This is a genomic window from Streptomyces sp. NPDC050988, assembly GCF_044456225.1.
Taxonomy (GTDB): domain Bacteria; phylum Actinomycetota; class Actinomycetes; order Streptomycetales; family Streptomycetaceae; genus Streptomyces.
The window spans coordinates 57,672-283,712 of the sequence record NZ_JBITFQ010000002.1; the positions used below are offsets into that span (position 1 = coordinate 57,672).

Genomic DNA, 226,041 nt, shown 5'->3' on the forward strand with positions numbered 1-226,041 from the left:
TCGAGCAGTCGAAGGCGACGATCCGCGCCGACGTGGTCCACGAAAAGCTGGTGAAGATGGGCTACCGAGGCAGCGCGCGTTCGACGAGGCGGGCGGTGAACGCGGCGAAGACGGCCTGGAAGGCGGGCAAGCGCCGCACCTACCGGCCGTGGATTCCCGAGCCGGGCCGGTGGCTGCAGTTCGACTGGGGCGAGGGTCTGCGGAGACGAGAGTGCTCGATGGGTGTCGGCGGCAGCCGCCGACACCCACCCCGGCCACCGACCACAGAGGTCAGCCGGTCAGCTCTGTGTCGGTGGTGGTCGTCGTTTCCGTGGTCGTGTGCGCTTCGTCGGCCGGAGACGGTGTATCGGTGATGTCGTCGTTCTTGCCGCTCTCAGCGCTCTCGTCCTGTTCCTGATGCCTTTTCAGGGCGAGTTCCCTGGCCGTCTTCTCCGAGTACAGCCTCATCTCTGCCTCTGTCCGGTGTTCGAACACTGTTGCCTCCTGTCAGTTCGCGGGGCGCGGTGCACGCAGGTGGGTCAGCCGGGCCAGTTCTTCCTCGTCGACCAGCGTGAGCATCGGCTGTCCCGGCTCACACAGCATGGTCACGGTGAACCGGGTCCACGCATCCGTCCGGGCGTTGCCGTCCTGGTAGTGGATCACGTCGCCACCCGGCTCCCAGAAGGTTTCGCCGGCCTTGACCACGCGCTCCAGCTCTCCCTCGATCTCGAAGCGCACCGCGCCTTCGATCACGTACCCGAAGGCCGGCCCCGAGTGGCGGTGCGGCGGAGTCCCGGGGTCACCGGGCGGCCACTCGACAAAGATGGTCATGGCCGAAGCGCCTTCCGGGATGTGGGGCGGCTTGGCATCCTGCAGCATCTTCGCCGCTGTCTTCCAGACCTCGGATCGCGGCTGCCCGTTGGTCCTGCCCGCTGAGTCGTTGTCCGACACTGTGCGCACCTCCATGAGTCGTTTCGAAGTGATGACCGGGCACACCGAGCTTCTGTGACAGTGATTTCGCTCAGCCCACACCGTCTGCTGTTCGTGTCACAAGAACGGCACGACCGCTGTCGTAGTCAGTGGAGTGTCCGGCTTCGCCGACATCAAGAAGCCGGCCGACATGAAGAAGTCGGCGGACACGAGGAAACCAGCGGGGTCGCTGACCCCTCATGGGGAAGGAACCCGGATGAGAGTCGTTGTCGCAGGGGCCAATGGGTGGATCGGCTCCAGGACGGTTGCCAGGCTTCGGGATCACGGTGTGGAGGTCGTGCCCGCTTCACGCCGTAACCGTGTCGATGTCATCACCGGTCGCGGCCTTCGCGAGGCATTGCGCGGCGCCGATGTGGTGGTGGACGTGACCAACCCACCGTCGCATGCGGCCCAGACCGGTCTGGAGTTCTTCCGCACCGCTACGAGCAACCTCCTGACCGCCGCGGCCGCGGCCGGTGTCGAGCACTGTCTGGTTCTCTCCGTCGTGGGGGCCGAGCGGCTACGGTCGGACTACTTCCGCGGGAAGCTGGTGCAGGAGGGCAAGGTTCTGCGATCACCCCTCCCCCACTCGATCGTGCGTGCCACGCCGTTCTTCGAATCCGTCGAAGCCATGGCGACCAAGAAGACCCACCACGACCGCGTACATGTGGCACCGGTCCTCACCCGTCCCGTAGCCGCGGATGATGTCGCAGCGGCCGTCGCGCGTGTCGCCGTAGGCCTTCCGCTGTTCGACACCCTTGAGGTGGCCGGTCCCGAAGAGCACCGCATCGACGACCTCGCGGCCGAGGTGCTGGCCGCCCGGCGGGACGAACGGGTCGTCGTCACCGATGCGCATGCCCGGTACTTCGGTGCCGAGTTGGGGAAAGGATCGCTTCTCCCCGGAGCGGAAGCCCGCACCGGCCACACGACGTTCGCCGAGTGGCTCGCCCGAGCCGCCGTCCACACGCCGGGATGACGGCCTGGCCATCGCACGTGCTCCTTCTCGACGCCCGTCACAGGCGCCTCGCCGCCGCCGGCCGTCATCTCTCTCCCCCCGCCTCGCTCACAGGAAGACTGTCATGAGTGATCCAGCCCGGCCCCCGGAGTTGTCAGCGATGAGTGAGCTCGACCAGCTGCCCGACCGCGACGCCGAGGAAACGAAAGAATGGCAGGCATCGCTCGACGCCGTCGTCAGGCATGCGGGGCCCGACCGCGCCGGGTACCTGTTGCGGCGCGTGCACGAGTACGCAGTCAGGTCCGGAGTGGCCCTGCCAGGGCTTGTGTCCACGGACTACATCAACACGATTCCGGCGTCGTCCCAGCCGCCCTTCCCGGGCGACATCGCCATGGAGTCCCGTATCACCGCGCTGAACCGGTGGAACGCGGCCGCGATGGTGACCCGCGGTTCCCGGCTGGGTCTCGGCGGCCATATCTCGACCTACGCCTCGGCGGCATGGCTCTATGAGATCGGGTTCAACCACTTCTTCAAGGGCAAGGACGGCGACGGTTCCGGGGACCAGTTGTATCTGCAGGGGCATGCCTCACCGGGCATCTACGCGCGGGTGTTCCTGGAGGGCCGGCTACGCGAGGAGCAGTTGGACGGCTTCCGCCGAGAGGCCGACGGTCACGGCCTGCCGTCCTACCCGCACCCCCGGCGTCTGCCGTGGCTGTGGGAGTTCCCGACCGTCTCGATGGGGCTCGGGCCGCTTGCCGCCCTCTATCAGGCCAGGTTCAACCGCTACCTCAACAACAGGGGCATCAAAGACACTTCCGGTTCGCGTGTGTGGGCCTTCCTGGGAGACGGGGAGGTGGACGAGCCCGAGGCGACGGCCGCACTGGAGCTCGCCGCCCGTGAAGGTCTCGACAACCTCACCTTCGTCATCAACTGCAACCTGCAGCGGCTGGACGGCCCGGTGCGGTCCAACTCGAAGATCGTGCAGGAACTCGAGGCCCGGTTCCGCGGCGCGGGCTGGCATGTGGTGAAGGCTCTCTGGGGCGAGGCCTGGGACCCCGTACTGCGGCAGGATACGGACGGCTCCCTCGTCCGCCGCCTCGGTGAGATCCCCGACGGGCAGCTCCAGACGTACGCCGCGCGGGACGCCGCCTATATACGCGAGCACTTCTTCACCGGCCACACGTTGTCCCTCCTCGCATCGAGTCTGAGCGACGCCCAGCTCACCGATCTGTTCCAGAACTCCCGGGGCGGGCACGAACCCCTCAAGGTCCACGCCGCCTACAGGGCCGCGGTCGAGTACAGGGGGCATCCGACCGTCGTCCTCGCCCAGACGGTGAAGGGCCACACGCTGGGTTCGGACTTCGAGTCCCGCAACGCCAACCATCAGATGAAGAAGCTGACCATGGCCCAGTTCCGCCGGATGCGCGACGTCTTGGAACTGCCCATCCCGGACAGCGCGTTGAGCGGAGACCTGATGCCGTACTGGCACCCCGGTGAGGGTTCGGACGAGGTGCGGTATCTACGCGAACGGCGTTCCGCTCTGGCAGGTCCCGTCCCGGTGCGGAGAGTGGTGGCCAAGGCACTCAAGCAGCCGCCGTCCAACCCCTTCGCATCACTCCACAAGAGCTCCGGCCGACAAGAGGTGGCCACCACCATGGCGCTGGTCCGGCTGGTCAAGGACCTGATGCGCGTCGAGGAGACAGGACGCCGCTGGGTGCCCATCATCCCCGACGAGGCGCGTACGTTCGGCATTGAAGCCCTGTTCCCGACGGCCGGGATCTACTCGCCGAAGGGCCAGAGCTACGAGCCGGTCGACGCCGATCAGCTACTGCGCTATCGAGAGGCCACGGACGGCCAGCTCATCGACGAAGGCATCACCGAGGCCGGGTCGGTGGCCGAGTTCACGGCCGCGGCGACGTCGTACGCCACACACGGCGAAGCCATGATCCCTTTCTACATCTTCTACGCCATGTTCGGGTTCCAGCGCACGGGCGACCAGTTCTGGGCGCTGGCGGACCAGTTGGGCCGTGGCTTCGTCATCGGGGCGACGGCCGGACGTACGACGATGACCGGCGAGGGGCTGCAGCACGCCGACGGGCATTCCCATCTGCTGGCCTCCACCAATCCCGCCGCCGTGATCTACGACCCGGCCTTCGCCTACGAGATCGCGGTGATCGTCCGGGAAGGGCTGCGGCGGATGTACGGCGACCAGCCCGAGGACGTCTTCTACTACCTGACGGTCTACAACTAGCCCAAGCGGCAGCCCGCCATGCCACCGGGGCCGTCGGTCGAGGAAGGGATCCTGCGAGGCATCCATCCCTTCCGGCAGGCAGAGCCCCGCGACGTGGGACTGCGGATCCAGTTGCTGGCTTCCGGCACGGCCATCCACTGGGCGCTCGAGGCCCAGGAACTCCTGCTCTCCCAGTGGGGAGTCCACGCCGACGTCTGGTCGGTGACGTCCTGGACGGAGCTGCGCCGCGACGCCTTGTGTGCCGACCGGGCACGGCTGCGGGGTGAGGAGCGCGTCCCGTATGTGACGGCGGCGCTGTCGGGCGCACGCGGGCCAGTGTTGGCGGTCAGCGACTGGATGCGGCAGGTGCCCGACCAGATCAGCCAGTGGGTCGAGCAGGACTACTCGTCGCTGGGAACCGATGGCTTCGGACTGTCCGACACTCGCGATGCCGTACGCCGCTATTTCCGAGTCGACGCCGAGTCGATCGTCGTCGCCGCCCTGCACCAGTTGGCACGCACCGGCGTTGTCGCCCCGGAGACGGTCGCCCAAGCACGCGAACGCTACGACTGGCTGGGGTGAACACTTTGCCCATGGCACGGCGCCCTGAGGCGAACCTGCGGACTGCCGGGCCCGGAAGCACCTGCGGCACCCGCCAGGAGGAGCAGGACGCCTATGCGATCAGTGCCGAGTTCTACGACATCCTGCACGGCGAACGGGACGGGGTACGCGTGCGCCAGTTGTACGGCCGCGATGTCGGGAACGCCCGTCTCGGTGTGCTGGATGTCGGCGCCGGAACCGGACGGGTGACGCTGATGAGCCTCGTGGAGTCGCGAGTCCCCGTGCATGCCGTCGAACCCGCGCGTTCCATGCGTTCTCCGCTGATGACGCGCCTCGCCTCACTGCCCGCCGACCTGAGAAGGCGGGTCACCGTGCATCCCCACGCGCTCGACGAGGCCGGCCTGCACGAGGTGGCCGACGTGGCCATATGCCATAACACGATCGCCTGTCTCGACCCGGCTTCGCGGCGTGCCCTGTGGCCTGCCGTCGCCGAGGCGCTCGTGCCCGGAGGTGTGCTGCTCATCCAGCTCCCGCCTGCTCGCCTCCCTCATCGCGAGACCACGCACGACCTCCCGACCCGGAGGATCGGCCAGCACGAGTACGGCGGACGCATGGTGGCGTCGGCCGACGTGAACCGCATCCGGACACGCTTCGACTACTGGGTACGGGGCGACAATGGTGTGCTTCGTGAGCACAACGAGACGTTCTGGATGTGGCCGACCGCCCGTACGAAGGTAATAGGCGAACTGGAGGAGTCCAGGTTCGCCCGGCTACCCGAACGGGCCGATCCCGCCGTGTTGGCGGTGCGGCTCACACGGCGATGACCAGCGCCCCGTTCTCTTGAGCGTGGCTGTCACAACCGACGTGACTGGTCGGTCAACCAGCTGTCCGAAGCCCAGGATTTCCATCGGACGGGACCCTGAGGACGGTGGCTACATGTTGCGCGTCGACCTGGTGGTGAAGTGGACGGGGATGGATCCCGAGGTCGCCGCCCCGCTTCTGGAGAACGCCGATTCGCTGTGCCCTTACGCGAAGATGGCCTGGCAGGGGACGCCGACGACCATCACGCCGGCTCCGTAGCCGGGGACACCGGCCCACCCGCTCGCGGGATGCCATTCGCAGGCGCCCTCACACGCTGACGACGGACGCTGCCCTGCACATCGCCTCCTGACCGAGGAAACCTCGATCGTCACCGTACCCATGGTCATGGCGAGCCCCAGGAGCCCGGCGACCGCGCGCTGCCGCGGTGTCCGCCCGAACGAACGAAAAGTGTCACAGATCCCGGGGCGTCCCTGTCGTACTGAGTGACGTCGACGATCGGAGTGAACCGTGGCGGTCAATTAACGACACCTTTCCACCATGGTGCTGGTGATCGGCACGGGAGGTGCCGGGCTGCGAGCCGCGATCGAACTGGCTGAGGCCGGCATCGATGTCCTCACGGTCGGCAAGCGCCCCAAAGAGGACGCTCATACGGCCGTACTCGACGGTGTCTACATCACCCGGCTCCTGGTGCACGACGGCGCGGTCCTCGGTGCCTACGGCTTCGACCTCACGAGCGGAAAGCGCTACCTGATCCACGCCGACGCCGTCGTCCTCGCCACCGGGGGCCACACCCGTATCTGGCGGCGTACGTCCTCACGGCGCGACGAGAACACGGGCGACTCCTTCCGTCTGGCCGTGGAGGCAGGAGCCCGGCTGCGCGACGCCGAGCTGGTGCAGTTCCATCCGTCCGGGACCATCGAGCCGGAGAACGCGGCCGGAACCCTGGTCAGTGAGGCGGCCCGGGGCGAGGGCGGGGTCCTGCGCAACGCGCTCGGGGAACGGTTCATGGCCCGCTACGACCCCGACCGCATGGAGCTGTCCACCCGTGACCGAGTGGCCCTCGCCTCGTACACGGAGATCAAGGAAGGGCGAGGGACCCCCAAGGGAGGCGTGTGGCTCGACGTCTCCCATCTGTCACGGCAGACGATCATGACGCGGCTGCCCCGCGTCTACCAGACTCTTCTGGACCTGCAGATGCTGGACATCACCCGTGAACCGATCGCGATCGGTTCACGGCGCACTACTCGATGGGCGGGGTGTGGGTGCGTCCCGAGGACCACAGCACCGACGTGCGTGGCCTGTACGCCATCGGTGAGGCGTCGAGCGGGTTGCACTGTGCCAATCGCCTCGGCGGGAACAGCCTCATCGAGCTGCTGGTCTTCGGCCGCATCACAGCGCGGGCAGCGGCCGCCTACTCGCGGTCCCTGACCGCGCAGCCGCGGTCGGCGTTGGCCATCACACAGGCCCGCACGGAGATCGACGACGTCCTCGCAGCGGACGGGCCGGAGAACGTCCGCGCCCTGCAGCGCGCCATTCGAAACACGATGACCGAACATGCGGGAGTCGTACGCGACGAGGAGGGCCTGCGCGCCGGGCTGGCGGAGCTTTCCGTGATCGAGAAAAGGATGGAGGACGTCGGCGTGCATCCGGACATCGCCGGCTACCAGGACCTCGCGCACGCCTTCGACCTCAAGTCCGCCGCACTGGCCTCGCGGGCCACCCTCGAAGCGGCACTGGAACGGCGTGAGACCCGCGGCTGCCACAACCGCAGCGATTTCCCGGACCTGGATCCCGCTTTCCAGGTCAACCTCGTGTGGTCCCCGACGACGGGCGTCACCCGTGAAAGCGTTCCAGCCGTTCCGGACGAGATTTCCTCACTCATGCAAGCGGTCTCGACCGAGGGAAAGCTCGTCGAATGACAAGCCCTGTCACATATAGAGCCGCCACCTTGTCTCTTCTCATGCAGACCGAATTCTTCTCGGAAAGGACCCCGCGATGAAGGTCGTAGTGATCGGTGGCACCGGGCTCATCGGCTCGAAGGTGGTCGCCCGGCTGGGTGAGCACGGGCACGAGGCGGTCGCGGCCGCGCCCAACACCGGCGTCAACACGCTGACGGGCGAGGGGCTGGCCGAAGTTCTGAAGGACGCCTCCGTGGTGGTCGACGTGTCCAACTCCCCCTCCTTCGAAGACCAGGCCGTCATGGAGTTCTTCAGCACCTCCACGACCAACCTCCTGAAGGCGGAGACCGAAGCCGGAGTGACACACCACGTGGCGCTCTCGGTGGTCGGCACGGACCGGCTCCAGGAGAGCGGCTACTTCCGTGCCAAGCAGACCCAGGAAGAGCTGATCAAGGCCTCGGGCATCCCCTGTTCCATCGTCCACGCCACCCAGTTCTTCGAGTTCATCAAGGGGATCGCGGACCTGTCGACCGACGGCGACACCGTGCGTCTCGCCCCCGTCAAGATCCAGCCCATCTACTCCGGCGACGTGGCCGCAGCCGTCGGCCGCACCGCGGTCGGTGCTCCCCTCAACGGCTTGGTGGAGGTCGCCGGCCCCGAGCAGTTCCAGCTCGACGAGCTGCTCCGCAAGGCACTCGCCGCCCACAACGACCCTCGCACGGTCGTCACGGACCCGCACGCCCCGTACTCCGGCGCCCAGGTGGAGGAGACCACCCTCCTGCCGGGTCCGGGGGCGCACATCGCCGAGACCAAGCTCGCCGACTGGCTCGCGCAGCAGCAGTAGTTCGTGCCGGTGGCCCCCTGCCGACCGGCAGGGGGCCACCCCTGTATTCCGGCTGTATTCCGGTCACAGATTCACCCCATGGACACCCCATGGAAAGGAACAGCTCACCATGTTCAACTGAGCTGGAGACTCGCGCCGACGAGCTTCGCCGAGAGCTCCCCACCGACTCCGCGGCTGCTACTTCGCGGTGACGGAGTCCCGGGCTCAGTCATGTCCCGGTACTCAGAGAAACCGGTGATCGGGCGGGCGTTGACAACGTCGGGCGTATCGTGGCGGCCCTGTACGGTCTTCCTCCCGAACGAGAGAGGCGTGATGTCCCCGACGATTCGCAGGGCTGTGATCCCGGCCGCCGGGCTCGGCTCCCGTCTGCTGCCCCTGACGAAGGCGACACCGAAGGAGATGCTCCCGGTCGGCGACAAGCCGGTCATCGAGCACACCGTCCGCGAGCTGGTGGACTCCGGCATCACCGACATCACCATCGTCGTCTCCGGCGGCAAGAGTCTCATCCAGGACCACTTCCGCCCCAACCCCGCCCTCGTAGAACAACTCCGTGGAGACGGCAAGACCGCCTACGCGGACGCGGTGGAGGAGGTCGCCGAGCTCGCCCGCCGGGGACACATCACCTACCTCGACCAGTACGGCCCGTACGGCAACGGCACCCCGGTGCTGAACGCCGCCCGTGCCTTCGGCGACGAGCCGGTGCTGGTGCTGTGGCCCGACGACGTCTTCGTGGCCGAGGTCCCCCGCGCCCAGCAGCTGATCCACGCGTACGAGCAGACCGGCTGTCCGGTGCTGGCCCTCCTGCCGATGGACCCGACCGAATCCCAGCGCTACGGCGTGCCCGTCGTGAAGGAGGACCTCGGCGACGGCCAACTGCGGATCACCGGCCTGGTCGAGAAGCCCGAGCCCGCTGCCGCCCCGTCGTCGTACGCGGCGATCGGCGGCTATGTCGTCACCCCCGGCATCATCGACGAACTGCGCGAGCAGACGCGCCGCTGGTACGAGCACAGGACCGGCGAGGTCTACCTGACCGACGCCCTCAACGCCTATGCCTCCACCCGAGCGGTGTACGGGCAGGTCATCAAGGGCCGCTGGTACGACACCGGCAACCCGGCCGACTACCTCGTCGCCCAGATGGCCTTCGGTCTCGCTCACCCGGAGTACGGCCCCGTCCTGCGCGGCCTCGTCGCCGGACTCGACGTCGACCGTGCCCCCGCCGTCCAGCCGGAGACCGACAGCTGACCTGCGCCACTCGCCCCGGTCGAGGCCCTCACGGCAGTGGTTCGTCCGTCACCGTGGTCGCGCCGTGATGGGCACGGATGAGAGCGATCACGGTGTCGGCGGTGTGATCGAGGTAGCTTCGGCCGTCGGGCAGCTTGCCCTCCGGGCTGATGTAGCTGCGCGGCCCGAGGTGGGTGGCCGGGTCGAGCCGATGCACGGTGATCTTCCCGGCTCGGTGGGCCCGATTCCATCCGCTGCCGCGGAACAGACGCCAACGCTGCGGGAAGATCCAGGTGCCGACCCGCTCGATCCGGTCGTACGCACTGGTGAGTTGATGCACGTGCTCGGCGTGGGTGAGATCGTTGGCGCCGTTGTGGAACCCACCGAGCGTGATCACCACGACCGGGGAGCGCAGCTGGGAGTGCAGTCCCTCGACCGCGCCGGTGGCGACCTGGGCGCCACCGCTGTAGCTGAGCAGCACCACGGGGATGCCGCTGTCGGGCCGGTAGCCGGCGAGCCGGAGCTGCGTGGCGATCTGGGAACCGACAGCCCGGTTGTACAGCGGGCGGTACCGGTGGTCGGCGGCGACGAAGACCTGCATGACGTTGTGCAGGAACAGCAGCAGCCCGATGTGGCGGCGCAGCCATGCCCACACCGGCCGATCGGCCAGTGGGTCGGCCAGCGGCGAGTAGGGCTGGACCTGCCCCAGTACTCGCAGTTCCGGCGCTCCGGTGATCACGGTCTTGACCAGCTGGCCGCCGTCCCGGGTGTCGCGGAAGCGGCGCTTCCCGATGCCGTCCAAATAGACCAGGTAGGCATCCGGCGGACGGTCCGGGTCCGCGCCCCGAGCGTAGGGAACGCCCTCCGGGAGCTGGGCGACGGGGGTACGCAGACCGGCGCCGTAGACCAGCACCTCGTGCCGGGCCAGCAGAGCCTCGGCGAGCAGAGCGGGCCCGAGGGCGATGGTCCAGAGGAGGAATTGGTTCATATGATCGACTCCATTGCCCGGGGCGCACTGATCCTGACGACCAGACGCCGAACGGTCTCCACAGCGAGGCCGAGACCGAACCCGGCAACGGCCACACACCCGGCGGCACTCCACCAGCCGAGCCCGGTCGTCACTGCCAGGTGGTCGGCGAAAGCGGCCCCGACTCCCACGAAGAGCAGCAGATGGAGAAAGGGTCCGAGCAACGGGAACGCGAGGACGGCAGCGAGCAACAGCGGGGCGACCAGGCTCGGTGTCCACACCAAGCCGGTGTCGGGCGGTGGTGAGGACATCACCAGCTCGGCCAGGTTCCACGCGGTCAGCGGCCACAGCGCGAACACCGTGCCCTCGACGAAACCTGCGGCCAGCAGCAGGCCGGCCACAAGGGTCTGCGGCATGCCGGGCCGACGCGCCAGCAGGGGCAGAATGCGCCCGACGGCCTCCGAGAGCCCGGCGAACAGCAGCAGCATGACGACGACGAATGACATCGCTCAGCCTCGCCGTGGCGGATCGACGGGAGCCGGCTCACGAACCGAGCCGGCGACGTGCAGGTACCGCTCCAGTTCGTCGGCAGCCCTCTGGTACCCACCCGCCTTGTGCTGGGCGGCCATCAAGGTCGTCGCGCCCGCTCGGAACCCCGGTTCGTGGAGCAGGCGCCGGGCGAGAACACGTACGGAGCCCCTGGCGACGTCCTGGGTACGGATGGACAGGCCGGCGCCGAGCTCGACGACACGGCGGGCCACCATCGGCTGATCGGCGCCCTGCGGGACCAGCAACAGCGGAACCCCGGCGTGCATGGCCTCATTGACGCTGTTCATCCCACCATGGGTGACGAACAGCGCCGCGCGGGTCAGTACCTCCAGTTGCGGCACGAAGCGCCGGGCGAGCACATTCGCCGGCAACGGCCCCAGCGCGTCGGGATCGGTCTGCCCCGTGGATACGACGACGGTGCCGCCCAGTGGGGCGAGCGCGGTGGCGAAACTGCGCAGCAGCTGCGGATCGGCGTTGAACACCGTGCCCAGCGAGGCGTACAGCACCGGGTCCTGGAGCCGCTCGACCGGGAACGACGGGTCGACAGGGCGGGCGCCGATGCTCGGGCCGACGAAACTGTAGGACCGGTCGAACTCCTCGACGGCGGGCTGGAACTCCCGCGAGGTGTAGACCAGGTTGAGCGGCTGGCGGATGTTGGCCAGGTCGAGCAGTGGCAACCCACGCGTGTCGAAGCGTCGGCGCAGCTCCCGACGGGACCGCAGATAGCCCTGGACACTGCGGGGCCGAGACCTCGCATCGGCCAGCAGGGCCCAGGAGCCGCGGGTGGGGCTGGGGACATGCCGGTCGAAGGCGAAGGTGGTGAACGACGCGGCCGCCGGAACGCCGAGTTCGCGGGCGGCAACCGCGCCCCACGGACAGGCGCTGTCGTGGACGATCAGGTCGGGTCGGTCGCGGCGGAGGTCGGTGAGCGCAGCGGGCAGCCAGCGGACGGTGGTGCTCGCGAGCGCCTCCATCCATGTGACCGGCGTCGGCTGTTCGGGGAACGGCTGGTCGCCGCCGGGGTAGAGGCACACCGTCGCGCCGGTGGCTTCGATCTCCGTACGGAACGCGGGCGAGGTGTAGTACGTGACGGTGTGACCGCGCCGGACGAGCTCGGCCACAACCGGAAGCGTCGGGTTGATGTGCCCGTGCATGCCGATGTTGAGGAACGCGATGGTACTCACAGGCCCGCCTCCACGGTGGAAGAAGTCGATGCGCCGCCCGGACCGGCGGGTGTCGCCGAAGGGTCGTCGACCCGGTACAGCCCCGGCCCGCTGATGTGCAGTCCGTCGAGAAAGCGCCCCGCCGTGTGGGACGCGGTGCTGATCAACCGCCGGGAATGGCCGAAGTCCCATGGCGTGGGCCAGGACTCGATGCCGGTCGGGAGCACGACCGTCGGGATGCGCTGGGACACCTCGCGCAGATCACGCTCGATCTGATGGTGCAAGAGAAGCAGCCCGGCCCTCGCGGCGATCGCACCGGCACGTGGGCGCGGATGGACGGGGCGCAGCGGCGAGCTGGCCCTGCAGCCATCACCACGACGCTGGCCGCCCCGGCCTGCAGGGCGGCCAGTACGGGGACATAGGCGACCACTCCGCCGTCGACAAGCGTCCGGCCATCACGATCCACCGGCGGCAGCATTCCGGGGATGGCCGCGCTGGCCAACAGCGCGGACTCGAGGTCTCCTCGGTCGAGCAGCGCCGGAGCGCCGGTGTCGAGGTCCATGGCCACCGCGGTGAACGGGACCGCCAACTGCTCGATCCGTGACGGCAGTCCGGCCCTGGCGATCAGTCGCCGCAGGCCGCGATCGGTGAACACACTGGCTCGTGAGGACAGGTAGCCGAGCGGATACACCTCGCGGCGGCGCAACCGGGTCCACACGTGGTCCAGCCACGGGGCGGCGCTGTCGGGGTGGGCGGCCGCGATGGCCCCGTTGAGGGCACCCACCGAGGTTCCGATGATCATGTCCGGGACGAAGCCGCGCTGCTCCAGCGCGTATCCGAGACCCACATGCGCCGCTCCGAGCACACCACCGGCGCCCACCACCACGGCCACGGGGTGGGGAAGGGCGTCCAGGCCCACCGTTGTCGAGCCCCTGGACGGCCGGCTCGACGACAGGGAACGCGTCCCCTTGTCGCCCTTCACAGTTCTACGCCTCTCACGTCCGCGGCCACGCGCCGAGTCACGTTCGCCGAAGCCGAAACGTGCCCACGCGACAGGGATCGGGCGGCCGCCCGATCCGTGACACCGCCGGGCGGCCGAGTGGTGAGAGGAGTACGAGCACGGCGGCAAGACCAACGACGTTTCATGAGAGACCCTTCGAGGGGGGTGCGGCCCTGTCCGGGCCGATCGACAGTGCCGGGAACCTCAGTCGCTGTGCAGGGCGGTGCGCAGAGCGTGCATGGCCTGCTCCATCGCCGCGGTCGCGGCCCGCGTGGTCCGGAGGGGGTTGAGCATCATGAAGTCGTGCAGTGTGCCGTTGATGCGGATGCTCGTGGTGGGAACATCGGCCTGGGTCAGCCTGCGGGCGTACGCCTCGCCCTCGTCCCGCAGCACGTCGCTGTCGTCGACGATGACGAGGCGGGCGGCAACCCCTGCAGCTCCGTCAGGCCGGCCCGCAGCGGCGAGGCGGTGATCTCCGCGCGCTGGGCGAAGTCGGTGGTGTAGCAGTCCCAGAACCAGGCCATGGCCTTCGCCGTGAGATAGGGACCGTCCGCGAACTGCCGGTAGCTCGCGGTGTTCTGGGCAGCGTCCGTCACTGGGTAGTACAGCGACTGGTGTACGAAGGTCACGTCACCGCGCTGCTTGGCCATGAGGGTCAGTGCGGCGGCCATGTTGCCGCCGACGGAGTCTCCGGCGACAGCCAGGCGGGAGGCGTCCAGGCCTTTGTCGGCGCCCTTCGCGGTGATCCACCGAGCCGCCGCATACGCCTGTTCGATGGCCACTGGGTACTTGGCCTCAGGTGAACGGTCGTACTCCACGAACACGACGGCGGTGTTCGTCCCGACGGCCAGTTCGCGAACCAGACGGTCATGGGTGCCGGCGTCGCCCATGACCCAGCCTCCGCCGTGCAGGTAGAGGACGACCGGCAAGGTGCCTTGGCCACCGACGGGCCTGACGATGCGTACCGGAACATCGCCCACTTCGGCGGGTACGGTGACCCACTTCTCCTCGACGTCCGGCACCTCTACCGGCACCGCCTGCAGGCCGTCCAGGGCCTTCCGGGCACCGTCCGGACCGAGTTCGTACAGGAACGGCGGATATGCCGCCATGTCCGCGAGCTCTTGAGCCGCAGTCTCAAGAACGGGCTTGGCCATCACTGCACTCCTTGGGTCGGCGGAGTTCGTGCCTGCTCTCACCCTTATGACAGGGCACTCGCTGAAGGTGTGACACGAGGACCGAGGTGTGACCGGACACGGTCAGTGATCATCGACGACTGTGACCGTCTTCCCGAGCGGCGACCGGACCGTACGGGCATCAGCCGTCGTGACGTCCTCGAACCCGATCGACAGGCCACAGAAGAGGACGAGCTCGTCCCGAGGCAACAGGACCTCCGAGACGGTCCTGTGGTACTTCATCCATGCCATCTGTGGGCAACTGTGGAACCCCTTCGGCGCGAAACAGCAGCATGACGGTCTGCAAATACATCCCCACGTCGGACCATCGGGCCGGGCCCATGTCGCGGTCGATGTAGCAGAACAGGGCAGCGGGCGCACCGAAGCACTGCCAGTTCGCGGAGGCGGCCCTCTGCCGGGCCTCCGTGTCCTCGCGCCGGATACCCAGTGCCCCGTAGCGCTGCTCACCGAAGGCGGATCGGCGCTCCCGGTAGGGCGACCTCAGTGCGGGTGGGTACTGCCGACACTCCGCCTCGTCCCAGGGATCGCCCGAGGCCAGGCGCTCACCCGCACGCTTCTTGAGTTCGGCCAGCGGCCCGCCGGTTAGGCGTGCCACGGCCGGAGGTTCGACGCGGACGTGTCCAGGCCGCGGCGGCCACCACGCACCCCAGTATCTCCCTCCGGACTCGCCGGTCGGTGAATCCCCGCACCGCCCGTCGACCCCTGACGGCCTCATATACGTCCACGATCGTCCGCCTCCCATGCACTCGACGCCGCCCCCACCTTCCGTCCGCCCTCGGGCACCGTCCCTCTACGAGGCGTCCCGCAAGCAGGCCTTCGAGGAAGCGGCCGCCAAAGCCAAGGAACTCGCGGAGCGCCTGGCCGCGTAGCCGGTGCCCCGGGGGACCGGCGGCCCGGCATCGAGGGCGGCCGAGGACGTCTGCGCGTTGGCGCGCTACGCCTCACCGGTTGCGGGATAGGCGAACCGGGTCAGCAGATCCGTCAGTTGCCCGGGCTCACCGGACCCCAGTTCGGCGACCAGACTCCCGGCCAGCGGCTCCGCCGCCACATGGGCGGCGTCGAAGAGCTCGACGCCCTCAGGCGTGATCTCCACTTGCCGCACCACGCCGGTCCCCCGGAACGGCCTTGCGCACGGCCAGCCCCTTGTGCTCTAGGTCGTCCACGACCCGCATGATGCCCGCCTTGTCCGACCCCGTCGCCGCCGCCAGGTCCCGCTGCACAGTGGGCCCGCGGTCGACGAGAACAATGAGCACGGCGAAGGGCCGCAGCTCGATGCCGAGCGGCCGAAGGGCCTCCGCCATCACCGCGGCCGCCCGCCACAGTGCGCCCGACGCAGCAAGAGACCCAGAGCGAAAGACGAGGCGTCCCCGGGGCGGTCGGTCACACGCGACGAGGGCGAGGAGGCGGCTCGGCGAGAGGCATCGGCTGCCATGAGGTCACACTACCGCCGTCGACTCGCTCGATACGGTCTCATGTGAAACGATGAACGCTGTGCTGGACCCGGCCGGGGCAGGCCGCTCGTCCCACTAGGCCGAGGTCGCCTCACCTTCCAGTCGCAAGGTGCGTATCTCCTTGCGGGAGGAGATGCCGAGCTTCGAGAACACCTTGCGGAGGTGCCATTCGACCGTGTGCCGGCTGATGAACAACTGCGCGCCGATCTCGGGGTTCGTGAGCCCTTCACCGGCGAGGTGGGCGATCTGGGCCTCCTGGGGGGTGAGGGCCGTGGGCATGGCAACGGTTTGGCTGCGCACTTTCGCCCCCGTGGCCTGGAGTTCGCCCCGCGCGCGTTCGGCGAACGCCTGCGTCCCGAACCGGCTGAACATCTCGTGCGCGACGTCCAGTTGGGCACGGGCGTCGACCCGGCGGTTCTCACGGCGCAGCCACTCGCCGTACAGGAGATGAGCCCGGGCGAGATCCATGCGGACCCGGGTCCGGTCGAGCCGCTCGATGGCCTCGCGATAGAGCTGCTCCGCGGTGTCGCCCTCGCTGAGCAGCGCCCGCGAGCGGGCTTCCACGCCCAGCGCCCAGTCCGTGCCACTGGCTCGCGTCGTCTCCGAGAGCCGCGCGAGCGCGTCGACCGCCCGCTCGGGTGAACCACTGCGTACGGCCGCCTCGATCAGCTCGACCAGGCCCCACTGCGGCGAGGAGAACTCCCGCTGGTCGGCGGCCGGCTCCTGAGCGGCGGCCAGCGCCTGCGCATAATGGCCGAGTCCGTTGCAGAGCACCGCCTCGTGCCAGCGTGCGACGGCGACTATGGCTCCCTGACCGCGCGGTACGGCCTCGGTCACGATCGTGTCGATCAGCGCGCGGGCCTCGCGCTCGCGACCACGCCAGGCGGCGAGGCCCAGGGGCCCGATGCGCGCCGGGTTGCTGTTGCTGGTCACCGCACAGACTGTTCCGGCCTCCTCGTACAGCGCCGCGGCCGCCGCCAGCTCCCCGGCGATGAGGTGCAGATGGGCGCGGGAGTCGAGCGCGTCAGGGAGCGCGCTGAGCACCCCGGCCTCGCGGGTGATCGTCACATGACGGTCCGCGACCACATGCCAGCGCTCGTCGTCCCACAGATCCGAGGCGAGGACGGAGCCGAGCCAGAGCCAGCGCAGCTGGTCCCGGACGGGAATCTCCTCGTCGCAGAGCGCTGCGAGGGCTCGCTGCATCATCGGCGCCGACGCCGGGTGACCGTCAGTAAGACGTACGGCGAGGGCGTCGAGCACCAGGTCGGGTACCTTCGGCAACGGGGCCGGCGGTGCGTCACGGGCGGCCTCGCCAACTTCCCGCAGTCCTGCCCCCCGCGCCAGACGGCCGGCGAATATCGCCGCCGCTATGGCGTCCAGGTAGGTCTCACGGGCGAGCGCTGCATCGAGCCGTCCGAACCGGCGAGCGGCGGCGAGCAGCAGCGGAGGAGCATCGCCGCCCCGGTTCTGGGCATACGCGATCTCGGCGTGCAGCACATCGATCCGCGCACGCCCCGGCTCGTCGAGGGGTCCGGCCTCCGCAGTGGCGAGAAGCGTGGCCGCCGGTTCGAACGCCCCGGCGTGCAGCTTCGCCTGTGCGGCCTCCACAGCACGCCGCGCGCGGTGGGCCGGGTCCTGTGTCAGCGCGGTTGCGCGCTGGAGGAAGGCAGCCGTCGCCGCGATACCACCGCGTGCCTGGGCCCGGCCCGCGGAACGCTCCAGCTCGGCGGCGACCGTCTCGTCGGGTCCCGAGGCCGCGCCGGCCAGATGCCAGGCCCGACGATCCGGATCGGTCCGGGCGTCGGTCGCGTCCGCCAGTGCCCGGTGCCCCTCTCGTCGTTCCCTCGGGCCCGCCGCGCGATAGGCCGCCGAGCGCACCAGCGGGTGCCGGAATCGCACCCGGGTGCCGAGTGTGATCAGGTCCGCCACGCCGGGGTGCGACACAGCGGCGTCGACGTCGATCCCCAGCTGCTCCGCGGCACGCCGCAACAGAGTCACGTCGCCCAGCGGCTCGGCGGCGGCGGTGAACAGCAGGCGTTGCGTCTCGGCCGGGAGCGACTGGACACGGCGCAGGAACCCCTGCTCGATCTGGCTCGACAAGGGCCGAGCGTCCGGACGCTCGAAGCCTCCGGCCCGCTCCGCGGCGGTCAGCCCGCGCGGCAGTTCGAGCAGGGCCAGCGGGTTGCCGCGAGACTCGGCGACTATGCGGTCGCGCACCCGCTCGTCGAGCGGCCCGGTGACGACCGAGTCGAGGAGTGTGCGGGAGTCGCGCTCGGTCAGCCCCGTGACGGGCAGTTCAGGGAGGCCGCCCAGAGTCCTGCCGTCGCTGGGCTCGCGGGCGGCGAAGGCCAGCACGACCGAATCCGCGAGCAATCGGCGGGCGACGAACTCCAAGGTCAGCGTCGACGCCTCGTCGAGCCACTGCGCGTCGTCGACGAGACAGACCAGCGGCTGCTCTCCTCCGGCGTCCGCGAGGAGACTCAGCGTGGCCAGTCCCACGAGGAACCGGTCGGGCGCGGAGCCGGCGCGCAGCCCGAACGCCGTGCCGAGCGCGTCGCGCTGAGGCTCGGGCAATTGGTCGAGACCGGTGAGCAGCGGAGCGCAGAGCTGATGCAGGCCGGCGTAGGAGAGCTCCATCTCGGACTGGACGCCGGTAGCCCTGATGATGCGGCATCCGGTGGCACGGCCGAGGAGATGTCTGAGTAGCTCCGTCTTCCCGATCCCCGCCTCACCGCGCAGAACGAGGACCCCGCTGCGCCCGGCCATGGCGCCTGCCACGAGATCGTCGAGAGCCTGGCACTCGTTCTTCCTGCCGAGGAGTCCGGCCCCTGAACGGCTCCTCGCCATAGCAGCTCCCCTGTCAGGAATCTTCGATCAGTAACGGTATCCGACCCCGGATCGCCGCGCCCGTGGGTCGCCCGGGGCGAGCTGGCCCAGTCGCGGGGCCACACGTCCACGAAGCGTCCTCTCCTGCCTGCAACGCTGCTGGTCAGGACAGTTCCGGAGGCTTGGCCACGGATCGACCACGGCACGACCACGGAGCCACCTACGGCTTTCAAGGGCGCGATCGGCTGTCCCCCGGCGCCACGTTGGTTGGCGGCGGCGATCAAGCCGCTGCCCCACGGAACAGAGGAGCCCGGTTGTGGACACACACCTGGCAGAAGTCGGCAAAGGCCGGGAGACGACGAGTACGACGAGTAACCCGACGATCGGTGACCTGGACTACGCGACGTCGGTGTTCGTCCGCGCCAGGCCCGGACTGCTCAAGATCGCCAACAGAATCGTCGGGAACGCGAACGAAGCCGAAGACGTCATCCAGGAGACATGGCTTCGGTGGCAGGGCGCCAGTGGCAGGGTCGTCACGAACCCACGGGCGCTGCTCAGGACGATAACCGTCCGGCTGGCCATCAACGTCGTCCAGTCCGGGTGGAGACGTCGAGAATCCTGCGCCACTCCCTGGCTGCCGGAACAGGTGGACACGCACGCGACCCCGGAAGCGGTGGCCGAGCGGCAGGACACCGTTGAGCGAGCGGTTCTCCTGCTGATGCAGACACTGACGCCGAGGCAACGCGCCGCGTTCGTCCTACGGCAGGGGTTCGGCTATCCGTACGGCCGGATCTCCGAGATCCTGCACCTGAGCATCGCCAATGCGAGGCAGCAGGTCACACGCGCCCGTCAGCGTCTCGCCAAGAACGATCACACACAGCCCGTGGACGCCGTCGCGTATCGGCGTCTCGTTCAGGCAGTCCTCGCGGCAGCCCGTTCCGGTGACCTCACCCACTTGGAAAGTGTGCTTGTCGCAGACGCCGACAGCTGCCCGAAGTTGCTTCGGTAACGCGTGTGCAGGTGCTTCAGGTGCCGTGTTTGCTGGTGATCTCCTTGTACTCCTGTGCGGTCGGCTTGGCGATCTGAGTGCCCTCGCCGTAGAAGCTCCGGCTGAGCCAGGCATGCAAGCGCCGGGCGAGGCCGGATCCGGCATCCGGGCCCTCCCTGTCTCCTGCTGGGCGGGAACCGATCGGCTCGTACTGCACATGCTGGGTGAGAACGTGGAGGTGCTCTTGGTCCAGCGGCTCGTGCACCTCGACGAACTCGCCGTGCGGCAAACGCTTGATGATGCCGGTCTCTCGGCCGTGCAGCACTTGGTCGCGGTCTCGGCGCTGGAGGCCGAGTGCCCATCGCTTCGTGATGACGTAGGCCAGGACCGGCGCGACGAAGAGACCGATGCGAACCGCCCAGGTCACCGCGTTGACCGAGACATGGAAGCGGATGGCGATGATGTCGTTCGCGGCACCGATCAGGGCCACCAGATAGAAACTGATCCAGGCGACGCCAAGTGCCGTACGAACAGGACGGTTGCGGGGCCGGTCGAGCAGGTGCTGCTCACTGTCGTCATCGGTCACCCACGACTCGATGAACGGGTAGGCGCCCATGGCGAGGAAGAGGCCGCCGCCCACCAGCAGCGGGATCAGATTGTCCAGGGCCAGGGTGTGGCCCCAGAAGGTGATCTCCCAGCCGGGCATGACCCGCAGCAGTCCGTCCGCCACTCCCATGTACCAGTCAGGCTGTGATCCGGCCGAAACCTGGTCCGGGCGGTAGGGGCCGTACAGCCAGACCGGGTTGATCTGGGCGACCGCGGCCATGACGAAGATGACACCGGCGACCAGGAAGAAGAACCCCGCGGACTTCACGGCACGCACTTTCAGCGGGAGGCCCACCACATTCTTGTTGCTCCGTCCCGGGCCTGGATACTGCGTGTGCCGGTGGTAGAGAACGAGAAGCAGATGGGCGGCGAGCAACCCCACCATGAGGGCAGGAATGATCAGCACATGGATGGTGTGAAAGCGCGCCACCAGATCATTCCCCGGGAACTCGCCTCCGAAGAGGAACATCGAGAGGTAGGTTCCGACGATCGGGATGGAGAGAAGTGTGCCGTGTACGACCATGAGTCCGGTCCCGGAGAGAAGGTCGTCCGGAAGGTCGTATCCCGTCAGCCCCCCGAACATCCCCAGGATCAGCAGAAGGAACCCGAAAACCCAGGTGAGTTCACGGGGCTTCCGGAAGGCACCGGTGAAGAACACCCGCATCATATGAACAAGCATCGCGGCGACAAAGACCAGCGCCGCCCAGTGGTGGGCCTGCCTAATCAGCAGACCGCCACGGACCTCGAAGGATATGTGCATGGTCGAATTGAATGCCTCCGACACCATCTGGCCGCGCAGCGGCGCATAGCTGCCCTGATACTCCACTTCGTTCATCGACGGATGGAAGTACAGCGTCAGATACACACCCGTAACGACGATGATGATGAAGCTGTAGAGGCATATCTCACCCAGCAGGAACGACCAGTGGTCCGGGAAAGCCCTTCGCGCTCTCGCCCTGACCAGGCTGTAGACACCCAGGCGCCCATCAGCCCATTCAGCAACCTTTTCCCCCTTTTTCCGTGGCCGCACTTCGCTGTCCTGGCTCCCGCCACCCATACCTCGACCACCATTCTTGAACCGTTGGGCATCGAGTCACGGAAGCAGGCTCATCGGCTGCTCCCACCCATAAGACCGAGCAAGCGGCGCGGATGTGACACGCAGGGCCACAAAGCCGATGCGGAAAATCCCGTGCCGCTCCATTCGGCCTGCGGAAATTCGAGAACCAGCAGCTCCGTCACGCCTTCGTGGTGACCGTGCCCTTGGCCCGGCGGGTTCCACATCGCCTCATCGCTCGGCGTTCACTCTCCGTCGTACCGCCCCATATGCCTTCCACTTGCCCCACCTGCACAGCCCAGGCGAGGCACTGCTCCACGACAGGGCAACGGGCGCAAACGACCTTGGCGGCGTCGACCTGTTCAAGCGTCAGGCCGCTGACTCCTATGGGGAAGAACAGATCGGGGTCGACGCGTAGGCAAGCCGCCCGTTCGCGCCAATACGTCGCGTAGTCTCCTCGTTCAGCAGTCATGGGAAAGCAAACCTCCGCGGTTCGTCATTCGGCAGGAGGCCCCGGGATTCGATCACATTCCTCTCGTCTGCACGAAGATGTGCCGGGGGCTGTCACATCAGACCGGGCAACCGACCCATGTGTGACAGCACCACGCGAACTCGGCCGCGGTGCCGCCGTGCCGGATACCCGGGCAGTGACACCGGAAGACGCTCAGTGGGCCGCCATGTCACAAGATCCGTGCCTGCCCGGTCAAACGGATGGAGCCGGGAAAGGAGGGAGGTGCGTTGAGCGCGGGGACTCAGCCATCGGCTGCCGCGGCCCAATTGCCGTGTGCAGAGGCGTGCGAAGTGGCTCTGTGCCACCGGGCTGCCGATATCCCACCGAATGCCCCAGAACGTGGACCGGGGTTGCTGTGGTCGTTGTGATGCGTGGTGCTGTGGGTGGGGGTGGTTGCCGCAATGGACCCTGTCGGAGCGGTGCCGATTGGGGAGTTGGTCGAGGAGCGCCGGTATCTGCTGAATGTCGCTTACTGGATGCTCGGCAGTGTCGGTGAGGCGGAGGGGGTGGTCGGTGATGCCTACCGGCGGTGGTACGGGTTGTCCGATGCCGCACGGCAGGAGATCGCGGTGCCCCGGTTGTGGCTTGCCAGGACCGTGGGCGCGATCTCTCTGGGTCGGCTGGCCTTCCCGAGCCGGGGGGCGGGCGCCGGGGCGCAGGAGTACAGCACGGGAGCGCGAGCAGAGAAGGAGGGGGTTCAGCGGGCGCTGGGGGACGAGGTCAGTCGCGTTCTATCGAGGGGGTTGGACTCCTTGTCCCCGGACGAGCGGGCGGCGTTCGTGCTCAATGACGTCTTCGGGATGTCTCCGGGTGCGGTCGCGGACATCGTGGGGCGCAGTGAGCCGGAGTGCGCCGAGCTCGCCGACCGGGCCTGGCGCAGTCTCCGGCTGCGGCGTTCACATCCCACGACGCCGGCGGAGCACAACGCCCTGGCCCGCGCCGTGTGCCGGGCGTGTGTGAGTGGGGACGCCGATCTGCTGGGGTCACTGCTCTGCCCGAATGTCACCGCGTTCTTCGACGGCGGCGGCAAGATCCGTGCACTGGCCCGGCCCGTGCACGGCAGCCGGCAGGTCGCCCGCAGCATGCTCACCCTCCTGGCCAACCGCCCGCGCACCACGCTGACCACCCACCCGGTCAACGGCGCCACCGGCCTCGTCGCCCGCTACGGCGACCAAGTCGCCGCCGTCATCAGCCTCGACATCGCCGATCAGCACATCGCACAGGTCTGGGTCGTCCTCAACCCCGACAAACTCTTCCTCTGGAACCGACCACCCGCCTCCGACGGCCCGGATCCACACCAGAACCCGTCACAGCAGGGCGACGGCTGATCCTGACCGCTGTTTCTCACACACCACCCGCCGTGGGGCCGAGACCGGCTGCGCAGCGGAAACGTGAATCAAGGAACGCGGCGATCTTGTTCGGGCTGAACACCCACATCAACTTGTGGATGCCCTCCTTCGAGGCGGCCATCGCCATGAACGCGACGGGTTGGCCGTCTCGGTAGACCATCACGCCCGTACTGCCGTTGGCATCGACCAACCTGGGCTCCGCTTCCCGCCAGAGGACCGGATAGGTCACCATCTTGGCCACACGTGCACGGCCGGTCACCGGTATACGGGCGCAGCCCCGCATACCGTTGCCGTCGGAGAGACTGACGGCATCGGGGGTGAGGAGGGCCTCGAGTGAAGCCACATCCCCCGATCGAGCCGCTGAGATGAAGACGTCGAGAAGTCGCCGGTGCTCCGCCGTGTCCACGCTCTCCCGACGTTCTTCCGACAGATGCTTACGAGCACGGCTGACGATCTTCCGCACATTGACGAGGCTGAGTTGAAGGATCTCCGCTATCTCGGGATAGGCGTAGTCGAATGCCTCGCGCAGTACGTATGCGGCGCGTTCAGTGGGGCTCAACTTTTCCAGAACCAACAGCAGCGCCAGTTCGAGAGCTTCCGCGCGCTGTGCACCCACCTCCGGATCCGAGCTGGTGTCGACGGGTTCGGGCAACCAGGGTCCTATGTAGGTTTCCCGACGCACACGCGCGGATTGTCCGACGTTGATGGCCAAGCGGGTCGTCGCAGTCGAAAGGAAGGCCACTGGGCTGACCACCACGGAGCGGTCGGTGTTCTGCCAGCGCAGCCACACTTCCTGGACCACGTCTTCGGCCTCGACCCCGCTGCCGAGCACCCGGTAGGCGATTCCGAAGAGACGGTTCCGGTGCTGCACGAACACGGAAGCAGCCTCTTCGAGGTCACTCGTCGTGGGGGACGGCTCGAGATCCATGGTCCTGCGGTCTCCGTTCCTCCGGTTGCGACTGTCCAGGGCCCTTCTGATGGATCCGCGTGGAACGCCGCGGAGATCCGTCAGTTGGGCCCTGGGGGCGTGACCACGTGGCGACCACGTGGGGCGGCTGGCACATAAGACAAGGGTCGGCCCGGTTTTGTGACAGGGGTGGGGCAGCGGAATGTTGCGACCGACTCCACGACGGCCGGCCTCGGCCGGCGTGGAGCGCTGCGGTAGTGGCGCATCTCAGCTCGGTGCAGCGGGCTCTCAGTGCCTTTGAACCCCTGGTCGAGACCCTCGACAGCGAAAGCATCAACGGTGTTCGCAGCACCATTGGTGCCGGGCCGCAGGTGGTGCGCGCAGTCCTGCGGCGCTGGTGGTTCAACGCATCGTCTCCACGATCACAATGCACAGACCGATCATCGTCACGGTGATCAGGGTCATCGCGGTGAGCGTGCCTCTCAGCCATCGCCGGATGCGGACACGGTGTTGCTCCTCCACCACGCTGATGCTGCCGGCAATGTGCTCCGTCACCATGCGGGCAACGTATGTCTGCTCCTCGAGATACCACCGCTCGATATCCGTCTTCTGCTCCCGGGTCAGCCCCGGCGCCCGCGCGGTGAACTCCGCCACGCGCCGGTGTGCCGCTTGCAGATGGGATTTCTGGTAGAGGAAGTTCTCGATGTCGACCAGGCCGCGTTTGGCTTCACTCGCGTCCATGGCGCCGGGAGACCTCAACCGCTTCATGGAGAATCCCTTCCCTCACGTGGAGGCTGTCTTTGAAAAGCCGCGAGGACATCGACACGGCATCGTCTGGGTGCGGCCTTCACCTCATTTGGACCGGACAGCGCGCCCGTCTGTGACACACACCGTTGATCGCAGCCCTGGGTGTCACATCCGCGCCTCATGCCCGGTCATACGAGTGGCGCTGCACGAGTGGAACTCGGCCCTCCTGCATCAACCGCGGTGCCTCGACGAGACGATCCGCTCCGGAGAGGAATGAAGCGATGACGACGCTGGACGGGCAACCCTCGAGGGAGGTCGCGCGCGCGGACACCGTGGTGCAGGCACCCTCCAGTGAATCGGGCGCCCATCGGCAGACTCCCGCCCAGGTGGCTGAACGGCTCGGCGTCGACCCGGGGGTGGGCCTGAGCACACGGCAGGTCTCCGAGCGAATGGCGGTCCACGGCGCCAATCGGCTGTCCGAACCGGCCCGACGCCCGGAGTGGCTGAAGTTCCTTGATCAGTTCCGCAACGGGCTCATCGTCATCCTGCTGGTCGCCGCCGTGGTGGCCGGCGCCATCGGTGACCTCAGGGATGCCCTGGTGATCACCGTCGTTCTGCTGATCAACGCCGTACTCGGATATGGGCAGGAGCGACGCGCCGAGCGCAGTCTGGAGGCGCTGCGCCGCATGCTCGTGCCCACGGCGAAGGTTCGCCGCGACGGTACGGAGCAGGTGGTGGAGGCACAACTCCTCGTGCCAGGAGACGTGGTCCTGCTGGAGGCCGGTGACCGCGTACCGGCCGACGGCCGGCTGACCGTCGCCGAGTCGGTCGAGGTGGCCGAGGCCGCACTGACCGGTGAGTCCCAGCCGGTCGCCAAGAGCGTGACGGCCGTCGACCACACCTCGACCGCCCCGGTGGCACTGGCCGAGCGCACCAGCGTGCTGTTCATGAACACCGCACTGACCCGGGGCCGTGCCGAAATGATCGTCACGGCCACCGGAATGCGCACCGAACTCGGCGCCATCGCCGAGGCGTTGCGCACCGGGACGGAGCCGCCGAGCCCGCTCCAGGTCCAACTGGACAGCCTCGGCCGGCGGCTGGCACTGCTGAGCGGAGTCGCGGTCGTCGCTTATGCCCTGAGCGCATTGGTCGGCGGCGAGTCGCTCGCGGATGTCGCGCTGCAGGCCGTGGCTCTGGCCGTCGCAGCGATCCCCGAAGGGTTGCCCGCCGTGCTGGCTCTGACGCTGGCACTCGGCGTGCACCGCATGGCCCGGCGTGGTGCCATCGTCAAACGACTGGCCTCGGTGGAGTCGCTGGGTGCGGCGACGGTCGTGTGCAGCGACAAGACCGGCACGCTCACCCTCAACGAGATGACCGCGCGGACCCTGTGGACCGCGGGCAGGCTCTACGACGTCAGCGGGGAGGGGTACGGGACGGCGGGCGCCATCCGCGTCCCCGGCGCGGATGACACGTCTCCCACCGACGATCTCCGTGACGCGGTGCTTCCCTTCGCCCTGTGCAACGACGCACACGTGACCGACGGCTACTTCGTCGGAGACCCGACAGAGGCCGCACTGGTCGTCCTGGCGGCCAAGGCCGGTGTGGACGCCGACCAGTCGCGTACGGAGCTGCCCCGCGCTGGCGAACTGCCCTTCGACGGGGCCACCAAGTACATGGCCGTCTTCCACACCGCGCCCGACGGCCGTGCCCGCGTCCACGTCAAGGGCGCGGTCGACGTCCTGCTGGGCATGTGCACCCACGTCCTTACCCAGGACGGTGTGCGCGTCCTCGACGAAGGGCACAGGGACGAGATCCTCGCCGTGACGGGGCAGTTCGGCAGCGCCGGCCTACGGGTGCTGGGCGCGGCCACCGCCCTGATGGACGGCATGCCGAGCGAGTTCACCCCGGACGCGCTGCCCGGCCTGACCCTGGTGGCGGTCGCCGGGATCGCCGATCCGCCCCGCCCGCAGGCACGGGACGCGATGGCGTTGTGCCGCACGGCAGGAGTGGCCGTCAAGATGATCACCGGTGATCATGCCGACACGGCGGCGGCCATCGCCCGCGAGCTGGGCATCGACGGCGATGTCGTGACGGGCGCCGAACTGGACCGGATGACGGAGGAACAACTCTCCCAACGCATCGACGACATCGGTGTGTTCGCCCGAGTCGCCCCGGAACACAAGGTTGTGATCGTACGAACGTTGGCGAACCGGGGACACATCGTCGCCATGACCGGTGACGGTGTCAACGACGCGGCGGCGCTCCGGGCCGCCCACATCGGCGTGGCCATGGGCATCACCGGCACGGACGTGGCCAAGGAAGCCGCCGATGTGGTCCTCACCGACGACGACTTCTCCACGATCGTGCGGGCAATCGGCGAAGGACGGGCCATCTACGTCAACATCGTCAAGTTCGTACGCTTCCAGTTGTCCACCAACATCGGCGCGATTCTGACGTTGCTCAGTGCTTCCCTCGTCGGTCTGCCCTCCCCGCTCACCGCGGCCCAACTGCTGTGGGTCAACATCATCATGGACGGTCCGCCCGCGATGGCCCTGGCCGTCGACCCTGCCCGTGACGACGTGATGCGCCGCCCGCCACGCGACCCGCGTGAGCGGATCCTGGACGCCCGCAGGCTCCTCTCCATCGGCTGGACCGGTGCGGTCATGGCCATGGGTACCGTGACGCTCCTGGCCGTCGCCCGCTCGTACGTCGCCCCGGACACCGCACTGACCTTGGCCTTCACCACGTTTGTGCTGTTCCAGTTGGTCAACGCTCTGTGCGTCCGCGCGGACGACGGCCCACTGCTGGGCCGACACCAGCTCCGCAACCGCGCGCTGTGGCTGTGCCTGGCCGGCGTCCTCGTCGTTCAGGTCGCCGCAGTCCACCTGCCGTGGGCACACACGGTCTTCGGGACCGTGCCGTTGACCGCGACCCAATGGGCCCTGTGCCTGGGCATAGCGTCCACCGTGCTCCTCGCCGAACTCGTCCTGCGCGCCGTACGCTCGGCGCTGCGCGGGACAGGCGTGCGGGCCTGACGGCAACGCGTCGGACTCGGAGGCACCCGGGGGTCGGTGCATCGGGCCGCACAGGCGGGCGACTGCGCATGCCGGCCTGCGCGGACTGGTCATGTGGCCGTGTGGTCGCCTGCCTGGCTCGCGTCCGAGCGCTGCACATTGCCGCTCGTGACGAACGCGTCCCGTGGGTGCTGAACGGAGGCGAGGGAGACGAAGTCCCGGCCGAACAGGGCCGCGGTGAGCCACACCGTGAGAACGCGGACCTTGCGTTCCCAGGTGGGCACCGCCAGGACGTGATAGCCCCGGTGCATCAGCCAGGCGGCAACGCCCTTGATGACGATGCTCTTGTACTGGAAGATGCCGCGCCCCAGCCCCAGCGTCGCCACCACTCCGAGACTGCTGTGGCGGTAGTTCCGGATTCTGCCCCCGTGCAGGCCGGCCGCGATGTTCTTCGCGAGGCGCTTGCCCTGCCGTACGGCGTGCTGGGCGTTCGGCACCGTACGTGCCCCGGGTAGCGGCGAGGCCAGGTCCGGAACGGCCGCGTCGTCCCCGGCAGCCCACACCTCCGGCACGAGCTCGGTGTCGGTGCCCACGCGAAGATCGGGCCGGACCACAAGCAGGCCCCGCTCGTCAACCGGCAGGTCCGTGTGGTTGTGCACAACCGGGTTCGAGGCGTTGCCCGCGGTCCAGACGATCAGTTCCGAATCGAACTCCTCTCCACTGGAGAGCACGACACGCCCGTCCAAAGTGGAGACGAGTTGCGTGTTCAGGTGCACATGCGCGCCACGGCGTTCCAAGGAGCGCACCACCCACGCACCCGGCCCGTCGCTCACCTCCGGCAGAATACGATCCCGGGCCTCGACCAGATGGAACGACAGGTCCTCGAAGCTCAGTTCCGGGTAGAACCTGAGCATCGCGGTCGCCAGCGACAGCAGTTCACCGAAGCCCTCGACACCGGTGAACCCGCCGCCCACGAAAGTGACGGTGAGCAGCCTTCGCCGCTCGGCGCCGGGTGGCAGCGACGCCGCTTGGTCGAACGCGGTCAGCAGGCGGTCCCGGATGGCTACCGCTTCCTCCACGTGCTTCAGACCTATGGCCTGCTCCGCCAGACCGGGTATGGGGAACGTCCGTGTCACAGCCCCGGCGGTGACGACGAGAGTGTCGTAGCGCAGTTCGTAGTCGCTTCCGTCCACTGGCCGGACGGTGACCGTCCGGTCCACGTGACGGATTTCCGTCACGCTTCCCGCGATCAGCCGGGTCCTGCGCAGATGACGCCGCAACGAGACGGCGGCGTGACGCGCCTCGACCGAACCAGCCGTCACCTCCGGCAGGAAGGGCTGGTACGTCATGTACGGGCGCGGGTCGACGACCGTCACCCGCGCCTCGCCTGCCCGCAATTGCTTCTCCAGGCCCCACGCAGTGTAGAAGCCCGCATAGCCACCACCGACGATCAGGATCTCACTCATGGTTCCTCTGCTCCCTGTCTGTCTGTCACTGAGACAAGACAGAGCGCCATGGTGTGACAGTCCCGGCACATCCGCTGCGGGTCGGCACAACCGCACCTGTCAAGTCCGTGTGGCAGGGAGCGACCGGACTGTACGAACGCGCCGAGCGCCGACCTGACGAGCCCGACGCACTGGACTACCCGCAGGTGCTCGTCGAACACGGCTGGGCTGCTTTTCAACGCTGTTGACCGCATGACCGACGACTGATCGCGGCCCAGATAGGCCGGCGGTCGCCGCGCCCGCAACGTTCTGCGGGTCACACCAGACGTCGATCTGCCGCCCGCCTGTCACGCAACGTGCCTACGGCAGCGCCGTGAACGGACAGGGAACACAACTCGCGGGCGTGAGGGACGGCCTTCTCCAGCTCGGGTCGCTTGGCTCGTCAGCGGTCCAACGAGTCCCAGAAGTCGGTGAGCACCCGGGCGCCACGGCCGGGGTCCTGGGTCATCCACCAGTGGCCGAGCCCGTCGAGCCTCGCGATGTCGGCGCCGGCCAGCCGCGCGGTACGGGACCGCTGTTCGTCGGTCCCGGCCAAGAGGTCCTCGGTGGCGAGCAGGGCGAGGCCCGGCCGCTGCGCCGCGCGTTCGAGGTTGCGGCCCAGTTCGACCATCACCGGTTGGGCGGCTGATCGGTAGAGCGCGTGTGCGGCCTGCCCCATCGCCTCGTCCTGGCCTACCGCGACCCGCTTCGCCACCGGCTCGCTCATGCCGAACTTCACGAGCATCGCGACCCGCATCGCGGGGTCCGGGCCGAGCGGGACGGCGGGGTCCGGTCCCGTGCTCTCCGGCGCCTGCTGACTCAGGGCGAAGTCGTGCCACACGTAGTCCGGGTCGAACAGGCCGATCACATCGCTGACCCAGCTGCGTACGAGGTCCGGGCGGGCCATCACCGCATTGAGGGCGTGTGCCCCGCCCCAGTCGTGCCCGACCAGGTCGACGGGCTCGGCGAAACGCTCCAACTCGTCGATGAGCCAGTCCCGGTAGTCACCGACGGTCGCGCCGAACCCTGTCGGCAAGGGCGCCCCGAAACCGGGCGGGGACAGGCGGATCGGGCCGGGTCGAGCGGGAGCGATGCGTTCGAGCTCGACGAGCAGCGGCTCCCAGACCTCCGGCGTCTCAGGAAAGCCGTGGACGAAAACGGTTGGCATGGCGGGAGCTCCGTTCATGTGGGTCGCGATCAATTTCGCGACCGACTGGATGACTGACCAGATGACCAATCTGGTCAGTGAGTATAGTCTGAGGGCATGAAGACGAACACCACCCCGCGACAGCGGGCTCTTGTAGTCGGACTCGGCGTCAGCGGAACCGCCTCCGCGCTGCGGCTTCACAAGGCGGGCTGGGACGTTGCCGTCCTGGAGAAGGCAGCCGAACGCCGCCGCGGCGGGTACTTCCTCACCCTCTTCGGCACCGGGATCACCGCGGCAGAGCGCCTGGGCATCGAGGTCCCGGACCGCTTTTCGGAGGACATCGCCTACTACAACGTCGATCGCGCGGGCCGGCGGCGGCGCGGCATGGGCTTCGCCGAGGCCGTAGCCGGCGAGTCACGCCCGGTTGTGCGCGGCGACGTCGAGCAGGCCGCGTTCGACGCCCTGCCCGGGGACGTGGAGATCCGGTACTCGTCCGTTCCGGTCGCGCTGCGCCAGGACGCGGAAGGCGTGCAGGTCGACATCGAGAACCGGGCCGCGGGGACGGTGACCACCGAACGGTTCGACCTCGTGGTCGGGGCCGACGGCCTGCGCTCGACCGTGCGCCGACGGGCGTTCGGGCCCGATGAAGGCCGCATCCACCGCCTCGGCTACATGCTCGCGGCGTGCGCCCTGCCCAGCTCGGTCCCCGGTTTCCGGGGCACGGACGGAATCGTCATGTCCGAGCTGGGCCGGTCGGCATGGGTGTTCGCCTTCGCCGACCGGCCACCGACGGTGCTGTTCAACTACCGGACCGACGATGTGGACGGCGAGTTCACCCGGCCCGCCATCGATTCGCTGCGGGCGGTGTTCGGACCGGAGCCCACGGGCTCAACGCTCGGCTGGCTGCTCGACCGGTTCGAGCAGGCACCGGACCACCTGTTCGACACCGCCGAGCAGGTACGGCTCGACACATGGCACCAGGGCAGGGTGGTGCTCGTCGGTGACTCGGCGTGGTGCCTGACCCTCTACTCCGGGATGGGGGCCTCCAGCGGGCTGGCCGGGGCCGACATGCTGGGCACGATGCTGGAGCGGTATCCCGGGGACGTGCCGCGGGCGCTGCGGGCCTGGGAGGCGAAACTCCGCCCCTTCATCGAGTTCCACCAGGAGACCGGCATAGCCATGCGCAAGCTCTTCGTCCCGGCCGACCACACCGAGTACCAGATCCGGTCCCTCTTCGACCACGTGGTGGGGACGACGGTCGGCAGAACGGTCATCTCGAAGCTGGAGCACCGCAGCAAGGCTTCGCGGATGAAGACGGTCGACATCGGCCTGACGTGACCCGCCCCTGGAGCCCGCCGCACGGTCGGCTCACCTCCGTGAACCCCCGTGACATCATGCTGCCGAAGAGCGAACGGGAGGACACACCACGGTGAGCCGGCTGATCGAACACGACTCCGTCAAGGCGGCCAGAATCCTCGACAGCGCGCGCGAGCTGGTCCTCGAACACGGCGTCCGCAAGGTGACCATCGCCGAGATCGCCGCGGCAGCGGGCGTGGGCAAGGGCACGGTCTACCTGTACTGGGAAACCAAGGAAGACCTGTTCGTGGGGCTGGCCGCACGCGAGGTACTGGCCTGGATCAAGACCGTCAACAACCAGATCGCCCAGGACCCGCAGTCCATCCTGCCCCGCCGTCTCGCTCCGCTGCTTATCCGTACGACACTGAGCAACCCGTGGCTGCGGTGGCTCCAGAGCGACGACAGCGCCATGCGGCAGCTGCTCCACCGCCCCGCCGACCAAGAGCGCTTCGCCGAGGCCACCACGAGCGCGATGGGCAACGCGGTCCTGACGGTCCTTCGCGACCACGGGATCGTGCGCGACGATCTCCCGCTGCCCCGGCAGATGTACGCCCTGCACGCCGTGCTGGTCGGGTTCGTCACCGTCATGAACAACGCCGATGTCGCAGGCCCGCTCAGCATCGACGATCCCGAATCCGCCCTGGCCGACACCGTCCAACTGCTGCTCGAACGGCCTCGCGACCCCGCCGCACACGATGTCGCCAAGGCCGCGCAGGCGGTGCAGGCCCGGTTCACCGAGATTCACGACAACCTCCTGGGACTTGTTGCGTCGGGCGCCGCCGGAACCAGATGACCCGGGTCCTCAAGGCCGTGCCGTTCAGCTATGGATCAGCCGACGCGGCGCAGGGCCGGGCTGCGTGCCTCCGTGCCGCGTGGCACGAAACGCACCAGGCGCGGCAAGGCGGCGAAACGACCGGGGACGCCAGGTCATGCTCAAGGACGAGCCGGCATCCCTGCGCCTTCCGCGCTTCAACGTCGCGATCGCATTGTTCTGCCAGTCGTAGTCCGCCCACGCCTCCGCAGGCACGTTCACCTGCTGGGCCACGTACTCGACCGCGGCGTCCGGCATCTCCTTGGCCGACTCCGAGAACCGGGCCTCCGCCTCAAAGAACTTCAGCAGCAGCGCGAACCCAAGCCGGATCGCCCCCGGTCACGGCCGCAGCGCCGCCTTCCGGCTCAGGCTGTCGCCCGCGCGGCCACCACCGAGCCGTGTCAGGGCGACTACAGCGAGCTGGGTCCCACTCGCCCACTCTCGCGACATTCCCCGGCGCCTGCCTGATCTCGTCAGGGCCGCGTTACGCCACTCGCGGCGGAAGGGGCGGCGTTCCCACCGCACCTCACGTGTGCTACGTCACATCCGCAAACTGTCACACCGGATGCGCGGCTGGTGTCTCTATGCCGAGTGCACAAACACCAGGGAGACATGATGAACGGGAACGTCGAGGTAGTCGTGATCGGCGGCGGGTACGGGGGCGTGACGGCGGCCAACAGCCTGGCGCGGCGCGATGGCGTGTCCGTGACCGTGGTCAATCCGCGTCCCGAGTTCGTCGAGCGGATCCGCCTGCACCAGCGCGTGACCGGTTCCGATGACGCGACCGAGGGCTTCGGGAGGGTCATGGGCGGAAACGTCCGGCTGGTGGTCGACACCGCGACCCGGATCGACGCTGCCGAGCGGCAGGTGTGGCTGGCGGGCGGTGGCACGGTCTCGTACGACTACCTCGTCTACGCGGTGGGCAGCGGCGCCGCCGATCCCGGCGTGCCCGGAGCGGCGGAGTTCGCCTATTGGGTGTCGGACTTCGAAGGCGCGGAACGGCTGCGGTCCGCGCTGGCGGCGGTCCCCGCGACGGCTCCGCTGACCGTGGTCGGGGCCGGCCCGACCGGCCTGGAGACCGCCGCCGAGCTGGCGGAAGCGGGTCGCAAGGTCACCCTGGTCTGCGGCGACGTGCTCGGCCCCTCCCTGCATGCCAGGGTCCGCCGCCCGGTCGCCCGTCGGCTCGCCAAGCTGGGTGTGACCGTCCTCGAAGGTCCCCGTACGCGGGTGACGGAAGTGACGCAGGACGCCGTACGGCTCGGCGACGGCCGTGAACTGCCCAGCGCGGTGACGATCTGGACCGCGGGATTCCGTGTCCCGGACCTGGCCGCCCGGAGCGGGCTGCGCACCGACGCCGCCGGCCGTCTGGTCACCGACGCGACGCTGACCTGTGTTGACGACGAGCGCATCGTCGCCGCCGGGGACGCGGGGGTGATGCCGGACCATCCGTTCCGGATGAGCTGCCAGGCGGCCGTGCAGCTGGGCCCGGCGGCCGCCGCCACGATTCTGCGCCGGATCGCGGGGAAGACACCCTCTCCCGTCCGGATGTTCTTCGCCGGGCAGTGCCTCAGCCTCGGCCGGGACGAGGGCGTCACCCAGTTCTCCTACCCGAACGACACGGTGAACGCGCTCCACATCGGCGGGCGGCCCGGGGCAGGCGTCAAGGAGATCGCCTGCAAGTTCACCCTCAACAAGTTGGTGTCCGGGGCACGCAAGGCCAGTTCCCGCGCATCCCACGGCAACAGCACCGACCGCCCGGATTCGCCTCGGCCGGAACACCGCACGACCCCGTCCAACACCCGACCCGCGGCCTAGCTGCCAAGACCCTTCCTCGGGCCGGACCGACCGCTCCGGCCCACGAGGGATTGAGCCGGAGCGACAAGCACACAACGCCGCGGCCTCGTATGACAGGGCCGGGCGCCGCGACTCCATTCCCACCAGCCCGCTCACCCTGCGTGGCCTGACAGGCGGGGAGGCTGCTGCCGACGACCCCGCCACCAGACCGGGTACACATGCACGGCCTGCCTCCGGGAGGTGGGGCCGACCGCGAGAGAGCGAAGCGCACGCCATGAACGACCACGTCACCGACCCCGCGACGGAGGCCTTCGTCGCCCACCGCAACCTGCTGTTCACCGTCGCCTACGAGATGCTCGGTTCGGCGGCGGACGCCGAGGACGTCCTCCAGGAGACCTGGCTGCGATGGGTCAAGGCCGACCTGGCGCAGGTGCGGGACCAGCGCGCCTACCTCGTGCGGATCACGACCCGGCAGGCACTCAACCGGCTGCGCACCCTCAAACGGCGCAAGGAGGCCTACGTGGGCCCATGGCTGCCCGAACCGCTGCTCACCACGCCCGACGTGGCCGAGGACGTCGAACTGTCCGAGAACCTGTCGCTGGCCCTCATGTACATCTTCGAGACCCTCTCACCGACCGAACGCGCCGTCTTCGTACTGCGCGAGGTCTTCGACTTCGGCTACGACGACATCGCGGCCGCGATCGGCAAGAGCCCCGCCGCCGCACGCCAGATCGCCTACCGCGCACGCCAGTACGTCGACGCCCGCCGACCGCGCACACCGGCTTCCCCGGAAGAGGCCCGGGCGGCGTCGAACTCGTTCCGGCGCGCGCTGGAAACCGGGGATCTGCAGGGGCTGCTGGACGTACTCGCCCCGGACGTCGTCTTCGTCAGCGACGGCGGCGGCCTCAGACTGGCGGCCCTGCGACCGGTCGTCGGCGCCGACAAGGTGCTCCGCTACATGGCCGGCAGCATCGACAAGGCAGGCGCCACCTTCAGCAGCGAGCCCACGACGGTCAACGGCAACCCCGGCCTCATCCTGCGCCTGGGCGGCGTGATCGACGGCGTGCTGGCCTTCACGGTGGACAACGCCCGCGTCACCGGCCTCTACTACGTCCGCAACCCCGAAAAACTCACCCGCGTCGAGTCGGAAACCCCCCTCGCCTCCCACTGACCGTCACTCCCCCACGACACGGCCGACCGACTTGTGCAAGCACGACCCGCTTGCCCAGATCACCGTTGGCTTCGGTACCTCGGTGGGCACCGCTCACGCCAGCACCACCGCGGTGATCAGCCTGCTCGCTGACCGTGCACCGGGCCTGCTCAAGGTGCTGCACGAGAGCGATCCCGACCACGTCCTGCTCGATGGAACGCTCGGGGAGTGCGACCGCCTGGGCGGCGGCCGGCCGACTACTCCGCCAAGCACCGCCGCCATGGCGTGAACGTGCAGTTGGTGACCGATCTTGATGGCCGCCTGCTGTGGATCTCTCCCGCGCTGCCCGGCCGCGCACGACCTGCCCGCGGCCCGCACCCACCGGATCATCCGGATCATCCGGATCTGCGAACGCCAAGGCGTCCCGGTCCTCGCCGACCGCGCCTACATGGGAGCGGGCCCGTGGGTGGCGACGCCCCTCCGGCGCCCGCCGGGCCGCAACCTCACGCCACCCAGCAAACCGTCAAACCGCGCGCTGCCCGCAACGCTGGCACTGGTCGAGCGCGGCGTCGCACGGCTCAAGTCATGGCGGATCTTCCGCAGGGCGGAATGCAGCCTGCCTCGAATGTCGTCAACTTCCCAGGCCGTCCTCACCCTGGAGCGACAACTCTGAAAGTGCGCACTGTCCTCGTAAAGCCCTGCGGTGGATCCCGCTTGCCTCGGCCGATCCGCGGGCGCCGTGATCAGGACACGTACTACCATACCGATCGAAGTATCCTGACAGGGGAGACGCCATGGCGAGGAGCGGTTCGAGTGCCGGACTCCTCGGGAGGCAGAACGAGTGCCGGGTTCTCGACGACCTCTTGACAGGCGCCAGGGCTGGGCGGAGCGGGGTCTTGGTCCTGCGCGGTGAGGCAGGGATCGGGAAGACCGAGCTGTTGAGGTACCTCCTCGATCGTGCCGCTGGATGCCGCACCGTCAGGGTGGCCGGCGTCCAGTCCGAGATGGAGCTCTCCTACGCCGGCCTGCACCAGCTCTGCGCCCCACTGCTGGCCGACCTCGACAATCTCCCCGTACCTCAGCGCGACGCGCTAGGCACGGCGTTCGGTCTGCGCGCCGGCGATGCGCCCGACCGGTTCCTCGTGGGCCTGGCCACTCTGAGCCTCCTCGCGGACGCCGGAGGAAACCAGCCGCTGGTCTGCATCATCGATGACGCACAGTGGCTGGATCGCGCGTCCGCACTGACCTTGGAGTTCGTCGCCCGGCGGCTGCTCGCGGAATCGATTCTGCTCGTCTTCGCCGTCCGCGAGCCCAGCGTCGGCGAGGCTCTTGGCAGCCTGCCCGAACTGCCCGTCACGGGGCTGACCGAGCGTGACTCCCAAACACTCCTCGACTCGGCCGTTACCGGGCCGCTCGATGAGCGGGTGCGCGACCGCATCGTCGCGGAGTCGCGCGGTAACCCGCTGGCACTGCTCGAGCTGCCTCGCGGGTTGACCGCGGCGGACATGGCCGGCGGCTTCGCGCGTCCGGATGCATGGCCGTTGTCGAGCCAGATCGAGCAGGGTTTCCTCCGCCGTGTCCAGGCGCTTCCGGCCGAGACGCAACGCCTGCTGTTCACCGCAGCCGCCGAGCCGATGGGCGACGTGACGTTGTTGAGGCGTGCGGCCGAGCAGTTGGGGATCGACGTGGACGCCGCTGCGTCGCACGCCGACGCAGCGGAGCTGCTCACACTCGGCACCCGGGTGCGGTTCCGGCACCCGCTGGTGCGCTCGGCGGCCTATCGCGCGGCGGGCCCGAACGACCGTCGCGAGGTACACAAGGCGCTGGCTGACGCGACCGATGCTCAGCTCGATCCCGATCGTCGGGCCTGGCACCTGGCGCGCGCGGCCTCAGACCATGACGAAACGGTGGCTGCCGAGCTGGAGCGTTCGGCGGACCGGGCGCAGGCGCGCGGCGGGATTGCGGCGGCGGCGGCGTTCCTCGATCAAGCTGCTGAGCTGACGCCCGATCCCGCACGACGTGCGCAGCGCACAGTGGATGCTGCACAGGCAAAGCTCCGCGCCGGTGCGTTTGAGCCAGCGGTTGCTCTCCTCGCCACTGCGGAGGCCGGCCCCCTCGACGAGCTCGGACGCGCGCGGATCGATGTACTGCATGCCCAGATCGCGTTCGCGCAGGGCCACGGCAGTGAGGCTCCTCCGCTGCTGCTGGCCGCCGCTCGCCGGCTCGAGCAGCTCGACGTGGCGCTCGCTCGTGATACCTACTTGGAAACAGTCTCGGCGGTGATATTCGCCGGCCACCTGGCGCGCAGCCCCGGGTGGCGGGAGGTCGGCGAGGCGGCTCGCGGGGCGCCGCCGCAGCTGCTGCGCGCGCCCGACATGCTGCTGGATGCCCTTGCCGTGCGTCTCACCGACGGCTACGCGGCCTCGACGCCGTTGATCGAGCGAGTCCTCGGGGCGTTCTGTGACGAGGACGTCTCCGTCCAGGACTCGCTGCGCTGGCTCCTGCTTGCCGGGATCATCGCGGCGGATCTATGGGACCACGAGCGCTGGCACACAGTCGCAGCCCGTCACGTGGCGATCGCCCGTGAGGCCGGCGCACTCAGCGAGCTGCCCCTTGCGCTCGACTCCTTCGCCGTCGTGCACGTCTTCGCCGGCGAGCTCCCGGCGGCGACGTCGCTGATCGAGGAGGCAAGAACGGTGAGTGCGGCGATCGGGAGCAACCAGCCGCCCTTCGGGGCGCTCGCATTGGCTGCCGTTCGTGGTCGCGAGCGCGAGGCACGCACGCTGATCGACGCCACGATCAGCGAGTCCGTGCCGCGTGGCCAGGGGCTCGGAGTTACCGTCGCGCACTCCCACCACGCGGTGCTCTGCAACGGCCTCGCCCAATACGAGGTCGCTCTGGCCGCGGCCCAAGCAGCAGCCGCCCACCAGTGGGAGTTCGGCGCGCCGCGATGGGGCTTGGCCGAGCTGGTCGAGGCGGCCGTACGTAGCGGCGCGCCCGGGCTGGCGACCGACGCGCTCGACCAACTCTCGGAGACGACACGAGCCAGCGGCACCGACTGGGCGCTCGGTATCGAAGCGCGCTCGCGCGCCCTACTGAGCGAGGGGGACGCCGCGGAGCGGCTCTACCGTGAGGCGATCGAGCGCCTCGCCCGGACCCGGGTCCGCGTGGAGCTGGCCCGCACACACCTCTTGCACGGCGAGTGGCTGCGCCGCGAGAACCGACGCGTCGATGCCCGCGCCCAACTGGGCGTCGCACACGAGATGTTCAGCCAGATCGGGGCCGAGGCGTTCGCCGAACGCGCGCGAAGCGAGCTGCAAGCCACGGGTGCGACGGTTCGGAAACGGACCCTCGCGACGCACACGGCCCTCACTCCTCAGGAAGCACAGATCGCTCGACTTGCCAGCGATGGGCTCACCAATCCCGAGATCGGCGCCCGGTTGTTCCTCAGCCGGCACACGGTCGAGTGGCACCTTCGCAAGGTGTTCTCGAAGCTGGGCATTGCCTCCCGCAAGGAGATCCACACCAGGTCGCTCGAAGGCGAGGCAACGTCAGCCTAGGCCAGAACGAGCGTCAACTGAGCGTCATTTCAACATCAAGACATCGCCCGTAACACCCACACCGCACAAATACCCAGACACAAAGCCACAGGTCAGAACCCATTAGCCGCCAGTTCAAGGATCAGCACGCACTCCACGTGATGCGTCATCGGAAACACGTGGAGACAATACCGAGGCCCCAACCACCCGTGCCGGCGCCGATTGGGCCCTATGCACTTCACCTCCGCTGAGCGGATCAGGCTATCCGTCACGGCCCGTTTACCGAAACCGGTGATTCGCGGACTATTAGCAGTTCACCGTGTCTCCCCGCTTCCCCACTGCCCCGGAAGCAACTGGACCCGAAAGGCACTGTTGACAGGAGTGCCCAGCCAGAGCGGCGAAACGCCTCACGGCCATGTTCAGTAATTGAGCTGGGCGAAGATTCCTTCGTCGCGCCACGCGGCGTAGTAGGCATAGACGGTGCCGTGGCTCGGGAAGTCGTGCGGGAGGTATTTCCAAGGGATTCCCGTGCGGTTGACGTAGAGGATCGCAATTGAAGATGTCGCGGCGTTCGACTTTCGCTGGCTGCCCGGTTGGTCTGCGGTCGAGCCGGGCTCTTCTCCAGGCCGTCAGCGTCGGCTCGATCAGGGCCCATCGCGCGTCGGACAGGTCGCTAGGGTACGGCTTGCGCTCGCTCACGGCGTAGCGCGATCACGGCAAAGCCGGAAGGCTCGGTTCCGCTGTTCATCAGGCGATTCCGTGGCATCTTCAAACCAGACGGACTTCCGGGCACGGAAGCGAACGAGACGGATGGCCGAGCCTCCGCCCCTGAGAGGGTCATTCGCCGCCTACGGGATGAAAGCCCTCAGAACAGGGCAGCGACGAGAGTCGCGAATAGGGCCTGACCTGCATAAACGCCCTCTGAAAGCTCATACCGACGCACCACGACGAGCGCGACCCCTCATCACTTGATCACCCCTGAAGACGACCCCAGACCACGCAGGGACCTGACGATGCTGCAGGCACCACCAACTTGCAGCGTCTTGGCCCCGTCTGGGACAGGGAGTGCGCACGTCATGGTCTGGTCCCCGGCCGGCGCCCTGCCCCGATCCCCGCCGTGTCCGGCTTCGAGAGCTTTGGCGGTGCGGTGGATGTGGACCGGCTCGCTGCCGCGGTGTTCCAGCCGGATACGTCGAGAAGAGTCATCTCATGTGGATCGGTAGTCTGGCGGTCGTGGTTTCGATCGTTGAGCAGCTGGCGCCGGATGAGTTGTGGGAGCTGTTTCAGCGGGTGGTCCCGGAGTCTCCCTCACGCCCTCAGGCAGGCGGCCGGCGTCGGCACGGGAACCGGGACCAGGAGGTGCTGGCTGCGATCGTGTTCGTGGCCACGTCGGGCTGTACGCCGATCGGACGGGTACGGCTTGCCGTTTGATGTTCAAGTGCTGGTTCTCGGCAGGTTATGTCAGGGAGCGTCAGTGACAAGCCGGCTCACCATACATTCAAGTCATGTCTGATCACTCGGAGTCCGCCTCACGTCCTGTTACTTCCTCGGGCCCCTTGAAGCCCTCCGTCCTCTCCCGCCGTGGTGTTCTGCGCGCCGCGGCGGCTGTCGGAGCGTTAGGCACCCCGCTTGGCGCCGTCATGGCCGGGGCCTCCCCTGCCGCTGCGGCGCCCGCCATCGTTCCGAGCGCCGCACCCGAACTACCCGCCGGGCTCGTGCCCTACCTCTCTCCCTACATCAACTGGTCCGGCGAGATCACCCACGGCGGGCTGTGGGCCTGCGCGCCCCGCACGGGGCAGGACCTCGCCGACCTCGCCAACTGGGCTCATGCAAACGGCTGGCGGCTGCGTCCTCGGGGTAAGTCGCACAACTGGTCGCCCCTGACCCTGACTTCGGCCACCGAGCCCGACGCACAGGTCCTCCTGTTGGACACCACCGAGCACCTGACGCGCGTGGAACTCACCACCCCGCCCCCCGGTGCCCCCGGCGCGGTGCGGGCCCAGGCCGGAGTGACCCTCGAAACGCTCATGGCCTTCCTCGCCGACCACGGACTGGGCGTCACCAACACCCCCGCCCCTGGGGAGTTGACCCTGGGCGGCACACTGGCCATCGATGCCCATGGCACCAGCGTCCCCGCGGACGGCGAGTCCGCCCGTCCCGGCCACACCTACGGCAGCCTCAGCAACCTCGTCCTGTCCCTCACCGCCGTCGTCTGGGACTCCGCCCGGAACGCCTACGTCGTGAAGACCTTCCACCGAGGAACCGACCAGGAGTGCGAGGCGCTGGCCACCCACCTTGGGCGCGGCCTCATCGTGGAGGCCGAGCTCCAGGTCGGCGAGGACAGCCCGCTGCGCTGCCAGAGCCGCGTCGACCTCACCGCCGACGAGCTGTTCGCCGCCCCGGGCAGCGCCCTCGCCACCCGGGGAAACACCTTCGCGGATTTCATGGCGGAGTCGGGGCGAGTGGAGACGATCTGGTTCGCCTTCACCGACCGGCCCTGGCTCAAGGTGTGGAGTCTCAGCCCCGAGCGCCCGGCCACCTCCAGGCCGGTGCACGCCCCGTACAACTACCCGTTCAGCGACGTCGTCCCAACCCCGGTCTCCCGACTGGCCGGGCTTCTCGTCGCGGGCTCCTGGCATCTCGCGCCGGTTCTCGGTGCCGCGCAGTACACAGTGGCGGCGACCGGACTGACCGCCACCGTCGCGAAGGACTTGTGGGGTCCCTCGTACACGCTCCAGTTCTACTTGCGCCCCACGACACTGCGTGAGACCGCCAACGGGTACGGGATCCTCACCCGCCGCGCCGATGTCCAGCGCGTCGTCTCCGAGTTCGCCGGTTACTACCGGCAACGGCTGGCGGCCTGGGCAGCGGTGGGCAGATTCCCGATCAACGGGCAGGTGGAAATCAGAGTCAGCGGCCTCGACCAGCCCGACGACTCCGCGGCGCCCGGCGCCCGCCCGCCACTGCTCTCCGTCGTGCGCCCGCACCCCGACCACGCGGAGTACGACTGCGTGGTGTGGGTGGACGTACTGACCCAGCCCACCTCCCCCGGAGCCCACGAGTTCTACCGGGAACTGGAGCAATTTCTCATGAGCACCTTCGACGGCGGCTACGCGCTCACGCGCGTCGAGTGGTCCAAGGGCTGGGGCTATACCGATACGGCAGCCTGGGCCGACGAGCAGATCACCGAGTCCGCGGTGCCCGCTTCGTACGGCGCCGGGCAGTGGTCCGAAGCCGTCTCCATCCTGGACCGGCTCGATCCCCACCGGGTCTTCGGAAACGGCTTCACGGATCAACTGGTGCGCTACTGAACCTCTTTCATCGTGCGTACTCGAAGGTGAGGAGGCTGTGGACTGCTGCGACCACTCTGCCGATGCGGTCGGTTGAGCATCGGGCTTGTCGTAGCAGCCGCCAGGACTTGAGGCGGGCGAAGGCGCGTTCGCCCGGCGCGCAGATCGCCCGTGACCTCACCCTCTGGATGGCCACCCGCGACTTCCCCGGACGACCCACTCAGCACAACAGCAACTTCTGAAACACGCCCTAGGTGGAAGCCCTGGTCCGCAAGCCCGGAGCATTCCCAGGGCAACCGCCCTCGAACAGGCCCGTTCCGTAGGGAAGTTCACACCGGTCCATGACGCCTGGCGGGAGGCGGCGAAGGCTGCCCACGGCGAGCGGGACGGCACCCCGGGCCCTGATCGAGGTGCTGCTGATGGGCTGGCATGTCCCCCACGATCACCTGGTCGCGGGCCTTGCCTCAGCGTTACGGGCCGGTGCCCTGACCGCAGACGCGGTCGCACTGGAGGCACGGAAGGCTGCCGAAGCCGATGAAGTCGCGGCTCCGGTTGTCCCTGCGGGGCCGGAACAGAGGAACGTGAACTCGCTGACCGAACGGCGCATCAAGGCGGCGCAGTTCCCGCGGGAGAAGTCGCTGCGGGCCTTCGACTTCGAGGCCAACGGGAACGTCGACGCAGCCGTCATTCACACCCTGGCGACCTGCGAGTGGGGCAAGAAGGGCCTGCCGCTCTGCCTGATCGGCGACTCGGGCACCGGCAAGTCCCACCTGTTGATCGCGCTCGGCGCCGAGGCCGCCATGGCCGGCTTTCGGGTCCGCTACACACTCGCCACCAAGCTGGTCCACGAGTTGGGCGAGGCCGCGGACGAGAAGATCCTGACCAAGACCATTGCCCGCTACGGACGCGTCGATCTTCTCTGCATAGATGAGTTGGGCTATATGGAGCTGGACCGCAGGGGCGCTGAGCTGCTGTTCCAGGTCCTGACGGAGCGGGAGGAGAAGAACAGCGTCGCCATCGCTTCCAACGAGTCGTTTGGCGGGTGGACGAGAACGTTCACTGGTCCGCGGCTTTGCGCGGCGATCGTCGACCGGCTCACCTTCGGCGGCAACATCATTGGGACCGGAACCGATTCCTACCGTCTTGCTCAGAAGCGGGCACGGGCCGAACAGGTACAGACTCACTGAAGGCCCCGTGGGAGGTGTCGAGTGACGTCGCGCTGTCCAGGAGAGCCGCGATGCGGGCGATGGTCTGCTCGTTGCCCTCGAAGAGGTGAGCCTGCAGTCCCGCGGCTCGGGCGGCCTCGATGTTGACGTCGTAGTCATCAATGAAGAGACAGTCCGCCGGGCGTACTTCCAAGCGAGCACACGTCATGTCGAAAGCCTGCCGGTCAGGCTTGCAGACACCGATTTCGTGGGAGTAGAGGATCTGCTCGACCAGTTCGTCAAACTGGTACATCGCTGTCTCCAGCTCACGGGCGCCCACAAAGCTGTTGCTGAGGATGCCCAGCCGACAGCGGGATCGCAGCCCGCGGACGTACTCGATCAGCTCCACGTTCGGTGTTCCCAGATACTCCTCCCACAGGTCGGACATGAACGACTCGACCTGCATGGCATCAAGGCTGAGCCGGGCACCGACCTGCGACCGCACCTGCGTCGCGGTGATCGTCCCGACGGCCCCGGCCTGCCAGACGTCATCCAGCCGCCGGTCCACGCTCCCCAGGGGCAGTCCAAGCCGCTCGTCCCATTGATGCAGCCACCCGGTCGGGGGTGTGATCTCCAAGACTCCCCCGATGTCGAGAATGACGCAGCGCGATTCCATAAGTGGTCCCCTCAGCCCGTCTCCGGCCGAGCCGAGGGCACGGAGATCGCTGGTCCGGTTGCCCTGCACACTGTCGGCCTTCACCTTCGGGCAAGGTCAAGGCCAGAGGCGCCAGGCCCAACGAGTGGGAATCACTTCACGTCCTGCGACCAGTCACTCAGCTGTTCCAGCGCTATCAGTTCTCAACGACATTTCCGAGCTGTTTGATCGCGAAGTGCTACCAAGAACCATCGACAAATGTTGCTCACTCACGCTTACGAAACCAACTTGCCGTCGGTGCAGGCGAAAGCAGGCGGGTTCGTTGTTTTCTGGCCGGTGAGTCGCAGGAACCGACGCGTGAGTGGTTCACCGACAGCTATGAGTATGGCGGGTTCGCGTCCGAACGAGCTCGGGGCGAGCCGTCCGTCATCGCTACGGTGTGTCTGGCCGGTCGGCGATCTGGATGCCGTGGTCGGAACGGGCTTGACCTTGACGCTGGGTCAACCCTCCATCCTTCCGGGAGGAGCTTCCGCGCAGTCGCCCGGAACAGCTCCGCGAAGGAGGCAGATGACCATGACAGCCCAATCGATCGCTGGTCCGGCGATTCGCGTACAAGGTCTCAAGAAGTCGTACGGGAAGCTCGAAGTGCTGCGCGGTGTGGACTTCGACGTGGTGCCGGGCAGCATCTTCGCCCTGCTCGGTTCCAACGGGGCCGGCAAGACCACAACCGTGAGGATCCTCGCCACGCTCCTGAAGGCCGACGCGGGGGGTGCGAGCGTCAATGGCTTCGACGTCGCCACGCAAGCGGCGAATGTGCGGGAGTCCATCAGTCTCACCGGGCAGTTCGCGGCCGTCGACGAGATCCTCAGCGGTCGCGAGAACCTCGCCCTGGTCGCCAGGCTGCGCCACATCAAGGACCCTGGCGCGACCGCGGATGACCTGCTGAGGCGTTTCTCGCTGAGCGAGGCGGGCGCGCGGAGAGTGTCCACGTATTCGGGTGGGATGCGCCGCCGACTGGACATCGCGATGAGCCTCATCGGGAATTCGCCGGTGATTTTCCTGGACGAGCCGACGGCCGGTCTTGATCCCGAGGCGCGCATCGAGGTGTGGGAGGCGGTCAAGGAGCTCGCCGGCCACGGAACGACAGTGCTGCTCACCACGCAGTATCTGGACGAGGCCGAGCAGCTGGCCGACCGGATCGCGATCCTCCACCAGGGGCGGATCATCGTGAACGGCACCCTCACCGAGCTCAAGCAGCTCTTCCCACCCGCCAAGGTCGAGTACGTCGAGAAGCAGCCGACTCTCGAGGAAGTCTTTCTCGCAGTCATCGGCGGCAGCGACAAGAGCGACGTCACTGGCACGACATCTGGGGGACGAGGATGACCACGTACTTCTTCAACGACACTGCCGCGCTCACGGGGCGGACCCTGCGCCATGTCACACGCAGCATGGACACCATCATCACGACCGCCATCACGCCCGTCGCCATGATGCTGATGTTCGTCTACGTGTTCGGCGGCGCCATCGATACCGGGTCGGTTCCGTACGTGAACTACATGCTGCCCGGCATCCTGCTCATGACCATCGCCTCCGGCATCTCCTACACCGCGTACCGGCTGTTCACCGATGTGAAGAGCGGGATCTTCGAACGATTCCAGTCCATGCCGATCGCGCGGTCGGGTGTGCTGTGGGCCCACGTCGTCACCTCTCTGGTCGCCAACCTGATCGCGCTCGTGCTCGTCGTAGGCGTCGCTGTGCTCATGGGCTTCCGCTCAGGGGCAGGAGTGTCGGCATGGCTCGCGGTCACCGGCATCCTGCTCCTGTTCACCCTGGCGCTGACCTGGCTCGCCGTGATCCCCGGGCTCTCTGCGTCGTCGGTCGAGGGCGCCGGCGCGTTCGCCTACCCCCTCATCTTCCTGCCGTTCGTCAGCTCGGCGTTCGTGCCCACAAAGACGATGCCCGGACCTGTGCGCTGGTTCGCCGAACATCAGCCGGTGACGTCGATCGTCAACACGATCCGCAACCTGTTCGCCCAGCAGCCGGTCGGTGACGACATCTGGACCGCCCTCGCGTGGTGCGTCGGCATCCTCGTCGTGGCGTACGTCTTCGCGATGGCGGCCTATCGCCGGAAGATCGCCTGAGGCAGGCTGAGAGCCATGCTCACCATCAGCCAGCTTGCGGCGTACGCCGGGGTGACGGTGCGGGCGGTACGTCACTACCACCGGATCGGGTTGCTGCCGGAGCCCGAGCGCGACCGGTCCGGATACCGGACCTATGACGCTGTCGCGGTCGGGCGACTGATCCGGATCCGCACCCTCGCAGACGCCGGCGTGCCGTTGGCCCGGGTGCAGGAACTCCTCGCCGCCGGCCCGGAGGAGTTCGCCGGCGGCGTCCAGGAGATCGACAAGGCCCTGCGTGCCGAGATCCGGCGGCTGCAGGACACTCGCAGCCGACTCGCCAGGCTCGCTGCCGGAGAGCACCTGACGCTTCCGCAGAGCGTTGTGGACTACCTCGACCGGCTGCGCGGTCTCGGCGTTGAGGAGCGGTACATCGAGATGGAGCGGGACGCCTGGATCATGATCGCCGCCCAGGTGCCGCATTCGATCGACTCCGTGATCGCCAAGAAGCACGAGGAGCTGGACGACCCCGACATGGTGCAGCTCTACAGCCTTCTCAGCGGGGCACTCGACTGGCCGGCCGACGATCCACGGATCGTCGAGGTCGCCGACATCATGGAGCGCCTGATGGTTCGCGCTGTGGAGGCCGGCGAGGTGGGTACCGACGACGGCATCGACGACCAGTTCGTCGACCTGCTGGACTCAACCACGGCCAACTCCTCACCGGTCGCCGAGCGACTCCGGGCGATCCTGGAGGAGCGGGGCTGGAGGGGCTGGATCCGCATCGAGCGAGTGCCTGCCGAGAGACTCAACACTGAGCTGCCGCCATCGTGAAGGCAGGTCAAGGGTCCTGGAGTGACGCTATTTGGGGGTGAACGTGCTTCCCGGGGGCGGCCGTCTGCCTCAGTGAGGAACAGGGCCGGCGCGGTGGGGGTGGGCAGCGTGGATGTACTTCATGGCAGTGGTGATGGAGATGCCGAAGGCACGGACGAGGTGGGCGACGTGACGGCCGTGGGGGCGGCGGATCAGAAGTTGCCGTCGGGTGAGCAGCACGTCGGAGAGGACGAGGTTGCGCAGATCGGCGCCGCTGGTTGCGTGGAGGGCAACCAGGGCGAGAACCAGACGGGTAGCGGGGTTGGAGCTGGTCTCCAAGAGCCCGGCCAGCCGGGTCGGGGGCCAGAGTTGTGGGCAAGTTCCTGATGGGTTGTGCGAAGGCCGCGGGTGGGGTCGGCGAAGACGAGCTTGGTGTGTTTCAGGGCTCGAAAGTGCGACCGGATCGCCACAGCGCGCTCGTGGGCGCGTGGGCCTTTGACAGCGGTGACAGCGGTCGTGATGTCAGTCGCCGTCACCTGCCGCAAGGTGGTGTAGCGGGCGGTCCAGTCAGCGAGTGGCGCGGCCAGATAGATGAGGTAGCGGCGCATAGTGGCGTAGTCGGTGATGCGGTGATGGGGCCTGCTGGCACCACGCAAGACCCCGACCCACGTGCCGAGTTCGTCGCTGATTCCTGGAGGGAAGGCGGCGATGGTGCGCTGGACGAAAGCCTCGTGGCGGTTTGCGCCGTGGCGGCGAGGTGACGAGCTGTTCGCGTTGGTCCAGGAAGGCGAGAAGCCCGCGAATGCGACCCCTGCCACCGGCCACGCGGTGCAGCGCCCGGAGTTCATCCTCGCGGAAGGCGGTGTCGGCGCCCAGCCAGGTGGCGGCCACTCGTAGTACTCGGGCACTGGGCTCGTGGACCTTCTGGTCCCAGCGAGTCTCGGTGGTGTATCGGGCGAAGTCCGCCAGTAGGGCCTTTACGGGCGGTAGCGGGGCCGGCAGCAGGGCTCCGGTCAGCGGGCGCCAGTCTCGCTCGACCTCAAAGAGGGTCGCCTGACCTTTGACTACGGCTGGCGGGCTGAACTCCGGGCGATCCGCGCGGAACTCGCGACGGATCGCGCTGCCGTTCGCCAAGGACGTTTCGGCAAACCGTAGTTGTCGCCAGGTAGAGGCGTCGGTGTCAGGACCCAGTCGAAGGCGCTGGCGAGTGCAGTCGCGGCATCGACCGTTCCGCAGAGGACGCGGCCCGGCACCACACCGATCGCAACATCCTCGCTGGTCAGCTTATACGCAACGCCAGTGCCTACAGGCGTCGCACACTTGGTTTCGGCCCCACGAAAGGCAGTGATCGCAGTTTCCTGGCTGAGGTTGGGGGCGGGCCCGTCGGGCGTGTGGCAGCAGGGCCCTCTCGTGGTCGAGGTGAGCGGCAAGCACCTGGCCACCGACGTCGCCAGCGGCGACCTCAACCATGCGGTCACCCGCAAGCTCCTGCGCCTTGGCCACGGCTGCCTTGACACCGTCGACGAAGTGATCGGCGCCTCGGGGCCCCACCCCTCGGGCATCGACCGGTGCGACACGACGACCACGTGGTCGATCCCGCCCGGAGGCTTCCCGGCCCAGCCGTCCGTCAGGTCGAAGACGTGGCGGCCGACGATCGTCACTCCGATCTGGTCCCAGTACGGCCGGGTGTAGTCGTAGGACGTCTGCGACACCTTCAGCTCACCGCTCTCGTCCAACGGGACGTGACCGCTGGACAACCAGTCGAACAGCGGGTCCGGGGTATTCATTCTCGTCCGCGACGAAGCCGTTCACCGACACCGAGCTGTACATGACCACCTTGCCCACGGGGCTCTCCTCTGCTTTGGGGTGCCCCAAATTGGCGGTTGTCCTGGCTGCTGACGTTCGGGCTGCCGCTGGCCTTCGTGGCGTACTTCCCGGCCGGGGCGATCACCGGGCATGGTTCGACCCTGGGTGTGCCGGTATGGCTGACCGAGCTGTCACCACTGATCGGCCCTCGGCCTGTATCTCCTCTCACGACTGCTGTGGTCGTGGACCTTCGAGCACTACACGGGGTGAACGGCTGACCGCAGCAGTGCGGCGCCCGTGGGAGTCAGGGTGTGCAGAACGGTCTGGCCCTGGCGGTGGCTGATGAGCAGACCCGCGTCGCGCAGGACGGTGGTGTGGCGGCTGGCGGCTGCCGCGGAGACACCCGCGGCGCGGGCGAGTTCACTGGTGGTCGCGCCGGCCGTGGCCGCCCGGAGTATGACGGCGCGTGTCGTGCCGAGGAGCGCGGAGAGCGGTGCCCGTGGCTCCTGGGCACCGGCGGTGTCTGTGCGGGGGGCTTCGTGGCGCAGCGGATAGGCGAGGACGGGTGGGAGACCAGAGTCGGCCAGCGACACCGGGCCGCCCCAGCAGAAGTACGAGGGTACGAGCGTGAGGCCGCGTCCCCGCAGATACAGGTCGCGGTCCTCCGCGTAGTCGACCTCCAGCACGGGATACCGCCAGCGCATGTACGGCCCCAGCCCGGCCAGGAGGCCGTCGGTGCCGCCGTCGAGCAGGGCTCGGGCGCGGACGGAGCGGTCGGCGTCGACGTGTGCCTGTATGTGATCGCTGTGCGGAAGGATCGCGACGTCGTAGTAGGTCCGGACCGTCCGGACGAATTCCTTGCGTCCGCTCTGGTCGGCCAGCCCCTGGGACCAGTCGGGAGCGCCGCTCACCCGGTCCAGGATGCTGAGTTCACGCAGGATCCGCTGCCGGGGGACGGCGAGGATCGCGTCCAGGCCGGCGTCCAGGCCTTCGGATGCTTCGCCGGGCGTGAGGAAATCCGGGAAATAGGCGCCGCGCGGATAGAGGGGTAACAGCACGTCGCGGACAGCAGGCGCGAGGCCTTTGCCGTGCACGGCCGCGCGAGCGGTGCGGTGCCAGCCGGCGTACGACCACCGGCCTCGGCGGATCTGGAAGCGGAGCAGGCTGAAGAAGATCTCCCAGAGCGGATCCGGCCTGGCCGCCACCCGGACGCGCGCGAGATCGGCGTCCGTGAAATGGATACGGAGCATGCAACTCCCCTTGATGAGCTGGGCATTTGCGCTCGGTCGCAAAAGTATGTCGACGCCGCGTGGGACATGACAAGGTCATTCTCAGCAACTTCGACAGGGGAGGAACCAGTGAGCGGTTTATCCGTGTTCGGTACTTGGGCACGACGGGGCGCGATCACCGCCGCGGCGGTCATGCTGGCGGGAGTGGGGCTGGCGCCGTCGGCGCAGGCGAGTGTGTCCCAGGGCGGCATATATGGCTCCGGAGTGGTGACGGACGACTGGGGGGACGAAGGGCCGCTCTCCACCACGAGCAACTCGCACAACATCGTGGTGGCCCTCTGGCAGTCCATCCTGATCGCCGACGGTTACCTGCCGGGAGGCAGCGCCGACTGCTATTTCGGGCCCAACACCAAAGCGGCGACGATCAGATGGCAGGCAGACCGCAACCTCGGTGATGACGGGATCGTCGGCCCGCTGACGTTCGGCAGGGCGGACAACAACCTCTACTGGGTCGGGTCCGAAATCCGGTACAACGGACGCGATCTGGACCTTTACAACATGCACCGGACGAGTTCCGGCCGGTGGTATGCCGACGGCGGCGGCAGCACGGTCTACTTCAGCTACACCAGCACCAACGGTTGCCCCTGACCTCCGACCGACGGGCCCCGGCCGCCACCGGATCGTGGCCGCCGGGGCCCGTCGCCCTGCCCGGCACCATGGCCGCCACCAACCTTGGAGAAGACATCGTGCGCACCCGCACCCCCCGCTCGGCCCTCGCCTTTGGCGCCGCCGTACTGGCCGCCGGAGGGCTGCTGACCGGCGCCCCCACGGCGAGCGCCGCGGCGGCCGAGACCTACTGCAACCACATCGACGACTCCGCTCGCCCCACGGTCAGCCCCGGGGCCACGGGGGACGCGGTCCGCCAGGTGCAGTGCCTCATCAACTACTACAGCAAGTACTCCAACTGGCTTGAGGAGGACGGAGGTTACGGCCCGAAAACGCTGGAGGGCGTGCACTGGGTGCAGACCTGCAACGCCACCACGGGCGGTGCGGACGGCGTCGTGGGCCCCAGCACATGGTCCGCCCTCTACACCCCCAAGCCCGCCTGCGCCCTCTCGTGACAGCCACATCCCGCGGATCCTCCCGACAGGAAGACCACACCATGACCCCCTCGGACTTCCACGGCTCCCGGAGCACGGTACGGACGGCCCCGCCGGTTTCCCGACGTGTGCTCCTCGGAGCCCTCGGGGCCGCCGCCGCGCTCAGCGCGGTGCCCCGTCCGCGCGCCGCGGCGGCTGCCACCACGTCCGCGGCCTACCCGCTGCTGACCCGTGCGCAGTGGGGCGCGGACGAGAGACTACGTTTCGCCGCTGACGGCACCGAAATCTGGCCGCCGCAGTACTACCCCGTCCAGACGATCAGTGTTCACCACACCGGCGACAACATCTACAATCCGGATCCGGCCGCGTGGATCCGCTCGCTCTACCGCACCGATGTGCAGGTCGACGGTTACGGCGACATCGGCTACAACTACCTGATCGACGAGAACGGCCGGGTGTACGAGGGGCGTTGGTCCGGAACTGACGGTACGGTCGCACATGATGCCGCGGGACGGCTCGTCACCGGGGCGCACATCCTGGGGTACAACACCGGAAACATCGGCATAGTTCTGCTGGGCACGCTGATCGACACGCCCGCGTCCCCCGCCGCGCGCAACGCGCTGGTCCAGCTCCTGGCCGACCTCGCCGCGCGGCACTCGATCGCCCCCTTGGGCAAGGTGGTCTACCGCAATCCCGTCAGCGGGGTCAGCCGGCCCGCGCCGGCCATCGGCGGGCACCACCATTGGGCGGACACCACCTGCCCAGGCACGCTGTTCACCGCCATGCCGACCATCCGTGAGGAGGTCGCCGACTTGATCGCCCGTTGACGCATCGTCGGGCAACTGCCTCAACTCGACTGGTCTGCCAGCCGAGTTGAGGCAACCGTGTTGAACCTGCTCGGGGTGACTTCTTGACCGGGTTCGGGGTGACGGGGCCGGGGTTACGCCCGACGGCGGCCCTTCCCCAAGGCATCGGCATCGGCATCGGCGATAGTGATGCCGAGCTTTAGCGATGTTGCCCGCCGCCGTCATGCGTCATGACGGGGCGGGCCCACGATGGGGGCGATGGCGACCAGGACGTCCTGGAGCTTCGCGGCGGTCATGCCGGCGTGGAGGGCGGAGTCGATGTGGGCCAGCTCAGACCGATCCCGTCTACGACTGGAGCGGCCACAGCAAGGGGGGCGCATACCAGTCCTGGGCCCTAGACCGGCGGCTTACCGCGGCCGAGGCCCGCGTACTGAGGGGGATCAACCTCAATGACCCGCGCAGCAAGGACCGTCTGGCCCGCTGGGCGCGGTCGATCGGCGCCCGCCCGATTCTCGAGAGACCCGAGGTCGTGCTGACGTTCTAGCTCCGGGGGATCCGCACGAAGCCGGTCGTCATCAACCAGTTCCGGGTGAACGTCGATGAAGCCACCTGCCGTACCTCCAAGGCCGTGACGGTCATCAGCTTCACATCCCAAGGGGGCGGAGCCCCAGCACAGTTGACATTCGATCTCGACGACCCCCACCCCGTCGCCGAGCTCGAAGACGAAGAGGGCTCCGGCCCCTACCAGGCGCGCCGCTTCGACTCCCTCAGCGCCGACGGCGAACCGTCCGGCTTCCGTGTCCAGGCGTACTCCCAGAAGACCTGCGAATGGACCATCAAGGCGGACTGGGAGGACTCGTTCGGTAAGGACACCTTCACCATCGACGACAATGGCAGACCCTTCGCCATCGAAGCCCCCGTCAACGCCACGGACATTTGGGTCGACAACTGGACGACGAAGCGGTTCGTCCCCGTAGAAGAGTTCCGCTGGTAAGTACCTGTGCCCGAGGGTCGCGGCGCCTACCTCAACTCGCCGACCGCCAGAGCGGCAAAGTAGGAGACCCGCGGGCGGGTTCAAGCCCTCCGTCGTTCAGGAGACCGCGAACTCGCGCGCTTCCGCCTTCGACGTCCTACGCCTGGCGGGCATCACCACCATGACGTGGCCCTACCGGTGCCGCCGCGCCGCACTCGAGGAACTGTTCCGCGAGCATCAGCTGACGGCGGCGTGGGCCCTGTGCCCGTCGACCACCGACCCGGACACCGTGCGCGAGTGGCTGACCTCGTGGACCGCAGCCGGCCTGGAAGGCGTCGTCCTCAAACGACTCGACAGCCCATATCGGCCCTCAGCGAGAGGGTGGCTGAAGTACGAGGTTCGCGAGACGACCAAAGCCATCGTCGGGGCGGTCACCGGCCCCGTCGCGGCCGCGCCCACGCTGCTGCTCGTCAGATACGACGCCGCCAGCCACTTCCAGTACACCGGCCGCACCACCACACTCCCCCAGACTGACGGCCGCACGGTCGCCGGTCTGCTCACTCCGGCAGGGGCCGGTCACCCGTGGACGGGCTGGTCGTTCTCAGCCGGGTGGGGCAGCCGGGAGACGCTGGACGTCGCCCTGGCCCGGCCCGAACTGATGGTGGGAGTCGGCGTCGACGTCGCCCGCGACGCCTCCGGCCGCTGGCGCCACCCCGCCCGCTGGCACCGCGCCAGACCCGACCTCTCCCCAACCGACGTCACACTCTTCAACAACCCCGGATAGCCGCCGCTGCCCCGCCCTGTACGGGGACGTCTCCACAGGACACGCGAACAACCATCCCCACACACCGCGTGTCACGAAGCTTCAGGTGCCCCGACCAAGACGTAAAACCTGCCAGGCATCTTGGTGTGTTCGTCTGACCTGGCTGAAGTGGCCTGCCCTGGCGTCAAGCCACGGGCACTGGATAGATCAGCCCCGGACAGTCCGGCATCCGTGAACGTCGCCCCGGACAGGCTTGCATCCGTGTACGTCGCTCTGGGCAGGTGGGCCCACGTGAACGTCGCCCCGTGCAGGCGGGCCCGCGTGAACGGAGCCTGGCGGTGTGCCACGTACAGGTCAGCGTGCGCATCATGAGCAAGACCGTCGCCACGTGGTCCGAAGCCCTGCGGACGGAGCCGCCAGTAAGCGCCGCCGCGGTCGTAGCGGGCGGCCGCCCGGTTCAGGAGGCGAGGTGACAGGATGACGCAGTGTCCGATTCTCTGCACGAACGTTGGCTGCGCGGCATCGTCTTCAATCCGGCAGCGCCCTCCGACGTGCTGGTACGCCTGCTGGATCCAGCGGCCGGTGACGCCGGCCTGCTGATGTGCGAGGGCCGTGACCTGCCCGACGCCGTCATCGACGCTGCCCTGCGCCATCCGACCGGAGTCATCCGCCGCGCGCTCGCCCGCAACCGGTACGTCGCCCCGGCGCGGCTCGCCCCCTTGGCGTCGTACCCGTCGGGGATCGTCCGCTGGTGGCTCGCCTCCGGCCCCCGTCACTACCCTCGACGGGTCCGACCGCTGCCGGACGACATCCTCGTGGCCCTCCTGATGGCCGAGGACGGGGGCCAGGACGGCAAGGTCACCGCGAAGGAGATCATCGGGCAGCTCGATTCGTCCCGGCAGATACCGCTGTCCTTCTTCCGCTCCATCGTCGGCCACGAGCACCCCGAACTCCGGAGAGTCGCCACGTGGAGGTGGGAGTCCCTCACGCCGACGCAGCGGGCGGCGCTGCTCGACGATCCGGACCCCGGGGTCCGTGAAACGGCGCAGGACAGGAACTGGGCGCTGGACCCGGAACGGGTGGAGGCCAGACTGCCGTCCTTCGGCTCGCGCAACGGATTCGTGTTCGGCACGTGTGCTCTGTCCCCCGCGCTCGTCGAGCAGTGTTTCGCGGACGGCACGGTGCTCCCCATGGCCCGGAACCCACACATCCCGGCCTACGCCCTCGCCCGGCTCGCGCGCCACCCCGACGCGGAGGTCCGCGCGTCGATCGCCGCCCGGCCCGACGTGGGACCGGACCTGGTGGCGGAGTTGAGGTTGGACCCGGTCGAGTACGTGCGGACGTGCGCGCGCGTCCACCCCTTCCCCCGTACCTGGGCGGAGTACAGGGCGATCGACCAGGTCATCGGGCACGGTCCTGACTGCACCTGTCCGATCGGCGAGCCGTTCACCGAGTCGAATATCGACCCGGCCGTCGGGCCGTCACCCGACTGGTTCGCCTCCTGCGCGGTGTCCGAGGAAGCGGTGCTCCGCCGGGTTGCGGCAAGTTGGCCGGGACTGTCGGCGGAACTCGCCGAGACGCTCGCGCAGGACGACGACGAGGAGGTGAGGATCCGGCTGGCCTGCCACCACCCGCTGGCTCCGCCGCACCTCCTCCTGGATGTCTTCGTCACCCGTCCGGCCCACCGTCCGCACCTGCTGGACCTGCCCGCGTTCCCCCGTACCGGCCGGGCTCACCTCATCGACTACCCGGATCCCGAGGTACGGGCCCTGGCCGCAGCCGATCCCGCCTTGCCCGACCCCCCGGTGAAGGACCCCGACGCGTCAGTGCGGCAGGCAGCGGCCGCCAACCCGAGCCTGTCACCGGAAGCCCTGGAGCCCCTCCTCGCCGACCCCCGTACCGCCGAGGGCGCTGCGTCCAACCCGGCACTGCCCGTTCCGCGCATGCACGCACTCCTCGACCACTGCCTGAACGGCACCGCCACCGTGCCGACGGCCGTCCGGCGCCCAGAGACGACCCCCACGTAGCGATCACAGGCATGGCAGCCTCCGTGGACCCTCGACTGGCGTCGACACACCAGGCAAGCGTTTCCAACTCTCTTCAACATCCCGGACACCAGCAAACAAGCGACCGCTCCTGCAACTCGTCCACAAACGTTCTCCCTTCTCTGGTTCTGGTCCACTCCTTGGGCTCTGTCGCTGATTTGGGGGTAGGTGACGATCAAGGACGGGTGGGCATCACCTTGGCGTGGGGGATGTGGTTCGCCTCGCTGACCTCCTTTTTTAGAGGGTCGGAGTCGAGGTAGAAGAGGTTGTAGTTGGGGACGCTGAGGTCCGTCTTGCCGTGCGGTCCACGGTGGAGTCGGCCTCCTGTCCGGGGTGTGGATGGAGATCCTCGCGTGTGCACTACTACTACCAGCGGTCTCTGGCGGACCGTCCCGTTGCCGACCGACAGGTGCGACTCGATCTGCGGGCACGCCGTCTCGTGTGCGGCAACGACAGTTGTGGGCGCCGGACGTTCGCCGAGCAGATTCCGGACCAGACGCGTCGACACGCACGCCGCACGAATGCCCTCACCTCCCAGCTCACAGACATCGCCCTGTTTCTGGGCGGACGTGCCGGCACCAGTTCGTACCGACGCCTGGCCGTCACTATCGGCAAGGACACCCTGCTCCGCCTCCTTCGCGCACTGCCCGTGGTGAGGGTTGTCTGCCGAGACCGTGCCGGCTCCTTCCCTGACGGCGCCCACGCCGGTGCACCACAAGCCAGGCAAGTCGCCGATGCCTGGCACCTGCTGCACAGCCTCGCCGAGGCCGTCGAACGCGTCGTCGGGCGACACCGCGCCGACCTGCGAGAACCTCTAACCGTCCAGGCCGGCCAGGACGACGTCCGCCCTACCACTCTGGGCGAACTGGACGTGCACGGACGGTCTCCGGTCGGCGGGCTCGGGCGTACTGGGCTGAACACCGTGAGCGAGCGCAAGCCCTGCAAGAGCGGCCGTCGCAGGTAGTCTGGCCCCGCCAATGACACCGGGAGGCAGTGTGAGGCTTCTTCTTACTTCCGCCGGCATCAAGAACACGAGCATCCACGACGCGCTGGTCGACCTACTGGGCAAACCGATCGCCGACTCCAACGCCCTCTGCATCCCCACCGCGGGGTACGGGCACCCTCAGGGCAGTCCTGCTGGGGCATGGCGTTTCATCACCGGTCAGTCCTCCACACCCATGTGTGAGCTGGGTTGGAAGTCCTTGGGAGTGCTGGAGCTCACCGCGCTGCCCAGCATCGACGAAGAACGCTGGGTCCCCTGGGTCCGAGAGACAGACGTCCTGTTGGTGAACGGCGGCGACGCCCTGTACCTGTGCCACTGGATGCGGCAGTCCGGGCTGGCGGATCTCCTGCCGTCGCTGCGCGAGACCGTCTGGGTGGGGCTGAGCGCCGGGAGCATGGTGATGACCCCCCGTATCGGGGAGAACTTCGTCGAGTGGAAGCCACCCACCGGTGGCGACAGCACGCTGGGCATCGTCGACTTCTCGATCTTCCCGCACCTGGATCACGAGCTCCTGCCGGAGAACACCATGGCCGACGCCGAGAGATGGGCGGCCGAGATCCCGGGTCCGGCGTACGCGATCGACGACGAGACCGCCATCACGGTGACCGACGGCACCATCGACGTCGTCTCCGAGGGGCACTGGAAGCTGTTCTCCTCCTAGCCGCCAGCAAAAGCGATCAGCAAGCGCCCGCTCATGCCGCACTCAGGGCGAACGAGGGCACAAGACGAACAGCTCGATCGAGGGGCTGAGGAATGGCTGGCATGCCCACTGCCAGGGTGTGGTGCGTGAGTTGATGTCTGTTTCGCTCCTTCGGGAGGGGCAAGCGGTCTGGCCGCGGCGCCGCCAGGCGGCTACAGCCGCGCCTGGGCGAACACGCTTTGCTCGCTCTCGACCCGGATTCCGCGCTCGGTCAGCTGCTTGAGTTCGAGGCGGGTGTTGTTGATGTTGTTGGACGCGATCTCCAGGTCCATCGCCTCGCACATCTGCCGCGCCCGCAGCGGCCCGTCGGACGCGGCGAACACCGCCACGATCTGCTGGTAGGCCGGATGGTCCGGCAGCTTCGGGACCGGTGCTGCGGGCGGCTGCGGATCGGGCAGATCCAGCAGCGTCTTGCGGGTGATCCGCACCTCCTCGGCGGCTTCGCCTAGTTCGTCCAGCCGTCCGGTCAGCTGCGCGATCTGCTCCCTCGTCGTCTCGGCCTGCGCAGCGATCTCGCGTTCCCGCTCTTCCAGCCGGGCCAGCACCGCCCGAGGGTCAGCTCCCCGGCGGTCATGTGCTGCGCCAGCCCGCAGCGGTGGCCCCGGTCGGCCGGCGCAGTATCACCGCGGTCATCGCCCAGTACACCCTCGACTCCGAACTGCGCGGCAGGTGCTCGTAGTCGCGGACCAGTCGGCGGTGCAGCATCAAGGTCCCGTAGGCACGCTCCACGATCCACCGCTTGGGGATCGGCACGAACCCGGTCTGCGCCGGGTTACGCTCGCCGATCTCCACCTCGATGCCGACTTGCCCCCGTGCGCAACGACGGCGTTCTTGAAGCCCTGGCCGGCCAGGGCCTTCTGCACGGTGTCGGCTGCGACCTTGTCCAGCAGCGCGATGCCGGCGGCGTTGTCGTGCACGGACGCGGCGAGCACCACCACCGCGATCACCAGGGCCAACACGTCAACGGCCAAGCCGCGCTTGCGGCCCGGCACTCTTTTGCCGCATCACGCCCCGTCGAGTGTGCGGACGCCCCGGCCGCCGCGTGCACGCTCTGGGTGTCGAGCACCACCAGGCTCGAGTCCGCCTTCCGCCGCGCCTTCTCCCGCACCTGCCGGCGCAGCAGGTCGTGGATGGTCTGGTCAGTGCCGTCGCGCGCCACTTGGTGAAGTGGTACGTCACCGCGCCGCGCGGTGGCAGGTCGTGCGGAAGCAGGTCCCACTGGCAGCCGGTGCGGCCCTGGCGGACGAGCGCGTTGACGATCTCCCCCACTCCCCCATTTCGTACCGGCCCTGGTGGCCGCTGACCGAGGGATGTGCGGCCTTCCACGCCGCGATCACCGGCTCCCCGCCCCAGGTTGCAGAACAAGCCGGAACAGCGGCGGCCGTGGCGTACGACGTGCACCCGTGTGCGTACCCTCCCACCACAACTCCGCTGAACTGAGGTCACTTAGGGATTCCGCGGGTAGGGGCGCGGTCGCGAGCGCTGCTATACCGCCGCCCGGACCAGCGGAGCATGCCCCACGCCTTCGAGTTTGCGTTGGGGCGCACTCCAACTCCTAGTTTCGGCGCATGCGATACATCAAACTCGGCTCGACCGGACTGGAAGTCTCCGCCATCGCCCTCGGCTGCATGAGCTTCGGCGAGCCGGACCGGGGCGGTGAGCCCTGGTCGCTGGACGCGGACGCCAGCCGGGACATCATCAAGCAGGCCCTCGAGGGCGGCGTCAACTTCCTCGACACGGCCAATGGGTACAGCGCCGGAAGCAGCGAGGAGATCGTCGGCCAGGCGGTCAAGGACTTCACCCGGCGCGAGGAGGTCGTTCTCTCCACCAAGGTCTGGATGCGGATGCGCCCCGGCCCGAACGGCGCCGGGCTGTCCCGCAAGGCGATCTTCACCGAGCTCGACGCCTCCCTGAAGCGACTGGGGACCGACTACATCGACCTGTACCAGATCCACCGCTGGGACTACGACACCCCGATCGAGGAAACCCTCGAGGCGCTGCACGACGCGGTCAAGTCCGGGAAGGTCCGCTACATCGGAGCCTCTTCCATGTACGCCTGGCAGTTCGCCAAGGCCCTGTACCTGGCCGATCTGAACGGCTGGACCCGGTTCGTGTCGATGCAGGACCACTACAACCTCATCCACCGAGAAGCAGAGCGGGAGATGCTCCCGCTCTGCACCGACCAGGGCATCGGCGTGATCCCGTGGAGCCCGCTGGCGCGGGGCAGGCTGACGCGGGTCCGGGACACCGCCACGGCGCGTGCCGAGACCGACGAGGGCGGCAAGATCCTCTACCGTGACGGGGACCAGACAGTGGCCGAGCGCGTCCACGAGATCGCGGGCAAGCGGGGTCTGTCCCCGGCCCAGGTCGCCCTGGCCTGGGTCATGCGCAACCCGGCGGTGACCTCGCCCATCGTCGGGGTCACCAAGCCGGCCCAGCTGGCCGACGCACTCGCCGCGGTGGACGTCGAACTCGACGAAGACGAGGCCGCCTACCTGGAGGAGCCCTACCAGCCGCACGAGGTCGCCTACCTGGAGGAGTCCTTCTACAAGTCGCGCCCTGCGGCGGGCTCCCGGTAGTCCGGGCCACCGCCGGGCCTTCGACGAGTCCTTGGCCCCGGCCTTCACAGCCCTGTGGTGGGCCCGGCGGTACTTTCGGGCGGTCGCGCGCAACTGCATGATCCGCGCGCTGCCCGCCGGCGCGGTGAGCAGGATGCCCGCCACCGCGGCCAGCAGCAGGGCCACCACATCTCGAGACACATCCGTGGGGCTGCCACAACCCACGGATCCCGGACCGGATCGTGTTCGACAAGCTCGTCGCGAAACTCCTCTTCGGCGGCTCGTACGACAAGCACGCCGATCAATCGTGCTCGGCAACCACGATGAGAACCCGACGCAACGAGTGGATCGCGGCCGGTGTCTTCGCAGGGCTGGAGCAGATCGTGCTGGGGGCCTACGACCGTGTGTCGTGGCCCTGGATCTGGCCGACATCACCGTCGACGGGCAGATCACCAAATCGCCCTGCGGTGGCGAGGTCGCCGGGAAATCACCGATTGACCGAGGAAAACTCGGGATCAAGTGGTCGCGGATGACCGACGGACGCGGGATCCCGCTGGGCTGTGTCGTGACCGGCGCGAACCGGCACGACTCCCCGTTGCTGCGCCCGACGCCAGAGAAGCTCGGGCGTTTCGAGCTCGCGTTGCCTGAGCAGATCACGGTGCACGGTTGACGCGGGCTACGACTCCACGGTCACCCGCAAACTGCTGACCGATCTCGGCTGCGAGTGGCCGATCCAGCCCAAGGGCGCTGTGATCCCGATCAACCACACTCGCAGCTGGGTCGTCGAGCGCACCAACTCCTGGTACAGCCTCGGCTTCAACTTCACCCTGTCCTGCACGGAACGTCGAGCGGGCGTCATCAACGCACCGCTCGCGTTTGATGACCGCGATCATCGTGATCCGACGCCTCATCCGCGAAGCCTGGACCAGCCAACGCTGGGACACACGGCCGGCCCGCCGACCATGACGCCTTGTCCTCTACCCGCGGAATCTCTTGCGTGGGGTGCGGGCGACAAGCCGGAACTCCTGGGTCAGACTTTTTCAAAAGGCAGGTTTTCACCCCGTCCGCATGAGGGGGTCTCTCGTGCTCGATGTGCCGTTGTGGCTGTGGGCGGCCTTCGCCGTCACCGTGGTCGTGTCGCTGGCCGTGGACCTGCTGGCGCACCGGGAGGCGCACGTCATCGGGTTCAAGGAAGCCGCCGCCTGGAGCGGAGTGTGGGTCGGTCTCGCCCTAGTCTTCGGGGCGGTCGTCTTCCTCGTGCTGGGCGCGACGCCGGGGGTGGAATACACCACCGCATGGCTGCTGGAGAAGAGCCTGTCGGTGGACAACCTGTTCGTCTTCGCACTGATCTTCGCCTACTTCAGGGTGCCGCGCGCCTACCAGCACCGCGTCCTGTTCTTCGGCGTCATGGGCGCACTCGTGTTCCGAGGCATCTTCCTTGCCGCCGGAGTGGCCGTGGTCAGCCGGTTCACCGCAGTCCTGTTCGCCTTCGCCGCCATCCTCTTCTACAGCACCTACAAGATCCTCAAAGAGGAGGAGGACAGCTTCGACCCGGGCAAGAGCATCGCCGTGCGGCTACTGCGCAAGGTCATGCCCGTTCGGGACGAGTACGCCGGGATGAAGTTCTTCGTCAAGGAAGCCGGCAAAAGGGTCGCCACCCCGCTGCTCGCGGTGGTCGCCGCGATCGAGGCCGCGGACCTGGTCTTCGCCGTGGACAGCGTGCCCGCCGTCCTCGCGGTCAGCGACGACGCCTTCATCGTCTACACCAGCAACGCGTTCGCCATCCTCGGCCTGCGTGCCCTGTACTTCCTGCTCGCCGGGCTGCTGGACCGGTTCCACTACCTCAGCAAGGGCCTCGCGCTGATCCTGTCCTTCATCGGCGTGAAGCTGATCCTCCAGGCATCCCACAAAATGTTCAGCAGCAGCATCCCGGAGATCCCGTCACCCATCAGCCTGGCGGTCATCGTCGCGGTCCTGGCGGTATCCGTTGCACTGAGTATTCGGCGCCCCCGGCCGGTCACCCCGGACCTGACCGCCCCGGGCGCACGGGACGAGAACGGTGTCGCGCCGGGTTCGGCCGATGAGCAGTCTCCGGCGCCGAAGACGCGGGACACAGGCGATCCGCCGCCGCAGCACAGTTGACCTGCATCCCTGCAATATCTCTCCTAAATTATGGCAAAGTACCTTAAACTTGAGGTATGCACAGCGACGAGCGTGCGACGGCACAGCAGGCCGGACATGTATGCCCCGCCTGCCACCATCCCGTGAGCGCGGAGATCACGCGGCACAAGACCATGGGAGTCTTCGTTCCCCTCTGGAAGCCGGGCCCCTGCCACAACCCGAACTGCCCCAAGCGCGTACAAGGACAGCGGAACCCCAAGAGCAGCGGGGCCACGACATAAAGTCCCATAAAGTCCCGGACGGTCGCGTCCGCCCGGGACTCGGCGCTGAGCCGGGACCATGAGGCCAAGTGGCCTTTGCGGCACTCGGGCTGCGCGGCGCTTCTGTGCAGCAGTCCAGGAATTGCTCCTACGGGCCCAGGCGGCCGAGGGCGGGTAGACGTCATCCCAGCCCGTGGCGTGCGCCCACCGCGCCGCTGGTGTTCCGGGACCCGGGACGTGATCCGCCGGATGAACCGTCGCAGCTGTGAGGGCCGTTGACGAACCGCGGTTGGCCGAGCTGCACACCCAGCTCGAGCAAACCGATCACCTCACATCCGAACCCTCCGCGCGGACGGGAGGTGTCTGCCAGCCTGCAATACCGCCTGCCGGTGGGAGAATTGAGGCACGCGCGTCGCACGCGGCGGATCGGTGAGGAGGTCGCCATGACAGCCGAACCCAGCCCCACGGCCGCACCGCACCCGCTCCCCTTGGTGGTGACGGCTGAAGGACAGCGCGCCACCCTGACCTTCAGCGGCGCTCTGGAGGCACGCATGGTCCGCGAGCTGGAGGAACGGCTTGCCGACCCGCAGCTGCGCCAGACTCGCGAATGGCTGCTGGAGATGAGCGCTCTCACCCGGCTGGACCTGGCCTGCGCCTACGCTCTGCTCCGGGCGGCCACCACGTTCCCGGAGCCCGTCACGCTTCATGTCCGCGGGGCCCGGCGTGCCGTACAGCGCACTCTGCGCGACGCCGGCGTCGATGCGGTCGCGACCATCGACGAGTGACGAAGCGGCGAGCCACGCGACGCGCCGACGGCGACGTTCTGCTCCGCACGACGGCGGTGGAAGGGTACGAGCACGGTCGTCGCCGGCGCAGGGCCTGCCCTCGGGAAGGGCGGAGCCGGACCGTACGGGCAAGGCGGGATCTGGACCGCTTCTTGATTCTGACAACGCAGAAGGAGCCGGATACCGCACGTCCGGGGCGTTGCCGGCCGGGGTGACCTGCGGCCCGTCGACGGCACGCCGCTGTCAGCGCAGACTGCGGGAGCCCACTGCCGTCCGCAGCCCGGGTCAGCCCGTGGTCGCCGCACTGTCGGCAGGTTCGCCCGGGCGTTCGGCGAGCTGGAAGAGCGCGGGCAGCGCGCCCGCGATGGCCTCACGCGACTCGTCGTCGAGAGCGGCGAGCGCGGCGTCCATGCGGCGTTCGTGGGCGGCGGTCCATGCGACGAACTGTTCGTGTCCGGTGGCGGTGGGCGTGACGACGGAGACCCTGCGGTCGGCCGGGTCGATCCCGCGGGCGACCGGCCCCGCAGTGATCATCTGGCCGATTAGGCCGCTGACCGTGCTGGCCGCAAGGCGCCGTCGCGCGGCGAGTTCGCTGATGCGGGCGGGCGCGTGCTCGTCGAGCACCTGTAGGAACTCGACCTGGGCCATGGGCAGGGTCTCCCTCCAGGTGCTGTCGCGGTCCTCGTCCGGGAAAACAGACAGCCCTACCAGGCCCCACCAGGGGGAGCCACGTTGATCGAACTGGACTAGAACGCCTCCATGCGGCATGTCACCGAACACCTCAAGACCTCGTACAGCGACTGCCGCACACCCGACGAGGTCGAGGCCGCGATCTCCACCGCCTATGCCTCCTTCGACACCACGCCGATTCGGACCTACGTACCGGTTCTCACGGAACGCAAGGCCCGCCGCATCCTGCGCGAGCACGCCATCTGGTCCGTCTCAAGGCCAAGGCGGAAAACCACCCTGCGACGTACTGGGCCCCCTCGGCAGCGCGCTGATGGTGCGCGAGACCGTCGGCTCAGACGCAGCCCGCCCGAAGACCGACGGCACGGCGCCCCAGCAGGCCACACATCCGCGCGGCGGTCCCCGCCCAAGACGAGCGCGAGCGCCAGATGGATCAACACCTTGGCGGGTCGTGAACCGCGAGCGACTTGCACCGCCACGCACCCAACGGCTTGCTCAATCACCCGGCGCACCTCGTGGCCCCCGACCGATTCGGCAACCAAGACCCCGCCGACGTTGCCGACCGCGCCCAACAGCACGGACATCGCTTTTCACGCGCGGGGAGAACCCGCCGCTCATGCGCACCTGAGAAGTGCTCCCGTTCCATGCATTCCGGCGAAGAACCCGACCAGCCGACGCCCCCGGGCCCGCCGGTCGCCACCCGCGTAGGAGACGGCGTCCAGCGGATCCCGTGCCTGGTGAGAGGTGGCCACCACCCGCGGATACACCGAGTCCGCCGGCTTGGGGAACCGCCCTGGGATCTTCTGCAACGGATGACTGCCCAGCTCGCCCCGCACCACGGCGTAGTGCAGCGCGTGCACCAGCACCTCGCGCGTACGGCGCATCGTCTCCACCGCCGCCTCGCCCCGTCGAGCCTTCGGGGCAGCGACTCCAGCACATCCCGCGCCAGGACCGGATCGTGCGGGTCGACCGACGGCCGGGACGCCTTCGCCGCCCCCTGCAAAACCGGACGACAGGCGCGCCTGGTGACGGCCGCAGTCAGTCGACCATGTCACTGCTGTTGGGAAACCACCGCCACCGGGCAGTCGGAGTGGTGCAGCACCGTGTGTCCCACCAGGCCGAGCTGCGGTCCGAGGTGGCCGCGAGGCCGACGGGCGCCGATGACCAGGAGATCGCCCGCCGAGGACCGGGTCACCAGCGCATGGCGTGCGGAGCCCTCGACAAGCGTTCGGTGCACGATCACGCCGGGGTACTCCTGGGCGACGCCGTCCAATGCCTCGTCGAGCAGGGCCGCGGCGTCGTCCTCCTCGGCGTGGGCGGGCTCCCCGGCCGGCGGCGGATGCGGCGCGGTCCGGTGTGCCGGGCGACGCCAGGCCCGTACGGCCTCGATCTCGCACGCGCGTACCGCGGCCTCCCGGAAGGCGTATCGGACCGTTGCTGGCGCTGTGGCGCCGGTTCCGACGCCCAGGACGATTCGTCCGATGGCGGATTGTCTGTTCTGCGCCCGGCCGCGTACGACGACGACCGGGCAGGGAGCACGGGCGGCGAGGGAGAGACTGACCGAGCCCAGCAGGAGTTCCCTGATCGGGCCCCTGCCTCGTACACCGGTCACGACGGCACTGGCGCGCAGTGCCTCACGCAGCAGGGCCGACACGGGATCCTCGGGTACCACGCCCGTGCTGATCTCCAGCGTCGGGGCGCGCAGCCCGGCGCGTAGGGCCGCTCCCGCCACGACGCTCTCGGCGAGATCGTGTCCGGTCACCGCATCGGAGACGACATCGGGTGTGTCCGCCAGGGCCGCACCCTCGTACCGCTCCCAGAGGGAGGCGTGGACGACCCGCAGCGGCACCCCGTGGCGGATTGCCTCGTCCACGGCCCAGTCGACGGCATGGAGGCTGGGCTCCGAGCCATCGACACCCACGACCATCGGCAGCACCATGGTTCCCACCGCCTTCAACGCTCCGGGATGTTCTCTCATTCTCCCTCCGTGGGCCGGCACGTGCCGTCCACCATCCGGCAGGGGTAGCGGTCGGGAAGGTCTTCGGCCGGTGTGCGTACACGGGCCGGGGGTCGAGCGCCCGGTACACGTGACGGCGTGGCGGTCACCGGGCGGACCGTTCCTCACGGGCGGCCGGAGCCGCGCAGCGCAGGACGACGGAACCAACCGGCCTCCGTGAGAAGTGGGACGAATCGTGACCTCCTGGGGGGGGCGCGTTGTCCGATGGCACGTGCAGTTGTCCCGTTGGTCGACAGCGGGACCCGTGCGGATTGGCGGCCCCGGTTCCTGCCCAGCGTCGGGGCCGTCGCCGACACCCGGAAAGCCGGGCGCGCGGCGCCCTCCGCCCAGCCCGTGGGCGGCACGGTACCGGCCCGCAAGCCAGGTTCCCGGCAGCGGTCGAAGTCGAGACCGTGCACACGGAAGCCTGCAGGGCCAGCGACGGCTGCGGGCGCAGCCCGCAAGGTTCTCGCGCCCTCATGGGCCCGGCAGGGTTGTGCAGATGACGGTGGGTGAGCGTTCGAGATGCGCGGGTGCGGAGTCGCTGTTTCGCTGGTGGGGCCCGCTCTTCCCCGTCACCCAAGGAGTGAACATGAGCGTTGCAGACGAGTCCGGTGGCCGTGCCCAGCAGATGCGCCAGAAGGCGCGGGAGATGGAACAGGCCGCGGAGCGTGCTACCGACCCGGATGAGCGTCAGCGGCTGAAGGACAAGGCTCGCCGGCTCACGGAGCAGAGCGAGCAGCAAGGCGGCACGCGTAGCGGGGACACCGACCCCATGGTGTGACAGCCCCTCGCGTCTGCACCGGCCGGTGGCCACGCCCGCGCCCCTCCGACAACGCGAGGCCACCGGCCGGTCATCTCTGTCTGCGCTACAGCCCGCAGGAGTCGGTCTGGCTCAACGAAACAGCCCCTGAAACACAGCCGAAGAGACTTCTGGCCGCCCGGGCCGAAGACCTGGTCCGGGGCCGCGCGTTGATACGTATGCACCTGATTTCTGATCCTGGAGCTTCGCCCGTCTCCTTAGGGCCAGTTCCCTCCCGCGGTGATATGGCAGTTGCGGGGCGGATACGGCGGCCGCAGGAGGGGTCGGCTCCCCGCTCTCCTCCTCCATCGGCGCCCGGGTCCTGCCCTGGGTCCGGGTCCGCGCCGCGGCCGGGCTCCCGGCGGCGTCCGCCAGGGCCCAGAGCCGATGCAATCGGCGCAGCTCCTCCGGTGACGCCCCCACGCCTTGGCGAACCGGTACACCGACCCGTAGTCCTGCGGGACATACGAGCCCGAGCAGTACCGGTGCAGACTGGAGCTACTGATGTCGGTCTGCCGGGCCAGCACCCCGTAGCTCAGGCCCGCCCGTTGCATGAGCATCCGCAGACACGCTGCGAACGCGTCGAACGGCCACAGGCTGCGATGCCATGGCCGACTCCCCTGGTCTCCATCACCGTGCCGCGCCCGTGCGCCGTCCCACTGTGGATCTAGTGCCACGTCAGGCAACGTTTGCCCTGTCCGCTACCGGCACCTTGGGGCGATGTCACCCGTCGACATGTCCGCCGTTCGGGGGCACGGCCAGCGCGGGGCAATGCGACCCCGAGCCGTCGTTCCGTCGCGAGGGAGCAGCCAACGCCCCGGGACAAATCATGTCAAGCCGTAACTTGTGTGGGCCGGTATCGCATGGCCACCGCCCCCGACCGGAACTCATGGCGGTCCACGAGTTCGAGCTGGATGCGCTCGCGCAGACCGGCGAGCAACGTCGGCCCGTGTCCGGCAAGGACCGGCTGAACAAGGAACTCGTACTCGTCGATCAGTCCCAGATCCGCCAACGCCAGGGGGAGCGTCACGCCACCCACCCACAGGCTTTCGCCTGACTCCTGCTTGAGCCGCTCAACCGCTTGCCCCAAGTCTCCTCGCACCAGATCGGCATTCCAGTCGACCCCGCTCAGCGTGCTCGACACGACGTACTTCTTCGCCCGGTCGATGGTCTCGGCGAACGGGATCTGCCACTCGCCCATCCAGTCAGGCCATGCGCCCGTGGCCGGCTTCCGCCACGCCGACTCCATCATCTCGTAGGTCACACGGCCGAATAGCAGGGCATCGGCTCGCTCCATCTCAGCGGTCCAGTAGCGCATCGACTCCTCGTCCGGGGGGAGCCCTGCCTCGTGATGGCAACAGCCGTCGAGCGTGACGTTGATCGAGTATCGAAGTGGTCTCATCTCGTTGCTCTCCCTTGATGCGTGCAGCGCGTTTTCACCGGACCGTACTTAGACGACTGTCGGCGCCATTTCTCATCGGCACCCCGATCCCACCTACTTTGACGCCGTCGTGATGCGAACTTCAACGTCGTCCCGTTGCGAACCAGACCGTCAGACCGAACGCGCGACCGATTCGGCGCTCGGGGCGGGCAGCTTCGCAACGGGACGGGGCCCACAAGGCTCGACTTCGATGCACGGTACCGCGACACCTACCGTCGGCTCAGGGTCAACGACGAACGTCGCAAACGTTGCCTGACGTGGCACTCGTGATCCTCGACTATGACCCAGCGTGACGGGCGGATCGCAGGTTCGATAGGCGCCGAAGTGAGCCAACCTCGCGGCTTCGGTGACAGCATCGCATTGCACATGTCGAGGAAGTCGTGAAGATGTTCGTTATGGCTGGCGAGCCTGGGGTGAATCTCTCTCCAGGTATTTTGGGTCAGCTGGCCGCCAATCCACTGCCCCTCCTCGCGAAAGCATTGGAATCGTGACTCCAGCCACTCATAGGCCAATTCGGAAATGCCATAGGTGAATTCGGCCTTTCTCCACACATGCGGCGCGCCCACGACAGCCACCGCGCCAAGCGCCTGGAGCGCCTGGAGGTTGAGCCTTTTGAGGTCTTCTTTCTGCTGGCAGTACGTCTGCCATTGCGCGCGACGCGTGCGTGGGTCTGGTGCCGGTTCGTGAGGATCTCTGCCGATCTTGAACAGCAGGTCCATGTACTCGTTCAAGGCGGCTTGACGGGCAATGAACACCTGGCTGCAGGTGTAGAAGGCCTCCCTGCGGGCTTGCGCCGCCTGCGCGTCGAACTGCGCTCGGCCATTCAACCGGGTGGCTCGGATCGTACCCAGCGTGGCCACCCCGGCACCGATGACCGTCCCCGCCAACCCGACTACCGCAATGAGAAGTTCGCTCTGCATGGACTGATGCTGGGGCGTGCACCACATCGGTTGCGATCCGGCTCGCCGAGCCGTCCAGTGAGATCATGTGCGCAGGGCGACTCTCCACCCTGCGCTCGCAGCCAACTCCCGAGGGACCTGCCCCCACACAGAAGGGGCCCGGCCGACTGCCAGACGGCGCCGGGGAAAGGCGAAACGAGCGTGGTGACTCCGATCAGCGCGGACAGCTTCCTGTCCGCGCTGAATCACGCGGGCTACGGTGTCGTCCAGCTGACCGCAGGGGTGCGACGGTGCTCGACGCGCTGGTTCCGTGAGTTCTCCCCAGCCGGTTGCGCTTGGCGACTGCCCTGGAAGGCCCGACGTGATCTGGGACATACCCATTCACCGCCCAGCTGTGGGTAGCTTGATGTGTTTGCTTGCTCCGCACACAGCGTTGCGTTATCGGGCGCACCGACCTGTCAACCGTCCAGGAGATCCATGCGGCCCCGCATACCCTCCATTCCGCGAATAGCCTCCGTTCCAGCCATGGCCCTGGCAGGCGGGGCGCTGGCCATCGGTGTCGGCGGTCTGTATCTCGCCGGGCTGCTGCTCACGGGCGGGGAGATCGAAGCGGGTACGACGGTGCGTGGTGTGGACATCGGGGGCCTGAGCCACGCGGAGGCCACGCGGAGGCTGGAGAAGTCCCTGGCGGAGGCCGGCCGGCAGGGGCTGGCTGTGCAGGTCGGCGACCGCAGGGGCGCGGTCGAACCGCGGCGGGCCGGACTCACCTTCGACGCTGAACAGACCGTTGACCGGGCGGCGCGCACTGGAGCCGATCCGTTCAGCGTGATCGGCGGGTTCTTCCGCTCGGGCGGTGACATCGAGCCGGTCGTACACGTCGACGAGGACACGGCCCGCGCCGCCCTCGGGAAGCTGGCGAAGAGCCTCGACCAGAAGGTCCGGGACGGCGCCGTCACCTTCGCCGGCGGCCAGGTCAGGGAAGTCACCCCGCGCCGCGGATACGCCCTGGACGTGGACACCGCGGTCGGCACCCTGCGTACCGCCTTCCTGCGTGGCACAGCCGATTCGGTCACGGCGGCCTTGCCCACCCGCGAAACCAAGCCGAAGGTCGCGGCGGCAGAGGTGCGGCGGGCGGTACGGGAGTTCGCGCAGCCGGCCATGTCGGCGCCCGTCACGCTCACCGTGGGCGGCAAGCGGTTCACGATCAACCAGACCGTGCTGGGCGAGTACCTGACGATGCGGCCGGACGGCACCGGCAGGCTGACGCCGAAGCTCGACGGCAAGGGCCTGCGTGCCGCCCCCGCGGTGGCCCGTCCCCTGTCCGGCATCTCTGGCACGGCCGAAAACGCCAGACTGCGGCTCGACGGCGACAAGGTCGTGGTGACGGACGACGGCAAGCCCGGTGTAGAGGTCACCGACAAGGCGCTGGGCAGGGCTGTGCTGCCACTGCTCACGAAGTCGGGCGCCGCCCGCACCGGCGAGGTGGCCACGCGGCAGATCCAGCCGGAGGTGACCCGCGAGACCGCCGCGCAGCTGGGGCTGAAGGAGAAGATGTCCTCCTTCACCGTCAACTTCGAACCGGCCGCGTACCGCACGAAGAACGTCGGCCGGGCCGTGGAACTCATCAACGGCTCCGTCGTCATGCCGGACGAGACCTGGAGCTTCAACCGGACCGTCGGCGAACGCACCGAGGCCAACGGCTTCGTCGAGGGCATCATCATCCTCAACGACCGGTTCACCAAGGCGTCCGGCGGCGGTGTCTCCGCCGTGGCCACGACCGTCTTCAACGCGATGTTCTTCGCGGGAGTCAAGCCCGTCGAGTACGGCGCTCACTCCTTCTACATCGAGCGCTACCCGGAGGGCCGCGAGGCCACCGTCGCCTGGGGCAGCCTCGATCTCAGGTTCACCAACGACTCCGGCAACGCCATGTACATCCAGGCCGAGTCCACCGGCACATCCGTGACCGTCACCTTCCTCGGTACCAAGAAGTACGACGAGATCACGTCGGTCAAGGGGCCACGCACCGAGATGAAGCAGCCGGCGAAGAGGGTGAGCACCGACAAGGAGTGCGTGCCGCAGACCCCGCTCGAGGGCTTCGATGTCACCGTGGAGCGGGTCTTCTCCAACGACGGCGGGGAAGTGAAGCGGGAACCGTTCCGCACCCACTACACCACGCGCGACGAGATCATCTGCGAATGACCCCGTGATGTGGCCCGTCAACCCAGGCACGGGCTAGCCGGCCACGCACAGCGCCACCACAACAGGCACGGTGACGCAGACGACGACCGGCACGGTGAACAGACGGGTGTGCGGTGGATCGTCCTGGAGTTCGTCGGCGAGCAGCCGGTCGTACATGAGAGAGCCCACCGGGCCGAGCACAGCGACCACCAGGGCGACATCGACGCGGGACGGACGGACGGACGGTCGTACTCCTGGGCGAGCAGCAGTATCGCCAGACACGCCACCGACGTACCGAGGTGCTGAGCGGCGACACCGCGCCCCGGTGGCCCGGTCGTCACACCCCACACGACCGGCACGAAACCTGCGACGAGGAGCACCGAGGCGGTAGCGAGCCACACGTTCACCGGTCGGTCACCGCCCGGCGCGCGGCCACCGCCAACACTGCCACCAAAAGGGCGCGGGCCGCCCCGGCGAGCACTTCCAGCGCGTCGACCGTGCTGATGAGCACGAGCCACAGGGCCGACAGCGAGAACCACCGCACGAGCAGTTCCGCGATCAGGGCTGCCGTCCGTTTTCCCGTCATGCGCCAGGGGCGGGGCGGTCCGCGCCCGCCGGGTGGTCGGTGAGGGTCAAGGCGGCCTCCTCATGGTCGCCGTGCACGGGTCGCGGTACTCAGACCGCGGGTAGCCGGCCAGGGCATCCGGCAATCCCCGGACACGGGGAAACAAGCGCACAGCAAACCAGTCGGCGATGGAGAGCCGGGGGGGAAGCCATGTCCACGCTCCAGGCCAGGCAAGAAGGGACCTGTCTGGCCCTGCACGGCGAGAAGTGGCCGGGCCGGCCCCGCCTGGCCCAAGGCCACTGACGGCTCTCACTGTCCGGTGGACCGTGAGCGGCTGTGCACACCGGGCATCGTCGTCGCCGTCCGGGCTACCCGCTCACGGACCAAGCCCTGGGCCAAGGAGGGCGCGCACTGCGAGCGCTCGTGCCGATGCCCTCCCGCGAGTCGCTCAGCTGTCGGCCAGCCGCGAGCGCAGTAGCCGCTTGCCGATTTCGGCGCCCTTGCGGCTGTCCGCCTGGGCCTTGCGGAAAAGATCCACGGCCTCGGTGTCCTTGTCGCGCTCCGCATCCGCGATGTACGCCTCCAGGCGCAGCGCGTTGCTGAGACATGCCTCCACGTACCAGATCAGGTTGTAGTCCTTGTCCGGCGTGCCTGTGACGCCACCGGTCTCCGTGCTGCTGGTCATATGAGCCTCCTCGGTGTTCGCGGGCTCTCGCCCGTCGGGGCGGCCGGGTACCCGTCCCGCCCCCGCACACACCCCGGCCCCGGCCCCGCACACCTCCCCGGCGTGCCGGAAAGTGTGGACGGGGTCAGCCTGGATACGTGGACTCAAGCACCTGGATCCATCCGAAAGGTATGTGCGCCATGGGAAGCCAGAACGACGACGCCATGGGTGACGAGGTCTACCAGCCCCAAGGCACCGACGACCGTGAGGACGAGGGCGTCCTGGATCCGGAGGACACGCTCAGCGACCGGGGCAGCGACCCCTACGAGGAAGGCTGGTCACCCCCCGAGCGTCCGCTCGCCGCCGAGCACCAGGGCACCACCGGTCGTGAGCAGCACGAGGGCGAGAGCCTGGACCAGAGGCTGGCCGAGGAGCGTACGGATCCGGCACTGGAGGAGCCCGGTGCGGACGACGACATGGGGGATCTCGCGGGAGGGCAGGGCGAGCCGCTGGACGCAGAGGTGGGTGTGGACCGGGCGGGCCGTCTCGTGGCTCCGGACGAAGGCGCGCACGAGGATGCCGAGAAGGACATGATCGCCGAAGACGTGGGCATCGACGGCGGCGCGGCCTCTGCGGAAGAGGCCGCCGTCCACCGGGTCCCCGACGAGGACGACATATTGCCGTAGCTCTCGTGCTCCCCCTTTCCGAACGCCTCGCCCCAACGGCCTTTACGTACGGGAGGTCTTCATGGATTCCGACGTCGCGCGCGGCACCTCCGCCTCACCCGACAGCCACCACTCGGACATCACTCTGCGGGTGAACGGCAAACCGCACACGCTCACCGTCGACCACCGTTCCGTTCTTCTAGACGTACTACGCGAGGACCTCGACCTCACCGGCGCCAAGAAGGGCTGTGACCACGGCCAGTGCGGCGCATGCACGGTCCTGGTCGACGGCCGCCGTGCCAACAGCTGCCTGCTGCCCGCCGTCGCCCTCGACGGCGGCGACATCACGACCGTCGAAGGACTCTCGGGGGACGGCGAGGAACTCCATCCGCTCCAGCGCGCCTTCCTGGACCGCGACGCCTTTCAGTGCGGCTACTGCACCCCAGGGCAGATCTGCAGCGCCCTGGGCGCGATCGCCGAGGCGGCGGCCGGCCATCCCTCCCACGTCACCGACCACGCTGTCCCCTCCGGGCAGCCCGTACCGCTGGGCGGGGACGAGATCCGCGAGCGGCTCAGCGGCAACCTCTGCCGTTGCGGCGCCTACCCGCACATCGTCGAAGCCGTCCAGGACGTGATCTCGTGAAGCCCTTCGGATACATACGCGCGGGCAGCGCCGAGGAGGCGGCCGACGCGTACGCCTCGCATCCTGGCGCGCGGTATCTGGGCGGCGGCACCAATCTCGTCGATCTGATGAAGCTCGGCGTGGAAGAGCCGGCCACGCTCGTCGACGTGAGCCGGCTGCCCCTGGACTCGGTGGAGGTGCTGCCCGACGGCGGGCTGCGGATCGGGGCCACCGTCCGCAACAGCGACCTCGCGGCCCATCCTCTGGTCCGTGACCGCTACCCGGTGCTCTCGCAGGCGCTGCTCGCGGGCGCCTCCGGGCAGCTGCGCAACATCGCCACCACGGGCGGCAACCTTCTCCAGCGCACCCGCTGCCCTTATTTCCAGGACACCGGCAAACCCTGCAACAAGCGCGAGCCGGGCAGCGGCTGCGGCGCCCGGGACGGCGTCCATCGCGACCACGCGGTGCTCGGGCATTCCCCGCAGTGCATCGCCACGCATCCCTCCGACATGGCCGTCGCCCTGTCCGCCCTCGATGCACGCGTCGAGTTGTACGGGACCGACGGCGAACGCTCCGTCCCCGTCGCCGAGTTTCATCGGCTGCCCGGTGACCGCCCTGAGCGGGACACCGAGATCCGCCCCGGTGAACTCATCACCGCGGTCGTCCTGCCGGCCGCCGCGGCCGGGCTGCCGTCCCTCTACCGCAAGGCCCGCGACCGCGCCTCGTACGCCTTCGCCCTCGCCTCCGTCGCCGCGGTGCTGCACACCGGCGACGGCGTCGTCCAGCACGCCGGGATCGCTTTCGGCGCGCTGGCCCACCGGCCCTGGCGCGCCCGACGCGCGGAGGGAGCCCTGCTGGGCGCAGCGCCCACGGCCGACGCCTTCGAGCGTGCCGTCGACCTCGAACTCGCCGCCGCCCAGCCCCTGCGCGACAACGCCTACAAGGTGCGTCTGGCCCGCAACCTCGCCCTCGACGTCCTCACCCGGCTGGCGCCGCCGGCCAACACCTGACAGGGCCTCGCGACCGGCACCCCCAGGAGGACCCCATGGCCGACACCGATACCGCGCTGGGCGCGCCCGCCGAGCGCCGGGAGGGCCGTGACAAGGTCACCGGCCTGGCCCGTTATGCCGCCGAACACACTGTCCCCGGCCGGGTGCACGCATGGCCCGTGGCTGCCGCCGTCGCCCGTGGTTCGGTCCGCGCGATCGACACCAGCGAGGCCCTGCGGCTCCCCGAGGTCCTGACCGTGCTCACCCACGAGAAAGCTCCCCGGCTCGCCGACCCCGACGACCCCACACTCGCCGTCCTGCAGAACTCCCGGGTACCGCACCGCGGTTGGCCGGTCGCCCTGGTCGTCGGCGAGACGCTGGAAGCGGCCCGGTCCGGTGCCGCGGCGGTGCGTGTCGAGTACACCGCACAGGACCATGACGTGACTCTCACCGAGAACCATCCGGGAGCGTACGTCCCCGAGGAGGCCAACGGCGGCTACCCGGCACAGCGGGAACAGGGCGGCCCCGAGGGCGCGTTCACGTCCGCCGCGGTCCGCCTCGACACCGACTATCGGGTGCCGCCCCTGCACAACCACCCCATGGAGCCGCACGCGGCCACCGCCCACTGGGACGACGGACGGCTCGTCGTGCACGACTCCAGCCAGGGCACCACGGTCGTACGAGCCACACTCGCCGCGCTGTTCCGGCTTCCCGAGGACCGGGTCACCGTCATGTCCGAGCATGTCGGCGGCGGCTTCGGGTCCAAGGGGACCCCACGCCCCCACGTGGTGCTCGCCGCGATGGCGGCACGGCAGACCGGACGCCCTGTCACCGTGGCCCTCCCCCGCCGGCTCCTGCCCGCCCTCGTCGGCCATCGCGCGCCCACCCTGCACCGTCTCCGCCTCGGCGCCACCGAACAGGGCTCCCTCACCTCGCTCCGGCACGAGGTCACCACCCACACATCCCGCATCAAGGAGTTCGTCGAACAGGCAGCTGTGCCCGCCCGCATCATGTACGCCGCGCCGAACAGCCGCACCAGCCACCGCGTCGTACCGCTGGACGTTCCCAGCCCTTCCTGGATGCGCGCGCCCGGCGAGGCACCGGGCATGTACGCCCTGGAGTCGGCCATGGACGAACTCGCCGTGGCACTCAGGATGGACCCGGTCGAGCTGCGCATCGCGAACGAGCCGGACACCGAACCGGACAGCGGCAAACCGTTCAGCAGCCGGCATCTCGTCGAGTGTCTGCGTGAAGGTGCCCGACTCTTCGACTGGCCGCACCGCGATCCCAGTCCGCGCGCTCGCTCCGCGGGTCCCCTGCTGGTGGGGACGGGGGTGGCGGCCGCGATGTATCCGGTATTGATCCAGCCTTCCACCGCGACCGCCGAAGCCCGGCCGGACGGAAGCTTCATCGTCCGGGTCAACGCGACCGACATCGGCACCGGTGCCCGCACGGTCCTCGCACAGGTCGCCGCCGACGCCCTCGGCGTCCCGCTGGAACGGGTCCGTACCGAGATCGGGAACAGTGACCTGCCGTCGGCGTCACTGGCCGGCGGTTCCTCGGGCACCGCCTCGTGGGGCTGGGCGGTCCACGAGGCCTGCACACGGTTGAGCGCGGTTCTCGCGGAACACACGGGGCCCCTGCCGGAGCCGGGCCTCACCGCGAACGCCGACACTCAAGGCAGCGCGGACGCCGACAGCGGCTACTCGCGGCACGCCTTCGGCGCCCATTTCGCTGAGGTCACCGTCGACACGGTCACCGGGGAGGTCCGGGTCAGCCGCCTGCTGGGCGTGTATGCAGCAGGGCACATTCTCAACACCCGTACCGCCCGCTCCCAGTTCATCGGCGGCATGACGATGGGCCTGGGCATGGCCCTGACCGAGGGCAGCACCATGGACGCCGCGTTCGGTGACTTCACCGAGGCGGACCTGGCCGCCTACCACGTGCCCGCCCACGCCGACGTACCCGCCGTCGAGGCCCACTGGATCGACGAGGACGATCCCCATCTCAACCCGATGGGCAGCAAGGGCATTGGCGAGATCGGGATCGTCGGTACGGCGGCCGCCATCGGCAACGCCGTCCACCACGCCACCGGTGTCCGGTACCGCGAACTTCCCCTGACGCCGGACCGTGTGCTGGCCGGCCTGCCGTAGTTCCGTTCGGGCAACATGCCCAGCGGATCGGTCACGATCCTGTCCTGTCCTGTCCTGTCCTGTCCTGTCCGGTCCTTGTCAGCCAGGTCGAGGCGTGTTCAGGGGCCGGTGGCTCGACGACGGTCGGACCGGCCTCATTCAAGATGACCGCGAGGGCATCCGCATCCTCGCGTCCCACGAAGAAGGCGGCGTCGTTCCGGAGCCTGCCGGACCTGCCATGGGCGTGGACCCCAACACTCCCGGCGTGAGTGTGAAGCAATGCCTTTGCCGCTTCAGGCGGGAGCCGACCTGCTCAGCCGACTCCACAACCACCTGATGGCGATCCAGCAGACGCGCCCGCCCTCCGGCGCTCCGGGCCGATCTTCGTGGTCCAGTGGTTGTGCCGGTCGTCAAGCTGCCGCACCTCCTCGACGCCCTACATGAAGTGCGGGAACTCCTCGAACTGCGTCCACTGGTTGTAAGCCGTGTGGACGGGGACCTCGACGTCCACTGCTTCCTCCACCGTGCTCATCGATTCTTCCTCAGTGGTGGTCGTTCCGCACGGAACCTGGCTGCCATCTCCAGCCGGCCGGGTGTTCGAGGATCAGAGGCGGTTATGGCAGTGGTGCGGCTCTCCGTCACGTCGTGTACGTCGACGACGTCCGCACCCCGGCCTTCAAGCGAAGCCGTAGGGGTTGGGCCTGCGGTCAGCGACATGAATCCCCATCCCCGCAGCCCCTTCGCCGAGCCGCATGGGCGGGAGCCTGCGGGACAGCGGGCCTCGGTCAGGGTTGCCTACGGCGTCAGAGCCCGTTCTTCGGTATCCCAGGCCAGATCGCCGGCACCGACCGCCCGGCCACGGCCGATCGGCACAAGCCTGCTTCGTAAAGCCACGCCCGCGGTCCTCTCCGGGCGGCGCGATCATCATGCGTTGACATGCGACGCCATCGCCGTGTTGTCGTCACGTCCTGCCCGGTCCACCGCCGCCGAACGAGCCGGTGGAGCCGCGACCCCAGCGCCGGCGTTTCTGGTTTTCGCTGCGTTTGCTGCCCGACGCCTGGAGGTTGTGCGGAGTGAGCCGCTCGCTCTCGTCCGCCGCGCGGGGGACCTCGTTCGGTTCCCGCATCTGCCGGGCCTCGTGGACCGGTCCGGCTTCCGGGAGCGTGGGCTGTTCGTCTCCCCTCGGAGGGCCTGGTTCGCGGCGCCGTACCTTGATACCGAGCTGTACGGCCCACACCAGGGCGCCGGCGATGAGAAGACCGCCGACGAGGAGAGCGATCGCACCGGCCGGATTCGTCACGGCTGCCTGATACACGCTGGCGTTCATTGCGGCCGAGTACCCAGGTCGGGGCAGCGGATACGTCCTGCCCAGGATGCCTACACCGCAACCTCAACCTGCTCGGCCGCTACGGCTTCACCGCCTCCCAGCCGGTCAAGGGACTGCGGCCGCTACGCGACCCGGACGCCACCGACCTCGACGATGACGACGACGACCAGGAGGAGCGAGCGCGCCGCATCCGCCATGCGGGGCGACTGGTTGTACTGCGGGAAGACCGCCGCCGAGCAGCGGGGTGACAGAAGAGGGGCACTGGGATGAGCGTGACCGATTGTCCGGGGGTGCTCCGGCCAGGGAGGGTCCAGCGCGGAGCACCGCCGTGATCATCGCGGCCGGGACCCCGCAGCAGCCATCTGTGGAAATCGGCATCCTTCCTCGCGCGCCACCGACGGCATACGCATTGCCGTCGATTCCTGGTACGCGGGAGGCGCCGCAACGTGAATGAGCGGGGGCGGAAGACGGACATGGCGAAGCTCCGCCACGCATGTGTCAGTCATGCGGCACGCCTGCTACCGGTTCGCCACCGAGGAAGTCCTCCAGGATTTCGGTGAACCGCTCCGGCTGCTCCTCGGCCGGATAATGGCCGCAGTCATCGAGGATCACCCCGGTGACGTCGTCGGCCGCCGGCCGCATCGACTGGGCGGCACTCGCGCCGCCCCACAGCGCGCCGCCGACGGCGAGCACCGGCAGCGTCAGCCGGATCTTGCTGCGCTGCTCGTTCTGCGCGATCGTCTCGTCCAGCGCCCGGTAGTACGCGAAGCTCGCCCGCAGCGCGCGAGGATCCGCGGCGATCGCGTCGACATAGACGTCGACGGCGTACGCGGGGATCGTGGCCGGGGTGGCGGCCTTGGTGGCGAAGTGCCAGCCGAAGAAGAGCCGCTCCCGCCCTCGGACCAGTTCCTCGTTGAGCTCGGTGAGCCTGTTGAAGCCGAACTGCCAGAGCTTCTGGTTGACCGCGGCCGGGCCGAAGACCGGTGGGGACGGCGCGAGACCGGGGATCATTGTTTCGACGACGGCTAGCCGGCCCACCCGCTCGGGGTGATCGGCAGCGAGGGCGTATCCGGTCCACGTGCCGATGTCGTGGCCGACCACGTCGAATCGGTCGTACCCGAGCGCGGTCATCAGCGCGGCCAGATCGGCGGCCAGCGTGCCGGCGTCGTACCCGTCGTCGGGCTTGTCGGAGAGCCCGGCCCCGCGCGAGTCGACGGCGACGACGGTGTGCTCGCGAGCGAGCGCGGGCATCACCTCCCGCCAGGCGTACCAGGTCTGTGGCCACCCGCCGACCAGCAGCAGCGCCGGGCCGTCCCCGCCGGTGACCGCGTGCAGCCGCAGCCCGTTCAGCTCCACGATCCGGCTGGTGAAGACGTCGGTGAACCCGTCGGGCAGCCGTAGCGAACTCAAGTTCGTCGTGCCGTCGTCCGTACTCATCTTGGAACGATCAGTGCAACTTGTCATGCAGGCGACCCTACCCATGTTGAAACGATCGGTGCAAGATGTGTAGGGTGACGAACCATGGCAGGCCGCAAGCAATTCGACGTGGACGAGGCGCTACGACGTGCGATGCACGTCTTCTGGCGCTGGGGCTATTCGGAAGCCTCGATCGACCGTCTGACCGAGGGCACGGGCCTGGGCCGGAGCTCGCTCTACGGCACCTTCGGCGACAAGAGCGCCCTCTTCCAAAAAAGCCTCCAACGGTACGCGCAGACCTACCACCCGCTGTACGACCAGGCACTGTCCGCCCCGCACCAGAGCCCGAGCGCCGTTGTGGCCGCCTATCTGCAGGTCACCCTGAACCGCATCGCCGATCCGACGGTCCCGGACGGCTGCCTGCTCACGATGTCGGCAGCACAGTTCCCGGCCCTCGACGCGGAAGGCCAGGCGATGGTCCGCGCCATGATCGACGGTTTGCGGGCGATGCTGGAGCAGGCGTTGCTGGCGGCGGGGGCCGGTGAGCAGGAGGCGGCAGAGCTGGCGTTGTGCACACTGGCAACGAACAAATCCCTGGCGGTGCTGAGCCGCGCCGGCTTCTCGAGCGACGACCTGGCAACTGTTGCCGCAGCCGCCGCCCGTATCCCTGGGGAGACCACAATTACTACCTTGAGTCGTGCGATGGACACCCAGAGCCCCGGCAAAGTCGTTAGGTGATGCCGAGTAGTACCGGTGGCGTGGGGCGTGGAGTGCGCCGATGGCGGCGTTGCGTAGGCCGGTCGTCACGCGCGAAGCCAGGGTTACGCGTTCTGTTCGACGCCGGTCATCGGGGCGATCAGGCTGTGGGGCGCATTGTCGTTGATCATGATCGTGTAGAAACCGTCATCCTCCGCTTCCACGGTGGCGCGCGGGCGAACATGGGGCAGATCGAGAGGACCGCGTATCCGCGGTTTAAGCGGCTGATCACCGCGCATGAGCTGCATCTGTTCTTCGCGCCGAGCCGTGACGAGGTCGAGTGAGCCGCTGCCCGTGCCGACTGCTACGAGCATCTGTTGGCCCAGTTGCTGCAATTGAAGTCGTACCAGCGCGCATGGGGTGTTTGCCGATGCTGGACGAGATTCCGGCCACGGTCGTCGGCTTTGTGCGCCGCGCGGTGGACTTGCCGGAGGGCACGGCGGCGCGGGGCTGCGACCGTACGGCGGAGCGACAGCGTACCGCCGTCCGCCGGCGTGCGGGCCTGGTCTACGACAAGGCGAAGGCCCGGAAGATCGCCGAGGCGGTGATGTGCAGCGGAGCCGTGGCGAAGAACCGGCCGGCGAACCTGATCGACATCGCGTTGGAGAAGGTCGTCGAGGCCGGGCTGGAGCTGCCAGGCTTCGCCACGCTGGACGCGCTCGCGGCGAAGGTCCATACAGATCCGTACAGATCCGCACAGAGGTGAACGCGACGATCTGCATAGGCGTCTTCGAGCGGGTCAGCGAGGCCCATCAGGAGCGGCTGCTGGCGTCGCTGTCCGACAAGGACGCTTCGGGCGACGCTTCGGGCGTCACGAAGTTCAACAAGCTGAAGCAGTCGGCGAAGGCGCCGACGTGGCCGCGGCCATCCGGGCCCGGATCGTGCTCAGCCGGTCCTGGATTTCCTGTTCCTGCCGCAACAGCACGGCAAGGCTTGCCCGCGGGTTGTTCAAGTCCAGACATTCGACATCAATGTCCACACGCACGACCGCACTTGGGCACATCGCCTCGTCGAGAAGGGCGGAGCGAGATCCACGAGAACGAGGGACGCAGGCCCGTCAAATCGGGGAGCACATCCATAAACGGGCCGACTCCGCCGCAGGTCAGGACTCTGACTCAGGCGAGTGCCCCTCCATCGCGGGGAGAGAGTACGTCGGTGCCTGCTTTCGATGTTGGGGTGAACCCAACGGAAAACCGGATCAGCCGTCCAGTGGACACACCCGAGCGAGAACCGCAAGAAGGGATCGAAAATCCACCTCATCGTCGACCGCAGCGGCCTGCCCCTGTCGATCGGCATCTCCGCCGCGAAATTCCATGACAGCCAGGCCCTCATCTCGCTGGTCCGAGGCATCCTGCCCATCCGCTCACGCCGCGGCCCACGGCGCCGACGGCCCGACAAGAAGCTGCACGGAGACAAGGGATACGGCTACCGGCACCTGCGGCGATGGCTGGCCTCCTGCGGGCATCCGGCACCGCATCGTCCGCAAAGGCATCGAAGCGTCGCAATGCCTGGGCAAACACCGCTGGGTCGTGGAACGAACCGTGTCCTGGCTGCCCGGCTGCCGGCGCCTCCACCGCCGCTACGAGCGAAAGCCGGAACACTTCCTCGCCTTCACCGCCATCGCCGCGACCCTCATATGCCACCGCAGACTCACCGGCTGAATGACGGCTTACAGCTGGTCCCCCATGCTGGCTGGTTCCGGAGGATGCAGCCCGCCACCGTCCTTGGCATCCTGCGCGCAGGTCGTCCGTCTTTTGGAGGACTGGTCATTGGGAATCAATAGCACTCCGGCGACCTGTTCGGGGTGCTCGACGCCGAGCCAGTCGTCGCCCGTGAGGCCACCGACCGGCCCGACCGCTTCGGACGAATAAACCGTCCGACACCCCAACGCCACGCGCTCCTTGTCGACCACGCAGGCGTCCACTGCAGGGTCGGATCCCTCATCCGGATTCGCGCCGTCGAAGCGGTAGTGGAAGTGGACCTTGTCACCTTCGGAGGGCACCTGCGGGTGGGGCTCAAGGCGCCAGTCGACGACCTCGGCAGTGACGCCGAGAGGCTGCCCAGACGTGTCCTCGACCTGCACCCTGACACCGGCCTCACCGCGCTCCGCAGTCGTGTCGGTGCAGCCCCAGTGGGAAGAGCAGCCGGACAGGGCGAGAATCACCAGAGCCAACGGAGCACCGGCAAGTACCCGTGCGGGGAACACTCAGCTGACCTCCAGTCAGGATGGAGCGGAGCAGTGTATCCCGTGGCATGGCAGCTGCGGGTGATAGTGACGAGCGCCTGCGGCAGTGCATCCTCGCCCTAAGCTCCATCGCCACCAGCCTCATCAACTACCGCCGACTCACCAAGTGAAACAACGTCTAAAGGTGCAGGCTTGCGAGCGCGTCGACGACCGTTTGCGCGAGGCGCTTTTCGCCGTTGATGTTGGGATGCGTGGCATCGGGGGCCGCGTACGCGGCGTCGAGACGAGAGGGGTCCGTTGCGGAGCGGATCGCCGCGTCGAAGTCGACGCATGGGTGGCCCGAGGTTCGGATCCAGTCGTTCAACTCCCGCCGGATGTCTTCTCGTTCGGGGTCGGCCCGCAGTTCGGGGCCGTGGGCGGTGATGGTGGCGAGGATGACCTGGAGCCCCGCCTTCTGTGCCCGATCGACGAGTTCTTGGTAGGCGTCGGTCAGTTGGGCAACGGTGGGCATCTCGTCGCGGGAGGTGATCCGGCCGGGAAGGCCCCAGTCGTTGCTGTTGTAGGCGATCACCACGTGGGTGACGCCTGCGGTTTCGAGGACGTCCTCATCGAAGCGGGACAGCCCGGACCGCCCCCACGACGGGGTGCCGAGCGGGGCGTCGAGGCGTATGCGGTTTCCTGAGATGCCCCGGTTGACGACGCTGATCCTGGCGTCGGCGGGCAGGAGGCCCGCGGTGTATTGCGGCCATCCCATGGCCGTACTGGAGCTGCCCAGTGCCACGATGACGGCCTTCGCCTCGCTTCCGACGACCTCGATGGTGCGCAGGAATGGGCCTCCGGCGGGAAGTGACCAGCCGGTTCCGTCGGGTTCGGGTTCGGGACCGGTGTCCGTGTTCGCGGCGGGGAAATCACGGGATTCGTCAACGGCTTCGGGAATGGAGCCTTCGGGAGTGGTGCCTTCGAGAGGGAACGGGTGGGAACCGGCATGGTCACCCGGCCGTGAGCGGTCGAAGCGGAATCCGGCCCCGGTCTCGTAGGGCGTCGGACTGGGCAGGTAGACATCGACGACCACGTCGTCGCCGTGGTGGACGGTCAGCTCGACCGGGTCGGTCCAGAGCGTTTCCCCGGCCGGGATCCGCGTCGAGGGCTGCCCGTTGAAGGCCAGGTCGTGGAACCGGCCGCCCACGCCGACCGCGCCTCGTCCGACCACGACGGGCTCGTCGCCGAAACGGTTGCTCAGCTCGACGCGGACCCCGGTGCCGCCGAGGCCCGCGGGGACGGTCATGCGGACGGTGACATCGTCGAAGGGGGCCTCGCGGTCCTCGCCGTCCTCGCCGCGAAAGTCACTCATGGCCTGGGCCCATGTCGGCCGCCAGCACAGGCCGTCGTCGGTGATGTGCTCGGTCATGCCGTCTCCTGCCGTGAGGGGAATCGGGTGGGGGTTCATCTCGGGGTTCATCCGGCTTGACCGGCGGCCGCGAAGAGATCGAGCAGCCCTTGCGGGGCCCGGTCGTCGAAGAGGCGCCGGTGGTTCGCGTCGGACTCCGCGGCGAACTGCTCGCTGCGCGAGAACATGTCCGCCTCGTAGGCGGCCAGCGCCGCTTCAGCGTCGTCGGGGTGAGCGGCGAGGGCCTTGCCGAGTTCGGCACCGTCGAACATGGCCAGATTGGCGCCCTCACCGGCGAACGGTGACATCAGGTGCGCGGCGTCGCCGATCAGCGTCACACCGGGAACCCGGTCCCAGCGATGCCCGACGGGCAGACGGTAGATGGCGCGGGGAACCGGCGGGGTGTCGCCGTCGGTGATCAGCGCGGTGAGTTCGGGTGCCCATCCGTCGAACTCGGCTGCCACCTGCCGTGTCGCCGTGGCCGGATCGGTGAAGTCCATGCCGGTGATCCACTCCAGCGGCTTACTCAGTGCCACATAGGTGTGCAGCACGCCGCCCTGCTCGCGGTGGGCCATGATGCCCTTGCCGGGCGCGAGTGCGGACAGGGCGCCCGCCCCGACCGCCTCGCCGGCGGCGGGGTGCTTCCGGTCGGCGTCGTACAGGTAGGTCTCGATGAACGACGTGCCGACGTACTCGGGGCGGGCCGCCGACAGCAGCGGACGGATCTTCGACCAGGCGCCGTCGGCGCCGACCAGGAGGCTGCTGGTCACGCTCGTGCCGTCGGTGAAGGTGAGCGTGTGGCGGCCGTCGCCGAGCGGTTTGGCGGCGGTGAGCTTCTTGCCCCAGTGGATCGTGTTCGCGGGGAGGGATTCGAGCAGGATCCGCCGCAGGTCGCCCCGCAGGACCTCCGGGCGGTGGCCGGTGCCGTCGTCGGGCAGGTCCAGCAGGTAGGCGCCCTGGGCGGAGAGTATGCGGGTCGCCTCGCCGCCCTCATGGATGATCGCCTGGAACTGTGCGGTCAGCCCGGCGTCGGCGAGGGCGCGCTGACCGTTGTACTCGTGCAGGTCGAGCTGGCCGCCCTGGGTACGGTCCTCGGCCGTGGGCTCTGCTTCGTAGACGCGTACCGCGATGCCGTGCAGGTGCAGGACGCGCGCGAGCGTCAGCCCGCCGAGGCCGGCTCCGACGACGGTGACGGGCGTGGTCATGGTGGCTCCTTGTAGATCCGTGTAGATCGGTCGCGTGGCGCGCACGTCACGGCTGATGCGCGATTTTCGATTGGCGGACTTCGGACTGGTACGCCGTACCAGTCCATCGTGGTACGGCGTACCAGTCGTGTCAAAATGAGTCCATGCCAACGACGCATCGCTCCCCGTCCGCCCGAGCAGCGGGACTCACCCGCGATCAGATCGTGGACGCCGCGATCGAACTCCTCGACGCCGAGGGTGAGCGAGGACTCACGTTCCGCGCCCTGGCGCTCAGACTGAAGACGGGACACGGCGCCATCCAGTGGCATGTGACGAACAAGAGCGAACTGCTCATCGCGGCCACCGTGAGCACGCTGGCCCAGGCTCTCCCGGCCCGCGCGCAGGGGACGGCGCCGCGAGACGCCGTCCATGCCGTAGCCCTCGGAGTTTTCGACGCCATCGACGCCCATCCATGGCTCGGCTCTCAGCTGTACGCCGCACCGTCCCAGCCGGCCATGGTGAAACTCTGGGAGGCGATCGGACGCCCCGTCGAGGATTTGGGAGTCGAGGAAGGGCGCCTCTTCACGGCCGTGTCTACCCTGCTGAGCTACATCGTCGGCGTAGCAAGCCAGAATGCGGTGAACGCGCACGTACTGGCCGCAGACGCGAACCGTGACGACTTCGTGGGCGCCATCGCCGACCGCTGGGCACGCCTGGATCCGGTCGAGCATCGGTTCGTCAGGCGGGTGGCCGACCAGTTGCGCCATCACGACGACCGCAAGGAATTCCTCGCAGGCATCGACATCATCCTCACGGGGCTCACGGCGACTCGCTAGAGCTTCGATATATCGAAGGTGAGTGCCTTCAGGCGCAGTTGGCGAGTTTGCCACGGTGGTGTGTGGGCGCTCAGCCGAGACCTCGATGTTCCGCAACGGGCAGGCTCCGCCTGGGAGCAGAGTCTGGTCTGCGGGGTCAACCGGGTGGAGAACGCGGGCATGGAGCTGGCCGCTGTCCGTCGGGCTACTCCGAGCCAGGACTCTGGGCAGGAAAGAACACCCGCGCGATGCTTGCCTATCCAAGCCTATCCGAACGGGATCAAGCCCAAGCAGCTGCGCCGTGAGACCGGACTGACCGATCAACAGATCGAGGCGGCCGTGAACTGGAAAACGAGCCTGCCAGGCGGCACCAGACCGGCGAGTCCCGCGGAGCCGAGTAGCGAGCAAGATCGATCCCACCGATGACCGCTGTACCGATGTTCCCCGAGGCCGGTTTCACGTTGTCTGCAACCACGCTTGACGCTCCGAACGCCCACGAACTCGCGCGGTCCTACCAGGACCTGCTCGGGTGGCCGACAAGGAAGGAGGAACGCAGTGGGTGGAGATCGCACCGCCCGACGGCAGTCCGGGCTGTCGTTCCAGTCAGAGCCGCACTTCACGCGCCCGAAGAGGCCATCGGCCCCATCCGAACAGCAGATGATGATGCATCAGGAAATCGAGGTCGACGATCTGCCCTCCGCCTCGGACACGCCCTTGGCTTGGGAGCGACCGTGGCGGACTTCCAGCCTCACGACGATGTACGACAATGTACGCGTCCTCTACGACCCGGCCGGACACCCCTTCGGCCTCTGGATAGGCACCCGTTCGTCCAGCGCCTAGCACTTTGGGTCACCCGTTAGTCGGCGACAGCCGATGCCGAGCACGGCGGCCCAGCCGGGCCGCGGACCCGGGGCGTCAGGGCCTGACTGTCGAGAAGATCGGCGGCAGAGGTGCCCAGCGGACTGCGGGGCGCACGGAGCAGCACGGACGCTCGCTCGGTGACCGGGCGGCAGTGGCACCAGTCGGACCAGCACCGCCGACTGGTCCGAGCGGCACTTTCCAGCTCCAGGTCGAGAACGCCTGGGAGCACAGCGCCGCTCCCGGCATGGTGCGAATGCCTTCCGCAGGCACGTCTTCGCACAGAACGTCGGCGGTCTTCGCCGCGGCCGCAAGGACGCTCCCGAACCGGGGCGCCTGAAACGGGTTGTCGAGAGGGGCAGCCAGCGGAAACGGCGAGGGCCACGCACGGCGCGAAGCCAGGGTCATGTCCCCGGGAGTGTCAGATGTCATTGCTCGGGCGCTATTCGCGTGTCATTGCGGGGCGTTACGCGCGCAGCGCGAGTCGGCTCTCGTGCGTGACAGGCGAATTCAGTCCTCACCCCGGACGATGTGGCTCTCCGGGTCGGTGGTCTCCGGTACACCGCCAGTGTCGCCTTGGGGAAGCCGGACACCGGGAAGCGTGACCGCGCCGTCCCCGGTCCAGTTGTCCTCGTGCGTCGACTCGATGTCTGTGCTGGTGCCGGGTTCCATGGTGAGGCACCTCCTGCGTCTTCCGCTCGTCTCCCCCGAGTACCCGACCGGCCGTGGCGAAACGTGGGTTGAGGCGGGCCGCCGAGTTCCATTCCGGAGACGGTCGGGGCAGGACCTCCCGGGTGCAGGGAAGGCCGCGGACCCAGGTCCCACCAGGTCCACGGCCTTCGTCCCACGGCCGCTCAGCCACACTCGGTGTTTCCCTCCAGTCTCCGCTCAAACACAGGCGCCCATAGACGGGCTGAACTTCTACGGGCGGCTCCCGGAGACCGGTAGCGCTGTCGCGGCGTGCTTGAGGACACCGCGATGGGCCCGACGTCGATGAACGCCTGTCCGGCCTCGGTAAGGCGGCTCATAACATGGTCCGCCTGCTCTTCCAGCTCCAGACCGTCGCCTGGGCCGTCGTCCTCACCCGTAGGGATACGGAGTCCACTACGGCGCGGAAGACTCCCCCGGCACGCTCTTCGCCCGAGGAGTCCGCACCGGCTCATAGTGGGTCCCGCGCCAGAACCCACATGCGGGACTAGCGTGGAAGGCATGAACGATGACCGCGAATACACGGAAGACGAAGCCCGCTCCTTCGAGCCTGAGCCGTGCCCACGGTGCGGTAGCCCTCAATCCGTCGAGTGGGTTCGGTCCAACCCCGGCACCCTGGCCGAGCCGATGTACCTCCCCGGCTCGACCACCTGCTCGAACAGCGGCTGTCCGCGCAACACCGGAGCCTGACACTCCAGCTGTAGATCGTGATCTTCAAGTCTGGGATGCGGCTTGTCGCCGGTAATGACTGGTGCGGGACCGGGCTTGATCACGGCGTCGCCAGTCGACCGGCCGATCCGGTGGGCTGCGTCACGGACCGGCCGGACGAGGAGTGTGACGAAGAGATGCTGGATCTCGTTGCAGGACAGCGGGACCAGGTCGGTCGACCCCGGGACGGCGGGCGTGTTCGTCGGCACGGACGACGGCGAGGAAGGCGTGGGCGAGCATGGCGAGGGTGACCCAGCGAGTCCAGGAGGAGTAGCGGCGGACCTGGTGCTCATCGAGTCCGGCCAGCCCCTTCCCGGTCTGGAAGGTCTCTTCCACCCGCCGTCTGGATCCGGCGACTCGCACCAGCTCGGTCAGCGGCACCGGCTGGAGTGAGAAGCAACGGCAGTAGGCAAGTTCGCCGGTGGTGCGGTTGCGGCGGATCAGCAGCTGAGGGTGGCCCGGGCCGGGGGCGGCCAGGTCGATGACCGCCCAGTCGTAGAAGCGGTGTCCCTTCGCACCGCGTCCGGCCGACACCTTCTGCCAGGCCCGCTTCGGCAGCCGCTTGAACAGACGGTCTGCCCGGAACTTGCCTGCTTGGGTGGGGACTTCGGCCGAGCAGGCCACCGCGAGGACGTAGCCGGTGCCGCGTTCTTCGAGAGCCGTGCGCAGTCCGGGTTGCCGCCGTAGACCTCATCCCCGGTGACCCAGCCCACGTGGTGTCCGGTGTCCAGGAACCGTTCGATCATCGTGCGGGCCAGTTCCGGCTTGGTCGCGAAGCCGGTGTCCTCGTCGAGCCCTGCTGCCCGGCAGCGATCCGGGTCGCACGTCCAGGAACGGGGGATGTACAGCTCCCGGTCCACCGCTGCATGTCGCCGCGCCCCTGCATAGACGAGGTAGACCGCGACCTGGGAGTTCTCGATCCGTCCGTCCGTGCCGGTGTACTCGCACTGGACGGCGATGGTGTGAGTGCCCTTCTTCACGTCGCCGGTGTCGTCCACGACCAGCACTCGGCATCGTCGTGGAGGTGCTCGACGACGTAGTCGCGCACGTCGTCGCGGACGGCGTCAGCGTCCCAGGCGGCCCGGCACAGTAGGTACTGCATGCCGTGCGGGCTGCTCTCCCCGGCCCACTCCGCGATGGTCCAGCAGTCCTTGCGCGGCAGGTCCGACAGCAGGCCCAGCACCAACCGGCCGGCCCGCAGGCGGGGTTCGATCCGGGCGAACCGGCCCGCGATCCGGCTCATGGCCATCTCGAACGCCTCCCGCCATCGGGCGGGATCTATGCTGTGGTCTGCGGCCACCGTCTCATCGTCAGTCCACACAACTCACGATGATCAACGGTGGCTGCACCCGTCTGTGCAGCAGTCCCGGACCAGTTGCCCGACCAAGAAAGCAGATCATGATCGCCACTGTCCTTGCCGTCATCGGGACGCTCCTCGGATCGATTGTCACCGGCACGTTCCAGCACCTGGCGGCCGGCCGCGCCGAACGCGCAGCCGCCGCTGAGCAGTTGCGGCGCGACCGGCTCGACGCGGTGACCACACTCGCCTCCGCCGGCTCCGACCACCGACGGGCTTTGTGGATGCGTGGAGAGGCTCGACTGCGCGGCGCAAGCGACATTGAGCTGCAAGAACTGCGAGCCAGGTCTCATGTCACCCGCTCCGCCATCACCCGCCCCCTGGTTGCGCTGCGGCTCCTCGTGCCCGACCCGGCAGTCCACACCACCGCACAGGCGATGGTTGTCGCCACCTACAACATGGTCGATGCCGCCACGAGCATCGAGGAGCTGACCGCAGCACAGGACGCCGCACGGGCCGCCCACGACCGCTTCATCGACGCTGCCGCTGCGTACTTCAGCGCCAACACCTGACAGGGCCTGCGCCCCACCGCCTGAGGCGACGTGCTCCATGTCGACGGCCAGCAGCCATGAAGATCACGATCTACAGCTGGAGCACTACTGATCTCTTCGGGGTGTTGTCGGATGCCGGGTGAGGGTGAGTCCGGTGCTGGTGAGACAGCCGTCGATGAGGTCGGGGCGGTGCTGGATGTGGCGCAGGCCCCGGCGGAGGGTCCGTTCGAGGTGATCGTCGTCGGCGAAGGCGACGTTGGCCAGCGGTCCGCGGCGTATTAGCGACCAGATGCCCTCGACAGGATTCAAGTTCGGCGCGTAGGAGGGAAGTTGGATGATGGTGAGTGAGCCAGTCGTGTCCCTCCGCGTACTCACGCATCCCCGCGGCCCGGTGGGTGTTGAGATTGTCCCAGATGAGGATGATGGGGGCGCCGAGCTGGATGTGGGCGCGTACGACCAGGCCACGGTAGTCACTCCAGGAGAAGCTGGTGCGTCCCTTGCCCCGGTGCTTGCGGTGCTGGCGTGGCCGGTAGATCAGCCGGGAGGACTCGCCCGGCCGGTAGCAGCACATCGCGGCGATTGATCAGCGGCGCCAGGACCGGCCGCGCACCCGCACCACCGGCGTGTGCCCACGCCGGCTCCACGTGCGGGCGCGCGACGGGGTCATCGCGAACCCGGTCTCGTCCTCGAAGACGACGAAAGCCCCCAGCACCGCCGCAGTCATTCCACCTGCGGCCACACGTCCTTCTTCCACAGTCCCAGCGCTCCCTCGTCGCGTTCCGCAGCCCGGCGGGCAGGAGACTCCCTTTGCATTGGAAGCAAAAGCGCGATGTCCCGCGTCCGCGGTTTACAGTGCGGGGGCGGGACATCGTCGCCACCGGCTTGGACCGCTTCAGTGGCCTCGCTGGGGTAATCGAGGGCCTTGCGCTGCAGACACGGAGCCGGTCAGCGGATCACGCTGAACCGCAGATGGGTGGCGTTCGGCGTCTCGATCACCCTCGTACGCTCCAGCCGGTACTGCCCGCCCAGGTGCTCGAACAGCCGAGTGCCGCCGCCCAGCAGGACCGGGGCCAGATGGATCTGGATCTCGTCCAACAGCCCGGCCACGAGGCACTGCTGAGCCACGCTCGCGCCGTGCACGGCGACCGCCTCGCCACCCGCCGCCGCCTTCGCCTGGGCCACCGCGCTGTGGATGCCGTCGGTGACGAAGGTGAAGACCGACGGGGCCCGTACCGTCTCCGGGTCGGGTGCCTTGTGGGTGAGCACGAAGCACGGCGTCGGTCCGGCGGGCCCGCCGTCACCCCAGCCGCCGTCGCCCTCCGCCAGGTCGTACGACACCCGGCCCATCAGGATCGACCCCAGCCCTGCACGCATCTCGTCCAACAGGTCGATATCGCGCGGGTCCGGCCGGTGCAGCCACTGGTGCAGCGGCAGGCCGCCGTCGCCCAGTTGCTGCTCGCGGGAGACATTCGGACCGGCGACAAACCCGTCCAGCGACATCGAGATACCTGAAACGACCTTGCTCATGACCTCATCCCTCCATTGGGTGCCTTACTGAGGTGACGTCGGAGCCGCACAGGAGTTCTCGACATCGCTCGGGGCGGTGGGTTCCGCGCATACGGCTTCCGGGCGCGGGCGGCGGGCCCCTGCTCCGTTCAACCGCACGGCACCTGCCGCCGCAGGCTAGGCACAACGGTGCAGCACAGGTGGCTGACAAGGCCGTCCACCCGGCCCGGAACGCCATCCCAGGCCTCCATGTATCTGCAGGTCAGACGGGCTGGGATGGTTCCACCGTGTCCGATCGGCCGTAAGTTGTTGCGCCCGGCCGCTGTGACCGCTGATGCTCTTGCTGCCGCACCGACCAGGGCCGGGCCGACCAGCCGGCCTCGCCGCGGCATCCACGTCCACGCACTCATCCACGGGGGAACCCTCATGTCCATGCGTATCCGAACGAGCGCTCTGACCGCACTCACCGTCGCCGCCCTCGCGACGGGCATGGTCCTCACGGCACCGGCCGCGGGCGCCGCGCCCAAGGCAGCCGCACCGAAGTTCCTGTCGGCGTCCCAACTGCCGCCGCACCCGACGTCGTCCTGGACCGCCGGGCTGGTCACCGAGGGATTCCCCGAAGCACTGGGCCTCTGCGTCAGTACGGAAGGCATGCTCGACTACGACTACCGGCACCGGGAGTTCAGGACCGACCTGGACACCAGCGCCGTGCAGCTGACCGTCGTGACAGGCACAGCCGGCCAGGCCAAGGCCCTCGCGAAGCACTACGACGACCTGATCCGCACCTGCGCCGACCGCATCGAAAAGTCCTCGCCCGACGTCGACGCCGAGGGCCGGGACTACGGCACACTGCAGGTCGAGGAAGGCGCCCACGTCCGCGGCCTGAACACCGAGACATCGGGGGGCGCCACCGACGTCGCCCTGCTGTCGGTCGGACGGGACGGCAGGACCGTCAGCGTCGTCCAGTGGGGACAGTTGGGCGACTTCAACGACGCGCCCGTGGCCGCCTTCAAGAAGACCACGACCACGGCCGTCAACAAGCTGTACTGACCGGGCGGCCACCGGAAAAGGCCGGGACCGTCCTCCTCATGGCTCCGGCTGGCCTCCCCCGTCCAGCCGGAGCCACTCTCTGCCCGCGCCGGGCGGGGGCTATCCGGCCGGCTCGTACGCCACGGACTCAAGCGGACAACCGGGCGCAAGGCACCGCAGGGCCGCGAACTCGGTATCGTCGGCGACCACGTTCCAGCGCAACTTCGTACCCCCACTCGGAGGCGTACTGACAGCGCACCGCATCGCCGGGAGCGGACGGCAACCGCTGAGCCAGGCCCTGGCCGGACTCGGACCGGTTGGAGCGGGCCGTGACGGCAGCCAGGGACGTGCCGACACCCTGGTCGTTGGCGTACGCCTCGCGGCGCCACGACATCCAGCCAGAGGCTGTCCCAGACCTCCACGAGCGGCACCATGTGGTCAACGTCCAGGCCGGACGCACCAGTCACCCAGACCCCGTCGTTGCAGGACCATCAGCGGCCGCCCGTCAGCCGACAACCAACACCGACCTCCGGGGCATCCACGGCTCCTGAAATCAGCACCTCCTCACGCGTGTTGCAGTCGTCTGCGGGGTTGGTCCCGACATTCCAGTGCCTGCAGGAGGTCCGCAGGCAGCCCACCCGCGACTCGATACCCAGAGGCAGGCAGCCGACGGCGGTGGTGAGCGGAACGGTCTCCGCGACATGGGGCCGGCGGGGCAGCCGCGAGGGCAGGACGACCAAGGCGGCTACAAGGCCCCCCAGAACAGACTTGATCATCTGCTGTTGATAACGGCCGCCCGACCGGGTCATGGGGTGGCCACCCTGCAGATCACCCGTGTGAGCGGAACAGCCGCACCGAAGAAACGAACTTGCACAGTTACAGCGGTTGAAGAGGGCTATCAACAAGCCCGGCGGTTGGTGGGCGAGGTCCTCACGGCAGTCTGGCTTTGTCAGTGGGTTCTGCTGCCACTTGTCACTGAGGGCGGGAGCCACTGGTGTGTCGAGGAGAAGGACGTCGACGAGTCTTGCTGCGACCCGGCGTCCGGTGGTGGGACGATCGGAGTGCTCCAGGGTGTGAGGTGACGCCGATGCCGTCCATGTCCAGAGTCGAGTTGTTCGCAACGATCCGCCGTGACTCCCGGGCGGGAACGTCGGTCCGTGCTCTGTCGCGCAAGTACAACGTCGCCCCCGCGCACGGTCGATCAGGCTCTCACGTCGGCTTGGCCCGCCCCGCGCAAGGAACTCCCGAAGCGGGCCTCTCGTCTTGCCCGGGTCCTGGGCCTGAGCCGGGCGCGGTGGTCCTCGGGCAGCCAGTCATCCAGTGACGGCAGCAGCAGGGCCTGATGCGGATCGAACGCCCGAAACGTGTTGTCCACCGCCGCCGGACAACCCTGCGGCTGCTTCTTCCTGACCGGCTCGACCTCGAACAGTCCATCCCCACCATGCATACCGTGATCACCCGCATGAATGATCACGAACCGCAGGCGGGTTGCCTGCTACCGGGACACGCTCCTGCCTCGTCACCGATCACCACCACGTCATCCGGCCGCACCCACACGAACGTGGCCGGGTCCACCGTGCGCCGCCAGATGAAGGACACGCACCGCATCGTCGTCGGCGCCCGATGCGGTCGGCTTCCGCCGGCATGCCATCAGGGCCGGGTCAGTTACCGGGTGGAGTTCGGGATGGAGCGCCGCCGAGTCAAGTGTCGCCGATAGAGTCGCAATGTCACGAAGGTTGAGACGGGGGTTGTCATGACCGATGCAGAACCGCGGGTCCTGAGCCAGCAGGAGTTCTTCGACGAGGTGGTGGCCGTGACACGGGAGTTGGACGAGTCACGGTTTCTCTACCTGATGCTCGAGGAGGGTGGCGGCATCGGGGTCCAGTGGGAGCAGCCCCGCTCTGACCACTTACGCCGGTATCGGGTGTCCGCAGGCTCCGGCCCCGCGTGTCCACACTGCGTCATCGAAGAGGCGGTAATTCACCTGGCGCCGGTGCTGCCGCTGGATCTGCTCCGCCAGACACGAGCGCGAAGTCACTACGAGGAGGTGCTCCGGACCGGTATGCGGCCCTGCCCCGCGTTCGCTCGGCAGGCGATCGACCGGTCGGTGACCTGGCTGGCGGACTGCCACGGACTGCCTGGCGATCCGCACAGCGATGCGGACTGCGCCGAGCACAGCAGGCCCGCGCCGCACGGCGATCCACTGGATCCACCGGAACCGTTCTCATCGGCGGTCCTGGAGATCTGCCCCGCGGACGAGGTCCGTCGTCGACTGCACGTGGCACGCGACTGGCGCGACGCGGCCCAGCACGTGGCGGAAGGGTTACGCGAGGCAGACGCCACATGGCAGTTCCTGCGTACCAGTTGGAAGCTCGGGCTGCACGTGCCTGGCCGGGAGGTACTCGTCATGCCGGTCGGCGGCGAAACTGACACCGGTGACCGGTCGGCCCATGACCTGATCGCCGCCGCGCTGCGGGCCGACGGTCGCCGGCGCGTCTACGAGGAGCACGGGTGCCTGATCCCGGACCAGCGGCCGGGATCAAAGCGGATGCCCCGTTTCCAGGGTGCGTGGGACATCGCGAATGGCCACCCGGTACGCACCATCGAGCTTCCGGCGAACCGCCCGCTCAGCCGCCGCGGCCGCGGCGTGTTACTCCTCTATCAGGCCCGCTTCGCGATGGTGAACCGGGCGCTGCTTCCCGACCCCGCGGATCTCAGCGTCCAGGCCCAGATCTACTGGGAAGGCGAAGCGGCCCTGCATGTTTTCGAGTTCAGCCTGCTGCGCGGGCTGGGCGGCGACGCCTACACCGCCGCGGTGGAGGCGTTCCGGCGGGCGCTGCAGAAGGAAGGCGGCCTGCTCGCCCGGCCGAACCGAATCCTCCGGCGCCACGAGCGAAAGGCGTTGGCCCAGGTGTTCGGCGAGGTCGACGAGGAGGAGTTGCACCTCTGGGCCTCCGTGGCCTACCGCAACGCCATCCAACTCAATCTGCCGGACCAGACTTCCTTCGCCGAACACCTCCGGCGGCAGGCTGACAAGTAGATCCTGGCGGCATGGCGTCGAGTGCCGTCCCGCTGCGAAACCTGCACGACCATCGGCCCGTCGCCCGGACCCGGACCCCTTCCCGCCTCTATTCGCCAAAGCGGACCTTCTCACTGGGGCGCCGCCGGGACGGCGGCCAGTGGCCCAACACTGAAACACGCTCCTAGCCTGCGGCGGCTGGATAGCCTGCCGCAGGTCGCGATGATCACGCGAGAGGGTTCGCCGCAGTAAGTCCGGCATTTGCCGCGGTAGTTGGGAATACGCCTCCGCCGCGACCGCGCAACTGCCCGAATACGGGTCTGCTGTGCGGGCTTGAGGGGAGGAGACTGTCAGTGCGCGACGCCGACCAGGCCTGGCACCAGCATGTTCGCCTAGGTCATGCCCCCAGGTCCTCCGTCACGGGCAGGCACTCGGCGAGCAGGTCGACGACGTCGCGCCAGGCTCGCTGCGCGTGTTGTCGGTGGTAGCCGACGCCAGGGACCACGGAGTGGTCGACCGGCGGGTGGTGGAAGGCGTGCAATGCGCCGCCGTAGACCGCGAGGCGCCAGTCGACGCCCGCGGCCTGCATCTCAGCGGCGAACGCGTCCCGTTGCGCGGGCGGCATGATCGGGTCCTCCGACCCGACCCCGGCCCACACCGGGCAGCGAATGCGCGCCGCCTCGCCGGGCCGGCCCGTGGTCAGTGCGTTGACTGTCCCGATCGCGCGCAGGTTGACACCGCCGCGCCCGAGTTCCAGCCCGACGGCGCCCCCGGTTCCGTAGCCGACGGCGGCGATCCGGTCGGGGTCGGTCCGGGGCTCGGTGCGCAACACGTCGAGCGCCGCATGGCCGATCCCCCGCATCCGGTCGGGATCAGCGAGCAGTGGCATGCAACGGGCCAGCATCTCCTCGGGGTCACCCAAATAGCGCCCGCCATGAAGGTCGAAGGCCAGCACTACATATCCCAGCTCGGCGAGAGCATCGGCCCGGCGGCGCTCGACGTCGCTGAGCCCCATGCCCTCCGGTCCGAGCAGCACCGCGGGCCGGCGGTCGACACCGGCCGGGAGCGCGAGGTGCCCGATCATCGTCAAACCGTCGGCCGGGTACTCGACCGTATGCGTCGTAATCGCCGTCATGAAACTGGACTGTAGTGATCGTCGAGCCCGGCCCGGCCGCTGTTCTGCCGCTGGCAGAACAGCACGGGTGTCCTTCGAAATACGGGACGGACCCGGCGCTCAGGACTTCAAGATCATCCCGTTGCCCCTTTGGCGCGTATCTCGGTCACACCCCGAGTCCGGCCCAGCGGGTTGACCAAGAACCCGCGGGCCCAACCGCCAGAATCGGAAGATCCACCCGCGGGTTCGCGGTGAACAACCTTCAGTTTCTCTGAACCCACGGACCTCATCGGGCGTGTGCAGTTCCGGTATTCCCAGTGCGCCTCCCTGCTGGTGCGCCCCGACAACACCGTCGGGCGCACGCTGTACGAGCGGCTCGGCTACCGGTACGCGGGCCCGTGCCGCAACGAACCCGGCGGGCCAGTGTGCGACCTACTGGTCCTGCGTGTCCCGGCCGAGAACGCCTTCTGACACCCAGCCGCCTGCGTCCGTCAAGGCGGCCGGCTGGCACCCCGTCAGATCCATGAGCGTGAGGGCGGGGACGACGAATACGTCGATCGCCGAACCCCTCCTCGAACTCACCCCGGCCTTTCATCAGCAGTGCGGCCCCGCCGGAAATCTGGCCGGGGCCACAGGCGTCTGCTGCTGTGATCAGGGAGTGAGGTCCAGTGCGCGGATCGGCTCGCTCGTTCATCGGGGCGGTGCGGTGGTGGCCGCGAAGCCTCCATCGGGACGGTCGGGGGTGGGCTGCGCAGCGTGCCGACTGTGCGCTGCGGCCCACGTCTCGTGCCGCGCAACGACCAGGGCGACAGCCAGGTCCAGATCGAGGACGGTGATGCCCAGCAGGGAGGCCAGGTGCTCGGCCGTGCCGCGCCGGGTCCCGATTGGCTTCAACCAACGCGCAGGCCGGGGCGTACAGGAACCAGCCCGATTCGGCGTGGGCGCGGTGGATGAGGTGGGAGGCGAAGCCGTTGCCCTGGCCGACTTCGGCCATCGCGTTGCCGTCCAGGATGAACCCCTTCCAACCTCGCAGTACTGACCGCGAGTTGAACAGTCCTGCGCAACGACGAAGCTCCTGAGAGACGGGTACTCGACCAAGATCACCTGTGTCCGCCAGGAGCTTCCTGTGCCCGTTCACCCGTCCTCGATTGATCTGTCGAGTCGAACCCTGCGGTTGCCGACCGGACAACTGTCAGCGCGACGGGTAGAGATCGGGACGCGGTGGCGGAGCCTGCCGGTCGGCGGCTAGGCCCTGCCGGCCTTGGATCACCTGCGGTGCGGCGACACCTGCACTCAGCTCGCCGCCGGGTTCGGCATCGGGATCGCGACCGTGTTCCGGTATTCGTGAAGCCATCGAGGTGCTGGCCGCCCCGTGCCCCGACGTTGGACGAGGCGATGAACGCGATTCGGGAGAAGGCGTGCGTCATCCTCGACGGCACCCTGCTGCCGATTGACAGCATCGCCGCCGACACCCCGTACCACTCGGGAAAACACAAACGTCACGGCATGAACGTGCAAGTCCTCACCGATCCGCTCGGACGTCTCCTCCGGACCTCGCCCGCCCTGCCCGGATCGACCCACGATCTCACCGCCGCCCGGCATCACGGAATCGTCGGCGCACTCACCGACGCGGGGCTCAAACGCTGGGCGGACAAGGCGTACCAAGGAGCCGGCGGGCCCATCAGGGTCCCGTTCCGAAGCCACCGCCCGAAGCAATGGAAGCGCCGCCACAACAGCGCCCATGCCAAGATCCGCTGCCTCGGCGAACGGGCCATGGCCATCTTGAACGGGCCGTGGCCACCTTGAAAGGCTGGCGCGTGCTCCGGAAGCTCCGCTGCAGCACCAACCCGATCACCGACGTCGTGAAAGCCGTCGTCGTCCTTCACCACGCATCAACGTGAGGTTGGAAAAGGCTCACTGCATCGACTCGCGGATGAAGTCCCGTCTCGCGGTGACGGCCCTTCAGTCCGCGGTGGCCCGCCGCGGGCAGGTAGCCGGATGCGTCGTGCATTCGGATCGCGGATCGCAATTCCGGTCCCGAAAGGTCCTGTCCGCTCTCGCCCGGCACGGCCTGGTCGACTCGATGGGCCGGGGTCAGCGCGGCTTCGGCGGCAACGCGTGGAACCTGGACTCGATCTCGCCGGGACGGCTGCAGGCCCTGGTGTGCTTCGCCAGGGCCGCCCGCCCCCAGGCCGTGTCCGACCTCGCCGGGGACCGGCGCCTGGTCACGCTGGTGGCATTCGCCGCGGTCATGCCGCAGATCGCCGCCGACGAGGCGATCGAGGTATTCGACCTGGTGATGGGCGACATCGTCCACGGTTCAGCCTCCCCCAGCACGATCCGCCCGTCGGCCGATCAGGCCGACCATCGTGCGGTGCAATCGCGTCCTCGCCGGCCGGCCCCGTCCAACGCTCCTTACAGGCAGCCGTAGGAGTCGACCCGACAGCGGGACAAGGCGCTCAATGCCTCGCCTGTGGGGGCGTCGATGGGGAAACTTGTAAGCAGCGGCCGTTCTTTCGTGCTTCGAACTCGACGTTTCGAAGCACGAAAGAACGGCCGCGTCACGTGCCGCCGATTCCCGGGAATCTCAGCAGGTCGCGTGACGGCTGACGTCACCGAGCGGTCAGGAACGGTCCTCCCTGCCGCTCACCTCCACGCGGTAGGCCATGAAAGCAGTGACCAGAAAGATGATCGGCGGTCCGACCAAGATGATCTTGGGGCTCAGCACCGCCTCGACGGCTTCGGGCATGTCCAAGAACAGGGGCAACAGCCCCACCACGAACAGCGGGGCGATGGACAGGAACATTGCGATGAGCCCGCAGCCGAGGGCCGACTTTCGCGCGGTGGAGCGGTCGATCCTGGCGGCTACGGACGGGTCCGGCGTCCAGTCCTCACCACGCAGCTGGTGCCAGATCTCCCGGAGCAGGGCGACCTCGCGCTCGACATCGACGTGACGGTCGTCGAGGTACGGCAGCAGGGCCCTGCGCCCGCCCGACCCGTATGCATAAGTGGTCAGTTCAGGTCCGTTCCCATGCGTGAGGGCACCGGGGTTGTGCTCGATGTGCAGTTCCTGAATGTCCTCCCAGGCCAGAGCGTGGCGCCCGACCAGCCCGCGGATTCTGATCGCCTTGAGGTCCGCCGTGGTGGCACAGCGCCCGGCAGCCCATACGAGCCACCCGAAGAGCGCGAGGAGGGGGACGACGATGACGATCTTGACGATCTGAGGTAACTCGTCGATCAGCAGTACGGGAAGCAGGATCGGCACCAGGCCGACGGAGAAACCAATGATCATGGCGCGGGTCTGGGCCGGTCTGATCCGGTACTCCCGCGGCAGTCTGTCGTAGCTCACGCCTGTCCCCGCCCCTGTCCCCGCCCCTGTCCCCGCCCCTGCCTCCGTGACTTCCCGGTCCCGCCGCCCGCGCAGACGGCTCACACATGCCGAATTTAGCCATACTGCCGGGCCAACTCCCCTATGTCGAGGTCGAGTTGGGGCGTCGCCCGACCTCCGCGGTCAGGGGATCGGCCAGACTAGGAGGTCGTTTTCCCCGTTGTTTCATCCTGAGATTCGGCTTTGGTTTGCTGATGCCGGGTCGCGCCAGGAGATGGTGTTCTCACCGGTGAGGCGGCGGGCCATGCGCTGGCTGCCGTCCCGGGCATCCCTCGAGCACGGCTTCGCCCACCTCAAGAACTGGCGCGTCCTCGCCAAGGTACGCACCGAACCGGGCGCAGGCGCGATGCCCGGGGGGGCGGAGGCGGTCCTTGGCCAATTCCTGCTCTGGAGGCACCTTGCCGCGACGTTGTAAAGTGCCTCAGTTTTTGTATCTCGTTGAAGCCTGTGGTCGAGGATGTGGGGGGCGATGTTCTGGATCGCGGCTGCCGCTGTCTACGGCTACGTCATCGTCTTGTCGTTGTGGGCGATGCGGGTGCAGCGACAAGCGGCCAGGGTTCCCCACCACCCTTACGATCATCCTGCGATGCAGCATGACGTCGAGCGAAGCGTGCATGGGCACATCGCTACAGTGTTGGTCGTCTCGCTTGTCGTCCGGCTAACGCAGTTGACCACCGATCTTACGCATTGGGTGCTCGTTCCGCTGACCGTGTTGGTGGCGCTGCCAACGACAGGAGTGTTGACCTCGGTGTGGGAGATGGCCGGCGAGGACCTGCACAACTGGCGCATCGTGTCGCTCCATAGATTGAAGACGACGGTCCTTCTTGTGTGCACCGCTGGACTCCTCATCGATCAGGTGTGGCGTGTGGTGACGCTCTTCTGGTTCTGATGAAGGCGGTGTTTCCGCTGGTCAGGGGTAGGGACGGAGGTCATGCGGAAGTAGTGGCCTGTCGTGCTGTCGCTCTCCGGGAGGTCGTGGATGCCGTCGGTGGTCGGGTAGTTGGAACAGCGTGAGCTGAGTGCTCGCCGTCGCGTGGACGCGCTGCGTGAGGAGGCCGATCGCATCCAGGCCGAGCCGAGCCGGGCGTGGCCGAGCTGGAATGGGTGCAGTTCCAGCTCCGGGAAGTCTGCAGGTCAGGCTGGGAGTTGGTAGGTGTGCTGGTCGGGGGTGGGACCGAGGCGTTCGTGTTCGCGGGCGAGGTGTAAGCGCCAGTACTCCTCGACGTTGCCGTTGTCGTTGAGGGCTAGGAGTGTGAGGACGGCTTCAGCGCCGGGCAGGCCCCATCGGGCTCCGGTGATGTCGAGGCGGTCGCCGATCAGGTAGCGGCAGGCGCCCTCGATCGCACCGGTGGCGATCGACTTCGAAGACGCAGGCCAGGGTGACCATCCGCTGGCGGTGTGGCTTCTCACCCGGGGCGAGCCGGGTGCCATCGCCCGCCGGGTCTGGATGTGTGCTTTGAGGGTGACGGGCCGCAGGGCCTCGGGCCGCATGACAATGCCCTTGCCGTCGAACTGCAGGACCAGGAGGGTGCCGGCGGTCGAGGGCAGCGGGATTTGGCGTCGGCACCACGCTCACCCCGCCCGACCCGGACATCTCCGCGACCACCTCGGCAACCGTCTCCCGCGTCACCCGCAACCGCGACCACGTCTCCCGCTCGGCCTCCAGGCGCACCGTCAACTCCGCGACCTGGGACTCGAGTTCCTCCACCCGTAGCCCCCGGGCCGCTGCCTCCCGCGCCTCCAACTCCTCGACCAGCGACACCGTCGACACGGCCTCCTCCACCGTCACGGTAGGAGGATGGCACCCCGGCCACAGCTCCGATCAGCGAACCGGCAGCTCGGCACGTTCCGGCGACGCGTCGAGCCACATCCATCGTTTGATGACTTTCACAGCCGCCGGACGCGCAGCACGCAGGTCAGCATCGGGAGGGTGAACTCGCCGTCGGCTGTCTCCGGCCGGCTTGCGAGGTAGGCGCGGCTCCGGCCCAGCGTGGCCTCTCGTACCTGCTCCGGCATGACCAGCATTCCCGCCCTCGTCGCGAGGGTCGCGACGAGGGAGTCGGCGGTGCGGCGCTGCCCGTGCGGGAACCCGGCCTGTTCCGGCGAGCCGAACCGGGTGGCCCCGCCCGTCTTGGGAAGGTGCATGTTGGCCGTCTCCGTGCGCCAACTCGTGGGTACGTCACGCGGGCCGATGGCCGCGCTCCCGCTGACCCGCGCGAGCCCGGCCACCCAGTCGACCCGGTTGTCCATGACGTTCCACAGACCGGCCAGGATGCCGCCGGGTGCGAGGACCCGGGCCATCTCGGGTCCCGCGACAGCCATGTCGAACCAGTGCATGGCATTGCCGGACAGCACGGCATCGATGGAACTGTCCGGCAGCGGAATCGCCTCGGCGTGACCCGGCAGGGCACGCACAGCCGGCAGCGCGCGGCGCAGCTCGGCCAGCATCGCCGGGTCGGGCTCCACCGCGACGACATCCGCGTCCAGCGCGACAAGCGTGGCGGTGAGCTTCCCGGTTCCGGCGCCCAGGTCGAGCACTCGCAGGCCAGGCGCGTGCTCAAGTGCCCAGCCCACCGCAGCCTGCGCATAGTCAGGGCGGTGCTGGACATACGCGGCCGCCGCCGCGCCGAACGACGAGCTGTGACGTAGCCGGTCATCCTGATCCACGCGAGCACCCTAGCCATGCTGCTGCCGGTCGGCTACACGCCTCACCAATTCGCCGACGGCCTCCGGATACGCTTACCTCGGCGCTACCGGACAACACGCGTAACAATGACCGCGCCTACCTCCGCCACGTCGAGTGGAAGGGCAGCCCGACAGCAAGGTCACTCCTCGTTTTGCCAGATCCTGTTCCAAACGGGTGCCCAGGAAGTTCATGAGCGTCCTGCCACGTCGTACTCGGTATCCAGGGTGAAGAGCGTCGGCGGATCGCGCCTCTGAGGAGGCACCAGCCTGCATGGGCTGGAGCCTTCCCGTTTCGTAGCCTCTTGCTGTCCGGCTCGCGGGCCTGGTTGGTCCTACGGGGGCTCGGCGGACGTTTGGTGTCTCCCCGTCTCCCCTCATACCAGAGGCGACAGGTTGGTCGACGGAGACGGCGTGGGCCGCGATGTTGTGTGCAGCGTTGGGGTCCCGGTCGACCGAGTGGGTGCAGTTGATCTGCTGGTGGCTGGTTCAGCTGCGGGTGATGGGTGCGCTCCAGCGGCTTGTCTCGTGTTCTCGTCCGACTTCGGGAAGCCGGAAGCACGCGAGGGCGCCGAGCAGGCCGGCAGCACCCAGAAAGAGGAACAGTGCTGTGTAGCCCCCGAGTGCCAGCAGCGCGGGGCCCATGAACGGGACCAGTGACTCGGGCAACTTGCCGGCGACGTTGAAGATCGCGAGATCCTTGGCCGCGTCGTCCTTGTTGGGCAGGACGCGTACAGACAGGGCGAAGTCGACAGACAGGAACGTCCCGGTGCTGATGCCCATGCCCGCCACAGCCACGTAGACCACGGACAGGTCGGAGGTCCACGCCATCATGGCGAGGCTGACAGCGGCCGTCACCCCGGCGAAGACCACGAACGGCTTCTGCCGCCGGACCAGATCGGACACGTAGCCGGCAACCACCGTGGACACGATGACGCAGGCGATCGAGAGGACAACAAGCCGAAGGGTGACACCGGTGAGGTCCTCCTTGCTGATGTCGAAACGCTCCATGAGGTAGAAGGCACTGAACGCGACGGAGGCGTAGGAACAACCGATCAGAAGGCGGACGAGCCACGCCCATCCGAACGCCGGGTGCTTGCGGGGATCGAGCCAGAACGTCATGGCCATGGTCCGCAGGTTCAGTGGCGGCTTCGGCGCGCTGGTGGGCGTCTCGCGCAGCAGCAGGAAGGCGAGGATGCCGGCCAGGACCGCGAGCAGCGCTATGCCCACCACTGGCCGGCTCGGCCGCCTGGGGCGGTGGTGGCAGGGGTCACGCCCAGCAGCGGCCCGAGCGCGGTGGCCAGGCCGACCAGCCCGGACACCCCTCCCGTACGTCCCGCATCGACCTGGTCGGCGATGACCGCGCTGTGCGCGGCGACCTGCAAGTTCGTGACCACCGCCACTCCGCACCACAGCAGCACGACCTGCCAGACCTCGGTCGTGGCGGGCATGACGGCCAGCGCGAGCGCGGTGAGCAGCGTGCCGGTCAGGATCCAGGGGCGACGACGGCCCAGACGGGTGCGGGTGCGGTCCGAGATCCGGCCGGCGACGGGGCTGAACACGATCGCGATCAGACCCCCCGCGCCGACGAGGATCCCGAACGCGGTCGTCGCCCCGTCGCCCGCGATGGCGTCGAGGTGAAGGGCGAGCAGCAGTTGGATGGGGGCGGCCAGCGCGACGTAGACGCCGAACTGGGACAGCATGGCGGCCGGGACGAAATGGCGCAGGGGCGACTTCACGTCGTCGTGCGCGGTGTCGAACGGCGGTGGGGCGAGGGAATCCGTTGGCATGGTGCGTCCTTGCTCGGGGATTGCGGCGGAGCGTGTCCGCTCGGTGTTCGGAGAGGTTCGGTGGTGTTTGTGGGCGCGTCGCTTCTCGGTAGCGGCCAATTGGGCCGAGAGAGGATGTCGGCGTCGGCCCGCCCGCGCGAAAGCCGGCACGCCCGTTTCGGAGCCCTCAGCGGTGATGTGTGACGCAGCGGAGCGCGCGCTGCACCGCGGTGGCCATGGCCTGCCGGCCCTGGGCGTTGGGGTGAGAGCCCGCAGCCGGAGCCACCACAACGGGCGGTTCGATCCAGCGCTCTTTGGCGGGCTTGCACATGTCGTGCCCGATCGTCGCGGTGTAGGTGTCGACGTAACGGACACTGCGTGCCCGGGCCTGGCTCGCGGGCCTTGCGTTGAACCTTTTCTCGGTGTCTCGCAGGTGGGCGAAGTCACCGGCCGCGAGTGGCACCAGGGAGCTCGTGCGGCCGACACCGTCGTCCGGGAACAGATCGGGGTGGCTGACCAGGGTGACGACGTCCATGTCCGCGTCGAGCGCGTCCAGTTGCGGCGACTTCGTGCCCTGAGGCCCGGTCAGGGCCACCGTCGTGGCGCCGCCGCAACTGGAGCCGGTCAGCTGCCAGTTCTCCACGGCGGCGAGGAGCGAGGGATGGTTCTGGTCGGACCGCACGCATGCGGGGTCGACCAGGAGGGAATACCGGGGGCCGGACCCATACGAATCCCCCAGCTCGACGTAGTCCACGGTTCGTGGGGCGGGCACCGCCGCACTCGCCGATACGGCCGGGACGGTGGACAGAGCCATGGCGCAACAGACCACCACGGCACCTTGCAGGAGCCCACCTCTCCTGGAGGGTCTTTTCCGGGGCTGCTTGCTCACGTTCAGCTGCTTTCCTTGCCTTCTTCGCGGTCCTACTCCGGAGTGATGCGGAGTCCTATTGCGGGGTGATGCGGGGCCCTATTCCGGAGTGATGTTGTGGTTGTTCGCCCTGAAGAGGTTGTAGGGGGTCGTAAACCTCCTTGAGCGCCCGCAGCCGTTGGAGGTCCTCGGCGGTGAACACGTCCTCGGCCCGGTCGTCGCGTCCGGCGAAGTTGGTGTAGACGTAGCCCGTGGACCACGGAGTCAGTTGCCGGAGCGTGTCGTCCAGTACCGCCATGCCCGCGTCGACCACTTCCGGCGGCCCGGCCGTCACCCCCCACACGCTGAAGACGGCATCCCATACGGCGACGGGAGCCGCCTCGCCCGGTCGCCTGACCAAGGCGCCGCCGAGGTGGCGGATCTCCAGAGCCGTGACCGGGCTGCCCGAGGTCTGGCGGGCCTCCCGCACGAGCACGTCGATCGCCTTGTCCGGCAGGTCGGTCACCGTGATGCCCTGCTCCTCGTACGGGAAGCGATCCGTCGGATCCGTGTGCACGGCGGCGAACTCCGCGTAGGGATGGCGGCCTATCGTGTCCACGGCCGCCGATCCGATGGCCCGGAACGGAAGGACGAGCTTCTCGGCCTCGTCGTCGGGGCCGAGGTGGGTGATCCGCACGTGCGCGAAGGACTTGCCGCGCATGGGCTCGGGTACCTCCGGAACCGGCGGGAGGTTCAGCACCGCCAGGGAGCACGTGAGCGCGTCCGGAGCGTCCCGCACCACCGAGAAGTAGGCGCGGATCACGGCCTCGATGTCCTCGGCGGGGTAGTAGAGCCCACCGCCGTAGAAGGAGGTCACCGGGAACAGGCCGATCTCCAGTTCGGTGACGACGCCGAAGTTGCTGCGTCCGCCGCGCAACCCCCAGAACAGCTCCGGTGCGCACTCCGCCGACACCCGGCGCCGCGCGCCGTCCGCGGTGACCACCTCGATCGAGTTGACATGGTCGGCGGCCCAGCCGTGGGTCCGGCCCAGGAACGGGCTCTGACCGCCGCCGAGGGTGAAGCCGGCCACCCCCACATTCGGTGCGGACCCGTGCAGCGGTGCCAGACCCGCAGCCTGAGCGGGCTCACGACGTCCTTCCAGCGTGCACCCGCACCCACGCGGGCCACAGCACGTCCGGCATCGATCTCGACCGTACTCAGCGCGCCGGTGGTGATGAGCAGGAAGCCCTCCGTCACGGGGAACGGCTGGTGACCGGTGGCCATGACGCCGACCGGCATGCCGTGGGCGGCGGCGAAACCGACCGCGGCCTGTACGTCGGCGGTAGTGGCGGCCGCCACCACCAGCCGGGTCGGTGCTGCGAACGCAGGTTGAACGCGGCGATCACGTCGGCGTAGCCCGCGTCGTCCGGAGCGAGCACCGATCCCCTGATCCGCTTCGCCAGCTCGGCGATGTCCTCAGCTTCGAGGCAGCTCCGCCTCAGAGACTCAGTCATGCTGCTATGCCATCTTTCTGGACCTTTTCTGGTCCTTGCGGCCCGGCCGCTGCTCGCGCACCAACCGGACGGTCACTTATTGACAAGCGATTCGACGCCACTGGCCCGCGGGGAACTGTGGCAGGGCGCACTTGATTGTCACGGACCCGACGCTTCGGGTCAGTGGTTCGCTTGGGACATTCAGCAGGAACCGGCCGGTACAGCGGGTTGTCCTCGCTCCGGTACAGCGGGCTGTCCTTCCTGCGGCCGCGTCCCGGTGATCAGGCTCCGGTGTCCTGGGAGGCAGACCTTTCGGCGAGAGTCTTCAGGGCCGGCCAGTCCACACGTGGGCGGTGCAGGTCACGCCTGCGCAGATACGCATTGGTCGAACGCCGAGCGGAACGCAAAAGGCGCAGCTGATCGCGCGGACTTCCGTTGCCGGACGGCTCGATCACGCGCTGTGGCACGAGCAGCCAACCGCCGCCGTTGGACCGCCGCAACTCGCCCGGCACAACCGCGTTGTAGTGACCCCATAGGCGGTCGTCGTGGCGATGCACGAGGAGAGCGGCCGGACCGGGTACGACCTCGCAGTCGGGAGCCGGTTCGACCAGAAACCCTTCGGGCGTCGCCGTGGTCGGTGTCCGCATCAGCAGCGGGGCGCCGGAGGGGGCCCGCGCGCTGAGTACGGCGGTGGGGAAGCCGGCGAGGACGTCGGCGCCGGGCAGGGAGGTCGTGCCGTTCGCGGTGCCGCCGCCATCGCCGGGCGACGCGGTCAGCGGCGCGCGGACGCGCACCTCGGTCGGGACCACGGTGATCAGCAGCCGCAAGTAGTACCAGTCCATCAGCCAGCGGGCGGGCGCGTCCACGTAGCTTCTGCTGTGGGGCTGACGGTCGAAGAGCAGCGACCAGTACGCCGGGTCGTCCGACGGCGTGGTCACGATCTCGCCCGGGCACACAGTGGTACCCGAGACGAACACCTGATCCGGAGCTTCCAGCCCACTGCCGGTGGGCTCGGAGAACAGCAGGGCCACCCGGCCGTCACGACGAATGTTGAGGCCCTTTGGGCAAACGCGAGAGATGTGGTGACGAGGAACGTGTCGTCATCGCGACGAAGGGCCACGGTCGGCCAGGCGATCGGTGTCCCGTCCCGGCCAAGAGTGACGAACTCACAGGTCCGGTAGGCGTCGACGATCTTGGCCACCGCCGGTTCGAGAGACATCAAGGGCGCACCTAACTATTGATCCTGATCCGGCCAGGCGCAGGTGTGCCGTCGGCCGGGGTGGGGAAGTAGGGGGCCGGACACACTCGTTCACCTGCACGCGCTTGTCGGCAGACCAGCCCCTAGCTTCGCTACGTGGCGCAGTTCAGGGAGGTTCACCTGTACGTTCACGGCAGCCGACTGCTCGTTGACCGTGTCCGCTCCGGCCGTCCCCTTGCACATGTCGCCACGGAGTTGGGCGCGAGCTCCCCGGCTTCTTCGGCGTGTGCCTCGTTCTGGTCGCCGGTTCCATCACCGCGCACGCGCTGAAGCTGCCCACACAGTGGCTACTGGTGGTGGGCGAGGCGATGTCCGCCGTGTCACTGCTGCTCCTGGCACTGCTGAAGAACTCCGATTGCACTGCTGACGAACTCCGAGCGGCGCGCCGAGCACGCCATCCAGCGCAAACTCGACGCAATCGCGGCCGCGTTGCCGGAGATCCGGCGGGAGGAACCGGGCGCCGCGAGAGAGGAACTCCGCAAGGCCATCAACGTGGAGAAGCAGACCTGACCGTCCCCGGTACAGCCCGGCCGATCCCACTCCCCGCTACCCCGATCCCACTCCCCGCCACGCCGATCCCGCTCGTCGCCACCACAAATCCGCTCGCCCGCCCGGCCGCCGGGCCGCTACCGTGCCCGCGTGATGACCGCCGCTGACGTACTGTCCGTTCTCGCCCTGCTGCGTGCCGCGGATGTGGAGGTCTGGGTGGGCGGCGGGTGGGGCATCGACATTCTGGTCGGGGAGCAGACACGTCGGCACCGTGACCTGGACCTGATGCACCGGGAAGACCAGGAGCAGGCCGTCGTGGCGGCTCTCGCGGAGGCCGGGTTCGTCGAGACGCTCGACTGGCGTCCCGTGCGGTTCGTGGTCACGGACCCGCGCGGTCGCGAGATCGATCTGCACCCGCTGGTCTTCGCGGCGGACGGGTCCGCGGTGCAGGCCTCCCCCGACCCGCACCGCCCGTTCCTCTATCCCGCCCCGTGCTTCGTCAGCGGCGCGATCCGGGGAACCGCCGTCCCCTGTCTGTCGGCCGAGCAGCAGGTCTACTTCCATCAGGGATACGAACCGGCCGACCACGACCTCCATGACATGGCTCAGCTCCGACGGGTCTTCGGCGTCACCACCCACTTCTGACCGGGCGCGTCACAGGGCGTCCTTCCGACCGGGCGTCACAGGACGCCGGGAAAACCCTGCATGGCGCCCGCCACCCTCCGGTGCCTCATGTACGCAGCCACACCGCCGTGTCGGAGGGCAGCCTGCCGTCGGTGTCCAGTGGTCCGCTGGAGAGCAGGATCTCCGCATGGTCCGGCAGGGCGGCCGGGGTGTCGGCCAGGTTCGCGACGCAGATCAGGTCCGGGGAGCGGCGGAAGGTGAGGACGCCGTCGGCGGAGGGCAGCCATTGCAGCGGGCCGTCGCCCAGGGACGGGTCGGCGCGGCGCAGGCCCAGTGCGGCGCGGTAGAGGTTGAGCATGGAGTCGGGGTCGTCGGCCTGGCGGTCGGCCGCGTAGGCGGGCCAGCCGTCGGGCTGTGGCAGCCAGGGTTCGGTGCGTGAGCCGAAACCGGCGTACGGAGCGTCGGCCGTCCACGGCAGTGGGACACGGCAGCCGTCGCGGCCCGGGTCGGTGCCGCCGGAGCGGAAGTGCATCGGGTCCTGGATGCGGTCCCGGGGGATCTCCGCCTCGGGCAGGCCCAGTTCCTCGCCCTGGTAGATGTAGACGGAGCCGGGCAGAGCGAGGGTGAGCAGGGCGGCGGCACGCGCCCGGCGGGTGCCGAGCCGCAGGTCGGCCGGGGTGCCGAAGGCCTTGGTGGCGAAGTCGAAACCGGTGTCCTGCCGCCCGTAGCGGGTGACCGTGCGGGTCACGTCGTGATTGCACAGCACCCAGGTGGCCGGCGCACCGACCGGGGCGTGTTCGGCGAGGGTGTCGTCGATGGCGGCGCGCAGCCGGGCGGCCTCCCACGGGCACGACAGGAAGGAGAAGTTGAACGCGGTGTGCAGTTCGTCGGGGCGCAGGTAGCGGGCGAAACGTTCGGAGTCCGGCAGCCACACCTCGCCGACGAAGACGCCGTCGTACTCGTCGGCGATCCGCCGCCAGGAGCGGTAGATCTCGTGCAGGTCGTCCCGGTCGATGTACGGGTGGGGGTCCCGCCCCTCCACGAAGTCGGGCAGGTCGGGGTCCTTGGCGGGCAGCGCCGCGGAGTCGATACGTACGCCCGCCACCCCGCGCTCGAACCAGAACCGCAGCACCTCTTCGTGCTCCTCCCGCACCGCGGGGTGGGCCCAGTTGAGGTCCGGCTGCTCCGGTGTGAACAGGTGGAGGTACCACTCGCCGTCCTCGACCCTGGTCCAGGTGCGGCCGGAGAACTGTGACGGCCAGTCGTTGGGCGGGAGTTCGCCGTGCTCGCCGCGGCCCGGACGGAAGTGGAAGAGCTTGCGTTCGGGGCTGCCCGGTCCGGCGGCGATCGCGGCCCGGAACCAGGGGTGCTGGTCGGAGACGTGGTTGGGCACGATGTCCACGATGGTGCGGATGCCGAGCTCGCGGGCCTCGGTGATCAGTCGCTCGGCCTCGTCGAGGTCGCCGAAGGCGGGGTCGATGGTGCGGTAGTCGGCGACGTCGTAGCCCCCGTCGGCGAGCGGGGACAGATACCAGGGGGTGAACCAGATCGCGTCGACGCCCAGTTCGGCGAGGTAGGGCAATCTCGACCGTACGCCCGTGAGGTCCCCGGTGCCGTCGCCGTCGCCGTCGGCGAAGCTGCGCGGGTACACCTGGTAGATGGCGGCGCCGCGCCACCAGTCGTCGGTGTGGCCGGGGGTCTTACCGGGCTGAGGGGCTGCCACGTGTCGGTCCTTTCGGGGCAGGGGTGGTCTCCGCCGCCGCCCCGGACAGCGAGGCGTCGGGAACGGGGCGGCGGCGGAGGATCGGTGGGGGCACCTGCGTGGTGTTCGCTGCGGGTGGTGCCCGGACTGCGGGTGACCGCGGGTGGTGTCCGTACGGCGTGTGCTCGGTCAGCCCTTGAGGCCGCCCGCCGTCAGTCCGCTCATGATGTTGCGCTGGAAGACGAGGAACAGGATCAGCGTGGGCAGGGACGCGATGGTCAGCGAGGCGATCAGTACGTTCTCGGGCACGCTGGTGGCGAGCGAGTAGATGCCGACGGCGAGGGTCTGCTTCGACGGGTCGGGCAGGACCAGCATCGGCCAGAGGAAGTCCTTCCAGACGCCGACGACCGCGAAGATGGACACCACACCGAGGATGGGCCGGGAGACCGGCAGCACGATGGACCACAGGACGCGCAGCGAGCCGGCGCCGTCCATGGCCGCCGCGTCGAGCAGTTCCTTGGGGATGGAGTCGAAGAACCGCTTGAGCAGGAAGATGTTGAAGGCGTTGGTGACCGACGGAAGCCAGATCGCCCAGGGCGAGTTGAGCAGGTTGCGTTCGACGATCGGCACGTCCAGCGCGGTGAGGTACTGCGGTACGACGAGGACGGTCGCCGGGATCATGAGGGTGGCGAGCATCAGGCCCAGGATCATCTTGCCGAGTACGGGCCGCAGTTTGGACAGCGAGTAGGCGGCGGCGACGTCGAGCACCAGCTGGAAGGCGAGCGCGCCGAAGGCGTAGTAGAGGGTGTTGAGGAGGAGTTTGGCGAGGTCCATCACCTCCCAGGCACGCTGGTAGTTCTCCGGGTGGACGGAGCCCGGCACCCAGGTGGGCGGGGTCTGGACGGCTTCCTGGGTGGTCTTGAGTCCGCCGGACACCATCCAGTACAGCGGGCCGAGGAAGGCCAGCGTGAACAGGACGACGACGAGGGCGAAGCACACCCAGTACAGGACCTTGCCGCGTGGGCGGGCCAGTTGGGCGGGTGAGATGAGTGTGCGAGTGGACATGTCCGTGTCTCCCCCGGTCCCCTAGTCCTGCTCGGCGCGGTTGAGTCGGGTATACGCGGCCGAGAAGCCGGCCAGCAGTACGAGCAGGAGCAGGCCGAGCGCCGCGGCGGCGCCGTAGTTGTTGAAGTTGAAGGCGTACTGGTAGATCAGGTACACGATGGTGGTGGTGGACCCTTCGGGACCGGCGCCGCCGGTGAGCAGGAACGGCTCGATGAAGACCTGCATGGTGGCGATGATCTGCATGAGGAGCATCAGCAGCAGGATGAGCCTGGTCTGCGGGACGGTGACGTGCCACACCTTGCGGAGCAGTCCCGCGCCGTCCAGTTCGGCGGCCTCGTACAGCTCACCGGGCACGCCCTGGAGGGCCGCGAGGTAGATCAGTGTGGCGCCGCCCATGTTCATCCAGGTCGAGGCGACCACCACGGAGAGCATCGCGGTGTCGGGGTCCTGGAGCCATTGCTGGGCGGGGACGCCGAAGACGCCGAGTATCTCGTTGAACATGCCGTACCCGGGGTCGTACAGGTACTTGAAGAGCAGGACCGACGCGGTCGGCGGGAGCATCACCGGCAGGTAGACCAGCAGCCTCAAGTAGCCCTGGCCGTGCCGGAATTCATTGATGATCAGGGCGGTGACGAACGGTACGACGAAGCCGAGGACCAGCGCCAGCACGGTGAACCACAGGGTGTTGCGCCAGGCCTGGCCGAAGGCCGGGTCGTTCCAGACGGTGACGAAGTTGTCCCAGCCCACCCAGCTGACGTTGCCGTCCTCGGTCTTCTGGAAGGCGAGGAGGAACTCCCGGACGATCGGATACCAGGAGAAGAAGGCGAAGCAGAGCACCGCACCGATGAGGAAGCCGTGGGCGGTGATGTTGCGGCGCAGGTTCTTGCCGAACTCGCCGTCCGGCAGGTGCGGGGCACCGGCACGGGGCCTGCGCGGGCGGCGGTCCTTGACCACCGGGTCCTTGGTGAGGATGGGGGCCGACATGGTCGCTCCTTGACGTACTGCGGTGCCGCCGGACGGGTCGGGTTCCGGGCACATGCCGTGGGAGGTCGGGCACTCGCCCGCGCGCCGCCGGTGAACGGCGGCGCGCGGGCGGGCCGGACGGTGGTGACACCGCCCGGCCGCCGCGTGGTCACTGGGTGGCGAGGACCTTGTTGACCTGGGACTCGGCGGTGGACAGGAGCTTGTCGATGTCGGCGTCCTTGTTGGTGAGGATGCCCGACATGACGTTGTCGAGGACCTTGTAGATCTCCTGGGCCTTGGGCGGTTCGGCCTTGCCCGGGACCGGGTTGTCGGTGAAGGCCTTGAAGTTCTCCACCGGCATGGTGGCGAACTCCTTGCGGGCGGCGTCGTCCTTGGCCTTGGAGCCGTTCAGCCACAGGTTCGGCTGCGGGAGTCCCACGGGCAGGGCGTCGGCCTTGGACCGCTTCCAGTCGTACTGGCCCTTGCCGACCGTGGTGAACTTGAAGTTCAGCCAGGCGATGGCGGCCTTGACCTTGTCGGCCGAAATACCCTCCTTGATCATGTAGTTGTTGCCGCCGGCGAGGGTGTTCTCACCGCCCGGGATCGGCCCCATGCCGAAGTTCTCGTACTTGGCGCCGAGTTGCTGGACCATGTACGTGACGTCGTCGGGGGCGGCGAGGAACATGCCCAGCTTGTCGGTGGCGATCTGCTTCTGGAGGTCGCCCCACTTCAGCAGCTGGGTCTTGCCCATGGAGTCGTCGTCCCAGCGCATGGCGTGGAGGTTCTCGGCGACCTGCTTGCCGGTCGCGTCGTTGAAGGCGGCCTTCTTGCCGCTCGCGTCGACGACGTCACCACCGAGGCTGTACATCTGCGCGGTGAAGTGCCAGCCACCGGTGTTGGCCGCGCTGTACTCGCCGAATCCGGCGACACCGCCGCCGAGGTCCGCGATCTTCTTGGCCGCGGTGCGGACCTCCTCCCAGGTCTTCGGCGGGGTGTCCGGGTCGAGGCCGGCCTCGGTGAAGAGCTTGCGGTTGATGAGCAGGCCCATGCGGTAGTTGCTGGTGGGGAGGCCGTAGAGCTTCCCGTCCTTCTTCAGCGAACTGAGGACGTCGGGGTCGATGTCCTTCAGCAGCGGGACGCTCTTGTCGTTGATGTACGCGCTGATGTCCTGGGCACCGTCGTTGTCGAGGACCTGGGGCAGGTCGGTGAAGTACGTGTAGAAGACGTCGGGTTGGGACTTCGCCTTGAGCATCGCGGTGAAGCGCGGCGGTTCCAGACACTGGCCCGGCGTGGAGCGGCCCTCGATGGTGACGTTCGGGTACTTCTTGTTGAACTCCTTGACGTCCTCGTTCCACTGCCTGAGCTCGGCCGCCTTCGCCGCGGGGGGCATGCAGTCGATGGTGATGGACACCTTGGTCTTCGGGTCCAGCGGTGCGGCGGGGTCGGCTTTCGCACTGTTGCCGGAGCCGTTGTCGCCGTCGTCGTCGCTGCTGCTCGTACCGCAGGCGGCGAGTGCGGTCAGCGTGAGCGCGGAGGCGAGGGTGACCGCGCCGGCGCGGCGCGTGCGGCGGAACCGAGCTCTTCTCATGGGTGGTCCCCTTCGGGCATGAACGTGGAAGGCGCCCTCATCGCCAGTGCGATGTGGGGCGCCGCACACTCAACCACCGTGAACAAGTGACCGCAATATCTCGCGCAGCTTTCGTAAATGTTTGACAGAAGGACGTATACGGTTGATCTCAGAGAGGCGTGTGCGCGCAAGCAGAAGCGCGGTGACGCCGGGTCCGGCCTCACCGCGCTTCAGTCGTACGGACTGCTACCGGGGGGCCTGCGTCGTCGACCCTCGGACCACCAGTTCCGGCTCGAACAGGAGCTCCCCTGGCTGGACTTCACCGCCCTGGATCTGGGTGCAGAGCAGGTCCACGGCGGCCCGCCCCATGGCCTCGATGGGCTGGCGCACGGTGGTCAGCGGGGGTTCGGTGCAGTTCATGAAGGCGGAGTCGTCGAAGCCGACGACGGAGACCTGCTCGGGCACCGAGAGGCCGCGCCGGCGGGCCGCGCGGATGGCGCCGAGGGCGAGCGGGTCGCTGGCGCAGATGATGCCCGTGACGCCCCGGGCCAGCAGGCGGGTGGTCGCCGCCTGGCCGCCCTCCAGGGAGAACATCGACCGCTCCACGCAGTCGTCGGGCAGGGACGTGCCGACCGCCTCGGCGGCGGCCCGCGCGGCGGCCAGTTTGCGCCGGGAGGGGATGTGGTCGGCCGGGCCGAGGACCACGCCGATGCGCTCGTGCCCCAGCAGGGTCAGGTGGCGCCACGCCTGCTCGACCGCGACGCCGTCGTCACAGGAGACGCAGGGGAAGTCCAGCTCCTCGACCGGGGCGTTGATCAGCACGACCGGGATACGCCGCTCGGCGAGCTGCCGGTAGTGGTCGTGCGGGGCGTCGGCCTGGGCGAACAGGCCGCCGGCGAAGACCACTCCGGACACGTGCTGCTGGAGCAGCAGGTCGACGTAGTCCGCCTCGGAGACGCCGCCCTTGGTCTGGGTGCACAGCACCGGGGTGAGCCCCTGCTGGGCGAGCGCACCGCCGATGACCTCGGCGAGCAGGGGGAAGATCGGGTTCTGCAGCTCGGGCAGGACCAGGCCGACCAGACGCGCCCGCTCGCCGCGCAGCTGGGTGGGACGCTCGTAGCCGAGGACGTCCAGCGCGGTGAGCACGGACTGCCGGGTGGCGTCCGAGACTCCGGGCTTGCCGTTGAGGACTCGGCTGACCGTGGCCTCGCTGACACCTACCTTCTTGGCTACCTGAGCAAGTCGTCGCGTCATGAGCGCAAGGCTAGCGCAAGCCGCGCAAACGGCTTGCGCCAGCCTTGGTTCCTCCGTTCCGTCTCCGTGAGGGACCGATGGACGCCTTTCGGCGAGCAGGTCAGGGATTGATGTTGATCCTGAAGGTGGAGGTGGTGTTGCGGATGTCCACGGCGTTCCCGTTGAGGCGCAGGCCGTTGAAGGTGACCTCACCGACCGCCGGACCCTGACCCGGTTCCGGCAGCTCGTTGGCCCACAGTCCGAACCCGGACTTCGCGTCGTAGGCGTCACCGCTCTTGCGGGCGCCCGTGATCGAGATGTCGGTGAGGACCGTGTCCTTGATCGGGTTCACCGGCTGCCCGCCCACGTACTGGGTCTGGAACATGATTCCGCTGTAGGTCGGATCCACGATGTCCACGTCGTTGACGCGGATGCCCTGGAACACCTTCGAGGCGGAGAACAGCCAGATGCCGGGGAAGGTCTGACTGCCCCAGAAATGGCCGCCGGAGCGGACCACCGAGACGTTCTCCACGGTCGTCGGCTCGGTGCCGAACCCGTTCATCGGATAGCCGAAGTCCAGCGAACTGATCGTGATGCCCGAGTAGACCAGGGTGTCGGCGATGTGGATGTTGCGGAAGGTGTTGTCGTAGCCGCCGTAGACGGCGATGCCCGCGGCCCGCCAGGTGAGGATCGAGGTCAGGTTCTCGTAGAGGTTGTCCTTCATGTCGGCGCCGCCCGCGTCGATCGCGGAGAACAGCGCGAAGCTGTCGTCGCCGGAGGCCCGGGACTCGTTGTTGACCACGTGGTTGTCCGTCGAGCCGTTGGTCATGTTGACGGCGTCGGCGAATGTGTTGCGAATGCGCGAGTTGCTGATCGTCACCCGGTCGGTGTTGGCGCCCCAGTAGAGGCAGACCATGTGTTCGGTCCAGGTGTTGTCGATGACGATGTCCGACACGTTCGCGAAGTCGAACACCTTGCCAGGACCGTCGATGCGCGAGGTGTAGTTGCCGAAGTAGGCGAAGTTCCTGAACGAGGAACCCTTCGCGGAGTTCTCGGCCCGGAAGCCGACGTCGGTGTTGTCCTGGCCCGACGGGGCGTGGAACTGCGTGTACCAGGGCCCGGCGCCGACCACCTGCACGGCCTTGCCGTACACCTGGAACTTGCCGGCCGTCTGGTAGTCGCCCGGCGGGAGGTAGACGCCGGTGAGCCTGCCGGTGGTGTCCATGCGGACCCGGTCCAGGGCGTTCTGTACGTCCTGGTGGCCGAAGCCGGTCGGGACGGCGTACGCGGCCGGGTCCGGGTTGGCGATCGGCGTGACCTGTTCCAGGCTGACGAAGTCGATCGCGTACCGGGAGGTGTTGGCCGTGTCCTTCTGCAACCGGATCTTCGCCCCCTCCGGAACGGTCTCGCCCAGCATCAGGTGCGCCTCGTCGTAGATGTGGCGCGGGGCCCCCGCGGACGGGGAGTTGCCCGGGCCTGCCTCCGCCCCGTACAGCCAGGCGTACTTCGAGGTGAGCGGCAGCACCTTGCGGAAGGTGCCGTCGACGTAGACGTTGAGGGTGGCGTCGATGCCGCCGCCGCCCGCGGAGTCGGGGATGGAGAAGCGGGTGACGAGTGTGTTGGTGGCCGCCTTGGTGGTGAACTCCACGTACTCACCAGTGCTGTTGAGGGTCACCGCCTTGCGGCCCGACGCCTCTCCGGCGAGGTCGCCGACGGTCCGGTTGGGCCCGACAGTCGCCGCTCCGCCGCCGGTCGCGCCGTCCTCCGCCTCGTAGATGTCGAAGGGCATGTTGGCGCCGCGTCCGACGAACAGGGACTGGGTGGCGCTGTTGTTCTCCCGCTTGACGGGCAGTTCGCCGGCGTCGGCGGCGACGGTGGTGCGTACCGTGTACGAGCCGTTGGCGGCGGTCCAGGTGCCCATGGTGACGGCGCCGGTGGTGGCACCGGCGGCGATGGTGCCGTCGTACGAGCCGGTCAGGGTCCGCACGGTGGCGCCGTTGGAGTCGACCAGTGCGACGGTGATGCCGTGCGCGCCGCCCGCCGAGCCGATGGTGCCCTGGTTGCGCAGGGCGACCTTGAAGGTGACGGTGTCGCCGTCCGCCGGGCCGGACGGTGAGGTGGTCAGCACCGGCACGAGGTCGGAACTGCTGACCGGACGTACGACGAGTGAACTGGCGCTGGTGTAGGTGTTGTTGCTCTCGTTCTGCTCGATAACCGCACCGGCGTCGTCGGCGACGGCGCTGAGCTGGTAGGTGCCCGCGTCGCGTGCCCCGATGGAGGCGGTGACGGTGCGTTGCGCTCCGGCCGCGAGGGCGCCGACGGCCGCCGTGGCGACCTTGGTGCCGCTCAGGCGCAGTGCGACGGCGCTGGCTGGTGCGGCGGCCTCGCCGCTGTTGCGGACGGTGGCGGTGAGGGTGATCTCGTCGGACTCGACCGGTGAGGCCGGCGAGGCGGTCAGCGCGGTGACCTCGAGGTCCGGGTTGGGTGCGGCGGTGCCGATCACCTGGAACTCGGCGATCTGTCCGGCCGGGGCGCCCGTGTTGGAGGTGAAGCGCAGCTGCACGTCGGCCACCCGCGCGGTGACGGGCACGGTCACGCTGTTGCCGCTCGACGGGCTGAAGACGTAGTCCTTCGCGGCGACCAGGCTGGAGTAGCCGGTGGCGTCCTGCTCGCGGCCGAGGACCTGGATGTTCTGGGTGCGGGCTCCCCAGGCGCTGTCCGGGTTGAGCTTGAGGACGAGCGAGGAGACGTCGGCGTTGGCTCCGAGCTTCACGGTGAGGGTGGCCGGGTTGCCGGAGCCCTCCCAGTAGGTGGAGGTGCTGTTGTCGTTGGCATTCTCGGCGACGAAGGTGTGCACGGTCGAGGAGGCCGTGATCGGTTTGCCGACCGCGAGGTTGGAGCCGGGGCCCGAAGTGCCGTTGCGCGTCACGGTGTTGCTGTCGCCGGAGACGTTTCCGGCAGCGTCCTTGGCCCGCACGAAGTAGGAGACCGTGGCACTCGCGGAGCGGTTGTCGGTGTACGTGGTGACCGTACCGGCGACCGTGGTGAGCAGGCTGTTGTTGGCGTACACGTCGTAGCCGGTCACGCCGGTGTTGTCGCTGGAGGCGTTCCAGGCGAGCCTGATCTGCCCGGCGGCCGGTTCGGTGAAGGCCAGGTTCGCGGGCACGGTGGGTGCCTGGGTGTCACCGCTCTCGCCGCGGCGGGTGACGGTGTTGCTGTTGCCGGAGACGTTCCCGGCGGCGTCCCTGGCCCGCACGAAGTAGGAGACCGTGGCACTCGCGGGACGGTTGTCGGTGTACGTGGTGACCGTGCCCGCGACGCTGGTGAGCAGCTCGTTGTTGGCGTACACGTCGTAGCCGGTCACGCCGGTGTTGTCGTCGGACGCCTGCCAGGTCAGCCGGATCTGGCCAGTGGCGGGCTCGGTGTAGGCGAGGTCCGCGGGGGCGTCCGGCGCCTCGGTGTCGCCGCTCGCCGGGCCGTAGACCTCGAGTTCGGACAACTGGGCGGCGGGCTGACCGGTGTTGGCGGTGACCAGCACCCGCACGTACCGGGTGGTCGTCGGGTCGAAGGAGATCGTCACCGAGTTGCCGTCGCCCGGCGCGAAGGCGTAGGCCTTGGAGGCTGTCAGGTCGGAGAAGTCGGCGCCGTTGGCGCTGCCCTGGATCTTCAGGGTCTGGCTGCGGGCTCCCCAGCCGTCGGGCAGGCGCAGCACCACCCGGTCGACGCGCAGGGAGGAACCCAGGTCCGCCTGGATCCACTGCGGCAGCTCGTTGTTGCGGCTCTCCCAGTAGGTGGCCTTGTTGCCGTCGGCCGCGTTGGCCGGGACGTAGGTCTCGTGGTGACTGGCGGCGGTGAGCGTGCGGCCGCGCGCCAGGTTCGCCGAGGAGTCACCGGACTCGCGAACCTCCAGCTCGGAGAGCTGCGCGGCCTGCCACCCGGTGTTGGCGGTGATGTGGATCCGTACGTACCGGGCCTGGGCGGCGGGGAAGGTCACCGTCACGGTGTTGGCGCTGCCGGGGCTGAAGGCGTAGGACGCGGAGGTCTTCAGCGTGGTGAAGCTCGTGCCGTCCGCGCTGCCCTGGACGGACAGGGTCTGATTGCGGCTCTCCCAGCCCGCCGGCAGCTTCAGCACCACCTCGTCCACGCGGGCGGTGGCGCCGAGGTCCGTCTGGATCCACTGGGGGAGGCTGCTCCCCGCGCTCTGCCAGTACGTTCCCTGGTTGCCGTCGGTGATGTTGCCCGCGGCGTACTCGGCGTGGGCGCTGCCGGCCGTGGCGGGCCGTCCGGCGGCGAGGTTGGGCCCGGCGGCCGCCGCGGCGGCGGTCAGTGACGGCAGGCCCAGCAGGAGCAGAGCGGTCGTGAGGACGGCGGCGATCCCCCGCCATCCCCGGCGTTGCGGTCTCATGTGTCCCCGATCTCCGACCCGAACCGGATGTGGGCGGCCCCGGGGCGGCTGTGTGGGTGGGTGTCCGTGGGGGTGTGCGTCGCGCTTCGATGTGCGGTGGAGCGCACTCTCTTTTGCGTCGATCGATCAGAGAGTTGCAGACGCTCGACGGTACGTCTATGGCGTGAGCATGGCGGAAACGGAGGCCTTGGGGGCCCCTCCCACCTGTTGCACCACCGGGACAGCGACTTTCGTGCAGGCTGTCGGAAAAGCGCAAGCGAGCACGCAAGTAACGCAAGCTGCTTCCACGTCAACTACCGATGATACCGGGACCGTTGACAAAGCGGAGACGGGCTAGAAACCTGTGGGCGTAGTTTCCGCAAAGAATCGACTGAGCAGCTCAATTTGCGCGCAAGGCCGGTGCATTCCTCGACGGACACTTCACTCCCCCTCTGAACTCCCCTGTGCCTGCCCCGGCGTGCCCGGCCCGTCTGTCGCGCTTCCGCCTCCCCCACGGAACAGAGGACCCCATGAGATGGAGACCCCTCGGCCGCCGGTCACTGACCGGCGCCGTCATTGCCGCGCTCATGACGACCGGGCTGATACCGCTGGCCGTCACGTCGAGCGCCCGGGCCGCCACCGCCCCGGTCGACAGCGACCGCGCGAAGGCGGCGGCAGTCGTCAACCTCGCGCTCGGACGTCCGGCCACCGCGGGCGGCTCGAACGGCCCCTACACCGCCGGGAACGTCACCGACGGCACCCAGGCCTCCTACTGGGAGGGGCCGGGCGGCTCCTTCCCCCAGTGGGTCCAGGTCGACCTCGGCGCGACCCGGACCGTCGACGAGGTGGTGCTCAAACTCCCCGCCACCTGGGAGAGCCGTAACCAGACGCTGTCCCTGCAGGCCAGCACCGACGGCTCCACCTTCCGTACGCTCGCGGCCTCGGCCGGCCGGGCGTTCAACCCCACGCAGGCCAACACCGTTCCTGTCGACCTCACTTCCCCCGCGGAGGCGCGGTACGTCCGCGTGCACATCACCGGGAACACCGGCTGGAACGCCGCTCAGCTCTCCGAGCTGGAGGTGTACGGCGACGACGGCGGCACCACTCCCCCGCCGACCGGCACCAACCTGGCCCGCAACAAGCCCGTCGAGGCCACCTCCTCGGTCCACAACTTCGTCGCCGCGAACGCCACCGACGACTCCACCTCCACCTACTGGGAGGCAGCAGGCCACCCCTCCGACCTCACCGTCAAGCTCGGGGCCAACGCCGACGTCGACGCCGTGGTGGTCAAGCTCAACCCGGACCAGGTGTGGGCGGCCAGGACCCAGAGCATCCAGGTGCTCGGCCGTGAACACTCCGCGAGCGGCTTCACCTCGCTGCGCGACCGCGCCGACTACGCCTTCAGTCCCTCCTGGGACAACAACTCGGTGACCATCCCGGTCACCGGCCGCTGGTCCGACCTCCGACTGCGCTTCTTCTCCAACACCGGGGCACCGGGCGGCCAGGTCGCCGAGTTCCAGGTCGTCGGCACCGCCGCACCCGCACCCGACCTGACCGTCACAGGGCTGGACTGGACCCCCGCTGCCCCTTCCGAGCGGGACGCGGTGACCGTGAACGCCACGGTCCGCAACGCGGGCACGGCACGCTCGGCCGCCACGACCGCCGAGGTCAGCCTGGAGGGAACGGTCGCCGGCAGCGGAACCGTACCCGCACTCGACCCGGGCGCGTCCGCCACGGTGGCCGTCGCCGCGGGCACCCGTCCGGCCGGCAACTACGGCGTCTCCGCCGTGGTCGACCCGCGCAACACGGTCGCCGAACTCGACGACAGCAACAACAGCCGCACCGCCGCGAACCGGCTGGTCGTGGGCCAGGCCCCCGGCCCGGACCTCGAAGTACGCGGCATCACCACCAGCCCGGCCAACCCGGCCGTCGGCTCGTCCGTCTCCTTCACCGTCGCCGTGCACAACCGCGGCACCACCGCGGCGGCGGCCGGCTCCGTGACCAGGCTCCAGGTCGGCTCCACCACGCTCAACGGCCCGACCGGCCAGGTGGCGTCCGGAGCCACGGCGAACGTGGCGATCAGCGGAACGTGGACGGCGACCAGCGGTGGGGCCACTCTCACGGCCACCGCCGACGCCACCGGGGTCGTCGACGAGACCAACGAGAACAACAACGTGCTCGCCAAGTCCCTCGTCGTCGGCCGTGGCGCCGCCGTCCCGTACACCGAACTGGAGGCGGAGGACGGCCGCTACGAGGGCACCCTGCTCACCGCCGACGCCAAGCGGACCTTCGGACACACCAACTTCGCCACCGAGTCCTCGGGCCGCAAGTCCGTCAGGCTCAACTCCACCGGCCAGTTCGTCGAGTTCACCTCGACGACTCCCTCCAACTCGATCGTGGTGCGCAACTCCATCCCGGACGCCGCGGGCGGCGGCGGAGCACAGGCCACGATCAGCCTGTACGCCAACGGCACCTTCGTACAGAAGCTCAACCTGTCGTCGAAGCACAGCTGGCTGTACGGGACCACCGACGACCCCGAGGGACTGACCAACTCGCCCGGCAGCGACGCCCGTAGGCTGTTCGACGAGTCCCACGCGCTGCTGTCGCAGAGCTACCCGGTGGGCACCAAGTTCCGCCTCCAGCGGGACGCGGGCGACACGGCCGCGTTCTACGTCATCGACCTCGTCGACCTCGAACAGGTCGCGCCCGCGGCCGCCAAGCCCGCGAACTGCACCTCGATCACCGAGTACGGGGCCGTCCCGGGCGACGGACTCGACGACACCGACGCCATCCAGCGGGCGGTCACCGCCGACCAGAACGGCCAGATCTCCTGCGTGTGGATCCCGGCCGGGCAGTGGCGCCAGGAACAGAAGATCCTCACCGACGACCCGCTGAACCGGGGCCAGTACAACCAGGTCGGCATCCGGGACGTCACCATCCGCGGCGCGGGCATGTGGCACTCCCAGCTCTACACCCTCACCCCGCCCCACCAGGCCGGTGGCATCAACCACCCGCACGAGGGCAACTTCGGCTTCGACATCGACCACAACACCCAGATCTCCGACATCGCCATCTTCGGCTCGGGCACCATCCGAGGCGGCGACGGCAACCACGAGGGCGGCGTGGGACTCAACGGCCGCTTCGGCAAGGGCACGAAGATCACCAACGTGTGGATCGAGCACGCCAACGTCGGCGTGTGGGCCGGCCGCGACTACTCCAACATCCCCGAACTGTGGGGCCCGGGCGACGAGTTGGAGTTCTCGGGCGTACGCATCCGGAACACCTACGCCGACGGCATCAACTTCGCCAACGGCACCCGCAACTCCACCGTCTACAACTCGTCCTTCCGCAACACCGGCGACGACGCGCTCGCCGTGTGGGCCAGCAAGTACGTGAAGGACACCTCGGTCGACATCGGCCACGACAACCACTTCCGCAACAACACGATCCAGCTGCCGTGGCGGGCCAACGGCATCGCGGTGTACGGCGGTTACGGCAACACCATCGAGAACAACGTCATCGCCGACACGATGAACTACCCAGGCATCATGCTCGCCACCGACCACGACCCGCTCCCGTTCTCCGGGCAGACCCTTATCGCGGGCAATGCCCTGCACCGCACGGGCGGCGCGTTCTGGAACGAGGACCAGGAGTTCGGTGCCATCACCCTCTTCGCACAGGGCCAGGACATCCCGGGCGTCACCATCCGTGACACCGAGATCTTCGACTCGACGTACGACGGCATCCAGTTCAAGACGGGTGGCGGCGCGATGCCGGGCGTGAAGATCACCGACGTCAGGATCGACGGGTCCAACAACGGGTCCGGCATCCTCGCGATGAGCGGGGCCCGCGGCAGCGCCGCCCTGACGAACGTCACGATCACGAACTCGGCCGAAGGGAGCGTACTGATCGAGCCGGGCTCGCAGTTCACCATCACCGGCACACCCAACGGGGCGTCCGCCGCCCGTATGAACCGCTGAGTCAGGGGTCTCCGGTGAACCGCTGAGCCAGGGGCCCCGGCCACCGGCGGACGGGTGCCGCCGGAAACCCGTCGGCACACCCTGTTCCGACCATCCATCCACCCAAGACGCCGGTGCCCCGCGCTCCCCTCGGGGCGCGGGGCACCGGCACTGGCACTGGCACTGGCACTGGCACTGACACTGACCAGCCGCCCACCGTAGGGGCAGACCGGGACGATCCGCATCCCGGATGCGCGCACGTCGACGATGGCCTGCTGGACCAGTTGCGGGGCCGGTCCCTCTCGATCGAGCGGCAGCGCTACGCCGCCGGGAAAGTACTTTCCCGTTGGGAAACTCCATGCTACTTTCCTTATAGGAAAGTAGGGCGAGGAGGGCAAATGACTGACCAGGTACGGCCGGAAGAGGCCGCACGCGCGCTCACCGAGATCGACCGGCGGCAGGAGCAGATCGTCCGCATGGCCAGCCTTCCCCGCTGGTTCTGGTGGGCCATCGCCTTCCTGATGGTCGCGTTCGCAGCGGTCGTCGACACCACCCAAGGTGGTCTCATCCAGGGGGTGGCCACCGCCCTGCTCGTGGCCGGTGTGCTCACCACTGTCGGGTTGGTGGCGTTCCGCTCGGTCCGCATCGCCCAGCCGCACAGCAAGCTGTTCGGCCCCCGTATCGTGGCCGCGGACCTGGCCTTCGCGGCGGTCATCGTCGGCGTATCGCTGGCGGCCACGCTCATCCTCAAGGCGTCCGGGGTTTCATACGCCGCGACCTTCGGCGCCTCGATCACCGCCGTGGTCCTTGTCGTCGGTGGACCGATGTACACCCGGTACCGTCAGGGCCTCATGCTCGCGAACCGGTCCGGGAGCCGACGGTGATCACGCCCAAGTTCGACGAACTGATCCACGCACCCACCCGGCTCTCGCTCGTCTCCCTGCTCGCGGCCACCGAGTGGGCCGACTTCCAGTTCCTGCGCGACAGCGTCGGCCTGTCGGACTCCGCCCTGTCGAAACAGCTCACGACGCTTGAGGGCGCCGACTACATCGAGATCCGCAAGGGTTTCGTCGGAAAGCGGCCGCGCACGTCGGCGAGGCTCACCAGCGTCGGCCGCGCGGCCTTCGACCAGCACGTCGCGGCTCTGCAGGAGATCGTCGCCAAAGCGGGCGCGTCAGTGCTCCCCTCGACCTGAGAGGCGCAAGGAAGGCACCCTTGACGGCTACGGTGACGGCAACAGCGGCTCCAACAACTACCCCTGGAGGCAAGGGGGTTCACCGGCCGTGCGGAAGAACTGGCCCGGCTGGACGAAATCCTGGCCCCTGACGCACAGCGGTCAGCCACGGTGGTCATCTCGGCGATCGCCTGCCGGGGCGGCATCGGCAAGACCTGGCTGGCGTTGCACTGGGCGCACCGTCAAACCGAGCGCTTCCCCGACGGTCAGCTCTTTGTGGACCTGCTGGGTTTCAACCCATCCATGTGAACTGGTGCGGTGGCTTGAAGTACGGCTCAGAACGACTCACTCGGGCACTACGCCTCCAGCGGTCGGATCGGACTCCGCCCCACGGCCACCGGCGAACCTACACAGTCAGAGCCCTGGCTGTGATGTCTCCCAAGGCCGGTGCCGCGCCCCGCAGTGTCAAGGGCTGGCCTCACAATCAGGGTGGCAGGCACGGTGCGCGGTGCGACGGGGCGGGGGGCGATGCCTCGGGCCCGGTCGGCGGACATCCGTCCGGCGCGGCCGCCGAGCAGGCGCTGCACGGTCGCCGACGCAGCACACGCCGTACTCCCGCAGCGCCGCCGCCTGCTTCGGTGCTCTCAACCAAGAAAGTCGCCCCACCGTTGTGGAACGTCCCGATTCCCCCACCGCGGCACTTTCACCACCCAAGTTCGCGAGCTGGGGCGTCTCTCGTCCGCATATTCGCTGTGCCGGTTCACGACACCGTCCGTATCTTGGCGGCATGACGGATGAGGGAGAGCCGCAGCTCTTTGTGAACCGCTGGGGCGACACGTCGGGCCCAGCGCTGGGTGCGGGCGGGCGCCAAAGGGCAGACGCATGCTCGTGCTTCGACCAGTCCAGGCCACGCCCACAGGCCCGGGTCGGGTTCCACACCGAACGGCAGGACACCTCCGCGCCAGGTTGGCAGCACCTGCTGGACCTGGTCGACGAGGCCGCAGCCGACGGACGCGAAGAGTTTCGCCCTCTGGTCGAGCTCAGCCCCGAAGAGCGGCGACAGGTCATCACCCTGCCGCCGAGCATCGCCAGGCTCACCGCCGTCAAGCACCTTGTGCTCTACGGCAGCAACCTGGTCCGGATTCCGGCCGAGATCGGGGCCATGAGCAGTCTGGAGGAGTTCACCCCTTACACCTCCTACCGGCTGCACTGGTTCCCGTACGAGATCACTCGATGCCGGACACTGAGCCGCAGCACGGTGAGCACTCGCTCATTGTTCGGCAACTACAAGCTGCGACCGCCCTTCCCACGGCTTCCAATTGCCCCGGACCCCGTCGCGGGGCTCGACCTGGGAAACCTGGATCCTCGGCGCTGGGGCGCCACGGCAATCCACCGTTGCAGCGTCTGCGACCGGCCGGTCTCACCAGATGGACTGCATCAAGTGTGGATATCACTACGTGTGGCCACCGATGTGCTCCCTCTGCTGGTCAACGCCTGTTCGACCGAGTGTGTCACCGAACTACCCGCCGGCTCCCAGGACTACACCCCCACACCACACCAAGGCGGCCGGGTCGAACAGACAGCGTCCGACTGGGATTGACCCAGTCGACCCTCATCGCATGCTGCTCCTCAGAGATGCGTCAGCGGGAAAGCACCTACCGGATGGCGCGTCGGACGGGGAACTGGCGACGTCGATGGGACCCGGGCCGGGGTGGAAGGCAGCATCTCGCAGGCGGTGCGGCGCACTGGCACCCGACGTACTCGCTATCGCGGCCTCGCCAAGACCGCTTTGGCCCAGGTCCTGACCGCGGCCGCTCTCAACCTCTACCGTCTCGACGCCTGGTGGACCGGAACCCCCTGGGCACGACACGAGTCTCCCACTACGAACAACTTGTCCTCAGCCTCACGGCCTGATCGACAAAACCCACATCACATCGGCCAACAGAGTCCACAGGGGCGGCAGAGCCTCCAGGAGTCGGCTGGATCGAGTCCCAGAATCAGGGCTCCTCCGCAGACGCGGATCCGGCCCAGTGGCGCCGCGATGCCGGGATGTACCTGGGCCTGTCCCCGAGAGGACTGTGGTCAGTCCGCCGTCGGGGCCGCTTTCAGAGCTTCGGAGGTCAGTTCGCCGCGTGGGCCGATGGCGTCAGCCACGCTCAGGCAGGTGCTGTCGTGGAAGATACCGAGTTCGTAGTGCACGGAGTCGGTGTCGACGGAGCAGACCGTGAGCCCGATCTCGTAGTCCCCCGGGTAGGTCACCTCACCGAGATACTGGATCTGGTATGACAAAGGGGGCAGATCTGGCACCGAGCCCGCACCACTTGTCCCAATCGAGTGCGAGGTGAAGGTGGCCACGGCCTCGTCGTACCAAGTGGTCAATGCGATGAAGTTGACGTGCTGGTTGGAGTCGACGTCACCGATCCGGGAACGCAGCGTGGCCCAGTGCGAGTAGTGGGCACGTTGCAGGCGTTCAGGGCGTGGACGGGCAGCTGCCGACGTTCCTGTCTCCGGTAGCTGCATCTCGTCGAGATCGGCGATCAGCTCGTCCGGAAGCTGGAGCGGCCCCGAGTTGTCGGCCAGCACGACGGTGGCGTCGCCCCTGCCCACAGGCTTGCCGTCGACCATGATCACCTGTTCGAAGGTGAATGAGGAGCGCCCGATCCGGCAAACGCCGGTGTGCACTTGCACGTGGGTACCGGTCGGGCCGGCCGGAGCAAGCCGGTTGACCCGTTGGCCGACGAGCAAGATCTGGTACGGCCCGAAACCACCCTTACCGATGAGGCGTTCGAAGCGGTGCAGCCGCAGCCGGATCCGGGCGTCTTCCAGCCAGCGGGCCATGCCGATTGTGCTTGCCGAGCCGTTTCGACCAAGATCGGCCTGTCGCACCCGGACATCGATCTGTATACCGAGCCTCTGACCGTCAGGAGTGTTCATGCATGATGATCTTAGAGCAGCGTCAACTTCGCCACCAAGTCGGACTGGGCACACCACGCGACCAGGTCGAGTTGCTCCAAGCCGCACCGCGACTGTGCGCAGCACCGACGACCTTGCCTTTGCCGACGCGCCACCAGCTCCGCGAAGCTCGGCCGGCGTGCCTCCAAACACGCTCATCTCCATGTCCCGGTACTCCAGTCAGAAATCGTTGCCTGAGCTGGTTCTTCTTCGGTAGTGGCAGCGGCGGGCTGCGGCTTGGTGTCGTCTGCGCCAGAGGGGCCAGTTCAGGGCGTGTGCAACGGGTCCGAGGTGGGGGGGTGGGGCGCGGCAGCAGAGCGTCCAGGAGTCGGCGGACTTCTGTCACGGTGAAGTGGATGGTGCTGGCGGGGTCGTTTCTGCGGGCCCCCCTTTAGTGGTCTGGCTGCGACAGCGGCCAGGAACGCGTGGGTGAGCATGGCCAGGGTGATGTGCCGGTACCAGCCCGGATAGCGGCGGACTTCGTACTCGCAGGGGCCGCTTTTGTTCTTCGCGGCCTGGAAGGCTTACGGCTGGCAGCTGGCGGCGCCGGACACCGCACACCCGACCGCCTCCAGCTGCTCCTCAACGGCGCCCGCTGGAACGCCGATGGCCTCCGCGACGACCTCCAGCACTACGTAGCCGAACGGCTCGGCGAGCCCGACGGCATCCTCGTCCTCGACGACACCGGCTTCCTCAAGAAGGGCACCGCCTCGGCCGGCGTGCAGCGCCAGTACTCCGGCACCGCCGGCCGCGCCGAAATGCTGCCTTCATACTGCCCCTCCTGAAGTGATGAGCGATGGCTTGGGCTTGATCTGCGGTGATGCCGCGATCAGAACTCGGCAGGCGGCCTCGGTCTTCGGGTTCCACGGGACGCACAGGCGCCCGACGGGGGTGTGGCGGGCGGCGAGTTGGCCCCACCCTGAAAGTTCAGTAACAGGCGTAGACCCTCCACGAGTTTCTGCGTCCTGGAGGGGGCGGCACAGGACTTCTTCGGGGCCTCTTCCTCTGCTCTGAGGAGCGTGGCGACCGCTTCGGTGCGCAGGCCGGCCTGCTTCTCGCTGATGGTCCGTGGTGAAGAGGTGGGCGCGGCGCTCGCATGGGAGGCCGGCGAGGGCGGCCCCGGGGATGCCCTCCGTGACTCATGTCGAAAGCGGACTGCCCTATCGGCGCAGCGTCAGCTCGCCACGCTCGTAGATCCATCCCCACTGAGGAGGGTGCGCAGCCGGTGAGCTACGTCGGTGGTGCTGTGCCCGTCCCACACGGGCGCGGTCTCTACCTCGGGCACGCCACCGAACAACGACCAGCTATTGGCTCGGTAGTGATTGCTGACCTGCCCCGTGGGGAGCTGGGCCATGACTATGAACCAGCCGCCCCCGAAGCATGGTTCACCGTCGTGGTGCTTCCATGAGCGGACGACGGGGTACCTGGCGGCCAGCCAGGCCCGGACTGCGTGTGCGTGGTAGAGCAGCCTGAATTCGTACAGCTCGTCGAAGGTGTGGAACCCGTCGGAGATGCTGCCGGTGTCGGTCATTACTGGCTCCGGATTGTGTAGAGCCCGCGGCGCGGGCTGCGCCGCTAACACGCGGCGGGTCTTGCCCACCTTGCCGGGCACCTCGACAGCCTGGCCGGGCTGAAATGGTCAGCCCGGTAACGTAACTCAGGCCAGACTTCGTTGCAAGCGTTGCCTGCCGAGAGCCGCTCGAGTGAGGACCCTCGAGTGAGGACCCGGGATAGCGGCGGCAGACTCAGGGACCGCTCGCAGATCGGGTTCTTGTGTACTGCACTCACAGGAGGGACGCCAACGTCGTTAGCCCCGGCGCCGACAAAGTATCCGCAGTGATGACGGAGGGGCAGCCGCTCATCCGAGGGGCCAACAGTCCTCTGGCCCGCCTCAGGAGCCTGTTGGTTCGCGCGCCGCAATCCATGCCGCTGAGCAAGGACAACTGTGCCTGGGCCGAACATGTCGCGCTGCACGTAGAATCGACCTTTTCCGGGTCGAGCAGGAACGCGTCGCCGCTCCCGGCGCGACGCAGGTCCCGATCCGCCGAGCCCGCGTGACGACGGCGAGGCTCGACGAAGCCGCCAACCGCAGCCCCGTCGATCGAGGTGGTGAACTGGCGCAAGACGTAAAGGATGTGTTGGTGATGAACAACAGCAGGCCCCGTCGGCCGGACGTCACGACGGTCGAGATCATCGGTGGTCCAGAAGCGCTCGAGGTCGGCCTTGGCAGCTATGACGCCCGGTGGGCGGAGGTCTACCTGCATCACCGGCGTCGGATCCTTGACGCGTTGGCGGCGGTGGACGTCGATGTCGAGCACATTGGATCGACTTCGGTTCCAGGCCTTGCCGCCAAACCGATTGTTGACATCGTCGTCGCGGTGGCCGACATCACAGCAGAGGAGGACTACCTCGACGGGCTGTTGGCCGCAGGCTACGAACTGCGGGTTCGCGAGCCAGGACATCGGCTCGTGCGTACGCCGACTCGCGACGTTCACGTGCACGTATATGAACGAGGGGACGCGGCGGTGCACGAGTACCTTCTCTTCCGTGACCACTTGCGCACCAATGCAGACGATCGCGCCCTGTACGAGAGTGTCAAACGAGCTCTGCTCAGCCAGCAGTGGAACGACATGAACGACTACGCCGACGCCAAGAACGACGTCATCCTCGCGATCAAGACTCGAGCCAGGTCAGCTCGCCAATGACGCGGGATGGCGTCACGGGTTTGTGATCTGTGAATCTGTTCGACTGGCGACGCCTACGTCACCGGCGCGGAACAGTCAGGTACGCGGCGCGATCTCCCCGACGCCCTCCGACAGATCCTCCTTCTCCGGGCGTGTCACCACGCGGTAGGTGCCGTTCAAATAAGTTCGCGTGCAATTTCCTCGATCGCGGCCAGCGCCGTCTCGCCCACTTTGGGCACAGCGAAGGTCAGGTATCTGTCGATGGCCGAGACGATCACGGCCCGGGACTCGTCGGCCGCCCGGTCGGACTCCAGGGTCTTGCGCAGCCGCGAGACATGGGTGCGCAGCACGGGCACGGCCGCCGTCGGAAGGTCCTTACCCCATACGGCGTGGACGATCGGCGGTGGTGACATGGTGCCCGCGCCGCGACGGCAGCGCCGCCGGCACCACACGCTGCTGAGGCGAGCCGAGGATCAGCTCCTCCTCGTCCGCCATAGCAGGGCTGCCCCCCGGGCGAAGCGCAGGGAGGCTTCGGTAGCTTTCCCACATCTTGGCTGTGGCTGCGCGGGCTCCGTTCCGGTTCGCTGTGTTTCCCTCAGGCGCTCGCGCCTCGCGCTTCCCCGCCGCCGCTTCCCGTAACACCTCCGCAGCCGCTGGGCAGAGCATCCGCTAATGGCGGCCGCGGAGAATGCGGCCTCCGGGCTGCGGGTCCTCACGGATTTCCTTACGCCGACCGCCGACCGCCGACCGCCTGCCGCCTGCCGCCTGCCGCCTGCCGCCTGCCGCCACGGCCCGGACGGCAGCTACGTAGCGTCCCGGCCGTGTCCGAGATGCTCGTCCAAGAAGTGCTCCACTGCGTGGTACACGGCGATCAAGTTCTCCGGGTTCTCGATGGAGTGCCCTTCGTCGGCCATGAGTATGTACTCGACGGGGACCCCACGTGCCCGGAGAGCCTGGACCATATTGTCGGATTCTGCCTGCGCTACTCGGGCGTCGTTGGCGCCCTGGGCGATGAGCAGCGGTGTACGGACCTGGTCCACGTGACTGATCGGTGAGCGGGCCAGCATGTCGGCCTCCTGCTGCGGATCCGCGGGGTCGCCGACCCAGCGGAACCAGTTGGCGGCAAGGGCCGGCCGGACGAACTCCGGCTGGTTGCGCAGGAAGTTGGCGAGGTCAGAGACCCCGAAGATGTCCACAGCAGCGGCGAAGACATCGGGCGTGAAGGTGACTCCGACCAGTGCCGCATAGCCCCCGTAGGAGCCGCCCACGATCGCCACCCGGTCCGGGTCCGCGTATCCCTGCTGGATGGCCCAGTTCACACCGTCGATCAGGTCGTCGTGCATTTTGCCGGCCAACTCCCCGATGCCGGCCTTCATGAACGACTTGCCGTACCCCGTGGAGCTGCGGAAGTTCACCTGAAGCACCGCGTAGCCCCGGTTGGCCAGCAGCTGGACAAGAGGGTTGAACCCCCAGCTGTCCCGGTCCCAGGGACCGCCGTGCACAAGCAGGACCAGCGGCAGCCGGTGCGGCTCTGTCCCGATTGGCAGTGTCAGGTGAGAGGGGAGCGCGAGACCGTCCCGAGCGGTGATCGCCACCGGTGTCATCGGTGCCAGCTGCTCGGGATCCAGGTGGCCAAGGGGCCGGAACAGTAGGCGACTCTCGCCCGAGGAGTGGTCGTAGAAGTATGTGGCCCCGGGATCGCGGTCGTGGGTGAAGCTGACGACCCACCGCTGCTCGCTCTCGTCGGACGAGATGTGGGCCAGGTCGCCATCGGACAGATTCCTCAGGTTCTCCAAGACCTCGGCGAAGTGCGGGTCCAGTGCGTTGATCACCAGTCGTTCCCCGAGGTAGCGAACTCCGATGAGCTCGCCGGTACGTCGGCTGAAGATGAGCGGCGAGGGCAGTGCGGGAAAGACACGGGCTCGTGTGTCCAGGTCGTACTGCGGGTGGGAGTCGATCTCCGTCTCCTCGCCGGTTTCTGCATCCAACCGGGCCAGGCGGAGTCTGTCCGAGCCCCGGTTCGAACCGAAGAGAACGCCGGCGTCGGCGGTAACTTCCAGCGGATAGACGCCCAGCGGATAGTCCGCACCGTCGAACTGCGCGATGTGGCGCAACGTCTGCGTGGCCTCGTTCCAGCGCGAGAGGTTGAGGTCGCCCTGTTCGGTGACGTCGCTGGTGAAGAGGTCTCCGCTGCCGCCATAGAAAAGGGTGGTGGCAGCGCCTCCGGTGTTCTCCGCGAGGGTCCGCAGTTCACCGGTGGCGATGTCCAGCTCGAAGAGGTCGAACGCGGCGGGGTTCCGGCTGTTCGAGGAGAACACCGCCTTCCCCGGCCGCGCGGCGGGCAGCTTCAGATCCATGATGCGTGCGCCGGGGAAAGGGGTCAGGTCAGTAGCCCCTGCGTCCGGGTCTTCGAGATCGACGCGGTACAGGTGCCGGTTCTCGTCGCCCCCCTGGTCCCGGGTATAGAGCAGCCACCTCGGATCGTCGGTCCAGTGATAGCTCAGCAGGTTGCGGTCCTCGGAGGTGACCCGCCGTGCGTCCCCGGGCGCGTCGACGCTCTCGATCCACAGGTTCAGGTGGTTCCCCCAAGGAGCCAGGTACGCGATCTTGGTGCCGTCCGGCGAGAGGGTGGCCCTCGAACGGACGGGAGGGGCGAAGAACTCCTCGACGCTGATCGGCTTCGGCAGTGCCATGTGGGTCCTTCCTGTGGCTGTCCCCGGACAGCGAGTGATGAGGCCCTGGTGATGGTCGGCAAGGGCTCTGAGTAGGTCCGCAGCCTGGAGCCGGTCACCGTTCAGCGATCGAAGGCTGTCACTTAATGACAGTGTCACTAAGTGACAGTAATGGCAAGTGCGCCGCACGTCCAGCCGCCATGGGCCGTCGACTGCAGCCTCACCTCTCCCGAGCGACCGCCCAGCCGGCAGTGAACCCGTGGCGCAGGTCACATGCGCGAGGGATGGGCAATACTGTCACCAAGTGCCAGTATTGCAGTTAGTGACACGATGGTGAGGTCGCGCAAGATGGCCTTCGGGAGAGTTGACCGCCACGAAGATCACGAGCTTCCTGCTGCGAGTCGGGTGACCGTGGTGCGGATTCATGGCGCCTTCGAGCGGCTGCAGTCCCGTCGAGTCAGGAAAAGCGCTACGCCGACAGGTCGACGGTCGAGGTCGACGAACCCAATATGCCGTCAACGGCCCTTGTAGATCGCGCCATGCAGTAGGAACTGGTCCTGTTGCCACGTATTCAAGGAGTTCACATGGATCTCACGCTTCCGCAGCAGATCTACCTGTGCACCTACGCCTTCACGAAGAATAAGTTTCCGGCCACTCTTCTACAGTTCCGCGGGCAGCGGGTGCGCGCTGCCGCCCTGACCGAGCTAATCCTTGCGGGACAGGCTGAGACCGACGGGCGCCGGGTTCGCGCAACTGGAGACCAATCACCGACGGATCCGTTTCTTGCCTCTGTGTGGGAAGAGCTGCACGCGAGGCCGAAAAAGTGGATAGCACTGGTGCACAACACCGCGCACAAGGCGGAGAAACCGGTCGAAAACCAGCTGACGGCTGCTGGGATTATCGAAAAGAAGACCGGCCTCACCTTGAGTCTGCTCGCAGGGAGCAAGGTTGTCCTGCGGCGGGAAGAGGAGACCCGAGCTGTGCAGCAAGCGTTGCGCACGCGGGTCACGACCACTCCCGACCCGTCCACTCTGCCCCTGGCACAAGTGGCACTGCCGGTGATCGCCCTGGAGAGCGACGCGACCATGGGGGTCGTACTGAACCGTTCCGAGCGCCGTAAACACAAGGATACGCTTGAGGAACTAGCCAAGAAATTCGATCGAGAAATACCGGGCCTGCGCAAAGCCCTGTCAAACTCGGTGCTTTCCAGTCGGTCTGTCGGCGGCGGATGGAGCTGAGCAGGACAAACCTAAAAATGCGCACGTCCGCAGAACGCGAGCCTAAGAGCTCGTAAGTGGCCGATCGGCTGTGTCCGCAGGGCATCTTGTACGTGCTCTACAACGACATAGCTTGGCAACTCCTGCCCCTGGAGCTGGGGTTCGGCTCCGGACAGATCTGCTGGCGGCGCCTGGACCGCTGGCAGCAGGCCGGAGTCTTCGGCCGGCTGCACTGCATTCTTGAACGCGGCCGGCGAACTCGACTGGTCCAGAGCGTGCGTGGACGGCTCCCACATCCGCGCGAAAGAGGAGGAGGCGCGACCGGTCCGTCACCGGTCGACCGCCGAAAAACGGGCAGCAAACACCACCTGATCTGCGACGGACGCGGCACCCGCTCCACGTCATCACGACCGCGGCCAACGTCAACGACATCACCCAGACACTCGCCCTACTCGCAGCCGTGCGACGAGCACCACGTAGGAGAAGGGTTTGGCCAGGTAGTCGTCGGCCCCTGTGTCCAGGCCTCCGTCTGATCCCACTCCCCGTCCTTGGCGGTGAGGACCAGGATGGGGGTCGCGTTGCCCTCGCGGCGCAACTGGGCGCAGACCTTGTAGCCGTTGAGTCCGGGCAGCATCAAGTCCAGTACGACAAGGGCGTATTCGCCGGTACGGGCCATCCACAGTCCCTGTCGGCCGTCATGGGCGAGGTCGACGCTGTAGCCCTCGGCGGTCAGACCGGTGTGCAGGGTGTGGGCAAGGTCCACCTCGTCTTCGACCACCAGGATGCGCATGCGGTGCAGCCTCGCACAGCGCCGGCCCGCCTTCCTGATCATCCGGTCAGGTTGGATCAGCATCCGGTCAACGAGGTCCCTGCATGCTGGCCGAGTCTCTTCGCCGCTACTGAAAGGCCCTGCCACCGATGGCCGTTGTTGAACGTGTCCCCGCCGTGGCCAGGACGGTTTCCCCTCCCCCACGCGCCCGTCGTCAGTCACCGCTCCGGCCTGTGACCGATGGCGGTTCCCAGCCTCGGGTGCGTCTGCGGTGACGTGGGGGTGCTGAGCCGAGTTGGTCAAGCTCAAGGGCACAACGGGCCATCATCACGCCACAAGCGAAGGGGAGGTCCGAGCGGGCGAGCGGGCGAGCGGGCGAGCGAACCCTTGCTCTTACGAGCCGACATGAGGAACACCGCGTCGATGGCGAAGCGGTCGGCGGCAGATTTACGCCTGACCAGCAGAAACCCAGTGATTACACCCGGAAGACAACAAGTTCTCAGACAGCCTCCAGGGGGAGACTTGCGCAGAAAAGCGAAAAGAGCGTGCGTGGCCACGATCGCCGCGGCGGCAGCCGTGGCCCTGGCGGCGGGCATGACCAGCCCGGCGTCGGCGGAGGCCGAGCGTACGGCCGGTGACCAGGCCGTACAGGCCACGCCCAAGTACCGCGTCACCCTGATCACCGGCGACCGTGTCGTCGTCGACGCCAAGGGCCGTGTCCTCGGCCTGGAGCGGGCCAAGGGCCGTGAGGGGATACCCGTCCAGATCCGCAGGGCCGACGGGCACACGCTCGTCGTGCCGGCCGACGCGGCCCGGCTGATAGCCGGCGGCAAGCTCGACCAGCGGCTCTTCGACGTCACCGAGCTCAACAAGTCGGCCAACCGCAAGGCCCAGAAGCAGGGCCTCAAGCTGATCGTCGGCTACAGCGGCGCGGCCGCCGCGGCGAAGGCGGACGTCCGGGAAGCCGGCGACACCAAGGTCCGCAGGTCCCTCAAGTCGCTGAACGCGGACGCGGTGCTGACGCCCAAGGGCGACGCGCCCGACCTGTGGGCCGCGGTCACCGACACGCGGTCCGGTGGCGCGAAACCCGCCTCCGGCATAGCCCACGTATGGCTCGACGGGGTCCGCAAGGCCAGCCTCGACAAGTCCGTTCCGCAGATCGGCGCCGACAAGGCGTGGGCCGCCGGGTACGACGGCAAGGGCATCAAGGTCGCCGTCTTGGACACCGGTGTCGACGCCACCCATGACGACCTCAAGAACCAGGTCGTCGCCGAGAAGAACTTCTCCACCGCCGCCGACGCCACCGACAAGTACGGCCACGGCACGCACGTCGCGTCCATCGTGGCCGGTACGGGCGCCAAGTCGGCGGGCAAGTACAAGGGCGTCGCACCGGGCGCCAAGCTGCTCAACGGCAAGGTGCTCGGCGACGACGGCTCCGGCGACGACTCCGGCATCATCGCCGGTATGGACTGGGCGGTCGAGCAGGGCGCCGACGTCGTGAACCTCAGCCTCGGCGGCGAGGACACCCTCGACATCGACCCGCTCGAAGCCCAGGTCAACAAGTTGTCCAAGGAGAAGGGCGTCCTCTTCGCGATCGCCGCGGGCAACGACGGCGACCTCGGCGAGCAGACGATCGGCTCCCCGGGCAGCGCGGAGGCGGCGCTCACCGTGGGCGCCGTCGACGACACGGACAAGCTGGGCTCGTTCTCCAGCACGGGCCCCGGCCTCGACGGGCAGATCAAGCCCGATGTGACCGCGCCCGGCGTGGACATCACGGCGGCCTCGGCTCCGGGCAGTGTCATAGCCAAGGAGGTCGGCGAGAAGCCGGCCGGCTATGTGAGCATCTCGGGTACCTCGATGGCGACCCCGCATGTCGCGGGCGCCGCGGCGATCCTGAAGCAGCAGCACCCGGACTGGACGTACGCCGAGCTCAAGGGCGCGCTCACCGGCTCCGCCAAGGGCGGCAACTACACGCCGTTCCAGCAGGGTTCGGGCCGCATCCAGGTCGACAAGGCCATCAAGCAGACCGTGATCGCCGATCCGTCGTCGGTGAGCTTCGGCATCCAGCAGTGGCCGCACACCGACGACACCCCGGTCACCGACAAGGTCACGTACAAGAACCTCGGGACGACCGATGTCACGCTGACCCTCGCGGTGACGGGTACCGACCCGAAGGGGCAGGCCGCACCGGCCGGTTTCTTCACCCTCGGCGCCAAGACGCTGAAGGTCCCGGCGGGCGGCTCGGCCTCCGCCGACCTCACGGTCAACAGCAGGCTGGGCGGCACGCTCGACGGCGCCTACTCCGCGTACGTGACCGCGACCGGCGGCGGCCAGAGCGTCCGCACGGCGGCTGCGGTGCAGCGCGAGGTGGAGTCGTACGACGTCACGCTCAAGTTCATCGACCGTGACGGCAACCCGGCGAAGTACTACAACGCCGGCCTGGACGGCGTCACCGGGCTCGCCCAGGGCAAGTGGTACTCGCCCTACGACGAGTCCGGCACCGTCAAGGTCCGCTTCCCCAAGGGCGGTTACATCTTCAACTCGGCCGTCCACGTCGACCCGGACGACCCCGCCAAGGGCTTCGACTGGGTGACGCAGCCGAAGCTGAGCATCACCAAGAAGGCCACGATCACGGTGGACGCGCGGACCGCGAAGCCGGTGGACATCACCGTGCCCGACGCGGCGGCGAAGTCGGAGGCCGCTACGCCGTTGTACACCGTCGGCGTGCCGGACGGCAGCAACTCGTACGGCTGGTGGCTGGACTCGTACGCCAACTTCCGTACCGCGCACGCCGGCCCGCAGATCACCGACGGCACCCTGTACCAGCAGTGGGGCGGTCACTGGGTCAAGCCCGCCGCAGAGTACGACACCCTCGCCGGTGGCAAGCTCAAGCAGCTCGCCACCGGTTACACCAAGCACTACAAGGCGAGTGAACTGGCCACGGTGAAGACCGGTCTGGGCGCCTCGTCGAGCGGCAAGAAGGGCGTGATCTACGCCTGGGGCGAGCTGCCCGGCAGTACAAGCACCTTTGCGCCCGGGGTTCAGCAGAAGCTGCCCGGCACGCGCACGCTGCGCCTGTCCACCGCGGGCGGGGTCAAGTGGAAACTCGACTTCGAGCAGCACGGCGGGCTCGACGAGAACGGCTTCCCGATCGTCGAGGCCGTCTACACGCTCGGCACCCCGCAGACCCTCACGGCCGGCAAGAGCTACGGGAAGACCTTCAACACGGCGGTCTTCGGCCCGCGCATCGGGTCAAGCCTGGGTATCTACCGCGAGGGCAACGGCATCTACGGCTCCCTGCCGCTGTTCGCCGACGGACAGACCCACGTCGGCTCCTCGCTCTACTCGTCGGTCACCACGACCCTCTACCGCAACGGCGCCAGGGTCGGCTCGAACAGCGACCCACTGGAAGGGGCGGGCGTCTTCGAGGTCCCGGCCGGTGACGCCGCGTACAAGCTGACCACCTCGGTCAAGCGCAGCGTCAAGGTCGCCGCGGCCTCCACCCGCGTCGACGCCAGCTGGACCTTCCGCTCCAAGAAGGCCGACCTGGCCAAGCTGCCCGCGTCCTCGATCCGCTTCGACGCGGCCGTCGGCCTGGACAGCAGGGTTCCGGCGGACAAGAAGGTCTCCGTCCCGGTGACCGTCCAGGGCTCGGCAGCGGGCAGCAACCTGAAGTCCCTGGCGGTGTACGTGTCGTACGACTACGGGCAGACCTGGAAGGAGGTCACCGTCAAGAACGGCGAGATCGCGGTCACGAACCCGGCCAAGGGCAAGGGCATCTCGTTCCACGCCAAGATCGCCGACAAGAAGGGCAACAAGTCGACGATCTCGATCTACAACGCGTACTACGGGAAGTGACATGATCCGGTGGATCACCGACAGGTTCGCTGAACGCTGACACGCACGGATGGCCCGCCGGAAGCAGAGCTTCCGGCGGGCCATGCCGTTCGGTGCTGGCGGAGGAAAGCCCGGTGAAGGCACCGGTTTCGGTGCCTTCCGGTGGTGAGGATGTGAATCGAGCGACATCAAGGCCGGTGCTGGAGACTCCGGTTGCCGCGTTCGCCGCATGGTGGCTGATGGAGCCAAGTGTCGAGCTCACATCCACCCCTTGGGCTCCGGTTGATCATCGTCGGCGCCACAGTCGTTGTGACGAGCGGTGACGGAGAAAAAGCCGCGCCACGGCAACACAAACACCGCAAGGGAACACCGCCGTACCCGGACCGCGTCCCGTACACCCCACAAATACCGTCCGCGACCGGTGAATTCGCCGCCGGTGAGCGGGAACCCATCACGCCGCTGCGAGCTTTCCTGGCCGTCTGGCCGACGTCACCGGAACCGCAACCGCAACCGTCCATCTCGTACTCCCGGCGGGCCTTGCGCTGCACCCGGGACGGTCGGGGCGCCCTGGGGGCCGTCAAACGGCTTGGCAATGCACGGCGGGAGCGGCGGTGAAGTGGCCCACTCGGCGTCGTCCAGCTCGGTCACGCGGAGGAATTCGGCGAACTTACCCGGCGTATCGAGGGTGACGACTGCCCGTGGCAGATGTGGCCTGGTGGTCGGCCGCGCTGTGGTCGGGCATGAGGTCGATCACAGCGGTACGCACGGCGCCACGGCTGATGCCGCGCTCGCGGGCCTGGGTAGCCGTGGCCGGCCTTCGAGGTACGCGGCTCATGTCGGCGATGGTCCTGCCCGGACAGCCGATCGTGACCACCGCCGTTGCCCTTGGCCTCGGCGACCCGCAGCCCGTCGTAGGTCACTTCCCACTGGAGACCGCCCTGCAGTTCGCAGGCGGCAGCGAGGCCTGCACCATGGACTTCACGTTGGACAGACCCGCGCATCGAGCAGTCCTTGCTCACGGTGTTCAGCTGAACGAGCGACCGGCTGGGGCGCCCCAGCCCCATCCGTTCAGGTGACGGCAGATCACCTACCAACCCTTACCGCCCTCTTGTGGCCCGTGGACTCTCGCGAGTGCGGTCAAGGTCTGCTGCCACGGCCTCAGCGTAGACACTCTGCTGTGACTCAGGTCACTCCACCGAGGGTGGCCGCAGAAGTCACTAAATGCCAAACTGGCGCTCAGTGTCATTCTGTGGCGGCGTGTCGATCAAGACACGCTGCAAGCCGCAGAGGCACCACGCACCGGATCTCGGGTGCTTTACCTAGGGACAGTGCAGCCAACAGAAGGAGAGCTCATGAAGTCGTGGCGTTCCCGCATCACCGTCGGCCTCGCCGTCGGCGCCGCAGCGATAGCGGTCCCGCTGTCCGCCACCAGCGCAGTCGCCGTCCCCCCGCCCGGCAGCGGCTGGCACGTGGCCGGCGGTATGACGTATGACTCGAAGAGGCAGTGCGAGGTTGAGGAGCTGCCGAACGCCCAGCACAACGGGTATGACGAGGTGTGGTGCGACGGTCCGGGTGGTCGCGCCGAGTACACCGTCTGGGTGCGCTGACCGCTTCGCAAGGCGCAGAGGAGGTGGCCACCCTGGCGCGCTGCGCAGGGTGGCCACTCCCCGTTGTCTCACCAACAGCCCGGTCCGTCTGCTGCCGTTCGGGCCGCAGGCTCTGGGTGGGGCCCGTTCGCCCGCTGGCCAGCACGGTCGCAACCGCGTCGGGCGCGGAGTCCCCCGACATCCTGCTTCCGGTAGAGCTGCCCAACGGCAAGAAAGCGTCGGTCAGCCTGTCGACGAGTTCGCACTCTCGTACTGGGGTACTCCGGGGCGCTCGGGCCCGAAGGCTGGGAGCGCACCGGTCCGTCCAAGCGCTTCCAGAACTTCATGAGGGGCACTGACCTGTTCGACAAGGGCAGGGCTGCGCCTTCGTGATGGTTGATACGCGCGGGTTCGGCCGTTCCACCGGCTGCCCCGACTTCGGCGAACCCGGCGAGCAGGCCGATGTGAAGGCCGCGAGCAACTGGAGCGCGAAACAGTCGTGGTCCCACAGGCGCAGTGGACATGAACGGCAAGTCGTTCGACGCGTACAAACATCTTCCAGCTTCGTACCTCCGGCAGTCGCCGGATGGCGACAAGCGCTGCCGGGCCAAGCCGACCAGGAGAAGCGGCACACGGGGTGCCCGGCGCTCAACTCGTGGAACTGGACGAATAAGTCCGATGTGTTCAGTGGTCGAATGCGACCAGCGACCGCGTGCTCGGGGCGCCGGTCTTGTGGTTGCGCCAGATAGCGGCGGCCATGGCGAGGATGCGCCGAGAGCAGCAGGACTACTCGGCACCTGGGTCGTGCTGGACATCAAGCCCCGCGGCGGCCAGGCCCCATACGCGTCGGGGTTGCACCAGCAGCCGTCAGACATTGTCAACGGCCTCTCGTCCGTACTCCCGGCTCGGGGTTGGCACCACCTCCTCCCCCGGGGACTTCCCCCCAGCAATCACCCATGCTTGGCGCGTGTGCGCGCGGGCGGTCGGTAATTCCGGGCGCGCGGTGGCGTCGATGGGATAACCTGTTCGGGATTTCGCGCGGCAGGTTCTCTGCCGCCCCGTTCGGCGCGCTCGGCGTCGACACGCACCGCGTGCCCTGCCCGGAAGGAGGCGAGAGACATGGACCGTGCTGAATGCGTTGCGGCCATAGTTGCCTCCGGCCGTGTGCCCTCCCTCCTCTGCGGCGCGCGGTAACTCTTCCCCCTTCTTGTTTCTTGTTCTCGGCATCTTCCTGAGATGCCGCGTCACGAGATGTCCTGGCCTGCACGGTTCGTCGCCGTGCGGGCCGCGGGGGCGCGCGCCCGAAGACGGGCCCTTCTTTTGCTGGTCACCGTGATCTCGGCACTCTCCGCCTCACGACCAGCAAGAGCGCCGGCGTGAGTGACACGCGGCTGGTGAGGCAGGCCCCGGGTGCTGTCCGCGGTTCCCGCTGCCCACCGCCATGCCGTGTCCCCGTGCTGCGTACACCGGCCCGTCGTCACCACTGCGACCGTCCCTGGCCGGCTGTCTCGACAGCACTTCGACACGAAACGTGCGTGATCGTTATGAGCAAGAAACGTCCCGGAGGGGAATCCCTCCCGTCCGCCCCTTCCACGGCCGCCGACCGTTCCCCGGACCGCGAGCCTCCCGCCGCGACTCCGGCACCGGCACCGGCACCGGATCCGAAGCGCTGGTGGGCGCTGGCCGTCATCTCCCTCGCCCAGTTGATGGTGATCCTTGACGGCACCATCGTGAACATCGCACTGCCCTCCGCCCAGCACGCTCTCGGCATGTCGGACGCCGACCGTCAGTGGGTGATCACCGCCTACACGCTGGCCTTCGGCGGGCTACTGCTGCTCGGTGGCCGGATCGCCGATCTGGTGGGCCGCAAGCGCACCTTCGTCATCGGCCTGGCCGGGTTCGCCGCGGCCTCCGCTCTGGGCGGCGCGGCGACCGGTCCCGGGATGCTGTTCGCGGCGCGGGCCCTGCAAGGTGCGTTCGCGGCGGTCCTGGCGCCCTCGGCCCTGTCACTGCTGACGACGACGTTCAGCGACCCCAAGGAGCGGGCCAGGGCGTTCGGGGTCTACGGTGCGCTGGCCGGCGGCGGCAGCGCGGTCGGGCTGATCGTGGGCGGTCTGCTGACCGAGTACCTGAACTGGCGCTGGTCCCTGTACGTCAACGTACCCATCGCGCTGGCCGCCCTGCTCGGCGCACCGGCCTTCCTGCGCGACCGCTCCGGCCGCCGGGGCGGGCGCCTGGACGTGCCGGGCGCGCTGCTGGGCTGCGGCGGGCTCGTCGCCCTCGTGTACGGCTTCAGCGAGGCCGAACCCCGCGGCTGGACCAGCCCGTCCGTGCTCACGCCGCTCATGGCCGGCGTGATCCTGCTCGCCGCCTTCGTGTGGTGGCAGAGCCGCGCGGCGAGCCCGCTGCTGCCGCTGCGCATCGTCAAGGACCGTGTCCGGGCCGGATCGCTCGCGACGATGGGCCTGGCCACCATCGGCATGTTCGGCGTCTTCCTGTTCCTGACGTACTACCTACAGGTCGTCCTCGGCTACCCGCCGGTGCGGACGGGCCTGGCCTTCGTGCCGATTTCGGCCGGTATCGTCATCGGCGCGACCCAGATCGCGGCCCGCCTGCTGCCACGCACGGCGCCGCGCACCTTGATGTCGACCGGCATGGTGCTGGCCGCCGTCGGCATGGTGCTGCTCAGCGGCCTGACCGTGCATGCGCAGTACGTCACGCACGTGCTGCCCGCCCTGGTGCTGCTCGGTCTGGGCATGGGCCTGACCTTCATGCCGGTCTACGCGACGGCCACCGCCGGCGTGCCCGCGCAGGACGCCGGTGTGGCCTCGGCTGCCCTCAACACCGTTCAGCAGATGGGCGCTTCGCTGGGCACCGTAGTGCTCAACACCATCGCCACCGGCGCCACCAGCCGTTACGTCCACTCGCACTCGCACGATCCGGCCCACGGCGGCGCGACCCTCAACGAAGGCATGGTGCACGGCTTCTCCGTCGCCTACTGGTGCTCGGCGGGCGTCCTGCTGCTCGCCGCCCTGGTAGCGGGCCTGACCGTACGGCACAAGACGCCGAAGCCCGCCGGAAACGATGCACCGGCCTAGTGCCGCGGCGAACGTTGCCTACCGCGGCACGGGCGAGCCGGGGTCGTGTCCCGCCACCGTCCACCTCACTCCTCGAAGGATCCTCCATGAAACCCCTGACCGAGCACGACATCCGTACCTCGTTCGTCAACTGCTCCAAGGGCGAGGCCAAACGCCTCCCCCTGCCCAAGAACCTGGCGGACCTCGACCACTGGGACGACCTGGACTTCCTGGGCTGGTTCGATCTGTCCGCGCCCGATCGCAGGTATCTCGTCGTCGAACGCGCCGATGAACTCGTCGGCCTGTCCCTGCGCTCCGCTTCCGGCAACCGCGGCTTCCTGCGCCGCAGCCTGTGCTCGCTGTGCCTGACCACGCATCCCGGCAGCGGCGTCTCCCTCATGACCGCCCCCAAGGCAGGCCCGGCCGGCCGCGCAGGCAACTCGGTGGGCCTCTACATCTGCGCCGACCTGGACTGCTCGTTGTACGTACGGGGCAGGAAGAAGGCGGCGCCGGGCGGGCGCATGGAGGAGTCCCTCACTGTCGAGCAGCAGATCGAGCGCCTACGCGGCAACCTCGACGCGTTCGTGGAGCGGGTCTTCCACTGAGACCGACAGGGGCTCGACGGCCATCGTCGCCGGGCCCCTGTCCACTCCTTGAACCGCCGTCTCCTCGCGGCTCCTCCGGTCTCACCCGCCGGACGCACGCCGACCGGGATGCCGATCCTGTGGACGCCGGCGAACCCGAAACTCGACGAACGCGAAGTGCTCCAGGCCATGCTCGACAAGGAGTTCGAGAATGACCCCCTCAAAGGACAGCACACGGTCGCTGGTCGCACGCGACCACTGAATACATCGGACTTATTCGTCTGGGGTGTGCGCGCGAGGCACCGGAGGAAGAGCCCTTCGCGCAGGGGCCTCTCACCGTGGGAGGGTGGTGGTGACCATGAGCCCGCCGCGTTCCCGGGGGGCCGCGGTCACATCGCCGTCGTGGGAGCACGCGATGGCTCGTACGATCGCCAGGCCGAGGCCCGAGCCCCGCTCGGAGTCGATGCGGTCCGCTCCCAGGCGGCGGAAAGGCTGGAACAGCGCCTCGATGTCCTGGCGGGCGACCACGGGGCCGGTGTTCTCGACCGTGAGGGTTGCGGCGCCGTGCGGGGTGGTGCGGGTGGTGAGGCGGACCCAGCCGTTCGGTTCGTTGTAGCGGATGGCGTTCTCGAGCAGGTTGTGGATGATGCGCTCCAGCATCACGGCGTTGCCCGAGGTGGCGGCGGGCCTGGTGTCGAGCCGGAGGCCGATACCTGCTTCGGCTGCCTGTGACTGGTGCAACTCGGCGGTGTGACGGACGAGTTCGGCGAGGTCGACGGGTGTCCGGTTGGCGACCTCTGTCTCGCCCTTGGCCAGCGCGAGGAGTCCGTTGATCAGTCGTTCGTTGCGTTCGTTGACGGCGAGTAGTGAGGTGCCGAGGCGTTTGGTGTCTTCGGTTGCGGTCTTGCGGCGCAGGGCCACCTCGATGAGGGTCCGGTTGATGGCGAGGGGCGTGCGCAGTTCGTGGGAGGCGTCCGCGATGAAGCGCTGCTGGTCCTGGAAGGACTTCTCCAGGCGTCCCATCATCGAGTCGAAGGTGTCGGCGAGCTGGGTGACCTCGTCGCGGGGGCCGGTGAAGGCCAGCCGCTGACTGAGGTCGCCGCGGGAGGTGATGCGGCGCGCGGTCTGGGAGATGCGGTTGAGGGGACGCAGTACGCGGCCGGCCATCAGGTAGCCGAACAGCGTGGCGACGACGGTGAGCACGCCCAGGGCGAGGGCGCCTTGGCGGAGCAGAGACTGCAGGGTCGCGGCCCGGTAGCGGTCCTGGAGTTCGCGTAGCTCGGCACTGCCGGCCAGTCCGGCGGCGGGCTCCGACGGGAGGCTGTGGGTGGACGCTTCGGATACCGGGGCGATCCCGCCCTCCTTGGTGATCTGCACGGCCACACCGTCGAACCGGTCGGTCAGTCCCGCGTCGAGCAGCAGATAGGTCACGCCGAGCAGGATCACGCCGCAGGCCATGAACAGGGCGCCGTACAGGAGCGTGAGCCGGACGCGGATGGGGAGACGCGGCAGCCGCAAGGTGAGCCTCATGGGATCTGGTACCCCGAGCCCGGGACGGTTTGGATGACCGGCGGCGGCCCGAGTTTCTTGCGCAGTTTCATCACGGTCACGCGGACGACGTTGGTGAACGGATCGATGTGCTCGTCCCAGGCCCGCTCCAGGAGTTCCTCGGCCGAGACGACCGCGCCGTCCGCCCGCAGCAGTTCCAGCAGGACGGCGAATTCCTTGCGTGCGAGGGATACGTAGTGGCCGTCGCGGTAGACCTCGCGGCGGGCCGTCTCCACCCGCAGGCCGGCCCGTTCGTAGGTGGGCGGGCCCGCGGGCTGGGCGCGGCGGGCCAGGGCGTGGACGCGGGCGACGAGCTCCTCGAAGGCGAAGGGTTTGGTGAGGTAGTCGTCGGCTCCGATGGCGAGGCCCTCGATGCGGGAGGGCACATCGGAGGCGGCGGTGACCATGAGGATGCGGGTGCGGCCGCCGGATTCGACGACGGCCCGGCACACCTCGTCGCCGTGTACGACGGGCAGATCGCGGTCCAGGAGGAGCACGTCGTACTCGTTCACGGATAGGCGTTCCAGAGCGGAATCCCCGTCGTGCACGACGTCGACGGCGAACGCCTCCTCACGCAGCCCCTCGGCGACGGCGTCGGCCAGCATCCGCTCGTCCTCGGCGATCAGCACTCTCATGATCCCCAGAGTGTCAGAGGCCCGGATAACCAGGGCGTAACCGCCTGCGGTTACGGAGGGGATACCGGGCCCCGCCTCTACTGGTCCCCGACGCCGGGAGAGACCCGGCACAGAAGGGACTGCCGAGCGCATGCGTACCATTTCGCGCACCAACTGGGGGCTGCTGGCAGCCATACCGCTGCTGAGCCTGAGCCTGGCCGCCTGCGGGGGCGGCACCGGCGGGAACGACGACGTAGCGTCGGCCGGCGGCGACAAGAAGGAGGGCGGGCAGCAGCTCACGCCCGCGGAGAAGACCAAGAAGTACAACGCCTGCCTGGCCGAGCGGGGCGTGGCGCCGGGGAGCGGGAAGGCCGGCGAGGACGCGCCCGAGCAGACCGCGTCGCCGGAGGAGGTGCAGGCCGCGCTCGCGGCGTGCAAGGAGTTCGCGCCCACCGCGCAGGACATGCAGCAGGCACCGAAACCTGACGCAAAGCAGCTTGAGCAGGCGCGCAAATACGTCAAGTGCCTGCGGGCCAACGGCTATGACGCCCCGGATCCCGACCCGGAGACAGGCGGCATACCGCTCGACCAGGACGCGGGCAACATGGACAAGCTGCAGGCGGCCGCCGAGAAGTGCAAGGACGTCAACCCCGCAGCCCAGCGGTGACGGGCGAGACCGACATGACGCACACACCCGAATCCACCGACGACGAGACGACCCGGATGCACCAGTTTCCCTCTCAAACGGACCCGGTAGAGGATCCGTCAGGGGCCTCGGCGGGCAGGTCACCAGACGGCCCCCAGGACGCCCCACCGCGTCGCCGCCGTGCCCGCACCACCGCCGCACTGATCGCCCTCGCGGTCGTCCTCAGCGGGGCCGGCGTGGCGGCGTACGGCTTCGGCGGCAACGGCGAGAAGTCCGAAAAGGGCAGCGGTCTGCCGCCGGCGACCGCACTGGTGACCCGCTCCGACCTCGCCCAGCAGGACACCGTCACCGGCAGCCTCGGCTACGGCGACAAGCAGCCCCTGACCAGCGGCGCGTCGGGCACCGTGACCTGGCTGCCGAAGCTCGGTGCCACCATCAAGCAGGGCCAGAACGTGCTCCAGGCCGACGGGCGGCCCATCCCCCTCATCTACGGCGACACACCTCTCTACCGCGAACTGCGCGCCGGCACGAAAGGCCCCGACGTCGCCGAGGTGGAACGGGCCCTGGCCGCTCTCGGCTACACCGGCTTCACCGCCGACGAGGAGTACTCCGACCAGACCGCAGCGGCCGTCAAGCGCTGGCAGAAGCACCTCGGAGTGCCACAGTCGGGCACGGTCAAGCCCGCGGACCTGGTCGTTGCCGACGGTGAGATACGCGTCACCGGCCAGGAGGCGAAGAAGGGCCAGACACTGCAGCCCGGCTCACCCGTGCTGACGTACACCGGCACCAGCCGGCTTGTCGCCATCGACCTCGACGCGAAGAAGCAGAAACTCGTCCGCCGTGGCGACAAGGTCACCGTCGTCCTGCCCGACGGTGCACACGCGGCGGGGACCATCACCTCCGTCGGCAAGGTCGCCAGCACTGAAGGCGGGGACGGCGCTCCGGGAGAGGGCGACGGCAAGACCGTCATCAAGGTCACCGTCCAGATAGACAAGAAGGACAGGGGCAAGCTCGGCAGCTACGACGGCGCGCCCGTCGATGTGGAGATCACCTCCGCGGAGAAGAAGAACGTGCTGACCGTGCCCATCTCCGCGCTCCTCGCGCTGTCGGAGGGCGGCTACGGCGTCCAGGTCGTCAAGGGCTCCGTCAGCAGCACGGTCGCGGTGGAGACCGGCATGTTCGCGAACGGCCGGGTCGAGATCACCGGCGCCGGCCTGAAGGCGGGCGACAAGGTCGGGGTGCCGCGATGAACCACAATGTCGTACGCCTCGACCGCATCACCCGCTCGTACGCCGGCGGCGTCACCGCCCTCGACGGCGTCTCGCTCGACATCCGCCGCGGCGAGCTGGTCGCCATCGTCGGGCCCTCCGGGTCGGGCAAGTCGACCCTGCTCAACATGATCGGCAGCCTGGACCGGCCCAGCAGCGGCACCGTCACCGTCGACGGCCACGACATCGCCGGCCTGGGCGACCGGGAGCTGTCCGCGCTGCGCGCGCTCAGCATCGGCTTCATCTTCCAGCACTTCCACCTCACCGCGGGCGTACGGGCCCTCGACAACGTCGCCGAGGGCCTGCTGTACGCGGGCATCCCGCTCGCGGAACGCCGCCGCGCGGCCCGCACCGCCCTGGAGCGGGTCGGCCTGGGCCACCGGGTGTACCACCGGCCGCACGAGCTGTCCGGCGGGGAGAAGCAGCGCGTCGCGATCGCCCGCGCCCTGGTCGGCGGGCCGGGCCTGCTCCTCGCGGACGAGCCGACCGGCGCCCTGGACTCCCACTCCGGCACCACCGTGATGAACCTGCTGCGCGCCCTGAACGCCGACGGCACCACCGTCGTGATCATCACCCATGACCGGGAGATCGCGGCCTCGCTGCCCCGCCAGGTCCACGTTCGCGACGGGCGCATCGTGCACGACTCCGCCCGGAACGCCCAGGGCGACGTTCAGGCGGTGTCCGCGTGCTGAAGGTCTCCCGCATGAGCACCCGCGACGTCGTACGCGTCGGCGCCTCCGGGCTGCGCGCCCGCCCGCTGCGGGTCTTCCTCTCCGCGCTCGGCATCGCCATCGGCATCGCGGCGATGATCGGCGTGGTGGGCATTTCCACCTCCAGCCACGCCGAACTGCAGCGCACTCTCGACCGCCTGGGCACCAACCTCCTCACCGCGTCCCCCGGCCGGACCTTCACCGGCGGCGAGGCCGAACTCCCCGAGCGTTCCATCGACATGGCGGGCCGGATCGCCCCGGTCGAGTCCGCAACCGGCACCGGCAAGGTGACGGCGTACGTCTATCGCAACGACCACATCCCGGCCGCCGAGACCGGCAGCATCAACGTCAAGGCCGCCCGCCTCGACCTCCTGGACACGGTCGGCGGCTCTCTCGCCCGCGGCAACTGGCTCAACGCCGCCACCGCCAAGTACCCGGCCGTCGTGCTCGGCAGCGGCGCCGCCGACCGCCTGGGTATCGGGGAAGTCGGCCCGGACATCCGGGTCTGGCTCGGCGGTCAGTGGTTCAGCGTGGTCGGCATCCTCGACGAGGCGCTCCTGGCACCCGAGCTGAACGACAGCGCGCTCGTCGGCTGGGACGCCGCCAAGCGGTACCTGGACTTCGACGGACACCCCACGACCATCTACGTCCGCACCGCAGACAGCGCGGTCACGTCCGTACGCGACGTCCTCGCCGCCACCGTCAACCCCGAGGCTCCCACCGAAGTGACCGTCAGCCGCCCCTCGGACGCCCTCGCCGCCAAGGGCGCCGCCGACAAAGCCTTTACGGGCCTGATGCTCGGCCTCGGCGGCGTTGCGCTCCTTGTCGGCGGGGTCGGCGTGGCCAACACCATGGTCATCTCCGTCCTGGAACGGCGCGCCGAGATCGGCCTGCGCCGCGCCCTCGGCGCACGGCGAGGCGACATCCGCACCCAATTCCTCGTGGAATCCCAGCTGTTGGCAGGACTCGGCGGGATCGCCGGAGTCGTCATCGGGGTGGGCGTCACCACCGCGTACGCCGTCGCGCAGGGCTGGCCGGCAGTCGTCCCGGCCTGGGCGATGGCGGGCGGCCTGCTCGCCACCCTCGCCATCGGGGCCCTGGCCGGCCTGTACCCCGCCGTACGGGCGTCCCGGCTGCCCCCGACGGAGGCGCTGTCCGGGGCCTGATCCCAGGCGGGCACGTCCAAGGTCTGGATGCCCGATCACGTCGTGCCCGTCCCACTCCGGAGCTGCTCGATGATCCTGCTCGAAACGAACGGAGGCCCGCGTGCCGCAGCACGAGCTGCGGCACGCGGTGGGGTCACGATCGTGCACGCGAACGCGCCCCTCACCCCGGAAGGGCGTCTCCGGTTGTGGCTACGCGTCGACGCTTTGACGCCCCATCGCCCACATCGCGGCGGAAGCCGGGATCTCGCGTCGCTGCCTGGCGGCGAAGTGGTATGCCCGATGGCGGACACACGGCGAGGACGGCCTGCTCGACCACTCCTCCCGACCGTCTGCCAGCCCTACGCGCACCAGCGAGGGCATCGCCGACCCGGTGGAAGCGCTGCGGCGGCAGATCAAGTACGGGCCTGCCCGGCTCGCCGCAGAACTTGAGCGGCCGCACGTCGTCACCGTGGCGCCGGCCACCGCATCCTCGTGTGTCGTGGCCTGAACGGACTGCGTGACCTCGACCTGCGGCCAGTGAACGCAACCACTCGCCACCTCTCTCGGCGCCGTTCCCACCACCTACAGCCCCGGCCTCGCACAGCGCCTCACCGCTCTCGCTCCGCACTGCGTCGACCTGACACTCGACACTGCGGCTCCGGCTCGCTGGTCGACCTCGTCGCGATCAGGGGCGACCCGACGCGCGTCACGACGGTCGCCGACCAAACGGGCGGGTGGTGCCTGGGCACCCTCCACTGCCTTTGGTCGACGCCTCGGCGAGATCGGCACGGGGTGTGTCGGTGGGGGTAGGGAGGGCGCGGCCGCCGGCGGCGATGGAGCTCTCCTCGGCGAGTCGCTCCGTGCTGGTGGTCGTCTTGAGCGGCTTCTCCTTGATGAACAGGACGGCGACCAGCGCCAGCAGGGCGAACGGGGTGGCCCAGAGGAAGAGTTCGGCGGTGGCGATGCCATAGGCGTTCTCCACGAGCGCACGCACGGGGGCGGGCAGGGTCGTCGCGTCGGGGACACCGTGCCCGGCCCCACCTCCCGGCGTGTCACCTGCCGCCGCGCGGCCGTCGGCAAGTTCGGTGGCGACGCGGTGGGCGAGGACCGCCCCCAGGACGCTGGTGCCCACGGTCCCGCCCATGCTGCGCGAGAAGGACAGGACGGAGGTCGCGCTGCCCAGAGTGTCGGCGGGCACGTCGTTCTGCGCGGCGAGGACCAGGTTCTGCGTCAGCATGCCGACGCCGGTCCCCAGGACGGCCATGTAGACGCTCAACAGAACGAAGGGCGTGTGGGATCCGATGGTGGACAGCAGGGCAAGACCGGCGGTCATGAGAACGGCGCCTGCCACGAGGTACCGCTTCCACCTGCCGGTCGCGCTGATCCGGTGTCCGGCGAACGTGGAGGCGGCGAGCGATCCCAGGATCAGCGGCAGACTCATCAGACCGGCGGTCGTGGGCGACTTGCCCATGGCCACCTGGAAGAACTGCGAGAGGAAGACGGTGCCGCCGAAGAGGCCGATACCGACCAGCAGGGAGGCCAGGCTGGTCAGCGCCACGGTGCGGTTACGGAAGATGCTCAGCGGGATGATCGGCTCGGCGGCCCGGGACTCGACCCGGACGGCCACCGCCAGCAGCAGCATGCCGCCACCGACCAGGGCGGCCGTCTGCCAGGAGAACCAGTCGAACGTGCTGCCCGCCATCGAGACCCAGATGAGCAGCGAGCTGACACCGGCGACGATCAGGAGGGCACCGAGCCAGTCGATCTTCACCTCGCGGCGGACGTGCGGAAGGTGCAGTGTGCGCTGCAGCAGCGCGATGGCAAGGAGCGCGAAGGGCACGCCGATGAAGAAGCACCACCGCCAGCCGAGCCAGGAGGTGTCCACCAGGAGACCGCCGATCAGCGGACCGGCCACGGTGGCGCCGGAGAAGACGGCGCCGAAGACGCCGGAGTACCTGCCCAGGTTCCGCGGGGGGATGACGGCCGCCATCACGACCTGCGTCAGTGCCGTGAGTCCGCCGGCCCCCACGCCCTGCACCACCCGGCTGAAGATCAACGTGCCGACACCCGGGGAGAACCCGGCCACGAGTGAGCCGACCACGAACAGGCCCAGCGATGTCTGGAGGAGCAGCTTCTTGCTGTAGAGGTCGGACAGCTTGCCCCACAACGGAACGGTGGCCGTCATGGCCAGCAGCTCCGCGATGATCACCCAGGTGTACGAGGATTGGCTCGCCCCCAACTCGGCGGTGATCCGGGGCAGCGCGTTGGCCACCACGGTTCCGGCGAGGATGGCGACGAACAAACCGGCCACCAGCCCGGAAACCGCCTGAAGCACCTGCCGGGGCGGCATCGTCACCGCTTCCGGCTTCGTCGCAGGGGAATAGTCGGTAGTCACTGAGTCTTCCAATCAAGGACAGCAGGTGGCGTACACATGGGTACCGAGCGCCACCTGACGGGAATGCTTCGAGGGATCGGGAACGGGCGGCATCCGATCCGGCGCCGGTGGATCGACCTGCCACCCGGCCTGTGTCACACACGGCGAACAGCGCGGGCGGCCCGCTCAGGCGCATGCCGAACGGGACACTCAATGCCGGTGTTTGTGAGACCCGACGGGGTCGTTGCGTACGGATCTCAGGTCGTAGCCGCGTCCCCCACGGCGCCTCCCGTGGCACTGCGGATCGCCTGGGCCAGGAGTTGGTGCGCATGTGCGAACCGGCGCACGTTGGCACCGCCGAGCAGGGCATCGCCGATCTCCTCGTTGACGACCCGTAGGGCGCCCGAGGCGGCCGCCGCGTGCACCTGCACGCTGATGTCGTCGGCCGGCAGCTCAAGTCGGTCGGCGATGCTCCCGGCCAGTACGCGTTCTACCTGGTCACAGGCCATAAGCCAGGCCGTGCGGAGCGCGGGCTCCCTGCTGCTGAGCGCGATCATCTTCATCGCGAGCGCGTCGTCGGCGCGCTCCGTCCTGTCGGTGTCGCGGCCGCGCCTGCTCATCTCATCGGCGAGATGGTCATCGAGGGAGAGTTCGGGTTTCCAGCGGCGCAGGGCGGCCATCTCCCACGCGACGCCATGCAAGATGATCGGTTCGGCGCAGCTCTCCTTGCTCCGGAAGTGCCGCCAGATGGTACGCGTCGACAGGCCCACCGCTTCGCCGATCTGGTCGCCGCTGGTCGCGGCAACGCCCTGCTCCCAGAAGAGACGCGACGCCTCCCGAGAGATCTCCAACCGGATCCGGCAGCGCCGTTGCTCGCTCATCCCAGGTCCGACGCGATTGCTCACCTGCATGGGTTCACCTCGTCATTCAGCCGTGGGACAAAGACGTCGTTCAGCTGCGGCTATGCCGGCGAAGGGCCAGGAAGTGCCGGGCCGTGTGCTCGCAGCGGCGGTGCGGGGTCGGCAACCCCACAAGAGACGACGCCCAAATCGGCCGTGGTCGCTCCGCGGTGCGGACACGTGTGCCGGACGGGCCGTGGGGGCCCATCCGGCACTGACGGGGAGCGGGGAGGGCGTCGGTCAGCTGCGCTGGGCGGGCAGCAGCCCTACGGCCTTCAGTCGCTTGTCGGAAGCCCGGGCGGCCCAGGCGACGGCCAGGAAGCCGACGGCAAGGAGCGGGTAGCCCATAGCGATCTTGGCGAAGCCCAGCGAGCCGACCTCGTCGGCCTGGTAGAGGTACTGCTGGACGGCGAACCGGGCGCCGAAGATGGCGGCCAGCACCAGGGTGGCGATGTCGTAGTAGAACCGCGAACGCTTGTCCGCCCGCCAGACGGTGCCCTTGCCGGTCGTCGAGTTCCAGATCAGGCCGGCCAGGGGCCAGCGCAGCACCACGGAGAGGACGAAGGCGACAGCGCCGGCCAGGCTCAGCCAGATGCCGATGAGGAAGAAGTCCTTGGCGGATCCCGTGTACCAGGAGATGCCGGCGGCGATCGCCACGCCGAACACGCCGCCGAGCGCGGGCTGGATCGACTCCTTGCGCATCAGCCGCTGCACCGCGATGCCCAAGGCGACGAGTAGAGCGGCGAGGATGCCCACCTTGAGTCCACCGGCGTTGTTGGCGACGACGAACACCAGGGCGGGCAGCGCCGAGTAGATGACCCCCTTCGTGCCGCCCGCCTGTTCGAGCGCCGACTTCTTCTTCCGTTGGTCTGCCGCCTGCATGTTGGTCGCCGTCTCCTGGGGACTGGTGGTCTGCATGGTGATCAGCTCTTCCGGGTTCGTCTTGGGGGCGAAAGCTTGCGTCACTAAGTGACATTCTGACATCAGGTGACGAATGAAGCTACCTCGCGCGACGTGACCTGAGTCACGCCTCGGCGAAACCCCCGCTCAGCGAGTCGCCCGTCATCACGTGGCGATCAGGGTCCGTACGACGGTGCGGCGATCGCTGTCGCGCGGCTGGCGGAGAAGGGCGCGGGGTGCACCTGTTCCCGCGCCCGCTGGCGCGCAGACAGCTCCACCATCAGCACCTCTGGGTGCTTCAAAGGGGGACTCGCAAAGATCAGTTCACATGCGCGCGCACATACGCCTACGCCTATTCCTGGCGGAGGCGGAACGGCAGGCGAAGCTCTCGGCCGCTCCCGCGGCGGACTGACCACGAAGATCCACCTGAGTGCGGACGGTAGATGCCGCCCGCTCTCCCTCCTGTCCGGCGTGTTTGTGCTGGCTGGGCTGGATGCCACGAGGGTGAGGAACTACTCGCCCTGCGGCTGGCGGTGCTCGACAGGGCCAGCAGATCTTCCAATCAGCTCCGGTCCCTGCAATACGAGTACTACCCGGACGCCCTGGCGGCCTTCGAGCCATGGAAGAACGGCCTGTGCCGCCCGGAGGCCCGCGAACTCCTCAAGGCCGCCCCTACCCCGGCCAGGGCCGCCCGGCTGACCGCGCAGGATCGGCGCGGGGCTCAAGCGCCGGCCGTCAGCGGGGAATCGAGGCCGAGGCCGAAGGACTCTGCGCGGTCTTCCGCGCCGACTGGGCCCACCAGCCACCCCTGGTCGAAGATGCGCTGGGCCAGCAGACGCTCGCCCAGGCGGTGGAAGAGACTTTCCCTCGCCCATCACCCGAGCCTCCGGGAAGGTCGGCTACCTGTGGGCGTTCTCCGCCCTGAGGACCTCCCCCGGAGCCATAGAGACTGGCACGCAGCCGCCCAGCGGTACCTCTTCAACCGAATGATCGGACAGCTCTACCACTGCCTGAAGAAGCGTGAGCTGTTCGACGAACGCACCGCCTTCCGCAACACCGTCGAACGCTGTTCCAACCGTCTCAAGGGCTTCCGCGGCATCGCCACAAGATACGAAAAGACCGCCACCTCCTACGAAGCGGCGGTCACACTCGCATCATTCCTGCTCTGAGCAAGATCCGAGTGAAGAGGGACCGTAGCTGGTACCCCGACGGGGACCCGGTGCGGGCGGGGAGCTGTGGGGGGCTCGTGTCACCCCGCCAGGGAGGGGAAGGGAGAGCTTCCCCTGCCCCCGGGGGCCGCCGGGCGTCGCGAACCGTCGTCCGGCCTCGGCTCCCCGCACTCGGTCTCCCGGTTCGTCTACTTCGTCACCTTGATCCCCTCGTACGCGGTGGACTTCGGCGCCAGGCAGACGAACCAGTCGTAGGGCGAGTGCTTGGGGCTGTGGATGACCGGAACGGCGGCGTTCGCCTCGGTGGCCGCGGACGCACGGCCGACCTTGGTAGACGTGCCGTCCTTCCAGGTGCAGGTGACCTCCCGGGCGGTCTTGGCGACCTGGCCGGTCACCAGGCGCGGGGCCGTGTCGTTCCCGGGAAGCAGCGGGAGCGAGGTGGCCCCGTACTCGCCGCCGGACAGGACGTCGTCCTCGGGTACCACGATGTCCGCGATCTGGGTGGTCCTCGCCTCTTCACCGGTGACCCGGTGCACGAAGTGCGCGACCTTGCCCACCAGTTCGGAGGCCGTGGAGACGTCCTCCGGGTGCTCGCCGAACTTCGCCATCGCCGCCAGGGTGGCCTGGGCCTCCGCCGTGTCCGCCGGAGCCTTCCACACGTCGATGTACACCCTCCACGGCGCTCCCGCGTCGGTGCCGCTGGCCAGGGTCGTCCGCATGTGCGGCTCGGGTGCCTCCGCGCTGGCGACCGGCGCGCTCGCCGGCGACACCCCCCGGTCCCTGTCACCGGACAGCCCCGTCAGCGCCAGAGCCCCCGTGGAGCCGGCCACGACCAGGGTGGTGGTCGCCACGACCGCCCAGCGACGGGCCTTGCGGCGGCGGCCGCCACGAATCAGCGCCTGGGCGGGGGCTATGCCGACCTTCACTTCGTCGGCCGCGTCGGCCAGCAGGAGTGCGATGTCGTGCTGTGTCATGTTGTGGCTCGTCTCCCAGTCCGCGCTTTTCACTTTCGTCCTCCCAGCGTCGCTGTCTCCGCCAGTCCCGATATGGCGCGCAGCTTCGCGATCCCCTTGGCTGCGTTGCTCTTCACCGTGCCGACCGAACAGCCCATCGCCTCGGCCGTCTGCGTCTCGGTGAGGTCCTCCCAGTAGCGCAGGACCACTGCTTCCCGCTGCCGTGTCGGCAGTTCGGCCAGCGCCTTCAGCAGCGTGTGGCGGTCGTCGGCCTGGGCGATCCGGTCACCGGTGTCGGCCACCTCGTATGTCAGGCTCGCGTCCTCGCTCCTGGGCACCAGGAACTCCCGCAGTTTCCTGCGGTACCTGCGGGCATGCGCGTTGATCATCACTCGTCGTACATACGCCTCCGGGGCGTCGGCCGAGGCGACCCTGTGCCAGGCCACATAGACCTGTTCCAGCGTCGACTGGACCAGATCCTCCGCGGCGTGCTGCTCCCCCGTGAGCAGGAATGCCGTGCGCATCAGCCGCGGCCAGCGGCCGACGACGAAGGCCTGGAACTCTCTGTCCCCGGCCTGTTTTCGAACCCCCATCAGCACCTCCTAGATGTTCAAAAGAGGCCATGAGAGGCCGAGACCGTTGCCTCACCGCGGAATCTTTTTCCGCGTTCTCGTCGGAGCGGGGGTGCCTGTTGAGTCGGCACGGAGCGCGGTGCCGGTGTTGCCACCGGTCCGTTCCTCCGTGCCGCTCGCCGAACGCGGCGTACCCGTCTCCGAGTACCGGGCTCTCCACGGACTCTGCCGTTCGCGCGGGGTTGGGGTGAGTCCAGGAGTTGGAGGTCGTGTTGCCTCTGTAGCGGTAGCGGGTGACCGTCACCGCTTGGAGGTCGAACAGTCCGATCCCGTGTGCCGAGGGCTTTTGCCACCGACCAGATAGCCGCCTCGCGCGACGTGCTCTGAGTCACATCGCGGCGAATCCCCCGCCCATCGAGTCGCTCGTCACCAGGTCGCGGTCCGTACGGCGATTCGGCCATCGCTGTCGACCTGTCCCGCGCCGGCCGTCTCGCTCAGTTCGCCGCCGACTTTTCGTAAAGGTCGCGGCCGTCGAGGTGGCGCGGGTGCGGGGCTTCGGACGCCGACGTCCGAGGAACTGCGCGAGTACGTCGCGGACGGCGTGAGGGTCAGACGCCAGGTCAGGGCCGGGAAAACCAGACCGCGCGAAATGGCGCACGTCAGCCGCAGCCCACTGGCGACGTCAACTTGCATAGCAAGAAGGCGGACGGGCCTACGCCCGCCCGGCAGCCGGACACCCCTTCTGCCTCCGGTCGGCCCGACCGTCACCGCGTGCCCGCCTCCGGTGCTGCGCCCAGAACTCGGCGTGTGGGGTGATCCCGCTATCCATGAGCTTGAGTGTGCCGTCGCGGCACAGTGTTGACTCAGGCCTTGGCTGATCAACATCGCTACGCAGTGTCTGACGCGGTCGTGACCGGCCGACCGAGACTGCGCGAGGTCGTAGCCGGGACGCCGATGGCCGAGGCGTCGTGACGTTGGACATGCCTCGGACCGGGCCCCTTATCGCTTTATCGCTCTGATGGGAGCACTCGTATGGGTATCACTTGGGATGAGTACCGGGAGCACGATGCCGTCGGGCTGGCCGAGCTGGTGAAGTCCGGGGCGGTGAGCCCGGTTGAACTGCTCGAAGCGGCGATTGCCCGTGCCGACGCCGTCGAGCCGACGATCAACGCGATCCGCCACCGACTCGACGACGATGCCCGTGCCCGTGTCCGCGCTCGCAGCCCGCTGTCCGGGCCGTTCGCAGGCGTCCCGTTCCTGATCAAAGACTTGGGTCAGCACCTCGCCGGGGTTCCGACCGGCAGTGGGAATCGATCGCTGGCACGCTTCCCGCGTCCGGAGACGTCCACGGTGGTACAGCGTTGGCTCGACGCCGGTCTGGTCGTGTTCGGCCGGACCGCTACCCCCGAGTTCGGTGCTCGCGCGATAACCGAGCCGGTCGCGGGGGGCCCGACCCGCAACCCCTGGGATCCGTCGCGGACGCCCGGTGGCAGCTCCGGCGGGTCCGCGGCGGCCGTCGCGGCCGGAGTCGTCCCGGTCGCGGGCGGGAACGACGGCGGGGGCTCCATCCGGATCCCGGCTGCGGCCTGCGGACTGTTCGGGCTCAAGCCGGGGCGGGGCGTCGTCCCGTCCGGGCCGGAGGTCGACGAGGTCTTCCATGGCGCCGCGGTGCAGGGCGTGCTGTCGCGCACGGTCCGTGACTCCGCCGCGATGCTCGACGTGCTGGCCGGCTCCGCACCGGAGGGCCCGTACCGGGCGGCTCCGGCGGAGCGTCCGTATGCCGAGGCCGTCGTCGACGACCCACGCCCGCTGCGGATCGGGCTGAGCACGGTGTCCCCGCTTGGCGGACCGGTTGATCCGCAGGCCGCCGCCTTGGTTCGGGATGCGGGAGAGTTGCTCACCGGACTCGGACACGTCGTGGAGGAGTCCGCCCCGGCCATCGACGGGCAGCGCCTGGCCACCGACTTCCTCACGGCCTGGTTCGCGATGGTCGCCGCCGAGGTCACGGCCGCACGGGAGTTCACCGGCTGTGCCGAGGGCGACTTCGAGATCGAGACCCGGATGATGGCTGCGATCGGCCGGAGCCTTTCGGCGCCGGAGTATCTGGCCACGCAGTCCCGCTGGCACCAGCACACCCGGGCGCTGGCCGCGTTCCACGAGCGCTACGACATGCTGCTCACCCCGACCATGGCCCGGCCGGCGTGGCCGATCGGCGAGTTCGATCTCGCCTTGCCGGTCCGGCTCGCCGCACGGGGGCTGCTGACTGCCCGGATCGGCGGTGTGCTGGGGCGGATGAACCTCGTCGAGAAACTGGCCGTCGCGAACCTTGAGCCCGCGCCCTTCACTCAGCTGGCGAACGTGACCGGGCGCCCGGCGTCGTCGGTGCCGCTCTACCGGACGTCGAGTGGGCTGCCGCTCGGTATCCAGTTCGTCGGACGCCCGGGTTCGGAGCCCGAGCTGCTGGCACTGGCCGCGCAGTTGGAGCGGGCGCAGCCGTGGGCGCATCTCTGGCCGTCGTTGCCCGATTCGCCGTCCGCGGCCTGACGTCTCTAAGGACAATTTCACGTATGACTACTGTGTTCTCGCGCATCATCGCTGGCGAGCTGCCCGGACGCTTCGTCTGGCAGGATCCGGAAATCGTCGCTTTTCTGTCCATCGCTCCGTTGCGGCCTGGTCACACTCTTGTTGTGCCGCGGCGTGAGGTCGACCGGTGGACGGACGCTGACGGGGCCCTTCTGGCGCGTTGCTTCGAGGTAGCCCAGGCCGTGGGGCAAGGGGTGCAGCGGGCTTGGAACGCTCCGCGTGCCGGCCTCGTCATCGCAGGCTTTGAGGTACCGCATCTGCATATACATGTCGCGCCGGTCTGGGACATGTCCGACTTTGATTTCAGCAAGGCCAAACAGGAGGAGGATCAGTCAGCTTTGGCTGAAGCAGCAATAAAGCTCCGTTCCGCCCTGCTGGAACTCGGTTATGAACAGGCACGGGACTTTGACCCCGGAGTGTGAACCGGAACTCGCGCGACCGCGCACTGCCCAGCTGCCGCGAGCCGGAAGCCGAACAGCACCAGCCCGGTCCCGATCGCGATGCCGATCGTGAGCGGCAGGGGGCGGACTTGACTGTGCCGTAGCGGCATCGTGTTGGCTGAGAACCATGAGCTGGAGTACTCGGGAGATCGCCGAGCTTGCCGGCACCAGCCTGCGGGCGGTACGGCACTACCACGAGGTCGGGCTGCTGGCGGAGCCCGACCGTCGCGCCAACGGCTACAAGCAGTACGGCGTGCCGCACCTGGTCCGACTGCTGCGGATCAAGCGTCTGGTCGATCTCGGGTTCTCGCTGAACCAGATCGCAGAGACGGTGGACGAGGGCGAGCACCCCGGGCGGGCACTGCGCACGCTCGACGCGGAGCTGGCCGCGACCATCGAACGGCTGCAGCGGGCCCGGCTCGAACTCGCGGCACTGATCGACCTGCGTGCCCCGGCCGACCTGCCTACGGAACTCACGCCCGGCGAAGCAACGCCCCTGTCCGAGACCGACCGCTCGCTCCTGCTGGTCATGACCCGGTTGATGAACGGGGAGCAGCTGCAAGCCTACGGTGCACTCGTGCGCAATCTGCCTGCTCACCCGATCAATCGGGAGTTCGACGAACTGCCCGCTGACGCAGGCGAGCCCATCCGCCAAGACCTCGTGGAGCGGATGGTGACCTACCTGCGCCGGCTGCGGCAGGACCACCCGGACCTGCCCGATCTGTACACGGACTCCCCGAGGGGGGAGAAATTCGTTCGAGAGACCATGGAGACGGTCCTGCGTGAGCTGTACAACCCGGCGCAGCTCGACGTTCTGCACCGGACCCACGTGATCGTGGACGGGTCCACCCAGCCTCGACCGGGGCGGAACGCTACCGAACTTCGTTGACCGCGCCGGTCTCCGGCTCCATGCCGTCGCCGTCGACGGCCGCACCCGTAAGCGACACGCAGGAGTGACAATGCAGTCCCGTGCCCATGCAGATGCCCGCGACGCAGTCAGCACTGCCTTGCTGGCTGAGCTGCGGTCCAGAATTCCTGCGGGCCGTGTGCTCACCAACGGGCCGGAGTACGCAAAAGCAGTGGCGTTGTTCAACGCAGCGGTCGATGTCCGTCCTGCTGTCGTCGTGCGGTGCGCGACCACCGCTGACGTGCAGGCCGCGATACGCGTGTCTCGCAACCATGGGGTGCCGATCTCGGTACGCGGCGGGGGTCATGACTTCTGGGGACGGGCGTTCCGTCCCGGCGGACTGGTTCTCGATCTGACTGACATGCGGGGAGTTCAGGTCGACATCGGCCGCCGTTTCGCGACGGTAGGTGGCGGGGCACTCTCGTCCGACGTCGTATCCGCTGCCGAGCGGGCGGGCCTGACGGCGGTCACCGGAACGGCGGGCGCCGTCGGCATGGTCGGCCTCACGCTCGGCGGCGGATACGGCCCCCTGATCGGGCAGTTCGGGCTCGCGGCCGACAACCTGCTCGGCGCCGAAGTCGTCCTGGCCGACGGTTCACGCGTGCACACCGACGCCGACCATCATCCGGACCTCTTCTGGGCGTTGCGGGGCGGCGGCGGCAACTTCGGTGTCGTGACCTCGGCGCGAATCCGTCTGCACCCCGTGCCGACAGTCGTGTCGGGCACCATCTTGTACCCGATCGTCCAGAGCGCCGACATTCTCGCCGACCTCGGTGGGATCCTTCAGGACTGTCCGGATGAGCTGACGGTGGACGCGGGGTTCCTTCCCGGCCCGGACGGGAAGCCGACGGTGTACGTCGCGCCGACCTGGTCCGGGGACATCGAGGTGGGGAACGCCGAGAACGGGCCGGTGCGTGCCCTCGCCAGACTCGGTACACCCGTACTGGCCGAGATTGGACCGGTCGCCCGTTCCGCGGCGTTGGCCGCGACGGACACCATGTTCCCACCCGGGCGGATGGGCGCGATTCGCACGCGCACCGTCCAGAGCATTTCCGGCTCCATCGCGACCGTCCTGGACCGGGCTGCCCAGGAGTTCACCTCACCGTTCTCCGCGATCGTGTGGCACCAGTTCCATGGTGCCGCCGCCCGTCTGCCCCTCGGCTCGACGGCTTTCGGCCGACGCGAACCGCACCTGATGGTCGAGCTGATCTCATTGTGGGAGGGCGAGAGCAAGGGCAACGCAGGAGCCGGCGATGGTAGGTCCCCACACCTGCGCTGGCTGGAAGCGTTGCACGCGGCGCTTGAGCCGTTCTCGCTGCCGGGTGGCTACGTGAACTTCCTGGGACCGGAGACTCCCGACCAGGTCGCGGAGTCCTACGGATCGAACACCGAGCGTTTGCTGGCCGTGAAGTCTGCGGTCGACCCGGACTCCGTCTTCGCCGCCACGCCGCTCCCCAGCGGGAGTGCCGACGCTGGTTCCGGGCCCATGTCAGGCGTGTAATCGGAGCATCCGGGGGTGCCGGCGGTCCCCCCGGGTCCAAGGCGCCGGGCAGGGTCAGGCGCCACCGGCCGCTGTATCCGGGATGGAGAGCCGGGGTCTTCGTCGGACTGGCCGAAATAGCGCCCTGGGCCACAGAGTTCATATGGGCGCTACGGCGTTGTCGTGCCCTGGGAGATCGGCGGTTGAGCGGCGTACACAGTACGTGCGGCAGCGGCCGAGTCCCCTCCTGCCTCCGTGGCTGAGCCCATCGGAGTGTGCCGCTCAGGGGGCACCGCTTACTCCTGTCGGTCAGCAGCGACTTCGTCCGGCGCGGCGGGCGCCTCGTCGACCTGGACCGGGTCGCCCACGGCACCCCCGGTGGCCGTGCGGACAGCGTCCGCGATGAAGGCGAAATTCTCGTCACCGAGCTCCCGCGGATCGGTGCCGTCCAGAAGGCCGGCCCCAACGTACTCGTTGATGACTCGCAGGGCGGCCGCGGCGGCCGCGGCGTGCAGACGTACCTGCAGGTCGTCGGGCTTGAGTCCGAGGCGAGTCGCGATGACCGCTGCCAGTTCGTGTTCCACCTGGTCGCAGGCCATCAACCAGGCCGTGCGCAGGGCCGGTTCGGTGTCGGCCAATCGAATCATCTTGACGCCCAGCCCGGCATCGGCCTGCTCCGAAGGGCTGATCTCGCTGACCAACCGCTTCGCCTCCGTGGCGAAGTGCTCCTCCAGAGAGCGGTGCGGCGGCCAACTGCGCAGAGTGGCCAGTTCCCACTCCACGCTCTGTGCAACGATCGGCTCCGCGCAGCTCTCCTTGCTGCGGAAATGACGCCAGATGGTGCGGGTCGACAGGCCCACCGCCTCGGCGATCTGGTCACCGCTCGTGCTGTCGACGCCCTGCGCCCAGAACAGGCGTGCCGCCTCCCGCGAGATCTCCAGACGTACACGACGGCGCCGCTGCTCACTCATCCCGCCACGACTGCGTTCGGTCGATACCACGTCGTCGGCCATCTTTTCGCCACCCTTTCACCATCACTCTCACTCAGTGCCATATTGACATTAAGTGACGCTATGCGCCAGCTAGTGCGCGCACCTCGATCCGGACTCAAGCGCACCCACTTGCAATATCTGTCACTTAGTGACACTGTCACTAAGTGACAGATGGGTCCCCTTCTGAGCCCACCCGTACCCGAGCTCCGGAGTACCGCATGAGGAAACGACCAGTCGCCACCGCCGCAGCCCTGCTCACGGCCTGCGCTCTGACCTGCGGCCTCATAGGGGCAGCCGTCGCCGCGCCGGACCAGGCAACCGACGGCGGCCGAACCGGGAAGACGACCGTCGCCACTGCTACCGATTCGGTCACGCACGAGGAGAACGAGCGGGTGCCGGAGGGGGCGCGCTGGACCCAGCACTACTTCCCCTCCTCGGACGGCTCCAAGACCGAGCTGCACGCCGACGTTCTGCTTCCTGAGAAGCTCCCCGAGGGCGCGAAGGTGCCCGTCATCATGTCGGCCGGCGCGTACTTCGGTCACTCGGGGGCGATGGAGGTCGAGGAGGAGCACGCCGGCCCCTCGGAGCGCTTCCAGGACCTCATCGAGGGGACCGGCCTGTTCGACAAGGGGTACGCCTTCGTCATGGTGGACACGCGCGGCTTCGGCGGCTCCACCGGATGTCTCGACCTCGGCGGGCCCGGAGACCAGGCCGACGTCAAGGCCGCGATCGACTGGAGCGCGAAACAGCCCTGGTCCACCGGCGCGGTGGGAATGTACGGAAAATCCCTCGACGCCTACACCGGTCTCCTCGGCAACAACGTCAAACACGACGCACTGAAAGCCGTCGTCGCCCAGGAGCCCATCTGGGATCTGTATCAGCAGCTCCACTCCAACGGCGTGCCCCGCCCGAACAGCGTCCAGGTGCCCACCAGCTACAACCGCATTGCCGGCCTGGCCCAGTTGCCGGACGAGGACAAGCGGTACCGGACCAACGCCGCGTACGAGAAGAAGCACCCCGAGTGCCTGGTGCTCAACTCCTTCGGCCCCTCCATCGGTGACCCGGACGACCCGTACTGGAAGGACCGCAGCCCGGCCGGGAACGCGAAGGACACCGCCACTCCGCTTCTCTTCACCCAAGGCACCGCCGAGACCAACACCCTGCCCGTGGGGATGGAGGAGTTCCTCGACAATCACCGCGGCCCCCAGCGGGCCTGGGTCGGCCCCTGGGACCACGTACGCGGCAATGAGCGCACGCAGGACGGGAAGCTCGCGATGGGCCGCGCGAACTGGTTCCAGGAGACGCTGTCCTTCTTCGACGAACACCTCAAGGGCATCGACCCGAAGATCCAGTACCCGAACTACGCCGTCCAGGACAACCTCGGCAACTGGCGCGCGGAGAAGTCCTGGCCCACAGCGAACCGCTCCGCGAACCTCCGTCTCGGCAACGGCTCGTACGTGGACAGCGGAGCGGGTTCGCAGCCGACGTCCCAGGAAGACGGGGGCGGTCGTGACACCGGGAGCTTCTTCGTCTGGTCCGGGCCTCTTGAGACGGCCACCCGGGTCACCGGCACGCCCCGAATCACCATGACGGCCAAGGGTGAGGGCAACGTGATGGTCAAGCTGTACGACGTGGACGCCGACGGCAACGCTGTCGCATTCGACGAGCGAGTCTCCAGGCTGGACCGGGACCGGCTGGACATCGGCCTGAAGTCGACCGACTGGACCCTGCGGGCCGGCCACCGCCTCGCCGTGGAGATCGGCTCGGTGCGGACCGGCGATTGGCTCGACACCCCCTCCAAGCAAAAGATCCGGATCAGTGACGCCCGTCTCCAGCTGCCCCTGGACAACCCGGCTGAAGACATCGCGACTGGTGGCGACCGGGCGCCGTGGCTCGACACCTTCACGCAGATCAACGCGGCGAAGCTGAAGCCCGGCCCGGTCACGTTCACGGTGCCCCCGGCCCGTGCGCGGCACTGAGAACGCCACACCGCTGGACAACCTCGTCGCGTTGGCTCACGGGGCGGAGCACCACCACCGACAACTCACCGACCAGCGCGAACGACAGGTCGGAAACAGCTCAGTTCATCGAACCGAGGTGAAGGGGTCCACCACCTCGCCTACGTGGTGGGAAGCATCGACCAGCGCCCCGAATCGCTGCCAGCGACGGGAGAGGCAGGTCGCGTTCGCCAAGGTTCATGAACAGTCGCCGTCTTCCCCGCTCGGGCGCGCGTGCCAACGGTCCGTGCGCCGAGCGGCGACCGGCGGGCATCCGATAAGCCCGCCGTGCTCCGAAGCGCCTTCGCGTCCACGTCAAGGAGGACTGCATGACGAGCGGCACGCTGCAGCCTCCGGCCCGACGTCCGAGTTCGGGCCCAGCCCGCGCCCAGAGCCCCGGTCGTCAGAGGGTGGGTGCGAGGCCGGCCCGGAGGATGTCGAGGTAGTTGTCGATCGCGTTCCCCTGCCGCTCCGCCGGGTGCTCGCTGACGGCGTGGATCAGGCCGCACAGGAGCTTGAGCAGGTTTTCGCCGGTGAGGGCAGGGGCAGGGCGAATGCGTGCGAGCAGGTGGGAGGTGACTTCGACCAGCTCTCCCTTGGCCCGGTGCAGAGAGTCCGTCTCGTCGGACCCGGTGATCAGAACGTCGGTAAGGCCCGGTTGCGCCAGGGCGGTCAGGAGAGCCGTGCGGAGGAAGTCAACGAGCGCCTTGGCGGGATCGGGGTGTCCGCCGGCTGCGTCCGCCGCATCGATGAGCTCTCGGACCGCCTCTTCCAGGACGGACTCCAGCATGGCCCGCTGCGTGGGGAAGACCCGGTAGACCGTCCCGACCCCCACGCCCGCCCTGCGCGCGAGCTCGTTGAGGGTGAGCGCTGTCTCCCCGCCGATGACGGCGCCGCGGGCCTCATCGAAGATCCTCTGCCTGTTGCGTGCGGCGTCCGACCTCATGATCCCTCCTTCACATACCTATGTGGATAACCTATCAGGTTGGTGCTACGGTCAAGTCGATAACCAATCCACTTCACTTCGCCAGGAGCGGTCATGACCGTTGTGTTCATCCATGGAGTACCGGAGACGCCCTCAGTCTGGAACGACCTCCGGGGGCGGATCGACCGCCCCACCACGGCCCTGCGGCTGCCCGGATTCGGCAGCCCTCGCCCGGCTCACCTGGACGGCAAGGAGGCGTACGCCGACTGGCTGGCGAACGAACTGCGCGCCTTCGGCGAGCCCGTCGACCTCGTGGGCCACGACTGGGGTGCACACCTGGTGATGCGGATCGTCTCCGCCTACGACGTTCCGGTACGCAGCTGGGTGTCCGACGTCGCACACGGCTGGCACCCCGACTATCAGTGGCACGAGGCGGCCACCCTCTTCCAAAAGACCCCGGAGGGCGAGGAGCTGCTCGCGTCGCTGCGCGCCCAGACCCCCGGCAGCCCCAGCTTCGGGGACTTCCTCCGCCCCCGGGGGATGAGCGCCGAACTGGCGACGGAAGTCGACACCGTCCACGACGAGGAGATGAGCACGGCCATCCTGACGCTCTACCGCTCGGCCTGGCCCAACTTCTACACCGACTGGGGCAAGGACTTCGACCGCCCAGCTCAGGTGCCGGGGCTCGTCCTGATCCCGACCGGCGATCCGATGGCACAGCCCGCGATGGACCTGGACATGGCCGCGCGAACCGGAGCACAGGCAGTGGAACTGGACCACCTCACCCACTACTGGATGCTCCAGGACCCTGACCGGGGCGCGGAGGTACTCAACCGATTCTGGGACTCCCAGCCCGCATGATATCCGGTACCGGTGGGCGGACGTCCTCGCGGTGATGAGGTCCGCTTGCGCGTGAGGGCATGGCCATGATGGCGCTGACTCGCAAGATGCTCATTGCCCGGGAGGCGGCCGGTCGGGTCGCTGTCACGGACGCCGTCGGCGTCCGCCGCACACAGGACCGCCACCCGGTCCGGAACCCCCGCAAGGAAGGCTCCCGGCGACGCCGCAAGGCTGAGTCCAAGCCGGTCACTTTCCGCCCCCGAGGTCGCCCAGCCGAGAGTCCTACAGGCCCATCCTCTACAGAACGTCACAGATCACCGGCTACATAGCTTCTGAGGTCAACATCCGCGAGCCTCTCGGAACCCTTCTGGCCGAGGACGGGTGTACGGAGGGCCTCTTCAGTCCTGCTCCGCCGCTGCTCCGAGCCGCTTCTCGGTTTCCTCGGCCTGAGCTGTCCGGTGCTGGGCGCGATAGAGGGTGAGTGCCTGATGCCAGGCGGTGCGGGCTTCGGTGTGCTCGCCGAGGGCGTGGTGGGCCTCGGCCAGGCCGCTGAACGTGTTCGCCATCTCGTAGGCGTCGCGGCGGTTGCGGTAGGCATCCAGGGCCTGGCGGAAGTATCCGACGGCCTCACTGTGGCGGCCAGCTTGGGTGTTGACGTGGCCGAGGCTGTCCAGAACGGCTGCTTCCGCGTGCGGCCAGCCGTAAGTCCGGCTGACCGCCAGGGACTTGTGGCAGTTGGCCACGGCTTCTTCGTAGTGACCGACGCGGCCCTGGCACCAGCCCAGTGTGTTGAGCGCGTTGGCCTTGCCGTGCTGGTCGCCGACCCTCTCGTACAGTTCGAGGGACCGTTCGGCGTGCTTCAGCGCGGTCTTGGGGTCATCGGCCCGGTCCAGTGCCATGACCAGGCCCTGGTGCGTATGGGCCTGGTTGAGCAGGTCTCCCGTGTCCTCGGACAGGCTCAGTGCCCTGCCCAGATGGTCGAGAAGCTTCGACCCGTCACGATCGGCCAGCAGCATCGCGAAGGCCAGGCCGCGATGGGCCAGGGCCTGGAGGGTCGGTGCCGTCGGGCCGTCCAGGGCCTGCGCGGCGGCGAGGCCGGTCTCGCTTACGCTGAGGAGTTCCTGGACATCGCCGGTCCGACGCAGGAACAGGGTGGTGTCCCAGCAGAGCCGCCACACCTGGGAGTGCAGCCTCCTCGAGACAGCGAGTTGAAGGGCTGCGAGCAGACAGGACCGTTCGGCCTCGAACCACTCCGTCGCCGCGGCCGAGTCGTCCAGCCCGGGCTGGTCCAGCCCGGGTTGGACCAGCCCGAGCTGGACCAGCCCGCCGGACGACGCGCTCTCTTCCGCCCCTGCCCCTTCCGCCGCACCTTCCGCTCCTTCCGCGACAGCCGAAGAAGTCCCGTGGGGGGCCAGCAACGTATGGGCACGGTCCGCTGTCCGGATGTAGAAGCCGATCAGGGCGTTGAGCGCCTCCGTGAGCTGCGCCGGAGGCTGGTCCCGGGCGGCCCGCTCGGCGGCGTAGAGGCGTACGAGGTCGTGGAGGCCGTATCGCCCGGGCACATGCTGCTGTATGAGGTGGGCGTCCTCCAGCGCCCGGAGCAGCGCGCCGGTACGTGTCGGCGGCAGCCCGGCGAGGGAGGCCGCGGCGGGTAGGCCGATGTCCGGACCGGGCGCGAGGCCCAGCAGGCAGAACAACCGTGCGGCGGCGCCGTCGAGGGCATCGTACGAAGAGTCGAACGCGGCACGCAGTGAGGTGCTCAGGTCGCCGGTGTCCAGGGCGTCGAGCCGGGTCTCGTGCGGGCGGAGTTCGGCCGCCAGGGCGGCGAGCGGGAGCTGGGGGTTGCCCATGGCCCGAGCACAGGCCACGGCGAGTGCGAGGGGCAGCCTGCCGCACTTCGATATCAGGGCTGTCGCCGCCTCGGGTTCGGCGGCCACCCGCTGCTCGCCGAGCCGGTCGGCCAGCAACCTGTGGGCCTCGGTGGCGGTGAGAGGTTCCAGGACGACAGGGAGAGCGCCCTCGGCGGCGACCAGTCCGCTGAGCCTGTTCCTGGAGGTGATCAGAACCGTGCAGGAAGGCGAACCCGGCAGTAAGGGGCGGACCTGCTCGGCATCATGGACGTTGTCGAGGAGGATGAGGATCCGTTTTCCGGCGACCAGGCTGCGGTATAGACCGGTCTGTGCCTCGAAGTCCGTCGGGACGGTCCTCTGGTCGACACCAAGAGCGGTCAGGAAGCCGCGGATCACGGCCTGCGGAGTCAGGGGCCGGACGGCGGGGGCGAATCCGCGCAGGTTCGCGTGGAGCTGCCCATCGGGCCAGCGGTGGAGATTGTCGTGCGCCCAGCGCAGCGCCAGCGATGTCTTTCCGACACCTCCCAGACCGCAGATCACGGTGACGGGCACCGTGTCGCTGCGCCGTACGTTGTCCAACGCCGCCAGCTCCCGGGCCCGCCCGGTCAACGAGGACGGCGGGAGCGGGAGCTGACCGGGGCGAGCGGCCGGCGCCAAGGCGGGGGCGGGCGCGGGTGACTGCTGGTAGTCGGACCGGCCGGTCTTCGCGTCGAGGATGCGCAGGTGCAGCCGTCGCAGTTCGGGGCCGGGGTTCGCGCCCATGGTCTCCGCGAGGTCCCGGCGAAGGCGTTCGTACTGTTCGAGCGCGTGTGCCGAGCGGCCCTCCCGGTACAGGGTCAGCATCAGTTGCCCGACGAGGCGCTCGTTCAACGGCTTTTCCCCGACACGGGACTGCAGCTCCGCGAGCAGCCGGGTCTGGCGGCCCTGCCGCAGCAGCAGATCGCCCCGCTCCAGCTCGGCCTGGAACCGTTCCTCGTCCAGGCGTGCGCGGACCTCGTCGATCCACGGCGATTCGAGCGAGGCGAAGGCGTCGCCGTGCCACAGCCCGAGCGCCTCGTCCAGCATGGCCGTGGCACGCTCTCCGTCGTCGTCGGCCGCGGCATCGGCCGCGCGGCCCGCCCGGTCCACGAGATCCCTGAACCGGTACAGATCCACCGTGACGTCGGCGACGCCGCCGGCCCCCGGCCTCAGGGAGAGGACATACCCACCGGGCCGCCGCTCGATCGCGACCCGCTCGCCTGCGGGGAGAAACGCCCTCCGCAGGCGCGAGAGGTAGCTGTGCAGGATCTGCCGGGCGCCGTCGGGTGGCCGCCCACTCCATACCCGGTCCGCGAGACGGTCGGACGACACCACCCGGTTCGCGTCGATCAGGAGCCCCGCCAGTACGCACTGCCGTCTCGGCGGACCCAACTCGACCGGGTTCCCGTCGATCAGTACCCGAATGTCGCCGAGTACCGAAATCTGAACCGCCATTGCGTCCACCCCCGTACCCGCCGCGACTGAGTCCACCCGAGTCCGCCTGGCCATGACGGGACGCCTGCGCAGCCCACAAGAATCCTACAAGGAGACCACACGGGCTCTCCTGAAGCATTCATCCGGTACGAGGCCTTCCCGGCACATGCCCGTCGTTCAAAGCGGCGGGCGGCCAAGTGGCCCCACCCGATTCGAGGGAGAAAAGCGTGAGTTCTCGCATGCGAAGGCGCCCGTTCAGCCTGCTCGCCACCGGAGCGCTGTTCGCCGGCCTGCTCGGCGGCGCCGTCACCATGGCGCCCGCCGCCTCGGCGCACGGTGATTACCCGCACTGTCAAGGGAGTTGGCTGTACGAGCGGGTCGGGGACAGCGACCAGAAGGTGCGTCTGCCGGCGGAGGTCGGGTTCAGCATCGGCCTCATGTGTTACCTGACGAACGGCGACGGCACGCTCCAATACCCCCTCAGCGGTGTCAAGACCCTGCAGAACGCACTGAACAGGTGCTACTCGGCGGGCCTCGCCGTGGACGGCGCCTTCGGCGACAAGACGGAGGCCGCGCTGCGGCGGGCGCAGAGCTCGGCGGGGGTGAAGGTCGACGGCGAGTACGGTCCCGCGACCCGTCAGTACATGAAGTGGCCGACGTACAGCGACGCCACGACGAAGGTCACCTGCCAGCAGCACGGCAACATTCGGCGCGACCTGTGACAGCGGTCCGTTCTTCCTGAGCGGAGGAGAGGAAGAACGCGGTCCCGGGACTCGGCGAGTCCCGGGACCGAACCGCTCATGGTGAGGCAGTCGAGGACGTTGTTGACGATGCCCGGGAGGCGTTTCCGCTGCCCGCGCCCCTCGTTGTGGACGTACTGCTGCCACCACTTTCCGCCCCAGCTCTTGTTTCTCTCCACCCCACCCCTTGCTTCATCTATCGAATTTCGATAGCTTCCCATCGTCATTCGATGGAAGGATGGGTCGTGGGAAAGCTGACCGTGGGTGCGCTGCGCGCCGTGCTCGGGGTGGTGCTCGTCGGCACCGTGTTCGTACAGGCAGGCATGGTGTGGACGTTGGTCAGTGGGAGCGACCCGGAGGACGGATCGCTCCCACTGACCCCGCTGCGCGTGATCACGATCCTGGGCATGATGTCGGTCCAGGTCGCCCTGGTCTGCGTATGGCAGCTGGTGACGATGGTGCGACGCGGAACCGTGTTCTCCCCCTCCGCCTTCCGGTACGTGGACGGCGTGATCGGCGCGATCGTGGCGGCCTCCCTCCTGTGGTTCACGGTCACAGCCATCAACGCGCCGGGCCAGCGGGACGACCCTGGCGTCACCGTCATCATGGGCGGGATCGGCCTGGCCATCCTGGGCGTCGCGCTCATCGTGCTCGTACTGCGGATGCTGCTCGCCCAGGCCGTCGCACGCGACGTCCAAGCGACGCAGATGCAGGCCGAGTTGGACGAGGTGATCTGATGCCGATCGCCGTCGACATCGACGTGATGCTGGCCCGGCGGAAGATGTCCGTGGGCGAACTCGCGGACCGCGTAGGCATCACACCCGCCAACCTGGCGGTACTCAAGAACGGCCGCGCCAAGGCGGTCCGCTTCACGACGCTCGCCGCGCTCTGCGAGGTGCTCAAATGCCAGCCGGGAGACCTGCTGCGCTGGGAAGCCGAGGACACAGCAGGCGGATGACCTGGCCCTTCCGAGATCATGGAGTTCTCGACGTAGCGTGATCCGAGTGCAAGACCATGCCTGCCGAACGACGACAGAGGGGATCCGCCGGAGCATGTCCGGCTCCCATGGGCGTCATCTCATTTGGCCAGTCTGCGGTAGTGGATGAGGGTGCAGACGACGCTGGTGAAGGCCAGCCCTTGCAGGGCGAGTCGTTGCGTTTCGTATCGACCTTCGGTCGTGGCCTCCACGTCGAGCGGAGAGCCACACCTTGAAGCGAAGCCCGGGTACCTCGGAGAACGCGGCGACGGATTCCTCACGCAGGCACTCACGCATGGACTCGATGGTCTGCCCGGAGGCGGACAGGTCCCACCAAACAGTGTCGGCACGCATGGCGCTCATTCCTTTCGAGAAACGGAGTTCGGCTGTCGGTCGACCAGGGCACACGGTTACGGGTGAATGGCGCCGCCACTGGTGACACAGCCGGCGTACGTCCCGCCAGCCGGGCCGCCAGATTGCGCAGGCCTCCGGTAACCACCGTGCCCGGTGGCCCGTCGCCGACGGGCCACCGGCGGCCCGCGTCCTCGGCACGGAGGCGGGCGCGTGCCGGAAGGCGCCCGAGGAGGAAGTCGATGGTGTGCGGCCAGGTCCTCGGGCCAGTCGTCCGGCCGCACGCCGAGTTCCAGATCGACCATGTGGATCCATGCCTCGGGCCGGCGTGCGAAGACGGTTGCGGCAAGGTTCGCGTTGCGGAACGTCACCGGACGGCTCCAGTCCACATCGGTGGCACGTGCCCAGGATGCCTCCAGCCCGGCCGTGTGCGCGGCGAGCTGCGCGCGGTGCTCGGCCGCGCTGCGGCCGGCCGTGGTCTCGATGATCGCGTTGCGCTCGTCGACCCCGCCGTCGTAGCCCGCTACGAGTTCACCACGCAGGGCATGTTCCGCGAGACGGGCGAACATTCTCGCGTTGTCGGTGAGATGCGCGAGGACGTGGCCGCGTGACCAACCCGGAAGGGCTGATGCCTCGGCGCGACCTACTGGTCGCTCAGTCCGGCCACGAGCCCGTCCAGTGTCCGGTGGGCTTCGATCGCAACTGCGACAGGAGCCTTCACGACCCTCCGCCCTACAGGGCCGAGGTCTGGTTCAGGACTGCCGGGGCCTGGGCAGCGAGTTCCTTGAGTGGGTCACCGCTCAGCCGGCATACCGTCCACTCGTTCAGTAGTTCCACGCCGAGCGACTTGTAGAAGTCGATCGTCGGTTCGTTCCATGCCAGGACCCACCACTCGAAGCGCTCGTAGCCGTTCTGCTGACAGATCGCGGCCAATGAGGCGAGCAGAGCCTTGCCATGTCCTCCGCCTCGGGCGTTCGACCGCACGTAGAGGTCCTCCAGGTGCATGCCGCGCGTGCTGGTCCAGGTTGAGAAGCGGGGGAACCACAGGGCAAAGCCCACGACCTGCCCCGTCTCATCGTCCTCGGCGATCAGTGCGAACGCAGCGGGATGCTCTCCGAAGAGCGCGTCGCGGAGCTGCTCCTCGGTTGCTCGGACCTGCTCAACAGCCGTTCGTACTCAGCGAGTTCGCGGATCATCGCGCGGATCTCCGCGGTATCGTCCACAGTGGCGGCCCGGATCATGCCGTAGATCATCGGCCACCGTACGAGCCGTGCCCATCGGATCCCGTGTCCGGAGGCGCTCGCGACCAGCGGGCAGTACCGCTGCGTCGCCCCGCACAACGGCAAATGCCGTGCCATTGGGCGACTCCCCCGACGCCGTCGAACCCTCCGGGCCCGCGATCCGTGTACCTCCTGAAGTCGGCCCGCTGGCCGACGACGGCCAACGGGAGGAGCGTGCGATGGGCGACCGCGAAGGCGTACGTGTCTCAGTTCATCGTGGCGGGATCCCTCGATGCCACGCGGGCCCGCAGCGCGTTGAGGGCGTAGTGCTGGCGCGACTTGACCGTTCCTGCGGGGATCCTGAGGATCCGGGCCGTCTCCTTGATGGTCCGGCCGCACAGGTAGGTGTGCACCAGCACCTCCCGGTGGTCGTGGGAGAGCTGACGCAGCAGGGAGGTCGTCTCGACGGAGATCAGCACGGATTCGCAGTGATCGGGCAGGGCAACGTCACGGTTGTCGATGCCGACGCTCTCCCGGCGGACGCAGGCGCTGCGCATACGGTCGACAATCAGGTTGCGCGCGACGGTCAGCAGCCAGCCCCGCACGGAACCCTCGGTGCTGTAGAGGCGTTCCGTGTGCGGCCACGCACGGATGAGGGTCTCCTGAACGATGTCCTGCGCGGTGTGCCGGTCGCTCAGCAGCTTCTCCGCATAGGCGAGCAGTGCCGTCGTGTGATCGGAGACCAGGTCGTCGAGCAACTGCCTGTGATGCGCGGGCGAGGCAGTCTCCGCGCCGGTGATCGTGTTCATTTTCCAGTTCCTGAGGGGGAGTTCGGTCCGCTCCTCTCCCCCACGCCGGTGCCCGCACTCGCACACCGATGCGCGGCGAGCAGGGGGAACGCGGCCGTGGCGGGGTGACCGGCACGGCCTGCGCAGGGAAGGGCCGCATGGGCCCGACGAAGCGGCGCGGCGAGCGTAGACAGGTCCCTCTTCCGAAACAGTGACGGTCTGCTGACGCCCGACCGCAGTACCCCCGCCCCGGTCAACCCGCCCCGGTCGACCCACCCCGGGCCGGACGACCCGTCCTCGTCGAGCCTCTCCCCCGTCAGGGGTGACCGGCCCGCTCCCCGGCACCGGCACCGGCACCGGCGCCCGCAGCGACCGCGTCCTTCAGCTTCCCGCGCACCGCCTCGGCGTCCGGGTGGCCGATGCCGTCGAGAATGTCCAGCGCCTGACGCCAGGCGTCGGCGGCCCGTTCGTGCTCCCCTGCCGCGTAGCGGGTGTCGCCGATGTGCACGAGCGTGTCCGCCTCAAGGGAGCGGTCGCGGATCGCCCTGTAGAGCTCCAGCGCGCGCTCGTAGCACGTCAGAGCCTGGTCGTGTTCGTGCAGGTGGTGGTGGGCGTAGCCGAGGCTGTCCCACGCCGCGGCCGCGCCGTTGTGGTCACCGATGTCCTGGTGGACGGCCAGAGCCCGGCCGCACTCCTCCAGCGCCTCCCTGTACCGGCCCGTAAGAATGTAGGTCCAGCCGACCTCGTTGGCCACGCTGGCCACCCCGCTGCGCCGTCCCGCCTCCCGGTAGAGGACGCCCGCCCGGGCGTAGTGCTCCAGAGCCTCCTCGTGGCGGCCGCGCGCGTTGGCGAGAAAGGCCGCATAGCGGTGCACCCGGCCCTGTCCGGCCCGGTCACCGACATAGGCGAACAGGTCCAGGGCGCGCGCCAGATGCCCGGCCGCATCCACCCAACGCTCCAGCCGGCCGTTGGCGAAGCCCAGCGCCCGGTGGGCGTGGGCCTGTCCGCGCACGTCCCCCAGCCCTTGCGCCGCCCTCGCCGCCGTCGTCTGGGCGACGAACTGTTCCTGACGGCGGCCGCCGCGGTCCAGGTACAGCTCGATGGTGGCCGCAAGCTGCCAGCTCTGTTCACCGAAGCCACGCCGCGCACTCTGCTCGACCGCGGCCAGCAGCACCGACCGGTTGGTCTCCAGCCACTCGACCGCGCGGGCCTGGTCGGCGAATTCCGACACGACCGTTCCGGCCACCGGCGGGCCCAGAGTGAGGCGTTCCCGGCTCGGCGCGAGGACACTGTCCGCCGCGTGCGCGCTGTGCAGGTAGTGGTCGAACATACGGCGCCGGGCCGCCCTCCGCTCCGGCGGGGCGTCCAGGGACCTGCCCAGTTCGCTCCCATAGGCGCGCAGCAGTTCGTGGCAGGTGAAGCGTCCCGGCTCGGTCTCCGACACCAGATGCGCCCGGCTCAGCTCGGCCAGCAGCGGCCGGACCTCGGCGCGGCTCAGTCCGGCCATGCTCGCGGCGGCGGCAACGGAACAGTCGGCGCCCGGATGGAGCGCGAGCAGCCGGAACACGCGTGCCGCCTCCGGGCTCAGGAGCCGATATGACCACGAGAACGCGCTACGGGCGTCCGCGGCGGGCGCCTCACCGGAGAAGGCATGGAGGCTGCCCTCGCTCTCCGCCAGCTCCTCGGCGATACCGGACAGCGGGAAGGCGGGGTTGATCGCGGCACGGGCGCTGACGACGGCCAGCGCCAGCGGCAGGCCATCGCACGCGGCGGCGATGGCGCGCGCAGCGCCCGGATCCCGCGCGATCCGCTCCGGCCCGAGGCGGTCGGAAAGGAAGCGCACGGCGTCGTCCTCGCCGAGGACGTCCAACGTCAGGGAGTACGCGCCCTCGGCGGCCACCAGTCCGTACAGCTGGTGCCGGCTCGTGACGACGACGAGGCATCCGGGCGCTCCGGGCAGCAGCGGACGCACATGTTCGGTGTCACGGGCGTTGTCCAGCACGATCAGCACACGGCGCCGGGCGAGCAGGCTCCGGTACAGGGCTGCCTGCGCGTCCAGCCCGGCGGGGACTCGCTGGGTGGGCACCCCGAGGGCGTCGAGGAAAGAGCGGATGGCCTCGGCCGGGCTCATCACCGTCCCGCTGGGGTGGAAGCCGCGCAGGTCGACGTACAACTGGCCGTCCGGGAAGCGGTCGGCCACCTGGTGCGCCCAGTGCACGGCGAGAGCGGTCTTGCCGACACCGGCCATGCCGCCGATCACGCCGATGACCACCCCCGAGGCCGAACTGCCCGGCAACAGCTCACGAAAACGCGTGAGTTCGTCGAACCGGCCGGTGAACGAGGGCAGTTTCGCGGGGAGTTGAGCGGGCGGGACGACAAGTGACCCTCGGTGGTCCGGGTCGAGCAGTCCCGCTGCCTCGGTCGTCGCGCTCTCCCGGCCACTGCCGGCCGGCTCTGTCCGCGCGTCCGCACTCGTGTGGTCGGCGGACCGGGTTCCCCCGGCAGGGTCCGAGTCGTCCCAGACGTACGTCTGCGCCAGCACCCGCCGCTGCGCGGCCTGCAGCTCCGGGCCGGGCTGGACGCCCAGATCATCGGTGAGCCGGGCGCGGACGGTCCGGTACACGTCCAGGGCTTCGGCCTGGTGGCCGGTGGCGGCGAGCATCAGGATCAGCCGGGCCTGCAGCTCCTCGTCGAGCATGTGCAGGGCGGCGGCCTGACGCAGGGTCACCAGGACCCGTGCGCGCGGTTCCCGCCCGGACTCCAGTGCCCGCTCGGCCGCGTGCTTGACCGCGGCCAGGTGTTCACCGTCCACCGCGCCGAAGGCGGGATGAGCCCGTACCTCCGGCGCTATCCCGGAGGCCGTGGGGCCTCGCCACAGAGTCAGGGCCTCCACCAGCAGTTCGCTGGCCTCTGCCGGGTCCCCGGCCCCGGACGCGCGCTCCCGCAGGTGCCGGAAGCGCAGCAGGTCGAGGGACTCCAGGTCGGCGTCCAGGCGGTAGCCGCCCGATGCCCGCACCAGCCACCGTGACGTTCCCCTGCTCGGCATGTCGGGCTCGAACAGGCGGCGCAGCGCCCCGATGTGACGGTGCACGACGTTCACCGCGCTGTCCGGCGGGTTCTGGCTCCACAGGGCGTCGACGATCTCGTGCGTACCAACCGGGTGGTTGGGCTGAGCGAGGAGGAACGCGAGCAGCGCGCGCTGCTTGGGCGGTCCCAGCTCGAGTTCGATCCCTCCCCGCCAGGCCCTCAGCGGGCCGAGCACCGTGAAACGCGTATGCACACTGTCCCTTGTACCGACAAGCGAAGCCGATGAGCGTCGACGACGCCCGGTCACGGGCGTGAACCGACGGGCCGGGTCCGCTCCGCTCGACGGGACCGGGCCGAGGGGAGCCTACCCCTCATCGCTGCGACGGGCCCCGCCCCGGCGGCCCCACTCCGGAGGCCGTCCCGGGCGGGGAAACCGATGCCGTCCACAGCCGTTCCCAGGCCGTCGTGCAGGAGCGGCTCACCGTCCCAGCAGCCGCAGCTCTCGTGAAGCGCCGCGGCGGCGAGACGCGATCACCGGCCCACGGGTTCCGTGGCTGCCCGCGTCACCGTGGACACGGCGGCCGTGCTCAGGGGGCAGCCGCACAGGGGTGTACTCCCCTGTGCACGGCCCATTTCTGCACGCGGCGCCGGACGTCACCGCCCCGCGCCCCTGGGGGCCCCGGAGCCGTCGCCCGGTCTTCCGGCTGCCAGGTACGGATTCGCCGGCGCGGCGTGGGACCACAGCCGTCCCCGCCGAACGGAGCGCTCAGTGCCGATTTCCCTGCCGGTTACCGTGCCGGTTCATGCCCGGCGGCTGCCGCCCCGAAGTCGCGACGGCAGATTTCTTTCGCCGAGTTGAACCCTCGAGGCTTCCTCCCACGTGTAGCACGTAGCAGCTTCTGGCCCGGCCCGGGAGGTGAGCGCCGCCGCGGTGTCGCGATCTCGTCCGGTCCACGGGAAGCGGCCCCGCCGGGCGGCCGCCTCCGTGCTCGCTCCGGCCGCTTCATGAAGAGAGGAAGAATCGCCCCGATGAACAACGAGGAGACCGTGCCGGTGGAGCCGGGCCCTGAGCGCGTGATCGCGGGTCGCTACCGACTGCTGTCCCCCCTCGGCGAGGGCGGCATGGGCACGGTGTGGCGCGCCCACGACGAGGTGCTGCAGCGCGAAGTCGCCGTCAAAGAGGTGCGTGCCCCCGCGGGTCTGCCCGCTCCGGACGTCGAGCGCATGTACACCCGGCTGGAACGCGAGGCCTGGGCCGCTGCCCGGGTGACCCACCCCAATGTGGTCACCGTCTTCGATGTCGCCACCGAGGACGGCCGTCCGTGGATCGTCATGGAGCTCGTCCGCGGACAGTCCCTGGGCGACCTGCTCCAGCAGGGGCCCCTCAGCCCCGCGCGGGCCGCGGAGATCGGCGCCGAGATCCTGGCCGCCCTGCGCGCCGCGCACACCGCCGGGGTCCTCCACCGCGATGTGAAGCCGGCCAACGTCCTCATCGCCGGCGACGGCAGAGTGGTCCTCACCGACTTCGGCATCGCCACGGTCGAGGGCGACTCCTCCCTCACCAGGACCGGTGAGGTCATCGGCTCACCCGAGTACCTGCCACCCGAGCGCGCCCTGGGCCGCACTCCCGGCCCGGAGTCCGACCTGTGGTCCCTCGGTGTCCTCCTCTACGCGGCGGTCGAGGGCATCTCCCCTTACCGCCAGGACACCCCTTTCAGCACCCTGCGCGCCATCGTCGACGACGAACTGCCGCCCGCGCGCAAGGCAGGGCCGCTCGGCTCCGTGATCGAGGGACTGCTGCGCAAGGAGCCGACGGACCGTACGCCGGCCGAGCAGGCCGAGAAGGATCTGCGCCTCGTCGCGGCGGGCGGCACACCCGAGGTCCCCGCCACGCCGACCGTGGTGGATACCCCCCTCGCCCAGGACCCGCGCGTCCCCCGGGCCCAGGACGCGCCCGCCGCCGCAGAGCCGCCCACGGCCGGGACGGCCGCGTCGTCGTCCGCAGGGACGACCGCCGCCCCGCCCACACCCACACCCACCCCGACCCCGACGGTCGTGACGGGTGCGCCCGAGTCGGCACCGACCGTCACGGGAGAACCCGCGCAGCCCGTGCCGACACACTCCGCGCCCTCCGCGCCACCGGCCCCCGAAACCCCTCGGCACAGCCGGCGTATTTCCGCGGTTCTCGTCGCCGGAGCGGTCGCCTGTGTCGTGGCCGTCGCCGGGCTGGGATACGCCCTTACCGGGCAGGGGGACGACGGCACGGCGGACCCGAACCGGGCCAACGCGACCGGTTCCCCGTCCACTTCCCCGTCCACGAGCGCGGACGGCGGCCCGAAGGACGACGCGGAGCCCGCCGCCGCGCCGAGCCCGGACGAGCAGGAGCAGGAAAGTGCCGGATCCCAGATGATCCGTGTGACGGTGACCGGGGCCAACACCACCTACTCGGGCGCATGTCCACCGCCGGCGGAGCAGGCGCCCACGTTCACGGTCACGTTCGCCGTGGACCGGGCACCGGCCGAACTCACCTACCGCTGGGTGTCCAAGGACGGCTCGGTCGTCGACCGGGAGTGGCGGACCGTCACCTTCCCAAAGGGCGGCGACCGTACGGGGCAGGACACGGTGCGGCTCACGGCGTGGCACGAATCGGGAACCTTCAAGAGCGAGATCGGGGTGCAGGTCAAGGGTCCCGAGCTGACGAGTTCGAACACGGTGCCCTTCTCCATCACGTGCACGGACGCGGGGGCATAGCCAAGTCCGGCCCGAGAACGATCCGTACCTGAACCTGAACCTGATCCGGAACCGGAACCGGAACCAGAACCAGAACCGGAACCATTGAACCCGGTCCCGGATCACCTACGTGTTGGTGTCGTACGCGTCCGCCCCCGCGCCGGAACGGCCAGGGGGCGGGCGGGCCTTCGCAGCCGAGCACCATCACGAGGAGTACGCAGTGCCATCCGTCATCGTGGGACGCACAGGTCCGTTCACTGGTCAGAGCACGCTTCTCGACGGTGCGTCACTGTCGTTCGGCCGCAAGAGCGACAACGGCATCGTCATCGTGAGCGCCAGCGCCTCACGTCTGCATGCCGAGATCGTGACCGAGGACGCCGGTCACGTGCTCTACGACCGAGACAGCCGCAACGGAACACACGTCAACGGGCAGCGCGCCACACGGCACGTCCTGCGCCCCAACGACTGCATCCGGATCGGCGACGAGACCTTCCTCTACGAGGCGCAGGACGTGATGGAGACGGTCATGGACCTCTCCCTGCTCGACGCCCCGCGCGTCGTCTCCCTCGCCCCCGGCACGCTCCAGGTCACGGTCAGCGGGGGCGGGCCGGTCGGTCTCGCGTTCGCCCTGGCGGCCGAGGAACAGCTCCGGGGCCGGGTGGCCGTGACGGTCCACGACGGGCGTTGGGCCAGGGAGGGATCGAGCGTCGTCTGGAAGGACGAGAAGCTCGGCAACGTCCGGCGCCAGCAGGTGGTGACCGTCCAGAGCCGGCAGTACATGGCCTTGTCCGACCAGGTGTGGGAGGCGCTGTTCGACGCGGGCGGCCACTCGGAGATGTGGCCCGTCGGACCGGACTCGGTCGACGGCCGGCCTCCGCGCAACATCCGGATCGCCCACGTGGAGGACCGGCTGTTGGAGCTCGCGAACCAGAGGGCGGCCATCAGGCTGGTCCCCGAGCGTTTCGATGCCTCGGAGCAACAGGAAGGCATCGCGCGGCAGCACGTCCTCGTCATCGCGGAGGACGGACGCTCCCGGACCCGCGAGTACTACGCCGACCGCTTCGGCGCGGCCGACGCCTCCGTCTACTCCCTCGACGGAGAGCATCTCCAGGACGTCGTGCTCGGGCTGCGGGTCAAGTCGGCGCTGACCGATCCGATGAGCGTGCTGCTGACCGTGGCGCAGAACCGGTTCCTGCTCAACTCGCTGCGCGGCGAGGGCTTCCTCAACATGCGGCTCACCCGCGAGGAGGCCGAGAACGTGATCGGTATCGATCCCGTCCGCAAGGTCTTCGAGGAGTGCATCGCCGCCCGGCCCTGCGTCATGGGCCGCGCCGAGGACAACGAGTTCGTCTGCCCCACGCACGGCACGCTCTTCCTTCCCGCCCTGCTGCGCAACTCCCCCTTGTGGAAGCGCATCCAGGAAGGTCTCAAGCTGTTCGGGGTGGCCGAAGGCGATCGCACCGCGATCACCTCGTTCCGTCTGGACATGGTGCAGCGCCCGCGGTTCACGGCCCAGCTCACCCGTCCGACGGGGACGTCACCGGGCACCTTCGGCTTTCTGCTGGGCGACGCGGCGAACGCCATCCACTTCTGGCCCGGTCGCGGCCTCAACAGCGGTCTCGCGTCGGCGACTTCGCTGGCCCGCTCCCTGAGCCGGGCCTGGCAGGGGCATCCGCTGCGCGACGCCGACTTCATCCGGCACGAGGCGGCGATGTCGATGCTCCAGTACCGGCACAAGAGCCGGGCCTGGAACGCGATGGTGACCACCGACGAGCAGGGCGTCACCCGCGCGATCAAGGACATCATCGCGCGCAGCATGGAACCGGAAACGGAACCGGAACCGGAACCGGACTCGGGCCGGTCGCCGCAGCGGTCCGACCTCGACCTGCTGGTCGAGCGCATGGGCGCCATCCGTGAGCGGCTGGCGACCCGCCTGCCCGGACTGCCCACCGACGAGACGCTGCGCGAGCACCTCTCGGCGCTGGGGCCCGACACCCTGCGGACCCTCCTGGAGAGCGGGGCGTGGGACACCCTGATCGTCGGCGGTGAGGAGGCCGACATCGACCTCTTCTACCAGACGGACGCCCCCGTCTACGTTCCCCGCCCCGATCCGCGGGCCGTTGTGCCGGCGCATGTGCCGCAGGAGGCCATGTTCCTCAATCCGCACAACTCCCGAGAGGTCGTCGCTTCCTCCTGAGCCGCGTTCGGCCGTGTTCCTTCGTGGCCACGTACGCCGGCATGGCCACGTACGCCGGACCGAGTTGAGTTCGCGGCAATGAAAAAGAAAGAAGAACGAATCTCGCCGCGCAGAGACCCGGGCCCCGCCTTCGCCGCGTAGGACAGATTGAAGCGCCGCGTAAGTGGCGGCGGCCTACGGAAAGTTGGAAGACGATGCGCACGACCGCTCTCGCCGCGGGTCCCGGGCCGGTCACCCAGGCGTCACAGATGGCCCTGGCGCATCGTCGTTCCGTAACAAGACACCCAGCGCTTGAACGCCAAACATCAGTGACGCAGGTCACTGTGCGGCTCCGAACTCTGCCCCGGCGGCACTTCGTGTCTCTGGTGAACCCACGGGGATGGAGTAACCAGATGGCGATCCTACGATCTCGTGGCCCACAGGCCACGAGTCATGAAGCATTGATCCGCACGCTCTACGCGGAGCACGGCAAGGCCCTGCTCGCCTACGCGACGCGACTGACCGGCGACCGGGCGGCCGCCGAGGACGTGGTGCAGGAAACACTGATCCGGGCCTGGCGACACCCCGAGGTCATCGCCAACCCCCAAGGATCACTGAGGGGTTGGCTGCTCACGGTGGCCCGGAACATCGTCACCGACCGGTACAGGGCCAAGGCGGCCCGCCCCAACGAGGTGGCCGAGACCGAGACCGTCACGCCGGTCCACCGTGACCACTCCGAAGAGGTCGTCGACTCGGTGGTCATGATGAACGCGCTCAACCAGCTCAAGCCCGAACACCGGGAAGTCCTGGTGGAAATCTACTACCGCGGCCGCACGGCGTCAGAAGCCGCGGGACGGCTGGGCATACCGGAGGGTACGGTCAAGTCTCGCGCCCATCACGCCCTCAAGGCGTTGCGCAAGTTGTACTCCCCCAGCAACCCCGGGAGTGCCCTGAAGCTTCGAAAGGTGGGGGCGGCGTGAGCACACAACAGCATCCGAACGGCGAACTGCTCGGCGCCTACGTTCTTGGCGTCCTGGCGACCGACGAGCGGTCGACACTCGAGGAACACACCGCCGAGTGCGAGGAATGCCGAATGGAACTGACCGCACTTCAGGAGATGGAGGCGGCGCTCGGCGAGGTTCCGCCGGAGGCGTTCCTCGAAGGCCCGCCCGAGGACGGGGACCTGCTGCTCCAGCGCACCCTGCGTCAGGTGCGCGCGGAGCAGGCGAGTGCCTGGCGGCGCCGGTCCCTGGCCGTGGGGCTGGGTGCCGCCGCGTCGGCCGCGATCCTGTTCCTCGGGGGCTACGTGGTAGGGGGCAACGACCCTGGCAGCTCCACAGCGGCTTCTCCCTCCATCCCTCCCTCCACCTCACCGCCCACGGCGAGCTCGCCACCCCAGGAGGGGATCAGGGTCGCGGCGGCGACGGACAGCGACACGAAGTCCTCGATGACGGTGGAACTCACTCCGGCGAGCGGGTGGGTCCGCGTGAACGCCTCGGTCGCCGGAGTCCCGAGTGGTGAGCGGTGCCGGCTGGTGGTGGTCTCCAAGGACGGACACCAGGAGACCGCGGCGAGCTGGGTCGTCTCCCCCGGCCCCACCCCGTCGGCCAGCCCCCGGCCCGGCGAGGGCGGCCTCAACGGGTCCGCGGCCGTGGCGCCCGACGAGGTCGAGTCGGTGATCGTGGTGAACGACCAGGGCAAGCAGTACGTCGGCGTCGACATGTAGGACCCGGCCCAAGACAGCAGGAGATCCCCCGGGGCCTTCCCCGGGGGATCTCTGTGTGGACACCTCCGCCACCGGCGCATGAACACGGGCGTCGCGGATGCGCCACGGTGGGTACTCCGGCAACCGGCGGCGGGGCCACGGTGATGCTGGACGGGCCCCTGCCGCGGGGTGAGCCGCGTGCGGGAGCCCGTACCCATGGGAACCTCCAGCGCCAAACGGGCGAGGTTCACCTTCCACGAGTTCCTGTGCACGGACGTCGAGTCGGCGCGTGCGCCCCGCCGTTCACTCCCGGATGTGAACGCCTCGAACCGCGGATGCCGTCAGGACTCTTGATGCGAACGGAGTCCCTTGCTTCTCTACTGATAGGAAAGTTTCCTATCGGACAGCTATGTGATCGGAGTTCGCATGACGGCACCCCCACGGTCGTTGCGCCCCGCTGCGCTCGCCGCCTGGCTCAGCAGCGTCCTGCTCCTGCTCGTGACCGTCCTCCCCACCGCCTCTGCCTCCACCTCCACCTCCACGACCATCGACCGGAAGGCCGCGGCACCCGCGGCACCCGCGGCGACCACACCGGTCGGCCTCAACGGACAGCTCCGGGTGTGTGGCACCAAGCTGTGCAACAGCCGCGGAAACCCCATCCAGCTGCGCGGCATGAGCACACACGGCACCCAGTGGTACCCGCACTGCCTGACCGGCGGTTCGCTCAACGCCCTGGCGCAGGACTGGAAGGCCGACGTCCTGCGTGTCTCGACCTACGTGCAGGAGGGCGGGTACGAGACGAACCCGCAGCACTTCACCAACCTCGCCCACTCGCTCATCCAACAGGCGACGGACCGCGGCATGTACGTGATCGTCGACTGGCACATGCTCACCCCCGGTGACCCGAACACCAACCTGAGCAGGGCGCGGCAGTTCTTCACCGACATCGCCAACCGCAACAAGGACAAGAACAACCTCCTCTACGAGATCGCCAACGAACCCAGCGGCGTGAGCTGGTCCCGGATCAAGAGCTACGCGGAGCAGGTCATCCCGACCATCCGCGCCATCGACTCCGACGCCCCCGTACTGGTCGGGACCCGCGCATGGTCCTCGTTCGGCGTCTCCGAGGGCGCCGACGAGTCCGAAGTGGTGAACAACCCGGTCCAGGCGACCAACGTTATGTACACCTTCCATTTCTACGCGTACTCGCACCGCGACGAGTACCTGGCGACCCTCTCGCGTGCCGCCGACCGGCTCCCGGTCTTCGTCACCGAGTTCGGCACCCAGAACTACGCCGGCGAGGGAAGCAACGACTTCGCCATGTCCCAGCGCTACCTCGACCTCATGGCGAGCAAGAAGATCAGCTGGACGAACTGGAACTTCTCCGACGACAACCGTTCCGGGGCTGTCTTCAGGACCGGAACCTGCAACAGCAACGGGCCCTGGACCGGCGCCTCGTCCCTGAAGCCCGCGGGCGTGTGGATCCGTGAGCGCATCGCGACGCCCGACAACTTCCCGGTCGCCTGACCGAACGCCAGTATGGGGCGGCGCCATCGACGAACCGGCCTCGTGGAAACGAGACCGACGTCGAGCGGCGCCGCCCCTCTACTCTTCCCGCAGCAGCGATGTGCCGGGGTCTCAGGCAGACACTCACGCACTGGGCGGGGCCATCCGGCCGGGCTTGGTGGCCGTGGTGGTTACTCAGGGCTCTTGACGAGGGAGTTGAGGGTCTCCGGGGTCATGGTGTCGGGGACGTGGACGCTCGGAGAGAGCTTGTAGGCCTGACCACGCACGGCACCGCCGGGGAACTCCGCGGTGTGGATGTTGAAGTACCAGTTCTGGGCGTTGGCCTTGATGCCGTCCAGCAGGTCCTGGTCATTCACGGTGACCGTGCCGTAGACGAACTTCTTGCCGTCCTCCAGCTTCTTCGTGAAGAACGGGATCTTCACATCGCCGTTGACACCCTTGACACCCTTGTGAAGGTGACCCAGGGTCGGCGTCCCGATCCCGGTGAAGGTGAACGCGTAGGAGACCTGGTCGCCCTGGATCCGCATGAGGGCGAGCGCGTGCCCGTCCTTGTCACCCACGGCCGGCCCGCCCTCGATCGGCACCTCGTTCGCACCGTTGAGGACCGACCCGAAGAAGGTCGCGTCCTCCTTGTTCTTGTCCCAGCGGCCGGCACCCTGCACGGTCTCGGCCCCGGCGGCGTGCCCGCTACCGGCCGACGCGTGTCCGCCGGCCGTCGGGCTGCCCGCCGCGGCACTGGCCCCGGCGCCGGTCGCAGCGTCCTCACCGTTGCAGGCGGTCAGCACGAGCGCACCGGCGACGGCGGATACGACGATCATCCCAAGACGCTTGTTCTTCATGGCAGTTGGGGCCTCTCAACTAGTGCGGCCGCGGCTGTTTCGCGGTCCGTCATCCCCAACACGGACGGCCCTCACTGCCCAGGTCTCCCGATGACACTCCTGAGACACTTCTGAGACGACCCGCGATCACTCGGAACACGGTCTTGACAGAGAACCCCCACCGAGCGGGCCCGAAACTCGTATGACTCCTCTTCACGGCGTCGGGATCATCCCTGGTCAGGTGGGGACCGGGGTGACGGAGTCGGCCTGGGCCAGATCCACGGTGCTCTCGACGCCGTCAGCCTTCAGAACGACGGCGCCGCGGCGCGCGGAGACGACCTCGCCGCACAAGATGGTCCCGCCCTGTCGGATCAACAGACCTGAGATGAACGCACCGCACCGCCTCGGACTGCTCAACCAGATGTGGTTCCTCATGGTGTTCGTTCCACGCCGTTGTAGTGCTGGATGGCTGGTCAGCAGTTGCGGATACGCAAGACCGGCGCCCAGTCCACGTTCCTGGCCTGTTCACTGTGGGCGGGCGGCATCAGCCAGCTCGACCCGTTCAAGAAGTACGTCCTGGGTCGAGTGCCTGCGGTCTGGCTGTTCTCCCACGAGCCGCGGGTGTACCAGGGGATGACGTAGTAGTCACACCGATACATGCCGATGTTGTCTCCGCGGAAGTCCTCGTACTGGTAGGCGCAGAAGAAGAGGTAGTCCGCTCTGCCGATGCAATAGGGAGAGTTGTACTCGTTCGTGGTCACCTCTCCCAGCGGACGCGGCTGCTTCTCGCCAGGCACGGTGACGTTCAGCATCGCGCCGTCGAGGTCGATCCGATTGGGCGCCACCTGGGTGGCGTTTTCGGCCAGCTTCGCCAGGTAGGCGTCCACCTTGTTCTGCAGGCCGACGGCCTGCTCGGCACTCAGACCCGCCGCGCGGGACTCCGCGACGAACGCCGCCCGATCATCGGCCGCGGCGTTCACCCCGGCAGTCCCGGTGACGGCGGCAAGGAGCGTCGTCATTCCTGCGCCAAGAAGAACAACTAACCTGGATCTCACGGAATTTCTCCTTTGGTTGGCCTGAACAGGACCGACGAGTCTCATCCCGCCGGCCGTGTAGGCGAATTGCGGGTTCTGGCGCAGCTGTCCTGACGTTGCGCCGGTGTCGGTCAGCACATTCAGAAGGTTGCACCTCGGCCAGGCCGTGCCTCGGCGTTGTGGCCGGCCCGGCGAACCTGCACGGTCGCTCCATCGGAGACAGGCTCAGACGCCGTCTCGCAGGAAGTTCCAGGTGTCCCGGCCGACGATGCCGTCGTCCTCGATTTGCCATGCCCTCTGAAATTCCTTCACCCAGTGCTCCGTATTCGAGCCGAAGTCGCCGTCGACGATCAGAATCTGGCGGCCCTGCCAATAGTTGAGGATGCACTGCACTTCACGTACCGCGTTTCCCTTGCTGCCGCGCCGTACAGTCGCGCTTCCGTCGTAGTAGTCGCAGTAGAGCTGGATCCCCACCTCGGACCGCCCGGTCGTCGGCGTAGGCGGTGCGGCCTGGGCGGCGGAGGGCACGACGGCAAGGATGCTGCCCGCCATCGCGCCGGTGGCGACCAGGGCCGCTATTCGGTGACGGATCGTCATTGAAGTATCCCCCTCTTGGTTCCCGACAGTTGGTCCGCTGCACGGGTCGGTCAACGCAGTAGGCGATGTGAAGACCCTGATGGGCTGTGCTCGCTCTCGTCACGTACGCGATCCTGTTGGGTCCGTGATGGCGTTGCACATGTCACTCATGCTAGGGAACAAGGCGAGCGAAGACTTATCCAAAGCTGCTCAGCTTGTGCTGTGTCTGTGCCGCCTCACGGCAGCACTGTGAGGAGCAGGAACCCCGCTCTCCGACTGCCACCGCGGCGGTACCGGCCACAGCCATCAATCCCGTGTCGGCGCTGCACGGGCCCAACGCTTCGCCTGCCGCCGTCGCCCCACCGGGCAGCGCCACGACGGCGTCTCCCAGAGGGTCCACTCCATCGTGGCGTGCGTGCATCCGCGGTCAGATCAGGAACTCGAAGTACCACCCAACCCCATTCTTGTAACAGCCAGGCTTTGACGGCCGAACCGTGAAGTTCTGTCGGGCCATGGCCTCCTTGCGGTCACTGCACACCGGTTCGGTTGAGTAGTAGGAGCTTTTCCCCCACCAGTCGGCGACGTGTGCGGCCGCCGTTCCGCCTTCCATCGATTCCGACGCCGCTGACGCCGCCGTGGCGGGAATCCCCGCCCCCAACGCGACTGCGGCCAAGCAGGCCACGACACGACGTATCCGCATGCTTCTCTCCTCGATCGATTGAGCCAGCAACAACCATTTGCCGTACGACGATGGCTCGCCGACACATGGACATGCCGAACAGAGACATCGCCGTCTCAGGGCCGGTGAGACCAGGGGGCTCCTCGCGTGTGAGGTCCACACATCAAGGAATCGGCAGAGATGCCCCGCGCGTCCGATCAACTGTCGTGGTAGCCACTGTCGTGAAATCCGTTGTCGTGCTGCCCGTTGTCGTGGTAGCCGGCCTGTCCCCAATGGCCGGACTCACTGGCCTGCGAACCCGAAGGGGACGTGTGCGAGTCCCACGGCATGGGGGCGGCCAGCGCGGGCTGGCCGAGGGCGCTCAATGCCGCCGCGATCAGGAAGACGGCGGCGACCGTACGCTTACGCAAACGCATCTGCTCTCCTTGGTGATGTCGTTGATTGGCCGTCCGAGCCAGGTCGTGGCATATCGCGAGGCGCGGCCTTGGCCCGGGGTGGCGAACGTACGAAGCTTCAAGGGCCGGTCCAAAGGAGCGGCTCGCCCCCCCTGGTCACGCCCTGCCGGTTGACGGCAACCGGCAGGGCGTTCCCTCTGCGAGCGGTCCCCCGTGCTGCTCGCATCACCAAGTTCAGCGGCCCGCAGGATTGTTGGGCAGCCCTGTTCGGGCGGCCTAACAATGGCCGGTCGGGTTCTTTCCAGGGGGTGGTGAGGTACGTAGGTTGGCCGTCCGGTCCGGTGCCGGGGCGATGGGAGGGGCGAGATCGTGGCGGGGCGTCGTGAGGTGCCGGTGGATCCGGGGGCGGGCCCGGTGCAGCGGTTCGCGTTCGAGTTGCGCAAGCTGCGGGCCGAGGCGGGTGGCGTCACCTACCGGGTGCTGGCCCAGCGGGCCGGCTACTCGGTGCCGACGTTGTCGCAGGCGGCGGCCGGTCAACAGTTGCCCACGCTGCCAGTGGCTCTGGCGTACGCGGCGGCGTGCGGGGGCGATACCGCGCAGTGGGAGGCGCGCTGGCATCAGGCCGTGGAGGAGGCGGCCGACGCTGACCCGGAAGGTGACGCGGATGATGTGGAACCGCCGTACCGCGGTCTGACGCGGTTCGAGACCGGGGACCGCGACCGGTTCTTCGGCCGTGACCGTCTCACCGCCGACCTACTGGACCTGTTGCGCCGCCGGCGATTCGCCGCGGTCTTCGGGCCGTCCGGCAGCGGTAAGTCCTCCTTGCTGCGAGCCGGGGTGATCCCCGCCCTCCAGCACTCCCAGGAGGCGGCGCCGCGTGCTGCCGCGATCCGGATCCTGACCCCCGGCGACCGGCCGGCACGTACCCACGCCCACCTCCTCACCCCAGGCGTCCCGGTCACCGCGAACACCGGGGCGGACGTCTTCGTGATCGTCGACCAGTTCGAGGAGGCCTTCACCCTCTGCCATGACACGGTCGAGCGGTCCCGCTTCATCGAGCTGCTCCTGGCCGCCCGACGGCCCGAGAGCCGATTACGGGTTCTGCTGGCGGTCCGCTCCGACTTCTACAGCCGCTGCGCCGAGCACAGCGAACTGGCCGACGCGCTGCGCGACGCCAATCTGATGGCCGGTCCGATGAACGCGGCGGAACTGCGCGAGGCCATCGTCAAGCCGGCGGCCGCCGCCGGACTGACCGTCGAACGTTCCCTGACCGCCCGCCTCGTCGGCGACGTCGCGGATGCGCCGGGCGGGCTGCCCCTGCTGTCGCACGTGCTGCTGGAGACCTGGCGTCGACGCCGGGGCAAGACGCTGACCTTGGCCGGCTTCGAGGCGGCCGGTGCCCTGGACGGTGCGGTCGCCAAGACTGCCGAGGAGGTCTACAGCCAGTTCACCGACAGCCAGGCACGCACGGTACGGCGCGTGCTGCTGCGGCTGATCACCCCCGGCGACGGCACCCCTGACACCCGCAGGCCCGCGGATCGCTGCGAACTGGAAACTCCCGCGCATCCGCAAGCGGACCAGGTGCTGGAGGCTCTCACCCGCGCGCGTCTGCTCACCCTTGACAACGCCACCGTCGAGATCGCGCACGAGGCCCTCATCACCGCCTGGCCGCGGCTGCGCCGATGGATCGAGGAGGATCGCGAACTCCTGCGCACACACCGGAAACTGACCGAGGCGGCGCAGGCCTGGCAGGAACTGGGCCGCGAGGCGGGCTCGTTGTACCGGGGCAGCCGACTGGCCGCAGTCCAAGACCTTTTCAGCAGCCCGGAACGCATCACAGACCTGACCGACCTCGAGCACAGCTTTCTCACGGCCAGCCTGTCCGCACGCGATGCGGAAGAACACGCGGCAACCCGTACCACCCGCCGCCTGCGGGCACTGGCCGTCACCCTCTCCGCTCTCCTCGTCCTCGCTGTGACCGCGAGCGTGGTCGCGTGGAGCCAGAACCGGATCAGCAACCAGCAGCGACAAGCAGCCGACACCGCACAGAAGGTCGCCCTGTCCCGGCAGCTGGCCGCGCAATCCGCAGCACTGCCCGGCCAGGACTCCGACCTCGCCGCGCTGCTGGCCGTCCAGGCCTTCCGGACCAGGCCGACCGCCCAAGCGGTGGAGAGCCTCTCCGCTGCCGCCGCCGTGCCTGTGAGGTACCGGCTCACCGGACATTCCGGCACCGTGTCCTCGGTGGCATTCAGTCCGGACGGCCGCACCCTGGCCACCGCCGACGGGAACGGCACGGTCCGCCTGTGGGACACCGGCACAGGCCGGCTCCGCGACAGCCTCCCCGCAGACGACGCCCGGGTCGACGCGGTGGCGTTCAGCCGGGACGGGCGCGTCCTGGCCACCGCCGGCCGGGATCGCACCCTGCGGCTGTGGGACAGGAGCACCGGCCGTCTGCGCGAAACGCTCCTGGCAGACCCTGACGCGGCCGACACCGGACAGATTGTGCCGTTCGACGTGGTGACGTTCAGCCCGGACGGCCGCAGCCTGGCCACCGCCGGCCGGGGCGGAGCGGTGCGGCTGTGGGACACAGGCACCGGCCGACTACACAGGACTCTTCTTGAATTCGCTCAATCGCTGGCTCCCGGGCAGCCCGGGCCGACTTCCTCGATGGCGTTCAGCGGCGACGGCCGTACCCTGGCCACCGGTGCCAGGCGCGGCATCGTGCGACTGTGGGACACGGGCACCGGCCGCCTGCGCCGCACCCTCGAAGGGCACACGGCCCAGGTCACCTCGGTGGTATTCAGTCCCGACGGCCACACTCTCGCCGCGAGCAGCTCCGACAAGAGTGGAACAGTGCGGTTGTGGGACCCCGGCACAGGCCGCCTGCGCCGCAACCTGGCCGAAGATGCCGCTTCCGTCCTCTCCATGGCGTTCAGCGCGGACGGCCGTACCCTCGCCACCGCCTGGCCCGATCGCACGGTCCGATTGTGGGATGCGGACACGGGTCGCCTGCGCCGCAGTCTGACCGGGCACACCGCCCGGGTCACCTCAGTGGCGTTCGGCCCCGACGGCGACACCCTCGCCACCGCGGGCAGTGATCGCACGGCGCGGCTGTGGGACACGACAGTCGGCCAGTCCCGGACTGTCCTCTCCGGACACTCCAAGGAGGCGGACGCCATGACATTCAGTCCGGACGGCCGCACTCTGGCCACCAGCAGCTTCACTGGTGTCCACCCAGTGCAGCTGTGGGACACCGTCACCGGGCGCCTGCGCACGCGACTGCCAGGACATACCGCTTCTGTCCTCTCGATGACGTTCAGCTCGGACGGCCGCGCCCTCGCCACCAGCAGCCTCAACAACGGCGTGGAACTGTGGGACGCAGCAACCGGCCACCTGCGCATACGCCTGCTGGGCCATACCGACCTGGCCGACTCGATGGCGTTCAGTGCGGACGGCCGTACCCTCGCCACCAGCAGCCTCAACAACGGCGTGGAACTGTGGGACGCAGCAACCGGCCACCGCCGTACAACCCCGTCTCTTCAGAGCGAGACTGATGTGACCTCAATGGCGTTCAGCCCTGATGGCCGCACTCTCGCCGCCAACAGCCGTGGTCGCACGGTGCGTTTGCTGGACACGGCCACCGGCCGCCTGCGCCGCAGCCTGACCGGGCACACCGCCCAGGTCACCTCAGTGGCGTTCAGCCCCGACGGCCGCACTCTCGCCACCGCAGGTGATGATCGGGCGCTGCGGTTCTGGGACATCGCCTCAGGCCGCAGCCACGGCAGTTCGGCCAGGAACACCGTGTCCTCAATGGCGTTCAGTCCGGACGGGCGCACCCTCGCCACCGTCGGCGGCAACGATCACACGGTGCGGCTTTGGAACGCGGACACCGGCGGCAGTCTGACCACGCTTTCCGGACACACCGACACCGTGCTGTCAGTGACATTCAGCCCGGACAGCCGGACCCTGATCACCGCCGGCACGGATCAGACCGTACGACGGTGGAACGTGGCGCTGTCGGCTCCTACCGCGGCGATCCGCAAGATCTGCCACGCCATAGGCCGCAACCTCACCCCACAGGAACGCTCGATGTACCTGCCGGACCAGACAGCCCGCGCCACCTGCCCAGGCTGAGCAAGGCCAGAAACGGCAGCGTCCTGTGATGCGCGGGGCATGCCCTGTCCCGACTCAGGTCAAGGCCCGGGACCGTCAGTTCAGTCCCAACGTTCTCGATCTCTCCTCGCCCAGCAGCGCAGCCAGTTCGTCCGTGGTCGGCGCGGTCGCGGGACCTCGACGTGTCACCGCCAGAGCCGCCGCCGCGTTCGCCCCGCGCGCCGCGTCGTAGGCGGATGCTCCGCGACCCAGCAGTGCCAGGAACGCGCCAACATGTGCGTCGCCGGCCCCATTGCTGTCGACCGCGTTCACGGGAAACCCGGGGACATGGACGATGTCAGGAGAGCCCGGTGCCGCCAGCCGGCATCCGTCCTTGTCGGCCCGTACGACGACCCCGGCCCCGCTCCGGAGGCGCCCGCGCAGCACATGCGCGGCTTCCCCCGGCTCCGCCATCCCCGTCATCAGCTGGGCCTCCCGCGCATTGCAGCTCAACCAGTCGGTCCGGGCCAGTACCGGGTCCAGTACCTCGGCCGGGATGTCCGCCACAAGCGGCCCGGGGTCCAGGCAGACCCGTACGTCTTCCGCGAGGCTTGCGACCATGCGCGACAGCAGAGGGCCGTTCACCCGCATCACCAGGCTGTAGCCGGACACCTGCACCAGGTCGCCGCCGCGCACGGACGCGGCGATCGTCTCCGCCTCGTCGGATGTCATACGTGCGTCGACCCCGAAGCTCGTGACAAAGGTCCTCTCGCCTCCTCCGTCGACCAGAGCCACGCAGAACCCGGTGTCGCCGTCGGAGCGCTCCGGAAGTACCAGCCCGATGCCCTCAGCGGCGAGGGAGGCACGAACCAACTCCCCATAGGGGCCGGTGCCATGGAGCCCGGCGTACACGGCTTCGGCACCCAGCCGACGGGCCGCGGTGAGTGTGTTGAAGCCTCCACCCGCGTACAGCTCGGTGCGGGTTCCGATGACGTCGCCACCGCGCTCGGGCAGAGCGGGCACATCGATGACCAGGTCGACGATGACGTTCCCCGCGAGGACGACTCGGTAGTCGCTGTTCATCGGGTGGCCTCCTCAAGCGTGGCAGAACCGGCGGCGGAGTCGGCGGTCACCGGTGAACGCCGTCCCAGCAGCGCGTATGTCGCGCCGGCTGTGACGATCGCGATGAGCCACCCCAGGCCGTTCGTACCGAGCCAGGAATCGGCCAACGGCCCGGCGAACCACACATCGTCCGCGCCGGTCGCGGCCTTGGTGAAGAGCAGCCCGGCCGCGATCGCGGCCAGCCACGCGATGACGGCGGGCAGATGGAAGCCGCCGGTGTACCAGTAGCGGCTGCCGCGTCCCGTGTCCATCAGACCGGCGGGGTCGTAGTGACGGCCTCGGAGCATGTCGACGGCGATGACACCGATCCAGGCGGAGATCGGCACGGCGAGCAGAGTCAGGAAGGTGCTGAACGGGCCGTAGAAGTCGTCCGCGACGAGCATGAAGTAGATGCCACCGAGGAACATCAGGACGACATCCAGCACGACCGCCCAGGCACGCGGCACACGAATGCCGAGCGTGATCATCGTCAATCCGGCCGAGTAGGTGGAGAGGTGATTGGACATCAGCAGTCCGCCGAACGCCGCGATGAGATACGGAACCGCCATCCAGGAGGGCAGCATCGCGTTGATCGCCGCGACCGGATCGGCGGAGGTGGCGAGCGTCGGATCACCGGCCGTGAGGAGCGAGCCCAGGGAGATCAGCAGCACGAGGGGAATGCCGGCCCCGAACGCCGAGGCGCGCACGAGCCGCATGCCCGGGACCGCCCTCGGCAGGTAACGGGCGTAGTCCGCACCGGCGTTGGCCCATCCGATGCCGGTGCCGGCCGCTATGAAGCCGATGCCTGCGATGACGCCGCTGACCGGGCCGGCCGGGTGTTCGAGCACCTTCGACCAGTCGACGGTCGCCACAAGGAAGCCCATCACCACGAGGTTCAGGACTCCGAAGACCACGGTCGCCCACTTGTTGATCCACATGATGGTGGCGTGCCCGAGCCCGCTGATCATCAGCGTGCAGGCGATGAAGACCAGCAGGCAGAGCAGTGTGAGGACGGTGCCCCGGCCGGCCCCGAAGACCGTGTTGAGCAGGGCGAGCAGCGCGTACGCCGCTGTGGTCGTGGTGATCGTCTCCCAGCCGACCCGGCTCAGCCAGGTCACCAGGGTCGGCCCGTGGTTGCCGCGCTGCCCGAACACCGCACGTGACAGCGTCAGGGCCGGTGCCCCGCCCTTCTTGCCCGCGATGCTCAACGCGCCCACCAGCGCGAACGAGCCCACCGAACCGCCGACCGCGACGAGGACGGCCTGCCAGATGTTCAAGCCGCGGAAGGCGACGAGGGTCGCGCCGAGCGGCAGACCCAGGATTGAGATGTTGGCGGCGAACCACGTCCAGAACATCTGGCTCGCGTGACCGTGCCGCTCGCTGTCGGGGACCGGCTCGATCCCACGGGTCTCCACGGTGCCGACGCGGTCGTTCTTCGTTGAAGCAGCCATCGCGGGACCTCCTTGCCTGTGCTCGGTACAGAGGGAAAAGGGGGAAGGGTTCAGCAGGGGAAGGGTTCAGCAGGGGGAAGGGTTCAGCAGGGGGAAGGGTTCAGCAGGGGGAAGGGTTCAGCGGGTGCGGTAGGTGAGCAACTGCCGGGTCAGGACCTCCAGTTCGAGATCGTTGACCTCTTGCAGGGTGCGTACGGCGTCGCCGGGCAGGGCGCCGAACCCCGCCACGGCCCCCGCGATCCCACCCGCGACGGCAGCGATGGTGTCGCTGTCACCGCCGAGATTCGCGGCCAGCAGTGCGGAGCGCCACGGATCGCCGTCGGTGAGGGCCAGTACCGCGAACGCGGCCGGGACCGACTCCTGGCTGGCGACGCTGGTGCCGATGAGCGCATCGATCCGGTCGAGCGCCACTGCTGTGTCCAGGCCGTCCACCAGTTCGCGTGCCCAGGCGATACACGCCGAGATGCTGGCGCCCGCGGTCCAGTGCCCGCGCCGGGCGCCGGCCGCCGACATCGTGATCGCGGCCTCGAAGGCATCGTCGAGCGAACCACCGGCAATGCCGGTGGAGACGGCCGCGGCGACGGCCGACGCTCCCGCGATCCCGACGGTCGTGTCATGCGTGACCTGGCAGGACTCGACGACCCGGTCCAGGAAGCGTTCCGTGTCGGCGGTGTCGAACGCGATGCCGACCGGCGTCACCCGCATCGCGGCGCCGTTCGTCGTGCCGTGCTTGCCTGCCTCCTTGAGGTCGACGCCGCGCGTCACCGCGTCCAGGGCCGCTTTCGTCGACGGGCCGAGCAGGTCGAACGACCCCTTGGCCTTCATCTCCTTCTCCCAGGACAGGAGTTCCTCGGCGAACCGCCGGGGATCGACATGTCCGTCGCCCTCGACCAGGAGCCGAGCCACGATCACCGCCTGGTCGGTGTCGTCCGTGACGGATCCGGCAGGCATCCCGGCGCTCACCGGGTTGTCGGACCGCGCGGGCTCGAAGCCGCTCAGCGTGCCGTAGACCCGCACGACATCGGCGCGGGACATGACCTGCGTCGGCATCCCGAGGGCGTCGCCCAGCGCAAGCCCGTAAAAGGCGCCGAGGGCGCGATCGAGCAGGGCGGGGTCGGGTGTGGACGTCACAGTTGGGCTCCTCGGCCGGTTCGTACGTGCAGTTGGAACCGGGACGGATCGAGCAGGCTGGTGACCTTTTCGACGACGTCCCCGTCCGCGCCCCGGAACACCTGGGAGACGCGGAGGAAGGACTCGCCGGGCGAGCGGTGCAGGATCGCGGCCTGGTCCGTGTCGAGTCCGGCGACGGCGATGTGCGCCTCACCGGAGTCGGGGACGCGGCCCGCCGCCGCGAGGGTGCGGCTCAGGGAGCCGTCGTCCAGTCCGCGTTCGGGCAGGTCGGCGAGGCTCCCGACAGCGGGCACGCGGCTGAACTCGAGCGAGACGCCGTGTCCGTCGGCCAGCCGACGGACACGGTCGAGGGCGATGAACTCAGTTGACCCCAGGCCCAGTTCGTCGGCGAGAGCATCGTCCCGTATCCGCTCGAAACGCAGGGTCTCGGTTGTCAGTTCGGTGCCCTGCGCGGCGAGTGCACGGGTCCAGCCGAGTTGTTGGTCGAGGGGAGCGCCGTCGAAGGTGACGATCGACCCGATGCCGGCATGCGTCTCGATGAGCCCCTGCTCGCCGAGGACACCGAGGGCCTGCCGTACCGTCGTCCGGCTCACCCCGAACCGCTCTCGCAGTGCGTGCTCGCCGGGGAGCTTGCTGCCGTCGGCATGCACGCCCGCACGGATCTCCTCCGCCAGCACATGAGCGACACGATGATGCTTGTAAACCTGTCCAGGCATGTCTAGAACGTAGACGCCGATCTCCGGACCTGTCTACACCTGTCCAAAAAGTTGAGCCGGATCTCCCGCACTCGGGGCCGGGGCAGGCAGCCCATCGGCGGTTGCGCAGTTCCTGCACCGTGGCGTCGGCGTGCTCTCCTCCGCCGGTTCGACGGAGGTCGGGAAGGTGTTCCTCCACTACGCGGCCGACAGCAACCCGAAGAACATCGTCCTCGGATGTGAGGCAAAGCCCTCAGATCGTGGCGGCCGATCTCGCCGAGGCCGCGTTCCGCAATGCCGGCCAGAACTGCACCAGGACTCCGGCGGCTGGTTCGTCGCGCGCGCCGTCATCGACAACGTCTCCCCCGCCATGGCCGTGGCACGGGAGGAGGCTTTCGGCCCGGTCGTCACGGTGCCTGCGTTCGACGCCGACGAAAAAGCACTCGCCGCTCGCCGTAGCCGACGACACCGATTGCGGGCCGGCCGCCACCGTCTGGTCCCACGGCATCGACCGGGCCCTCACGCCGGCCCGCGGTGTCCGGGCCGGTACCGTCGCGGTCAATGGACCTGACGCCGAGCACGCATCCTCACTGCCGTGTCCAGACCGGGATTCAGACGTCGAAGGCTCGTAGCCAGGGCCGACCGGCGCGCGACGAACCACCCAGCCGCCATGCGGCGTGAACCTGCGGAGGTCGAGATCACCATGACGACACGGGACGGCACCATCGGCGTTCTCCTGCCCCGCGACACCCCGACGCGGGACATCATCCCCTTCGCCCGGCGTGCGGAGGAACACGGCTTCGACGAGTTGTGGGTGGTCGAGGACCTCGGCTACCGAGCAGGACTCGTACAGGCGGCCACCGTCCTCGCCTCCACCACGCGGATCCGGGTCGGCGTCGGACTCCTGCCGGCCGCCGCCCGCAATGTGGCCTTCACCTCGATGGAGATCGCGAGCCTCGCCCAACTGCATCCCGATCGCCTCGACATCGCCGTCGGCCACGGCATGCCGTCCTGGATGCGGAGCGTCGGCGCATGGCCGAAGAGCCCCCTGACCCTCCTGGCCGAGTACATCACCGTCCTGAAGTCGCTGCTGAGCGGCCAACTCGTGGATCAGCACGGGAAGTACGTGCACATCGACGGAGTACGACTGCATGAGAGCTCGACCCCGGCTGCGGCCCCCGCCGTCCTGGCGGGTGTGCGCGGTCCCAAGTCCCTGTCCGTGTCGGGTGACGTGGCCGACGGCACTCTCCTCGCTGAACCGGTGACACCGGCCTACGTGACAGAAGCCCTCAAGCACATCGCGCCCACCCGCCCCCACCGTCTGGTCGCGTACAACATCGCGGCGATCGACGACGATCCCGCCGCCGCACTGGCAGCCGCCCGTCCCGCCCTCGCAGTGGTCGGAGAACCGGACTGGCAGCCCCACATCGCCCCGCTTCCCTTCTACGACGACCTCGTCGCCCTGCGCTCACGGTGTGACAGCGCGGAGGAGTTCGCCCGCGCCCTGCCGGACGAATGGGTACGACAGCTCGCCGTGGCGGGCACGCCGGAACAGGCACGGTCCAGTTTGGCGGACTTGTTCGACGCGGGAGTCACGAGTGCGATCCTCACCCCCGTGGGTCCCGACTACCGGGCGTCGCTGGAGTCGCTGGCGGCGGTCCTGTGAACAGTCGACCGACACACGTGAAAGAGCACAGATCTTGATGGACCCGGCCACGCGCCGCCGCCGTGCGGCGCTGTTCCTCTTCTTCCTCATACCCGGCCTGTCGATTTCGTCATGGGTGACCCGGACACCCGACATCCGGGACCGACTCGACGTCTCTACCGCGCAGATGGGCCTCGTCCTGTTCGGGCTGTCAGTCGGATCCATGATCGGCATTCTCAGATCCGGAACGCTCGTGGCCAGGTTCGGCACCCGGCCGGTCATGGGCGCCGCAACGCTGCTGATCATCCTCAGCATGGCGGTGATCGGCCTCGGGACCATGCTCTCCTCCGCCCAGGTAACCACCGCCGGACTGTTCCTCTTCGGTGCCGGAATGGGCGGTGGAGAGGTCGCGATCAACATCGATGGCGCCGACGTCGAGCAGAGCACAGGACGGACAGTACTGCCCACGCTGCACGGCTTCTTCAGCCTGGGAACCGTCGTCGGGGCCGCGCTGGGAATCCTGTGTACCGCTGTCTCCTTCCCGGTGCAGTGGCACCTGACCGCCATGGCCGCCGTCACGGCAGCCATGTTCGTCTATGCCTTCCGCTCCATTCCCCATGAGGTCGGCAAGACCCGAGACCACAGCTCGCAGTCCGACGCAAGCACCACACAGGCCCCAGTGCGGGTCTGGAAGGACCCACGGCTGTTGCTGATCGGTGGTGTCATCCTGGCCATGGCACTGGCCGAGGGTTCCGCCAACGACTGGCTGCCCCTGCTCATGGTCGACGGCCACGGCGTGGACCCCCCGTTGGGGTCAGCCGTCTACACCGGCTTCGCCACCGCCATGACCATCGGCCGTTTCGCCGGCGGATTCCTCATCGACCGCCTCGGCCGCGCCCCCGTCGTCCGAGCCAGCGCCATCTGCGCGACCTTCGGAATCGCCGTTGTCGTCTTCGCCGACTCGGCCGCCCTTGCGGGCGCCGCCGTTCTCCTCTGGGGCCTAGGAGCCTCACTCGGCTTCCCGGTCACTCTCTCGGCGGCCGGTGATTCCGGGCCCAACTCAGCCGCGCGAGTCAGCCTCGTGGCGATGATCGGCTACGTCGCGTTTCTCGTCGGGCCGCCCTGTCTCGGTTTCCTCGGCGATCACTACGGCCTTCGCGTCGCCATGATCGTAGTCCTCGCCTTCACCGCCGTGGCGATCATCCTGGCACCTGCTGTCGGCACGCGCTCCGTCGCGTCCTCCCTCACCTCCGAGCCGACAGCCCAGCTGTGAGAGGTGGTTGCATCTCCTCGGTTCGTCGACGATCAGGACCTGGGGGTGGCGGGCCAGGGTCCGGCCCAGCTAGACCCGCCGGAGTTCACCGCCGGAGAGCTGCCTCCCGCCGGGGCCGACCAGGGTTCGGGCGGTCAGTCCGCTGTCGTTCAGCCGCAGTTGGCGAGGCGTTCGTCGGTCTCGTCGTCGGTCAGGGCGGCGTCGGCGAGACGCCAGTTGGATCCGAGCGTGCCGGCGAAGAGATGGTCGGCGGCGACGGCCACGACGACGGGGAACAGGTGACTCCGGAACGCCCTCTTGGGTGGGAAAAAGGGTGTTGCGCCGACAGCTCCAACACTTGCTGGAAGTGGGGCGGTTGCGCAACCGGTCGTCGTTCGTGGCACCCCCGTCGACGGCTCAGTGGAACGAGGCTGGTCACCCCGAGGCCAGCTGTTCCGCTATCTCCTGGATCCAATCGCCGGTCTTCGCGGGGTCGTTGAGAGTCTCAACCCACGCTTCCGGCTCCAGCTTGTGCTTGGCGGGGCCGGATTTGAGAGCGATGAGCAGGGATCTGGCTGACTCCCGCATCTCGGCCGTCGTGCTGCCGCTCCCGGAGATGTCGGGACCCGCCGCCAGGGCGTAGATCTCGCGCGCCATGGCCTGGCGTTCGCCCTTCGAGACCTTCTTCCAGAACTTCAGGGCATGCTGCAGTGACTCCTTGCGGGACGCGGCCTCCGCGGGGGTCTCGCCCTTCGGCGCCCAGCGCTCGGGGTGGTGGACCTCTTCGTAGCGCTTGGTGGCGGCGCGGAGCGCCTTGTACATGGTGACGCCGAGGACGAGGCCGGCCCCGGCCCCCGCGAGGCCCCATCCGACCGGGTTGCTCGCCAGCCCGACTGTTCCCGCCGCGACCGCCGTCACGATGCCGGCGGCGGCCTTGGTGGACTCGCCCCCGCCACTGACCGTCTCCTTGCCCATCTTGGTGAGCTGCTTTTTCCTCGCGTACCCCTGCACTGTGCTCAGCTTTTCCACGTCTTCCTCGGCGCGCTGGAGGCTCTCGGCGGCGTCACGGGCTTCACCCATCGCCTCCCAGGCGGCGTCGATGGCGTCGGAGACGAGTTCCAGCCGTTCCTGGCCCTCGTGGGCCCAGTAGGCGTCCAGTGCGACGTAGGCCTCCGCCGCGGCCCAGCCGGCCTGCTCCCGCGACTGGTTCAGCCGGGCCAGTGACCCCGCGTGGACGAGGTGGGGGTCTCCCAGGCTCTTGATCTGCTTGTACTTGCGGGCCGCTCCGCCGACGCGGAAGGCGGACCGCATGCCTTTGATCGCGCCGATGGAGGCGCTGGCGATACCGCTCGCCTCGGACGCCACCGCAGCGTCCGCCGCTTTCTGGACCTTGGTCACCTCCTTGGCGATGGCGGCGCTGTAGCTTCCCGAATTGGCGGCGCCGACAACCGCGTCGGCCCCCTTGGTCTTGGCCTTCTTCTTCGCCGTGTGGTGGTTGGCCCCGGTCTCGTGCTTCTTGGCGTCCTTCATGTTCTTGTACGCGTCCATGCCACTGACCACGGTGCCGGCGGCCTCCGTGAGGAGGTTCCCCGACGCCGCGGATGTCCCCGAGGCGGCGGTGGAGTGCTTGAGGCCCTCATTGGCCGAGACGGCGGCCTGCTGGGTGAAGGCCGCGTTGGTGGGGGTCTGGAAGCCCTTGATGAAGGTGTCGATGGGTTCGAGGTTCTTCTTGAACCTGTCGAGGAGCGCGGCGATCCGGTCGCGATAGCTCTTCTTCGTTCCGGCGGCCGCGCCGCCGTTCTCCGCCGCTCTGTCTCTCCCAGTGTCCCGGGCGGGGACCCGGGCGGTGTCTCGGCCGCTGTCCCGGGCGCGCTGCACCGCCGCGGTCGTGGCCCGGTTGCCGGCGCGGGACTGCATCGCGAGGAGGGCGTGCTCCGTCGAGCGTGCGGACGTACTCCCGGCCCGGCTCCCGGTCCGGCTCCCTTCCCGACGCTGCTGGGCCGACGCCAGGACGACTGCCGACTGCCGTGTCGAGGTGCGGTGGATCGGGGTGCTCATGGATGGGCCTCTCCTGTTACCGGACCGGGCGCGGCGAAGGTAGCCACACCTGGCAAACAGAAGTGGTGCGGCGGGGAAACTCCTCACGGAGACTGTGGGGCGCGTGTGGTGGATTCAGTTGGTCGTTGCACGGTCGCCGCCCCCCCCTGATCGTGGAGGGCGTGAAGATGGACGTAGGAATGCCCGATGACTTTCGCAAGGTGGTGGGCGAAATGACCGGGCGTCAAAGACGAGGGAGCCGAGGGAGACAGGGAGGGAGATGAGCGGCGCTTTCGGGCTCTCGGTGCACTTCAACGACCTATACTCCGCCCGTCCGGAGGGTCTGCTGGACGGGTGGGTACGCAATGAATTCGCCTCCCCAATCGCGGTCTCCGTGCTGCTTTCGACACCGGAACCGGTGCATTCCAGTTCCACTGATGCAATTGCCGGATCTCGGTCAACGCGGCTTCGCCTTCACCGCGACGAGCATCGCGGCCCGGCTCAACTGCTCGGCGGTCTTCGCCTCCTCCACCGCGGTCAACCGCACTGTCCCCCGGTCCCGTTCGAACGGGACCACGCCCAGTCGCCTCTCCGGCCCAGCCGTGAACGCCTGGAGTTCCTCATAAGGGTCTCGCTGACAACCAAGGTCAGCACCGTTCTGGTGATCGTTGACCGGCCCCGCCTCCATCGGCGCCCTCCCTCTGACGGTCACCCAGGACACCGGTTGCAGCGTCACCGAGGCGGCGTCTCCGTGCCGATCTGTGGGTTTGTTTGTCAGGTCCAGGGAGTGCCGGGCAGGTGTGGTCGGCTTCCTTGCGTGCTGTTCAGGTTCGATGAGTGTTGTCGGCTCAGACCACCTCACCACCCGCTGCTCAGAAGAACCGCGACTGGACAACAGCCGCGTGGTTCGGCACGGCTTCGCTGCGACCGACGTGAAGCTGGGATGGGCCCGTATGACCATCGACGCGGGTGAATCCGTCACTGCCGCCGGCGGAGCGGTGGTCGACAGACCGGTCGTCGAGCGCGTTCGACGACTGCCGGGCCGCAGGACCTGAGGGCCGGCTGCCACGGCCTGGAGAAAAGCCGAAGCAGCGCCTGTCCGCCACGCGGCAACGCCGGTAACGTGCCGACGATACTCACTTCTGTCCTGCTCACGACACTGCCCGCCCTGATCGCGTACGTGGTGGGCCGCCAACTCTCAGGCCGCACCACCGGGTTCGGCAAATGAGCCGTGATGAAGCCTGCCGACGACATGAGGAGTCCGCATGGCAACACCGATCAGCCGTCGCACCATTCTGACGGTCAGCACGGGCGCCGCCGCCGGCCTGTCCCTGCCCGGCGTCACCGCGTATGCCGACGACCGTGCGACCACCGGTGTGAGATTCACCCTGAACGCCCAGGTGCTCGACGGCGGCGAACAGGTCACCTCGATCACCCTCAACACCGCCCGGCTCGGCCCGATCGACCCTGCCAGCCTGACCACCACCACCTTCACCGTGCACGCCAAAGCCACCAGCCCGATCCCCATCGCCGACGACGACGCCATTTTCAGCGAGTACGACCTCGACCGCGCAGTGACCGCCGTCCGGCTCGACCACCGCGGCAACATCGTGCTCGACCTGAGCCATGCCGAGGGTCAGACCGGCGGCAGCACCCTTGGTTACATCGAGGGCAAGAGCCGCAACGTCATGCTCGACCTCGCCTACACCATCACCCAGCGGGCCCCGATCGCCTTACGCGATCACCGACCGATCACCATCAAGAAGTTCGTGCAGGACCGTCGGCTGTCGGACCCCGAGGTCGACGCGTTCAGCTCCCATGTCTCCGGCTCGGGAATGAAGTACCGGCTGTACTCACCCACCGGCTCCCACGCCTCCCGACGGAGCAAGCACCCGCTGATCGTCTGGCTGCACGGCGGGGGTGAGGGCGCCTCACTACCCGACAACTACTACGACAACGAGACCACGCTACGAGCCAACCGCGGCGCACTGGGCTTCGCCACCCCCCAGGCACAGCGCATCTTCGACGGCGCCTACGTCCTCGCCCCGCAAAGCACCTCCGCCTGGATGCAGGACGGCCCCCGCTTTGCGCCCCTCATCCACGAGATCATCGGCGACGTCACCCACAGGAACCGCATCGACCACGATCGGATCTACGTAGTCGGCTGCAGCAACGGCGGCTACATGAGCATGAAGATGACCACTGTCTACCCCAACCTGTTCGCCGCTTCCGTGCCGATCTGCGGCGTCGTCACGTCCTCCCCGCCCGGCGGTGCACCGCTGATCCCAGACAGCGAGCTGGCAAGGATCAGCACCCCCAGCTGGCTCGTCACCTCCCGTGACGACACCACCGTGGACCCGCAGGCCAACACCGTCCACGCGCACGACCTCATCCCGGGCTCACTGATGACGCTCTACGACCACGTCATCTGGAACGGCCACCGGTTCGCCGGCCACTGGTCATGGATCTACGTCGCCCGCAACGACCCCAGCATCAACGGAACGCACATCTGGCAGTGGATGGCCACCCAGCATCGACCCTGACAGGCAACCACGGCCTGGGGTGGTGTCGAGTTCGAGGCGGCCGCCATGACCCTCGGCGACGGTCTCCGCGACGTCGAGTTCCTCGGCTCCGGTGGGATCGGCCGCCGTGTGCAGCGAGCCGAGGTCGACGGGGCGGGACTCGCCGTGAACGGCGGTCGCACTGACGGCGTCGGCCGCCATGGACAGCAGGTCGGCCCATTCCCTCCGGTACAAGGGCTCCCAGCATGGAGTTCTGGACCCGACCGAGCCGGCCGATCTCGGTGCGCGGATCCGTGTCGGCAATCGGGGGACAGGTCGCTTTCGTCGAGGGGCCCGGGGCCCTTCGAAACATTCGAAGCTGCGACCTGCATATCCGATCTTCAGCAACAGACATCATCCCCATGGCCGCATCGGCCAACCCAAACAGGCCTACGAGCAGGCCCTATCACCTTCGTGGACATCGAGTTGCGCACGAATGTTTCGTAATCAAGCGCGAAACTATTGACGCTTGACGGGTGCAGGTCAACACTGTCGGACCAAACCCCCGCCCGTGGAAGACGGAGGAGACCCGCATATGAACCTCATACCTGCGCAGCCAAACCGCAGGCAGACCTGCGCCATGCTGCTGGGCGCCGCGACCGCGCTGGCTCTGCCCAGCACCGCCCGCGCCGACACGGTCGTCACCACGAACCAGACCGGCACCAACAACGGCTACTACTACTCGTTCTGGACCGACGCACAAGGCACGGTCTCCATGAACCTCAGCTCCGGCGGCAGCTACAGCACCACCTGGAGGAACACCGGGAACTTCGTCGCCGGCAAAGGCTGGAGCAACGGCGGACGCAGGGCCGTGACCTACTCGGGCACGTTCAGCCCGTCGGGAAACGCCTACCTGACTCTCTACGGGTGGACGTCCAACCCGCTCGTGGAGTACTACGTCGTCGACAACTGGGGCACCTACCGGCCCACGGGCACGTACAAGGGCGCCGTCACCAGCGACGGCGGCACGTACGACCTCTACCAGACGACGCGCTACAACGCCCCGTCCGTCGAAGGCACGAAGACCTTCAACCAGTACTGGAGTGTCCGGCAGTCGAAGAGGACCGGCGGCACCATCACCACCGGCAACCACTTCGACGCCTGGGCGCGAGCGGGAATGCGCCTCGGCAGCTTCAGCTACTACATGATCCTCGCGACCGAGGGATACCGGAGCAGCGGCAGCTCCAACATCACGGTGTCGGCATGAGCACCCGGACACCGCTCGCGTTACGGCCCGTCACGACGACGCTCGCCGCCGTCGCACTGGTCGCCGCGGGCACTCTCACCGTGAACGCCGCCCCGGCACAGGCCGCGGCCTGCAACGGATACGTCGGGCTCACCTTCGACGACGGCCCGTCCGGCAGTACACCGGCCCTGCTCAACGCGCTCACGCAGAACGGGCTGCGGGCCACGATGTTCAACCAGGGCCAGTACGCCGCCGCCAACCCGTCCCAGGTACGGGCGCAGGTCAACGCCGGTATGTGGGTCGGCAACCACAGCTACACCCACCCGCACCTGCCCCAGCTCGGCCAGGCACAGATCGACTCGGAGATCTCCCGGACCCAGCAGGCGATCGCGGCCGCGGGCGGCGGTACGCCGAAACTGTTCCGACCTCCGTACGGCGAGACGAACTCGACGGTGAAGGCCGTCGGGGCCAGGTACGGTCTGACCGAGATCATCTGGAACGTGGACTCACAGGACTGGAACGGCGCCGGCACGGATGCCATCGTGCAGGCCGCCGGACGGCTCGGCAACGGCCAGATCATCCTCATGCACGACTGGTCCACCAACTCGCGGGCCGCGCTCCCCCGTATCGCGCAGGGGCTGACCGCCCGCGGCCTGTGCGCCGGCAGGATCTCCCCGCAGACCGGCCGCGCCGTAGCCCCCTGACAGATCGGTCCGGCGTTCCCTGTACGACCGCTGCGCACCGCCCATGAGGTGTCGCCCCGGCGACATGCCCGCAGCGACGGCCGGCCTCGCGCCGGCCGTCGCCCTCGTGTCCGCTTCAACCGCGCGCTGTCCGCAGCCCGGGCACCGGTCGAGCGCGGCGTCGCACGGCTAACTGATCGTTTCAGAATGGCTGCTGCACTGGTCGCCGCCTCATGTCAGGCGGAGTCCTTCTCCGAGTAGTTCTGCGACCCGCTGGGCGGCCTCGTCCGGTGGTAGCTCGGCCGGCCAGGGGAGTCGTTCGGCGCCGTCCTGGACTGGTTTCTCATCACGGTCCAGGGGGATGAACCGCCAGTCTCGGCCGTGCCGCCAGAACACGATCACCCCGTGAGGCCACGCAGGAAGGCTGGTGGTCCACCAGAAGGCTGTCCCGCGAGCTTCTTGGTGGCGCTCGTCGGGGCCGTGACCTATTACGATGCAAGCTGCGGCGAAAGCGGCATCGGCGGTACGTCGATCCTGCCAGAACAAAGCCACTGGCCGATCTTATCGATGGCTTCAGCGAGTCTGCGATCTTGCGTCTGGCGATCTTGATCGGCAGGCTGTGCGGGTGCCTGCTGATCTTGTGCTGGATGCCCTGTGGTAGCGCGTCGCGCCGCTGCTGCCGCCCGTTCCCGAGCGTCGTTTTCGCTACCCCGGACGTCTGCGCGTTCCGGACCGGATAGCGCTCGCAGGCGTGCTGTACGTGCTGCGGACCGGCGTTGCCTGGCGCGACGTGCCAGCAGAGACCGTGGGCTGCTCCGGAGTCACGGCATGGCGCAGGCTGCGGGATGGACCGAGGCCGGAGTGCGGTCCCGACTGCACGCCGCCCTGCTGACCGAGCTTCGGCGAGCGAGCCTGCTGGACCTGGACGACTGCGCCGTCAACGGCTCACACGTCCGAGCCCTGAGGGGGGGAACATGTTGGGCCCTCACCGGTCGACCGTGCCCGTCCCCGGCTCAAAGCACCACCTGATCGTCGACCGCAACGGTACCCCGGTGGCCGTCACGCTCACCGGCGGCAACCGACTCGACGTCACCCAGCTCCTGCCGCTGGTGGATGCGGTCCCATTGATCCGGGTCTGCGAGGGGGCCACGCCGTCGGCCCCGGCGACTGTACGCCGACCGGGGGTTATGACTTTGACAAGTGCCACCGCCAGCTGTGGAAGCGCGGCATCAAGCCGATGATCGCCCGACGCGGCATTGCTCACGGCTCCGGACTCGGCAAAGTGCGCTGGGTCGTGGAGCGAGCGTTCGCCTGGCTGCACCATTTCAAGCGCCTGCGCATCCGCTACGAGCACCGGGCGGACCTTCACCAGGGTCTCCTAGAAATCGCCTGCTCCATCATCTGCCTGCGGCGACTCTCGTGATCATTCTGAAACGATCAGTAAGTCGTGGCGTGTCTTCCGCACGGAGCAACGCTCAGGACCTGTGGAGCAGCCTCAGGAGCGCGAAGAGTGTGCCTGCAAGGGCATCCTGTACGTCTTGTGTCAGTACATCGCCTGGCAACTCCTGCCGCTGGAGCTCGGTTTCGGCTCCAAACAGACCTGTTGGCGACGTCTGGACCGCCGGCAGAAGGCCGGAGTCTTCGAGCAGCTGCACCGTATCCCGCTCGCCGAACTGCACGCGGCCGGCGAACTCAACTGGTGACGTCTCAAGAAGGCTGCGGGACCATGATCGCAGAAGCACCGTGGCGGCAAGTTCCCCTGTAGAGGGCGGCGAACGCGCCGGGGCACCCTTCACCGCGCCGCTCGCTACTCACCCGTCTCGTGCTCCGAACGATCCATGGCCGACGGCTCGTTGTGGGTAATGACGGCCGGCGGGTTTGCCTCCGCCCGTGCGCGGTCCGACGCCGTCGCGATCTCCTCGTAGGTCCATTCCCTGTACAGGCGCTCCCCGTGGGCATCGGTGATGTCGACGACCACGCCGGTCCACTCCTCGGCGGGCTGTTCGGGGACGAGTCCCAGTTCGTACGTCGCGTCCTGGAGGAGGGATTCGGTGACGCGTATGCCGGTGAGTCTCTCGGCCAGAGCGAGCACCGCCGCCTTCCGGTCGACGTCCGGGGCGCTCTCGTCGTGCTCTCCCTCGGGAGTCAGGGGGAAGCCGACTTCCCGCAGCAGGGGGACCAGTTCATCGGGCGTGTTGCCGTCGCGCGACGAGGGGCCCTCGAACGTCGTACGAAGGTCACCGTCTTCGAACCAGTGGAAGAGGTGGATGGGCTTGCCGCCGTTGGTCGAGTGCGACACGACCCGGCCGCCCTGCGACAGCGTCTCCACGCACGCGCCCGCGATCCCCAGGCCCCCGTCGAAGCCGAGGACCAGTGTCCAGTCGCCGTTCTGGCCCGGAGCACTGAAGGCGCCCGCGACGTAGGACTCGTCCCAGTAGTCGTAGTCCACCTCGGCGCGGTGGGCGTCATCCGCCTCGATCAGCCCGGCCGTTCCCTCCCCGGTGCCGCGCGGTTCCGCCTGCATCGCGCGCAGCACCTCGCGCGGGGTCCGCCCCCGTATCAGTGTCAGGGTGTATCCGCTCTCCATCGCATGGCGGAAGAGCGGCGAGGTGCGGATCCAGGCGTAGTCGTACGCGGTCACCAAGTTCATACGGCGCAGTGTGCCTGATGCCCCTGACAACGCCCGGTGCAAGCCGGTTCCGCCGGCGAAGACGCGGGGGCAGAGAGACGCGTGTCGAGCGTTCATCGAGAGCCCGGGACTGGCGCTTTCCAGGGGCCATAACGCAGAACTGGTTGCCGCCCGGATCCGCCAGGATGTGCCGTGTGCTGCCGTTCTCGCGGACCGGACGCCCGTGAAGACGGTCCCGCGACCTTGGCTAACCAGGGCGGCTCCAGTGCAGTACGCGGCGCCATGACAGGATCCCCCTATGTCTACCAACGTCTTCTTCGACATCAACATCGACGGCAGCGCCGCCGGCCGGATCGTCTTCACGCTGTACGACGACGTCGTCCCCAAGACGACACAGAACTTCCGCGAGCTGGCCACCGGCCAGCACGGCTTCGGATACGAGGGCTCGGGCTTCCACCGTGTCATCCCGGACTTCATGCTCCAGGGCGGCGACTTCACCCGCGGCGACGGCACCGGCGGCAAGAGCATCTACGGCCAGAAGTTCGCCGACGAGAACTTCAAGCTCAAGCACGACAAGCCGTTCCTGCTGTCCATGGCTAACTCCGGCCCCAACAGCAACGGCTCGCAGTTCTTCATCACCACGGTCCTCACACCCTGGCTGGACGGCAAGCACGTGGTCTTCGGCGAAGTCGTCGAGGGCCAGGACCTGGTGAGGAAGATCGAGTCCCTCGGCTCGCGTTCCGGTGCCACCCGCGCGAAGATCGAGATCGCTTCCTCGGGCGTTCTGGAGAAGTAGCGCCTTCGCCCCGGGCGGCGGGGCCGGCCCGACGCAGGCTGTCCGGCCGCACATCCGCCCGCTTGCCCGGGGCCACAGCAGAGCTTGCGGGAACCGCTGGGAACGGGGTCGTACCCCCGAGCCACCAAGAGGCCCTGATCCCTCGTCAAGGGCGCTCCAAGGGAACGGTCATTCCCTGACGTTCGGGTGCCGGACCGCGACACCTCGTGGCTGCCGGACGGGCAACGCCTCGCCTTGGACAGGGCGCGTGGCTCTGGCAATTGGGGGTGGTGGCGGTCACGGGGGCGCCGCACGGACCAACTGGGAGCCGTGCGGGTGCCCGCCCGCGGCCTAGTTCTGCGGTGCCAGGGTGCGCAGGACGCAGAACTCGTTGCCCTCAGGGTCTGCCATGACCACCCAGTTCACGTCTGAGCCCTGGCCCACATCCGTCTTCGTGGCGCCGAGGCCGAGCAATCTGGTCACCTCGTCCTCGGTGCTGCCATCGATCGGGCTGACGTCGAGGTGAAGCCGGTTCTTCGTGGTCTTGCCCTCGGGCACCTGGATGAACACCAGCGTGGGCGGCATCTGGCGGGCCCGCACATTCTCGACGGTCGGCACCCAGGAGCCGATCTCGGCCTTACCCTCACTCCGGTCGATCACCTTGAAGTCCAAGACCTCGCACCAGAACGCCGCGAGCCTCTCCGGATCGTGGCAGTCAACGACCAACTCGGTGAACCTACTTGCCACGACCCTCCCAGATAGTGCGCAAGGGGCCCAGAGTATTGGCCATGCCGTCCGTCCGACAGATCCGAGATCTTCCTGACTGCATCGCCTCTGTGGGAGCTGCTGTTGGCGGTGCCCCGCTGCGTCGGCCGTCTTGCGAAAAAGGTTCCACGTTCGCGGACGTGCCACGCTCCCGGTTCCCCCGCATCCCCAACATCCACCCGCCGAGGACAACGCAGGACGGCCCGAAGCCGACGTCCAGGTGAACCCGCAACCCGGACAAAACAGCCTCCTGCCACAGCCGCGTAACAGGGGCCGCACAGATACAACTCCCGCCTCACCTCGCCGGTCGCACCTGGTGTGTCGCACATGTGCGCCGCGGCGGAACCGGTGCCGCCCGGCGCGACTCCTCCAGTCCCGAACCAAGTTGGAGTTGACCCGTGCCCAGAACATCCCTGCCGACGCGGCTTGCCGCGACCGCCGCGCTGCTGCTCGCCACAGGCGGCCTGTCCGCGCCCGCCGCCTCGGCGAAGCCCTCGGACGCCACCCCCGGCGACGCCTACGTGCTGACCGTGAGCACCAATCCGACCAGCACCGACTACGACAACCGCCGCGTCGACGTCACCGGCACGGTCACCAAGGCCGACGGCACCCCGGCGCCCAACATCCCCGTCACCATCCAGGAGGTCGTCCGCTTCACCACCTGGAATCCGTGGGGCGACCCGATCGACCCCACCTACTACGAGCCGCGCGACCTGGGCAAGCCGGTCACCGACGCCAACGGGACGTTCACCGTCCCCGACGTCGACATCGACCACGTGACCGGCAGCAGCCTGCTCAACGTCCAGCACGAAGTGCAGATCACGGCCCTCTACGACGAGGACGGCGACCTCAACACCCCGCAGGACGGCTACTACGCGGACACCACCGTGGCCGCCGACGCCAAGTCCAGCTCCGTCACCTACAAGGTCAACAAGAGGAAGGTGAAGGCGGGCGACATCCTCACCGTCCAGGGCAGGGTCACCCTCCCCAAGGGGGTCGAGCCCCAGGGCACCGAGGTCTTCCTGCAGACCTACTGGGAGCAGGAGTACGACGTGAAGACGACCGCCGAGGACGACGGATTCTTCGTGATGTCGGTGCGCGTCTCGGGCTACGACGACACGTTCGAACTGCGCACCGCTCCGACGGACCTCTATGTGGCAGGCGCGCACCAGACGCTCCCGATCACCAACACCTCCCTCCCCCGCACGTAGCCCTCCAGACGGCGGGACTTCGTGCCCAATGGGCCCCGTGGCCCCCGGGAGAAGGGGCCCTGCCGCGGTCGGCGAACTGGTTCACCGGCCGCGCAGCGTCGCGTTGATGGTCTGATGGTCCTTGCCGTGTGCTGAACGACGCCGGCGAGCCGGTCCAGGCTGTGGGCCGGATCCGTCACGACGCACAACGACGCCAGCGGGACACCCCCTGGGCCATGCAACAGCGCCGCCACACAACACACACCCGCCACCAGCTCCTCCCGGTCGAACGCCCCCCCCGGTCCCGGATCGCCGCCGCCTCCCGATGCCAGGACGAGGGCAGCGGACCCAGGGGAAGCCGAGGACTCGCCCCGGCCACCAGCACCTTGCCGGCCGCGGTGAACCATGGCCAGGCCATGTCGTTGAGCAAGGGTCCGAACACCTCGTCGGTCTCGCAGGCCGTCCAGTCCAGGACCAGCGTCTGCCCCTCGCGCAGCACACTGAGCCCCACCACCGCACCCGTGGCGCGCGCCAGGCGACGCGCCGGCTCCCGCGCGGCGGATCGGAGCCCGGGATGCGGTTGCCACCCCTGCCCGAGCCGGAACAGCCGCGGGCCCATCCGGTAACCCCCACGACATCGCTCCACCGCACCCAGCTCGACCAGCTGTTCCAGCAACCGGTACGCGGTCGTCTTCGGCAGCCCGCATTTCGACGCCAACTTGGTCAGGTCCATCGGCGGCCTGCTCGGCCCCGGTCTCCCACGCCTCGCCCGGCCCGCGGGCGGCGAGGTCCAACACGGTCACCGGCGGGGCGGCCGCCGGCACCGGAAGCGCCGACCAGTTCGGCTTCGAGAGGCCGCAGCCAGCGTCACAGGCACGGCCGGCGTTACAGCCGCGGCACACACGATCACAAGGCAGGCAACGACCGCACGGAGACCGTTCATGAGACCCCAGAACGCGAAGGCCGTACAAGCGACTGGCATCCACACACCCGCGACCAGACGACATTCGGCCGACACGGCTGGGCGTGACCGGTCGAGGTTCGTGCGCAACCGGGCAGCGACAGGCTCCTCCCGGCAGCGGACCAGTCAGCTGCCGGGAGGGCGCTGGGTCACCGCACCACGCCAACCAGTCAGTCAGGTCGTCAGGTCGTCACGGCAGGGTCCATTTCTGGTTGGCGTTGGCGTGGCAGGTCCACAGGTGGACCGCGGTTCCGTCGTTCCAGGTGCCGCCGGAGGCGTCCAGGCACTTACCGGACTGCGGATTGCGGACCGTGCCGTCCGACTGGGCCGCCCAACTCTGCGCGCCCGAACCGTTGCACGTCCAGAGCTGGATCCTCGTGCCGTCCGCAGTGGCTCCCTCGGACACGTCCAGGCACTTGCCCAGCACCCGCAGCGTGCCGTCACCAGGGACCGACCACTTCTGGGCGGCAGATGTGTTGCACGTCCAGATCTGCACCTTCGTACCGTCGGCCGTCTGGGCGTTGTCCACGTCCAGGCACTTGCCGTTCACTCCCTTCACCTCACCCGAGCGGGGGCCGGGCTCCTGGCCGCCGGCGTGCTTGACGCGGATGTTGCGGAAGGACACGTCGTCGCCGTCGCCGTGGTTCTGGATGCCGATGTGCCCCTGCCGCAGGCTCCGTACGGGGTCGGTGTTGGTGAAGTCGTTGATCTTCCGGCCGTTGAGGAAGATCTCCAACCGCTCGCCGGTGACCCGGAGTTCGTAGGCGTTCCACTCCCCCGGCGGGTTGAGCGCCGCGTCCCGTGCGGCGATGTCCGCCGACTTGAAGCCGTAGACGGAGCCCGTCGTGCGGTCGGCGGCGTCGGTGGCGTCGATCTGGATCTCGTAGCCGTTGTTCACCGCCGTCCACGGGTCGTCGGAGGCCGGGAAGCCGATGAAGACACCGGAGTTGTCGTCCCCGGCCATCCGCCAGTCGAGCTTGAGGGAGTAATCGCCGGTGAACTCCTGGGAGTTGTACCAGAACAGCCCCATCCCGCCCACGGAGGTGAGGGTGCCGTCCGCGAGACTGAACTGCCCGGGGCCGGCCTGCTTCCAGCCGCTGGTGGACGAGCCGTTGAACAGTGACGTGTAGCCGGTCTCCGGGCGGCAGTCGGCGTCGGTCATGCCGGCGGCCCAGCGGATGCCGCCGAGGAGGTGGCGCCGGAAGGCGGGCTCGGCGTACGAATCCTCGGTGTGGCCGCCGCCGGTGTAGAAGGCCCGGCCACCCTGGTAGTCCTTGCACCAGGCGATCGGATGGTCGCCCGACATGTTCCCGCCCGAGTAACTGGACTCGTCGAGCGAGGCCAGGACGCGGGCGGTGGTGCGCGGGTTGGTGCGGTAGTTGTACCACTCGTCGGTGCGCTGCCAGGTGCTGCCCAGGTGGGCGGTGGAGTCGTGCGCGCGGTCCTCCACCTTGACCGTGGCGGACTGGATGGCCGGGTGCGAGTGGAAGAGCGCACCTGCCAGACCCTCGTAGAAGGGCCAGTCGTACTCGGTGTCGGCGGCGGCGTGGATGCCGACGTATCCGCCGCCGCCCTGGACGTACTGCTCGAAGGCCGTCTGCTGGGCCGAGTTCAGCACGTCACCCGTCGTCGACAGGAAGACGACGCTCTTGTACTGGGCGAGGTTGCCTGTCGTGAAGGTCCCCGCGTCCTCGGTCGCGTCCACGGTGAAGTTGTTCGCGGAGCCCAGACCGCGCAGGGCCGTGATGCCCTCGTCGATCGAGGAGTGGCGAAAGCCCGCCGTCTTGGAGAAGACGAGGATCTTGTACGCCGGGTCGGCCGCCGCGAGTGGCCGTGCCTCGGCGGTCACGGAACCGGTGACCGGCTGGCCCACCTCTCCGGGCAGCGCCGCGGCCTGCGGGGGCAGACAGAGTGTGGCGCCCACGAACAGGCCGAGGGCCGCTTTCAGGTAAGTACGCATGGTCGGTCTCCTCCCTCCTACGGCAGGGTCCATTTCTGGTTGGCGTTGGCGTGGCAGGTCCACAGGTGGACCGCAGTTCCGTCGTTCCAGGTACCGCCCGAGGCGTCCAGGCACTTGCCCGACTGCGGATTGCGGACCGTGCCGTCCGACTGAGCCGCCCAACTCTGCGCGCCCGAGCCGTTGCACGTCCAGAGCTGAATCCTCGTACCGTCCGCGGAGGCCCCCTCGGACACGTCCAGGCACTTGCCCAGCACCCGCAGCGTGCCGTCACCGGGGACCGACCACTTCTGGGCGGCAGATGTGTTGCACGTCCAGATCTGCACCTTCGTACCGTCGGCCGTCTGCGCGTTGTCCACGTCCAGGCACTTACCGTTCACGCCCTTCACCTCACCCGAGCGGGTGGTGTCGCCGGAGGTGGTGAGGGAGAACTCGTCCACGTCGAAGAGCGCGCCGCTGCCGCCCTTGAAGACGAGGTGGAGGGAGGTGGAGCCGGCGGGCTGGTTGCTCAGGCCGGCCGTCACGTCCTGGAAGGTCTCCCACCCTCCGGTCACCGGCACGGTCGCCGTGCCGAGCAGGGTGCCGGTCGGGGATCCGGCGCGGACCTCGATGGTGCCGCCCGCGCCCGCCGATGAGACCCGGGCGGTGAACCGTGTCGCGTTGCCGAGGGCGTACGGCTGGAAGGAGATCCAGTCGCCGTTCTCGATGTTGCCGACGGTCTTCCCGCCGTGGGCGGGACCGTGGGAGATGACGTCGACGCCGGCGGAGGCGCCGTAGTGCTCGCCCTGCCGGTGGCTGGGCTGGACGACGTGCTGGTCGTGTGTGGTGAGCGCGGGCTGGCCGCCGGCGCCCTTGTCGGTGTACTCGGCGTCGATCACTCCGAAGATGTTGGCGTTGGGGTCGTGTTCGCCGTCCGCCAGGGTCTGGAGTGTGCCGCTGCATCCGGTGGTCGAGGTCTGCGGATGGCCGTGACTGTCGTGTCCCACGACGAAGGTGACCTTCACCTTGGAGCAGTCGATCGTGCCGTCCGTGCCGTCTTCGGGATCGGTCACCGTCACCTTGAACGGGATGGCGTCGCCGAAGTCGTGGATGCTTCCGTCCGAGGGCAGGTCGAGCTTCACCGTGGGCGCGGTGTTCCCCACCGTGATCTGTACGGAGGCGGTCGCGGACTTGCCGGTGGTGTCCGTGACCTTGAGCGTGGCCGTGTACTGGCCGTTGGTCGCGTAGGTGTGAGAGGGGTTGGCGGCGGTGGAGGTTGCGCCGTCGCCGAAGGTCCAGGTGTGGCTCAGGGCACCGCCGTCCGGGTCGGTGCTGCCGGCCGAGGAGAACGAGACGGCCAGGGGCGCCTTGCCCGAGGTGACATCGGCCTTCGCCTGAGCGGTCGGGGCGAGCCCGTCGGTGACGTGCTCGATGCGGTACAGGGCGGAGTTCTCGTCGCCGCTGAAGTAGCCGGTGCCGTAGTCGAGGACGTACAGGGCGCCGTCGGGCCCGAAGGCCATGTCCATCACCTGGGTGCCGCTCCAGGGGAAGGGGTTGATGGACTGTACGGTGCCGTCGGTGCCGGACTCGATCCGCTTGATCCAGCGGCGGCCGAACTCCCCGGCGAAGTAGTCGCCGTCGTACTCCTGCGGGAACTTGACCTCGGAGGTGGAGGCGGCGTCGTAGCGGTAGACCGGGCCGCCCATCGGGGACTCCGAGCCGTTGCCGAACTCCGGTACTGATCCGCCGTCGTACGGGATCCAGGCGGGCTGCACGGGAGGCAGCGCGGTGAGGCCGGTGTTGTTCGGTGAACTGTTCGTGGGAGCCGCGCAGTTGAAGGCGGCACCGGAGGCGCCAGTGGCGAAGTTGTAGTCGATGTACGCGTCGTTCTTGCCGGTGCAGTAGGGCCAGCCGAAGTTGCCGGCCTTGGTGATCCGGTTGAACTCCACCTGCCCGCCGGGTCCGCGCGTGGGGCTGGCGGTACCTGCGTCAGGGCCGTAGTCGCCGAGGTAGACGATGCCCGTGGGCTTGTCGACGCTCATGCGGAAGGGGTTGCGGAAGCCCATCGCGTAGATCTCGGGGCGCGTCTTCGCGGTGCCGGGCGCGAAGAGGTTGCCACTCGGGATCGTGTACGACCCGTCCGCGTTGACCTTGATCCGCAGGACCTTGCCCCGCAGGTCGTTGGTGTTGGCCGAGGAACGCTGCGCGTCGAAGGCGGGGTTGCGGGTGGGGCGCTCATCGATCGGGGTGTAGCTGTCCGAGGCGAACGGGTTGGTGTCGTCGCCGGTGGACAGGTACAGGTTTCCGGCCGCGTCGAAGTCGATGTCGCCGCCCACATGGCAGCAGAGGCCGCGGGAGGCCGGCACGTCGAGGATCTTCTTCTCGCTGCCGAGATCCAGGGTGCCGTCGGTCTTCAGCACGAACCGGGACAGCCGGTTGACCCCGTCGAAGGGGGCGAAGTCGGAGGCCGTGCCCTCGGCCGGGGCGTCACCGGCCGGAGTGCTGAGCTTGGGGGCGTAATAGAGGTAGACGGACCGGTTGGACGCGAAGCCGGGGTCCACGGCGACGCCTTGCAGGCCTTCCTCGTCGTGGCTGTACACGTCCAGCTTGCCCGCGACGGAGGTGGTCCCGGCGGCGTTCGTCAACCGGACCGTGCCGTCCCGGGAGGTGTGCAGGACCGAGCGGTCCGGCAGCACCGCCAGGGTCATGGGCTCGCCCGTCTCGGCCACACCCTTGGCGAGCGTGACCTGCTGGAACTCGACGGCGGCCGCCTTGGGCCCGGCGGCCGGATCCGCCTGCTGGGCGGCGGCCTGGGGCATGGGCAGCAGACAGCCGAGAGCGCAGGCAGCGGCGGTCAGCAGGTAACGGATACGTCTGGTTCTGAGCGGTTTGTTGCGCACAGAGGTCTCCCAAAGTGGGGTGGGATGACGGCAGCCCTCACCGGGCTGCCAAGCAGTGCACAGGCGCGCGCCGTCGCGCCGTCATGACCGGTCTCGGCCCTATGACCGGTTCATTTCAAGGAAGTTAGCGAGCTTTGTTGAGCTCCGTAACCCGTTTCACACAAGATCTCGATACTTTTTCCACGTGCGGGACAAAGTTGGAACTCCGGCTTGCCTGGGGCGACTTCGGGCGTGGGATCAGCTGTGCCGGCGCGCGCCGGTCCGACAGGTCGCCGACCCGTAGATCGCGCTGGCGTTGATCGCGACCGCGACCGAGCGGCGGCGGCTCGGCCCGACGGTTTCACCGCTGGCCCGTCAACGGCCGGCCAAGGTCGCTCGGGAGACAGCGATGAAGTCCGTGGAGGCAACCCGCACCTGCGAACCGAGCTGGAGAAGCGGCAGGTCGGCGACGTACCCGCCCTCCCCCATGGCCACCGCATGACCACGCGGACGGGCAAGCTCCGCGCGGACACCCTGCTCGAAAGGCTGCCGAATGTGCCCTGCTCTCCCTGCTCTCAAAGCTGTCCGCCACTGACGGAAACCCAGGTGGCCACAGCGCACGCTCTGGGTAGAGTCGGGCGATGCCCGAGCTGCAGCGGCTGCATGACGGCCACTCCCCGGCGGTCCTGGCCTTCGAGCTGGCGAACCGCGCCTACTTCGCGGCCTCGATCTCCGACCGCGGCGACGACTTCTTCGACCAGTTCACCGACCGGTTCAACGCCTCGCTGGCCGAGCAGGAGGCCGGCATCTGCGCCTTCTACGTGCTCGTCGCCGAGGACGGCTCGGTACTCGGCAGGTTCAACCTGTACGACTTGGAGGACGGCACCGCCAGACTCGGCTACCGGGTCGCGGAGCGGGTCGCCGGACGCGGCCTGGCGACCGCGGCTGTCCAGGAGCTGTGCCGGACGGCGACAGCGATGCACGGTCTGCTCACACTGCGGGCGGCCACCTCCCACGACAACGCCGCGTCCCAGAACGTCTTGGCCAAGGCCGGGTTCGTCCCGGTTGGCCCTGCCGCCCCGGCCGATCTCGGCGGCAAGTCAGGCACTTGGTACCTGTGCGACCTTCGGCCAACCGTTGGAGCATCGCCGCGCCCGCGCCCGCGCCCGCAGCCTCGGAGCTGAGGCAACATCCGACTGCAGGCGCTCGCGGTTCCGGTCGGCGAAGGCCTCCAGGTGCTGGGCTTAGGGGGTGCGTGACGCCGGCCCGGCGGGAGCTCGTCGAAGTGTTGTCCTCGATGGGGTGGACCAGCCGAGGGAGACGCGGTGGAGCCAAGTCGCGGATCGCGTGCGGCGGCTGCCGCGAGCGGAACTGCGGAGTCTGTCCGTCGTCGTGTTGGGAAAGTCCTGGGCGGAAGGGCGCAGCGGTGCCCGTGCCCGGTTGGGCCTGCGGCCCCACCCCGCGCGACCGGGGCCGCAGGGTGGGGGGCGTCGGCCGGCGTCGTGCGCCGGCTACCGCTTCCCGACGGTGTAGGTCAGGTGGGTCACCCGGGACGACGCGTCCGTGCGGGTCTGGTCGAGGGCGAGGCGGGCCGGGTCCACGCGGTCGAACAGGCGGATGCCGGTGCCGAACAGCACGGGGGCGAGGGTGATCGAGAACTCGTCGATCAGGCCGCTGTCCAGGTATTCCTGGATCGTCTCGGCGCCGCCGGCGATGCGCACGTCGCGGTCGCCGGCGGCATCGCGGGCCCGGTCCAGTGCGCTCTCGACGCCGTCGTTGACGAAGTGGAAGGTCGTGCCGCCCGGCCGCTCCCACGGGTCACGTTCGGTGTGGGTGACAACGAAGACGGGGGTGTGGAACGGCGCCTCCTCCGGCCATGCCAGCTCGCCGCCGTCGAACATGCGCTTGCCCATGACGCTCGCGCCGGTCCGCTCGTACGTCGCCCGTGCGATGTCGTTGTCGAGCCCTTCCTCGCCACCTTCGCCGAGCTTGAGGTTCTCGCGGAAGAACCGCTGCGGGAACGCCCACGCCTGCAGCTCCGACCACTTCGTCATCCAGCGCCGAACCCTCGGGTCGTTCTGGCCTCCGGGCGAGAAGACGAGCTCCACGGGCACGTCCTCCGGCGCCATGAAGCCGTCGAGCGACATCGTCACGCTGAAGAACACCTTCCCGGCCATCAGCTCTCCGCTCCCTTCGGGGTGGTCTCGTTCCGGCCGGTATCGCTCCGGTCGGTATCGCTCCGGCTTAGTTCGGTGACGTAAGCCGCCAGGCTGCTCAGGGTCTGCCGACCTCCCTCGATCGCGTGGTACTTCTCGACCGCCTCGTCGCGCAGTTCCTTGGTGGGGAACACCGTGCGCATCACGATCCGGGTCCCCTCGCCGGCCGGCTCGAAGGTCAGGACCGACTCGAAGGCGTTGGGGTCGTCGCGGGACTCGCCGTGCAGCAGCGCGATCCGCTCCGGCGGGACGATCTCCCGCCAGGTGATCCACTCCTGGTAGTCGGTCCCGTCCGGCCCGTGCATCACGAAGTCCCAGGCCCCGCCCGCGCGGAACTCGAAAGACCGCGTCGTCGTCGTGAAGCCCTCCGGTCCCCACCACCGCGAGAGGTGCCGGACTCGCGTGAACGCCTCGAACACCACCTCCCGCGGGGCGCCGATCACCCGGGAGATCACGACCTCGCGGTCCGCGGTCACGTGCGCAGCCTCGCCGCCGCTACTGGTCGTCGCCATCGTGTGGTCCCTCCTGCCTTGCCTGCTCCAACTCCTGCACGTACTCGTCCAGCCGGTCGAAGCTCTCGCTCCAGAACCGTTCGAAGCCGCCCACCCACTCGTGGATCGGCCGCAGCCCGCGGGCGTCCAGGCCGTACAGCCGCTGCTTGCCCGCCCCGCGGACCCGCACCAGCCCGACCTCGCGGAGCACCCGCAGGTGCTTGGACGCCTGTGGCTGGCTCATCCCGAGATCCCGCGCCAGCCCGGTCACGGGCCGCTCGCCGCCTCGCAGCAGCAGGAGGATCTCCCGCCGCTGCGGCTCGGCGATCGCGTTGAACGCGTCCGAGGTCGTCGCCGCTCGTGCCATGGTCCTCATCATATGCCTATATCGGCATGCGTCAACGACTGTGTGGCCACTGACCGGCTCGGGCCGGTCCGACTGGCCGACCTGGCTGTGACGAAGGTGCGGCAACGCATGACCGGGTGGAGGGCTGCTGAGAGCGGGGCCCGGCCTGGAAGGGCCCCGACGCCGACCGTTACGCACGACGAACCGACCAAGCAGATCGTCCGGAACGCCTGCGCCGACCGGTGGTTCCGCGGCCCAGGTCATCCGGCCGACAGCCCTGGCAATAGGGTGCCACCGTGACTGCCACCCTGAGTTCCACGAAGGCCCGCGCCGCGCTGCGCACATCGGCACGTTTTTCAGCGGAGTTGCTGCTGATATTCGCGATGCTCGCGGTGTCTCTATGGCTTCTGGGCCGGATGTGGTCGGTGGTGTGGCCGCTCGTCGTCGGCCTGCTGCTGACCACACTGACCTGGCCCCTGGCTCGTTTTCTGCGTCGTCACGGGTGGAAGCCCGCCCTCGCCGCGTCGGCCGTGACCGTGCTGTCCCTCCTCGTCGCAGGCGGCGTCGTGGCGCTCATCGCCGTACCGGTGGCGTCCCAGTCCGGTGAGCTGACCGACGGTGTGGTCGAAGGCATCCAGAAGCTGCGCGACTGGGCTTCCGGGCCGCCGTTGAACATCGGCGACGACGACATCACCAAGGCCATGGACAGCGCGGTCGCCCGCGCTCAGGACGGCCTCGGCAGCATGGTCACCACTGTGGTCACAGGAGTGAGCACCATCGTCAACGGCCTGGTCACCGCCGTGCTGGCGCTCTTCCTGATGTTCTTCTTCCTCAAGGACGGCCCGCGCTTCCTGCCGTGGCTCGCCCGCCAACTGCCCGGCCGGCTCGCCACGGACATCCCCACCGTGGCCGCTCGTGGCTGGGCGACCCTGGGCTCCTTCGTACGTTCCCAGGCGGCCGTCGGTCTGCTCGACGCCGTTCTGATCGGCCTGGGCCTGTGGGTTGTTGGGGTGCCGCTGGTGCTGCCGTTGGCGGTGCTGACGTTCGTCTCCGCGTTCGTGCCGATCATCGGCGCCCTGTTCGCCGGCTTCGTGGCCGTCCTCATCGCGTTGGTCTTCAACGGCCTGACGGACGCGCTGATCGTGCTGGCCATCATCATCGTGGTGCAGCAACTCGAGGGGAACGTCTTCCAGCCGATGATCCAAAGTCGTGGGCTCGGCCTCCACGCGGCCGTGATCCTGCTGGCGGTGACCTTGGGCGGCAGCCTGGCCGGCATCGTGGGCAGTCTGCTCGCCGTACCGATCGCCGCGCTGATCGCGGTGGTGTGGAACTACGTGCGCGAGCAGCTCAGCGAGCCGTCACCGGAGCCAGTGGCCGAAGGGTGACCTGCCGCTCCGGCCGACGGCCGGGGCGCCTGGCGCGCGAACGGCCCCTCCCAGGTCGCGGGGCTCCACCTCGCTTGCGAATCTGCAAGCGAAAGGAGTTCCCTCCCATGCTTCCTGTCACCGCGTCGCCCGTGCGTATCGAGGCATCCGTCGATGCCCGGCTCTCCAGATGGCTGTGGCTGGTGAAGTGGCTCCTCGCCATCCCGCACTACATCGTGCTGTTCTTCCTGTGGATCGGGGTCGTGCTCGTCACGGTGATCGCGTTCTTCGCCATCCTGTTCACCGCTCGGTATCCCCGGTCCCTCTTCGACTTCAGCGTCGGCGTACTGCGCTGGAACTGGCGGGTCAGCTACTACGCCCACACCGCGCTCGGCACCGACCGGTACCCGCCGTTCACCCTCGCGGACGTGCCGGACTATCCGGCACGTTTCGACGTCGCCTACCCCGCGCGCCTCTCGCGTGGCCTGGTCCTGGTCAAGTGGTGGCTGCTGGCGATCCCCCAGTACATCGTCGTCGCGATGTTCGCGGGCGGCTGGGGATGGGGCGGGGACTGGGGCGACGGGGGCGGCTGGCGGGGCGGCGGACTGATGCCCTTCCTCTCCCTCGTCGCCGTGGTCGTCCTGCTGTTCACCGCCCGGTACCCGCGGCACCTCTTCGACTTCCTGATGGGCCTCGCCCGATGGGTCGCCCGGGTGACCGTCTATGCCGCGCTGATGACCGACCAGTACCCGCCGTTCCGCCTCGACACGGGCGGACAGGAGTCCACGCCGGGCCCCCAGCCGGACTCACCACCGACCGCGCCCCCGGCCTCCCCCATGACGAAGGGCGAGTAGTCCACCTGGTTCGGCGGCACGCACCCCGTGCCGCCATCGCGTTCAACAGCACGCCGGCCACCACCTACGAGGCCGCTGCCCGTTGGATCGAGTGACCACAGCGAACTGCGCGCGCGGCTCGAGCGCACCTCCTGACTCGCTGGCACCTTCATGGTCCTGCCCCACGACTTGCCGGGCACCGACGCGGCGAACCCGGACGACGTTTCAGATGGCGTCCCGAATGGCCCGTTCGAAGCCCTCGACATGGCCGCGGGCGAGCTGGGCCGCCTTGTCGGGCTCACCGGCGACGATCGCCTCGATCAGCGGTCCGTGCTCCTCGACATGACCGGCCATGTCGGGCAGACGGTCGATGAACAGGCACCAGATGCGGGTGGCCAGGTTGTCGTGGCGGACGAGGGTGTCCTCCAGATACGGGTTGTGCGTGGCGGCGTAGATGGCGCGGTGGACCTGGAGGTCCAGGTGCATGAGTTCGGTGGGGTCGTGCCGACGGGAATCCACGCTCTCCAGCTCCCGCAGCAGCGCTGTCAGCGTCGCGCGGTCCGGGGCCGTGGCGCGCCGCGCCGCCTGGGCGGCGGCCAGGGGCTCCAGCTCCTGGCGTACCTCGGAGATATGGGCCAGGTCGGTGATGTTGACGTCGGTGGCGAAGGTGCCGCGTCGGGGGTAGGTCGTGATCAGGCGCTCGTACTGGAGCCGTTTGAGCGCCTCCCGCACGGGTGTGCGTCCCACGCCGAGGGACTGTGCCAGCTGCTCCTCGTTGATCGGCGCGCTCGGGCGGATCTCGAGCATGACGAGCCGGTCGCGGATGGCGCGGTAGGCACGTTCGGCGAGGGAGAACTCCTCACCGCTCCCGGGCTCGGTCGCCACCTTCTGCATGAGGCCCCCTTGACCTGTCCGACGGGCTCACATACCTTACCGCAGAAGCTGATATATCAGTTGCTCATTAGTTGGCCCCCAGGATGGTGCACAGATGGCAACCAGCCCGTCGACCAGCACATTCACCTCCTCCCTCGCCCTCCCGCTCCGCGAACTCGACCCGGAGGTCGCCGCCGCCGTCGACGCCGAGCTGCACCGCCAGCAGTCCACCCTCGAGATGATCGCCTCGGAGAACTTCGCCCCGGTCGCGGTCATGGAGGCCCAGGGCTCGGTCCTCACCAACAAGTACGCCGAGGGCTACCCGGGCCGCCGCTACTACGGCGGCTGCGAACACGTCGACGTCGTCGAGCAGTTGGCCATCGACCGGGTGAGGGAACTGTTCGGCGCGGAGGCCGCGAACGTGCAGCCGCACTCGGGCGCCCAGGCCAACGCGGCCGCGATGTTCGCCCTGCTCGCCCCCGGCGACACGATCCTCGGCCTGGACCTCGCGCACGGCGGCCACCTGACCCACGGCATGCGCGTCAACTACTCCGGCAAGCTGTACAACGTCGTGCCGTACCACGTACGCGAGTCCGATCTGCGCGTCGACATGGACGAGGTCGAGCAGCTCGCCCGCGAGCACCGGCCCAGGATGATCGTCGCCGGCTGGTCGGCGTACCCCCGTCAACTGGACTTCGCCGCGTTCCGGCGGATCGCCGACGAGGTGGGCGCCTACCTGATGGTGGACATGGCGCACTTCGCCGGGCTGGTGGCGGCGGGCCTGCACCCGAGCCCGGTGCCGTACGCCGACGTCGTGACGACCACGACGCACAAGACCCTCGGCGGCCCGCGCGGTGGAGTGATCCTCAGCCGCGCCGGCCTCGCCAGGAAGATCAACTCCGCCGTCTTCCCGGGCCAGCAGGGCGGCCCGCTGGAGCACGTCATCGCGGCGAAGGCGGTGGCCTTCAAGGTGGCGGCGAGCGAGGAGTTCAAGGAACGCCAGCAGCGCACCCTGGACGGCGCCCGCATCCTCGCCGGACGGCTGCTGGCCGATGATGTGGCCGAGGCCGGCATCACCGTGCTGACCGGCGGCACCGAAGTCCACCTGGTCCTCGTCGACCTGCGGAACTCCGCGCTCGACGGGAAGCAGGCCGAGGACCGGCTGCACCGCGTCGGCATCACCGTCAACCGCAACGCGGTGCCCTTCGACCCCC

193 protein-coding genes and 31 pseudogenes (2 of these 224 running past the window's edge) are annotated in these 226,041 nt (G+C 68.6%); 114 read left to right on the plus strand and 110 right to left on the minus strand.

Annotation, left to right across the window (positions count from 1 at the left end; genetic code table 11):
• Positions 1 to 197 (plus strand): annotated as a pseudogene (locus ACIBEI_RS04980) (IS21 family transposase); its annotated part reaches 25 nt to the left of the window's first position; the annotation flags it as partial.
• Between the two features lie 73 nt (positions 198 to 270).
• Here ACIBEI_RS04980 and ACIBEI_RS04985 read toward each other — a convergent pair.
• Both ACIBEI_RS04985 and ACIBEI_RS04990 read right to left on the minus strand, forming a co-directional pair.
• Positions 271 to 447 carry a hypothetical protein gene (locus ACIBEI_RS04985; RefSeq protein WP_398886352.1) on the minus strand — a complete coding sequence of 59 codons (177 nt, stop codon included), beginning with the start codon at positions 445 to 447 and terminating at the stop codon, positions 271 to 273.
• Between the two features lie 39 nt (positions 448 to 486).
• Positions 487 to 858, minus strand: a complete 372-nt coding sequence (locus tag ACIBEI_RS04990) for a cupin domain-containing protein (protein WP_398885203.1) — start codon at positions 856 to 858, stop codon at positions 487 to 489.
• A gap of 307 nt (positions 859 to 1,165) precedes the next feature.
• Here ACIBEI_RS04990 and ACIBEI_RS04995 point away from each other — a divergent pair, with 307 nt between their 5' ends.
• The 7 genes and pseudogenes from ACIBEI_RS04995 to ACIBEI_RS05025 all read left to right on the plus strand — a co-directional run bounded on the left by ACIBEI_RS04995 (position 1,166) and on the right by ACIBEI_RS05025 (position 9,500).
• Positions 1,166 to 1,924, plus strand: a complete 759-nt coding sequence (locus ACIBEI_RS04995; protein WP_398885205.1) for an SDR family oxidoreductase — start codon at positions 1,166 to 1,168, stop codon at positions 1,922 to 1,924.
• A 103-nt stretch (positions 1,925 to 2,027) separates the two neighbouring features.
• Positions 2,028 to 4,715 (plus strand): annotated as a pseudogene (gene aceE, locus ACIBEI_RS05000) (pyruvate dehydrogenase (acetyl-transferring), homodimeric type).
• A gap of 11 nt (positions 4,716 to 4,726) precedes the next feature.
• Entirely contained in the window at positions 4,727 to 5,518 is a 792-nt protein-coding gene (locus ACIBEI_RS05005; protein WP_398885207.1) for a class I SAM-dependent methyltransferase, read from the plus strand.
• Positions 5,519 to 5,630: 112 nt separating this feature from the next.
• The gene (locus ACIBEI_RS05010; protein WP_398885209.1) at positions 5,631 to 5,774 is read left to right on the plus strand and encodes a hypothetical protein; all 144 of its coding nucleotides are present in this window, start codon (positions 5,631 to 5,633) and stop codon (positions 5,772 to 5,774) included.
• A 279-nt stretch (positions 5,775 to 6,053) separates the two neighbouring features.
• Positions 6,054 to 7,435 (plus strand): annotated as a pseudogene (locus ACIBEI_RS05015) (FAD-binding protein).
• 76 nt (positions 7,436 to 7,511) lie between these two features.
• Positions 7,512 to 8,258: an SDR family oxidoreductase gene (locus ACIBEI_RS05020; protein WP_398885211.1), complete on the plus strand. Its 747-nt coding sequence runs from the start codon at positions 7,512 to 7,514 to the stop codon at positions 8,256 to 8,258.
• Positions 8,259 to 8,570: 312 nt separating this feature from the next.
• Positions 8,571 to 9,500: a UTP--glucose-1-phosphate uridylyltransferase gene (locus tag ACIBEI_RS05025; protein ID WP_398885213.1), complete on the plus strand. Its 930-nt coding sequence runs from the start codon at positions 8,571 to 8,573 to the stop codon at positions 9,498 to 9,500.
• Positions 9,501 to 9,528: 28 nt separating this feature from the next.
• On the opposite strand, the gene ACIBEI_RS05030 is transcribed toward ACIBEI_RS05025, so the two are convergent.
• The 6 genes and pseudogenes from ACIBEI_RS05030 to ACIBEI_RS05055 form a co-directional block, all read right to left on the minus strand.
• The gene (locus tag ACIBEI_RS05030) at positions 9,529 to 10,467 is read right to left on the minus strand and encodes a hypothetical protein (protein WP_398885215.1); all 939 of its coding nucleotides are present in this window, start codon (positions 10,465 to 10,467) and stop codon (positions 9,529 to 9,531) included.
• Positions 10,464 to 10,952 carry a hypothetical protein gene (locus ACIBEI_RS05035; RefSeq protein WP_398885217.1) on the minus strand — a complete coding sequence of 163 codons (489 nt, stop codon included), beginning with the start codon at positions 10,950 to 10,952 and terminating at the stop codon, positions 10,464 to 10,466. The genes ACIBEI_RS05030 and ACIBEI_RS05035 overlap by 4 nt, the downstream gene beginning before the upstream one ends.
• Positions 10,953 to 10,955: 3 nt before the next feature.
• Positions 10,956 to 12,179: a macrolide family glycosyltransferase gene (locus ACIBEI_RS05040; protein ID WP_398885219.1), complete on the minus strand. Its 1,224-nt coding sequence runs from the start codon at positions 12,177 to 12,179 to the stop codon at positions 10,956 to 10,958.
• A gap of 142 nt (positions 12,180 to 12,321) precedes the next feature.
• Positions 12,322 to 13,077, minus strand: a complete 756-nt coding sequence (locus ACIBEI_RS05045; RefSeq protein ID WP_398885221.1) for a patatin-like phospholipase family protein — start codon at positions 13,075 to 13,077, stop codon at positions 12,322 to 12,324.
• Between the two features lie 285 nt (positions 13,078 to 13,362).
• Positions 13,363 to 14,312, minus strand: a pseudogene (locus tag ACIBEI_RS05050) (alpha/beta hydrolase).
• A 102-nt stretch (positions 14,313 to 14,414) separates the two neighbouring features.
• Positions 14,415 to 15,076, minus strand: a pseudogene (locus ACIBEI_RS05055) (nitroreductase family protein).
• A 15-nt stretch (positions 15,077 to 15,091) separates the two neighbouring features.
• Here ACIBEI_RS05055 and ACIBEI_RS05060 point away from each other — a divergent pair.
• On the plus strand, positions 15,092 to 15,220 hold the full coding sequence (locus tag ACIBEI_RS05060; protein ID WP_398885223.1) for a hypothetical protein: 129 nt from the start codon (positions 15,092 to 15,094) through the stop codon (positions 15,218 to 15,220).
• Positions 15,221 to 15,285: 65 nt separating this feature from the next.
• Here the strand turns inward: ACIBEI_RS05060 and ACIBEI_RS05065 are convergent, their stop codons facing one another.
• From ACIBEI_RS05065 to ACIBEI_RS05075, 3 genes are all read right to left on the minus strand, one after another.
• The gene (locus ACIBEI_RS05065) at positions 15,286 to 15,444 is read right to left on the minus strand and encodes a hypothetical protein (RefSeq protein WP_398885225.1); all 159 of its coding nucleotides are present in this window, start codon (positions 15,442 to 15,444) and stop codon (positions 15,286 to 15,288) included.
• Positions 15,428 to 15,652, minus strand: coding sequence for a MarR family winged helix-turn-helix transcriptional regulator (locus ACIBEI_RS05070; protein WP_398885227.1), 225 nt, complete (start codon positions 15,650 to 15,652; stop codon positions 15,428 to 15,430). The genes ACIBEI_RS05065 and ACIBEI_RS05070 overlap by 17 nt, the downstream gene beginning before the upstream one ends.
• Positions 15,653 to 15,877: 225 nt before the next feature.
• A complete protein-coding gene (locus ACIBEI_RS05075; protein ID WP_398885229.1) occupies positions 15,878 to 18,649 on the minus strand; it encodes an AAA family ATPase in 2,772 nt (923 codons plus the stop codon).
• Positions 18,650 to 18,944: 295 nt separating this feature from the next.
• Between ACIBEI_RS05075 and ACIBEI_RS05080 the strand changes: the two genes are divergently transcribed.
• Positions 18,945 to 19,637, plus strand: a complete 693-nt coding sequence (locus tag ACIBEI_RS05080; RefSeq protein ID WP_398885231.1) for a sigma-70 family RNA polymerase sigma factor — start codon at positions 18,945 to 18,947, stop codon at positions 19,635 to 19,637.
• Between the two features lie 16 nt (positions 19,638 to 19,653).
• Here the strand turns inward: ACIBEI_RS05080 and ACIBEI_RS05085 are convergent, their stop codons facing one another.
• Together ACIBEI_RS05085 and ACIBEI_RS05090 are read right to left on the minus strand one after the other, a co-directional pair.
• A complete protein-coding gene (locus ACIBEI_RS05085; protein WP_398885233.1) occupies positions 19,654 to 21,279 on the minus strand; it encodes a cytochrome bc complex cytochrome b subunit in 1,626 nt (541 codons plus the stop codon).
• A gap of 178 nt (positions 21,280 to 21,457) precedes the next feature.
• A complete protein-coding gene (locus ACIBEI_RS05090; protein WP_398885235.1) occupies positions 21,458 to 21,748 on the minus strand; it encodes a WhiB family transcriptional regulator in 291 nt (96 codons plus the stop codon).
• 440 nt (positions 21,749 to 22,188) lie between these two features.
• Here ACIBEI_RS05090 and ACIBEI_RS05095 point away from each other — a divergent pair, with 440 nt between their 5' ends.
• The gene (locus ACIBEI_RS05095; protein WP_398885237.1) at positions 22,189 to 23,115 is read left to right on the plus strand and encodes an RNA polymerase subunit sigma; all 927 of its coding nucleotides are present in this window, start codon (positions 22,189 to 22,191) and stop codon (positions 23,113 to 23,115) included.
• A gap of 16 nt (positions 23,116 to 23,131) precedes the next feature.
• Here the strand turns inward: ACIBEI_RS05095 and ACIBEI_RS05100 are convergent, their stop codons facing one another.
• Together ACIBEI_RS05100 and ACIBEI_RS05105 are read right to left on the minus strand one after the other, a co-directional pair.
• Positions 23,132 to 24,064 (minus strand): sigma-70 family RNA polymerase sigma factor, encoded by a 933-nt coding sequence (locus tag ACIBEI_RS05100; RefSeq protein WP_398885239.1) that lies wholly within the window; start codon positions 24,062 to 24,064, stop codon positions 23,132 to 23,134.
• Positions 24,065 to 24,445: 381 nt separating this feature from the next.
• Positions 24,446 to 24,811, minus strand: a complete 366-nt coding sequence (locus ACIBEI_RS05105; protein ID WP_398885241.1) for a hypothetical protein — start codon at positions 24,809 to 24,811, stop codon at positions 24,446 to 24,448.
• 260 nt (positions 24,812 to 25,071) lie between these two features.
• Between ACIBEI_RS05105 and ACIBEI_RS05110 the strand changes: the two genes are divergently transcribed.
• A complete protein-coding gene (locus ACIBEI_RS05110; RefSeq protein ID WP_398885243.1) occupies positions 25,072 to 27,825 on the plus strand; it encodes a cation-translocating P-type ATPase in 2,754 nt (917 codons plus the stop codon).
• Positions 27,826 to 27,914: 89 nt separating this feature from the next.
• Here the strand turns inward: ACIBEI_RS05110 and ACIBEI_RS05115 are convergent, their stop codons facing one another.
• Positions 27,915 to 29,270, minus strand: a complete 1,356-nt coding sequence (locus ACIBEI_RS05115) for an NAD(P)/FAD-dependent oxidoreductase (RefSeq protein WP_398885245.1) — start codon at positions 29,268 to 29,270, stop codon at positions 27,915 to 27,917.
• A gap of 421 nt (positions 29,271 to 29,691) precedes the next feature.
• A complete protein-coding gene (locus tag ACIBEI_RS05120) occupies positions 29,692 to 30,456 on the minus strand; it encodes an alpha/beta fold hydrolase (protein ID WP_398885247.1) in 765 nt (254 codons plus the stop codon).
• 96 nt (positions 30,457 to 30,552) lie between these two features.
• Here ACIBEI_RS05120 and ACIBEI_RS05125 point away from each other — a divergent pair, with 96 nt between their 5' ends.
• Together ACIBEI_RS05125 and ACIBEI_RS05130 are read left to right on the plus strand one after the other, a co-directional pair.
• Entirely contained in the window at positions 30,553 to 31,773 is a 1,221-nt protein-coding gene (locus ACIBEI_RS05125) for an FAD-dependent monooxygenase (RefSeq protein WP_398885249.1), read from the plus strand.
• 91 nt (positions 31,774 to 31,864) lie between these two features.
• On the plus strand, positions 31,865 to 32,584 hold the full coding sequence (locus ACIBEI_RS05130) for a TetR/AcrR family transcriptional regulator (protein WP_398885251.1): 720 nt from the start codon (positions 31,865 to 31,867) through the stop codon (positions 32,582 to 32,584).
• Between the two features lie 24 nt (positions 32,585 to 32,608).
• Here the strand turns inward: ACIBEI_RS05130 and ACIBEI_RS05135 are convergent, their stop codons facing one another.
• Positions 32,609 to 32,932, minus strand: a complete 324-nt coding sequence (locus ACIBEI_RS05135) for a DUF4158 domain-containing protein (RefSeq protein WP_398886283.1) — start codon at positions 32,930 to 32,932, stop codon at positions 32,609 to 32,611.
• A gap of 285 nt (positions 32,933 to 33,217) precedes the next feature.
• On the opposite strand from ACIBEI_RS05135, the gene ACIBEI_RS05140 reads away from it, so the two are divergent.
• The 4 genes and pseudogenes from ACIBEI_RS05140 (at position 33,218) to ACIBEI_RS05155 (ending at position 39,106) form a co-directional block, all read left to right on the plus strand.
• The gene (locus ACIBEI_RS05140) at positions 33,218 to 34,417 is read left to right on the plus strand and encodes an NAD(P)/FAD-dependent oxidoreductase (protein WP_398885253.1); all 1,200 of its coding nucleotides are present in this window, start codon (positions 33,218 to 33,220) and stop codon (positions 34,415 to 34,417) included.
• 253 nt (positions 34,418 to 34,670) lie between these two features.
• Positions 34,671 to 35,567 (plus strand): RNA polymerase sigma-70 factor, encoded by an 897-nt coding sequence (locus ACIBEI_RS05145; protein ID WP_398885255.1) that lies wholly within the window; start codon positions 34,671 to 34,673, stop codon positions 35,565 to 35,567.
• A 31-nt stretch (positions 35,568 to 35,598) separates the two neighbouring features.
• Positions 35,599 to 36,219: pseudogene (locus ACIBEI_RS05150) on the plus strand (transposase family protein); the annotation flags it as partial.
• Positions 36,220 to 36,340: 121 nt separating this feature from the next.
• On the plus strand, positions 36,341 to 39,106 hold the full coding sequence (locus ACIBEI_RS05155) for an AAA family ATPase (protein WP_398885257.1): 2,766 nt from the start codon (positions 36,341 to 36,343) through the stop codon (positions 39,104 to 39,106).
• A gap of 401 nt (positions 39,107 to 39,507) precedes the next feature.
• Here the strand turns inward: ACIBEI_RS05155 and ACIBEI_RS05160 are convergent.
• Positions 39,508 to 39,784: pseudogene (locus tag ACIBEI_RS05160) on the minus strand (transposase); the annotation flags it as partial.
• 510 nt (positions 39,785 to 40,294) lie between these two features.
• Between ACIBEI_RS05160 and ACIBEI_RS05165 the strand changes: the two are divergent.
• Together ACIBEI_RS05165 and ACIBEI_RS05170 are read left to right on the plus strand one after the other, a co-directional pair.
• Positions 40,295 to 40,486: pseudogene (locus ACIBEI_RS05165) on the plus strand (hypothetical protein); the annotation flags it as partial.
• A 104-nt stretch (positions 40,487 to 40,590) separates the two neighbouring features.
• Positions 40,591 to 42,396 (plus strand): cholesterol oxidase substrate-binding domain-containing protein, encoded by a 1,806-nt coding sequence (locus ACIBEI_RS05170; protein ID WP_398885259.1) that lies wholly within the window; start codon positions 40,591 to 40,593, stop codon positions 42,394 to 42,396.
• Positions 42,397 to 42,403: 7 nt separating this feature from the next.
• Here the strand turns inward: ACIBEI_RS05170 and ACIBEI_RS05175 are convergent.
• Positions 42,404 to 42,535: pseudogene (locus tag ACIBEI_RS05175) on the minus strand (IS5/IS1182 family transposase); the annotation flags it as partial.
• A gap of 250 nt (positions 42,536 to 42,785) precedes the next feature.
• On the opposite strand from ACIBEI_RS05175, the gene ACIBEI_RS05180 reads away from it, so the two are divergent.
• Entirely contained in the window at positions 42,786 to 43,562 is a 777-nt protein-coding gene (locus tag ACIBEI_RS05180; RefSeq protein WP_398885260.1) for an ATP-binding protein, read from the plus strand.
• On the opposite strand, the gene ACIBEI_RS05185 is transcribed toward ACIBEI_RS05180, so the two are convergent.
• Positions 43,489 to 44,280, minus strand: a complete 792-nt coding sequence (locus tag ACIBEI_RS05185) for an HAD family hydrolase (protein WP_398885262.1) — start codon at positions 44,278 to 44,280, stop codon at positions 43,489 to 43,491. The two genes, ACIBEI_RS05180 and ACIBEI_RS05185, sit on opposite strands and share 74 nt — an antisense overlap.
• Before the next feature lie 468 nt (positions 44,281 to 44,748).
• On the opposite strand from ACIBEI_RS05185, the gene ACIBEI_RS05190 reads away from it, so the two are divergent.
• From ACIBEI_RS05190 to ACIBEI_RS05200, 3 genes are read left to right on the plus strand one after another with little or no spacing between them, the layout of a single operon-like run.
• Positions 44,749 to 45,558: an ABC transporter ATP-binding protein gene (locus ACIBEI_RS05190; RefSeq protein ID WP_398885264.1), complete on the plus strand. Its 810-nt coding sequence runs from the start codon at positions 44,749 to 44,751 to the stop codon at positions 45,556 to 45,558.
• Positions 45,555 to 46,316 (plus strand): ABC transporter permease, encoded by a 762-nt coding sequence (locus ACIBEI_RS05195; protein ID WP_398885266.1) that lies wholly within the window; start codon positions 45,555 to 45,557, stop codon positions 46,314 to 46,316. The genes ACIBEI_RS05190 and ACIBEI_RS05195 overlap by 4 nt, the downstream gene beginning before the upstream one ends.
• A gap of 15 nt (positions 46,317 to 46,331) precedes the next feature.
• On the plus strand, positions 46,332 to 47,126 hold the full coding sequence (locus ACIBEI_RS05200; protein WP_398885268.1) for a MerR family transcriptional regulator: 795 nt from the start codon (positions 46,332 to 46,334) through the stop codon (positions 47,124 to 47,126).
• 69 nt (positions 47,127 to 47,195) lie between these two features.
• On the opposite strand, the gene ACIBEI_RS05205 is transcribed toward ACIBEI_RS05200, so the two are convergent.
• Positions 47,196 to 47,444 (minus strand): hypothetical protein, encoded by a 249-nt coding sequence (locus ACIBEI_RS05205; RefSeq protein WP_398885270.1) that lies wholly within the window; start codon positions 47,442 to 47,444, stop codon positions 47,196 to 47,198.
• A 369-nt stretch (positions 47,445 to 47,813) separates the two neighbouring features.
• Here ACIBEI_RS05205 and ACIBEI_RS05210 point away from each other — a divergent pair, with 369 nt between their 5' ends.
• Complete coding sequence (locus ACIBEI_RS05210) at positions 47,814 to 48,002, plus strand: hypothetical protein (protein ID WP_398885272.1); 189 nt, start codon at positions 47,814 to 47,816, stop codon at positions 48,000 to 48,002.
• 510 nt (positions 48,003 to 48,512) lie between these two features.
• Here ACIBEI_RS05210 and ACIBEI_RS05215 read toward each other — a convergent pair.
• A pseudogene (locus tag ACIBEI_RS05215) lies at positions 48,513 to 48,950 on the minus strand (dihydrofolate reductase); the annotation flags it as partial.
• 47 nt (positions 48,951 to 48,997) lie between these two features.
• Here ACIBEI_RS05215 and ACIBEI_RS05220 point away from each other — a divergent pair.
• Positions 48,998 to 49,181 (plus strand): annotated as a pseudogene (locus ACIBEI_RS05220) (ABC-2 family transporter protein); the annotation flags it as partial.
• Here ACIBEI_RS05220 and ACIBEI_RS05225 read toward each other — a convergent pair.
• Positions 49,169 to 50,161, minus strand: coding sequence for a helix-turn-helix domain-containing protein (locus ACIBEI_RS05225; RefSeq protein ID WP_398885274.1), 993 nt, complete (start codon positions 50,159 to 50,161; stop codon positions 49,169 to 49,171). The pseudogene ACIBEI_RS05220 and the gene ACIBEI_RS05225 sit on opposite strands and share 13 nt — an antisense overlap.
• A gap of 108 nt (positions 50,162 to 50,269) precedes the next feature.
• Between ACIBEI_RS05225 and ACIBEI_RS05230 the strand changes: the two genes are divergently transcribed.
• The 5 genes from ACIBEI_RS05230 (at position 50,270) to ACIBEI_RS05250 (ending at position 53,803) form a co-directional block, all read left to right on the plus strand.
• Complete coding sequence (locus ACIBEI_RS05230; RefSeq protein ID WP_398885276.1) at positions 50,270 to 50,788, plus strand: peptidoglycan-binding protein; 519 nt, start codon at positions 50,270 to 50,272, stop codon at positions 50,786 to 50,788.
• Between the two features lie 98 nt (positions 50,789 to 50,886).
• A complete protein-coding gene (locus ACIBEI_RS05235; protein WP_398885278.1) occupies positions 50,887 to 51,261 on the plus strand; it encodes a peptidoglycan-binding protein in 375 nt (124 codons plus the stop codon).
• A gap of 41 nt (positions 51,262 to 51,302) precedes the next feature.
• A complete protein-coding gene (locus ACIBEI_RS05240; protein WP_398885280.1) occupies positions 51,303 to 52,067 on the plus strand; it encodes a peptidoglycan recognition family protein in 765 nt (254 codons plus the stop codon).
• Between the two features lie 655 nt (positions 52,068 to 52,722).
• Entirely contained in the window at positions 52,723 to 53,040 is a 318-nt protein-coding gene (locus tag ACIBEI_RS05245) for a hypothetical protein (RefSeq protein WP_398885282.1), read from the plus strand.
• Positions 53,041 to 53,044: 4 nt separating this feature from the next.
• Entirely contained in the window at positions 53,045 to 53,803 is a 759-nt protein-coding gene (locus ACIBEI_RS05250) for an ATP-dependent DNA ligase (RefSeq protein ID WP_398886285.1), read from the plus strand.
• A gap of 71 nt (positions 53,804 to 53,874) precedes the next feature.
• Here the strand turns inward: ACIBEI_RS05250 and ACIBEI_RS05255 are convergent, their stop codons facing one another.
• Positions 53,875 to 54,129, minus strand: coding sequence for a pentapeptide repeat-containing protein (locus tag ACIBEI_RS05255; protein ID WP_398886287.1), 255 nt, complete (start codon positions 54,127 to 54,129; stop codon positions 53,875 to 53,877).
• A 138-nt stretch (positions 54,130 to 54,267) separates the two neighbouring features.
• On the opposite strand from ACIBEI_RS05255, the gene ACIBEI_RS05260 reads away from it, so the two are divergent.
• From ACIBEI_RS05260 to ACIBEI_RS05270, 3 genes are all read left to right on the plus strand, one after another.
• The gene (locus ACIBEI_RS05260) at positions 54,268 to 55,809 is read left to right on the plus strand and encodes a hypothetical protein (protein ID WP_398885284.1); all 1,542 of its coding nucleotides are present in this window, start codon (positions 54,268 to 54,270) and stop codon (positions 55,807 to 55,809) included.
• Between the two features lie 328 nt (positions 55,810 to 56,137).
• The gene (locus ACIBEI_RS05265) at positions 56,138 to 56,791 is read left to right on the plus strand and encodes a transposase family protein (RefSeq protein WP_398886289.1); all 654 of its coding nucleotides are present in this window, start codon (positions 56,138 to 56,140) and stop codon (positions 56,789 to 56,791) included.
• 31 nt (positions 56,792 to 56,822) lie between these two features.
• A complete protein-coding gene (locus tag ACIBEI_RS05270) occupies positions 56,823 to 57,491 on the plus strand; it encodes a Type 1 glutamine amidotransferase-like domain-containing protein (RefSeq protein ID WP_398885286.1) in 669 nt (222 codons plus the stop codon).
• Positions 57,492 to 57,682: 191 nt separating this feature from the next.
• Here ACIBEI_RS05270 and ACIBEI_RS05275 read toward each other — a convergent pair whose 3' ends face one another.
• Both ACIBEI_RS05275 and ACIBEI_RS05280 read right to left on the minus strand, forming a co-directional pair.
• The gene (locus ACIBEI_RS05275) at positions 57,683 to 58,075 is read right to left on the minus strand and encodes a hypothetical protein (protein ID WP_398885288.1); all 393 of its coding nucleotides are present in this window, start codon (positions 58,073 to 58,075) and stop codon (positions 57,683 to 57,685) included.
• A 25-nt stretch (positions 58,076 to 58,100) separates the two neighbouring features.
• Positions 58,101 to 58,873, minus strand: a pseudogene (locus tag ACIBEI_RS05280) (IS5 family transposase); the annotation flags it as partial.
• Positions 58,874 to 59,098: 225 nt separating this feature from the next.
• Here ACIBEI_RS05280 and ACIBEI_RS05285 point away from each other — a divergent pair.
• The 5 genes and pseudogenes from ACIBEI_RS05285 (at position 59,099) to ACIBEI_RS05305 (ending at position 63,254) form a co-directional block, all read left to right on the plus strand.
• The gene (locus ACIBEI_RS05285; RefSeq protein ID WP_398885290.1) at positions 59,099 to 60,109 is read left to right on the plus strand and encodes an aldo/keto reductase; all 1,011 of its coding nucleotides are present in this window, start codon (positions 59,099 to 59,101) and stop codon (positions 60,107 to 60,109) included.
• Between the two features lie 161 nt (positions 60,110 to 60,270).
• A pseudogene (locus ACIBEI_RS05290) lies at positions 60,271 to 61,054 on the plus strand (transposase); the annotation flags it as partial.
• A gap of 117 nt (positions 61,055 to 61,171) precedes the next feature.
• Positions 61,172 to 62,230: a TerC family protein gene (locus tag ACIBEI_RS05295; protein ID WP_398886291.1), complete on the plus strand. Its 1,059-nt coding sequence runs from the start codon at positions 61,172 to 61,174 to the stop codon at positions 62,228 to 62,230.
• A gap of 56 nt (positions 62,231 to 62,286) precedes the next feature.
• Positions 62,287 to 62,490: a hypothetical protein gene (locus ACIBEI_RS05300; protein WP_398885292.1), complete on the plus strand. Its 204-nt coding sequence runs from the start codon at positions 62,287 to 62,289 to the stop codon at positions 62,488 to 62,490.
• A 422-nt stretch (positions 62,491 to 62,912) separates the two neighbouring features.
• A complete protein-coding gene (locus ACIBEI_RS05305) occupies positions 62,913 to 63,254 on the plus strand; it encodes an STAS domain-containing protein (protein ID WP_398885294.1) in 342 nt (113 codons plus the stop codon).
• 285 nt (positions 63,255 to 63,539) lie between these two features.
• Here the strand turns inward: ACIBEI_RS05305 and ACIBEI_RS05310 are convergent, their stop codons facing one another.
• Positions 63,540 to 63,902 carry a MarR family winged helix-turn-helix transcriptional regulator gene (locus ACIBEI_RS05310; RefSeq protein WP_398885296.1) on the minus strand — a complete coding sequence of 121 codons (363 nt, stop codon included), beginning with the start codon at positions 63,900 to 63,902 and terminating at the stop codon, positions 63,540 to 63,542.
• Positions 63,903 to 64,013: 111 nt separating this feature from the next.
• Between ACIBEI_RS05310 and ACIBEI_RS05315 the strand changes: the two genes are divergently transcribed.
• Positions 64,014 to 64,649, plus strand: coding sequence for a three-helix bundle dimerization domain-containing protein (locus ACIBEI_RS05315; protein WP_398885297.1), 636 nt, complete (start codon positions 64,014 to 64,016; stop codon positions 64,647 to 64,649).
• On the opposite strand, the gene ACIBEI_RS05320 is transcribed toward ACIBEI_RS05315, so the two are convergent.
• Positions 64,556 to 64,825, minus strand: coding sequence for a hypothetical protein (locus ACIBEI_RS05320; RefSeq protein WP_398886354.1), 270 nt, complete (start codon positions 64,823 to 64,825; stop codon positions 64,556 to 64,558). The genes ACIBEI_RS05315 and ACIBEI_RS05320 overlap by 94 nt on opposite strands.
• Before the next feature lie 167 nt (positions 64,826 to 64,992).
• Positions 64,993 to 65,919 (minus strand): universal stress protein, encoded by a 927-nt coding sequence (locus ACIBEI_RS05325; protein ID WP_398885299.1) that lies wholly within the window; start codon positions 65,917 to 65,919, stop codon positions 64,993 to 64,995.
• Between the two features lie 610 nt (positions 65,920 to 66,529).
• Between ACIBEI_RS05325 and ACIBEI_RS05330 the strand changes: the two genes are divergently transcribed.
• Positions 66,530 to 66,721, plus strand: a complete 192-nt coding sequence (locus ACIBEI_RS05330; protein WP_398885301.1) for a DUF6381 family protein — start codon at positions 66,530 to 66,532, stop codon at positions 66,719 to 66,721.
• Between the two features lie 236 nt (positions 66,722 to 66,957).
• Here ACIBEI_RS05330 and ACIBEI_RS05335 read toward each other — a convergent pair whose 3' ends face one another.
• The 3 genes from ACIBEI_RS05335 to ACIBEI_RS05345 all read right to left on the minus strand — a co-directional run bounded on the left by ACIBEI_RS05335 (position 66,958) and on the right by ACIBEI_RS05345 (position 69,100).
• Positions 66,958 to 67,416, minus strand: coding sequence for a helix-turn-helix domain-containing protein (locus tag ACIBEI_RS05335; protein WP_398885303.1), 459 nt, complete (start codon positions 67,414 to 67,416; stop codon positions 66,958 to 66,960).
• Positions 67,417 to 67,571: 155 nt separating this feature from the next.
• The gene (locus tag ACIBEI_RS05340; protein ID WP_398885305.1) at positions 67,572 to 68,141 is read right to left on the minus strand and encodes a dihydrofolate reductase family protein; all 570 of its coding nucleotides are present in this window, start codon (positions 68,139 to 68,141) and stop codon (positions 67,572 to 67,574) included.
• A gap of 248 nt (positions 68,142 to 68,389) precedes the next feature.
• Positions 68,390 to 69,100 carry a hypothetical protein gene (locus tag ACIBEI_RS05345; RefSeq protein ID WP_398885306.1) on the minus strand — a complete coding sequence of 237 codons (711 nt, stop codon included), beginning with the start codon at positions 69,098 to 69,100 and terminating at the stop codon, positions 68,390 to 68,392.
• A gap of 504 nt (positions 69,101 to 69,604) precedes the next feature.
• On the opposite strand from ACIBEI_RS05345, the gene ACIBEI_RS05350 reads away from it, so the two are divergent.
• Positions 69,605 to 71,278 carry a VanW family protein gene (locus ACIBEI_RS05350; protein WP_398885308.1) on the plus strand — a complete coding sequence of 558 codons (1,674 nt, stop codon included), beginning with the start codon at positions 69,605 to 69,607 and terminating at the stop codon, positions 71,276 to 71,278.
• Positions 71,279 to 71,311: 33 nt separating this feature from the next.
• Here the strand turns inward: ACIBEI_RS05350 and ACIBEI_RS05355 are convergent, their stop codons facing one another.
• The 3 genes from ACIBEI_RS05355 to ACIBEI_RS05365 form a co-directional block, all read right to left on the minus strand.
• The gene (locus ACIBEI_RS05355; protein ID WP_398885310.1) at positions 71,312 to 71,446 is read right to left on the minus strand and encodes a hypothetical protein; all 135 of its coding nucleotides are present in this window, start codon (positions 71,444 to 71,446) and stop codon (positions 71,312 to 71,314) included.
• A 214-nt stretch (positions 71,447 to 71,660) separates the two neighbouring features.
• Positions 71,661 to 71,843, minus strand: coding sequence for a hypothetical protein (locus ACIBEI_RS05360; protein WP_398885312.1), 183 nt, complete (start codon positions 71,841 to 71,843; stop codon positions 71,661 to 71,663).
• Between the two features lie 427 nt (positions 71,844 to 72,270).
• Positions 72,271 to 72,507 carry a hypothetical protein gene (locus tag ACIBEI_RS05365; protein WP_362070583.1) on the minus strand — a complete coding sequence of 79 codons (237 nt, stop codon included), beginning with the start codon at positions 72,505 to 72,507 and terminating at the stop codon, positions 72,271 to 72,273.
• A gap of 179 nt (positions 72,508 to 72,686) precedes the next feature.
• Here ACIBEI_RS05365 and ACIBEI_RS05370 point away from each other — a divergent pair, with 179 nt between their 5' ends.
• From ACIBEI_RS05370 to ACIBEI_RS05385, 4 genes are all read left to right on the plus strand, one after another.
• Positions 72,687 to 73,172, plus strand: coding sequence for a DUF5709 domain-containing protein (locus ACIBEI_RS05370; RefSeq protein ID WP_398885315.1), 486 nt, complete (start codon positions 72,687 to 72,689; stop codon positions 73,170 to 73,172).
• A 61-nt stretch (positions 73,173 to 73,233) separates the two neighbouring features.
• On the plus strand, positions 73,234 to 73,794 hold the full coding sequence (locus ACIBEI_RS05375; protein WP_398885317.1) for a (2Fe-2S)-binding protein: 561 nt from the start codon (positions 73,234 to 73,236) through the stop codon (positions 73,792 to 73,794).
• On the plus strand, positions 73,791 to 74,783 hold the full coding sequence (locus ACIBEI_RS05380; RefSeq protein WP_398885319.1) for an FAD binding domain-containing protein: 993 nt from the start codon (positions 73,791 to 73,793) through the stop codon (positions 74,781 to 74,783). Before ACIBEI_RS05375 ends, ACIBEI_RS05380 begins: the two co-directional genes overlap by 4 nt.
• A gap of 35 nt (positions 74,784 to 74,818) precedes the next feature.
• On the plus strand, positions 74,819 to 76,915 hold the full coding sequence (locus ACIBEI_RS05385) for a xanthine dehydrogenase family protein molybdopterin-binding subunit (protein ID WP_398885321.1): 2,097 nt from the start codon (positions 74,819 to 74,821) through the stop codon (positions 76,913 to 76,915).
• Positions 76,916 to 77,258: 343 nt separating this feature from the next.
• On the opposite strand, the pseudogene ACIBEI_RS05390 reads toward ACIBEI_RS05385, so the two are convergent.
• Together ACIBEI_RS05390 and ACIBEI_RS05395 are read right to left on the minus strand one after the other, a co-directional pair.
• Positions 77,259 to 77,426, minus strand: a pseudogene (locus tag ACIBEI_RS05390) (SRPBCC family protein); the annotation flags it as partial.
• A 429-nt stretch (positions 77,427 to 77,855) separates the two neighbouring features.
• Entirely contained in the window at positions 77,856 to 78,221 is a 366-nt protein-coding gene (locus ACIBEI_RS05395) for a DUF6479 family protein (RefSeq protein WP_398885323.1), read from the minus strand.
• Here ACIBEI_RS05395 and ACIBEI_RS05400 point away from each other — a divergent pair.
• Positions 78,221 to 78,469 carry a hypothetical protein gene (locus ACIBEI_RS05400; protein WP_398886356.1) on the plus strand — a complete coding sequence of 83 codons (249 nt, stop codon included), beginning with the start codon at positions 78,221 to 78,223 and terminating at the stop codon, positions 78,467 to 78,469. The genes ACIBEI_RS05395 and ACIBEI_RS05400 overlap by 1 nt on opposite strands.
• A gap of 250 nt (positions 78,470 to 78,719) precedes the next feature.
• Here the strand turns inward: ACIBEI_RS05400 and ACIBEI_RS05405 are convergent, their stop codons facing one another.
• Entirely contained in the window at positions 78,720 to 79,658 is a 939-nt protein-coding gene (locus ACIBEI_RS05405; RefSeq protein WP_398885325.1) for an alpha/beta fold hydrolase, read from the minus strand.
• 84 nt (positions 79,659 to 79,742) lie between these two features.
• Between ACIBEI_RS05405 and ACIBEI_RS05410 the strand changes: the two genes are divergently transcribed.
• The gene (locus tag ACIBEI_RS05410; protein WP_398885327.1) at positions 79,743 to 80,375 is read left to right on the plus strand and encodes a TetR/AcrR family transcriptional regulator; all 633 of its coding nucleotides are present in this window, start codon (positions 79,743 to 79,745) and stop codon (positions 80,373 to 80,375) included.
• 83 nt (positions 80,376 to 80,458) lie between these two features.
• On the opposite strand, the gene ACIBEI_RS05415 is transcribed toward ACIBEI_RS05410, so the two are convergent.
• Entirely contained in the window at positions 80,459 to 80,707 is a 249-nt protein-coding gene (locus tag ACIBEI_RS05415; protein ID WP_398885329.1) for a hypothetical protein, read from the minus strand.
• Positions 80,708 to 80,763: 56 nt separating this feature from the next.
• Between ACIBEI_RS05415 and ACIBEI_RS05420 the strand changes: the two genes are divergently transcribed.
• Positions 80,764 to 81,099 carry a DUF4158 domain-containing protein gene (locus ACIBEI_RS05420; RefSeq protein WP_398885331.1) on the plus strand — a complete coding sequence of 112 codons (336 nt, stop codon included), beginning with the start codon at positions 80,764 to 80,766 and terminating at the stop codon, positions 81,097 to 81,099.
• Positions 81,100 to 81,213: 114 nt separating this feature from the next.
• Here the strand turns inward: ACIBEI_RS05420 and ACIBEI_RS05425 are convergent, their stop codons facing one another.
• Positions 81,214 to 81,372 (minus strand): hypothetical protein, encoded by a 159-nt coding sequence (locus ACIBEI_RS05425; RefSeq protein ID WP_398885333.1) that lies wholly within the window; start codon positions 81,370 to 81,372, stop codon positions 81,214 to 81,216.
• A gap of 249 nt (positions 81,373 to 81,621) precedes the next feature.
• Here ACIBEI_RS05425 and ACIBEI_RS05430 point away from each other — a divergent pair.
• Positions 81,622 to 82,054 (plus strand): annotated as a pseudogene (locus ACIBEI_RS05430) (IS5 family transposase); the annotation flags it as partial.
• Positions 82,055 to 82,062: 8 nt separating this feature from the next.
• Here ACIBEI_RS05430 and ACIBEI_RS05435 read toward each other — a convergent pair.
• From ACIBEI_RS05435 to ACIBEI_RS05445, 3 genes are all read right to left on the minus strand, one after another.
• Positions 82,063 to 82,599 carry a hypothetical protein gene (locus ACIBEI_RS05435; protein ID WP_398885335.1) on the minus strand — a complete coding sequence of 179 codons (537 nt, stop codon included), beginning with the start codon at positions 82,597 to 82,599 and terminating at the stop codon, positions 82,063 to 82,065.
• 157 nt (positions 82,600 to 82,756) lie between these two features.
• Positions 82,757 to 83,986 (minus strand): GDSL-type esterase/lipase family protein, encoded by a 1,230-nt coding sequence (locus tag ACIBEI_RS05440; protein ID WP_398885337.1) that lies wholly within the window; start codon positions 83,984 to 83,986, stop codon positions 82,757 to 82,759.
• A 47-nt stretch (positions 83,987 to 84,033) separates the two neighbouring features.
• Positions 84,034 to 85,170: an FAD-dependent oxidoreductase gene (locus ACIBEI_RS05445; protein WP_398885339.1), complete on the minus strand. Its 1,137-nt coding sequence runs from the start codon at positions 85,168 to 85,170 to the stop codon at positions 84,034 to 84,036.
• 143 nt (positions 85,171 to 85,313) lie between these two features.
• Between ACIBEI_RS05445 and ACIBEI_RS05450 the strand changes: the two genes are divergently transcribed.
• Positions 85,314 to 85,985: a TetR/AcrR family transcriptional regulator gene (locus tag ACIBEI_RS05450; RefSeq protein ID WP_398885341.1), complete on the plus strand. Its 672-nt coding sequence runs from the start codon at positions 85,314 to 85,316 to the stop codon at positions 85,983 to 85,985.
• 642 nt (positions 85,986 to 86,627) lie between these two features.
• On the plus strand, positions 86,628 to 86,804 hold the full coding sequence (locus ACIBEI_RS05455) for a hypothetical protein (RefSeq protein ID WP_398885343.1): 177 nt from the start codon (positions 86,628 to 86,630) through the stop codon (positions 86,802 to 86,804).
• Positions 86,805 to 87,332: 528 nt separating this feature from the next.
• On the opposite strand, the gene ACIBEI_RS05460 is transcribed toward ACIBEI_RS05455, so the two are convergent.
• From ACIBEI_RS05460 to ACIBEI_RS05475, 4 genes and pseudogenes are all read right to left on the minus strand, one after another.
• Positions 87,333 to 87,494 (minus strand): hypothetical protein, encoded by a 162-nt coding sequence (locus tag ACIBEI_RS05460; protein WP_398885345.1) that lies wholly within the window; start codon positions 87,492 to 87,494, stop codon positions 87,333 to 87,335.
• Between the two features lie 846 nt (positions 87,495 to 88,340).
• A complete protein-coding gene (locus ACIBEI_RS05465) occupies positions 88,341 to 88,862 on the minus strand; it encodes a hypothetical protein (RefSeq protein ID WP_398886358.1) in 522 nt (173 codons plus the stop codon).
• Between the two features lie 23 nt (positions 88,863 to 88,885).
• A pseudogene (locus ACIBEI_RS05470) lies at positions 88,886 to 89,245 on the minus strand (transposase); the annotation flags it as partial.
• The gene (locus ACIBEI_RS05475; RefSeq protein WP_398885347.1) at positions 89,215 to 89,538 is read right to left on the minus strand and encodes a hypothetical protein; all 324 of its coding nucleotides are present in this window, start codon (positions 89,536 to 89,538) and stop codon (positions 89,215 to 89,217) included. The pseudogene ACIBEI_RS05470 and the gene ACIBEI_RS05475, both read right to left, overlap by 31 nt.
• Before the next feature lie 98 nt (positions 89,539 to 89,636).
• On the opposite strand from ACIBEI_RS05475, the gene ACIBEI_RS05480 reads away from it, so the two are divergent.
• Positions 89,637 to 90,107: a hypothetical protein gene (locus ACIBEI_RS05480; protein ID WP_398885349.1), complete on the plus strand. Its 471-nt coding sequence runs from the start codon at positions 89,637 to 89,639 to the stop codon at positions 90,105 to 90,107.
• A gap of 84 nt (positions 90,108 to 90,191) precedes the next feature.
• Here the strand turns inward: ACIBEI_RS05480 and ACIBEI_RS05485 are convergent.
• The 3 genes and pseudogenes from ACIBEI_RS05485 to ACIBEI_RS05495 form a co-directional block, all read right to left on the minus strand.
• Positions 90,192 to 90,657 (minus strand): annotated as a pseudogene (locus ACIBEI_RS05485) (transposase).
• Between the two features lie 12 nt (positions 90,658 to 90,669).
• A complete protein-coding gene (locus tag ACIBEI_RS05490; RefSeq protein WP_398885351.1) occupies positions 90,670 to 90,825 on the minus strand; it encodes a hypothetical protein in 156 nt (51 codons plus the stop codon).
• A gap of 206 nt (positions 90,826 to 91,031) precedes the next feature.
• On the minus strand, positions 91,032 to 91,613 hold the full coding sequence (locus ACIBEI_RS05495; RefSeq protein ID WP_398885353.1) for a dihydrofolate reductase family protein: 582 nt from the start codon (positions 91,611 to 91,613) through the stop codon (positions 91,032 to 91,034).
• A 405-nt stretch (positions 91,614 to 92,018) separates the two neighbouring features.
• Here ACIBEI_RS05495 and ACIBEI_RS05500 point away from each other — a divergent pair, with 405 nt between their 5' ends.
• On the plus strand, positions 92,019 to 92,642 hold the full coding sequence (locus ACIBEI_RS05500; protein WP_398885355.1) for a hypothetical protein: 624 nt from the start codon (positions 92,019 to 92,021) through the stop codon (positions 92,640 to 92,642).
• A gap of 470 nt (positions 92,643 to 93,112) precedes the next feature.
• Here ACIBEI_RS05500 and ACIBEI_RS05505 read toward each other — a convergent pair whose 3' ends face one another.
• Complete coding sequence (locus tag ACIBEI_RS05505) at positions 93,113 to 93,430, minus strand: hypothetical protein (RefSeq protein ID WP_398885357.1); 318 nt, start codon at positions 93,428 to 93,430, stop codon at positions 93,113 to 93,115.
• A gap of 533 nt (positions 93,431 to 93,963) precedes the next feature.
• On the opposite strand from ACIBEI_RS05505, the gene ACIBEI_RS05510 reads away from it, so the two are divergent.
• Both ACIBEI_RS05510 and ACIBEI_RS05515 read left to right on the plus strand, forming a co-directional pair.
• The gene (locus ACIBEI_RS05510) at positions 93,964 to 94,338 is read left to right on the plus strand and encodes a hypothetical protein (protein ID WP_398886360.1); all 375 of its coding nucleotides are present in this window, start codon (positions 93,964 to 93,966) and stop codon (positions 94,336 to 94,338) included.
• 36 nt (positions 94,339 to 94,374) lie between these two features.
• The gene (locus ACIBEI_RS05515; RefSeq protein ID WP_398885359.1) at positions 94,375 to 95,661 is read left to right on the plus strand and encodes a hypothetical protein; all 1,287 of its coding nucleotides are present in this window, start codon (positions 94,375 to 94,377) and stop codon (positions 95,659 to 95,661) included.
• Between the two features lie 376 nt (positions 95,662 to 96,037).
• Here ACIBEI_RS05515 and ACIBEI_RS05520 read toward each other — a convergent pair whose 3' ends face one another.
• Positions 96,038 to 96,775, minus strand: a complete 738-nt coding sequence (locus ACIBEI_RS05520) for a dienelactone hydrolase family protein (RefSeq protein WP_398885361.1) — start codon at positions 96,773 to 96,775, stop codon at positions 96,038 to 96,040.
• Between the two features lie 276 nt (positions 96,776 to 97,051).
• Between ACIBEI_RS05520 and ACIBEI_RS05525 the strand changes: the two genes are divergently transcribed.
• A complete protein-coding gene (locus ACIBEI_RS05525) occupies positions 97,052 to 97,225 on the plus strand; it encodes a hypothetical protein (RefSeq protein ID WP_398885363.1) in 174 nt (57 codons plus the stop codon).
• Positions 97,226 to 97,444: 219 nt separating this feature from the next.
• Here the strand turns inward: ACIBEI_RS05525 and ACIBEI_RS05530 are convergent.
• Positions 97,445 to 97,748, minus strand: a pseudogene (locus ACIBEI_RS05530) (hypothetical protein).
• 132 nt (positions 97,749 to 97,880) lie between these two features.
• Here ACIBEI_RS05530 and ACIBEI_RS05535 point away from each other — a divergent pair.
• Both ACIBEI_RS05535 and ACIBEI_RS05540 read left to right on the plus strand, forming a co-directional pair.
• Positions 97,881 to 98,655, plus strand: a pseudogene (locus tag ACIBEI_RS05535) (transposase family protein).
• Between the two features lie 14 nt (positions 98,656 to 98,669).
• Positions 98,670 to 98,846: pseudogene (locus ACIBEI_RS05540) on the plus strand (DDE-type integrase/transposase/recombinase); the annotation flags it as partial.
• Positions 98,847 to 99,377: 531 nt separating this feature from the next.
• Here the strand turns inward: ACIBEI_RS05540 and ACIBEI_RS05545 are convergent.
• Positions 99,378 to 100,103: a PH domain-containing protein gene (locus ACIBEI_RS05545; RefSeq protein ID WP_398885365.1), complete on the minus strand. Its 726-nt coding sequence runs from the start codon at positions 100,101 to 100,103 to the stop codon at positions 99,378 to 99,380.
• Positions 100,104 to 100,611: 508 nt separating this feature from the next.
• Between ACIBEI_RS05545 and ACIBEI_RS05550 the strand changes: the two genes are divergently transcribed.
• A complete protein-coding gene (locus ACIBEI_RS05550; RefSeq protein WP_398885367.1) occupies positions 100,612 to 101,031 on the plus strand; it encodes a hypothetical protein in 420 nt (139 codons plus the stop codon).
• A gap of 245 nt (positions 101,032 to 101,276) precedes the next feature.
• Here the strand turns inward: ACIBEI_RS05550 and ACIBEI_RS05555 are convergent.
• From ACIBEI_RS05555 to ACIBEI_RS05595, 9 genes and pseudogenes are all read right to left on the minus strand, one after another.
• Positions 101,277 to 101,498, minus strand: a pseudogene (locus ACIBEI_RS05555) (ISKra4 family transposase); the annotation flags it as partial.
• Positions 101,499 to 102,029: 531 nt separating this feature from the next.
• Positions 102,030 to 102,809 carry a class I SAM-dependent methyltransferase gene (locus ACIBEI_RS05560; RefSeq protein ID WP_398885369.1) on the minus strand — a complete coding sequence of 260 codons (780 nt, stop codon included), beginning with the start codon at positions 102,807 to 102,809 and terminating at the stop codon, positions 102,030 to 102,032.
• Between the two features lie 504 nt (positions 102,810 to 103,313).
• Positions 103,314 to 104,057, minus strand: coding sequence for an MFS transporter (locus tag ACIBEI_RS05565; RefSeq protein WP_398885371.1), 744 nt, complete (start codon positions 104,055 to 104,057; stop codon positions 103,314 to 103,316).
• Complete coding sequence (locus tag ACIBEI_RS05570) at positions 104,045 to 104,614, minus strand: MFS transporter (RefSeq protein WP_398885373.1); 570 nt, start codon at positions 104,612 to 104,614, stop codon at positions 104,045 to 104,047. The genes ACIBEI_RS05565 and ACIBEI_RS05570 overlap by 13 nt, the downstream gene beginning before the upstream one ends.
• Before the next feature lie 166 nt (positions 104,615 to 104,780).
• Positions 104,781 to 105,407, minus strand: a complete 627-nt coding sequence (locus ACIBEI_RS05575) for an SGNH/GDSL hydrolase family protein (RefSeq protein WP_398885375.1) — start codon at positions 105,405 to 105,407, stop codon at positions 104,781 to 104,783.
• Positions 105,408 to 105,537: 130 nt separating this feature from the next.
• Complete coding sequence (locus tag ACIBEI_RS05580; protein ID WP_398885377.1) at positions 105,538 to 106,377, minus strand: hypothetical protein; 840 nt, start codon at positions 106,375 to 106,377, stop codon at positions 105,538 to 105,540.
• Entirely contained in the window at positions 106,314 to 106,802 is a 489-nt protein-coding gene (locus ACIBEI_RS05585; protein WP_398885379.1) for an FAD-binding protein, read from the minus strand. Before ACIBEI_RS05585 ends, ACIBEI_RS05580 begins: the two co-directional genes overlap by 64 nt.
• Positions 106,694 to 106,954: a hypothetical protein gene (locus tag ACIBEI_RS05590; RefSeq protein WP_398886362.1), complete on the minus strand. Its 261-nt coding sequence runs from the start codon at positions 106,952 to 106,954 to the stop codon at positions 106,694 to 106,696. Before ACIBEI_RS05590 ends, ACIBEI_RS05585 begins: the two co-directional genes overlap by 109 nt.
• Positions 106,955 to 107,214: 260 nt before the next feature.
• Positions 107,215 to 107,871 (minus strand): hypothetical protein, encoded by a 657-nt coding sequence (locus tag ACIBEI_RS05595; RefSeq protein WP_398885381.1) that lies wholly within the window; start codon positions 107,869 to 107,871, stop codon positions 107,215 to 107,217.
• 962 nt (positions 107,872 to 108,833) lie between these two features.
• Between ACIBEI_RS05595 and ACIBEI_RS05600 the strand changes: the two genes are divergently transcribed.
• Positions 108,834 to 109,325, plus strand: a complete 492-nt coding sequence (locus tag ACIBEI_RS05600) for a nucleotidyltransferase domain-containing protein (RefSeq protein WP_398886293.1) — start codon at positions 108,834 to 108,836, stop codon at positions 109,323 to 109,325.
• 85 nt (positions 109,326 to 109,410) lie between these two features.
• Here the strand turns inward: ACIBEI_RS05600 and ACIBEI_RS05605 are convergent, their stop codons facing one another.
• The 6 genes from ACIBEI_RS05605 to ACIBEI_RS05630 all read right to left on the minus strand — a co-directional run bounded on the left by ACIBEI_RS05605 (position 109,411) and on the right by ACIBEI_RS05630 (position 120,239).
• Positions 109,411 to 111,027: a glycoside hydrolase family 13 protein gene (locus tag ACIBEI_RS05605; protein ID WP_398885383.1), complete on the minus strand. Its 1,617-nt coding sequence runs from the start codon at positions 111,025 to 111,027 to the stop codon at positions 109,411 to 109,413.
• A gap of 168 nt (positions 111,028 to 111,195) precedes the next feature.
• Positions 111,196 to 112,071 (minus strand): carbohydrate ABC transporter permease, encoded by an 876-nt coding sequence (locus ACIBEI_RS05610; protein WP_398885385.1) that lies wholly within the window; start codon positions 112,069 to 112,071, stop codon positions 111,196 to 111,198.
• A 21-nt stretch (positions 112,072 to 112,092) separates the two neighbouring features.
• On the minus strand, positions 112,093 to 113,055 hold the full coding sequence (locus ACIBEI_RS05615; protein ID WP_398885388.1) for a carbohydrate ABC transporter permease: 963 nt from the start codon (positions 113,053 to 113,055) through the stop codon (positions 112,093 to 112,095).
• 148 nt (positions 113,056 to 113,203) lie between these two features.
• Complete coding sequence (locus tag ACIBEI_RS05620; RefSeq protein WP_398885390.1) at positions 113,204 to 114,622, minus strand: ABC transporter substrate-binding protein; 1,419 nt, start codon at positions 114,620 to 114,622, stop codon at positions 113,204 to 113,206.
• A 225-nt stretch (positions 114,623 to 114,847) separates the two neighbouring features.
• Positions 114,848 to 115,855, minus strand: coding sequence for a LacI family DNA-binding transcriptional regulator (locus ACIBEI_RS05625; RefSeq protein WP_398885392.1), 1,008 nt, complete (start codon positions 115,853 to 115,855; stop codon positions 114,848 to 114,850).
• A 100-nt stretch (positions 115,856 to 115,955) separates the two neighbouring features.
• Positions 115,956 to 120,239, minus strand: a complete 4,284-nt coding sequence (locus ACIBEI_RS05630; protein ID WP_398885394.1) for a discoidin domain-containing protein — start codon at positions 120,237 to 120,239, stop codon at positions 115,956 to 115,958.
• 509 nt (positions 120,240 to 120,748) lie between these two features.
• Here ACIBEI_RS05630 and ACIBEI_RS05635 point away from each other — a divergent pair.
• The 6 genes and pseudogenes from ACIBEI_RS05635 to ACIBEI_RS05660 all read left to right on the plus strand — a co-directional run.
• A complete protein-coding gene (locus ACIBEI_RS05635) occupies positions 120,749 to 124,198 on the plus strand; it encodes a CARDB domain-containing protein (RefSeq protein WP_398885396.1) in 3,450 nt (1,149 codons plus the stop codon).
• A 377-nt stretch (positions 124,199 to 124,575) separates the two neighbouring features.
• A complete protein-coding gene (locus tag ACIBEI_RS05640; RefSeq protein WP_398885398.1) occupies positions 124,576 to 125,061 on the plus strand; it encodes a hypothetical protein in 486 nt (161 codons plus the stop codon).
• Positions 125,058 to 125,372 carry a winged helix-turn-helix domain-containing protein gene (locus tag ACIBEI_RS05645; RefSeq protein ID WP_398885400.1) on the plus strand — a complete coding sequence of 105 codons (315 nt, stop codon included), beginning with the start codon at positions 125,058 to 125,060 and terminating at the stop codon, positions 125,370 to 125,372. The genes ACIBEI_RS05640 and ACIBEI_RS05645 overlap by 4 nt, the downstream gene beginning before the upstream one ends.
• A 150-nt stretch (positions 125,373 to 125,522) precedes the next feature.
• Positions 125,523 to 125,660, plus strand: a complete 138-nt coding sequence (locus ACIBEI_RS05650; protein WP_398885402.1) for a hypothetical protein — start codon at positions 125,523 to 125,525, stop codon at positions 125,658 to 125,660.
• Positions 125,661 to 126,138: 478 nt separating this feature from the next.
• Positions 126,139 to 126,951, plus strand: a complete 813-nt coding sequence (locus tag ACIBEI_RS05655; protein WP_398885403.1) for a leucine-rich repeat domain-containing protein — start codon at positions 126,139 to 126,141, stop codon at positions 126,949 to 126,951.
• A 99-nt stretch (positions 126,952 to 127,050) separates the two neighbouring features.
• Positions 127,051 to 127,218: pseudogene (locus ACIBEI_RS05660) on the plus strand (transposase); the annotation flags it as partial.
• Positions 127,219 to 127,433: 215 nt separating this feature from the next.
• Here the strand turns inward: ACIBEI_RS05660 and ACIBEI_RS05665 are convergent.
• Together ACIBEI_RS05665 and ACIBEI_RS05670 are read right to left on the minus strand one after the other, a co-directional pair.
• On the minus strand, positions 127,434 to 128,285 hold the full coding sequence (locus ACIBEI_RS05665; protein ID WP_398885404.1) for an acyl-CoA thioesterase: 852 nt from the start codon (positions 128,283 to 128,285) through the stop codon (positions 127,434 to 127,436).
• 284 nt (positions 128,286 to 128,569) lie between these two features.
• Positions 128,570 to 128,827: pseudogene (locus ACIBEI_RS05670) on the minus strand (IS701 family transposase); the annotation flags it as partial.
• A gap of 21 nt (positions 128,828 to 128,848) precedes the next feature.
• Here ACIBEI_RS05670 and ACIBEI_RS05675 point away from each other — a divergent pair.
• Positions 128,849 to 129,061 (plus strand): annotated as a pseudogene (locus ACIBEI_RS05675) (transposase); the annotation flags it as partial.
• A 416-nt stretch (positions 129,062 to 129,477) separates the two neighbouring features.
• Here ACIBEI_RS05675 and ACIBEI_RS05680 read toward each other — a convergent pair.
• Positions 129,478 to 129,834 (minus strand): hypothetical protein, encoded by a 357-nt coding sequence (locus tag ACIBEI_RS05680; RefSeq protein ID WP_398885406.1) that lies wholly within the window; start codon positions 129,832 to 129,834, stop codon positions 129,478 to 129,480.
• 613 nt (positions 129,835 to 130,447) lie between these two features.
• Between ACIBEI_RS05680 and ACIBEI_RS05685 the strand changes: the two genes are divergently transcribed.
• Positions 130,448 to 131,008: a GrpB family protein gene (locus ACIBEI_RS05685; protein WP_398886295.1), complete on the plus strand. Its 561-nt coding sequence runs from the start codon at positions 130,448 to 130,450 to the stop codon at positions 131,006 to 131,008.
• A gap of 155 nt (positions 131,009 to 131,163) precedes the next feature.
• Here ACIBEI_RS05685 and ACIBEI_RS05690 read toward each other — a convergent pair whose 3' ends face one another.
• Both ACIBEI_RS05690 and ACIBEI_RS05695 read right to left on the minus strand, forming a co-directional pair.
• Positions 131,164 to 131,400: a hypothetical protein gene (locus ACIBEI_RS05690; protein ID WP_398885408.1), complete on the minus strand. Its 237-nt coding sequence runs from the start codon at positions 131,398 to 131,400 to the stop codon at positions 131,164 to 131,166.
• 390 nt (positions 131,401 to 131,790) lie between these two features.
• Positions 131,791 to 133,680, minus strand: a complete 1,890-nt coding sequence (locus ACIBEI_RS05695) for an alpha/beta fold hydrolase (RefSeq protein WP_398885410.1) — start codon at positions 133,678 to 133,680, stop codon at positions 131,791 to 131,793.
• Between the two features lie 563 nt (positions 133,681 to 134,243).
• Here ACIBEI_RS05695 and ACIBEI_RS05700 point away from each other — a divergent pair.
• The gene (locus ACIBEI_RS05700) at positions 134,244 to 134,897 is read left to right on the plus strand and encodes a GPP34 family phosphoprotein (protein ID WP_398885412.1); all 654 of its coding nucleotides are present in this window, start codon (positions 134,244 to 134,246) and stop codon (positions 134,895 to 134,897) included.
• Positions 134,898 to 134,953: 56 nt separating this feature from the next.
• Positions 134,954 to 135,097 (plus strand): annotated as a pseudogene (locus ACIBEI_RS05705) (transposase); the annotation flags it as partial.
• Between the two features lie 231 nt (positions 135,098 to 135,328).
• Here ACIBEI_RS05705 and ACIBEI_RS05710 read toward each other — a convergent pair.
• Positions 135,329 to 135,666: pseudogene (locus ACIBEI_RS05710) on the minus strand (response regulator); the annotation flags it as partial.
• A gap of 573 nt (positions 135,667 to 136,239) precedes the next feature.
• Here ACIBEI_RS05710 and ACIBEI_RS05715 point away from each other — a divergent pair.
• From ACIBEI_RS05715 to ACIBEI_RS05740, 6 genes are all read left to right on the plus strand, one after another.
• On the plus strand, positions 136,240 to 139,503 hold the full coding sequence (locus ACIBEI_RS05715) for a S8 family serine peptidase (RefSeq protein WP_398886298.1): 3,264 nt from the start codon (positions 136,240 to 136,242) through the stop codon (positions 139,501 to 139,503).
• A gap of 677 nt (positions 139,504 to 140,180) precedes the next feature.
• Positions 140,181 to 140,558, plus strand: a complete 378-nt coding sequence (locus ACIBEI_RS05720; protein WP_398885414.1) for a hypothetical protein — start codon at positions 140,181 to 140,183, stop codon at positions 140,556 to 140,558.
• Between the two features lie 276 nt (positions 140,559 to 140,834).
• Complete coding sequence (locus tag ACIBEI_RS05725; protein ID WP_398885416.1) at positions 140,835 to 141,089, plus strand: hypothetical protein; 255 nt, start codon at positions 140,835 to 140,837, stop codon at positions 141,087 to 141,089.
• A 371-nt stretch (positions 141,090 to 141,460) separates the two neighbouring features.
• Positions 141,461 to 141,817 carry a CocE/NonD family hydrolase gene (locus ACIBEI_RS05730; protein ID WP_398885418.1) on the plus strand — a complete coding sequence of 119 codons (357 nt, stop codon included), beginning with the start codon at positions 141,461 to 141,463 and terminating at the stop codon, positions 141,815 to 141,817.
• A 795-nt stretch (positions 141,818 to 142,612) separates the two neighbouring features.
• Complete coding sequence (locus ACIBEI_RS05735; protein WP_398885420.1) at positions 142,613 to 144,166, plus strand: MFS transporter; 1,554 nt, start codon at positions 142,613 to 142,615, stop codon at positions 144,164 to 144,166.
• An 86-nt stretch (positions 144,167 to 144,252) separates the two neighbouring features.
• Positions 144,253 to 144,750 (plus strand): FBP domain-containing protein, encoded by a 498-nt coding sequence (locus tag ACIBEI_RS05740; protein WP_398885422.1) that lies wholly within the window; start codon positions 144,253 to 144,255, stop codon positions 144,748 to 144,750.
• 312 nt (positions 144,751 to 145,062) lie between these two features.
• Here ACIBEI_RS05740 and ACIBEI_RS05745 read toward each other — a convergent pair whose 3' ends face one another.
• Together ACIBEI_RS05745 and ACIBEI_RS05750 are read right to left on the minus strand one after the other, a co-directional pair.
• On the minus strand, positions 145,063 to 146,259 hold the full coding sequence (locus ACIBEI_RS05745; protein ID WP_398885424.1) for a sensor histidine kinase: 1,197 nt from the start codon (positions 146,257 to 146,259) through the stop codon (positions 145,063 to 145,065).
• Complete coding sequence (locus ACIBEI_RS05750) at positions 146,256 to 146,912, minus strand: response regulator transcription factor (protein ID WP_398885426.1); 657 nt, start codon at positions 146,910 to 146,912, stop codon at positions 146,256 to 146,258. The genes ACIBEI_RS05745 and ACIBEI_RS05750 overlap by 4 nt, the downstream gene beginning before the upstream one ends.
• 130 nt (positions 146,913 to 147,042) lie before the next feature.
• On the opposite strand from ACIBEI_RS05750, the gene ACIBEI_RS05755 reads away from it, so the two are divergent.
• The 6 genes and pseudogenes from ACIBEI_RS05755 to ACIBEI_RS05780 all read left to right on the plus strand — a co-directional run.
• Positions 147,043 to 147,558: a hypothetical protein gene (locus tag ACIBEI_RS05755; RefSeq protein WP_398885428.1), complete on the plus strand. Its 516-nt coding sequence runs from the start codon at positions 147,043 to 147,045 to the stop codon at positions 147,556 to 147,558.
• A 14-nt stretch (positions 147,559 to 147,572) separates the two neighbouring features.
• Positions 147,573 to 148,787, plus strand: a complete 1,215-nt coding sequence (locus ACIBEI_RS05760) for an efflux RND transporter periplasmic adaptor subunit (protein WP_398885429.1) — start codon at positions 147,573 to 147,575, stop codon at positions 148,785 to 148,787.
• A complete protein-coding gene (locus tag ACIBEI_RS05765; RefSeq protein ID WP_398885431.1) occupies positions 148,784 to 149,497 on the plus strand; it encodes an ABC transporter ATP-binding protein in 714 nt (237 codons plus the stop codon). The genes ACIBEI_RS05760 and ACIBEI_RS05765 overlap by 4 nt, the downstream gene beginning before the upstream one ends.
• An 11-nt stretch (positions 149,498 to 149,508) precedes the next feature.
• A complete protein-coding gene (locus tag ACIBEI_RS05770) occupies positions 149,509 to 150,681 on the plus strand; it encodes an ABC transporter permease (RefSeq protein WP_398885433.1) in 1,173 nt (390 codons plus the stop codon).
• 223 nt (positions 150,682 to 150,904) lie between these two features.
• A complete protein-coding gene (locus ACIBEI_RS05775) occupies positions 150,905 to 151,168 on the plus strand; it encodes a helix-turn-helix domain-containing protein (RefSeq protein WP_398886299.1) in 264 nt (87 codons plus the stop codon).
• 48 nt (positions 151,169 to 151,216) lie between these two features.
• Positions 151,217 to 151,407, plus strand: a pseudogene (locus ACIBEI_RS05780) (NADP-dependent oxidoreductase); the annotation flags it as partial.
• Here ACIBEI_RS05780 and ACIBEI_RS05785 read toward each other — a convergent pair.
• The 3 genes from ACIBEI_RS05785 to ACIBEI_RS05795 form a co-directional block, all read right to left on the minus strand.
• Entirely contained in the window at positions 151,367 to 153,010 is a 1,644-nt protein-coding gene (locus ACIBEI_RS05785; RefSeq protein WP_398886301.1) for an MDR family MFS transporter, read from the minus strand. The pseudogene ACIBEI_RS05780 and the gene ACIBEI_RS05785 overlap by 41 nt on opposite strands.
• Before the next feature lie 281 nt (positions 153,011 to 153,291).
• Positions 153,292 to 153,915, minus strand: a complete 624-nt coding sequence (locus ACIBEI_RS05790) for a TetR/AcrR family transcriptional regulator (protein ID WP_398885435.1) — start codon at positions 153,913 to 153,915, stop codon at positions 153,292 to 153,294.
• Positions 153,916 to 154,173: 258 nt separating this feature from the next.
• Positions 154,174 to 154,851: a DUF3159 domain-containing protein gene (locus tag ACIBEI_RS05795; RefSeq protein ID WP_398886303.1), complete on the minus strand. Its 678-nt coding sequence runs from the start codon at positions 154,849 to 154,851 to the stop codon at positions 154,174 to 154,176.
• Between the two features lie 369 nt (positions 154,852 to 155,220).
• Between ACIBEI_RS05795 and ACIBEI_RS05800 the strand changes: the two are divergent.
• Both ACIBEI_RS05800 and ACIBEI_RS05805 read left to right on the plus strand, forming a co-directional pair.
• A pseudogene (locus tag ACIBEI_RS05800) lies at positions 155,221 to 155,298 on the plus strand (IS5/IS1182 family transposase); the annotation flags it as partial.
• Positions 155,299 to 155,819: 521 nt separating this feature from the next.
• A complete protein-coding gene (locus tag ACIBEI_RS05805; RefSeq protein WP_398885437.1) occupies positions 155,820 to 156,002 on the plus strand; it encodes a hypothetical protein in 183 nt (60 codons plus the stop codon).
• Positions 156,003 to 156,190: 188 nt separating this feature from the next.
• On the opposite strand, the gene ACIBEI_RS05810 is transcribed toward ACIBEI_RS05805, so the two are convergent.
• Together ACIBEI_RS05810 and ACIBEI_RS05815 are read right to left on the minus strand one after the other, a co-directional pair.
• Positions 156,191 to 156,976 carry a hypothetical protein gene (locus tag ACIBEI_RS05810; RefSeq protein WP_398885439.1) on the minus strand — a complete coding sequence of 262 codons (786 nt, stop codon included), beginning with the start codon at positions 156,974 to 156,976 and terminating at the stop codon, positions 156,191 to 156,193.
• A gap of 29 nt (positions 156,977 to 157,005) precedes the next feature.
• Positions 157,006 to 157,548 carry a SigE family RNA polymerase sigma factor gene (locus tag ACIBEI_RS05815; protein ID WP_398885440.1) on the minus strand — a complete coding sequence of 181 codons (543 nt, stop codon included), beginning with the start codon at positions 157,546 to 157,548 and terminating at the stop codon, positions 157,006 to 157,008.
• A 1,011-nt stretch (positions 157,549 to 158,559) separates the two neighbouring features.
• Between ACIBEI_RS05815 and ACIBEI_RS05820 the strand changes: the two genes are divergently transcribed.
• The 4 genes from ACIBEI_RS05820 (at position 158,560) to ACIBEI_RS05835 (ending at position 162,958) form a co-directional block, all read left to right on the plus strand.
• Positions 158,560 to 160,071, plus strand: a complete 1,512-nt coding sequence (locus ACIBEI_RS05820; protein ID WP_398885442.1) for an amidase — start codon at positions 158,560 to 158,562, stop codon at positions 160,069 to 160,071.
• A 23-nt stretch (positions 160,072 to 160,094) separates the two neighbouring features.
• Positions 160,095 to 160,532, plus strand: coding sequence for an HIT family protein (locus tag ACIBEI_RS05825; RefSeq protein ID WP_398885444.1), 438 nt, complete (start codon positions 160,095 to 160,097; stop codon positions 160,530 to 160,532).
• Positions 160,533 to 160,677: 145 nt separating this feature from the next.
• Positions 160,678 to 161,439 carry a MerR family transcriptional regulator gene (locus ACIBEI_RS05830; protein WP_398885446.1) on the plus strand — a complete coding sequence of 254 codons (762 nt, stop codon included), beginning with the start codon at positions 160,678 to 160,680 and terminating at the stop codon, positions 161,437 to 161,439.
• A gap of 70 nt (positions 161,440 to 161,509) precedes the next feature.
• A complete protein-coding gene (locus tag ACIBEI_RS05835; protein ID WP_398885448.1) occupies positions 161,510 to 162,958 on the plus strand; it encodes an FAD-binding oxidoreductase in 1,449 nt (482 codons plus the stop codon).
• Positions 162,959 to 163,233: 275 nt separating this feature from the next.
• Here ACIBEI_RS05835 and ACIBEI_RS05840 read toward each other — a convergent pair whose 3' ends face one another.
• Positions 163,234 to 163,950 carry a TetR/AcrR family transcriptional regulator gene (locus tag ACIBEI_RS05840; RefSeq protein ID WP_398885449.1) on the minus strand — a complete coding sequence of 239 codons (717 nt, stop codon included), beginning with the start codon at positions 163,948 to 163,950 and terminating at the stop codon, positions 163,234 to 163,236.
• 197 nt (positions 163,951 to 164,147) lie between these two features.
• Between ACIBEI_RS05840 and ACIBEI_RS05845 the strand changes: the two genes are divergently transcribed.
• On the plus strand, positions 164,148 to 165,908 hold the full coding sequence (locus ACIBEI_RS05845) for a CocE/NonD family hydrolase (RefSeq protein ID WP_398885451.1): 1,761 nt from the start codon (positions 164,148 to 164,150) through the stop codon (positions 165,906 to 165,908).
• Between the two features lie 421 nt (positions 165,909 to 166,329).
• On the opposite strand, the gene ACIBEI_RS05850 is transcribed toward ACIBEI_RS05845, so the two are convergent.
• The gene (locus ACIBEI_RS05850) at positions 166,330 to 166,872 is read right to left on the minus strand and encodes a TetR/AcrR family transcriptional regulator (RefSeq protein WP_398885453.1); all 543 of its coding nucleotides are present in this window, start codon (positions 166,870 to 166,872) and stop codon (positions 166,330 to 166,332) included.
• A 93-nt stretch (positions 166,873 to 166,965) separates the two neighbouring features.
• Here ACIBEI_RS05850 and ACIBEI_RS05855 point away from each other — a divergent pair, with 93 nt between their 5' ends.
• Positions 166,966 to 167,712 carry an alpha/beta fold hydrolase gene (locus tag ACIBEI_RS05855; protein WP_398885455.1) on the plus strand — a complete coding sequence of 249 codons (747 nt, stop codon included), beginning with the start codon at positions 166,966 to 166,968 and terminating at the stop codon, positions 167,710 to 167,712.
• A gap of 377 nt (positions 167,713 to 168,089) precedes the next feature.
• Here ACIBEI_RS05855 and ACIBEI_RS05860 read toward each other — a convergent pair whose 3' ends face one another.
• A complete protein-coding gene (locus ACIBEI_RS05860; protein WP_398885457.1) occupies positions 168,090 to 171,014 on the minus strand; it encodes an AfsR/SARP family transcriptional regulator in 2,925 nt (974 codons plus the stop codon).
• A 206-nt stretch (positions 171,015 to 171,220) separates the two neighbouring features.
• On the opposite strand from ACIBEI_RS05860, the gene ACIBEI_RS05865 reads away from it, so the two are divergent.
• The 3 genes from ACIBEI_RS05865 (at position 171,221) to ACIBEI_RS05875 (ending at position 172,691) form a co-directional block, all read left to right on the plus strand.
• Positions 171,221 to 171,715 (plus strand): peptidoglycan-binding protein, encoded by a 495-nt coding sequence (locus ACIBEI_RS05865; protein WP_398885459.1) that lies wholly within the window; start codon positions 171,221 to 171,223, stop codon positions 171,713 to 171,715.
• A gap of 263 nt (positions 171,716 to 171,978) precedes the next feature.
• Entirely contained in the window at positions 171,979 to 172,470 is a 492-nt protein-coding gene (locus tag ACIBEI_RS05870) for a DUF2975 domain-containing protein (protein WP_398885461.1), read from the plus strand.
• Positions 172,470 to 172,691 (plus strand): helix-turn-helix domain-containing protein, encoded by a 222-nt coding sequence (locus tag ACIBEI_RS05875; protein WP_398885463.1) that lies wholly within the window; start codon positions 172,470 to 172,472, stop codon positions 172,689 to 172,691. Before ACIBEI_RS05870 ends, ACIBEI_RS05875 begins: the two co-directional genes overlap by 1 nt.
• Positions 172,692 to 173,119: 428 nt before the next feature.
• On the opposite strand, the pseudogene ACIBEI_RS05880 reads toward ACIBEI_RS05875, so the two are convergent.
• The 4 genes and pseudogenes from ACIBEI_RS05880 to ACIBEI_RS05895 all read right to left on the minus strand — a co-directional run.
• Positions 173,120 to 173,638: pseudogene (locus tag ACIBEI_RS05880) on the minus strand (hypothetical protein); the annotation flags it as partial.
• A 154-nt stretch (positions 173,639 to 173,792) separates the two neighbouring features.
• Positions 173,793 to 174,301, minus strand: a pseudogene (locus ACIBEI_RS05885) (GNAT family N-acetyltransferase).
• Positions 174,302 to 174,546: 245 nt separating this feature from the next.
• Positions 174,547 to 175,089: a sigma-70 family RNA polymerase sigma factor gene (locus ACIBEI_RS05890; protein ID WP_398885465.1), complete on the minus strand. Its 543-nt coding sequence runs from the start codon at positions 175,087 to 175,089 to the stop codon at positions 174,547 to 174,549.
• 295 nt (positions 175,090 to 175,384) lie between these two features.
• Positions 175,385 to 178,348, minus strand: a complete 2,964-nt coding sequence (locus tag ACIBEI_RS05895; RefSeq protein WP_398885467.1) for an AfsR/SARP family transcriptional regulator — start codon at positions 178,346 to 178,348, stop codon at positions 175,385 to 175,387.
• 776 nt (positions 178,349 to 179,124) lie between these two features.
• On the opposite strand from ACIBEI_RS05895, the gene ACIBEI_RS05900 reads away from it, so the two are divergent.
• The 5 genes from ACIBEI_RS05900 (at position 179,125) to ACIBEI_RS05920 (ending at position 186,233) form a co-directional block, all read left to right on the plus strand.
• On the plus strand, positions 179,125 to 180,846 hold the full coding sequence (locus ACIBEI_RS05900; protein WP_398885469.1) for a protein kinase: 1,722 nt from the start codon (positions 179,125 to 179,127) through the stop codon (positions 180,844 to 180,846).
• Between the two features lie 199 nt (positions 180,847 to 181,045).
• Positions 181,046 to 183,022, plus strand: a complete 1,977-nt coding sequence (locus tag ACIBEI_RS05905; RefSeq protein ID WP_398885471.1) for an FHA domain-containing protein — start codon at positions 181,046 to 181,048, stop codon at positions 183,020 to 183,022.
• A 392-nt stretch (positions 183,023 to 183,414) separates the two neighbouring features.
• Positions 183,415 to 183,981 (plus strand): sigma-70 family RNA polymerase sigma factor, encoded by a 567-nt coding sequence (locus ACIBEI_RS05910; protein WP_398885473.1) that lies wholly within the window; start codon positions 183,415 to 183,417, stop codon positions 183,979 to 183,981.
• Positions 183,978 to 184,727 (plus strand): zf-HC2 domain-containing protein, encoded by a 750-nt coding sequence (locus tag ACIBEI_RS05915; RefSeq protein WP_398885475.1) that lies wholly within the window; start codon positions 183,978 to 183,980, stop codon positions 184,725 to 184,727. The genes ACIBEI_RS05910 and ACIBEI_RS05915 overlap by 4 nt, the downstream gene beginning before the upstream one ends.
• Before the next feature lie 405 nt (positions 184,728 to 185,132).
• Positions 185,133 to 186,233 carry a glycoside hydrolase family 5 protein gene (locus ACIBEI_RS05920; RefSeq protein ID WP_398885477.1) on the plus strand — a complete coding sequence of 367 codons (1,101 nt, stop codon included), beginning with the start codon at positions 185,133 to 185,135 and terminating at the stop codon, positions 186,231 to 186,233.
• 170 nt (positions 186,234 to 186,403) lie between these two features.
• Here ACIBEI_RS05920 and ACIBEI_RS05925 read toward each other — a convergent pair whose 3' ends face one another.
• The 6 genes from ACIBEI_RS05925 to ACIBEI_RS05950 form a co-directional block, all read right to left on the minus strand.
• The gene (locus ACIBEI_RS05925; RefSeq protein WP_398885479.1) at positions 186,404 to 187,051 is read right to left on the minus strand and encodes a CHRD domain-containing protein; all 648 of its coding nucleotides are present in this window, start codon (positions 187,049 to 187,051) and stop codon (positions 186,404 to 186,406) included.
• Between the two features lie 237 nt (positions 187,052 to 187,288).
• Entirely contained in the window at positions 187,289 to 187,468 is a 180-nt protein-coding gene (locus ACIBEI_RS05930) for a hypothetical protein (protein WP_398885481.1), read from the minus strand.
• Between the two features lie 56 nt (positions 187,469 to 187,524).
• Positions 187,525 to 188,223: a hypothetical protein gene (locus ACIBEI_RS05935; protein ID WP_398885482.1), complete on the minus strand. Its 699-nt coding sequence runs from the start codon at positions 188,221 to 188,223 to the stop codon at positions 187,525 to 187,527.
• A gap of 87 nt (positions 188,224 to 188,310) precedes the next feature.
• Complete coding sequence (locus ACIBEI_RS05940; protein ID WP_398885484.1) at positions 188,311 to 188,682, minus strand: peptidoglycan-binding protein; 372 nt, start codon at positions 188,680 to 188,682, stop codon at positions 188,311 to 188,313.
• 406 nt (positions 188,683 to 189,088) lie between these two features.
• The gene (locus ACIBEI_RS05945) at positions 189,089 to 189,361 is read right to left on the minus strand and encodes a hypothetical protein (protein WP_398885486.1); all 273 of its coding nucleotides are present in this window, start codon (positions 189,359 to 189,361) and stop codon (positions 189,089 to 189,091) included.
• A gap of 176 nt (positions 189,362 to 189,537) precedes the next feature.
• Positions 189,538 to 189,756, minus strand: coding sequence for a hypothetical protein (locus ACIBEI_RS05950; protein WP_398885488.1), 219 nt, complete (start codon positions 189,754 to 189,756; stop codon positions 189,538 to 189,540).
• A gap of 348 nt (positions 189,757 to 190,104) precedes the next feature.
• Here ACIBEI_RS05950 and ACIBEI_RS05955 point away from each other — a divergent pair, with 348 nt between their 5' ends.
• Positions 190,105 to 193,869, plus strand: a complete 3,765-nt coding sequence (locus ACIBEI_RS05955) for a helix-turn-helix domain-containing protein (RefSeq protein ID WP_398885490.1) — start codon at positions 190,105 to 190,107, stop codon at positions 193,867 to 193,869.
• Between the two features lie 75 nt (positions 193,870 to 193,944).
• Here the strand turns inward: ACIBEI_RS05955 and ACIBEI_RS05960 are convergent, their stop codons facing one another.
• The 4 genes from ACIBEI_RS05960 to ACIBEI_RS05975 form a co-directional block, all read right to left on the minus strand.
• Positions 193,945 to 194,910 (minus strand): PfkB family carbohydrate kinase, encoded by a 966-nt coding sequence (locus ACIBEI_RS05960; protein WP_398885492.1) that lies wholly within the window; start codon positions 194,908 to 194,910, stop codon positions 193,945 to 193,947.
• Positions 194,907 to 196,379 (minus strand): purine-cytosine permease family protein, encoded by a 1,473-nt coding sequence (locus ACIBEI_RS05965; protein WP_398885494.1) that lies wholly within the window; start codon positions 196,377 to 196,379, stop codon positions 194,907 to 194,909. Before ACIBEI_RS05965 ends, ACIBEI_RS05960 begins: the two co-directional genes overlap by 4 nt.
• Positions 196,380 to 196,496: 117 nt before the next feature.
• Positions 196,497 to 197,510: an ADP-ribosylglycohydrolase family protein gene (locus ACIBEI_RS05970; protein WP_398885496.1), complete on the minus strand. Its 1,014-nt coding sequence runs from the start codon at positions 197,508 to 197,510 to the stop codon at positions 196,497 to 196,499.
• Positions 197,507 to 198,226: a GntR family transcriptional regulator gene (locus ACIBEI_RS05975; RefSeq protein ID WP_398885498.1), complete on the minus strand. Its 720-nt coding sequence runs from the start codon at positions 198,224 to 198,226 to the stop codon at positions 197,507 to 197,509. Before ACIBEI_RS05975 ends, ACIBEI_RS05970 begins: the two co-directional genes overlap by 4 nt.
• A 166-nt stretch (positions 198,227 to 198,392) precedes the next feature.
• Here ACIBEI_RS05975 and ACIBEI_RS05980 point away from each other — a divergent pair, with 166 nt between their 5' ends.
• The 3 genes from ACIBEI_RS05980 (at position 198,393) to ACIBEI_RS05990 (ending at position 201,123) form a co-directional block, all read left to right on the plus strand.
• The gene (locus ACIBEI_RS05980; RefSeq protein WP_398885500.1) at positions 198,393 to 198,776 is read left to right on the plus strand and encodes an aldehyde dehydrogenase family protein; all 384 of its coding nucleotides are present in this window, start codon (positions 198,393 to 198,395) and stop codon (positions 198,774 to 198,776) included.
• 99 nt (positions 198,777 to 198,875) lie between these two features.
• Positions 198,876 to 199,871: an LLM class flavin-dependent oxidoreductase gene (locus ACIBEI_RS05985; RefSeq protein WP_398885501.1), complete on the plus strand. Its 996-nt coding sequence runs from the start codon at positions 198,876 to 198,878 to the stop codon at positions 199,869 to 199,871.
• 37 nt (positions 199,872 to 199,908) lie between these two features.
• Positions 199,909 to 201,123, plus strand: coding sequence for an MFS transporter (locus tag ACIBEI_RS05990; RefSeq protein WP_398885503.1), 1,215 nt, complete (start codon positions 199,909 to 199,911; stop codon positions 201,121 to 201,123).
• A 414-nt stretch (positions 201,124 to 201,537) separates the two neighbouring features.
• On the opposite strand, the gene ACIBEI_RS05995 is transcribed toward ACIBEI_RS05990, so the two are convergent.
• Positions 201,538 to 203,160, minus strand: a complete 1,623-nt coding sequence (locus ACIBEI_RS05995) for a hypothetical protein (RefSeq protein WP_398885505.1) — start codon at positions 203,158 to 203,160, stop codon at positions 201,538 to 201,540.
• Between the two features lie 1,244 nt (positions 203,161 to 204,404).
• On the opposite strand from ACIBEI_RS05995, the gene ACIBEI_RS06000 reads away from it, so the two are divergent.
• From ACIBEI_RS06000 to ACIBEI_RS06020, 5 genes and pseudogenes are all read left to right on the plus strand, one after another.
• On the plus strand, positions 204,405 to 205,682 hold the full coding sequence (locus ACIBEI_RS06000; protein ID WP_398885507.1) for a prolyl oligopeptidase family serine peptidase: 1,278 nt from the start codon (positions 204,405 to 204,407) through the stop codon (positions 205,680 to 205,682).
• 553 nt (positions 205,683 to 206,235) lie between these two features.
• The gene (locus tag ACIBEI_RS06005; protein WP_398885509.1) at positions 206,236 to 206,907 is read left to right on the plus strand and encodes a glycoside hydrolase family 11 protein; all 672 of its coding nucleotides are present in this window, start codon (positions 206,236 to 206,238) and stop codon (positions 206,905 to 206,907) included.
• Positions 206,904 to 207,590: a polysaccharide deacetylase family protein gene (locus tag ACIBEI_RS06010; protein ID WP_398885511.1), complete on the plus strand. Its 687-nt coding sequence runs from the start codon at positions 206,904 to 206,906 to the stop codon at positions 207,588 to 207,590. Before ACIBEI_RS06005 ends, ACIBEI_RS06010 begins: the two co-directional genes overlap by 4 nt.
• 652 nt (positions 207,591 to 208,242) lie before the next feature.
• Positions 208,243 to 208,992, plus strand: a pseudogene (locus ACIBEI_RS06015) (IS5 family transposase).
• A 61-nt stretch (positions 208,993 to 209,053) separates the two neighbouring features.
• Positions 209,054 to 209,272, plus strand: coding sequence for a transposase (locus tag ACIBEI_RS06020; RefSeq protein WP_398885513.1), 219 nt, complete (start codon positions 209,054 to 209,056; stop codon positions 209,270 to 209,272).
• Between the two features lie 104 nt (positions 209,273 to 209,376).
• Here ACIBEI_RS06020 and ACIBEI_RS06025 read toward each other — a convergent pair whose 3' ends face one another.
• Positions 209,377 to 210,219: a DUF6461 domain-containing protein gene (locus tag ACIBEI_RS06025; RefSeq protein ID WP_398885515.1), complete on the minus strand. Its 843-nt coding sequence runs from the start codon at positions 210,217 to 210,219 to the stop codon at positions 209,377 to 209,379.
• 277 nt (positions 210,220 to 210,496) lie between these two features.
• On the opposite strand from ACIBEI_RS06025, the gene ACIBEI_RS06030 reads away from it, so the two are divergent.
• Positions 210,497 to 210,994, plus strand: coding sequence for a peptidylprolyl isomerase (locus ACIBEI_RS06030; protein WP_398885517.1), 498 nt, complete (start codon positions 210,497 to 210,499; stop codon positions 210,992 to 210,994).
• Positions 210,995 to 211,324: 330 nt separating this feature from the next.
• On the opposite strand, the gene ACIBEI_RS06035 is transcribed toward ACIBEI_RS06030, so the two are convergent.
• A complete protein-coding gene (locus tag ACIBEI_RS06035; protein WP_398885519.1) occupies positions 211,325 to 211,720 on the minus strand; it encodes a VOC family protein in 396 nt (131 codons plus the stop codon).
• 416 nt (positions 211,721 to 212,136) lie between these two features.
• Between ACIBEI_RS06035 and ACIBEI_RS06040 the strand changes: the two genes are divergently transcribed.
• Positions 212,137 to 212,949: an acyl carrier protein gene (locus ACIBEI_RS06040; RefSeq protein WP_398885521.1), complete on the plus strand. Its 813-nt coding sequence runs from the start codon at positions 212,137 to 212,139 to the stop codon at positions 212,947 to 212,949.
• Positions 212,950 to 213,124: 175 nt separating this feature from the next.
• Here the strand turns inward: ACIBEI_RS06040 and ACIBEI_RS06045 are convergent, their stop codons facing one another.
• From ACIBEI_RS06045 to ACIBEI_RS06055, 3 genes are all read right to left on the minus strand, one after another.
• Positions 213,125 to 213,661: a helix-turn-helix domain-containing protein gene (locus ACIBEI_RS06045; protein ID WP_398885523.1), complete on the minus strand. Its 537-nt coding sequence runs from the start codon at positions 213,659 to 213,661 to the stop codon at positions 213,125 to 213,127.
• A gap of 418 nt (positions 213,662 to 214,079) precedes the next feature.
• Positions 214,080 to 215,849 (minus strand): lectin, encoded by a 1,770-nt coding sequence (locus ACIBEI_RS06050; protein ID WP_398885525.1) that lies wholly within the window; start codon positions 215,847 to 215,849, stop codon positions 214,080 to 214,082.
• A gap of 17 nt (positions 215,850 to 215,866) precedes the next feature.
• On the minus strand, positions 215,867 to 218,725 hold the full coding sequence (locus ACIBEI_RS06055; protein ID WP_398885526.1) for a PQQ-dependent sugar dehydrogenase: 2,859 nt from the start codon (positions 218,723 to 218,725) through the stop codon (positions 215,867 to 215,869).
• Positions 218,726 to 219,345: 620 nt separating this feature from the next.
• On the opposite strand from ACIBEI_RS06055, the gene ACIBEI_RS06060 reads away from it, so the two are divergent.
• Complete coding sequence (locus tag ACIBEI_RS06060; RefSeq protein ID WP_398885528.1) at positions 219,346 to 219,888, plus strand: GNAT family N-acetyltransferase; 543 nt, start codon at positions 219,346 to 219,348, stop codon at positions 219,886 to 219,888.
• 327 nt (positions 219,889 to 220,215) lie between these two features.
• Here the strand turns inward: ACIBEI_RS06060 and ACIBEI_RS06065 are convergent, their stop codons facing one another.
• The 3 genes from ACIBEI_RS06065 to ACIBEI_RS06075 are packed head-to-tail and all read right to left on the minus strand — an operon-like array spanning position 220,216 to position 221,778.
• Positions 220,216 to 220,881 carry a dihydrofolate reductase family protein gene (locus ACIBEI_RS06065; RefSeq protein WP_398885530.1) on the minus strand — a complete coding sequence of 222 codons (666 nt, stop codon included), beginning with the start codon at positions 220,879 to 220,881 and terminating at the stop codon, positions 220,216 to 220,218.
• Positions 220,881 to 221,432 carry an SRPBCC family protein gene (locus ACIBEI_RS06070; RefSeq protein WP_398885532.1) on the minus strand — a complete coding sequence of 184 codons (552 nt, stop codon included), beginning with the start codon at positions 221,430 to 221,432 and terminating at the stop codon, positions 220,881 to 220,883. The genes ACIBEI_RS06065 and ACIBEI_RS06070 overlap by 1 nt, the downstream gene beginning before the upstream one ends.
• The gene (locus tag ACIBEI_RS06075) at positions 221,416 to 221,778 is read right to left on the minus strand and encodes an ArsR/SmtB family transcription factor (protein ID WP_398885534.1); all 363 of its coding nucleotides are present in this window, start codon (positions 221,776 to 221,778) and stop codon (positions 221,416 to 221,418) included. Before ACIBEI_RS06075 ends, ACIBEI_RS06070 begins: the two co-directional genes overlap by 17 nt.
• A 287-nt stretch (positions 221,779 to 222,065) precedes the next feature.
• Here ACIBEI_RS06075 and ACIBEI_RS06080 point away from each other — a divergent pair, with 287 nt between their 5' ends.
• Both ACIBEI_RS06080 and ACIBEI_RS06085 read left to right on the plus strand, forming a co-directional pair.
• Positions 222,066 to 223,142 carry an AI-2E family transporter gene (locus ACIBEI_RS06080; protein ID WP_398886305.1) on the plus strand — a complete coding sequence of 359 codons (1,077 nt, stop codon included), beginning with the start codon at positions 222,066 to 222,068 and terminating at the stop codon, positions 223,140 to 223,142.
• A 107-nt stretch (positions 223,143 to 223,249) separates the two neighbouring features.
• Positions 223,250 to 223,975, plus strand: a complete 726-nt coding sequence (locus tag ACIBEI_RS06085) for a DUF4389 domain-containing protein (RefSeq protein WP_398885536.1) — start codon at positions 223,250 to 223,252, stop codon at positions 223,973 to 223,975.
• A 204-nt stretch (positions 223,976 to 224,179) separates the two neighbouring features.
• Here the strand turns inward: ACIBEI_RS06085 and ACIBEI_RS06090 are convergent, their stop codons facing one another.
• Positions 224,180 to 224,848 (minus strand): GntR family transcriptional regulator, encoded by a 669-nt coding sequence (locus ACIBEI_RS06090; protein WP_398885538.1) that lies wholly within the window; start codon positions 224,846 to 224,848, stop codon positions 224,180 to 224,182.
• A gap of 94 nt (positions 224,849 to 224,942) precedes the next feature.
• Here ACIBEI_RS06090 and glyA point away from each other — a divergent pair, with 94 nt between their 5' ends.
• Positions 224,943 to 226,041 carry the 5' portion of a serine hydroxymethyltransferase gene (gene glyA, locus ACIBEI_RS06095; protein WP_398885540.1) on the plus strand. It continues 227 nt past the right edge of the window, so 1,099 of the gene's 1,326 nt are visible here — the first part of the coding sequence; it begins with the start codon at positions 224,943 to 224,945; its stop codon lies off the right edge, out of view.

Excerpts from the sequence above, each read along its gene's own strand:
- ACIBEI_RS05310 (WP_398885296.1), bottom strand. The coding sequence starts at position 63,902 with ATGGCCCAGGTCGAGTTCCTACAGGTGCTCGACGAGCACGCGCCCGCC.
- ACIBEI_RS05845 (WP_398885451.1), top strand. The coding sequence starts at position 164,148 with ATGAGGAAACGACCAGTCGCCACCGCCGCAGCCCTGCTCACGGCCTGC.
- ACIBEI_RS05110 (WP_398885243.1), top strand. The coding sequence starts at position 25,072 with ATGACGACGCTGGACGGGCAACCCTCGAGGGAGGTCGCGCGCGCGGAC.
- ACIBEI_RS06070 (WP_398885532.1), bottom strand. The coding sequence starts at position 221,432 with ATGGCGACGACCAGTAGCGGCGGCGAGGCTGCGCACGTGACCGCGGAC.
- ACIBEI_RS05810 (WP_398885439.1), bottom strand. The coding sequence starts at position 156,976 with ATGACACAGCACGACATCGCACTCCTGCTGGCCGACGCGGCCGACGAA.
- ACIBEI_RS05945 (WP_398885486.1), bottom strand. The coding sequence starts at position 189,361 with ATGCGGATACGTCGTGTCGTGGCCTGCTTGGCCGCAGTCGCGTTGGGG.
- ACIBEI_RS05625 (WP_398885392.1), bottom strand. The coding sequence starts at position 115,855 with ATGACGCGACGACTTGCTCAGGTAGCCAAGAAGGTAGGTGTCAGCGAG.
- ACIBEI_RS05765 (WP_398885431.1), top strand. The coding sequence starts at position 148,784 with ATGAACCACAATGTCGTACGCCTCGACCGCATCACCCGCTCGTACGCC.
- ACIBEI_RS05830 (WP_398885446.1), top strand. The coding sequence starts at position 160,678 with ATGAGCTGGAGTACTCGGGAGATCGCCGAGCTTGCCGGCACCAGCCTG.
- ACIBEI_RS05480 (WP_398885349.1), top strand. The coding sequence starts at position 89,637 with ATGATCGCCACTGTCCTTGCCGTCATCGGGACGCTCCTCGGATCGATT.
- ACIBEI_RS06050 (WP_398885525.1), bottom strand. The coding sequence starts at position 215,849 with ATGCGTACTTACCTGAAAGCGGCCCTCGGCCTGTTCGTGGGCGCCACA.
- ACIBEI_RS05615 (WP_398885388.1), bottom strand. The coding sequence starts at position 113,055 with ATGTCGGCCCCCATCCTCACCAAGGACCCGGTGGTCAAGGACCGCCGC.
- ACIBEI_RS05695 (WP_398885410.1), bottom strand. The coding sequence starts at position 133,680 with ATGGCACTGCCGAAGCCGATCAGCGTCGAGGAGTTCTTCGCCCCTCCC.
- ACIBEI_RS05785 (WP_398886301.1), bottom strand. The coding sequence starts at position 153,010 with ATGCCGCCCCGGCAGGTGCTTCAGGCGGTTTCCGGGCTGGTGGCCGGT.
- ACIBEI_RS05960 (WP_398885492.1), bottom strand. The coding sequence starts at position 194,910 with ATGAACAGCGACTACCGAGTCGTCCTCGCGGGGAACGTCATCGTCGAC.
- ACIBEI_RS05690 (WP_398885408.1), bottom strand. The coding sequence starts at position 131,400 with ATGTCACCACCGCCGATCGTCCACGCCGTATGGGGTAAGGACCTTCCG.
- ACIBEI_RS06045 (WP_398885523.1), bottom strand. The coding sequence starts at position 213,661 with ATGGACCTGACCAAGTTGGCGTCGAAATGCGGGCTGCCGAAGACGACC.
- ACIBEI_RS05370 (WP_398885315.1), top strand. The coding sequence starts at position 72,687 with ATGGGAAGCCAGAACGACGACGCCATGGGTGACGAGGTCTACCAGCCC.
- ACIBEI_RS05155 (WP_398885257.1), top strand. The coding sequence starts at position 36,341 with ATGGCGAGGAGCGGTTCGAGTGCCGGACTCCTCGGGAGGCAGAACGAG.
- ACIBEI_RS05495 (WP_398885353.1), bottom strand. The coding sequence starts at position 91,613 with ATGAGCAAGGTCGTTTCAGGTATCTCGATGTCGCTGGACGGGTTTGTC.
- ACIBEI_RS06005 (WP_398885509.1), top strand. The coding sequence starts at position 206,236 with ATGAACCTCATACCTGCGCAGCCAAACCGCAGGCAGACCTGCGCCATG.
- ACIBEI_RS05105 (WP_398885241.1), bottom strand. The coding sequence starts at position 24,811 with ATGAAGCGGTTGAGGTCTCCCGGCGCCATGGACGCGAGTGAAGCCAAA.
- ACIBEI_RS06030 (WP_398885517.1), top strand. The coding sequence starts at position 210,497 with ATGTCTACCAACGTCTTCTTCGACATCAACATCGACGGCAGCGCCGCC.
- ACIBEI_RS05120 (WP_398885247.1), bottom strand. The coding sequence starts at position 30,456 with ATGCCAACCGTTTTCGTCCACGGCTTTCCTGAGACGCCGGAGGTCTGG.
- ACIBEI_RS05590 (WP_398886362.1), bottom strand. The coding sequence starts at position 106,954 with ATGACTGAGTCTCTGAGGCGGAGCTGCCTCGAAGCTGAGGACATCGCC.
- ACIBEI_RS05900 (WP_398885469.1), top strand. The coding sequence starts at position 179,125 with ATGAACAACGAGGAGACCGTGCCGGTGGAGCCGGGCCCTGAGCGCGTG.
- ACIBEI_RS05140 (WP_398885253.1), top strand. The coding sequence starts at position 33,218 with ATGAACGGGAACGTCGAGGTAGTCGTGATCGGCGGCGGGTACGGGGGC.
- ACIBEI_RS05680 (WP_398885406.1), bottom strand. The coding sequence starts at position 129,834 with ATGACCGACACCGGCAGCATCTCCGACGGGTTCCACACCTTCGACGAG.
- ACIBEI_RS05515 (WP_398885359.1), top strand. The coding sequence starts at position 94,375 with ATGACCGATGCAGAACCGCGGGTCCTGAGCCAGCAGGAGTTCTTCGAC.
- ACIBEI_RS05395 (WP_398885323.1), bottom strand. The coding sequence starts at position 78,221 with ATGAACGCCAGCGTGTATCAGGCAGCCGTGACGAATCCGGCCGGTGCG.
- ACIBEI_RS05725 (WP_398885416.1), top strand. The coding sequence starts at position 140,835 with ATGAAGTCGTGGCGTTCCCGCATCACCGTCGGCCTCGCCGTCGGCGCC.
- ACIBEI_RS04985 (WP_398886352.1), bottom strand. The coding sequence starts at position 447 with ATGAGGCTGTACTCGGAGAAGACGGCCAGGGAACTCGCCCTGAAAAGG.
- ACIBEI_RS05305 (WP_398885294.1), top strand. The coding sequence starts at position 62,913 with ATGACAGCCGAACCCAGCCCCACGGCCGCACCGCACCCGCTCCCCTTG.
- ACIBEI_RS05115 (WP_398885245.1), bottom strand. The coding sequence starts at position 29,270 with ATGAGTGAGATCCTGATCGTCGGTGGTGGCTATGCGGGCTTCTACACT.
- ACIBEI_RS05090 (WP_398885235.1), bottom strand. The coding sequence starts at position 21,748 with ATGACTGCTGAACGAGGAGACTACGCGACGTATTGGCGCGAACGGGCG.
- ACIBEI_RS05085 (WP_398885233.1), bottom strand. The coding sequence starts at position 21,279 with ATGGGTGGCGGGAGCCAGGACAGCGAAGTGCGGCCACGGAAAAAGGGG.
- ACIBEI_RS05795 (WP_398886303.1), bottom strand. The coding sequence starts at position 154,851 with ATGCAGACCACCAGTCCCCAGGAGACGGCGACCAACATGCAGGCGGCA.
- ACIBEI_RS05685 (WP_398886295.1), top strand. The coding sequence starts at position 130,448 with ATGAACAACAGCAGGCCCCGTCGGCCGGACGTCACGACGGTCGAGATC.
- ACIBEI_RS05455 (WP_398885343.1), top strand. The coding sequence starts at position 86,628 with ATGCATCAGGAAATCGAGGTCGACGATCTGCCCTCCGCCTCGGACACG.
- ACIBEI_RS05200 (WP_398885268.1), top strand. The coding sequence starts at position 46,332 with ATGCTCACCATCAGCCAGCTTGCGGCGTACGCCGGGGTGACGGTGCGG.
- ACIBEI_RS05125 (WP_398885249.1), top strand. The coding sequence starts at position 30,553 with ATGAAGACGAACACCACCCCGCGACAGCGGGCTCTTGTAGTCGGACTC.
- ACIBEI_RS05655 (WP_398885403.1), top strand. The coding sequence starts at position 126,139 with ATGACGGATGAGGGAGAGCCGCAGCTCTTTGTGAACCGCTGGGGCGAC.
- ACIBEI_RS05990 (WP_398885503.1), top strand. The coding sequence starts at position 199,909 with ATGGACCCGGCCACGCGCCGCCGCCGTGCGGCGCTGTTCCTCTTCTTC.
- ACIBEI_RS05225 (WP_398885274.1), bottom strand. The coding sequence starts at position 50,161 with ATGCTCCGTATCCATTTCACGGACGCCGATCTCGCGCGCGTCCGGGTG.
- ACIBEI_RS05940 (WP_398885484.1), bottom strand. The coding sequence starts at position 188,682 with ATGACGATCCGTCACCGAATAGCGGCCCTGGTCGCCACCGGCGCGATG.
- ACIBEI_RS05100 (WP_398885239.1), bottom strand. The coding sequence starts at position 24,064 with ATGGATCTCGAGCCGTCCCCCACGACGAGTGACCTCGAAGAGGCTGCT.
- ACIBEI_RS06010 (WP_398885511.1), top strand. The coding sequence starts at position 206,904 with ATGAGCACCCGGACACCGCTCGCGTTACGGCCCGTCACGACGACGCTC.
- ACIBEI_RS06085 (WP_398885536.1), top strand. The coding sequence starts at position 223,250 with ATGCTTCCTGTCACCGCGTCGCCCGTGCGTATCGAGGCATCCGTCGAT.
- ACIBEI_RS05910 (WP_398885473.1), top strand. The coding sequence starts at position 183,415 with ATGGCGATCCTACGATCTCGTGGCCCACAGGCCACGAGTCATGAAGCA.
- ACIBEI_RS05450 (WP_398885341.1), top strand. The coding sequence starts at position 85,314 with ATGCCAACGACGCATCGCTCCCCGTCCGCCCGAGCAGCGGGACTCACC.
- ACIBEI_RS05575 (WP_398885375.1), bottom strand. The coding sequence starts at position 105,407 with ATGGCTCTGTCCACCGTCCCGGCCGTATCGGCGAGTGCGGCGGTGCCC.
- ACIBEI_RS05360 (WP_398885312.1), bottom strand. The coding sequence starts at position 71,843 with ATGACGGGAAAACGGACGGCAGCCCTGATCGCGGAACTGCTCGTGCGG.
- ACIBEI_RS05755 (WP_398885428.1), top strand. The coding sequence starts at position 147,043 with ATGCGTACCATTTCGCGCACCAACTGGGGGCTGCTGGCAGCCATACCG.
- ACIBEI_RS05790 (WP_398885435.1), bottom strand. The coding sequence starts at position 153,915 with ATGAGCGAGCAACGGCGCTGCCGGATCCGGTTGGAGATCTCTCGGGAG.
- ACIBEI_RS05285 (WP_398885290.1), top strand. The coding sequence starts at position 59,099 with ATGCGATACATCAAACTCGGCTCGACCGGACTGGAAGTCTCCGCCATC.
- ACIBEI_RS05070 (WP_398885227.1), bottom strand. The coding sequence starts at position 15,652 with ATGGCGGAGGCCCTTCGGCCGCTCGGCATCGAGCTGCGGCCCTTCGCC.
- ACIBEI_RS05985 (WP_398885501.1), top strand. The coding sequence starts at position 198,876 with ATGCGGCGTGAACCTGCGGAGGTCGAGATCACCATGACGACACGGGAC.
- ACIBEI_RS05630 (WP_398885394.1), bottom strand. The coding sequence starts at position 120,239 with ATGAGACCGCAACGCCGGGGATGGCGGGGGATCGCCGCCGTCCTCACG.
- ACIBEI_RS05600 (WP_398886293.1), top strand. The coding sequence starts at position 108,834 with ATGACCGCCGCTGACGTACTGTCCGTTCTCGCCCTGCTGCGTGCCGCG.
- ACIBEI_RS05030 (WP_398885215.1), bottom strand. The coding sequence starts at position 10,467 with ATGAACCAATTCCTCCTCTGGACCATCGCCCTCGGGCCCGCTCTGCTC.
- ACIBEI_RS05410 (WP_398885327.1), top strand. The coding sequence starts at position 79,743 with ATGGCAGGCCGCAAGCAATTCGACGTGGACGAGGCGCTACGACGTGCG.
- ACIBEI_RS05520 (WP_398885361.1), bottom strand. The coding sequence starts at position 96,775 with ATGACGGCGATTACGACGCATACGGTCGAGTACCCGGCCGACGGTTTG.
- ACIBEI_RS05020 (WP_398885211.1), top strand. The coding sequence starts at position 7,512 with ATGAAGGTCGTAGTGATCGGTGGCACCGGGCTCATCGGCTCGAAGGTG.
- ACIBEI_RS05095 (WP_398885237.1), top strand. The coding sequence starts at position 22,189 with ATGGACCCTGTCGGAGCGGTGCCGATTGGGGAGTTGGTCGAGGAGCGC.
- ACIBEI_RS05345 (WP_398885306.1), bottom strand. The coding sequence starts at position 69,100 with ATGCAGAGCGAACTTCTCATTGCGGTAGTCGGGTTGGCGGGGACGGTC.
- ACIBEI_RS05025 (WP_398885213.1), top strand. The coding sequence starts at position 8,571 with ATGTCCCCGACGATTCGCAGGGCTGTGATCCCGGCCGCCGGGCTCGGC.
- ACIBEI_RS05405 (WP_398885325.1), bottom strand. The coding sequence starts at position 79,658 with ATGAGTACGGACGACGGCACGACGAACTTGAGTTCGCTACGGCTGCCC.
- ACIBEI_RS05835 (WP_398885448.1), top strand. The coding sequence starts at position 161,510 with ATGCAGTCCCGTGCCCATGCAGATGCCCGCGACGCAGTCAGCACTGCC.
- ACIBEI_RS05850 (WP_398885453.1), bottom strand. The coding sequence starts at position 166,872 with ATGAGGTCGGACGCCGCACGCAACAGGCAGAGGATCTTCGATGAGGCC.
- ACIBEI_RS05750 (WP_398885426.1), bottom strand. The coding sequence starts at position 146,912 with ATGAGAGTGCTGATCGCCGAGGACGAGCGGATGCTGGCCGACGCCGTC.
- ACIBEI_RS05350 (WP_398885308.1), top strand. The coding sequence starts at position 69,605 with ATGGCCCTGGCAGGCGGGGCGCTGGCCATCGGTGTCGGCGGTCTGTAT.
- ACIBEI_RS05010 (WP_398885209.1), top strand. The coding sequence starts at position 5,631 with ATGTTGCGCGTCGACCTGGTGGTGAAGTGGACGGGGATGGATCCCGAG.
- ACIBEI_RS04995 (WP_398885205.1), top strand. The coding sequence starts at position 1,166 with ATGAGAGTCGTTGTCGCAGGGGCCAATGGGTGGATCGGCTCCAGGACG.
- ACIBEI_RS05420 (WP_398885331.1), top strand. The coding sequence starts at position 80,764 with ATGCTGGACGAGATTCCGGCCACGGTCGTCGGCTTTGTGCGCCGCGCG.
- ACIBEI_RS05460 (WP_398885345.1), bottom strand. The coding sequence starts at position 87,494 with ATGGAACCCGGCACCAGCACAGACATCGAGTCGACGCACGAGGACAAC.
- ACIBEI_RS05860 (WP_398885457.1), bottom strand. The coding sequence starts at position 171,014 with ATGGCGGTTCAGATTTCGGTACTCGGCGACATTCGGGTACTGATCGAC.
- ACIBEI_RS05740 (WP_398885422.1), top strand. The coding sequence starts at position 144,253 with ATGAAACCCCTGACCGAGCACGACATCCGTACCTCGTTCGTCAACTGC.
- ACIBEI_RS05715 (WP_398886298.1), top strand. The coding sequence starts at position 136,240 with ATGACCAGCCCGGCGTCGGCGGAGGCCGAGCGTACGGCCGGTGACCAG.
- ACIBEI_RS06075 (WP_398885534.1), bottom strand. The coding sequence starts at position 221,778 with ATGGCACGAGCGGCGACGACCTCGGACGCGTTCAACGCGATCGCCGAG.
- ACIBEI_RS05035 (WP_398885217.1), bottom strand. The coding sequence starts at position 10,952 with ATGTCATTCGTCGTCGTCATGCTGCTGCTGTTCGCCGGGCTCTCGGAG.
- ACIBEI_RS05325 (WP_398885299.1), bottom strand. The coding sequence starts at position 65,919 with ATGAGAGAACATCCCGGAGCGTTGAAGGCGGTGGGAACCATGGTGCTG.
- ACIBEI_RS05745 (WP_398885424.1), bottom strand. The coding sequence starts at position 146,259 with ATGAGGCTCACCTTGCGGCTGCCGCGTCTCCCCATCCGCGTCCGGCTC.
- ACIBEI_RS05570 (WP_398885373.1), bottom strand. The coding sequence starts at position 104,614 with ATGCCAACGGATTCCCTCGCCCCACCGCCGTTCGACACCGCGCACGAC.
- ACIBEI_RS05375 (WP_398885317.1), top strand. The coding sequence starts at position 73,234 with ATGGATTCCGACGTCGCGCGCGGCACCTCCGCCTCACCCGACAGCCAC.
- ACIBEI_RS05635 (WP_398885396.1), top strand. The coding sequence starts at position 120,749 with ATGAGATGGAGACCCCTCGGCCGCCGGTCACTGACCGGCGCCGTCATT.
- ACIBEI_RS05815 (WP_398885440.1), bottom strand. The coding sequence starts at position 157,548 with ATGGGGGTTCGAAAACAGGCCGGGGACAGAGAGTTCCAGGCCTTCGTC.
- ACIBEI_RS04990 (WP_398885203.1), bottom strand. The coding sequence starts at position 858 with ATGCTGCAGGATGCCAAGCCGCCCCACATCCCGGAAGGCGCTTCGGCC.
- ACIBEI_RS05300 (WP_398885292.1), top strand. The coding sequence starts at position 62,287 with ATGCACAGCGACGAGCGTGCGACGGCACAGCAGGCCGGACATGTATGC.
- ACIBEI_RS05550 (WP_398885367.1), top strand. The coding sequence starts at position 100,612 with ATGTTCTGGATCGCGGCTGCCGCTGTCTACGGCTACGTCATCGTCTTG.
- ACIBEI_RS05510 (WP_398886360.1), top strand. The coding sequence starts at position 93,964 with ATGCGGATCGAACGCCCGAAACGTGTTGTCCACCGCCGCCGGACAACC.
- ACIBEI_RS05170 (WP_398885259.1), top strand. The coding sequence starts at position 40,591 with ATGTCTGATCACTCGGAGTCCGCCTCACGTCCTGTTACTTCCTCGGGC.
- ACIBEI_RS05145 (WP_398885255.1), top strand. The coding sequence starts at position 34,671 with ATGAACGACCACGTCACCGACCCCGCGACGGAGGCCTTCGTCGCCCAC.
- ACIBEI_RS05075 (WP_398885229.1), bottom strand. The coding sequence starts at position 18,649 with ATGGCGAGGAGCCGTTCAGGGGCCGGACTCCTCGGCAGGAAGAACGAG.
- ACIBEI_RS05440 (WP_398885337.1), bottom strand. The coding sequence starts at position 83,986 with ATGACCGAGCACATCACCGACGACGGCCTGTGCTGGCGGCCGACATGG.
- ACIBEI_RS05875 (WP_398885463.1), top strand. The coding sequence starts at position 172,470 with ATGCCGATCGCCGTCGACATCGACGTGATGCTGGCCCGGCGGAAGATG.
- ACIBEI_RS05505 (WP_398885357.1), bottom strand. The coding sequence starts at position 93,430 with ATGACCCGGTCGGGCGGCCGTTATCAACAGCAGATGATCAAGTCTGTT.
- ACIBEI_RS05820 (WP_398885442.1), top strand. The coding sequence starts at position 158,560 with ATGGGTATCACTTGGGATGAGTACCGGGAGCACGATGCCGTCGGGCTG.
- ACIBEI_RS05330 (WP_398885301.1), top strand. The coding sequence starts at position 66,530 with ATGAGCGTTGCAGACGAGTCCGGTGGCCGTGCCCAGCAGATGCGCCAG.
- ACIBEI_RS05965 (WP_398885494.1), bottom strand. The coding sequence starts at position 196,379 with ATGGCTGCTTCAACGAAGAACGACCGCGTCGGCACCGTGGAGACCCGT.
- ACIBEI_RS05640 (WP_398885398.1), top strand. The coding sequence starts at position 124,576 with ATGACTGACCAGGTACGGCCGGAAGAGGCCGCACGCGCGCTCACCGAG.
- ACIBEI_RS05190 (WP_398885264.1), top strand. The coding sequence starts at position 44,749 with ATGACAGCCCAATCGATCGCTGGTCCGGCGATTCGCGTACAAGGTCTC.
- ACIBEI_RS05700 (WP_398885412.1), top strand. The coding sequence starts at position 134,244 with ATGGATCTCACGCTTCCGCAGCAGATCTACCTGTGCACCTACGCCTTC.
- ACIBEI_RS05730 (WP_398885418.1), top strand. The coding sequence starts at position 141,461 with ATGGTTGATACGCGCGGGTTCGGCCGTTCCACCGGCTGCCCCGACTTC.
- ACIBEI_RS05760 (WP_398885429.1), top strand. The coding sequence starts at position 147,573 with ATGACGCACACACCCGAATCCACCGACGACGAGACGACCCGGATGCAC.
- ACIBEI_RS05920 (WP_398885477.1), top strand. The coding sequence starts at position 185,133 with ATGACGGCACCCCCACGGTCGTTGCGCCCCGCTGCGCTCGCCGCCTGG.
- ACIBEI_RS06060 (WP_398885528.1), top strand. The coding sequence starts at position 219,346 with ATGCCCGAGCTGCAGCGGCTGCATGACGGCCACTCCCCGGCGGTCCTG.
- ACIBEI_RS05805 (WP_398885437.1), top strand. The coding sequence starts at position 155,820 with ATGATCGGACAGCTCTACCACTGCCTGAAGAAGCGTGAGCTGTTCGAC.
- ACIBEI_RS05890 (WP_398885465.1), bottom strand. The coding sequence starts at position 175,089 with ATGAACACGATCACCGGCGCGGAGACTGCCTCGCCCGCGCATCACAGG.
- ACIBEI_RS05365 (WP_362070583.1), bottom strand. The coding sequence starts at position 72,507 with ATGACCAGCAGCACGGAGACCGGTGGCGTCACAGGCACGCCGGACAAG.
- ACIBEI_RS05060 (WP_398885223.1), top strand. The coding sequence starts at position 15,092 with ATGCACTCGACGCCGCCCCCACCTTCCGTCCGCCCTCGGGCACCGTCC.
- ACIBEI_RS05665 (WP_398885404.1), bottom strand. The coding sequence starts at position 128,285 with ATGAACACTCCTGACGGTCAGAGGCTCGGTATACAGATCGATGTCCGG.
- ACIBEI_RS05620 (WP_398885390.1), bottom strand. The coding sequence starts at position 114,622 with ATGAGAAGAGCTCGGTTCCGCCGCACGCGCCGCGCCGGCGCGGTCACC.
- ACIBEI_RS05500 (WP_398885355.1), top strand. The coding sequence starts at position 92,019 with ATGTCCATGCGTATCCGAACGAGCGCTCTGACCGCACTCACCGTCGCC.
- ACIBEI_RS05240 (WP_398885280.1), top strand. The coding sequence starts at position 51,303 with ATGACCCCCTCGGACTTCCACGGCTCCCGGAGCACGGTACGGACGGCC.
- ACIBEI_RS05735 (WP_398885420.1), top strand. The coding sequence starts at position 142,613 with ATGAGCAAGAAACGTCCCGGAGGGGAATCCCTCCCGTCCGCCCCTTCC.
- ACIBEI_RS05340 (WP_398885305.1), bottom strand. The coding sequence starts at position 68,141 with ATGAGACCACTTCGATACTCGATCAACGTCACGCTCGACGGCTGTTGC.
- ACIBEI_RS05950 (WP_398885488.1), bottom strand. The coding sequence starts at position 189,756 with ATGCGTTTGCGTAAGCGTACGGTCGCCGCCGTCTTCCTGATCGCGGCG.
- ACIBEI_RS06025 (WP_398885515.1), bottom strand. The coding sequence starts at position 210,219 with ATGAACTTGGTGACCGCGTACGACTACGCCTGGATCCGCACCTCGCCG.
- ACIBEI_RS05770 (WP_398885433.1), top strand. The coding sequence starts at position 149,509 with ATGAGCACCCGCGACGTCGTACGCGTCGGCGCCTCCGGGCTGCGCGCC.
- ACIBEI_RS05005 (WP_398885207.1), top strand. The coding sequence starts at position 4,727 with ATGGCACGGCGCCCTGAGGCGAACCTGCGGACTGCCGGGCCCGGAAGC.
- ACIBEI_RS05975 (WP_398885498.1), bottom strand. The coding sequence starts at position 198,226 with ATGCCTGGACAGGTTTACAAGCATCATCGTGTCGCTCATGTGCTGGCG.
- ACIBEI_RS05415 (WP_398885329.1), bottom strand. The coding sequence starts at position 80,707 with ATGCTCGTAGCAGTCGGCACGGGCAGCGGCTCACTCGACCTCGTCACG.
- ACIBEI_RS06065 (WP_398885530.1), bottom strand. The coding sequence starts at position 220,881 with ATGGCCGGGAAGGTGTTCTTCAGCGTGACGATGTCGCTCGACGGCTTC.
- ACIBEI_RS05320 (WP_398886354.1), bottom strand. The coding sequence starts at position 64,825 with ATGCGCCGTACGCGCGAGGTGCTGGTGCACGCGCTGCACTACGCCGTG.
- ACIBEI_RS05825 (WP_398885444.1), top strand. The coding sequence starts at position 160,095 with ATGACTACTGTGTTCTCGCGCATCATCGCTGGCGAGCTGCCCGGACGC.
- ACIBEI_RS05840 (WP_398885449.1), bottom strand. The coding sequence starts at position 163,950 with ATGGCCGACGACGTGGTATCGACCGAACGCAGTCGTGGCGGGATGAGT.
- ACIBEI_RS05445 (WP_398885339.1), bottom strand. The coding sequence starts at position 85,170 with ATGACCACGCCCGTCACCGTCGTCGGAGCCGGCCTCGGCGGGCTGACG.
- ACIBEI_RS05210 (WP_398885272.1), top strand. The coding sequence starts at position 47,814 with ATGGTGCGCTGGACGAAAGCCTCGTGGCGGTTTGCGCCGTGGCGGCGA.
- ACIBEI_RS06090 (WP_398885538.1), bottom strand. The coding sequence starts at position 224,848 with ATGCAGAAGGTGGCGACCGAGCCCGGGAGCGGTGAGGAGTTCTCCCTC.
- ACIBEI_RS05995 (WP_398885505.1), bottom strand. The coding sequence starts at position 203,160 with ATGAGCACCCCGATCCACCGCACCTCGACACGGCAGTCGGCAGTCGTC.
- ACIBEI_RS05855 (WP_398885455.1), top strand. The coding sequence starts at position 166,966 with ATGACCGTTGTGTTCATCCATGGAGTACCGGAGACGCCCTCAGTCTGG.
- ACIBEI_RS06000 (WP_398885507.1), top strand. The coding sequence starts at position 204,405 with ATGGCAACACCGATCAGCCGTCGCACCATTCTGACGGTCAGCACGGGC.
- ACIBEI_RS05195 (WP_398885266.1), top strand. The coding sequence starts at position 45,555 with ATGACCACGTACTTCTTCAACGACACTGCCGCGCTCACGGGGCGGACC.
- ACIBEI_RS05385 (WP_398885321.1), top strand. The coding sequence starts at position 74,819 with ATGGCCGACACCGATACCGCGCTGGGCGCGCCCGCCGAGCGCCGGGAG.
- ACIBEI_RS05610 (WP_398885385.1), bottom strand. The coding sequence starts at position 112,071 with ATGTCCACTCGCACACTCATCTCACCCGCCCAACTGGCCCGCCCACGC.
- ACIBEI_RS05315 (WP_398885297.1), top strand. The coding sequence starts at position 64,014 with ATGCGGCATGTCACCGAACACCTCAAGACCTCGTACAGCGACTGCCGC.
- ACIBEI_RS05925 (WP_398885479.1), bottom strand. The coding sequence starts at position 187,051 with ATGATCGTCGTATCCGCCGTCGCCGGTGCGCTCGTGCTGACCGCCTGC.